The following is a 177,712-nucleotide window of genomic DNA, read 5'->3' as shown; positions in this document are numbered from 1 at the left end:
CTCAAGTACTGCTTTTAACTCTTCATTTGGATTAATTAAATTTTGCTGGCATCCATACATTTGTTTTGCCTCCTTACCTGTATGCTAACATAAGTGTGTCGTCATTGTGTCATATATGACAAAAAAAGAATTACACATTAGAATTACCGAACGCAGAATGAATAAACTGCGGTTGTATGCTGCAAAAAAAAAAGATACAACTATTGCCCAAGTTGTAGAGGAATTGCTTGATACTCTACCTGAAATTACAGATATATTACAGGTAGGCTAAAGCCTACCGAGTCGTTTTTCATCCCCGGTCTGAAGTACGGAGTATGGCGCTGTGCGCCTGTTCCTCCGGGGCTTTCAAACTCCCGTCTGTTTCTTCTAAAGTTAGCTAAAGCTAACTAGAATCATTTTCTTAACCCGTTAAAACGGGTTTGAGCTTTAAGCCGGAAATTTATTTCCAGGTTTTAATCTTTGTTAGTCTGGGGATGCGGACTATCCCTACGGGACGCTACGCGAAGGTTTGTGTAGCCGCGAATTTTATTCCCTTGGGCAATCTGGAACTTGTGTATCACCATTTTGAAGCTTTGCGGCGAAAATTATGGTATGTCTGCTGCTGCATCGGCTGCCAGCATCCCTTGGAGTTCTTCACACTCTTTGAGTAGGGGAATACCCAGGACTGAGGCAAGGGAATGAGCTTGAGCGTAAAACTCCCGCGCTAGGTCAAGCTGTCCTGTTTTGTGGTGGAGTTCACCCAGTCTGAGGAGGGCTTCTGCTTCACTACGACGCTCACCCAGTTCTTTGAAGATATCTAGAGATGTCTGTAAACGTTGTTGAGCTTCCGGATACTGTTCAAGCTTAAGCAGTGTTTTGCCCCAATTAACTAGTGCAATCGCTTCTCCCTGTCGGTCAGGAATTTCACGAACAGTAGTTAAAGATTGCTGAAGGTAGTCAATCGCTTGAGAATAGTTACCCAGAGTCTCGTAAACATTGCCTAGATTGCATAGTGAAATCCCTTCTCCTCGCCGATTACCAATTTCACGGGCAATAGTCAAACATTCCTGAAGGTAGTCAATCGCTTGATGATAGTTACCCAGAGACACGTAAACATTGCCCAGATTGCCCATTGCACGCCCTTTTCCCTGAATATCACCAAGTTCACAAGCAATAGTCAAATCTTGCTGATGGTACTTAATCGCTTGAGGATAGTTGCCCAAAGAGTTGTAAACATTACCCAGGTTGCCCATTGCAAGACCTTCTCCCCGTCGATAACCGATTTCACGGACAATAGTCAAACATTGCTGAAGGTAATCAATCGCTTGATGATATTTTCCCAAAGACTTGTAAACAATGCCTAGACCGCCCAGCGCGTTGCCTTCTCCTTTGCGATCGCTAATTTCACGAGCAGTCGCTAAACTCTGCTGATAATGCTCAATCGCTTGAGGATAGTTGCCCAAATTCCGATAAGCATTCCCGATGCCCTTCTCACAAACCACATCTACCGCAGCATCTAACTTACCAAGAAGCTGCTCATAAAGTGGGAGCATTTCCCGATATTCACCCCACCCCAGAAGTTGATCACCCACTTTCTGATCAATCAGAATTGCTTTAGCTACCTTCCAGTCCTCCACTTCACAATAATGGTGAAAGGCTTCCAGAGAACCCCGCACCTTTTCCAAATAGGGTGCATCCGGTTCTGGTTCATATTCATTCAGCCACAACCGCGCTGCTGTGCGTTCTGTCTCTCTCCACAATGCCGCATCCGTTCTCAACAAACTACGCGTAACCTGCCTAACTAGGTTATGCTGCCGCAACAACAGCACCCCGTCATCTCTCAACTCTTCCTCTGCCAAGTGGTGAGACTTCAGCAACTCCAACGCATTATCCTGCTTATCTTCTGCCAACATTGCCAACCAAAATCCTTCCGGGACAGGACGACGATACACAGAACTGCAACACAGCATTTGATAAGCATCCGATGGTAAACGCTGCAAGGACTTCTTCACCCGTTCTTTTACCAGCAATTGCAACTTACGAGATGATGTACTTTTCTGTTTGCGACGTTCATCTTCATCAAATTCAGCTTGGTATCGCTGCCAATATTTCTGCACATTTCCATAAAAAGGCTTATCCAAAATATCCTTTGCAATCACCTGAATCACTAGAGGATGACCTTCATACAGATTACCAATGCGCTTTAAAATCTCTGTTCCCAACTCATCAGGCTTTAACCCGTTCTTCTCAAACAACTGCAACTGTTCTGCTGCTGACAAACCACCCAAATCCTGACGATACCAATAATTGGGATAACTCGACCCTTCTATCTCCAATTTTTCCGATAACGCTTGGGTTGTAAGCAAGATTTGACTTTGACATTCTCCCCCAGCTAGCAATTGATGAAAAAATTCCACCCACAGGTTATCTACAAAGGCATTCCATCCACTCTCATCATCACCCTGCAAAAGCATCTCCACCGAATCAATCTGCACCAGAAATTTATTATTTCTCAGAGTTTGCAGCAGGTGTTTAAGTGCGTTTTGTGGGTCTTTCTGGTCTTCTAATGTCACCGTTTCGCCCAACTTCGGTAACAGAGAAAGCGCCCCACTAATGAAATCTGTTCCCTGTCCCCTATCATCAAAGTTGAGCCGATGGAACTGTAAACCATTGCGGTGAATTTCTACCACTAACCGCTCTGCAAGTGCTGTTTTACCGATGCCTGTGATGCCCGTCAGTGCTAAGATTCGGCATTTTTCCTCAAGTCTTTCGGTAAGTTCTGTAATCAGTGCGTCACGCCCTACCCAGGTTTTTGAATTATAAGTAGAAAGCGATAAATTGTTAGATTTTGCTGGAACAGGGAGAGGATTTTTTGAGGTAGAGACGGCTTCCTGATTTAACTTTTGTTCAATTTCATCTAGTTCTACTTCTAACTGTTTTTGTTTCGCTTCTTCTTCCTGAAGTTGCTGTTTCAACTGAAACTTTACCGTCGTCCCTGCCTCAATTGCCAAATCTAGCCGTATGTCTTTGATCTTCTGACTAAGAAGCTCCCACTCCTTCAAAAATGTATTTTGTCGTTCCTCCAATTGTCGTCGCTGCCAGGGCGTTAAGGATTTTGGGTTATTCATTATTTTGAAGGATAAAGCGACAAAATCTGTGCCTGAGGGCGGATTGATAGTTAGTTACTAAACCTGTATAGTTTAAAACTAAAAGGGTATTTTATGCGAGCTTTGCTACTTTGGCCGATAATGCCCAATTCTTTTTGGTCTTACCAGGAAACTCTTGATTTGGCGGGTTTACGCTCCACAAATCCGCCATTGGGTTTAATCACGGTGGCAGCGATGTTGCCGAGTGATTGGGAGATTAGATTTAGCGATCGCAATGTCCGTCTAGAAACAGATGCAGATTGGGCATGGTGCGACTTAGTAATCATCTCTGCAATGATTATTCAGCAGCAAGATTTAGGGGAATTAATTAAAAAAGCAGTTGCGTTAGGTAAAAAAGTGGCAGTGGGTGGCCCTTTTCCTACATCAGTACCAGAATTTGCTCTCGAAGCGGGCGCTAATTACTTAATTTTAGATGAAGGGGAATGCACCGTCCCCATGTTCTTAGAAGCTTTGGAAAGGGGAGAAGAAAGAGGTGTTTTCCGTTCTTCAGAAAAACCGGATGTTACCCAAACGCCGATACCTCGGTTTGATTTGCTCGATTTAAATGCCTACTATGCAATCACGGTGCAGTTTTCTAGGGGATGTCCTTTTCAGTGCGAGTTTTGCGATATTATCAACTTGTTTGGTCGCAAGCCGCGCACTAAAACCCCTGAACAGATGTTAGCTGAACTAGAAGTTCTCTATCAAATGGGCTGGCATCGTTACGTATTTTTGGTTGATGATAATTTTATTGGCAATAAACGGAATGCTAAGGTATTTTTACGCGCTTTAATTCCCTGGATGGAAGAACGCAAATATCCATTTACTTTTATTACAGAAGCTTCGTTAAATCTAGCTGAGGATGACGAACTGATAGATTTAATGGTAAAGGCAGGGATCACAATTGTGTTTATGGGGATTGAAACCCCAGATGTTGAGAGCTTGGTGGGAATTAATAAAGAACAGAATACACGTCAGTCTTTGCAGGAATCATGCGATAAAATTACCCGTGCAGGATTGCAAATTATGTCTGGCTTTATTATAGGATTTGATAATGAACGTGCTGGTGCAGGTACACGCATTCAGGACTTTGTTGAAGAAACCGGTATTCCTCAAGCACATCTCAGTTTGCTGGGTGCATTACCCAATACGGCAATGTGGACTCGTCTGCAAAAAGAAGGACGGTTACTTGAGGGGTTTACTAAATACTTTACTTCTCAGAAGTCTTTGATGAATTTTGTTCCCACACGTCCAATGGCAGAAGTTGTCAACGAGTTTATCACTACTTTCTGGAATTTATACGAACCGCTACCTTATCTCAAACGCACATTTCGCCATTTTATCATGATGGAAGGTTGGCGTCCCCAGAACAAACGCCAGTTTACTTGGCAGGAGGTACGTTTTTTCTTTGCTATCTGCTGGCGTCAGGGTGTGGTGCGTTCTACTAGGTGGCGGTTTTGGTGGCAGTTAGTAGCGATCGCACTCCAGAAACCACATCTATTCTACGACTATTTGATAGCTTTGGGTGTAGGTGAACACTTTTTCAATTTTCGCCATGAGGTGAAAGCGCAACTAGAAGCACAACTGGAAGATTTGCAGCACCAACCAGTCTTAGAAGCAAGTTATCAGTTATCTTCTGCTCGTTGAAAAGGCAATTTCAGGAAAATGGAACCACAGATAAACACAGATTAAAATTGATTTTTTATCTGTGATTCCAATATAAATAATAGTAGATACCTATAATCTATAATAAAAAATAGGTATCTTTCAATCTAGAAAACTTGGTTATCCTACCAATTACAATTGATGTAAATCAATCACAAATAAGCGTCAAAGAGTTATTATCTCTAGTGCTTGAAGGTAAAGAAATTGTTCTGACTGAAGGTAGTATTCCCCAGGCTTGTTTGGTAACAATGTCAAAAGAACAGCCTCCCCTTTCTACTTCCCGTACCCCAGGCTTACATTCTGGAGCAATTTGGACAAGCGATGATTTTGATCAGCCTTTACCTGATGAGTTCTGGACAGGAAGTGTATGAATTTACCCGTCTCTACAAAGGTTCTGGATAAAACATATTTAAATTTTGTCGATGTCTATTGTAGAATCTTCTAATTCCGCATATATCGATATCAAGCAACAAATGCCAGGAATACAACTTTCTTTTTTTCCTAATCAAGAGCAGCATAATCTTAACAAAAAACAAAAGAAACCTAAGTTAGGACGTTATCAACGTATTCAACGCGAACTAGAGCAAAACGACACCGATTCATACAAGCTATTTATTGATATTGGTTCCGTACCAACGCCATTATCTAACTATACTTTTGTGGATCTATTTTGTGGTGCAGGGGGAATTACACAAGGGCTAGTACAAGCTGGATTTCAACCATTAGCCAGTGCGGAAATTAGCCCTATTGCTTCGGAAACTCATCAAAACAATTTCCCAAAATGTCATCATTTCTGTGGAGATATTGAAAAACTTTCTTCTCAAAATTGGTTGCAACAAATCGGCTCACCTGAAATACATCTTGTTGTTGGTGGGCCACCGTGTCAAGGATTTTCTGTAGCTGGAAAACGTGATCCCAAAGATCCACGAAATCGGTTATTTTATGAGTTTGTGCGGATTGTTTCAGAAATCCGCCCTTGGTATGTCGTCATGGAAAATGTACCAGGAATTTTGACAATTCAAAATGGTAACGTTAAACAAGCAATTATTGAGGCTTTTGAGTCTATTGGTTATCCAAATATTTCTGTAGCAATTCTCGAATCTGCTGCTTACGGAGTTCCACAAATTCGACCAAGAGCTATTTTTATAGCTAACAGATTTGGAATGCCAAATCCCTATCCTAAGGCGCAGTTATTGCCAGAAGAATATAAACCTATTGAATCAGCCATTTCTGATTTACCAGCATATACTAGAATACCAGAAATTAACCATGAATGGACTAAACATTCAGCAGAATATATGGAACGTATTGCTCAAGTTCCTCCTGGTGGTTCTTTATATACAAAATATGTCGATGCTTTCAAGCGACAATATCCTGGTAAACCGAGTATGACGGTAAAAGAAAATCATGGAGGTACTCACATTCACCCACATTTAAATCGGGTGATTTCAGCTAGAGAAATGGCAAGATTACAAACATTTCCCGATTCGTTTATTTTCGCTGGTACAATGAAAAAAGCTATGTGGCAAATTGGTAATGCTGTCCCGCCACGTTTAGCAGAGTGTATTGGTTATGCGCTGATTCCTTATTTAAATGAAATTGTACTTAGGGAATCCCAAAAAATAAATTATCGAGTAATCAAAGACTTGTAGGGACACAGCAGTGCTGTGTCCCTACCGATTAGATATTTTTTTAATTGGAAATTCCTTAACTCTAAACCCATGGTTAACCTTACCAGTTTTGAGCAGACTGAGTTAGTTTTTGATTGAGAGAGTTCCAAGTGACTACAAAAATGGGAAAAATGCGACAATAATCGCAAAACCGTATTTACAATAATAATGAAATTTATCGGTGTTGATTTTGGCTGGAAATCGCAACCAAGCGGGCTATGTTGCTTAGAATTAATAGACGGAAAACTGCAACTACTAGATTTAGATCGCTTAGAACTCATTGCAGATATCCTCACCTGGATTGATAAAACCGTCCAACCAGACGAACCAGCCATGATTGCTGTAGATGCACCCACCCTCATCCCCAACGCTACCGGGAGTCGCTTACCCGATAAACTCAGCCACAAATACTTTGGTAAATATCATGCTGGATGCTACCCAGCCAACCAAAACTTACCCTTTAGCGATCGCACCATCAACTTTGGCTTAGAATTAGAATCACGCGGATTTGCCCACGCCCCAACCATCGAACCGCAAAAACCCGGCAGATATCAAATAGAAGTCTTTCCCCACCCAGCCATCGTTAACCTATTCAACCTCCAACGCATCCTCAAATACAAAAAAGGACGCCTCAACGAGCGCCGCCTAGAACTAATCAAACTCCAAAATTATATTCTCAATATCCTACCCACCCTCGAACCTTCTTGGCGTCCTACAGCCCTATGCCTAACGGCAGGCTTACGCCAACGGGCATCGCTGCTGCGCGGGCGTCTTGGCGGTTCGTTTCCTCATGAAATCCCCACCACAGGTGCAGCACTCAAAGCAGTAGAAGATCAACTAGATAGCCTAATTTGCGCTTATGTTGCAGCACACTGGTGGTATTGGGGAGAACAACGTAACCTAGTATTAGGCGATCGCACCACAGGCTACATTGTCATCCCCAAATCAGCTTATTCAGCCCAAGCAATCAACCTAGGTTCATAAGCACTAGACAAGTATGGGTGTTTTGGTAACACGCGCAAAGACAAACCTTGCAAACCAGAACTGGTATAGGTGATATTACCCGTGTAAATACCCAAACCTTGTGGATCAATTCCTTGGTAATCCATCACCACTGGCTTGGCATTGACAATCTCACCATGAGCATCAATAGCACCCTGGTAGAGTTCCACCTGCACATCATCATTAGTCAAAACCGACAAATCAACCTTGGCTTTGACAGACACAGTTTGGTTAACCTCAATATCTGAAGCTGCCGAGACGTCAATATCTTTGACCTTGATATTAAACCAGTGATCAGCTAATTTTGACTTCCAAGCAGCCAATTCCTTAGCTGGGGCGTAATTTTCGGTAATTAGAGTATGGTAGCGATCGCTTGCGGGGAAGTAAGCCCGTTGTGCATATTCACGTACCATCCGCGCTGTATTAAAGAACGGACAATTTAAGCGGATAGCATTCTTCATTTTAGCAACCCAAGGACGGGGCAAGCCATCACCATCCCGATGGTCATAAAATAGAGGTGCAACTTCCTTCTCCAGCAAATCATAGAAAGCGTTGGCTTCCACTTCATCCTGGTAATTGGGATCTTCGTAATTCTCACCATGTCCAATCGGCCAACCGGTGCGGACATAATCAGCCTCATCCCACCAGCCATCTAGTACGCTTAAATTTGGCAATCCGTTCATCGCTGCCTTCATGCCACTAGTACCAGAAGCTTCCCGTGGACGACGTGGTGTATTTAACCAGATATCGCAACCTGCCACCAACAACCGGGCGATGTGAATGTCGTAATTAGGCACAAACACCACTTGTTTTTCTAAGTGTTGTTCGCGGATAAAGTGATTGATATCGCGGATCAGTTCTTTACCGGGAATATCTTTCGGGTGTGCCTTCCCAGCGATTACAAATTGGACTTTGCGGTCTTTATTCCCCAGCAAAATTTGCTTGATCCGGTTTAAATCGCGCATCCATAAGGTAGCGCGTTTGTAGGTAGCAAAACGACGGGCAAAGCCCACAGTTAACACATTAGGATCGAGAACTTCTTGGGCTTGAGCAATTTCTGAGGCAGAAGCGCCGCGATCGCGCAAATGTTTAACTAAATGCTCCCGCACATACAAAATCATGTCTAAGCGGCAGCGTTCGTGATTGCGCCACAACTCCTCATCAGGTATGGCGTCCATCCGTTCCCACAACTGACTATCAGGTGGTGCTGATGACCAATTTGGCCCCAAATAGCGATCGTATAACTCCTGAGTTGATTTAGAAACACAACTCCGAGCATGAACACCATTAGTAATTGCGGCGATGGGTACTTCCTCTACAGGCACCTTCTTCCACAAACCCTGAAACATCTGCCGTGATACTACACCGTGCAGTTGCGCCACACCATTAGAAAATGTTGCCATCTTCAGGGCTAACACCGCCATACTGAAAGGCGCAGATAAATCCCCAGTATTTTCTCGTCCCAATCCTAAAAATTGCTCTTTAGGCAAACTAAAGATATCTGCATAGTACCCCAGGTAATGCAGAATCTTGTCAGGAGCGAACAAATCAATACCCGCCGGCACTGGCGTGTGAGTGGTAAAGATATTACTAGAAGATACAACCTGTCTAGCTTGGGCATAACTCAAACCATCTTGCTGAATCAAGGTGCGGATACGCTCTAGAGCAGAGAACGCCGCGTGACCTTCATTCATATGATAAGCCGTGACTTCATAACCCAAGGCTTTGAGCATCTGCACACCACCGATACCCAGCATGATTTCCTGGTGGATACGCATATCGATATCACCACCATACAGCTGATCTGTGATGTCGTGATCGTAACTGTTGTTGGGTTCAATGTTGGTATCCAACAAATACAAAGGCACCGTTCCCACCTGTACGCGCCACACTCTGGCGTATACCTTGCGTCCTGGATAATTTACCGCAATCCGCAGTTCAGAACCATCGGCATTGCGCTCAAGGTGCAAAGGCATATTGTAGAAATCGTTCATCAGGTAGCGCTCTTGCTGCCAACCATCAGCATTCAGATACTGAGCAAAGTAGCCTTGCTGATATAATAAGCCGACGCCAACCAACGGTAGCCCCAAGTCACTAGCCGATTTGAGGTGATCACCAGCGAGAACGCCCAAACCACCAGAGTAAACCGGTAAGCAATCTACAAGTCCAAATTCAGCTGAAAAATAGGCATAGCATTCTTTTGCATCTTGGCCCCGTTGTTTCTGATACCAGGTGCGTTCTTGAAGATAATCTTCTAACTGACGGTTGGCGCGATCCATTTGCGCCAGAAAGCCTTCATCTTCCACAACTTCCAACAGCCGTCCTTGGCTGATAGTACCAAGCATCAACACTGGGTTATGATGGCTAGACTCCCACAGGTCAGGGTCTAAGCGGCGAAATACATCTTTAGTCTCAACATTCCAATCCCAGTGTAAGTTGTATGCTAATCGCCGCAGGGGTTCGAGTCGCGACGGTAGCGAAGGGGATACATTGAATGTACGAATTGGCTGCATAGTTTGTCAAAACTCCAAGTTTAGTTATTTACGGTTATTGTTTACTGTCTGTACCCAAAGTAGCCAATTTTTTATACTGTGTTTGTGAAAATGCGATGACTTTGTTAAGCATTGAGAATCATTCTTTCCGTCGATGCTAAAGTTTACACTAATGTACTTTCGGAGTCTATGGGTTTACCTTAAACATTTACTCAGGCTATTAAAATTTAATTATTTGTGCTTACTCAATACTTAAATCAATCTAAAGATAGTATTTTTGTTGATAAATATTTATATTTAACATTTATTTTAGATTTATGTTGTCAACTGCTCTAGGCACAGAATCTACTCAGAGGGTGAGAACTGGCGATCGCTACTCAAGTAAAAGTTGATTTTCTTAATTATTTCTTTATAAAATAGGTTGTACAGTGGCAGCAAAGAACTATGAAAGAAAAAATTTGTGTAATTTCTCCCTCTAGCCGATTCTCCTAAGTGACATTACTGAGTATAGCAGGTTTAGGGTATCAGGTTACACGTTTAGCCATTTCTAGCAAATGAACCACACAACAGAAACTCTTTCCCCGTCTAGAAACTAAACATGACTTGTCTCTACAGTAGTCTAAGTAAGTAGGCGAAAAGAAATCAAACTATGTTAAGTAAACTAAAAAATATTGAAATTAGCGCGTAGTGAGTGAGGGCTTCAGCCCTCTCTATCTCCTGTGGTCGACCCTAGGCGATACCAGACGCTACGCCAACAAAGTAGAGCTAAAATCCTCACTACCAACCTTAAATTATTTACGCCAACCTACTTAATTAACCGAAAAATGCTGTATGTGGGAGGGACATCGGAAATTACTGGCTTGCCAAAATAAAATTACCAAAATTCTCCTAGTCCAAGTTGAGCCAGGTAGACACGATTAGCGACTGGCATCAAAGTACTTAGCATTAAATTATTTTTTACTACCATTCAAACCAACCTACCAGCGAAGTAAGCTTAGAGCAGGATGAAAGTATATAATTTCCTGTTAGATAAAATTTTTGCTGTATATATAAGAATATTTGATATTGCTATTTTCGCTACTTATAAAACTGGTAAAAGCTTAAATTTGACCAGAGAAATAATATTCAAATAAACTTGCTACAAAGAATGCTCCATCAAAAGCAAACTATGTTATCGTTAAAAACATCTATTAATAAAAGCCATTCATGTTATTACCAGCGTGATTTGGTTAATCTGTAACTCATTTGTGTGCAACATGTTTAGAGCAGCATACCCTAAAAATACGTTGCAAGAAAGCCGTCATAACAATCGGGGAAGTGCTTACTTGTTCGCACCGATGGCCAACTTTAATGTCATGGCAGAAGTGGGAGATACTCCACCCTAGGTTAATTTTATATCGGGCATAAATACCCAAATGATTCAACAATAACTACATATATTAGGCAAACTTTTATTTTTTGTTAGCAAGAGTCTGACCTAAATAGATGTAACTTTGTTGAAAAAATGCTGTCGATTTTAGTTGTAGCGAAAGATAGAAAATGCCTGACAAAATTGTAATCAAGGCAAACAACTATATCGGTATTTGCATAACAAGCTTTTCAAATTTTCCAGACAACCGAACAACTAGCCCATCTCAACTACCCAATTTCATAGTCTGAGTTTTGATACAGCCATGCATTGATGTTGGCTGATTAATGCAGTCTAGTTAATGTATTTCCAGACAGAGGGATTCTACAACACTTAAGTTAGATAATTCACATATATTCATCCGATGAATCTGGGTTTTAAGTGTTGAAGATACCATCTACAAATATTAGGGAATTTGTGTAGCAATTCTCAGGGTAGCCATAGGTATTGAAATATCAGCATAGGTAGCAATACCAAGATATGGGATAGAGAGCCAACAAATTATCAACACTGTCAACAACAATTTACTTGAGAGATATGTAACCATGAAGAACCAACAATATTCCTTAAAAATGCAACGTATAAGAGAGCTTTTTGTTACTACTTTATTAAGCGATATTCCCACAATTGCTTTAGGTGCTAAGTTGCGACCTTTAGTATATCGGAGTATTTTTGCCCAGATGGGCAGCCAAGTTTTTATTCAAAATGGCGTTGAATTTATCAATACGAATGGTATTGAAATTGGCAATGGAGTATATATTTTCAAAGGTGTGCGTTTAGATGCCAAAGGACACCCAAATAATAGAATTCACATAGGTAATCAAGTAGCAATTGAGCGTAACGTAAATATAGGGTGCTTAGAAGACACCTGTATATACATTGATGAAAATAGCTTCATTGCTCCAGATGTGTGTATTGCTGGGCCTGGAGACATCAAAATCGGTAAACACTGTATGATTGCAGCCCACTCCGGAATATATGCCAATAATCACATTTTTAGTGATCCCCACTCACCAATAAGAAGTCAAGGTGTTACTCGTAAGGGAATTGTGATTGAGGATGACTGTTGGCTAGGCCATGGAGTGACAGTATTAGATGGCGTTACTATTGGTCAAGGCAGTGTCATTGGTGCAGGAGCAGTTGTGACTAAAGATATTCCTCCCTTCTCTGTTGCCGTAGGTACACCTGCAAAAGCTATCAGAAGCCGAATTGTTAAGGATTTAGTAAAATATCCTGACTGAAAATTGCTAGACACAAGGACTTACGCATTGACAAAAAATGCTAAATATGTGGGCTAGTTTTATTCATTGAAAATCTTAATCCGTGCGTTAGGGAACGCACGCTACGGGTAGGATGCGTCTCTTGACGCATCAAAACACCATTAAAAAACCCCAAAATTAGGATGAATTTCCCAAGGAAGTAAGTCCTAGAGACATGGCTTGCCTAAATTGAGAGTAGTGCAGATTTGTTTCTCAGATGGGAAACATCTGCCCTCAACTAACGTCACAAGACTAATCTAGCCGGGAATTTTTTAGGGACATCTACAAGTCAGACAAACCATAGCGCCACCCTAAAGTGCTAAGTTCTACTCTCTCATCCTAGTCCTCCAAAAAAGGACGAGATGTGGGTAATATATAGGAGCTATCTTTTCTGCATGAAAAATCACTCAGAGAGAGCTTCTTGTTGTCATACCCTTTGGAGATATTTCTATGTTGACTTTAAAAATCGCTGTTTATATTGTTGTTGCCTTCTTCGTAGGTATTTTTGTCTTTGGGTTTTTGTCGAATGACCCAGCGCGTAACCCTGGACGTCGGGATTTAGAGTAAAAACTCGATAAATAGCTCCCGACTGCTGGAAGGTGAAAAACACTAAACGCCCTGAACACTGGTTGCATCTCACTGAAGGGCAACACAGTGTTCTCCTTCTGGTGACTTGCTATAGGTAGGCAGAAGGCAAAAGTCGGAAGGGAAATGTGTAATTAATCCTTCCAGCTACTGTTTGCTACATGACTTAGTTTGATTTGTCCGAGATATGCTTCATCCAGTTCTGCCGCCTGTTCCACCTTCCATTATCGAACCTTTAAAACCTGGAAATTCTATCTCCTCTGCTGTAGTTATCGAAGCTGAAACCGAGACGCAGCAATTTGTGAGTCCAGGAAACACGGGGAATTTTCGGCATTTGCCAACTCTCATCAAGGCAAATCAGGATGAGGTAGTAGTTGCCGAAACCCTCTCCACAGTCCCTAGGCCAGAAACTTTTCCCCCGGAATTTTCTCCCCTCACTGCCTCTAGAAATGCAGGACTTTTGGGAAAGCCCCTGGCAGTTGGTTATCCACCGCTTTCAGCATCTAAGACTGATGACGGTGGTAGCGAAAATACACCAGATGCTAAATTTCCTCAAGTTTCTAGTGAAGTTGCCCCAACAGTTATAAAGAATCATCCTGAGTTGCATTCTCAGATAGATACTGGGCGAAATGGGGAGACAGGAGCCGAAAAAACGGACTCTATTCGTTCTCTACAAATAAATACAACTCTATCTAAAAAGTTATTGCCGCCTAAGTCACAATTAGTAGCTGATAAATTAGCTCAACCACAAGGGCAAAGTGTTATTACTACACAACAGGATTCGGCGGGTAAAATTAATCTCTCTGTCTCATCCCCCGAAAATATACCGAGTTCTCAACCAGGAAAAAATATTATTGAGTTCAAGTCTCGCAGCCAGACTAACGAACAATCAACGCCCTCTGTGATAGAATTCCAGCCCCGCACCCAACCAACTCCACCCCAGGGTGAGAACACAAAACAGCGACAAAGTCAACCATCTGAGACAACGCCGCCAGTGAGAGAGCGTGTTGTGGAAGTGACATCTGATCGCCAGGAGTATGATGAGCAGCGGCGGATTGTTACAGCTGTGGGGAATGTGGTGGTGCGATTTGATGGAGCGGTGGTGGATGCCGATCGCCTGCAAGTAAATTTGGACAATTTAATCGCGGTGGGGGAAGGTAATGTTGCCTTGACTAGAGGCGATCAGGTACTGCGGGGACAACGCTTTACCTATAACTTTGTTCAAGATAGTGGGGAGTTAGAAAATGGTAGTGGAGAGATTTATATACCCACAACGGCAACAGATTTTGCTTTCTTACCTACCGATGTGACGGCGGGTGGAGTACCCAAATCCCCGCCGAGCAATCGCATTCGAGCTAATCAGCCCGTTGTCGGTGTGGGTAGTCCAGGAGGAATTGATTTTAGCTTTGGTGGTCAGTCAGACGCGAGAAACATTCCACCACCGAAAGCAGGCGGTGAAGTCAAGCGGCTACGATTTGAAGCTCAACGGATTGATTTCTATCCACGGGGCTGGCAAGCTAGGGACGTGCGGATTACCAATGACCCCTTTTCACCTCCAGAGTTAGAAATCCGGGCGTCTAAAGTCACCTTGACGCGACAAGCACCCTTGATTGACCGCATCACTACACAGCGTCAGCGTTTAGTGTTTGACCAAAAAGTCCCCCTACCTATTCCATTGGATCAACGGACGATTGACAGACGGGAGCGAGAAGTTACTCCGACAATCGTCTCCTTGGGTTTTGATGGAGATAAGCGGGGCGGGTTGTTTGTTGAGCGCGCCTTTGAACCGGTCAATACAGAACAGGCGAGATGGAGCATCACCCCCCAATTTTTCGTGCAAAAATCTCTCCAAGACGGGGATAACTTAGGATCGCTGTTTGGTGTAAAGTCGAGACTGAATGTAGTTTTAAGTCCAAAGACTAAAGTCCAGGGTTCTGGAGAGTTAACCAGTTTTGACTTGACCCAGGTAGAAAATAATTTGCGGGGGAGTTTGCGGTTGCGCCAGACTTTAGGCGATGTTAATCCCCATTTCTTAAATCTAGAATATAGCTATCGCGATCGCCTTTACAATGGTACCCTCGGCTATCAAACCGTTCAAAGTAGTCTTGGCGGCGTCATCATCTCACCAGTAATTCCTTTAGGCAAAAGCGGCATCAACCTTAGCTATCAAGGAGGCGCTCAGTATATCGACGCCAACACAGATCGCCAAGACTTACTCAAGCCAAAACGAGAAAACGATCGCATCTCCCTAGGTCGCGTACAAGGTAGCGCTGCTCTCAGTAGTGGTTTACTGCTGTGGCGAGGGAAACCATTACCATCCACTCCCACGGGGGGATTACGATACACACCCAACCCTGTAGTTCCTTACTTGCAAGCCTTCGCTGGACTCACAGGTACTTCCAGTTATTACAGCAGTGGTGATAACCAAAGCACCTTAACCGGGACAATTGGCTTGGTAGGGCAGATTGGGCAATTTTCTCGCCCCTATTTAGATTATACCGGTTTTAATATCAGTTATTCCCAGGGTTTAAACAGCGGATTATCGCCCTTTTTGTTTGACCGTTCTGTTGATAACAGAGTGCTGAGTGCTGGGTTATCACAGCAACTCTATGGGCCATTGCGCTTAGGTTTTCAAACATCAGTTAACTTAGATACAGGTAAAGAAACTAGCACCGACTACATTTTGGAATATAGTCGCCGCACCTATGGAATTACCTTGCGTTACAACCCAGTACTGCAATTAGGTGGCTTCAGCATCCGCATTAGTGACTTTAACTGGACTGGTGGAACTAATCCATTTTCTGGAGACGATGTTAAGCCAGTTGTGCGTGGCGTGCGACAGGATAATTAAGAAGTTCAAAATTCTCTCATAGAGCCTATGGCTCCCGTAAGGGATACAAAATTCAATTAATTGGCAAAATAATTGTGAATGTAGTGCCGACACCAACTTGACTTGTCATCTTAATTTCGCCCTGGTGAGCATCAACGCACCTTTTGACAACCACTAACCCTAGTCCATTACCCTGGATAGATTGCACATTCGAGGCTCGATAGAAAGATTCAAAAAGTCGAGTTTTATCTGCTTCCGGAATGCCAATTCCTTGATCTTGAATTTGAAAAATTGCTACCCCTGCAACCGCATCGCAGGTGAGGTCAAAATGAATTTCTCCACCGGGGAGAGAATACTTAACTGCATTGGAAAGTAAATTCCCAAACAGATAACTTAAGAGTTGTTGATCCATCACAGCATCTGTATGATGACTATGACAGGTAAAGATGATTTTCTGGGAGCTATTTTCAGTAGCATCAAATTCCTCAATTAGCTCTTGACAGAATCGCTCTAGATTCAAGGGAGCAGTGTTGCACTCAAGTTTTTCAGCCTCAGCCCGACCCATAAACAGTACATCTTCCATGAGGTTTTTCATGGATTGCACAGCATTCTTAATTCGCTTTATATAGGTTTTTCTTTTTACTTCTGTCAAATTTGCCCCTTGCATTTCTATGAGTTCTACTGCCGATTGAATCACAGTCAAGGGATTACGGAATTCATGAGAAACTGTAGAGATAAATAGAGACTTGAGACGGTGGAGTTCTTGCTCCTTCTCCAAGGCTTTCTCTAGGATTTGTGCTTGGTGCTTTTCGCTAAGATCCCAGAAAACAACTACTACACCACTAATAGCGTCAGTCCCCCGCCTTAGGGGTGAAGCACTATCGCCAATTGGGACTTTTTTGCCATTTCTAGTAATTAGAGATGTGAATTCCCCCAAATAAACAACCCGTTGTTCCCGTAGCACTTTGGTTACGGGGTTTTCTAGGGTAGTTTCTGTAATTTCATCGACAATACGTAGAACCTTAGATACGTCGCTACCGATAGCATCTTTTTCCTGCCAGCCAGTCAGAATTTGGGCAGCAGGATTGATGAATGTGATAATTTCCTGTTCATTGGTGGCGATTACAGCATCGCTCATGGAATTTAAAAGGGTTGCTAACTGGTCTCGATTTTCCCGCAGGTCACGTTCTAGTTGGTGTTTTAAGAGACCAATTTCTATAGCTATACGTAAATCTTTGATAGTAAATGGTTTAACAACATAACCGAAGGGTTGAGTAATTTTTGCCCGTTCTAAAGTATTGTCATCACCATAAGCGGTGAGGTAGATTACAGGAATATCTAAATGCTCACGAATATAACCAGCGGCAGTAATACCGTCCATCTCACCTTTGAGGACAATATCCATTAAGACTATTTCTGGTTGAGTTTCTGATGCTTTGGCAATGGCAACCTTTCCAGAAGAAGCTGTACCTGTAACTATATACCCTAGCTGATTGAGTTGGCTGGCAATAGTTCTAGCCACAATCACTTCATCTTCAACAACTAAAATTTTAGCTTGCCCCATTATAATATTTACTTGTGCCCGTTTAACTGTGGAAATTGGATCTTGAATACTGTTCCTTGATTACGTTCTACAGTAATGTTGCCTTCAAGCTGTTCTGTGGCCAAGTCATAAACTAACGAGAGACCCAAAGAAACAGTATTTCTCAAATCTAAATTATCTGGTAAACCAATACCATTATCTTGCACAGTCATCTCTATACTACTAGTATTATTACGTAAACTGATGTTAATTGTACCCGTTTGTTGATCGGGGAACGCGTGCTTTAAGGCGTTGGAGATTAATTCATTGATGATTAGCCCACAGGCAATAGCTTGGTCAACGTTCAAACTAACTGAATCTATATTAGTTTCTAGACCGATTCTCCCTGGCTGTATTTGATAAGAAATTAGCAGACTTGCTGCCAGGTTATTGATGTAGTCGAAAACATCAAGTTGTCCAATATTTGGGGAAGTGTATAAGTTTTTGTGAATCAGAGATATAGACTCAATCCGATTCTGGCTTTCTCTCAAAGCTCTGATGACTTCAGGATCTTTGATTGTGTGAGACTGGAGTTGCAACAGACTAGAGACAATCTGCAAGTTATTTTTAACTCGATGATGAATCTCTTTTAACAAAACTTCTTTTTCAGCTAAGGCGCTTCTTAACTTAACTTCAGCTTTCTGTCTCTGAGCTAGTTCGCTTTGAGCCTGCTGAAATATGCTGGATTGTTGAATGGCGATCGCAATTTGCACTGTCAGCTGATCGAGCAAATCCAATTGATGTTCTTCCCAATCCCTTGTACTACTGCATTGGTGGGCGATCAGTAAACCCCAAAGACGAGAGCCAGTATTTTCACCACCAACTTCTACCAAAATTGGTACAACTAAATTGGCCTTAACCTCAAACTGTGCTAGCAAGTTAAGATGGCAATCAGTTAGTCCGGCTTCGTAAATATTGGCGATCGCCCGTCTTAACCCTTGATGATACTCTTGTCCAGCACCTATCTGAAAACATCTATCCTGAATATCGCTACCCAAAGCAACCGTCCATCCAGTTTCCACCGATTCCGCTACAACCGTACCGCTCATATCCGAGGAAAACTGAAAAACTATTACTCGCTCAACCTTTAACAAAGCCCGCACTTCTTGAACAGTTGCATTCAGAATATCTTGGAGATTGAGAGATTGACGAATCCGTTCAGCAATAGTTCGCATTAATTGCTCTCGCTCAACCTGAGCCTTTAGCGCCTGTTCAGTTTGCTTCCGTGCTGTGATATCCTTGCCGATACCGATGGTTTGACCATTTGCCAGCCTAACATTAGTCCAAGACGTATCTATTACACTACCATTCTGCGCCTGAGTTCTAAAGTCCCCCCAAACCCGTTGTGCAGACTGAATAAAATTAATCACATACTGACGTTCTTCAAGATTGGGATATAAAGTTTCAAAAACATCGCGAGTTTCTAAATATTTAAAAGTCCAGCCAAGAAGACGTTCCCACTCTTGGTTTACCCATTGAACTTTACCGTTGATATCAATGAGTGCAATCATCAACGGAATATTCTCAAAGATGGTTTGCAGAAACTCATTTTGTTCTTGGAGTTTTACTGCTGCATTTTTGCGATCAGTAATGTCATAAAACACCGTTAAGATTGCCAATTCTCGATTAAAATTTAAAGCCTGAAGTGAAGCAAGTGCCCAGAAAAAAGAACCATCTTCTCTCTTAAGTTGGACTTCATGATTATCAAGATATGCTTGTTTGATAAAAAGCTCTAATATTTTCTGATGTTCAGCAGGCTCTTGATATAAATCTGAAGCTTTGAGATTAACTAAACTTTCTGGAGACAGCCGAAATGTTTGTATAAACTCTTGGTTAGTATATAAAATTAACCCATCAGCTAACCGATAAATAGCTAACGGAATAGGAATTGCTTGAGAAATAGCTCGGAATCTAGCCTCGCTTTCCTGAAGGGTCATTTCCACTCGTTTGTATTCTGTAATATCTCGTATATCTACCAACCGAGCATTGTAACCAGCATACTCTATTGAGTGCGTAATAATTTCTACAATAATATTTTGACCATCTTTTCGAGTATGCCGCCATTTTTCAGAAAAGTTTAAATAATCGAGATTTTGAGTTAAATATTCCAGCAACACAGGTAAATCTTCTGGCGGACTAATATCTGTGATTTGCATTTGCAAAAACTCGGCTTGAGAGTAACCATATTGAATAACCGCAGCTTCATTCACCTCTAAAAATTTTAGACTTTGCCGATCATAAATCCACATGGGGTTGGGATGATTAAAGAATAGGAGATTAAAATTGCTTTGGCTCTCATCAATAATTTTTTGCCGATGTAAATCTAAATGCTTAATTACTAAATTTGCCAATTTTTTTAATCCGGCTTGTTCCTTAACACTCAAGTTTCGAGGAGCAGAATCAATTACACAAAGACAACCTAATGCCAAGCCACTAGAATTAATCAGGGGAACTCCCCCATAGAAGCGGAAATAGGGTTCTGATATCACCAGGGGATTTACAGCAAACCTTTCATCCTCTAAAGTGTCTGGGATGATCAAAATTTCACTTTCTAGGATAGTGTAACTACCAAAAAAAAGGCTGCGAGGAATTTCTGATATATTGAATCCGACTTTTGACTTAAACCATTCCCGTTCTGCATCAACTAAACTAATTAGAGCAATGGGTGTTTCACAAAAGTCCGCCGCCAGTTGAGCAATTTCATCAAAAACTGCTTCTGATGCTGTATCTAAAATTTGATATTGATGGAGTACTTCTAGCCGTTGACTTTCATTTTTAGGAAATAGCATGGCTGCTGATTTTACAAAAATATTTACAGTAGAAATTTATTTTATGTACCTTTGCAGTTCGTTGTAATCAATGCCGGGCTATTTTTTTCTAGACATAACTAGAACTTCAGTTCAGGGCTAATAACTCAATTCCGTTAAAACGGTATTGAAATTGCTTTTAGTCGTCTAAAGACGACTTTCCCTATTAGACTCAGAATTCATTTTGATAGGGCAGCGTGACGTAAGTCATGGCGGTTATGGAGAAGGAAATAGCCCTGATAATCAATGAATGACGAATAATTAAATTGTATGTGGTATTTTAACCCAATATCTTAACTTATGAATCCAGAAAATTTACAAGGATTGAGCCGTCGCCAGTTTTTGCTTGGCGCAACTATGACTAGCGGTGGCATTGGGCGACAAAACTGTTGCCCAAATCAGGTTTAGCACAAATTGGGTTGGTAGTGGGCGATAGTAATACCAACTTTGAAAACTTGGCCAAGGGCGACGGCATATTGAATGAGAGAATTTTGAATTGCTTACCTTGGTCTTCCCAGGGTGGTGATGTAGAGAACAGCCTCATCGGCGGGAATTCCCAAAACTTCATTTACTTGGTCATCAAAGAAGCCACCGATGCCGCTGACGCCCAAATTTAGGTGTATTGCGGCTAAATTCAGCCTTTGTCCCAAATGTCCCGCATCCAGATGTAAATAACGGTAAACGCGATCGCCATATTGAGCGATCGCAGATTTTAAATCAGCAGTATGAAACAGCACCGCTGCCGCATCTCGCCCCAACTCCTGCCCCAAGCAAAGGAAGTGTAACTCTCGCCGGAAATTTTTAAACCGGATTTGTCGTAATTCCTGCGCTTTAGGCGCGTAATAGTAACAGCCTGATTCCAGACCTTTCACCCCAGAGACAGCAATAAATGTTTCGATTAAATTTAGATCAAAGTAGTCTGGAGAACTATCTAAATTTTGGTCGATGTAATTTTGTGATTGATAGGTGAAATCAAGTAAAGCTTTCAGTTCATCAAAAGTTAAATCTTCACCACTGTAGGCACGGGTAGAGCGTCGTTTGAGTATGGTGTTATCCAGTTCTGAGAGATTTTCTCCCCAGTTAATCGGCATAGTCACCGTGGGGATTTTTAGACAGAAAGGAAAATTGTATTTATCCTCCAAGGTTTTTTCTGGCTTTACCTCCGGTAAATTCAACTTACCAGTTGTACCCGGTTCGATTTGGGTATGCAGATGAAAATATTTCAGCAGTTCCCCATCAGGGATTTGCGGATAATTAGTTTCAGTAGCAGAAGGTAAAGCAGTACGTCCCAGAGGCAAATTTTGTTTGATATCTAACAAGTCTGCCAAAGCCAAGACAGCAGTAGCACCTTCCTGTTGGGGATCAATATAAAGTAGATTGTTGACTGCTTCATCTACAAAGCCACCGATTAAGTGGGGGCGATAATCAGCGATCGCACTAGCTAACTCTATATTGCCCAACAAATGCCCCGTATCCAGAAAAATGCGGCGATAAGCCCGATCTTCGTAGCGCCATGCAGAACGATAAAAAACCGCAGTTGTAATTATAGCCAGTTGGGTATTTTCTAGGGCTGGATGCCAGAAACAAGCTGCTTGCAAAGCTTGCCAAACATCACTTTCCCAATAATGCATCAGAGAATGAGTCCGACACTGGTAGTTATACAGTCCAGGTGGCAATAGCGGCGTCCCACGGGAAACCACATATACCTCAGCCGGATACAACCCCCCGGCACTAGGGGCAGCCCGTAAATACACCGCGCTACCCATAGAAGGCATTCTGGCCGTCAGTCCATAGCTGCGAAACAGCATTTGTGAAAGCCTCTGCCACCACCGAGCATCTGGATTATCAGCAAGTCCATCAAAGTTGTCTTGGATGTAGGGTTTGAGGTCAAAATCTGAGCCAATTTTGTACTCTTTGAAGGGCACAGGCTGCTTAGACCAGTCCAACCTCTGATTTTTGGCGGACAAAGTCTCAGGGTCGTATTTAGTCCGTTCGTGATAGTGCTGGGCAATAGATTGGTGAATTTCTGGCATAGTACTTTCAATACCCTAAAGGCTTGCTTTTTTCTGATCTTGGCATTCATCAGCCTCATTGTTTCGTGTTAATTCACACAATCTGTAAAAGATAAATGTGCTGTTGGGGTTTCATTAAAGTTATCCAAAATCTACTCGTTAGATGGGTAAACTCAGACCCTTGAGGGTGGCATAATCCAATATTTTAGGTGAAAACGAAATTCTCAAAGCCGCCAAATAGCGTTGGCTTACCAATTTTGTCCAGATTTTTCCCAAGGGAATGAGTAGGCATTCTCTAAAGAGAAAGGGTTTTTTCGCAGTACTATATTAAGCGCGAAGCTATTTCTCCTCACATCCATCTGCAATGATGCCTGTACGTCAAACCCTTTCAGAGCCAGATATCCAACTTTCTTACCTAGAGTGGCATCCAGAAGGTGAAAAACCTTTGCTGCTGTTACATGGTTTAGGAGACCATGCCTTAGTGTGGTCTAACTTAGGAGAATACCTAGAAGGGGACTACCACATAGTTGCACCAGATATGCGTGGTCATGGTGACAGTAGTAAACCTGATAGCGATTATAGTTTTGAAAGTGCGATCGCAGACCTAGAAGCACTCATGGATAAACTAGGATGGTCTTCTGCCCATGTAGTCAGTCACTCTTGGACAGGTAAATTAGCCGCCATCTGGGCCAGACAAAAACCACAACGCCTGCGGAGTATAGTTTTAGTTGATCCAATTTTCATCTGGAAAATTCCCAGCTTCTTTAAAATCACCTTTCCCCTGTTGTATCGCGTCTTGCCTTTCCTCAAAAGCATGGGGCCCTTTGCCAGTTATGAAGCAGCCGAACAACAAATACGACAATTAGCTCAATTCCAAGAATGGACTCCCCGACAACAGCAAATCTTCCAAGCCGGAATAGAACAAAAACCAGATGGTAGCTGGGGTAGCAAATTTACAATCGCCGCCCGTGATGGCATTTTTGAAGCAGTCATGCAAGTACCCGGCTTCATCACCCCCCTTGATACGCCTGCCCTCTTTATACAGCCAGAAAAAGGCGTAAACCGACAAAATTGGCAACTTCAACCCTATAAAACCTATCTCCAAAACCTCCGCCTCAGCCAAGTTCCCGGCAATCATTGGCCCTTTTTGACCCACCCTCAAGAATTTAACCAAACTGTAGCAGCTTTCTTAGCCGAACAAAAATGAAACAACCTCACAAGTCAATTGGTAATGGGTAATTGGTAATGGGTAATTGGTAATTGGTAATTGGTAATGGGTAATTGGTAATTGGTAATTGGTAATTGGAGCAAGATTATAAGATTAATCCTGCACATCCTTTCATCCTTAAATCCTGATCAAGATTAATCCTGCACATCCTTTCATCCTTAAATCCTGATTGTGATTGTTTTATTTCCATAACCCATTACCAGCCTCACAGATACTATAAATAATCAATCCTACACAATATATATTATGAGCCTTTGTATTAATCCAGTTTGCATTCAACCAAACCATCCCGATAACGACGAAAATCGCTTTTGTCAAAGTTGTGGTTCCCAACTAGAATTGCTAGGACGCTATCGGGTAATGCGCCTATTGAGTGACAAAACCGGCTTTAGTAAAGTCTATGAGGCTTATGAACAAGACACCCCAAAAATCCTCAAAGTACTCAAAGAACAATTAGCAAACAATGCCAAAGCAGTAGAACTATTTCAGCAAGAGGTAAATGTACTCGGACAGTTACACCATCCTGGTATTCCCAACGTAGATAGTTACTTTCAGTATCAAACCAGAAACGGTTTAACACTGCATTGCATCGCCATGGAAAAAATCGAAGGCCCCAACTTAGAACAGTGGCTAAAACAACAGCAAAATCGCCCCATTTCCCAAGCCCAAGCAATAGCCTGGTTAAAACAGCTAGCAGAAATTTTAGCAGTAGTACATGACCAACAATATCTACACCGAGATATTAAACCATCTAACATCATGATTCGCCCCGATGGGCAGTTAGTGCTAATTGATTTTGGCACCGCCAGAGAAGTAACAAGAACCTATCTCGCCAACGGCGGCGGAATGACAGCAATTACTTCCTCCGGCTACAGTCCCCTAGAACAAATGAATGGTCAATCTGTGGTGCAATCAGATTTCTTTGCCTTGGGACGCACCTTTATATTTTTAATAACAGGACAACAGCCCTGGGAAATAAATGATATTTTACACTGGCGAAATCATGCCACCAATATTGCACCCTTACTACTAAATCTAATCGATTGGCTAATAGCACCAGAAGTAAAAAACCGTCCCGCCAACGCCCAGCAAATTTTGCAGAAACTAGCAGAAATTGATTGTCAACCAACAGGAACTACCCCTGCAACAGTTAATGTCATAGGGATTCCTAGAACTGCACAGCTTCCCCAGCCAACTACTAACAAAACCTTATTAACCCAAGAAAAACAGCCAGAAAAAGTACCCCTACTGGCATTATTTGCCGCATTATTAGTTTCATTAGGCATAGTTAGCCTAGTAGCCTTAGCAACAAAAACAACCAAATTTGCAGCATCTGCCAATTACGGACAAGCTCCAGAGAGAAAAGGCAAAGTTGATTATTTCCCCTACGAAGAAGGTAAAGATAGTCAAGGAAGAGTTGCCGAATTTAACATCGCTGTTTTATCAGTAGAATACAAATGGCTTTTAGGCAGCAACTTTCAAATCAAATATAACGATAAAATTATTAGTCTCGACCTTTTAAGATCGAATTTAGAACAAGAAGGTATACAAAAGCTGATGGAAAACCCTAGTGAGATTATCTCTGTAGGTACAGCTTCTTGTGAAGGTAAAGTTACCGCTGAACAAAGACGTGCTTTAGAACGTTCTCAGCAAATACAACTTTTAGCGAAAAAGTTATTTAACAATACACCAAGCGTCAAAGGTTATAGATTATTAAACCTAGGACAATTTCAGCGAGTTGATTGTCAAGCAAATCAAGATTCAACAGCTTATCAGCGAAGCATTATCATTATTGGTGTCAAAAAACAATCTGAAGGCGTAATTCTCGATGAAGCCTTAAGAGACAGATTGGAGAAAAAGCCTTTTGCAGATTTCAAATTAGAAGATTACTCTCTAGGTTCAGTAGAGAACTTCAAGACAATACCCAATATTTTGTAGCCAAATAAAAATCACTAAAAAAATACCCTAAAACTGACAAACCTCTGCAAATCGTGGAAATGCTTTTCCTTGGACTAAACTTGCAGTTATGGGTAAATGTCCAGCAGGAGGATTTTGAAAAATTGGCTCCATACCTGCTTTATAACGCATTCTTCTAGTTTGCCAGTCTAACTCCTGCTCTACAGTCTTTACAAAGTTTCCACCAGACAATCTTCCCCATCCAACGTGGTCATACATCTTTTGCCACTCTTTTCCTTGCTGTTTATAAATTAGTTGCTGAACGCTGAAACCTAACTTTCCATCACTTGCTGTAACCCAGAGATTATTAATTGTTTTTAAGTCAGGACAGGATAAAGTTTGGATTTCATCGTAATTGATATAACCTCGTAATTGTGATTTTCCACCTGCAATTTTTAGCAGTAATTCAGAAGTTTCTATATCCGCTGACTTCCAATCTTTTTGTTGCAAATCTTCTCGTAACTTGCTATAGTTTATTCCTCCCTCTGAAGGCAGAGGAACTTTAGCAAATAAATCTGTTGATTTAGAAGGAGAACATACATGAATTAAGCCTAGGGCAATAAAAACTCCGAATAATCCCCCTAACCCTTGTGTTACTGAGCCTAGTGATGCTATCTTCTTCAAGATTGTGATTTTTAGCTTTTTAGCTCCATCTTTAGGTGGTTTTTCTCCTGGTAATTGTGAAGCTATATCTCGTATAACTTCATCTGCTGATTGATAGCGGTTTGAAGTTCCTAGCTCTAGTAACTTGTTCAGAACTTTACCTAACTTATCGCTAACCTTCTTACGACTTTGCCATTTCCAAGAGTTACTGCCGTCATCAAAAAGCTGAGATGGATTAGCATTTGTTAACAAGCAAATACAAGTAACTCCTAAGCTATACAAATCACTTGAAAAAACCTCTCTACCTTTATATTGCTCTGGAGCCATATAGTTTGGCGTTCCTATACGACTTCCCATATCAGCAGTTCCTATGGTATTTTGGATAGTTGGCGCAACAGATTGAGGCGCAACCAATTTTGCAGCATCAAATTCAACTAGAACCAATGGCTTATTCTTCAGAGGTCGAATAATATTTTCTGGCTTGATATCTCTATGAATTATATGTTGCTCATGAAGATATTTAAGGACTGGTAGTAATTGATTAAGAATTTGCCAAATTTGAGATTCGCTGAAGCCTCCGTTTCGACTTAATTCTGTCTGTAAATTTTCACCCTCAATAAACTCTGTTACCAAATAAAGATATCCATCTTGTTCAAAGTGCGTTATTAATGTAGGAATTTGAGGATGTTTTAATTTTGCAAGTCGTTGTACTTCTTTACGATGTACCTCTTGGAATTTTTTTATAGCCAGCTGTCCCGAAATTATAGTTTTTGTTTGAATGTTAATTCTATTTTTTAATATTTCGGCTTGGTTTTGAGGATAAAACTGTTTAACGAGATACTGTGACTCATGAAGGCTATGTTTATCCACCACCTGAAATGTTCTGCCAAACTCTCCTTCAGCAATCAATCTAAGAGGACGGAAGCGATTATTTAGCGATAATCCAGAGCCACAATTTTGGCAATGGTCACCCATATCAGGATTTTGTGGGTTTGAACAGAGGGGATTTACGCAGTAGCTCATCATGATTAGCGGGCTAACAGTAAAAATACGGTTACCAGATTATAGCAACAAAAATTAACTTTTGGTAGAAGTGTAGGGTGAGATCGGGCACCATCCCCAAAAAAAACGCCTCTTTAGCCATAAACTACTAAAATAGCCATCTCCTCCCCCTATGGCAAAATCAGCCGACATCAGCACAAAAAAATTAATTAGCCTCGCCCTCGAAAACTCAGTAAAATAGGTAACACTGTTTTCCGATATTGTATCTGGAGAAGTCATCAACTCTGAATTCCAATGGATAAGCCGCGAAAGCGATGTATTAGATAGGGCTTTAGTTCAGCAAATAATGAGGTGGGATATGGCCGGATTACGCGAATCTCCCTGGTATCAACAAATTTTGAAAGAGGGAGAAGAACGAGGTGAAAAACGGGGTATACTTTTGAGCATTGAAAACTGATGCCCGAAATTTCGCAGATTTCTGATTTAGCGCAACTAAAGGCAATTCAGCGAGGTATTCTGACTTTGACATACTCCCCAGCCTAAAGGCGTGGGGATTCTGGGGTCAAACAGCAATTGCTGGCGTAGCCAGTCTAACATCACCTAACCCAATGGTTGATGCCCCAACAAGAGAGAATATTGATAGCGGCGTTTTCATCACGTCCATTAACGGAGTTACAAGATGGACAACGCCATTGTCTAACAGATAAATCCAGTTTTTCTAAAATATGCCCACAATCAGAACAAGTTTTACTAGATGGATACCATTGATCTATATAAACAACTTGTTTATTTTTCTTTTTAGCTACCCATTCTAGTATTTGTAGAAATTCTCCAAAAGCTAAGTCTGATATTTTTCTGCCCCAAAGACGTTGCATACCCTTGAGGTTTAAGGTTTCAAAGCATAAAACATCAAAGGTATCTGTTAATTTATGAGCTAGTTTCCAAAACCAATCACGTCTGCGGTTACAAACATCCTCGTATTTACGAACTAAGTTCTTTCTAGCTCTTTCCCGATTACTTGACCCTTTGACCTTTTTGGAGTGGATTCTACTAGCTTTTTTGATAGCATTCAAAGATTGCTTAAGGAACTGTGGAGAATCAATTAAAGTTCCATCAGAGCCAGTTAGAAATGTTTTGAGTCCAAAATCAAAACCCGCTATTTTACTAGTCGTTGATTTGATTTCTAGCTCTGACTCATGAGCAACCACAGCCAGCATAAATAACTCGCCCAATGGGGTGCGCTTAATGGTTAAGGTTTTGATTTTTCCTTCTATTTCTCTAGAGTGATAAAATTGATAAACTTGCTTTCCTATCTTAATTCTATTTCCACCTAAGAATTTATAACCAGCTTGTTTAAGAGTAAATGATTTGTATTTTTTGACTTTTTTAAAACCTGGTGGTCTGACTCCTTTTTTATTGTGTTTAAAAAATAATTGGTAGGCTTTCTCTATGCGTTGACAGATATCTTGCACTGCTTGAGAACCTATTGATTGCCAAAATTGATTACGTTTTCTTAATTTGGCAATATGAGACTGTAGTTTTGCTCAGTTTAAGTGTTTACCCCACATCCGGTAGTACCGTTTATGCAGAGCAATACAATGGTTGTAGATCACTCCTCCGGCATTAATCATCCGTTTGAGGTGTCTATTCCGTTTATGTTCGTACAGCTTAAACTTCAGCGTTTTCATGGTAATATTATATCACAACTGACAGCAATATGACATCATAAAAAGATGCTCAATCAGATGCTCGGAGGAAGAATACGAGATACTTGTGGGGTATTGTTCAGAAGCAAACCGTACTCAAAACGATGTACTTCGAGAGTTGCTCCGGAAATTAAACAAAAGCCGTCCTAGAAGGACGGGGCTTTAAACCCAGTTTTTTGGTAAATACTTTCGACCAATTACGGGAACTCATTTAGACTATTCCAACTCCTGCAAGTTAGATAAATCATCAGGTGGGTATCGTGGTGTTAGAAAAATCATTCTTCTATCAGGAAATTTTGCAAAAGGGTAGAGAAGAAGGACGGCAACTGGAGAGGCTGTCAAGTATTGAACTAAGTTTAGAAGTTAAATTCGGCAGTGAAGGTTTGCAACTGATGCCCAAAATATCTGAAATTTCCAATTTAGAGCAACTAAAGGAAATTCAGCGGGGCATACTGACTGCAAATACTCTAGATGAATTGCTAGAACTAATTCAGAAAATTAATTTTTTGGCAAATTAGCAAAATTAGGGAGCGTCAAACCCAAAACTCTTAATTTTGTATCCCTTACGGCAGCGGTGGGCATATTTTGAATTTTGAATTTTTTACGCTCCCATCCCGGAATATTGCTTTAATCCCGCACGCCAAAGCAAGCGATTCACACCTAAAAACACCAAAAACCAACCGATAATTGATAAAAAACCTCGTGCTAAATCCACAGGTAGCCCTACTAAAATACTTGCTGGAAAATTAATCAAATAGGGAAAAGGTGTAAACATGACTATTGTCCGCACAGGTTCGGGAAACACATCTAAAGGTGCAATTAACCCAGATAAGAATAAATAAAACAGCAGCCAAAAATTTTCTATAGCCGAAGCCCGTTCTGTCCAAAAGGCAAACATGGAAAGGGTGTATTGAATTATAAATCGTAAACAAAAAGCCAGTAATGTTGCTAAAGTAAACAACAAAATTTTCGCCAAACTTGGTACCCAAAAAGCCTGGGGATATAATATAAAAAATAATGCTATCAATAGGAACACAAACGGGATTCGGACAAATCTTTCAGAAAGATGGGATGCAATATGATGCCATACTGGGTCTAGGGGTTGTAACAACCGGGGTGAAAGTTTGCCTTCTACTACTTCCCTTTCAAAATCATAAATTACCCAAACGGCGGTGAATTGTCTGACAATAAAAACTGAGAGGAAGTAGCGGGCAAAATCTACAGGTGCGAAACCAAATTTTCCACCTTGCGCCGCCTGTATCCAGACGCCCATGAGAATAATGGGTAAGGAACCAGACAAGGCCCATAAAACTAATTCTGCTCGATACTCAAGCATATTGGCGTAGTAGACTAGAAGCAAAGTTATGGCTTTTTTAATAATCCGTTTCATTTAATATTTTCCAGTTAGAAAATTATCTATTTTCCCATACAGTTCTGTTTGGATATTTTATCCTAAATGCGCTAGTCAGCACTCAGCACTGACTATACAAATCCCGCCTGAAAAACTCTTCCAATCACTTCTTCTATAGGTGGTTCAGTGACTTTTAAATCAATTACCTCTAAATCAGCCAAAATCTGAGTTACGGTGCGTGTGAGGGCTTTTTGCTGGACTAGAAAGCGCACGGCTCGCCCTTCTAAAAGTTGTATATCACCGTAGAGCATAAGCTTTTCTCGTGGTAGTGGTTGGGCTAACTCTACATAAATTTCCCGGTAAGGGGCGAAGCGCTCCAAGAGTCCATCCAAGCTACCGTCATACATCAGTTTACCTTGGTGAATTAATAGCACTCGTTGACATAAAGCCGTAATGTCGGCCATGTAATGGCTAGTTAACAAAATTGTCGCCTGATAATGCTGATTGTATTCGCGCAAAAAATCACGCACTGCTACCTGAGCATTGACATCTAGCCCTAAGGTTGGTTCATCGAGAAATAAGACTTGGGGACGGTGCAAAAGTGCTGCTAATAGTTCCGCCTTCATCCGCTCACCTAGGGACAACTTCCGCACTGGTTGGGAAAGCTTGCCTTCTAGAAATAGCATCTCGGTTAATTCTCCCACTCGTCGCTGGAATTCTTTGTCAGAGATGTTATAAACAGCGGCGTTAATTTTTAAAGAATCCAGTGCGGGTAAGTCCCAAATTAACTGCTGTTTTTGCCCCATCACCAAGGTGATTTTTTGCAAAAATGCCTCTTGACGACGAAATGGTACAAGTCCTGCCACTTTAACTGTACCGCTGGAAGGATGAATTAGCCCGGTGAGCATTTTGAGTGTGGTGGTTTTGCCAGCACCATTTGGCCCTAAAAATCCGACTACTTCACCAGGGGCGATTTCAAAGGAAACGTCTTCAACTGCTTTGATTGAGCGATAAGTGCGGCGAAAAAAGTGGGTGATTGTCCCTTTGATTCCCGGTTCTTTGATGGCTACGGGATAAAATTTACTTAGGTTTTCAGCAACGATGATCGGCATTATGCTCTACTTTAAACGCCCTGAGCGCAAAATACTAATAATTAACCACAAACCTAACAGACTGGCGGCGGCAAATAAGGCACTGCTTAAAAAAGATAGTTGAGTTGTTGTTGCTCTGGTGGAAATAATGGCTGCACCCATAATTAGGGAACCTACCAAAATGCTGAAGGAAAGTCGATTGGCTGCATCGTCCATTGTGCGGCGTACGCCATCTAAACCTTGGAGTGATAGATTCCACTGTAAGGTTTCTGAGGTGACGCGGTCTAGTAGTAGTTCAATTTGGCGGGGAGAGTGCAGTGAGAGGCTTTTTAGGTCTAGGGCGGTGCGGAGGAGCGATCGCACTGGATTATCGCCTAATAACTGACGGCGAAACAAGTCTGTGATTAATGGCTTGATTTCATCAAACAGATTGACCTCTGGATTAAAAGTACGCGCTACCCCTTCTAAGTTGGCCAAGGTTTTGGCATATAAGCCCATGTTGCTAGGTAAGCGAATTTTATTGTTGCGGGCGACTTGCAGAATTTCATAAAATACTTGACTGAAGTTAATATCAGTTAAGCTGGCATTGTAATATTTTCGCAGCATCCGGTCATAATCATTTTCTAACCGCGCTAAAATAACTGGTTGAGCAGAATCTGATAATTGCAAGGTTAACTGAGCGCACCTTTGAGCGTCTAAATCAATAATAGCTAATAACATTTCTGTTAATATCTGCTGTGTGCGGGGGTCAAGTCTACCTACCATGCCACAGTCTAAGAGAGCAATGCGACCATCTGTGAGATAAAATAAATTGCCTGGATGGGGATCGGCATGAAAAAAACCATCTATATAGAGTTGCTGAAAAAATGCCCGAAATAACAAAGTAGTGATGGCTTTCCGTTGGGTGGCGGGGTCTTGACCATTTTCATTGCTAAGTTTGGCTGACAATATCGGTACTCCTTCTAACCACTCCATCACCATTAATTTTTCTGTGGTTAAATGCCAGTAAATTTTAGCCACCACTAGTTGTGTGGGATCAAACCAGCGACTATGAGATAGATTGCGCCGCAGTTGGTCTGTAAAACCGGCTTCTCGTGTAAAATCTAACTCGGCTTCTAAAGCTTTGGTAAATTCTTGGGCGATCGCTTTAATATCGTAGTTCTGGCCAAATTCGGTACGCGCTACTAAATCGGCGATACCTTGAATTAAGGCGATATCTTGAGCGATCGTCACATCAATTCCCGGACGTTGCACTTTGAGAGCAACTTCCCGACCATCTGCTAATGTTCCTCGATGGGTCTGGGCAATTGATCCCGCTGCTACTGGGATATGATTGACGATACTGAAGGTTTCTTCTAAGGGGCGTTTTAGCTGTTTACGGATGATTACTTCTACCTCTGACCAAGGAACTGGCGGGACTTCGTCTTGCAGGGTTGACAGTTCTTCAATGTAGGCGGCGTTGAGTAAATCTGGACGGGTTGAGAGTAGCTGACCGAGTTTGACATAAACTGGCCCCAAATCCACCAAGATGTTTTTTAGCACCGCAGGCGTGGGTAACTGGGGTTCATCAGTTTTGCCACCAGTGAGTAATCTTCGCATATAGTCCCAGCCATTGCGAAGGACTACTTCGATGATTTCTCGTTGACGAGGGACAGTTTGGGTAAGGAACATTGTTAATCAATTAAAAATTAAAAATTAAAAATTAAAAATTCTCTCATAGAGCCTACGGCTCCGGTAAGGGATACAAAATACAAAATTCAAAATTATAAAAACCACTATCTGAGCAGGAATCCCCACCATGTAACAGACGATGGGGACAAGAAAATCCTTTGGCTCCTGAAATATATTTTTGATAGGCGGTGATAGAGTTGATTGCTACTGTCTTGGCTAAAGGCTCAAAGCTGCTGATTGCCATAACTGTCACCAAAAATCATAGACAGTCAAGTTATAATAGAAAATAACACTTCTCAGCCTCTACCAAGGGTGTTAACTTTTACAGTAGGTTGGTAAATCGGGGATCAGCTTCCAGGGTTTTGAGGATTTGCTTGATATCTTGGGTGCGGTCTTTTTTGACAATCAGGGTAACATTGCGATCGCGCACAATCACCACATCTTCTAAACCGATAGTCACAATTACATCTTCTGGATCTGAAGCATAAATAATTGCACCCTGGGTATCTAACCCCAGATGGGTAGCGAGTTCCACATTGGGAGTCCCTTCTTTCTTTAGTAAGCGTTCGATCGCATTCCAATCTCCTAAATCATCCCAACCAAATTCCACTGGCAAGACGTATGCTAGAGTGGTCTTTTCCATCAGCGCATAGTCTATACTCTTTTTAGGCAACTGGGGATATATATCAGGGCCCTGTTGTTCTAAGGGTTCGATAATTTCTGGAGCGTGGGTATGTAGTTCCTCAAGAACAACCCCAGCCCGAAAAACGAACATGCCACTATTCCAGCTAAAGCGTCCCGTAGATAAAAAAGTTTCTGCCGTTTCCCGGTTAGGCTTTTCAGTAAAGCGGTTGACGTGATAAGCTGGCAACTCATTAAAGCTACCTATCTTTTCACCTTGTTCAATGTAGCCGTATCCAGTTGATGAGAAAGTCGGCTTGATCCCCAAAGTGACAATCGCTGCTTTGCTAGCCGCTAATTGGGTAGCAGCACTGAGAGTGTGTACAAACGCCTCCTGGTCAGCAATCCAGTGGTCAGCAGGAAAAAAGCCAATTACAGCTTCTTCTCCGTAACGCTTTTTAATTTCTAAACTTGCCCAAGCAACGGCGGCGGCGGTGTCCATCCCCTGTGACTCAATCAGCAAGTTTTGATTCGGCAGATCGGGTAGTTGTTCTCGCACTCCTTGAGATATTTGACTAGAAGTTATGACCCACAAGGAATCCCAGCCGCCGGCGATTGCTAACAGTCGATCAGCGGTTGCTTGTAGTAGGCTTCTAGAGCTACCATCGAGACTTAAAAATTGCTTGGGTCGGTCTTGACGACTCAAGGGCCAAAATCGTGTACCTTTACCGCCAGCAAGGATTACGGGAATAAATGAGCTATTCATCCTGTTATAGATACCTACCGAAGAACAATACAAGTGTACAGTGAGCTTTTCCACTGGCAAGATTTCTAGCTTGCATTAACATACCTTTAGGGAGTGGTTGAGTGGGGAGATAATTGTGATTAAACAAGTCAAATGGTCAGAAAATCAGTTCACGTCTCAACAAGTACCAGCCTTAGATCAAGAGGCAAGACAGCAACAACTCAAACGGGCAGAAAATCAGTTTGCGCCTCAACCAGTAACAACTTCGGAGCCAGAGGTAAAACCAAAACAGTCAGCATTTACTAACCGTAACGTCGTTAATTCGGTAGGTGCAATTCCTAGCGAGCTTTATGACCGGTTGGGCTTGACGATGCCGCGATGGCTATTGTGGATATTAACAGTTGTTTTGGGGGTAATTTTATCGGGTTTGCTGGCATCAACTTTGGCCCTGTGGACTCCCCTGTGGAGTAATCTGGATCAAACAGACGAAGATTCTGGAAATGCTAGTAAAGATCAGGCAAAAATCCCATTACCTGGGGATGTATGGGGCGAAATATCCCGGTACAAACTAACAAAACCCATGAATATTTTAATTATGGGGATTGAACCAGTTAAGGGCACTGTTGACGGCTCTCCAGAAAGCTTTGCTGGCACAAGCGATACCATGCTGCTGGTAAGGCTCAACCCCAGCGATAAATCTATTCGGGTGCTGTCTATTCCCAGAGATACGGTCACGGCTATTCCAGAAAAGGGATTAACTAAAGTATCTGAGGCCAATGCCCAAGGTGGGCCAGTCTTGGCAGCGCGGGTAGTCAGCCGGACATTAAATAATGCCCCTATCGACCGCTACATCCGCATCTCTACCAGTGGCTTACGGCAATTAGTAGATCAGCTGGGTGGGGTAGAGCTTTTTGTGCCCCAATCGATGGACTATCACGACGCTGCTGGTGGGCTGTCAATGAATTTAGTCAGCGGGTGGCAAACTCTCAATGGTGAACAAGCACAACAGTTTGCCCGATTCCGCGAAGCAGGTTTGGGAGATTTGCCCAGAGTACAGCGCCAACAGGTACTAATGTCGGCTTTGCTTCAACGCCTTAGTAGTCCCACTGTCTTACCTCGGTTGCCTCAATTAACTCGCATTATGCGAAAGTACTTTGATACCAACCTGAAGACGGAAGAAATGATGGCGTTGGCGGGTTTTTCCCTGAACATGGAACGGGATAAGTTCCAAATGACTGTGTTGCCTGGTAGTTTCAGCCGTTTCAGCGCCGACCCTAATAGCTATTGGCTGAATATGACTGGACAACAGAGCCTGTTGAATGATTATGTTGGGGTGAATGTACCTGGTCTTAAGCCTGATACGCGACCAGTTTCTCGCCTCAAAATTGCTATTCAAAATGCTTCCAATCAACCGCAGTTAACTGAAAAAGTTATCGCCTATCTCAAACAGAAAGGCTTTACTAATATTTACACAGTATCAGATTGGCCGGATATCCAACCCCGGACTCAGATTTTTGTTGAAAAAGGGAACCGACAACCAGGAGTTGACCTACAAAAAGTTTTAGGCTTGGGTCAAATCGAGGTGGCGGCAAGCGGGAATTTGGAATCTGAGATTACAATCCGTATTGGTAAAGACTGGAAATAGTCATTAGTCATTAGTCATTAGCAAAAAACTATTGACTAATGACACAAGGCAAAGAACAAATTTTATGAAAAAGATTTTACTTCGGCTTTTAGGTTTGATTTTGATTTTGATTTTGGCTTGGTTTTGGATAATTATTAATCCCCAACCAGCATTTGCTCAAATCAATACCATCAACTACAACAACGCAAGTTTAGAGAATAGAGATTTTTCTCACACAGATTTAGTAGGTGTGACTTTTGTGGCGGCAGAAATGCGGGGGGCAAATTTCCAAGGTGCAAATTTAACTAATGCAATTCTGACTAAGGGAGTTTTGTTAAAAGCAAATTTGGAAGGTGCAAACCTGGCGGGTGCTTTGGTTGATCGGGTAACTTTGGATGGTGCAAACCTGAAAAATGCTATTTTCACAGAAGCAACTTTGACACGTAGCCGCTTTTATGATGCTGTAGTTACTGGCGCTGATTTTACAGATGCTTTGATTGATCGCTATCAAGTCTCGCTATTATGCAAAAGAGCAGATGGCGTAAATCCAGTAACGGGTATTTCTACGCGAGACAGTTTGGGATGTAGATAGTAGGGTGTGTTAAACGATGGCTAACTTAGCCTACTACTGATTTAACAGGGTGTAACTATGGAAAAGAAAAATTTTGAAGCCTTCACTAATTCAAAAGCTTTGAAACAATATGCTATTCAATGGTGTGGTCAAGAGTTTATTGATGGTTTAATAAAAAGAAGTATATTCGCCAAAGATACAAAATTTTGGCAAGAGGTAAACCAATATCTCAAAATACCTAATGACGCTTATGAAAAAAAAATAGCTAGAGATAAACTAGAAAAAGAACAAAAAATAGCAGAAGAAAAAGCCAGAGAAAAAGCAGAAAAAGAAAGATTGTTGGCAAATAAGAAGCAATGTTCCGATAGTAAAGAAAGGAAAGGATGGGAGATTACTGTATTTGAACTTCCAGGGTCAGATAAATATGGAAATAAATTTATAGCAGATTGTACTAAAAAGCCAAATTTAATAGAGACTACCGATTTATCAAAATCTTACGGTGACGCTTATAGTCGAGCTTGCAGTTTTGTAGACAAGTTTGAAAAAAATCAAGATAAATTAGAATGCTTTATAGACCATTACCAAGTTCTAAAACCCTTATATTTAATGATTATATACCTTTCTGGTAGGGATGAATATAATCGTTATTTGGGAAATTACAAAAATAAAAGCTGCAAAGAAAGTTTTGTGGGAATTACTTTTTGGAATGGACTAGATTTTGATATACTGAATGTATTAGAAAAGGAAAAATTATTAGAAATCTCTGATAGCAAAAAGACTTTAACAATGACTAGAGAAGCAATCATACAAGCGAGGAAAATATTAAAAGAAATAAATCTAGACGGTGTAGAAGCGCTATTAAAGCAGCGAGAACATCATGAAGAATACATTTACTATAAAAGTCCACTAGATGTTGAAGAAGAGCAAGAATAATTTTAAATCAAGTAAGATTATCACCAAATTAAAGAATATCCAGATAAATCAACCCTAAGAGCTTATATTTGTCCTGAATGTGTTTCCAAACATTTAATAGGGCAACTCAAATTTTCGATTTTAGGTTAAATATTGTCAGAGCTACTTTCTACAAGAGTTTTCAGGTATTATTCGTGACGCAACAAGACCAAAAAACCTCTCGTTCTTTTGCTGGAATTGCTGGCATTGTTGCCGCTGCAACGTTAATTAGTAAAGTCTTTGGTTTAGTACGACAGCAAGCGATCGCAGCTGCTTTTGGTGTGGGTGCTGCTGCTACTGCTTATAGTTACGCTTATATTATCCCCGGCTTTCTCTTAATCCTACTAGGTGGTGTGAATGGGCCGTTACACAGTGCCATTATCAGTGTTTTAGCCAAGCGTAAACGAGAAGAAGCCGCACCCTTGGTGGAAACGGTGACAACCCTGGTGGGTGGATTGCTGTTGGTGGTGACATTTGCTCAGATTTTCTTTGCAGATGCGATCGTTGATCTAGTTGGTTATGGGTTGGAAGCGACAACGAGAGCGATCGCTATTCAACAAATCCGCATCATGGCGCCAATGGCTTTATTTGCCGGCTTAATTGGCATTGGTTTCGGAACTCTCAACGCCGCAAATCAATACTGGTTACTCTCCCTTAGCCCTTTATTATCCAGTATTACCTTGATTGCAGGCATTGGTATTTTGACCTTGCAATATGGCAAAGATATTATTAAGCCAGAATACGCTTTTATCGGCGGCATCGTCTTAGCTTGGGGAACTTTAGCCGGAGCAATTCTCCAATGGGTAGTGCAATTAATTGTCCAGTGGCGGTTAGGACTAGGTACATTACGCCTCAGATTTGATTTTAAATCTCCCGCCGTCCAAGAAGTAATTAAAATCATGACTCCGGCAACAATTTCTTCCGGGATGATGCCCATTAATGTCGCCACAGACCTCTATTTTGCTAGCCCAATCGCCGGAGCAGCAGCGGGTTTTAGCTATGCCACCCTATTAGTACAAACTCCTTTAGGGATTATTTCTAATATTATATTATTGCCCCTGTTACCAATGTTTGCCAAACTTGCCGCCCCCGAAAATTGGCAAGAATTAAAATTACGCATTCGTCAAGGACTGCTACTAACTGCTGTCACCATGCTACCTCTAGGGGCACTGATGGTAACCTTATCTGTCCCCATTGTCCAGGTAGTTTATGAACGTGGTGCATTTAATCAAGAAGCTACCCAGTTAGTATCTTCTCTGTTAGTCGCTTACGGTGTTGGGATGTTTGTTTATTTAGGGCGTGATGTTTTGGTGCGGGTGTTTTATGCTCTAGGTGATGGACAAACACCTTTTAGAATCAGTACTTATAACATTTTCTTGAATATCGTATTAGATGCGATTTTCGTGAAACCTTTTGGCGCTCCCGGTTTGGTGTTAGCCACGGTGGGGGTAAATTGCAGTTCAATGTTGATGCTGTTATTTTTACTAGATCGCAAACTCAACGGTTTACCTTGGAGAGAGTGGAGTATACCGATTTTAGGTTTAACTGCTGGTAGTGTTGCTGCTGGGGTAGCTAGCTATGGTACTTTGCTTGGTTGTCAGCAGGTTTTAGGTAAATCGGGCTTAGTGATTTTGCTGGTTGAGTTGTCGATATCTGGTTTGGTGGGAATTGGCGTATTTGCAATTATTGCTTCTTGGCTGAAAATACCAGAGGTGAATATGTTTGTTTCAAAGATGCGTCAAAAGTTTTTTAAGAAATAGCCTATTTTATTCTTCATCAGATTGATCGATCATCGGTTTTTGAGCAGCTTGCTTGATTCGGAAAGTGACAGAAGAGGGTTATTTCTACAAAGAGGTTTTTGTAACATGGCTTATATTTTGGCAATTGCTGGTAGTCCTTCTCATCCTTAGAGGGAGAAAAAAGACGTACAAACCTTGTTGTTGCCAAGGTTGGTGCTGCTGGCGAGCCAAATAGCTTTTTAAGAGGTAGTCAAAGTTTTTCGATATATGTCTAGCTTTGTCTAGTTTATTGGTTACTAGTAAATAACTCTTGACTTCCAGAAAATATATGAGATACTAATACTTAGAGAACCTAATTATTTTAGAAAGGAAGTAAATTTTACTCGTGACGAAACTTACGGGAAGAACAGAATTTGCGGAAATACCTGCACAGGTTCCAAAATCGGTAATATTGGAAACATTGGAACTGACGCGCCGCTTTGAAAAATTTACAGCCGTTGATGCTTTAGACCTCTCCGTTACGGCTGGTGAAGTATTTGGTTTACTGGGTCCAAATGGAGCAGGTAAAAGTACAGTAATTAAGATGTTAACTACCCTGCTACCAGTCAGTAGCGGGAAAGCATATTTGGCTGGTTATGATGTGACTCGTCAACCGGATGCAGTCAGAAGAGTCATAGGCTATGTACCCCAAGCTTTATCAGCAGATGGTAGTTTGACGGGTTATGAAAATCTTTTAATTTTTTCCAAACTATATGATATTCCTTCTCGACGGAGAAAACAGCAAATCCGTGAGGTGTTAGAGTTCATGGGTTTGGAGGATGTGGCACATCGCTTAGTCGGCACTTACTCTGGTGGGATGATTCGGAAATTGGAAATTGCCCAAGCTATTTTACATCAACCGCAGATTTTATTTATGGATGAGCCGACTGTAGGATTAGATCCAGTAGCGCGATCGCAAGTATGGCAGCTGATGGAACAACTGCGGATTGATTACGGTACAACCATCTTTTTAACTACCCACTTTTTAGAAGAAGCAGATGCTCTCTGTAACCGAGTGGTGATTATGAACCAGGGTAGAGAGATGATCACGGGTTCACCCGCAGATTTAAAAGCAGCGATCACCAAACCAGATGCAACCTTAGATGATGTGTTCATCCACTACGCAGGAAGTCAATTAGTATCAGGAGTGAGTTATCGTGAAACCGCAAGAACTAGACGTGCCACTCAACGGCTGGGTTGAAACTAGATATCAGCGCCCAAAAGGGATTTTTTCTCCCATTAAACAACTATTTACTAAAACCCTGGTAATTACTGAATTAGAAGTGCGAAAACTTCGCCATGATCCTAGTGATTTAGTGATTAGGGCTGTACAACCAGCTTTATGGCTGTTGATTTTTGGGCAAGTTTTTACTCGTACTCGTGCTATTCCTACAGGAGACATACCTTACTTGGATTTTATGACTCCTGGTATTCTCGCTCAAAGCGCACTGTTTGTTGCCATTTTTTCTGGGGGGATGACATTAATTTGGGAGCGCGATTTAGGGATTGTGCATAAATTCCTAGCTGCTCCCATACCCCGTGCAGCGATTGTGTTGGGTAAAAGTGTAGCTTCAGGTGTACGTTGCTTTTCCCAAGTGGTGTTTATTTATCTTTTAGCTTTGTTGTTGGGTGTAAAACTCAATCTCAATCCCTTGGCTTTTTTGCAAGTTGTGCTAATTGTGTTTTTGGGAGCAGGTTGTTTTTGCACTTTTTCCTTAATTATCGGCTGTTTGGTGAAATCGCGGGAAAGGTTTACCGGAATTGGACAATTGATGACAATGCCGTTGTTTTTTGCCAGTAATGCAATTTATCCGATATCGTTGATGCCGGGTTGGCTACAGATTCTTTCGAGGCTAAATCCTTTAACTTATGAGGTAGATGCTTTACGGGGTCAGATGCTGGCGAATGGATCAAGTATTTATGGGTTCGGGTTAGACTGTACAATTCTCCTGTTAACATTAATAGGCTTAACTTTCATCTGTGGACGACTTTATCCACGGGTAGCGATGTAATCAGGAGAAAACCGTCCTATGAGTTTGGATAAACCCTCTGAAGAATGTGCCGCTAGGGTTATGGAAACGGTTCCATTATTGATGCGGTTTATCCGAGCCGAAATGCGGACTCACAGTGGTGATTCTTTATCTATACCTCAGTTGCGATCGCTTGCATTTCTCAATCGCAATCCTGGTGCTTCTTTATCTGAGGTAGCAGAACATTTAGGCGTCACCTGTGCTACAGCATCAACAACTATAGAAAAATTAGTCCAACGTCATCTGGTGCAACGCACTGATAACCCTCAAGAACGGCGACGAGTAGTCCTGAATTTGACCAAGGAAGGAAAGGTGTTGTTGAAGCAATCCCAGGACAAAACTCGCGCTGAAATCGTTGATATTCTAGAGGGTTTGACACCAGAGCAAGTATCACATATTGAATCCGGCTTGACTCTACTAAAAAATGTCTTCGAGCAAACAGAAACCAACTCTCCATAACGGTAAGGCTGCACAACACGATCCTTTTGCAGCCATGAGATTTCGAGATTATCGGCTATTTAGCATTGGGCGTGTACTCCTCTTCACAGGGGGACAAATGCAGACTGTGGCGCTGGGCTGGGAGCTATATGAGCGGACAAATTCGGCGATGGTGCTGGGTTTTATAGGGCTGGCGCAAGTTGTACCGATGATTGCGCTGACTTTGATTACGGGACACGTTGCTGATAAGAGCGATGCCGAAGGCGGGCAAAGCCAACGCAAACGCATTACTTTATTCTCAATTCTGCTGCTAGCCCTTTGCTCAATAGCTTTGGCGTTTATTTCCTTTAATAAAGGTGCCATTTTTCTAGTTTATGCTTGCTTATTATTAACAGGTGTAGGGAGGGCATTCCTCAAACCTGCCGGTGATGCGCTGATGTGGCAGTTAATACCTACGAGTGCTTTTACCAATGCAGCGACTTGGAATAGCAGTAGTTTTCAGTTAGCGTCGGTAATTGGGCCCGCTTTGGGAGGATTTAGCATTGCTATTTTCGGAAATGCGACAGGGGTATATATATTATCTGCGATCGCAGCACTATCATGTTTTTTCCTCACCGCAGCAATCAAACCACAAAAAACCAACTTTGCTAAAGAACCAATATCTCTAAAAACCCTAGCTGCTGGTGCTGAGTTTGTTTGGAATAATCAACTAATTCTCGCAGCCATCACCCTGGATTTATTTGCTGTCTTGTTGGGTGGTGCAGTTGCATTATTACCCATTTTTGCCAAAGATATTTTGCAAGTCGGTCCAGTAGAATTAGGCTATTTGCAAGCAGCCCCATCTATAGGTGCATTGATTATGGCGGCATTGTTGGTATATCTGCCACCTATCCGCAAAGCCGGGCCAGCCTTACTTTGGTCGGTTGTCGGGTTTGGAGTTGTGACAATTATCTTTGGGTTGTCTCGTTGGGTTTGGCTTTCCTTGTTGATGTTGGCATTAAGTGGGGCGTTGGACAGTATTAGCGTGGTAATTCGTCATACCTTGGTACAAATTCGCACTCCTGACCATTTGCGGGGTCGAGTTGCGGCTATTAATAGTGTGTTTATCAGTGCTTCTAATGAGCTGGGGGGTTTTGAGTCTGGTTTGACTGCGGCTTTATTTGGGCCAGTGTTGTCTGTGGTTGCTGGGGGTATTGGGACGATTTTGGTGGTGGTGGCGACGGCGGCGATTTGGCCGGAGATACGGAAGTTAGGAGCGTTGCATGAGGATTGATAAAGGAAATAGTCTCACGCTCCAGGTGCAAAGACACAGAGAAGAGGTTATTATTAACCCTTCAAATAACTAGGGTTCCATTGTAACCAGTAGTTTTCCAAAGCTTTCGCAACTATATCAGCCAGCTTACCGAATAAAGCATATATTACAATACTCAACACCACAATATCAGTTTGCATAAATTCTCTAGCATTAGTTGCCATATAACCAATTCCAGAATCGGCAGCAATTGTTTCCGCCACAATCAGCGTCAGCCACATAACCCCTAGAGAAAACCGCACACCCACCAAAATTGAAGACATTGCCCCTGGTAGGATAATTCGCCAGAATAAACCCCAAGTGTTTAAACCGTAAATTTTACCCATTTCAATCAATCCGTGGTCAACACTGCGAATCCCATGGAAAGTATTGAGATAAATAGGGAACATTACACCCAAAGATACCAGAAATAATCTTGCTTCATCGCCAATACCAAACCATAAAATCACCAGAGGAATTAATGCTAAGTTAGGAATGTTACGAAGCATCTGAAGAGATGTATCTAATAACTTTTCTGCAATTGGAGAAATACCATTTAGTAAACCCAAGCTAAATCCAATACTTCCCCCAAGCAAAAACCCAGATATTGCCCGTAAAGCACTAATACCAATATTTCTAAAAAGTTCACCTGTTTGAGCCAATTTAATAGTTACACCAATAACTGCTGAAGGTGCTGGTAATATCCTCGTAGGAATAAAGCCAATAGAAGACAAGAACTGCCACACTATAATTAGTGTTATTGGCACAAGCCAAGGTATGAATGATTCAAAGTAGCGAGTTTTGATAAACTTAAAATTGGATTTATTTTTTCTCGTTATATATTTTGATGTAAAATCGCTAGAAGAAGAAACTTTCATGATGATTAAGTGAAGATGATGATTATTAGGGGCGAGGTTTAGCTACCGTCAGAATCTGAGAGTTAGAATAAAAACAGGTTATTTTTTACTAATTCTCTGGGGTGTAATAAGTAGTAGGCAAAAAAAATCAACCTATGTTTTGTAAAGTAAGAAATATTGAAACTAGCTCGTAGTAAGGGCTTCAGCCCTCACTACAAACCTTTAATTATTTACGTTGCTCTACTTATCTGTATCAAGACTTTCGCTTTTTAAGGTGTACCTCAGTAGACTAGCAAAAGCTATAATACCAAGCAGCACCTTCAAATAAAGTGGGATCGTATCTATGCAGGAATTGTTGTCATCTATGCAAGTCAACCAATTTTGGATTTGTTACTGGTTAAGTTCTGTCGCTAAAACACAGAACCTAAAATGGACGACTACCAGCTAAACTAATCCGTTTCATCACCCGACGTTGATTAGGGTCAAAAGCTTGCCGATAGTGCAAAGTAGATTGATTATCCCAGTAGACAATATCGCCTACAGACCATTGATGTTGATAATAAAACTGAGGCTGATGAAGATGTTGTCTCAACTGTTGAATTAATTCTGAACCCTCTTGGGGATCTAAACCGACAACTTCAACCTCTGTAGCATAATCTAAATATAAAATCTTCTTGCCATTTTCAGGATGTGTTCTTACTAATGGGTGAGGAAAGACAGGACTAATTAGGGGTATACTCTGATCAAAACGATATTTTGAACGTGGCGCACCTGGTTGATTTAAAAATGGATTATAAGTAATCAATTGCAAATTGGCAATTTTTTGTTTTGTAGACTCATCCAAAGTTTCATAAGCTAAATTCAGATTTAACCACGAAGTATTTCCACCTTGAGATGGGACTTCCAAAGCATAGAGTAGAGAACCACTAGAAGGATAGGGTGTCCATTTATGGTCTGAATGAAAAGCTAATTCACCTGTGCCTGTGTAGCCACCATCGACATTAGCAACGGGAATTATAACTGGTGTGACTCCTGGCTTGGAAGCTAGAACTGGAACATTGTCTGGTGGTACAAATAGCGAACCAAAGTTAAACGAGAAGGTTAAGAATTGCTCATCATTAAGGGTTTGATTTTTGAAGATGAGGATATGATAGTCACGCAATGCTTGCTGTAATTGCAAAATTGTCTCAGGAGTAACAGGTTTTGCAGCATCCAATCCAGTTACAACTGCTCCCAATGGTGCATCAAGAGGAGTAATTTGGAAGTTAGTTAAAGTAAGTGTGGGCATAATCAAAAATTAAGTCAAAACGTTATGGAGAAATTTCTATTTTTTAGCAAGCACTTCTTTGGGAGTAATTTCGGCATATTGTTCAGGAGTTAAAAACCCATCTCTGACATTTACCTTTTTGGGTATGAGTCCTAAACTTAACCATTTATCGGCTACTTCCTGTTGCTTTGTGATAACTTCTTCAGTAATTGGCACTAATTTAAAATCATATTTGCTATGCATTTTATCTAATGTTGGTACATCAAGCTGAGTTGCCGAGGTGAGCAACTGAGCAATTCCTTTCGGATGATTTCTTGACCAGACTTGTGCTTTTTGTAATTCGTCCAGAAATACTTTAATTACTTCAGGATTTTCTAGATAGAATTTGCGACTTGTGGAATAAAAGTTGTTAGTATCTCGCAAACCTCCACTGCCATCTATCAGCACACGACCAACTTTGTTTTCTACGTTTCTAGTCACAAATGGTTCCCAGATAAACCAAGCATCAACTTTACCTTGACTAAAGGCTACATTAGCATCTGGAGGTGCTAGAAAAATTGACTCTACATCAGTTAGTTTAAAATTTTCTTTTTCTATGGCTCTAACTGTTAAGTAATGACCAATAGATGCTTTTTGGAAGGCAATTTTTTTACCTTTCAAATCTTTGAAATTGTTAACTGGGGAATTGACAGGAACTAAAAGTGAAATTGCTTGACCATCAGAGGAGTTAGCTGCTAAGTATACAAGAGGTGTGCCAGCGGCTTGGGAAAAAATTGGGGGTGATTCGGCTGTAGAAGCAATATCAAGTCCACCTGCATTTATAGCTTCTAGCTGTTGGGGGCCAGCGGCAAATTCAGACCATTCAACTTTGTAACCTAGTGGTTCTAATCGTTTTTCCAGAATACCTTGCTTTTCTAAAACTGCAAGGGCGGTAAGTTGTTTAGCACGGACAATTCTGACTACTTTTTTACTATTACTAGAGCTAGATATACTAGATGTATTTGTTGTGTTGGAAGTAGATAGGATCGCTTTTCGCTGAGTGTCATTCTGGGGGTTGCTGCAACTAAACAGCGTGGTAGATAATACTAAGCTGTAGCCAAAAGCAAATAAGGCATGACGGCGACTGATACGTCGGCGTTTCCATGATTCAAATTTATCTTGCCAATTTTCCATTTATCAACTTACCTTTTTGTTGCTTTTTTTTAATGCAAAATTGAATTAATTCTAAATTGAAGAATTTTTAATTGTTCTCATTTTGCAATTTTCATAAATTGGCAAATAAGGTGGAATTACCTACCTCAATTAGCTGTAGTAGAGGCATACTGTGGCGAAAGATTGGGCGTTAGGAATATTGAGTAACAATTGGCAATTCTTGATTGAGTACCCAATTACCGAGATCGCATAATTTGTAATCTACGGGCGGGATTGTAGAGAGTGAAGGTGCGTAAGTCCCGCTAGTGTCTATGTTAAACACGAGTATCATCTGATTCGCTACATCATAGAAATGATTCAAAAATCGTTTCTACACATCTTCAGGATTGTTCAATTCCTGCTGCACCAAATTCATCCAATTCTCCTGAATCTTCTGGTGAAAATAACTTACCGTCGAATACTAAAGTATCACCGAGTTTATCCAAACGACCTTCTACTAATTTTATGCCCTAAGTAGCAAAAAGTTCGCGCAGTAATGCCTATCTATATTTACAGGATTGTTATTTTGCAAAAATTCTCGGTTACGGCTTTCCCAATGCCAAAGGATATCTGCGTACAAACTTGCACCTCAACAGGATAACCTAACTTTTCCCGTATCTGTGCAGATTTGGTTTTTTGAGGACGTTCTATGGCAATAGTCATCATGCTGTCTCCAAATACTTTCTAATAACGGCATTTATGCAGACACTGAACTCAGGAAATAAGCAGATTCTGCTACTAATTCTTTTTGTAGGGATTCTTGCTTACCCATTACTCTGTCTAAAATACTCTCCACAGTTTTCGCAAACTTCGCATTTCCTCTAGCCCGTGGTCGTGGGAGGTCAATTTTCACATTCATACTGATTTGACCGTTTTCAATCAAAACTACTCGGTCTGCCAGTACAACCGCTTCTTCAACATCATGGGTAATTAACAGTGCTGTAAATCCTTGTTCTTGCCATAAACGTTCTAATAATTGCTGCATTTCAATTCTGGTTAGGGCATCCAATGCTCCCAAGGGTTCATCTAGTAGTAATAAAGAAGGTTTACTAGCCAAGGCTCTTGCTAAAGCTACCCGTTGCCGTTGTCCACCAGAAAGGACGGAAGGCCATTCATGGGCGCGGTCTTCTAAGCCCACCTCACGCAGCACTTGTAAAGCTGTTTGTTTGGCATAAACTTTAGAGTTAGAACCTAATAAACCTAACTCTACATTTGCCAACACTCGCTGCCAAGGTAACAATCGCGCATCTTGAAACATCATACGGATAGTTGGATTCATGCGCTGTTCAGTATATTTGCCATTCAATAAAACATTGCCGCCACTGGGGGCGTCTAGCCCAGCAACTAAACGCAACATTGTACTTTTACCACAGCCACTCCGACCCACAATGGCTACAAATTCTCCTGGCTGAATCTCCAAATCAATTTCTTGTAAAACAGTTTTGTTTCCAAAAGACTTGGTCAGCCCTTCAAGATTTAATTGCATTCCTTTTACTTGATTAGTCATATTCAAAACCTCTCATTTTAGATTTTTTACTAGTCAGTTCAGCAAAAGTGTGAACTAAAAATAAGCAACGCTCGTAAAAAGTTCTTTACAACCGAAATTTCTACAATGTCTAGCTAATGTTTATTTATTTTTCGGTTTGAGAACACCAGTGAATTGACAGAAACTTCCCCTCAATCGGCTTGAGTGTCTCTCAAGCAAAAGCCTTAGTAAACAAGCATCTAGCATTGATACCAATATGTTTGTTGTTCAACCAACATTGTTTTAGGCACAAACTACAGTAACTCGGTAGGATTGCCGTAGCTTTGTTTTAGTTTGACACAATTAGATTCAAAAAGCAAGTATTTTTTAATCTAATTGTACAAAAAAAATCCCCATAAACTAGTGGGGATTTACATCATTAAAATTCTTCGCAATTAACTAATTAATTGCTTATATCAAGCAAAATAATTTGTATTTGAGAGCTATTTAACGTAATTTAAAATCCAAATTCTTCAAAGCCTCCCCCAACCTATCCCGACCAGATAAAGACTCGCCAGATGCTACCCTTTTAGTAGAATGTTCTGACCAATCACCAGGAATGTTCATTTGCTGCGAACTATAGAAATCTTTCATGATTTGGTTGTAGAGTGATATTCCCTCATCTTGTTCTGCAAGTTGATAAATTTCCCTATGTAGCACTACAGACTGAGGCAACCGTGGTTTAATAGCTACATTCACTATAGGATCAGCATAACCAACACACAAACCAAACACAGCAACCACATGGGGAGGTAAATTCAGAACCTGCGCCACTTCCTCTGGTTTGTTCCGCAATGCACCGATATACACTGTTCCTAAACCAAGAGATTCTGCTGCAACTACCGCATTTTGTGCCGCCAATGCTGCATCTATGGCTGCCATCAGAAACATTTCTAAATAATCCAAACCTTCATGGGGTACTCCCCGATTTTCGGCGATATATGTCAATCTTGCTAAATCTGCTAGCCACACTAAAAAGAGAGGACTCTGGCGAATATGTGCTTGATTATTAGCCAGTTTCGATAATTCTTCTTTGCGATTTGGATCTTCCACCGCAACTACACTCCAAGCTTGAAGATTCGAGGAAGTAGATGCAGATTGGGCTGCGGCTATTAAAACTTCTAAAGTTCCTGGAGGTAAGGCATCAGGTAAGTAAGCACGAATCGACCGATGAGATAGCAGAGTGGCTAATGTTTCACTCCAGGGAATATCTGGATTAAACTTTCCATGACCATAACGGTGATTGAGTAATTCCGTTGGATTATTCACCATAATTCGTAATTGTTTTAACTATCAATTTTTAGCTTAAAGATGGATGAAAGTACACAATTTTACTTTCTGTACTTTTAGTCAAGACTTACACAACTGGCATAATTAGTAAGGTGCGTCTTGAGCAATTAAAAATTAGAGCAGAGCGACTGACGCACCCTACAAGAAACATTGAGTGTGACGCACAGCTTTAGTCCTATTAGTGACAAAGCAGTGTATTGCTCAGGTGTAAGTACTGCTTCCTTAACATTAATTTGTTTAGAAATTAATTTCAACACTTTCCTGCTCTATACAGCCTGCACTTGATTTTGAAAGTTAAAACCTGAAGGTAGTACGAAGCCAACCAACTAGACTACTAGGATTGCTGGCATCCGAGTCTGGTGCAGTAACCCAAATAAATCCAGGCGTAACTTCAATGTTATCAGTAAGTTTATATTGATACCATCCCTCAACGTGCAAAGAGATATCTTTATCTGCTTGACCCTTGCCGGCTCCCAAATCTACATTCTTACTCAGGCTAGTTAGTGTTGGTGCCATACCCACAAAAATAGCGCCTAAGCTACCTTTTTTTCCCAAATCAGGAGATGTTAGTCCTACTCCCCAGTTCCAGACCTGACCATCTCCATGTCCCAAATAACGATGGGCTGAATAACCCACAAAACTATTGATTGCCAACTTCGGATTAAGTTTATATAATGCCCCAATGCCATAAAGGTTTCCTACTGTTCCTGCCCCGGCTACAGTGCTGTTTGCCAAGTTACTGCCAGCGGCTGGCCCAAAGTTTGTTCCACTTTGACCCGTTGCACCTGGCGCGCTGTAGGTATTAGCGTAACTCAAACCAAGCCGAAAATTTTTCTTGGGGCTAAAGTATGTTATTTGTCCAAAGGCGACATATCTGCCTGTAAATAAGCCATTATTAGGTAGAGGGTTGTCACCATTAGGCGCACTGTATGATAACCCTAATTGAAACTGGTCATTCAGATTATGGAGTATGGCAATTCCCGGACCTGTATCTCCATAGTTATAGACCATATTCCGGCGGGAAAATCTTGATATCCCATTAGAAGCAGACCCTTCAAATGGATTTGTCGGACCACTTAAGCCGATTTCATTGGCTCCATCAGACTGAGCAAAAATGTTGAATTGTGTCTTTTTACCAATTGGAAAACGATAACGGATACCACCAAGAACAATCTGATTGGGTTGGAAACGAGGACTGCGATTATCTGCGGTTCTGCCATCAAAAGTTCCAAAAATTCCAGTTCCTCTTCCTCCTAAAGACTCAATATTTCCACCTGAGAGTGTTAGTCGCAGTTGATCTTTACCAGTAAAACTGGTATTTAAAACTAAGCGAGCCTGGTCTTGAAATGTGATGGTACGGGGTGCGGGTTTTTTGGTGATAACGTTATTGCCCGCGAGAACTCCTCCCAGCACGAACTGAACTTGACCGCTTAGTTTGGTTGTTGTCGAGAACTGATTGGCTTCTATCTCTGCTGTCCGTGCTTCTAAGCTATCTAATCTTCCGCGTAATTGAGTAAGTTCGGTATTAAATTCCTCAGTTAGGCGCTGTATGGTTTGCAAATCTGTTTTTAAAGCCAGATCAGATGTAGATGATGCAATAAGTTTGTTGACTTGATCTAAGCAAGCATTTAGTCCTGCTGCAAATTCATAGCGACTTAAGGAATGATTGCCTTTATATTTGCTATCTGGATAGCCAACAATACAACCATAGCGTTCTACTAAAGATTGCAAAGCTTGAAAAGCCCAGTCAGTCGGTTGGACATCTGAAAGCTGAGATACAGATGTAACTTGTGACTCATCAGCTGAAGAGGAAAGTCCTTGTACAGGTTCTTGTTGGGAAATTATTTGACTAACGTTGTCAGAGGCAGGAATATTTATGTTGAGAGGTGATAAAGTCTCTTTATCTGTTGTCTCATTTTCTCCTCCTCTTTCACTGGCAAGAGTTTTCGTATTAGCTGCTAAGACTAATAGCACTACAGATATTGGCAAGGTTAGCAATAAATTCCAAGCAGTTTTTTTCATTTTGATCACTACACACACGCACACACAGAATTTGATTCAGTACGAAATCACAAATGATTTTGCACTTACTATAGGAAAAAGATCAGAACTTCTCAGATAGAACTTTCCTATAAAATGTCTATCCTCGGTAATATTTGTATTCGTAATAAGATAAAGACCTCTAGTAGGAACAAAATTACCTTATTGAATTTATTTTCAATAACACGGTAATTTGATTGACTTACTGTAGTTAGTCTTGGATAGATAGCAGTATTTCACAAAAAATCTAGAATCAGAGTATTCTTGGATACATTTTTTCTAATTTTAAATTAATTGCTACAAAGGGTTGTATATCTCAATTTTGTATGATATTATACGTTTTTATCTATTAACTCCGATAAATCAGTAGATTTAGTACTGTTGCAATTTCTGAACAGTTAGCAGCATTCGCTGATGTTATTAAAGCTGGAAAAATTCGCTATCTGGGTTTGAGTAATGAAACGCCTTGGGGGGTGAGTGAGTTTATTCGCATTGCGAATGAACTGGGATTACCTAAAGTTGTGACGACTCAAAATGCTTACAATTTACTCAACCGCAACTTTGATTCAGCTTTATCAGAAGTTTCTCGCTATACAAATGTTGGCTTATTAGCTTACAGTCCTCTTGGTTTTGGTTTTTTGACTGGTAAATACATAGAAAATCAAGAATTAGAAAATACCAGAATATCTTTGTTTCCGGGCTTTGGACAACGCTATTTAAAACCTAATGTTCAGGAAGCTGTAGCGGCTTATGTAAAAGTTGCTAAAAAATATAATCTCAAACCTGCCCAATTAGCGATCGCATTTGTCAAAAGTCGTTGGTTTGTGAAAAGTACAATTATTGGAGCGACAAGTTTGGCACAATTACAAGAAAATATCAACGGTGTGAATGTGGTTTTAGATAAAGAAATTTTAGCAGAAATAGATGCTATTCATACTCGTTATCCTAATCCAGTACCTTAAGTCTTTCTTAGTATAATTACAACTGTTAGGATTGATATAGGGCTACGCTAGAACTTAGGATATTGAGAGATATAGCAAGCCTAAAAAGAATAAGGTGTTGCTGAAACCAAGTATGAATTTAGTGTAGAGACGTTTCATGAAACGTCTCTACAGGGTAATTAGCCTGACATAATATGATATCGTGTCCGGTTAAAGACTTATCATTAAGACCGCAGGGGGAAACCCTATTTTTGCACAGATGTAGGAATCATAACTAATTAGCCTGACATAATATGAGATGTTTACAAATCAAAAACAAACGCAGATATAACTATCCTCAGTAGGAAAGTATTGTTTGTGAAAAATTTTATACGAGTTTAAATAATTTATTTGGTTCATACTGGGAAAAAAGTTTAAATAATAGAAACTACGGTTTACTGAGGAACTACGGTTTACTGCCCCATTTAAAGGTGATTATTTTATGAGTATGGCATAAGTACTGATAAAATTCAAGTCTTTTGAAAATAAAATATTATGTTTACTGAAATCTAAGTTAGACAAATTATTAGTATTTCTAAAAATTTTACTTTACTTCTCTATAGTCCTCCTCTATTCTTAATTTTTCATTGATCTATCTGAGAAAACCAGTAACTCAAACAAAAAATTTCCAACAGGTAAGTTAATAAGCTGTGACTGATATTGAGAAATTTGGTCTGCAAGACAAAGCATTAAAGCAAATGTTAATAAGTAATTTAGCAACTTAAATAATATTGTGCTTTTAAGCACATAATACGTAATACTTTTAGCTAAAAATTATATTTAGATTACCTAATTATTAGAATTAATAAAAAATATATGAACTTATGTAAAGGTATATTTTTCGATTAGCCACTTGTTTTTTGTCCAGACTTATGTGATTATGTAGCTAATCTACATTAAACCGCTCGAATAACCGTAGATTAAGTGACTTTCAGGAAAAGTACCACACTAAATAAATCATTCACAACTTTTGATACCTATAGATGTGGGATAAGGAATTGGCAAAAAATCAGCAATTCCATCATGGTACTGACCTTACACAAGTAGCTATTAGCGATACAAAACCAATAACACTAACTGTAATCTTCACCAACGGAATATAAATAGAAAAGCAAATGAGCAAAAAACGCAAGTTTCGTTTAGGTGCATTTATTCAAGCCACTGGACATCATGTTTCCGCATGGCGACACCCCAATACAAAAATAGATGCAGGTCTGAATTTTGAGCATTACAAAGAAATTACCCAGACAGCCCAACGCGGCTTGTTGGATGCTGTTTTTCTAGCAGATAGTCCAGGAGTTTGGGGTGGCACTCTAGAAACTCAGAGTCGCAATGGTAAAATCGCTCATTTTGAGCCGATTACTCTCTTGTCTGCTTTGTCCTCCGTGACCGAAAATATCGGCTTCATAGCTACAGCTTCGACTACTTATGAAGAACCCTACAGCTTGGCACGTAAATTTGCTTCCTTAGATCACTTGAGTAAGGGACGAGCAGGATGGAATGTAGTCACCACAGGCAATGATAATGCCGCAGCTAATTTTGGACTTGAACATCACCCAGAACATAGCCAGCGTTATGAACGGGCTGAAGAGTTTGTGGAAGTCGTCAAAGGACTGTGGGATAGCTGGGAAGACGATGCCTTCATCCGTGACAGAGAATCCGGTGTTTATTTCGATCCGAACAAACTGCATACACTTAACCACAAGGGTAAATACTTTTCTGTTAAAGGTCCGTTGAACGTCGGTCGTCCACCCCAAGGTTATCCGGTAATTGTGCAGGCTGGAGCATCTGAAGCTGGAAGAGATTTGGCGGCGCGTACTGCTGAGGTGATTTTCACCGCCAATCAAACCCTAGCCGATGCACAGGAATTTTATGCTGATGTCAAAGGTAGATTGGCGCAATATGGACGCTCTCTAGAGGATCTTAAAATTATGCCTGGAGCTTTTCCTATCATTGGCCGTACTGAAGAAGAAGCTCAAGAAAAGTACGAATTTCTGCAATCGTTGATCCATCCCGATGTAGCCTGGGGAATCTTAAAGAACTATTACAAAGGTGTGGATCTGTCGCCATATTCCCTAGATGATCTGGCTCCGGAACTGCCTAGCGATACCAATACCAACAAGAGTCGTCTTAAACTGGTCAAGGATTTAGCCACTCGTGGCACTCTGACACTGCGTCAGTTGTATCTTTCTTTGGCTACTGCACGAGGCCATCGCACCATACTTGGTACTCCCGAAACTATTGCTGACCAACTAGAGGAATGGTTCAACAATGGTGCAGCAGATGGGTTCAATATTATGCCCCCAATCCTGCCTACAGGATTAGATGAGTTCGTTAACCTAGTGGTTCCTGTCCTCCAAAAACGTGGACTTTTCCGTACTGAGTATGAGGGTAGTACCCTGCGGGAAAATCTGGGTTTACGTCGTCCAGATAATCGATTTGCTGTCAAACAAGCAGAGAAGAGCTTGGTATTAGCATAAATACTTCAGATTCGTTCATACATCAGATTTCAGGTAAATGAGGATGGAAGTAGACCCTAGGATTTTAAACCATTTTATCGAGGCGCAAAGGTGACAGTAATTGGGGCAATTAGTTTGAAAAAGATTGGCTGTCATGACTCTGAATAGCTCGGTTGATATTCTAATTGCTACTGCTCTCGATTTGATTAATCTCAAACATTTAAAAAACTGGTTTACTGACTGTTGTTACTTTACCTCATAAACCTGCAATACGCTGTAAGAGCAAAAATTCAGACATTTTGACAGCTTAAATACTTTAAATACTCAGGAACTTTTAGAGATGCTTCAAGAAAAGCTATTGAGTCCAAGTTTCTGTAGATCACCTCCTATTTAGATGGGGTTATATGTTCTGCAGTAGACCGAAAATTAAATAAGTTGGAATGTTGGCAAAAAACTGTGATTTTTTAAAGGAAACAACATGACTGAATATAGCAGATTAAAGACTTCTCGTTCCGCCGCAATCAGAGCAACCCTTGATTATCCGGTAATTGACACTGATGTTCACACCAATGATTTCACACCGGCACTTGAGGATTATATTGCTAATTACGGCGGTGCGAAACTTGTAGATGAATTACGCAAGGCAGAATCTTCCCGTCTTAATTCCAAGACTGATGGTAAAGACTGGTATCAACAAACCCCGGAAGAACGTCAAAACAACCGCACCATCCGATCGCCTTGGTGGGCTAGAGTTACTCGCAATACCCTAGATTTGGCTACTTATACTCTGCCTGAATTGTTCTATCAGCGCCAAGCGGAGCAGGGATCAGACTATTCAGTGTTGTTTCCCAATAATGTCCTCGCACCAGCAGGAGCAAGTCGAGAGAACCGACAAGCACTGCAACGGGCGGTGAATCACTATCATGCTGACTTGTACCGCAAATATAGCGATCGCCTGACACCTGTAGCTGGTATCCCTATGACTACTCCCCAAGAAGCCATTGAGGAATTAGAGTTTGCAGTAAACACACTGGGGTTGAAGGTAGCTAATATTCCTGGTGGTGTAAAAAGGCCAATTAAAGCGATCGCAGATAAGTATCCAGCTGATCAATTCCCCGAAATCGCCAAGTATGCCTCCTATATCGACTTCTACGGATTAGATAGTGAATACGACTACGACCCATTCTGGGCTAAACTCGTTGAGCTAGGTGTACCTGTCACTACCCATTACGGCAGTCAAGGTTGGACTGGACGCTCCTCCATCAGTAACTACATGAACAACCACATCGGCCACTTTGGCGATGGTTCCCAAGCATTTGCTAAGGCGCTGTTTTTCGGTGGTGTTACCAAGCGTTTTCCACAGTTGCGCGTAGCTATGCTAGAAGGTGGTGCAGATTGGGGCGCTCACGTCTACATTCATTTGGTGGATCGCTTCTCTAAACGGAATTTAGAAGGGCTGCAAAACTACAACCCAGACCTCACCAATCCTGATGAGTTGTTGGAGTTGTTTGAGCGTTACGGTAGTGAAATTACTAACGGATATTCCCTCAGCAAAGAAGAACTGACCAAGAGCGTACTGGGTTCTTCCTTTATGATTAAACGCCGTCGTTTTCTCAATTTTGCTACATCAAGTCTATGTGGTTTTTCTATGGCATATCTGTTAGGAAGTTGTAGCGACCAAAGCCAACAAAATGTTACAAAAAGTCCCAATTCCTTGGATATAAAAACTAAAGTTTTACGCATGGGGTATCAAAGTGCGGGGGATCTATTCAGAAATCGGAGAGTTTTAGAGCAACGCTTAGAGCCGTTGGGAATCAAGGTGGAATGGGCGCAATTTGCCCAAGGGCCTCAACTTATGGAAGGGATGCGTGTCGGCAAGATTGACGTGGGATCAGTGGGAGAAACGCCACCAATTTTTGCACAAGTAGCTGGGTCTAACCTTGTTTATGTCGTCGGTACACAAAGAACCGCAACGACAGGGACAAGTAGTGTAATTGCCGTACCGCCAGAGTCTCCACTGAAAAAATTTGAGGAGATCAAGGGGCAAGAAGTATATTTTCAAAAAGGCTCGGCATCGCACTATTTTATTCTCAGAGCGTTGCAATCAATTGGCTTGACTATCAAAGATATTAAAATCAAAAGTCTACCGACCATCGAGGCACGGGGTGCTTTTCTGGAAGGGAAAATTCCCGTTTGGATGACAGGAGATCCCCACTATGCGATCGCCGAAAAAATGGGTCGAATTCGCGTCCTCAAAGATTCTGTGGGTCTAGATTCTCCTGGTGCTTATTATATTTCTGACAGGAAGTTTGCCGAAGAAAATCCTGGTTTGCTCAAAATTATTATTGAAGAACTTCATGCCCTCGATAAGTGGGCAGAGGGGAATCGAGACGAAGTAGCTAAATTGATGATCACTGAACAAAAGCTCGATCAGGATGTGGTAGCAAGGGTGATGTCTCGTCGCACTTTCGCAGGACGCAGAGGTCTTAGTCCTGCACTAATTGCAGAACAGCAGCGTGTTGCAGATTTGTTCTTTCAAGAGGGTGTAATACCAAAAAAAATTAACATTCAGGAAGCCTTACTTTCACCTGATTTATATGCTGCAATCACACCACCAGAAATTATGGTTTAGGAAATAGTACCACTATGCTACTCAATTTAATACAATCGGACGGCTTATCTTGTCGTCCATTTTTATTTTACAGAACAGCTTATTACTACAAAAAGAACTTACTTCCATGAAGAAAAAAATCAGAGTTTCCAAAGCCTTTCAACGTGCTGCTAATGCGCCAAATTTGCCTGATACGACCTTCAGGTTTATTTGCTATTTTGTTAACCAGTTCCGCTGGTGGTATGTGGCAATGGTAATTCTGGAGGTGATACACGCAACTTGTGGCATTATGTTGCCCTATGCCATTGGTGAGATTATCCGCAGCGTGACGCGATTAACGGGAGACAGCAAGCAGATTTTTGATGCGGTGAGTCAACCCCTGATGCTGTTCACCGCTTTGAGTGTGGGTGAAGTGGTATTCGGGCGTTCTGCTGGACTGTTACAGACTATTCTCCATCCGATTCATCGACAACACATTGTGCGTAGCGAAGCCGCCGAAGGCATCGCTATATGCCTACTTGCAACAACATTCCCATCGCTACCTGAGCAGTAGTTTTGCTGGAGCATTAGCACATCGGATTAGCGAAACCTCTCTCGGTGTTACCCAAACGATGCAAATGCTGATTAGTGAATTTATGGCAGTAATTATTGTGTATATAGTTGCCACTATTTTACTGTATCGCGCCTATCCTCCGCTTGCGGCATTTGTGGGGGTGTGGGCTGTTCTCTTTATCAGTATTTCGTTCTGGCTAGCAACTCGTTGCCGAATTTACTCCCGGAAAGCCGCAGCGGCCAGAAGTGAGACAACTGGCATTATTGTAGATGCAGTAACGAATCTCACCAGTAGCCGACTGTTTGCTCGTCTGGGTTTTGAACGACGCTATTTAAATGAGCAATTAAGGAGCGAACTCAAAGAGGTGAGAAAGTCCAACTGGTACTCGGAGCGAATCCGCTGGTTTCAATACATCTCATCAGCCATTTTGAAAATCGGCACTCTGTATTACTCACTTTCTCTCTGGAGTCAGGGAAAGATCGCTACTGCTGACTTTGTGGTAGCAACCAGCCTGTCGCTGTTAATTATCAGTGAAGCCCGTAATTTAAGCAAACGGTTTCTAGAATTTTTTGAACATATCGGCAATGTTGCCAATGGTGTGTTCACGATTGTTCAACCCCATGAGTTGATTGATCGGGATAATGCGATCGCTCACCCTGTCACCCAAGGGAAAATTGAATTTCAACGAGTAAATTTCAGCTATTCAGGCGATAAGAAAATATTTGACAACCTCTGTGTCACTATCCAACCTGGTGAGCGTGTCGGCTTGGTGGGTTTCTCCGGCTCTGGAAAATCCAGCTTTGTCAATCTGATTTTGCGTCTGTTTGACCCACAATCGGGACAAATTCTGATTGATGGGGTAGAGATTAGAGATATGACTCAAGAGGCTCTACACTCCCAGATCAGCTTGATTCCCCAAGATCCATCTCTGTTCCATCGGACGCTGCTGGAAAATATTCGTTACGGAGACTTAGATGCAACCGATGAGGAAGTAATTGAGGCAGCACGCAAAGCTTATGCACACGATTTTATCGCCCAAATCAAGGAAGGCTATGATTCTCTAGTGGGTGAACGCGGTGTCAAATTGTCTGGAGGGCAAAGACAACGGATTGCGATCGCCCGCGTGATCCTCAAAGATGCACCAATCCTGATATTAGATGAAGCTACTTCCAGCCTAGATTCAATTACCGAAAAAGCCATCCAAGATACCCTAGATTTAGCGATGAATGGAAAAACCGTCATCGTGGTGGCTCATCGGTTGTCTACTATCTCCCATCTAGACCGCATTTTGGTGTTTGATCAAGGTCGCATTGTCGAAGATGGTACCCACGCCAAACTGTTGGCACGCAGGGGTGCTTACTACAGGTTATGGAAAATGCAGGCTGGTGGATTTCTACCTGTAGAAGCTAGTAATAATTTGGAAACATCAACTAAATCTTTATGATTAAAGCAGTTCTCTTTGATTTAGATGGAACGTTACTTGACCGTGAGGAATCGCTGCAACAGTTCATCACCGCCCAATATGATAGATTTTCACTTCAATTGAGCCATATTGCCAAAATAGATTTCATCACCAAATTTGTGCAGTTATTAGACTGCCACGGTCACGTTTGGAAAAATCAGGTTTATCAAAGTCTTGTTACCGAGTTTGATATTCATGGACTAAGTTGGGAAGACTTATTGAGCGATTATGAAACAAATTTCATGTTTCACTGTGTCCCTTTTGCCTACTTACAGGAAACACTTATTCTGCTTCAACAGCAAGGTTATTTATTGGGGATAATCACCAATGGATTTGGCACTTTTCAAACTAGGTCTATTCAAGGTTTAGACATTCAGAATTATTTTGATGCAATTCTGATTTCTGAAGTTGAAAAAATCAGAAAACCACAACCAGAGATTTTCCACAGAGCATTAAATTTACTGGATGTCCCGCCGGGCGCAGGTGTTTTCATTGGTGATCATCCTGAAGCTGATATTTTCGGAGCTAAAAGGGCAGGTTTAAAAGCTATTTGGAAACGTAACTCGGTTTGGACAGAACCCAAAGATGCAGATGCAATTATTAATGAACTCAATGAAATACCCTCCATTCTTAAGCAACTCAATTGACATAAGCTTTTAGCTGTCAGCTATCAGCTTGTCTATAGATTTAGTGTGATTTTTACTGTTATCTAAGTAGGCATTGCTGAAGAATTCAGCTTCCAGCCTTTGAATAATGATAAGTTACACATCTGATTCTTTTACTTACTGTACATTAGCGGTAGCCATTAGCTTACCAGACTTTTAAAAAGGTGAATATAATGTTTTATGAGTTAATTGAACAAGAATTATCAGATGGACAACCTTGGTCAATGAGACAGCAAACTCAGTTGCCAATGCATATTCAAATATTAATAGAACGAGAAAATACAAGACCAGACATTTGGGAATTACCAAACCCACAAATTAAAAAATTACCCAAAGTTAAGGATGGTGTGGCTTTTTTGAGAAGACAAATTTTATCTTGGTATGGAAATCCTAAATTATTCATGAGAAATTTAGCGACAAAGGAGCGATTATAAATATATATGAATAAGCCCAATTACTACGACAATATTGCCCAGATATATGACCAAACACGCTGGTTAACAGAATCCGTAGCGGAGGAAGTGGCTGATTTTATAATTGCTCTCACTCGTGCAACACCAGCAACTTCTTTTTTAGAGCCAGGTGTAGGTACAGGATTAAATGTTCTTCCTTTTGTCAAACGTGGTTATGCTGTGACAGGAATTGATGTATCTCAAGAAATGCTCGATCAATTCCGTCAAAAATTAAATCCCACTCCTGAGAATTTAAAGCTGATTCATGGTGATGCTTCACAATTACCTTTTTTAGATAACAGTTTTGATGTTGTATTAACTATTCATATGCTTCATACTGTTTCTGATTGGAGAGCATTTTTAGATGATATTGATCGAGTGTTAAAACCTGGAGGTTTTTATCTCAACTGTCAATGGATTACCCCACCAGCGAGAAGAGATTTTGAAGGTTATTTTCGAGAAATATTATCTAAGTATCAAGGATTAAAGCCAGAAACAAAGCCTGTTAATTCAACAATAGAAGAGATAGACATAGAAGGATATTTAACTCAAAAAGGTTATGTATCAAATTACTTAGTAGCTAAGAAATGGACAGTTAGTAATACGGTGGAGGAATTGCTAACTGTTTTCAAATTGCGAGCTTATGGTTTATGTTGGCGAGTTTCAGAAGAGATTTATCATCAACTAATGAACGATTTTGAAGAATTTTGTATTAATCATTATGGTTCTTTGAATGTTATTCTGTCTTCTGAAGCCAAGTTTTAAATCTGGGCTTATAGTATTTGAGATTATCTGTTTGTTCCGCCTGTTTTATGGGAAAGCCTCTAACGTTATTATTAAATAATGCACTTGAAAATAATGAAAACTTCAGCTATTTTGCCACCCTTAAATAACATAATAGCTTCTTCAAGTTCTAGTGTCAGTCCGAATTCGGCAACAAATTCGACAAGAACGCGATTGTTCAATGTCTCACTATCTACCAACACTCCATCACAGTCAGTTTGCACTTATATTTTTGTTTTTGAGCAAATATGGATTAGCGTAGAGACGTTTATCATTTATGGATTCTCGTCTCTACATTTTTTACCAGAGATATTTAGTATCCTTAGACAGCAACAGGAACAGGAGTAGCAAACTTAGCATATCGCTCAATATAGAACTCTTTAGAGTGAGCGATCGCCTTCACAGATGCACGTTCTTTGAGATTATGTTTCCACTGTTTCACACGGGTGAATTCTGAGGGAATACTAAAGCCACGATAATGCTTAAGTGCAGCCCATCGCTCAAACCAGGGGAAAAAGGTGAAATCGACTAGACTGATGGATTCACCAAACCAGTAGGGCCCTTCTCCAGAAAGTTTTCCTAAAGCTTCATTTTCAATGAATTCCAGGTGTTTGTATAGTTCCTTTTTAGCTTCTTCTTCTTGTTGGGAATCTTTACTTCGTAAGAGACTAGAAAAAGCAGGAACGAATCTAGTATTAGCAAAATCAATCCAAATCCGAGCCTGAGCTTTACCAATAGAACTACTGGGTAAAAGCGGTGGATTGGGAAATATCTCATTTAGATATTCATTAATAACTGCTGATTCCCAAACTCGGTTTTGTCCGTGCGTAATTGCAGGTACTTTTCCATAGGGAGACACCTCTGTAAATCCCTCTGGCTTATTTTGCAAATCAATTTCAATCAAATCAAAATCAATACCCTTTTCCTGAAGTACCAAGCGGGTACGGTGAGCATAAGGACAAACCACCGCACTATAAATCTTGATGTCAGCCATGTTTAAATTCCTTGGTTAATTAATATTTGAACTTGAGTTCGACACATATTTTTCACCCCTCTCCAAACCTCTCCCCGAAACGGGGAGGGGCTTAAAAACCCTTTTTTTGTAGAGAAAAGTTAAATACTACTGTATTTTGATAGATAAACAGTAGTATTATATGATAATACCGCATAAATCCAAAAGTAATCAAGTATCAGCAAGTAACATAATTTTGCGGTTCAACGTCTCGAAATGCTTGTACAGAATTCTCAACCAAGTGAACATAAATGTGAGTTTATGAATACAAAAAGTTTTCAGGTGTCGGCAGAAAAGAGTGTGATTACTGCTGATGTCCTAGTTTTGGGTGGGGGACCAGCAGGTGTTTGGGCAGCACTTTCAGCTGCAAAGCAAGGTGTTCGCGTTGTCTTAGCCGATAAGGGGTATTGCGGTACTTCAGGAGCAACAGCCCCATCCAATACTGGGGCATGGTATCTCCCTAAAGGTGGACAACGTGATGCAGAAATTGAGCGTCGCTTGTCCCGTTCAACAGGACTTGCCGATCGCCATTGGTTGCAGCGTGTGATCGAACAGGCGCAAACAGGTTTAAATGACTTAGGAAATAGCGGCTATCCCTTTCCTTTTGATGATCAAGGCCAGCCCTACCGTGCTAACTTGCGCGGTCCAGATTACATGGGCTTCATGCGACGGAGAGCGATCGCAGCTGGTGTACGCATTCTTGACCATCATCCCGCACTGGAACTACTTTCATCCAATGGTGTGATTGCGGGTGCAGCAGGTATTCATCCGCGCAGTGGGAATCGGTGGGAAGTCAGAGCAGGTGCAGTTGTACTGGCAACTGGCGGATGCGCTTTTCTGTCTCATGCACTAGGTTGCGATGGTAATACCGGCGATGGTTATCTCATGGGAGCAGAGGCAGGCGTAAGACTATCTGGAATGGAGTTTTCCTCCCAATATGGCTTATCGCCTGCTCATACTTCCGTGACTAAGGGGCTGACATTCTCCTTCGCCAGTTTTTACCTAGAAGATGGCTCTCCTTTGCCGGAAACTGGGGAAGATCGGGCTGTACGCATTGCGCGCCAGCTGATTGCGGGTGAAAAAGTATATGCTCTAATGGATCGTGGCAGCCCCGTCGAACATGATTGGTTGCGCCGGGGTCAGCCTAACTGCTTTTTACCACTTGACCGGATCGGATTAGATCCTTTCCACCATCGTTTCCCAGTCACACTACGCTCAGAAGGCACTGTTCGTGGGGTAGGTGGACTCGAAATCATCAACGATGATTGCGCTACAACAGTACCCGGACTTTATGCTGCGGGCGATGCAGCCTCTCGTGAAAATATTACCGGGGCTGTATCAGGAGGGGGAAGTCCTAATGCGTCTTGGGCGATCGCCAGCGGCACTTGGAGTGGGCGTGCGGCGGCACTTTTTGCTCTCTCTCTAGGGGAGAAAGCCGGGACACGCTTGGTTCATGGTTTAGGTGAGGCGGGATTGCGTCCCCGTAAACAGCAGATAGAGGATGGTCTAATTACTGAAGTGATTAGTGCTGTTCAGGCTGAAACCTTGCCCGTTGATGTCAATTTCTTTCGTTCTGGAAGCAGGATAGCACTGTCGCGTGAACGTCTGGATGCAGTATGGGCAGATGTACGCGATTATTTGGTGGGTGAAGGTCGCAACGCTCTACGCGCACGGGAAGCGGCTGCAATGACAGCTACGGCTCGCTGGATCTGGGCTAGTGCGGATGCACGGAAGGAAAGTAGAGGAATGCACCGACGCACAGATTTCACAACAACAGATGCTGCACAAACACGAAGAATTTTCACGTCTGGTATTGATGATGTTGCAGTTATCACCGAAGAAAATCACTGGAAATAGGTAGCGTAATCATGATTGAAATTGTTGATAGCGATCGCTGTGTCGGGTGTGATATATGCGTGAACGTTTGTCCACGGGATGTCTTCGATTCTGGAAGCGACGGATTGGCCGTGATTGCTCGCAAGTCAGATTGTCAGACTTGTTTTTTGTGTGAACTGTATTGCCCTGTGGATGCTCTTTATGTGTCGCCTTACGCCGAACAGGATGATGAAGTTGAATCAGAGCAGTTAATTGCCCAAAACCTGCTAGGTAGTTACACCCGTAACATGGGTTGGCATCGGGGCAAAATGGGAGGGACTGACAAAGATCCGACTCGACAACTCAGGGTGATGAACAACATTAACAGAGTACCGACTGGACAAAATTCATAGATAAGAATTAGAAGTGTGAAAGGTGATTTAATTTCCTAAATTATAGACAGGAAAGGCCTTTTACCTTCTACTGTTGTTATGGTAGGAGATGCCTACGCTCTCATGATATCATCGGAGCCAAGAAAAATAATATTGCTTCAATTGGTGTCACTTATGGCTATGGAAGTAGGGAAGAATTGGAAAGTCACAAAGCTGATTTGATTGCTAATTGTCCAGATGAAATTCCCACATTACTACCTTTAATTTGATGGCTCAACGCTGATTTCCATCAAAAGCGATACTTAGAGTAAATTATACTATAGCTGGTAAAAATAATTATGACTCTTCACTTAAATAAGATTGGCGACTATGACGAACATGAAGAATGGCGATAACATCTTCTTCGACTACAAACAAAACTCGATATTTTCTTTGTTTTCCAATCCAGAGTTGACGAACTTCACTACCAATTACTTTTGCTTCTGGTGCTATCATACAGCGATTAGGAAATTTTTGTAATGATGCCATAGCATCTTCAAGTTCGTAGTACCAATTGTTTGCTACTTCAGGACTCAGATTATCGCACATCCAACGATAAGCAGCTTCGATTTCTTGAAAAGCAGTAGGTTGAATAATAACTTGGTAATTCATGAGCGAGGAGGAATATTAAATTTGTTTTTTAGGGTTGTTAATGCTTGATCGGCTGGTATTCCTTCACCTTGCTTAAATTCATCTAGTCCTTTACGAATACCTACTATTGTTTCTAAGTAATCAATTCGTTCTAAGAGTTCTTGATATGTACTTAGAGGCTGTTTTGGGGTTGTCTTCAGTGATTGTAAAAAACTCAGCAGATCCTCTAGGAGTTCGTTGGGGGTGTTGTCAATTTCTTGTAAGAGTAACTCTTTGATAGTCATTACAGTTAACTGTGAAGATTGATATTTCTATTATAGTGATATCTTTGCTGTGACCGTGTAAGGAATATGGTAAGCGTTCGATAACTGTATAGAAAGTGCGATAGCGAAGCGCTCCGTAGGAATCGCGAAACGCTGCTGCAAGCAGATCGCCTTCACGATATCATTGGAGCTAAGAAAAATAATATTGCTGCAATTGGTGTGACTTATGGCTATGGAACTAGGGAAGAATTGGAAACTCACAACGCTGATTTAATTGTTGATTGTCCAGATGAGATTCCTACATTACTGCTTTTGATTTAGGTAATCTAGCAAATTTAAACCTATTTATTAACATAGTGCTTGCTTATACAAGATAATAGTGATATATTATTAACACTAATTTTACTACTTAATATAGTTATGAAAGAAAAAAAAGTAGCTTTTACTTCATTTGAAGTAGAAGGAAAATGGTTCTTACCAGAAAATCCTAACTACACAGTAGAAGGAACTTTAAAATTTTCTGCCTATGAACATCCGATTTTGGAATTAAAGGATGATTTGATTAATCAAGTACCAGCAAACTCCTTAGAAGAAAGCTTAAATAGAGACTTCAGCAGATCAAGTGTACCAATTATACTTGGAGAACTTTATAATGGAGAAACAATAGGTGAAAAAATAACACTATATAAATGTGTGGTCAATGCTAAAGGATTTAGTACAGGATTACAAACAATAAAATGTTATCCAGCTTATATTTTACGTGGGTTTCATTTTTATAAACAGGAAGAACTTAAATTCAATAATTTATGCTTTCATTTTACAAATTTAGAAACATGGCTTTCTATTAATAACATTGAAATAGAGTTGATACCAGATAAAAACAAAACAAGATTTGAAGAACTGCAAGTAAATTACCGTCCTCTTCCATTTATTCCTTTATGTAATATTGATAACTTTACACTTGGTATTAAAGATAGACCCATAAGTTCAATAGGATTACATTTAGCATCAGAGTTCAAGCAACATATTGGATATATACCTGTGTCAGAAGATAAGCTTTTTGAATTAAATTCATTTGAATTTCAAGAACTTGATAAGTATTTAGAAACCATATTCAAGGTTCAAGATTTTTTAGTTTTTGCAATGGGACAATCCACTAATTTAACAGAAGTAACTACAATAATAAAAACAAAATGTCAAGATTTTGAGTTTGTTAATGATGAAGATTCTTGTGAAAGTCAAGTTGTAGTTGAAAAACCATATTTACGTATTAGTCACTTGCCTAATGCTAAAATAATTGAGAAGGAAATAGAAAAGGAATTTTCAGTTAAAATTTATTTTAAACAACTCAAGTCTGATTTATCTGGAGAGTTTAAGTATGATAATGTTTTGTTAGATTTCCACGATATCGAGAATAACTTTAATAATGTTTTCATTAAATGGTATTCTAATTTTGAAAGATTAGAAACAAGTCTTAACTTATATTTGGGACTTTTTTATATACCAAACAGATATGTTAGAGAAAGATTTCTGAGTTTAGCTCAATCAATAGAAGCATTCCATAGAATTGTTTATGGTGGTAAATTCATGGAAGAAGATGACTATGTGAATGGATTATATAAAGATTTTTTAAAAGTTATTGATTCAAGAAATGATATGGAATCTGATTTTAAGAGTTCCATTAAAAAAACTTTATCTCATCTGTATCAATTTTCATTGAGAAAACGATTAAAAGAGCTTATTCGTACTCATCAAACTTGCTTACCTGAGTGTTTTAGAGGTAAAGAACAAAGAAATAATTTTGCTGATATGATAACTAATTGTTGATTGGGATTTGTCTGAATTTTTAGTAAATTGGGTTATACCGCTCCCTTTATGCTAAGATATCCCCTTTTACAGCCATAACCATTACTGTACCTGGGTTTTCGGCTCTGTTATTGCTGAAACCATCATAAGGGGAGCGGTAGGACCGTAAATTGCAAAAATTGCAAGTTATTTGACAGCTAAAGATAGAAGTGAAGCAAGTTCACTCCTACGAGTTAAATAATTTGACTGGCAAGCTACCAGCGTTTCAAATAAACTACTGTTTGTTGGTCAACTTATCGTACTATGTCAGGAGTATTCCATAGTCTTTACTAAAAAACAAGTCTTTTAGCATACATTTATTCTCAAAATGTAGAGCTAAAATGCCTAACAATTGAATACTTGTCCATAGATAGCTTACTTCTCTTCAGTAGCGCGTTAATTGCCGGGGCGCTCAATGTTGTTGCAGGAAAAAAAGTTTTATGGTGTTTCCCACAGTAAATTTTCACGTAAGTAGGTTGGCGTAAATAATTCAAGGTTGGTAGTCAGGGCTAAAGCCCTACTTTGAGGGCTGAAGCCCTCACTACGAGCAAATTTCAATAGTTTTTACTTTGCTTAACATAGTTTAATTTTTTTTCGCCTACTTACTTATTTTACTCTAAAGAATAGGTTATAAATAATACATTTTACTTACGGCATCAGCTATGGCAAGTACAGTTGCATATTGTCACAATCTGAATATCCCACGGTGAGAGCGGAATGAGTAACTTAATTATCCTGGGGGCTTGATTTTCTGAGAATTTATATGGTAGTCTGCTTTTATCCTCAATCTACTAATACTCGATAAACTTACCGTATTTGACAACAGAGTCACAAGCCCACGCTGTGAAATCTGAATTTTTAGCAACCGGAAATCTTCTTTTATGCCAAAAGATTGGTTGGAATGGCACGATCTTTACAACACTGAACCCAAATTACAGCAGCGTCTAGAAATCGTGCGGGAATATATTTCCTATAGTTTGGATAATTCCCCAACAGGGAGCATTCGTGTAGTTAGTCTTTGCGCTGGTGATGGAAGAGATTTATTAGGAACTTTAGCCAATCACCCTCGCGCTAAAGATGTATATGCAAGATTGGTAGAAATCAACCCTCAGTTAGTTGAACGTGGACGCGCAACTATAGAATCATTAGGTTTAACAAAGCAAATTGAGTTTATCAACGGTGATGCAACTGCTTCTGCTAACTATGTAGGAGCAGTACCAGCAGACATTGTGATTGTATGTGGAATTTTCGGCAATCTAGCTGATGAAAACGAACTCAATCGGTTATTGGGGAATCTGAGCTTTCTGAGTAAAAAAGGTGCATTTGTCCTCTGGACTCGCGGACATTCTAACGGTGTGGCTTCCTCGGAAACTGTGCGTAAATACTTCCGTGAGTTTGGTTTTGATGAAGTTTACTTTAAACTCACAGCAACGGGAGATATGGGAGTAGGGATTCATCGTTATTTAGGTGAAAGCTTAACTGTACTAAAAGAGCAAAATTTATTTGTTTTTTCCGGTATTCCAAATAAAACAAGGTGAAACAATGTCGTTTTCAATTACTAAATCAAGCACAATATCTAGTTGGGAAGAACTGTTAGAAAGCGCTCGACAAAATACACCTGCCCGTCGAGTGAAAAGACCAGGAAAATCTCCTTCTACTGCTCCTATTCCTAGTACTCTCGATAAAGTACCCCCAGATAAAAAACCGCCAGTGTTATTATATCGTGATAGTAACTCTTGGTGTCCTTTTTGCGAACGGGTTTGGTTTGCTTTAGAAGAGAAGGGAATTCCCTTTGAAACTGAATTTATTGATTTGAGTAATAAGCCTAAATGGTATACCGATTTAGTTCCTACAACTCTTGTCCCCGCAGCATATATTGAGGGTAAATTAGTTTATGAATCTAAAAAAATTCTCTTAGAATTGGAAGAACACTTTGGCGAAACTTTGCTGCCTGAAAATACCGAGGAAAATGCTGTTGGCAGAGAATGGGTTGAGGATGCTGAAACTAATGGGTTTAGAGATATTGCTTACAAATTACTCAGACAAGCCCCTGAAAATGCTAATGAATTAGCATATTTACAGGCAGAATGTGAATCTAAATTAGACGAAATTGAGAAAATTTTAGGTAGATATCCTGGTTCTTACTTTTTGTCAACATTTAGTCTGGTAGATATCATGTATAGTCCTCATTTAGATAGATTGGCGGCTAATTTACCAGTGTATAGGGGATATCACATCAAAGGAAATCCTCGTTTTCCACAGATTAATGCTTGGTTTACCGCACTCAAACAACGTCCTGCTTACAACCGAGTTAAGTCAGACAACATTACTAATAATTTACTTTTGCGACGCAGATTTGGTATAGAACCTATCGGTAATTCTATACCTTTAGATTTAGTAGAAAGTGAGTTTATTGAATATCGAGCCGAAGCGGCTGAAAGATTAAGTGATAATCGAGAAGTTGCTATTGAAGATATTTTGAAAAACTCTGGAGTGCAAGTTTTAGGTGATATTTCAATAATCAAAGAAGGTGTTGATTTTCACCTCAGATTACTAGCTGATTATCTCATTAATGGTAATGGCGCACCATTGCCTGGTGGTAGAACGGGTGGTAAAGAAAGTATCGATCCCATTATTGCCGCTACTGGAGCTATTACACTGGCTTATGTAAGAAATCGCATTTGTGCGCCACGAGATATGAGTGCAGGTGCTGCAACTGCATTTCGAGCCGCAGCAGATAAGGTTTTGGCTTCTATTTATTAATTTTATCTCACACAGAGAGGAGAGGAAAAATGAGTGAGTTAAAAAAGGTTAGTGATGATTTGAGTGTTGCTGGACAAATTTCTTCTGAGCAATTACCAGAATTAGCTTCTGCGGGATTTAAGTCGGTTCTGAATTTGCGTTCTCTAGGTGAGAAAGATTTTCTTAATGATGAACAGCAACAAGCCGAAGTTGCGGGATTAAAATATGCAAATGTTCCATTAAATCCTCAAGAACCAAATCAACAACTTACAGCAGCAGCAATTCAAGAAATTGAGAATTTGCCCAAACCTATTTTAATTCATTGTGCTGGTGGTGCAAGAGCCGGGGGAATAGCCTTGATTGCTGATGTACTTCAAGCTGGTTTGACTTATGAAGAAGTTGTCCAGAAAGCAAATGCACTAGGTATTAATTTAGAGCAACCACACCTCAAACAATTCCTGCTAGAAAAGTTTGCTAAAAATTAAAAATTAAAAATTAAACTCAAGATCAACAATTAATAATTTTACTCCTCCAATGTAAACATCGTCGTGATGTATATAGAAAATAGAAAGCCCAGAAAATAATTCCAGTTTCTACTCCTCAAATATCGCTTGTGTGTGAGATTTTGGGAGAACTTGCTTGCATAACTCAAAATTTTACCTATTTGTAAAAGTCTGGTCAAAATTGGGTTAAAATAGCTAAAAATTCAAGGGACAAAACTTTGTGGTGAATCCCCACATTCCCAAATTACCCCTACCAGCGCCACTTGTAGGAAATGAAGTTGGCTCTTTTACTGAGTTTACAGTAACTCAACGGATGCCTGCGATCGCCCGCCGAGTCATAGCGGAAAATAAGTTTCCTAGCCAAATTAATCAAAGCTTGGAGAAACTCGCCGCAGAACTACCAACAGGATATTTGCCAACTCTGGCAGATGATACTGGTGCAGATTTCACCGCCTGGAAGCAATATTTAGAACCATATAAAGGTCAGCGTTGGGTAGATGTGCCCTGGTTTTTTGCCGAAACTTATTTTTATCGGCTAATTCTGGATATTACCAATTACTTTCGCCCTGGTGAATTGCAAGGTATTGACCCATTTGAGTTACAAAAATCTCAAGGTTTAGAAGCATCTATTGATTCCATTATTTCTCTGTGCAGTCAAGTAGATAAATGGTTGGATCAATCAAAAAAAGCATCTAAATCAAACCAAGCATCTGTAATTGCTCTGTTGTATTTTGCCCTGTGGGGAAATCGTGTTGATTTAAGTTTGTGGTCAGCCTTTGAGGATGACCGGAGTCGTTTTGATATTCACAACCAACTAACTCATATATTAGTAGATGATGCATTTTCAGTTAGCGAATTATTAACCAGTCATAAGGGTGGAAGCATTGATTTTGTTATAGATAATGCAGGTTTTGAGCTAATTTGTGATTTATGTTTTGTAGATTTTTTGTTAAATAGTGGCTTGGTTAATGAGGTTTACTTGCACTTAAAGCCTCATCCAACTTTTGTATCTGATGCCATGATTAAGGATGTGCATTACACAATTGATTTTTTAGCTGCTGGTAGCCATCCAAAAGTTAAATCCTTTACTCAAAGATTGCGAGCAAATATCGCTTCAGGAAAGTTGGTTTTAGCTGAAGATTATTTCTGGACATCACCGTTACCATTTTGGGAAATTCCTTCATCACTCAAAGGTGAGTTAGCCAAGTCGAGTTTAATTGTTGTCAAAGGAGATGCTAATTATCGGCGCTTATTAGGCGATCGCCATTGGGACTTTACCACCAACATTGCAGATATCGTCTCTTACTTACCCGCGCCAATGGTAGCCTTACGCACCCTTAAGTCAGAAGTTGCCGCCGGACTGAAGGCAAAAAATGTGGCAGAAGTCGCAAAATCTGACCCTGATTGGTCGACAGGTGGGCAGTGGGGTGTTGTGCAGTTGGTGACTTAAGGTATTCTGAATATTCCCTAGGATACGGAGCGTAGATCGTCAAATACTTAATATTTCGTTACAATTAGCTTAGGCCTTAGCTAAATCTACCCATGAAATTGATTTCCGAACCACCGATTCCTGTGAAAATTCAAAAGATGAAGCAACGGGTGCGGTGGATGCATCCCAGTATTATGCAGCGGGGAATTGACCAAACTTCCATGGTATTAGACGATGGCAAGGAGGATAGTCCGGAATTTTCGTTTATGGTGATTGGTGATACTGGCACTAAGTCCCATTACGGTCAACACCCCCAACGACAAGTCGCCGAACAAATGCTAGCGCATGGTGATGGCTGCCGTTTTGTGTTGCACACTGGCGATGTTATTTATGTGGTGGGTTCCCAAGAGTATTATCCGAAAAACTTTATCGAGCCTTACCGGGAATTTATCCTAGGTGGCGACAACCATAATAGCATTCCCTACGATCGCATGGTGTTTAAGCTGCCATTCTTGCCAGTGTTGGGAAATCACGATTACTATGATGTGCCATTGATGTATCGCTTGCTCACTGGCCCCACCTTTTCCCTACGCCACCTGTTGCGCTACAAAGATATCGAAATTGGCTGGCACGGCTCAAATCAAGGTGATGCTTATGCAAGAGCCTTTCTAGATTATATGGCGGCGATCGCATCCCCAAAAGAGTTAGAACATCATTTAGATCAACATTACACCGCTAAAAGTGATACAGGGCGCTGTTTGCGTTACCAACCGGGAAAATTTACCCGCGTCCCCAACCGCTATTATACATTTCGTTACGGTGGGATTGACTTTTTCGCCCTAGATTCTAATACCTTTAATACACCATCACCCTTGCCGACAACTCAAGGGGGGGAAAACAACCGTCGGCAGTTGCAACAGCGTCGCCAAGAGATAGAACAAGAAGAATTGCAGATTTTGGAAATATGCGATCGCCTTAATTCCGATATACCCAGCGAAGCTGAACAACTCGATGAACTCAGTGCCAAATTAGACCAAATCAACGAAGTCAAAATCGATATCGAAAAACAACTATCATCCCAGAAAACATCTGACATCGACTTTGAACAACTCGACTGGTTACGAAACAGGCTGATCGAATCTTGGCATACTAACGAAGTGCGCGGACGAATCATATTTTTCCACCATCCCCCCTACGTCACCGAAGCAACCAAGTGGCATCAAGCACAAACCTTAGCAGTTCGTCATCGTCTACGCTCTTTATTTGAAGCAGTAGCCAAAACTCTGGGTTCCCAGACAAAAGAACGTCCCATAGTCGATTTAATTTTAAACGGTCACGCCCACTGTTTGGAACACATCCGCACAGTTGACACAGGATACGCTGACTCCCACATCAACTGCATTATTTCTGGTGGTAGTGGACATCGTCCCCGTCGTCAACGAAAAGAGGGGCCAGAACTGATGGAGACTTTTAGCGATATTGCAGGGAGTCCAAATCGAAAAGTCGCAGATTCCCTGCTTTATGTTGGCCGCAATGGCTACGGTTTTCAAAGGCGGCTGCCTTACTCATGTGTGCGGATTGATGTTCAATCAGGTTCCCCTCCTAAGTTTATCGTCACACCACTGATTGCAGAGCGGTTTGGGGAACATTGGGATCATCGTCAATTAGCACCATTTGTGATTTAAGTTTTTGCTACGAATGCTGTTATTTAAATAGCGCTGATGGAAAAAAAAATCGAACCTAATTTTTCATGAAAATCTATCTTTATTCTCTCTGTGTTCTCTGGGTACTCTGCGGTTTGTAAACAAAATAATTTTTGCAAAAATATGAATCATAATTTTCAGTCAAAATTTTTAAATTTTCTAGTAATGATCCTAGTAATATTGGGGAGTTTACTAACTCAACCGACAGCCGCCGCCATCACATCCTCTCCCACAGGCACAGTTTACGAACAACGCCAGATTCACAGTCCAGATGGTATTGGTAAATACTACATGGGGCGCGAAATTGCCAAAGTCATGGGACACACAGGCGCTGGTTGGTTAGAAAGACCAAGTCGCGAAACAGAAGAGCAACCAAATCAGGTGGTAAACCTCCTCAATTTGCAACCTGATGATGTGGTAGCAGATATTGGTGCGGGTACAGGTTATTTGAGCTTTCGCATCGCGCCTTTATTATCATCAGGTAAAGTATTGGCTGTAGATATTCAGCCAGAAATGTTGGAGATTATTGACTTTTTCAAACAAGAGAAAAATATCTCCAATGTTGAGCCTATTTTAGCAACTATTACAAACCCTAATTTGCCACTCGCAAGTGTCGATTTAGTGCTGATGGTAGATGCTTATCATGAGTTTGAATATCCCCAAGAAGTGATGCAAGCAATTGTCAAAGCGCTGAAACCTGGTGGTAGGGTAGTACTGGTTGAGTACCGGGGTGAAAATCCCTTTATTATGATTAAAAAACTCCACAAGATGACTCAAAAACAAGTCCGCCAAGAAATGCAAGCCGTGGGTTTAGTTTGGCACGAAACTAAAAATTTGTTACCTCAGCAGCATTTAATGGTATTTGAAAAGCAGGCTGAAGTAACAAAATATTAAAACCAGACAGGACAAGGGTTTCCAGACCATCTTGCAGAAAATTACTCAAATCTCGGCTCAATACCTGATCGCCCTTGCTTTTAACTCAAATCGCGCCCAGCAACTTGAAACTCAAAACTTATCTAGGGGTGCTGTACTCAGGTTTTCCATCAGCAAACAGCAAGTTTATTCGCGTCGTAAAAAGTTCCTTACTCTGAAAGTATAAATTCTCAATTTGTTCAAAATCTTCTTGAGAAAGTTGCAGTGTTTCTCCCATACTTCTGACTTTAGCTCTTTCAGCGGCACTAAAATCACCATCAGCGTCACAAGCTGAGATAGCATCGTAAATCAAACATCTTCTGATTTTTGCCATAGCTGGTGAGAGCAATAAAAACTCTTGAATATTGTCGTCTCCGTCGTAATTTTTTAACAGTTCAATTAAATCCTCAGATCCCCCAACCGCTGCTATGTAACCAACAACCCAGTCTCTTTCAGCTTCTGCTAATGTTCCATCGGCTTTAGCACAAATTATAAGTGCTTTGCTATAAGCGGTGATTTCTTCATTCGTAGGAATAATATGGTAGTCCCACCGTAATTTAAATATCCACCGTTGGCTGAACTTGCGTATCTCAGAATCCATTTGTGCACTCCTTAATGAAGAAAATCACTTTTCAAAACCTTTTCTGGCTCTTGGGTTTGTTTTATGGTGGTTGAGCATTGATTATGACAAAATCCTTACGTGGCAAGGTTTATAAGGAATTATGCTCTTGTTTTAAAGAAAATGCCTACAGGATAAGGCTTTCAATGATTTTGAACCAGATTTTCCATAAAAATAACCGAAGAACCCCTTTTCTTAATAATTGGACTTGACTTGCCCATCATACTACGTGCAGCAATCTGTCAACTATCGCCTGACAAAATTTTAATGCGTTTGCTCTAGGATCGATTAAGGGCTTTCTGCGCTGTTAAAAAAGCCCAAAGCCTGCCGTCCCATCTTTAATTCACCTAAAATTTGGGAGCATATCGATTCAAAGTCCACAACCTCATGCACAAAGCTATATGAAAAATATTTATGTCAAGGGGCAAGTATTGCTTGATATTGATTAGTACTATGATGATGAGAATTGATTGGTGAAATGCTATTTATATTGAGAATTTATAATTAAGAATAGGAGAAAAAGAACAAATTGACAAACCACCTCCTGTCCTATTTCCATCCAATAGCAATAGTCAGGGATATAATAACTTCATTTAGCTTACAACAATCATCAGTTATTAGGAAATAATGCCTAATAACAAATAACTATGCCTACTCTTGGGGTTTCTCCAGGTAATCATGTTTACAGAAAATTAACCTAGGGAGCATCAGGAGATTTTTGGAGGCGTAATAATGTATTATAAACCTGCCGTTTTAAGTCACTGTTAGTTTGGATTTCTACAGTAATTTGGTTGAAACGCTCAGGAGGTAAACCGCTCTTGCTGACAATTTTTTCTGATTCCGTACAGTAGTCCCTTGCAATATTTTTAGCCTTACCTGGCAGAGCATCTATACTATCGGGTTGATTGCAAACTATTGCGGGAACTTCTCCACCATTAATAATTTGTTTAATTTCTTCAAAGGCTTGCTGACGGATTGGTTCCATCGCTAATACAGCTTGAGCATAGCTAGTGATTTCTGCATTGTTGACTGCTGGAGTTTGAGCATAAGCTTTTGAACTTAAGCCAAAATGACTGGAAAATGAACATCCACTGGCAAGAGTAGCGATTAGCAATGATTGGGTAAACATTCGCTGGAGGCTAGTTCGGAAAAATAAATCAGAAATTTTATTCATAGGATTGGGGACACAGTACTACATTAGGGATAGGGTAATAACTGTGAATTATTTTAGGAGTGAGAAGTTCCAGAAAATCTTGACTCCATTAAACTTTTATATTAGACATCAAGCTCTTCGACATATTTGACACAGTTCTATCACTTTAGTTTGAAGTACTGGCATTTCTGAACCCCCTTGCTTGAGACTAACTTCTAACTCTAGTAAAAGGGGCAAAGAGGAGATTAGTTGCTTGACAGAAAGAGACTTGACTTCTTGCTGTAAAAAATAGATCCGTTTGGGGTTACCAATCTCAGCAGCTTGTGCGATCGCTTGTTGATTCTGCTCACCACTTTCGATCATAATTTTCACCCATAACCAGGTGCGAAATTGACCAATTAGTGTAGCAACTATTCGCAATCCAGGCTCTGAAGCATTGATCAGATCAGCCACAGTTCCTAAAGCTTTAGCTGTATCTCCAGTTCTGATGGCTGCGGCCAATTGTAAACTATTTTGCTTAGTATTTCCGACCAGTTGAGTAATGGTATTTACATCTAAAGGTTGGTTGCTGCCAGCGGTATACAGCTGCAATTTCTCTATTTCATTGTAGAGCAACCGTGTATCGTTACCAACAGATTCTGCTAATAGTTCTGCTGTCTGGGGAGTCAGTTTTAGACCCACAGATTTAGCAGCTTCATTCACCGATTGTACCAATAATTCCGTTTTCCAAGGTGGAATCAGGGGAAATTCTCGGAACTCGGTGGCAAATTGTTTTAACAATTTTGTGGCTTTGAGGCGTTCATCTGGTTTGTTACGGGTGGTAAGCAATAAAAATGAGTTTTCAGGAATTACGGGCAAGGTTCGTTGCAATTCTGCTAACAGATTTTCTGGACATTGCTGGCACAGGGTAGTGTTATTCAGCCACACCAGGCGTCCACCAGCGCCAAAAGTTGGTGTCATCACTTGGTTTAACCCCTGGACTGTAGCATCGGCTTGATCTGGGGGGAATAAAGTGTAATTAAAGCTTATCCATAGGGGATCGAGGATGCGATCGCGCAAGAGCGTTACTGCTTTCTCCATAGCAAAATCATCCTCACCCCAGTAAACATAGATTGGCATAGACTTTCCCGGATTGGGGCTCTTAGCAGGGGTCTAAGGGGTCTCTTGGCAGGGGGCTAAGGGGGAATTAGTCTATAAGTCTCCTTCTTTTCTCCTCCCAATCCCCAATCCCATTTTCCCCTAGCATCACGCCAAAAAAACTAAATACTTTTTCAATCACTTGGGTTAATCTGGGTAATTTTCCCTAAAATCTATCAAGTGAGAGCGTGAGGCCATGAAGATTGGACGACAACTATCAAACTTACTTAAATCGGGTAGCAAGACTGACGCTGCCAGAAGCTTACAGATCCCAAGTCCAGCATATCCAGGAATCATCTAAATTTCTGCCCCATTCCGGATTGAGACAACCTGCACCTTTTCCTGGCTATACACTGATTACTCCGCCAGCAGCAGAAGATTCACTAAACTCTGATTTTTATGCCAAGTTACAGGCTTATCAAGAGGAACTTTTGCAGTTACCTGTAAACCTTGATTTGATTGTCCCTGTACCTCCTGCTAGCTTCCATCTGACGTTGGCTGACTTGATTTGGGACAGTGCTTACCTTCACGCCTGTGAAGAAAATCCCAGATTTGACGAAGAGTTGAGACATTGCTTAACCGAAATGTTTCAGCAATATCAACAATCGATGACAAAAAGGACTCATCCGATTCAATGGCAAATGCTGGGACTGATACTGATGCCAAGAGCTGTAGCCGTTTGTTTAGTCCCCCAAGATGAACGCTCCTACGAGGACATCATTCAATTTCGCCGGACAATTTATCAAAATCCCAAGTTAATTGCTTTAGGTATTGAGCAGCATTATCACTTTACTGCCCATATTACATTAGGCTATTTTGGGGAGGTTTCGCCTGAGCTAGACCGGACAAATTTCAGCACCACACTTTCTCAGTTGAATGAAAAATGGCTTTTGAATTTGCCTAAATTTTTGATCCAGGGTGTTGAACTACGAAAGTTTGACAACATGGCGCACTATTATTGTCAACCAGACTGGCCGAGTTTAGATTTTTGAGTTGATGAGATGGGCAAAAGTTTTGATCATGGGTAATTGATCATGGGTAATTGGTAATAAGTAAGATTTTTTTACTATTACCAATTACCTATTTTTTAATCATCTAATATTCTGGCTGTTGATAGGCAAGATAAATAGCTTCTAAAAATACATCAGAGGTAACATCTACTGGCAGGTTTTCTAAATTAATAATAGCTTGAACCTGCTGTGATAATTTTAGAGATAGTAAGGCTCTTGCCTTCGATGCCATTGCACTACGTCGCCCCAAGTATTCACGAATAATGGCAAAATCATCAGGTAATAATAGGGATAAATCGGCAGTTTGTCTCAACTCGATATGGAGTGACTTTGCCTGTTCAGAAATAGTGAAAGCTGCTGATTTAGTAGCTGTTTGGGTTTGAATCACAATTGTGCCTGCTGCCAAATCACCTAGGCGCTTTTCTTGGGGACTTAAGGCAATTAAAAAAGCTCCAATGAATAAAGATTCATCAAAGAGACGAAGTACAGCACGAAGGCTTGCTTGTTGCAAACCGATTGGTCTACCATCATCTCGAATAACGCGAATTTTAGCAATGCGTTTACCAGGGGTTTGTCCCTGCCATAAAGTTTCAAATAAGACGAAGTAACCTGCGTAAATAACGGTACTGGCAACAATGGCGATCGCCAGTAACCACAAAGGGACTGCGGAGCCGAAAATCTCTGTTAAGGAATCTCCTAACTGCGCCGCGACAAAAGCCCATATCAGGAAAAACACCGCCAAAGTCGCCAGCAAAATCAGATAGTCAATGATTAGAGCAAAGACACGACTACCGATGCCGGCGAGGGTGAACTCTAACTCAACACTTTCTGGTGTGCGGAATTTTACATGGTTAAAAAGGTGCATAGTAGTCTCGGTGTTGGCGGTTTAAATATCGTGGTTACGTAACTGCAAACCTAACCCCTCACGACGACTCCGCAGATCATAGTAAATAACAGCTTTGATTACCTGCCAGAATGGCATCACAAAAATCCCACCTACCAAGCTGGTGAGCAAACAAATAGAATACACAATCCAGTACAAAGTAGAACCTTGCTCCAGCCGCTGAAGAAATAAACTGGGTACAGAGTTAAACAAAAATACAATGGGCAGTGTCACAATATTAGCAACTATCACAACACCCTGAACCCTAAATGCAGAAGATTGAGTTAACTCCCAACTTCTATTAATACTCTTGCTACTATTGATATTTTCTTCAACTGCCAACGCTACGTCAGCTATCACCCAACGGGAATAAAACCAAGTTAATCCTAGCATCGGAATAACTACCGCTAACGGCACCGCTAAGAACATTATGATAACAATCGGTTCACGACCTAATATAAAACCTAATATAAAACCTAATCCTAATCCCAACAAAATGACCACTATACTTACAATGGCCAGCCCCAAATAAGCTAAAATAACATATATACCTACTCGCAAATTAACTGTTATAAATGACCAGAGGCGTCGATTAACATGGCTTCTGGCATCTTCAACACTTTCCGGCTGGTTGGTCAATTCTCCAAAAGCTAAACGCGAGATTAGTCCAGGTATATTAGCATATTTTGCCCAGCCATATATGGGAAATAAAACCCACAAATGAGCAATTAATGATAGTTTAAGATAAGTTTTAAGATGAGAACGATACAACCTTACACCAGCACTGACCACATTACCAATACTGAGGGGTTGTATGGGGACGGGAGAACCAAAATTTTCAGGCATGATTTTAAATTTTCCTTTCAAATACGGGTGATTATTTGAGGTTATCTTAAGCTAAGTTAAACTCAGTATTGCCAAAATGTATGAATATTCAACGTTGGATTGCACGGCGAGAAATAAATTGGCAGCGTCTGGACACTCTGTTAAAGCAGGTAGAACAAAAAGGATTAAAGTCACTGCAAGCAGATAAAATTCGCGAGTTAGCGAGTTTATATCGTTCCGTGGCGGCGGATTTGTCGCGGGCCCGTACTCAACAAGTGGGTAATACTTTGATTCAAAGTTTACAATCTTTGACAAGCCGTGCATATACGCAAATTTACCATGGTTCGCGGCGACAGGAATGGCTTGCAGTTGTAGAATTTTATCGCTGGGGATTACCAAATGTAGTGCAGCAAACATTTGCATATATCGCCACTGCGATCGCTTTATTCCTTCTAGGGGCTTTAGTGGCTTGGTGGTATGCTTGGCAAGATCCAACCTTTATGTCGCTGATAGTACCCAAAAGCTTGATTACTCAGGTGCGAGATCAACATAAATTGTGGATGGGTTCGATTGTCGGCATTGAACCTTTGGCATCCAGCAATATTATGATTAATAACCTATCGGTGTCTTTTGCTGCTGTTGCTGGGGGGATGACAGCAGGGCTATTTACAGCCTATATCATGATATTCAATGGCTTATTAATTGGTGGTGTGGGCACTCTGGTGGGTCAAAATCAACTGGCTTATCCCTTTTGGGCGTTTGTGTTTCCTCACGGTTCTTTGGAATTACCCGCTATCTTTTTTGCTGGTGGTGCGGGACTTTTACTAGCTAAAGCAATTTTATTTCCTGGTAAATATCGCCGCCGCGATGCACTAAAATTATCCGGTTCTCTGGCGGTGCAATTAGTATTTGGCATTGTGCCAATGTTGATTATTGCTGGTACTATTGAAGGTTTTTTCTCTCCCAATCCCGGCATACCAAACCAGATTAAATATTTGGCAGGTATGGGACTGTTTATGCTTTTAGTAATGTACTGTAATCGCCAAAAGCCTAATTAATTAAAAATTTTAAATGCTTTTTTGATGCGTCTCTTTACGCATCCTACATAGCACGAATTAATTAAAATTTTCTTAAGTAGGTCAGCGTCAATAATTAAAGTTTAAAAATGGTAATAATTAAGTCTTGGTCGCAGAAGAGAATTACAGTTGATTTCTGGCTTTGAGTTGCAAATAGCGGTCAACTAATTGATCAGCAATCTGATTGGCTGGGGCGTCGAGTACCAATACACCTTTTTGTTTTAACTTGGCAAAGGCAACTTGCCGTTGTGCTAATAAATCTAGTGCTACTGCCCGGATATAAGCGTTTGTGATATCTGTTGTGGCGGTGGATGCTAGATAATCAACTTGGGGATCTCGGAGTGTGACGCAAAACGGTAGATAGCGGGGTGCTAATTTGGTGAGGGCGGCGAGGAGTTCGGTGGAGGCGATCGCATCTACTAAGTCTGTAATCACTACTACAAGTGCCCTGCGAGTTTGTCGCTGCACTACAGTTGTCACGGCACTCAAATAATCAGATTCTAATAATACTGGTTGAATGGGAGTCAGGCGATCAATTAGCTGATTTAGGTGATTTTGTCCACGTTCTGGGGGAACCCAGGTATGCATTTGGCGGTCAAATACTCCAACGCCGACGCGATCGCCTCGATGTAATCCCGCCAAGGCTAAGGATAAGGCTGTATTCAAGCCCCAGTCAAACCGCTGCAAACCCTGTACTTGTGCTGTCATCAATCTGCCGCGATCTAGTAAGATGATTAAGGTTTGCTCTTGTTCTGGTTCCAAAACCCTTACCAGTGGGGATGCGTTGCGATAAGTCCCGACGCGACGGGCGGTAGCTTTCCAATCAATAAACCGCAAATCGTCTCCGGTGCGATAGTTTCGCAGTTCGGCAAATTCTGTACCAATACCCATTTGGCGAAGTTTGCGAATTGAGCCTGATGATTGAATTGTGAGGCGAATTGTCAGCGATCGCAATCCTAATAAATCAGGATAAACTTTTACCTCCAGACTTTGCTTAACAAGCCAATCATCCCAAGCTAATCCCCAAACTCCCAACTGTCGCACTTGAATATTTCCCCAAGGAAACGCTCCCCGCTGTGTTGGGTTGACAGTATAGTTCAATTCCTGAGTGCTATTAGCAAGAACTGTAGCGCAGATTTCCTCCGCAGACACGCCAAAACCTGTTGGGTAGTAGTCACGGATTTGGATGACGGCGTTAGCTTGCCCCGATTTTACCTTTAACACAACCGGATTATCCCGCCCAATGGACAATCGCGGCGGTAATTCACGGGTAATTTCCACGCGGTCGCGTCGCACCCGTAAACCATCTACAATCATTAAACCTAAAATAATGGCATCAAATAGCAAAGTCACAGCGATACTGATGGCCATACCCATAAATAGGGATAAAATTGGGGCGATCGCTATTCCTAAAACTAATAATAAGTAAACTCTTTTTGCCGGAACCATTTTTGTAATTACAATAGCAACATTTTAAAAATTAATCTATGGATTGGTGTTGTAGAGGCGGCTTTGACAGTGCTAAATAATTAACGCAGAAGAAGATTCAGCAATTAATAAAAAATCTTAAAACTGTTGCCAAAGGGAATTTAAACCCCGACTGTAGCAATATTCCCTAGGGTAAGCCCTTGGACTTCCCGGAGGGTAGGGGTGATGGTTGGTTTTTAAGGGTAACGAGCGCGGAGGGATTTGAACCCCCGACCCACAGAACCGGAATCTGTTGCTCTATCCACTGAGCTACGCGCCCTCGTTATGCTCAAGTATAGCACACTTTTTCCACTATAAAAAATCAGCGGGGTTTACAGGTGTGCCATTGCGACGCACTTCAAAATGAAGATGGGGGCCAGTTGAAAAACCTGTAGAACCGACAGCAGCGATCGCTTGTCCCCGTTGCACTGATTGTCCTTCTGAAACGTACAACTCGCTGGTATGTCCATAAAGTGTAGTTATCCCTCCGCCGTGATTGATAATTACAGCCCTGCCATAACCACCATACCAGCCGGCAAAAATCACCGTTCCCGAATCTGCTGCCCGAATTGTACTACCATAACTAGCGGCAAAATCTAACCCTGCATGAAAGCGGCGATAACCGAGAATGGGATGAACCCGCCAACCAAAGGGACTGCTAGTGGATGCATCGCTAGGATATGCAAATACCCCAGTTCCCCGAATAATCACGCTTTTGCTGCTGGTTTTCGCTTGTGCTTCTGCTTCTTCCCTAGCTTGTGCTTCGGCTACCTTTTGTTGAATCAATACTTCCAGACTTTGGGAATCTTGATCTAGTTGGTTTTGCGCTGCTGTCAAAGCGAGGCGATCGCTATTTAGGCGTTGAATCAATTCTGCTTGTAACTGCCCCTGAGTTTGATAATCGGCTTTTTGCGCTAATAGTTGCTGCCTAATCAAGGCAATTTCGTTTTTTTGTCCTTCTACATCAGTTTGCTGCTTAATTAACAGGTTTGCTTGTTCAGTCAGTTTTACCAAAATCTTTTGATCTGCCTGATAAACCAGCTTCAACTGATGACGACGGCTGATAAAATCGCTGATATCTTGGCTTTGCAGCAAAACAGCCCATCCCTGGGAAGCAGGCGATCGCTGAATAAAGCGCAAACGTGCCACCGTTGCTATTTGTCGTTCTTGATATAAACGTTCCGCCGTCACTTTTGCAGCTTCTAACTGCTCCAGGCGTGCAGTAGCTAGGCGTAAGCGTAACGAAATCTCTTGAATCTGGCTATTAGTCGTTTGCAGATTTTGGTTGATACCTGTGAGGTTCTTCTGCGCTTCTTGTTGCAGATTAGTTAAGCGATCGCGTTCCTTGACTACATTCTGCCGCTGCTGCTTAATTTGTTGCTGCTGTTGTCGCAGATTATCAACTGAAGCTGGAGCAGCATATACTGGCGACAATGTCAAGTTAAACCACAGAATGCAGCACAATGCCAGATGCAACCAGTAAAAAATTCTCTTTTTTCCTAGAAATGGCGCTCTCATACCGAGAGATTGACTAAAGCGATGGTCAAAAACACCATAAGGATTATTCCCAAATTCCGATTCACCCACTCAAACACACAAAATATCAAAGAAAGCCTGCCAAGTTGTAACATAAACATTCCTGCTATGTCAGCATTGAGCAGATATATCGGCTGTGGAGGATGTATGAATACGCGTCAAGGCATTCTTATAATTACCGTAATTACGCCAGGTTTAATCGTGCTGGCAATATCGCTTTACTACTTTGGCACAGATTACGCAGCACTGATAAAAGCTGAAAGTTATGTATCACAGTTAGTAGAAACACCAAATACCAATGAAAGAAAGTTAGAATTTGCCTATCATCGCGCTTTAGCCCATCGCATCAATGTATTTGCCGATGGCACTTGGGGATTATTGGGCGGTGCGATCGCGGCACTGGGCATACATGGAATAGTCACGATCAAGGAGAAGGAGATTTAGAGAAAACCCGTAAATCCTTCTCCTGATCAAGCTAAACGGCTAAATTTGCTGATTTCCAGGTTGCCAAATCTGCCAAAGAGCGATCGCGATATTTTCCGTATTTTTCCGGTTTACTTTTGATTCTCATCCCCAAATCTGGCACAATCCCAAAATTAGGAGGCATTGGTTGGAAATGCTTAGGCGAAGCCGAACTGATAAACTCAAACAGCGCCCCCATCATTGTTGTCGGTGGCAGACTCAATGGTTCTTTACCCAAAGCTAGCCGTGCCGCATTAATTCCCGCCAAGCAGCCACCAGCAGCCGCTGCGGTATAGCCTTCAGTTCCAATCAACTGCCCAGCTGCTAATAATGTCGGACGCTGCTTAAATTGCAGAGTTGCAGACATCAACTGTGGTGCATTGAGAAAAGTGTTGCGGTGCATCACACCTAACCGCACAAATTCAGCTTTTTCCAAACCGGGAATTAACTGGAATATGCGTTTTTGCTCACCCCAACGCAGATTAGTTTGAAATCCTACCATATTCCACAGTTGACCGGCTTTGTCTTCTTGGCGCAGCTGAATCACAGCATAAGGACGTTCTCCCGTGCGGTTGTCAGACAATCCTACAGGCTTCAAGGGGCCGTAACGCATGGTATCTTCTCCCCGATGGGCCAGTTCTTCAATGGGGAGACAGGCTTCAAAAAATTTCGCCGTTTCCCGTTCAAAACCCTTAAGTTCAGTTTGTTCGGCTTTGCAGAGTTCTTCCCGGAAGTGCAAATATTGCTCTTTATTCATCGGGCAATTGAGATAAGCCGCTTCGCCTTTATCATAGCGGGAAGCCATGAAAGCAATATCCTGATTGATTGATTCACCTACAATAATCGGGCTAGCAGCATCAAAAAAGCTGAGGTATTCCATCCCCGTGAAGCGGTGCAAATCTTCTGCTAAGTCGGGACTGGTTAAAGGCCCACTTGCCAAAACTACAATTCCTTCAGGAACAGTAGACACTTCTCCCCGACGAAATTCAATTAAAGGATGGCTGGAGAGTGTTTCTGTCAAATCTTGACCAAATTGTCCTCTATCCACCGCTAACGCCCCACCAGCGGGGACTGCGTGTTCATCAGCTTTAGCAATCACAATGGAATTAAGCTGGCGTAGTTCTTCATGTAATAATCCCGCTGCGCGATCGCTTGCCATTGCCCCAAAAGAATTACTACATACTAATTCTGCCAAATGTTCTGTATGGTGGGCAGGGCTAAAGCGTTTGGGGCGCATTTCATGGAGAATTACCGGTACTCCAGCTTGGGCTATTTGCCATGCTGCTTCTGTCCCAGCTAATCCACCTCCAATCACTTGTATTGGTTGTTGTTCCATAGTTAAATTTATAATTCCTGGTTTCGTTAAAGATAATTTGCTGGGAGTGTATATATATCAATAATCATAGATGATTCTTTCTAGTGGGGACATTTTGCATCTAGCAGCGTCTTGAATTGATTGCACCCAGCATCAATAATCACACACAATTAACCTAGATTTTTTGAGCTAAGTAGGTTGGCGTAAATAATTCAAGGTTGGTAGTGAGGGCTTCAGCCCTCAAGGTAGGGCTAAAGCCCTCACTACGAGCAAATTTCAATATTTTTTACTTTGCTTAACATAGTTTGATTTCTTTTCGCCTACTTACTTAAGTTATAAAAATCAATAGTTTCCTACTGTAAATTCTCATCAAGCAACAAGTTTCATGACCGAGTTTGAACGTTATCTATTTGACTTACAAGGCTTCTTGATAATTGAAAATGTACTCAACATTGACCAAATTGCAGCCCTTCAGGCAACGCTAGATCAGCAGATTGCCCGCAAAAATGACTCAGAAGCATCATTTTTGCGCTTTGATAGTCTGCTGCCTTGGGGCAAGCCTTACCGAGAGTTGATAGATCATCCCCGAATCACTCCATATCTATCTGAATTGGTGGGAGAGCAATTTCGCCTAGATCATGAGTATGCTCACATCATCCGTCAAGGTATTGGCCCCATTGGCTGCCATCTCCATGGGGGTGGAACTCCTTATGATCCTTGCCAGTATTACCTGTTCAAAGATGGCAAGATACACAATGGCTTAACTGCCGTTGCGTACGAACTAAATGATGTGCATCCAGGAGAGGGGGGATTTGGCTGTGTTCCTGGTAGCCACAAGAGTAATCTGCCTTTCCCAAAACAATGGCTTGACTTGAAGTCTCCTAGTGCTTGTGTACAGGCAGTTACGATCAAGGCAGGAAGTGCCATTATATTTACTGAAGCTTTAACTCATGGTACTCTTCCCTGGCGAGGAAAAAATGAGCGCCGGACACTGTTTTACAAATATTCCCCTCACCCATCTGCTTGGGCAAGGCATGACTATAATTCTGATGATTACCCCGATTTGACTGCATCTCAACGGCAAATACTCAAGAAGCCTGGAGTTTATCCATGAACTACTTTTTTGCCGTATTCCCCCGGCTAAACTCACGCCTATGCAACTTCACTAAAACTCTGATTCGCCGCTTGAATTGTGCAAAATCTTCATCACTCAATTTGGTTTTTTGCCATACTGGGCGTTGCATTAACCGCTCAGACCATTTATTGATCTGAGGGTAATCATCAAGAGTAAAACCCATATTAGGTAAATAAAGTACAGCATTGCCAGCAACTATATCTGCTAGGGTTAACTGTTCGCTGCCAAAGTAAGGCAAGTTTCCTAATAACTCTGTAAAAAATTTCAGTACTTTATCGATATGCTGCTTTGCTTTGGTAAATTGCGGTGAGTCTTGATTTTCATAAATTAGTGAAATTAATTGAGGAAATAATTCATTTGCAGTCAGCATTTGCACCATTTTAACTGTTGCTAACGCCTGGGGTTCTTGCGGCAACAATGCAGGTTTTGGGTACTTGGCTTCTAAGTAGTCTAGAATTGCCAGAGATTCTACCAACCGAAGGCCATTATCGACTACAACCGGAATATGCTGGAAGGGATTAATTGCTGAGAAATCTGGGTTTAATTGGTCTCCATCCAAGTTCATTAAAATTGGTTCAAAGGGAATCTCTTTTTCTAGTAATGTTATCCATACACGGCGAGCATTAGGCGAAATGGGATTGTAGTAGAATTTCAGCATGGGTAATTATTTCTAAATTTAATTGAATGGGCAAAAAATTTCTAGTGAGCTAATCAATTTTTCTAAATAACTTGCTGAGATTCAGCATATTTATTATGCATTTTTACTGGAATAGGAACGGGGCGTCCATTTTGTAAACTGATAAATGCACCTTTTTGTGTAGCTATGGCTGCTAGTTTGTTATTAGAAAAAATTTCGGCTTGCACAGTCCATTTTAGCCGCCCTAAGTTACTTAGCCACAAACGCCCAATTACTTTGTCATTCAGCTTAATGGGACGTTTATATTCAATTTGAGTACCTGCCAAAATCGGTGCATATCCTTGCTCTAGTTGTGGCCCAAGGTGCCAGTGTTCATCTAAAAACTTTAAGCGTAAATCTTCTAGCCATCTGATATAAACAATATTGCTCACAATTCCTGCAAAATCAATATCGTAGGTTCTCACCGGTATGACTATTTCTACTTCTAATGGTCTGTGTAAGTTGTTGGTTACTAACATGATTGTTCCTGTGTATGCAAATAATAAGACCTTTCGGTCTGTTAAATTATAAAAAAATTAAGCTGGCTCAAACTTGTACCTTGTAGTTCAATGCCAATTCATCACCCGGTAAACCTCTAATACCCCAATTGGATTTAGGGATTTCAAAAATGGTAATTTCAATATCATCGACAGAAATTTGCAATTGTTCGTTAATTTGTTGAAACAACCGACGAATCAGTTGTTTTTTGGTTTCTACTGAGCGCCCATCAAACATACTAATTTCGATAATTAGATAGTTTTGTGATCTATCAGTTGGATAGTAGAAATCTGATTTATCTAATGAGATAAACCGCTGAAATCGTTTTTCTTGGCTAATTTGTAATACCTCGATCATTGAGGTATGGATGAGATTTGAGAGCTTCGATTTGATGGGGTTTAGTTGATCTACTAAACCATATACCTTAACTTGTACCATAGATTTAAAGGTGGGTTTTTATATACTCATTTAGGTGATTTGCTGCTCTTTCTATGTGAATTGTATCTCCATATAGCTTGCTCATCATCATCGCTCCTTCCAGGGTGGCAATTATGATGGTTGCAAGTTGATCAGCATCAACATCAGGGCGAATTTCACCTTGATCAATTCCTTTGTTAATAATTAAACAAATTAGGTGACGCCAAGAGTTCATCGCTTGTTGAGCAAGTTCTCGCAGTGCAGGATGAGTATCATCACTTTCAACAGCGGTATTTAGCAGTGGACATCCTCCTTTAATCGGTGGGTTGTCTACAAAGCTACGAAAGACATCAATGATTCCTAAAAGGCGTTCAATTGCATGGCGTTTATTTCGCAATACTGCTTTAGTATGCTGACTGACAGAGCTAACTGCAAACTGAAAAGCCTGTAGTGCTAGTTCATCTTTGTTTTTGAAGTGATTGTAAATCCCTCCTTTCTGTAATCCTGTGACACGCATAATGTCAGAAATGGACGAGCCTGCATATCCCTGTTGGTTAAACAGTTCAGCTGCTTGTTGCAGAATTTTGGTTTTTGTTTCTTCGCCTTTAGACATTAAAGTGTAACCGACCGATTGGTCTGATTGAGATTAGCATGATCAATAATATACAGTCAAGGCTTTTTTGAGGGTCAGGCGTCTCGCCTGACCTACAGTGAATTACTAGGCAGAGAGAGTTAAAATCTGCTCGACTACTTGAGGATTAACATCTTTGTATTCGCCTAAAGCTGTCATACCATGCTTTTCTAGATTCTTGATGATTGCTGGAATGGTATCGAGTCCGACACCATAGTCAGATAAATGAGTGCGGACACCTACGGACTCAAAGAAGTTGCGAGTTTTGGCGATCGCCTCCTTTACCCGTTCTGCTTCATCACCATCGACAATTCCCCAAACTCTTTCGGCATACTGTAGCAGCTTTTGCGATTTGCGATCGCGTCTAATGGTCAGGGTGCTAGGTAACACAACTGCCAAAGTTTGAGCATGATCTAACCCATGCAACGCCGTCAACTCATGACCAATCATGTGAGTTGTCCAATCTTGGGGTACACCGACAGCAATTAGTCCATTTAGTGCCATTGTTGCCGACCACACCAAATTTGCCCGTGCATCATAGTCTTGGGGATTAGCCAAGGTTTTTGGCCCTTCTTCTATCAGGGTTTTCAGTATTGATTCCGCCATCCGGTCTTGTAGTGGCGCATTCGCTGGATAAGTTAAATACTGTTCCATCACATGGGTGTAAGCATCGACAATGCCATTGCCAATTTGCCTTGGAGGTAGGGAAAAAGTCGTCTCCGGGTCGAGAACAGAAAAACGAGGAAACACCAGGGGACTAGCGAAATATAACTTTTCTTGGGTTTCCCACTTGGTAATAACTGAGTTTGTATTCATTTCTGAACCGGTGGCTGGTAGGGTCAACACCGCACCAAAGGGTAAAGCCGCAGTCACAGGTGCTTGCTTGGCTAAAATATCCCAAGGATCGCCCACAAAATGAACCGCAGCAGCAATAAATTTAGTCCCATCAAGAACAGAACCGCCTCCCACAGCCAATAGAAAATCGATACCTTCTTTCCGGATCAACTCAACTGCTTTTAAGAGAGTTTCTAGATGAGGATTGGGTTCAATTCCGCCAAACTCAAATACATTCCGTCCAGCTAATGCCGATTTTACTTGGTCATAGACGCCATTGGCTTTAATGCTACCGCAGCCATAGGTGATGAGAATTTTGGCATCAGCAGGGATTTCCGCAGCAATATTGGCGATTTGACCTTTGCCAAACAGGATTTTAACTGGATTGTAAAAAGCAAAGTTTTCCATGATTGATTTACGCAAGGGTATAAGTTTTCGCCTTGAGTATTTTAATCAGTTTTCCGTTGATGGGGGAAAAATGCTGTCAGGTTGTGGGGTGAGGGGCGGTTTTGTGCGATCGCACTCTATTGAGAGAAAAGAAATTAGACTTTGCGTTACCAACTTGCCAAGAATAACCCGTCAATTTCGCTGAAGTGTTTATCCCGTGATACTAAAGTCAATTCATACTGCTTGGTAACAGCAGCAATCCAAATATCATTCTCAGGAATTGGTCGTCCCTTCTCTCTTAGAAAATTTTTGATTTCCCCATATTGCTGGGCTGTAACTAGGTCACACTCAAGTACAGCAGTTTTAGCAACAAATTCCTCTATGCGTGTTAAGTTAGCCGTCACTCGTCCAGACTTATAGGCACCATAGTAAAGTTCACCCACCACAGTACTGGATACAAACACCTGTTCAGTTTGCGCTATGTTTTCCTGAACTGATGTATCCCTCTGAAACAGAGCAATAATGATATTAGTGTCTAACAAAAACCTACCATTCATCTAAATCAACCTTACCGCAGTCTGCCTCAATTGCCTTTGCCATCAGTTCTAAGTCATCTGCTCTAATCGACCCAGCAAATTGCAACAGTTGTTTACCTGGGACACCTACAGGCTTTTTTGGAGTCTTCTGGGTTAAAGACTCTACTAAATCCAGCACTTGAGTTAGTGCCTCTTCGGGTAGGAGTTGTATTTTTTCTACAATCTTTTCTTGAATTGATTGCACAGTGGTTTTCCTCTATGGCTGTGGATGCAATTAATTATCTCTACTTTATCCCGAATTCGCTGTGCATGGCATTTGAGAGATTTAATGAAAAAGGTTCGCTTTTTTGCAGGAGACTGGCTATATTTATACTTGTGTAAAAATACAGCTACTAATTACCCGCATCATCTGCTGGAATTTGTTGCACTTGAATTCTTTTTTTAAGGCTAGAACAAACATCAGGGTTATTTCTAGAAATCTCTTCAACCAACTCAAATCGATTTTCAGAACAAAAAACAAATCTACTACTAAAATGCACTTGCAACCCATTATAGTAATCTATATCATCGAATGTTAGCGGGAAAAGTTTTGGGAAAGGCTATATTAATATTTTCAGGTTCACTTAACCAACACACTTGGTTGTTTCCAGTTCCATGGCATCGGAAATAAAACAAGTCCCACCAAACTTATTGAGAGTGTTTCTAATATTTACCTCCACCAGCGGTAATTTTTCGGGAGGAAAGAAAGCGATAATATAAATGTTGTCTAGCAATGTCATGGCGAAATCATCACTGATTGTACCGCCCCTACCTTTGCCAGTCACATTCTTAATCACTGTATGTCCGGGTATGCCTGATTTTTCTAAAGACTCTAAAATTTTACCGAGTTCGACATAATTAGCAAAGATTTCTATCCGTTTAACTAACTGCATAATCTCAACTCCAAAATATATTGATGCCGTATAAATAAAGTGGGATACCTACAATGATATTGAAAGGGAATGTCACTGCTAAGGCAGTGGAAACATATAGACTAGGATTTGCTTCGGGAACAGTTAGCCGCATGGCTGCGGGGACTGCGATGTAAGAAGCACTGGCACATAGCACAGAGAATAAAAGGGTATCTCCCTGAGGCATACCAATAATTTTAGCGATCACTAGGGCAATTGCAGCGTTGACAATGGGGATTAGTATGGCAAACAAGATCAGAAAAACACCAGTTTTTTGCAAATCTTTGATTCTTTGAGCAGCCAGCAGTCCCATATCTAACAAAAAGAAGGTGAGGACACCGTAAAACATATCCTGTGTAAAGGGTTTCAACACCACCCAACCATGTTCCCCAGTCAGCAGTCCCATAACCAGGCTACCGATTAGCAGAAACACGGAACTATTGAGGAAAGCTTCTCGTAAAACCTCTGACCAAACAAATTCCCGCTTACCTTCATTAGCCGTGAAGACATTCACCAATATCAGACCGATGATAATCGCTGGAGATTCCATCAAGGCCAGGGCTGCTACCATATAGCCATCAAAGGGTATGCCCAGTTGCGTCAGGAAGGAACTAGCCGTAATAAAGGTAACAGCACTGATTGAACCATAGGTAGAGGCGATCGCAGCTGAATTATAAACGTCTAGTTTGATTTTCAGAATAAAAAACGTATAAACTGGGACAATACACGCCATGAAAACTGCTGCCAAAAGGCTGAGAATCACTTCCTGACTGATGCCACTTTTGACTAGCTCTACACCACCCTTAAACCCAATGGCAAATAATAAATAAAGGGAGAATAGTTTAGGGATGGGTGGGGGAATTTCTAGATCCGACTTGACAAAAACTGCCAGCATCCCCATAAAGAAAGCCAGAACAGGTGGATTCAAGATGTTAGAGATGATCAAGCTGACATCCATTCCGCCACTCCTATAAATCTTTTTACTTAAAAATTATGTATGAATAAGTGTTGCACAAAAAGTGACAACTGATCGGTAATAATATACTGTTGTCGGTAGTCTGGCTAGAAAAAACACGGCTATGTAAAGGTATGTAACCTAATATTTGGCTTTTGTAGTGCCTACCTACTTAACATTTTCAGCAACTAAACATAAAACTTGAAGTTTGTCAAATACCAGTGAAATTAAGGCAAGACGTCTATGCAATTATCTCCTCAAGAAAAAGATAAACTTCTGATTTTTACCGCTGCCTTAGTAGCAGAAAGACGTAGAAACAAAGGCTTAAGGCTGAATTATCCCGAAGCGATCGCCTATATCTCTGCGGCGATTTTAGAAGGAGCCAGAGAAGGAAAAACCGTAGAAGAATTGATGAGTTATGGCAAGACTCTCTTGGGAAGAGAAGATGTGATGGAAGGCATTCCGGAAATGATTCATGAAGTGCAAGTAGAAGCTACTTTTCCCGACGGGACAAAATTAGTCACCGTACACGAGCCAATTTGTAAATCAATTGTTCCCCTAGTACGGGCTTAGGCTTGCAACTGAAAATCAAGCTCTATCCATCCAAAATCCCAAATTGAATTAACCATGATTCCAGGCGAAATCATTACCCAACCCGGTGACATCGAACTCAATCAAGGGCGAGACATTATCAAAATTGTAGTAGCAAATAAAGGTGATCGCCCGATTCAAGTTGGTTCTCATTTCCATTTTTATGAAGTTAATTCTGATCTAGAATTTTTTCACGTTAAGTATGAACAAAACGAAAGAAAACTCGATAAAATTATCCGCTATAGCGATAACGATCCTACCCTAGGCAGACGTTTAAATATTCCCGCCGGGACAGCTGTGAGGTTTGAACCTATGGATGAAGATGCAACGCAAGTCGAGTTAATTCCCTTCGCAGGTGAGCGCAAGATTTATGGTTTTAATGGATTAGTTAACAACCAATTAAGTGGTGCAGCATAAATAATTAAAAGTTTGTAGTGAGGACTAAAGTCCTGACTACGAGCTAATTTAATTTTTTTACATTCCTTAACAAAGTTTGATCTATTCTCGCCTACTTACTTAGACAGGAATTCAACATTTAGCCGTTGATCATGAACTCAGAACAGGAAATTAACTATGGCAAAATCAGCAGCTAGACTGGGAGTCGGAGGCCCGGTAGGTAGTGGGAAAACAGCGCTGTTAGAATGCATCGTCCCCTTGTTGATGAACCAAGGCATTGAAGTCGCAGTTGTCACTAATGATTTACTCACAACTGAAGATGCAGACCGTCTTAAAAGTCGAGGATTTCTGCCACCTGAAAGGATTATTGGCGTAGAAACGGGTAGCTGTCCACATACAGCGATTCGAGAAGATCCCACCATGAACCTGCTAGCGGTGAAGGATCTAGAACTGCTTTATCCTCAATTAGACATCATTTTTATTGAAAGTGGAGGTGACAATCTAGCCTCTACCTTTAGCTACGACTTGGTAGACTCCTATATTTTTGTCATTGATGTTGGTGCGGGAGATGATATCCCCCGCAAAAAAGGCCCTGGCTTTGCACAAGCTGATTTAGTGATAATTAATAAGATTGATATTGCTCCTTATGTCGGTGCTGACTTGGATTTAATTCGTCAACAAGCCCCTTTATACCGCCGGGGGAAACCTATTGCTTATACTAATTGCAAGACGGGAGAGGGATTAAATGAAGTGGTGAATTTCATTTTAAAGACTGTTCTGTTTCGCAGTTCAGATGCAATAGCAAACTAGGAATGGGTCATTGGCTGTTATCTTGGAAACTTTCAAACAAACCAAAAACTTAGAGCTAAAACTGGAGTGCGATCGCCAACAGCCGGGCGAAGCCCATGGCGACGGTCAGACGATAGTTACTCATCAGTATACAGCTTATCCCTTGGGCATCTCTCGCACCTTCCGCCATTATCCAGAGAATCCCCAGCAGGCTCACCTTTATATCACTAGTAGCTCTCCTGGGTTGCTGGCAAATGACGAGCTAAATATTTCCTTACAACTCGCCGCCCATACTCAGCTTCACCTCACAGACCAATCTGCCACTAAAGTGCATCCTATGCCCATTGCTGGCTCAAAGGCGATCGCACATTATGATATCGAAATTCAAGAAGGAGCAACTTTAGAGTTTGTCCCCGAACCAATTATTCTCTTTAGAGATGCCACTTTAGAGCAAACAATCAACATCAAATGTCATCCCACCGCCAAACTATTTTATAGCGAAATAATTGTACCGGGAAGACTAGCTCGTGGGGAGTTTTATGAATTTAACCACTATTTCAGTCGTCTACAAGTTACTTCTTTAGAAGAAAAGCTTTGGTTTACTGATGCTATGCGTTTAGAAGGAAAACTCAATCCTTTCAAAAACAGCGATTTATTTGCTAGAGCATCTATCTTGTGCAATGTGATAGTGATTCAACCAGAAACTGACCTGGCCTTACTCAGTGCAATTCTAGAAGATATCGAAGCGGCTAATGGCCATAGTACGACTGTAGCCACCTCGATTTTACCCCATCACAAAGGCTTATTAATTAGAGCCGTAGCAACTGGAACTGGGGGACTCAAAGACTATTTGCAGTATGCTTTAAATTGTGTACGCCATCTGGGCTATAGCAGTCCTAAATCATTTGTGAATACAAAGATACCCGACTTCTTAGAGAAGTCGGGTATCTGACTCACTTTATGTTCACAAATCAAATAGGATTGCTATATGACTGAATTAGCAAAAACTTACCTTGGCAATTTAAGAGAGAGTGCTAGCTTATTTGAAAGCATAGAAAAAGCTCGTTCTCAAGAACACTTTTTAGAAGTTTATCTAGAGCAAAGCGATAGCCCCAAAGGAAGAATCCACACTCGCTCTACTTCGGGAATTGATATCGGGATTATTAAAAGCCGAGATTGGCAATTGCGAGAAGGAGATGTTTTTACCACAGAAAAGAGTAACTTATTACTAATTCATCTGCAAGAGCAAAAAGTGATGGTACTGAGTTTTACCGCACCAGTGGGGGAATGCGCTATTGACCTAATTCATTTGGGTCATGTTCTCGGTAATCACCACTGGCCGATCCTCGTCAAGGGTCATCAGATATACATCGAACTAGCAGCAGCAGCAGAAGTAATAGAAACCACCATCCGCCATTTTCAGATTCCTGGCTTACAAATCGACTATGAATGGCGATCGCCTCACGAACAGCTTAACTTTTCTGAACACTCCGAACATCACCATCACCACTGATGAGTCAATCTGCAATTAGTCAACAACTCGCTTTCATGCAATTGTCCGATTCTTTTTTCCCCTCTGGTTCTTATACCCTCTCTCACGGACTAGAATCTTTGGTGCAATTCGGTCAACTGCGCGATGCCAAAGACTTACAAATTTTTCTGCAACTACTGTTGCAAAACAAAGTAAGTCCCACGGATGCGGTGGCTTTAATCCATGCCTATCGAGGAAGTGCTATCGCCGATTTAGAAGCAGTGCGAGAGGCAGATGCTCAACTATTTGCCCAAAACTTAGTCGAAAAAACTCGTGAAACGGGGCGTAAAAGCGGACGCGCCTTGCTGATGGTTGCTAGTACAACTTGGCCAGATGCTCAATTAGAAACCCTAAATCGAGAAGCGGCTGAAGGGAAAATCCACTGCTTACATCCGATTATATTTGCTGTAGTTGCTAGGGCAGCAGGATTGGAAGAACGGGATACAGTGCTAGCTTTTTTCCATAGTTTTGTGACAGGTTTATTGGGCGCGGCCATTCGCTTGAGCGTTATCGGACACCTCCAAGCCCAACAAGTCCTGCTCCAGCTAGCACCAGACATTGAAGCAGCCTACTTGAGGGCGGCTGCTTTGAGCTTAGACCAAATGTGGTCTTGTACACCGGCGATTGATATTGCCCAAATGCGGCATCAAAAACTGGATCATCGGTTATTTGCCAGTTAGTATTTTGCAATTTTTTAACTTGTTGAGGAGGAAAAAATATGAGCTATCGGATGAATCGACGGAACTATGCAGCCATGTTTGGCCCTACCGTTGGCGATCGCGTTCGGCTTGCAGATACAGAGTTATTTATTGAAGTAGAACAAGACTTCACCACCTACGGCGAAGAAGTTAAATTTGGTGGCGGTAAGGTGATTCGCGATGGTATGGGACAGTCTCCCTTAATCAATGGCACCGATATCTTAGGGAATGCTGCCAATATTGCCGATGGTGTCAACCAAGCAGTAGATGTAGTGATTACCAACGCCTTGATTCTTGACTGGTGGGGCATTGTCAAAGCCGATATTGGCATTAGAAACGGCAGAATATTCAAAATTGGCAAAGCCGGCAATCCCTACACCCAAGACGGCGTAGATATCATCATTGGCCCAGGCACCGAAGTGATAGCGGGAGAAGGCAGAATTGTCACAGCCGGGGCCATTGATACCCATATTCACTTTATTTGTCCCCAGCAAATCGAAACTGCGATCGCCTCTGGAACTACAACCATGATTGGTGGTGGTACAGGCCCAGCCGCTGGAACTACCGCCACCACTTGCACCCCTGGCCCTTGGAACATTCACCGGATGTTACAAGCCGCCGACGCCTTCCCAATGAATATTGGTTTCCTTGGTAAAGGCAATACCAGCAAACCCGAAGGCTTAATCGAACAGATTGCCGCTGGTGCTATGGGTTTAAAGCTACATGAAGATTGGGGATCTACTCCAGCTGCTATTGATAACTGCCTGACTGTAGCCGAGGATTATGACGTCCAGGTAGCGATTCACACCGACACCCTCAACGAAGCCGGATTTGTCGAAGACACCATTAAAGCTTTTAAAGAACGTGTGATTCACACCTTCCATACCGAAGGCGCTGGCGGCGGTCATGCCCCGGATATTCTCAGAGTTTGTAGTTATAATTACGTTCTACCCGCTTCGACGAATCCCACCCGTCCCTACACCATTAACACCCTGGCAGAACACAAAGATATGTTGATGGTGTGCCATCACCTTGACCCGAATATTGAGGAAGATGTCAAATTTGCCGATTCGAGAATACGCCCCCAAACAATCGCCGCTGAGGATATTTTGCAGGATATGGGCGTCATTAGCATCATGTCTTCTGATTCCCAGGCAATGGGCAGAGTCGGGGAAGTGATTATTCGCACTTGGCAAACTGCCCATAAGATGAAACTCCAAAGAGGCCCCCTGACGGATGATGGTGCAAATAACGATAACTTGAGAGCCAAGCGCTACATCGCTAAATACACCATTAACCCGGCGATCGCACATGGAATTGCCAACCATGTCGGTTCTATTGAAGTTGGGAAGTTAGCCGATTTGTGTCTGTGGAAACCCGCCTTTTTTGGAGTCAAGCCAGAGCTTGTGATTAAAGGAGGAATGATAGCTTGGGGGCAAATGGGCGATCCCAACGCCAGTATCTCCACCCCCGAACCCGTTTATATGCGTCCGATGTTTGGCTCTTTTGGTGGGGCAATTGGGGCAACTTCAATTACTTTTGTCTCTCAAGAAGCTTTGAATCGGGAAGTCCCTAAACATCTTGGCTTAACTACTCGTACAGAGGCAGTTGCTCATACACGCAATGTCAGGAAAGCAGATATGAAACACAATGACGCTACCCCACTAATTGAAGTCGATGCAGAGACTTATGAAGTCAGGGTGGAAGGAAAATTGATCACCTGTGAACCTGCTAGCTATTTACCCATGGCCCAACGTTATTTCTTGTTTTAAGCGATTTCAACAGATTCTCAGGAATATCCCTCTCCTTGTGAAGGAGAGGGACAGGTTTTGCACCGCAGAACCAGGGTGAGGTTCCGTTAAATCAACACTTATTTTTGAGCAGCAAGATAGGTTGTTAAGGCTTCAGAACCACCAATTAATTGACCATCGATGAATACTTGGGGCACTGTAGTCGCGCCTGTAACCGCCCGTAAAGAGCGTGTAGTCACATCCTTACCCAAAACTATTTCTTCGTAATCTATGCCACGTTCTTTCAGCAAAGCCTTAGCACGGGCACAGAAAGGACAACCCACTTTGGTAAACAGGGAAACTAGTTTAGGCTTAACTGCTGCGGGGTTAATAAATTTGAGCATAGTTTCGGCATCGGATACCTTAAAGGGGTCTCCTGGCTCTTCTGGTTCAATGAACATATTAACAACTACACTGTCCCTCACCAGCATAGAATAGCGCCATGATCGCTTACCAAAGCCCAAATCTGACTTATCCACCAACATTCCCATACCTTCGGTAAATTCACCATTACCATCGGGAATGAGGGTGATATTTCCTGCTTCCTGACTTTTTGCCCATTCATTCATCACAAAGGCATCATTAACAGAAATACAGATAATGTCATTGACGCCATTTTCTTTAAAAACATTCGCCAGTTCATTGTAACCAGGGAGATGAGTTGAGGAACAAGTGGGAGTGAAAGCACCTGGTAAGGAGAAAACAACAACTGTTTTATCAGCAAATAGCTCATCAGTTGTCACATCTACCCACTTGTCATTTTGACGAGTGCGGAAGTTGACATTAGGCACTCTTTGCCCACGACGATTCGATAACATAAAATTTAGCTCCTGAAGAAATCAATCCAGTTTCACTATGACGCGATAACTGTTCTGAATGCCAGTCGGCTAAGTTTATTTATTTTATTTCATTGATGAACTTCATAAGCACAGTGGTAATTTTGCCAAGTATAAAACTGAGTGGGAGATACTGTTGCATCTGGTGTGTTACCTACAGTGGAAGGTTGCATAATTCCCAGCTTCTAATATATCTGCTAAAAAATTATCTGAGGATGAATAAATTGGTATCCTGCGTCTTTTAGCTTTTGATTCGATACCCAGGTATTATATGGACGGTTAATTTGATTATTCGTATCCCAGATAACATTGGGTAAATTATGTTTTGTAAACACAGTATCAAGTAATTCTCTACTGGTGAGATGTGCATCATCCACCAAGTTATAAATACCTTGCAAACGTTGGTGGCGGGCAAATTCTATAGCACCAACAATATCATCCAAGTGAACCCAATTCGTTATATCTTCACCATTACCAGGACGGGTTGTACCAGCAACTCGACCAAATATTTTCACCAGTTCCCTATCAGGGCCATAAATTCCCCCCAAACGCAAGATACAAACGCGGAGATTTTCACTAGTTGCAGATAGCAAAATTTCCTCGGTTTTCCGGAGAATATGGGCATTAACATTAGGCGGTGCTAGCGGTGTTTCTTCATCTACCCATACACCATTTCGATCTCCATAAACCGAATAACTGCCTGTATAAATCAATTGGCTAACACGGGGAAACTGCGGCAAGACTGAAACTAAAGTTTTGGCAGTGTGCAGATAAGTTTCTTCATAGGCATTGGCACTTTTGGCACCCACGCTTAACAGTACAACGTCTTGATTGTCTAAAATAGATTTTAGACCTTCTGTGTCATTTCCTTGAGTGACTACAACTTTTTGCGCTACTGCTTGGAGTGCTGGGACACGTTCAGGGGTTGTTGTGGTTGCACTGAGAATAAGATTCAAATTTTGCTGCCAATATTTAGCAACTGTATAACCAACATAACCACAACCAATGATTGCAACATTCATAATAATTCAGACACAAATAAATTAAATTACTTACTTCCCAGGTTTAAGAGGCGATAGTACAATAATTTTCAACTAATGACTATCGCTCCGCTTCAATTCAAAATTTTAAATTAAAACTTCAAAATGAAATAAACCATGTTTGAATTTTGTATTTTGAATTTTGAATTCCCCCTAGGGGGTGACTACTTTGCTAATTCTTTCTCAATTATGGCAATTAATTCTGGTGAATCTGGCTGAACGCTGCTTTTAAATCGAGCTATTACTTGACCATGCTTGTTAACTAAAAATTTTTCAAAGTTCCAAGCAACCGGGGCTGTTGGCTCAACTGCATTGGTGAGTCGAGCATAAAGGGGGTGCTGCTGCGAACCTTTAGTATGAACTTTATCAAACATTTCAAAGGAAACCCTAAACTTGCTCGTGCAGAATTGCATAATCTCTTCATTGCTTCCTGGTTCTTGCGCTCCAAAATCATTGCAGGGAAAGCCTAAAATACGTAACCCTGCTTGCCGATATTGCTGATTTAGCTTTTCTAGTCCCTCATATTGAGGGGTATAACCGCAGTAGGAAGCCACATTCACAATTAAGAGTACCTTGCCAGTGTACTCGTTTAGCTGCTTATCCTCACCGTTGATCGTCTTGACGGCGATGTCAGATATTGTGCTACTCATGTTGAAACTAATTTTTAGGTAATATTGCCAAGTTTCGCATATTGCCGGTACCGCTAACTCGGTTTTTTTTGCCATTTTGCCAACTAGGGTTGAGTTCACGGATGAATGACGCCATCGGGCATAATTGCTCCAGCCAAGTTAGCTCCAATCAGTTTCACCAGCAGGCGATCGCCTGAACGAATCCGCGCCCCCGTAAAGTCAGCCCCCCGCAAGTCAGCCCCACTGAGATCCGCGCCAATCAAATTAGCAGAGCGCAAATTCGCTTCTCTCATGTCAGCCAAAAGCAGATTAGCCCTAAACAAATTTGCTTCTGATAAATCCGCACCTCTAAGATTAACTTTGTGCATAAAAGTATCGCTGAGATTTGCACCTCTCAAGTTGGCATAACTCAGGTTTCTGCCAGATAAATCTTTATTGCTCAAATTTGCCCGACTGTAGTCTTTACCACTCAAGTCTTGATTTTGCTTGGGTGGTGGGGCGTGTGTTGGTGGTGATGTTTTTTGCTCAGGGGGCGTTGAGCTATGTGTGCTTTGATGCTTTAATTTGTAAGAACGCAATTTTTCACGAGCTTCATTAATTGCTTTGATCTTGGCTTGTGCTTTCTGTTGTAAGCGGGCATTGTCTTGGGGAAGGCGATCAGGATGCCAAACAAAAACTAAATCTTTATAAGCCTGGTTAACTTCTTCAAGTGTTGCCCCAGGCTCCAATTCCAAGACTCTATAGTACCGCTCCAGCTCGCTCATACAATGTTTTGGTGGACAATCAAATTAATTATGAGTGATCCAGCCATCTATCGGCTTAATCAATGATCTCTGTTTTATTCGGCAATTTCCGCTAAGGTTAAATCTTTTTCAGGTAATTTGTCCAAAACGTAGCAAGTTGGCTGGCTGAGAAATAGCTTTTATTACTAAATAGTAGTAAGAATTTATACTTAATTGCTAAGTAAGATTTTGAAACTTTGCCACCGGAATCACCGCAGCCACCTATACAGCTATATTGTATCGCTCTCTACTTCGGACTCAGTCTAAAAATTTTAACAAGCGGTTTTTTCAAGTTGAGAAGCGCTTGAGATATCTCCGCCAAGCATTCTACCAACTCACAGGGGTGAACTATGTCCAGGCAAAACCTTGATGTTACTCATCATAAAGATACTATACCACCTTGAAATATACGGTTATTAGGGGTAATTTACGTCCTGGACAAAACCCTTTGGCCATGGCTCCGCTAAAGGTGGAACGCCGTCACCCACTGCAAGAAATAAGATAATTGATTTTTTGGTATTCCCTTCTATTTAAAGCTACTGCACCACCGTCAGGTTACTGGCGTTATTCTCATTCTTTGATAGCGGCTAATATTTGTCTTACTGAAACATTTCCAAAATTAGCTGCTGGAAAAAAATTAGATTTTGGGGATAATTATGGATTAATTATTATCGTCATCACCTGATTAAGCCACTTCTCCATCGAGTTATTGCTCGCAAATATGCTGCAACTGGAATTTGATAAATTTCAATTATTACCCAAATAATAATTGCTAAATGCGACGAAAAAGTAAGTCCTGTCCAGATATAAGGTATCCAGGTAATGGGTGCATTGGCAGTTGGCGGAAAATAATAAGCTGTTACGCCAATTAAAGTAGTAGGAAGGAGGATAAAAGCAATTGCTGCTAGCCCATAGCCCCAACCTAACTCTACTCCTTCCAATTGGGCTTCTGTCCAATTAAAGCCAGTCCAACGCCAAATCAAGGGAGGTTGTCTAGAAGGTAGCTTGATTTGCTGTTGTTCTAGATTTACGGTAAAAATCTCTTGGCAAAAGTCACAAGACATAGCCTCCATCAATGGCATAGAGGAAATTTTTCCAACCCGACAAACTGGGCAGGAGTAAACTCCATGATTGTCGAGAGGCGTGGCTAAAATTTTGGATATGGGCATAATAAAACTCGTACTTCTAACAAGTTAATCGGTTCAATAATGATTTGGATAAAATTATGAATTGTCAGCTATTTCACAATTCATCTTCATATCCTTCCCTTTACCAATTACCTAACGATACTTGTAAAGTGAATATAACTCTGGCTCTGTTTGACAACAACTTGCTTTCTTTAGTCTACGCAAATTTAGTAACAAGTTTCAATTTTCATATTTTTAATGAGTCTATCGTTTTTTTTTTGCTGTTGTGGGTGTATTGACACCGCTGAATATTTTTGTTAATAAACCTTAATTAAGGTCTGGATAAACTTTTCTAGCACAGCGCCCCAAAAATGTTCAGCAGCAGATCCTACTTTTATTTTTGGTTTAGGGTGGTTCACTGGGAGTGAATCGAGTTTCTTGATGGAAACCGCCCAGGGAACCGCAGAACCACCTCTGGAGACAGTAGCCCAGAGGCTGGCTGCTGCGTCTGTACAAGCTTTGCGTGGTGGTGTCTACAAACCCCCCACGTCTCCCTACGGCTTCCAGGGAATGGGGGAGGAAGGATTAGAAATTTTGGCTAGGGTGCGATGGGCACTCGGCCCGCTCAAAGAGCGATCGCGCGGAGCGCAGGGCCAAAGGCGATCGCATTACAATATCCCTATAGTCACCGAAGTTATGTCAATACTAGTTTTTTCAGATTAAAAGCGTCGGCAAGGACGTTGGGGCTTTGGTTTCTTTCTCGCAAGGAATTTCAATCCAAAACTCCGTACCTTTCCCCAGCTTTGATAAATACTTCAACACACCACCATGCTTATTAACCACAATTTGATAGCTGATAGAAAGTCCTAAACCTGTACCCTTTCCTATTGGCTTAGTCGTAAAAAACGGGTCAAATATCCGTTTACGGATAGATTCGGGAATACCCAATCCATTATCAGCAATCCGCACCACAACATAGCCAGAGCGAGAATATACAGTACGAATCCGAATTTTCAAGTCAGATTTGTTAATTAATGAATCCTCTAGAGCATCAATAGCATTGAGCAAGATATTCATAAAAACTTGGTTTAAGTGTCCAGGAAAGCAGTCCACCAAAGGGAGGTTGCCATACTGTTTAATAACTTGAATACCAGAATGCAATCCTTTAGCCTCCAGTCGATGCTGCAAAATTAATAGCGCACTATCAATACCTGTATGGATATCCACAGATTTTTTTTCAGCTTCATCTAACCGGGAAAAATTACGCAAAGACAGCACAATTTGCCGGATGCGATTAGTACCCACTTTCATAGAAGATAAGATTTTGGAAAGGTCTTCAGCTAGAAAGGGAAAATCAATAGCTTCAGATTTTTCTTTAATATCAGAATCCGGTTCGGGATAATTTTGTCGGTAAAGATGTACTAACTCAAGCAAATCTTGAATATTATCACCAACATGGTTGAGATTGCCATAAATAAAATTGATAGGATTATTAATTTCATGGGCAATGCCAGCAACTAGCTGTCCTAAACTGGACATTTTCTCCCCATGAATCAGTTTTGCTTGAGTGTATTTTAACTTCTGTAGAGTGTGGGCAAGATTCTGATTACTGCGGCGTAAATCCTCTTCCACTTGCTGACGTTGGATAATATTGTTTTCTAAATTAACTAAATTAATTCTTAGCTCCATTTGTGAAAGTACTTGGCGACCTAACCTCCGTAGCGCTTCAATTTGTTCTGGGCTGAGATTACGGGGAATAGTGTCAATCGCGCATAGAGTACCGAGGGCAAAACCATCCGCTGTCACTAGAGGTGTTCCTGCATAAAAGCGAATATTCGGGCCAGAAATTACCAATGGATTATCAACAAACCGCTCATCTTCAAGTGCATTTGTAATAATCAGCGGCTCATCCGGTTGCAAAATAGCATGAGCGCAGAAAGCCAACTCTTTAGGGGTCTCTGTTGCTTCTATGCCGAATCTTGATTTGAACCATTGCCGATTTGCATCCACTAAGCTAACTAGGGCAATGGGAGTACCGCAAATATACGCGGCTAGGGCAGTTAGATCATCAAACCCCTTTTCCGCTGCAGTATCAAGAATTTTATAACTATCTAGTGCTTTTAGCCTATCCGTTTCGTTGGGGGGTAAAGGTGCTATTTCCATTGATTTAATACTTCGTTTCTAAATTGAATTACTTAATTAACTAATTTTGTCTGGAAAAAAATATTTACATTAACTCTATAAACTTGTATGGTTTATTCTCATGACTCTTTGTTTAGAGTCAATTCTTAATAAAGATTTTAATATAAATTAACTAGTTAGCATAGGTACGCTCTCATAAAAATTAAGTTAAATAAAGCCTGATGTTACTGTGGATAGTTTCATATTTCTAGTATATCAATTTGAGATGTTTAAGTTTTTGCAGAGAGGTTTGGGATAAATATTTTTGTCTCAGGCTCCAGGCGCAGAGAACGCAGAGTAAGAGAGCGGAAAACAGGACTTGGGCAATGTTGTTTATTGACAGATAAAGAATACGTATAATTATACGTAATAGTGTTTTAGATTAAATCAGCGTTTCCAGAAAACGTAAACATGATGTCAATTGCAATTTTTACCAATGCTTACTCAGATGAGTTAGTTACAGCCACTGAGTTAAATCGTCAACCTGGGAAGGTTTTAGATAAAGCTTGTGAACGTCCAATTACTATTACTAGAAATGATCAATCTTTTGCGCTGTTGCGTCGTGAGGATGTAGCTTATCTTGTGAAGGGTGTAGCACAAAGTAAGGTTGTTTTTGAGGTGTTATCGGTTGCGTTTCGCTTGTTGTTGGGACAAGAAATTGGTTATGAGCATCCTTATGGCTGGTTGCGGGTATTTGATGCAGATGATTTGCAAGATTTTATTCAAGAGGTGAGTGAGGCTTTTCGCTTAACTGATACTTCTAATCATGCTTGGGATTTGATAGATGCAATTATTCATGAATGGCGTGAAAGTTCTATAGCTATTAGTAGTTCTGAGTTAGCAGCAGCTTTTAATGATAATAAGGTGAAATCATGAATATCCAAATTAAACCGGAATTAGAGCAAATTATTGCAGCGCAAATTGCAACTGGTAGATATGCAAATCCTGAAGATGTGATTAGTAAGGCTTTGAAGTTGCTTTTAGAGTGGGAGCAAGGTTATCAGCAGTGGGTGGAAGAAACACGGGAAAAGGTTGATGTTGCTATTGAACAATTGGATAGAGGGGAAGGGATTCATGGGGATATAGTGATTGAACAATTGCGGGATAAGTTGGGATTTATCAAAAATAAATAATAAGTTATAATAAAAATAAAGTACTATAAAAATATATGACTACCCAAACAAATGCTCCTCCTGCTGTTGATTATGCACCTCTGGAATTACAAGGGGAATTAATAGCTATGCAAGAATTAAATATTGAGGATTTATTAACTATTGCTCAAAGTCAAGTTCCAGAAAGTCAGCAAGAACTACATTTACAACTTTTAGAAAAAAATCAAAATAATTTATTAAGTGAATCAGATAGGTTATTGTTGAAATCTCTGCGAGTGAGTGCTGATTATTTAATGTTGAAAAAAGCTTATGCCTATGCACTTTTAAAGTGGAAAGGTTATTCTATTCCAGATTTTGAGCAATTAGTATAATACCAGTGTCATCTATTTCTAAATCTCTTCGTCAACAAGTTATTAATGAGGCTGGATATAGATGTGAATATTGTCGCACTTCTAGCCGTTTAATAGGTATGCCTTTAGTAATGGATCATATTTTGCCCAGTTCATTAGGGGGAAGTGATGAGCGAGAAAATTTATCTGCTTGTTGTTATCGCTGTAATGAATTTAAAGGAGCAAAGATAACTGCTAATGATCCCGTAACTAATGAATCTGTATCTTTGTTTAATCCTCGTCTACAAAGTTGGTTAGCTCATTTTCAATGGGCAAATGGTGGTACTCATATTATTGGGATAACTGCTATTGGCAGAGGAACGGTTTTAGCTTTACGATTAAATAATGAAGATGTTGTACAAGCTAGGGCAATTTGGATTAGTTTAAGTTGGCATCCTCCTGATGATTAATGATGGGTATTTTTGAGTTTTGGTTTCGCGCAAAGGAGCAAAGGAGCAAAGTAAGAGAAGTAACATCAAATATGACGAATAGCGAGATATAAAGTGTCATCTATTTCCATTCGCCCAGTTATGAATATTTGTTATTTCGCGCAAAGACCCAAAGTAAGAAAAGTAGCATAAGATAATGGGTATCTAATAATAGTTTCATTTACCCTCAAAACTGTTCAAAATATCTTCAGGTAAGGGAGTATCAAAATCATCTGGAACAATAAACTCTCCAGCACATAAACCATACGGTCTGAGTTGTGGAGATGTTGGGGAAACTGGTTTAATTTGTGCAATTGGTTTACATGATTCGATGATAATTATACTTTCTCCTGCTGCTACTTGGTGAAGATAGCTAGTTAGGTTTTTTTGGATTTCATCAATTGTTAGGGTTAACATGAGATGATTTTGTAGGAATGTTTCTAGTATATCAAGAATGTCACACAAAGTCGCAAAGGAAGAATCAGCAAGGTTTTAAGTAACTGCAAATTCGGTATATTGTCTGATATCGGCTGGTTGGAAGGCTAAAACAATTTGATTTTTAGGAATACCAGCGTTAACAAGTTTGTTGGCTATACCGTATAACGAATATCAAAAAGGCGATTAGAAATCGCGGCTACACAAACGAAGTCCACCTTCGTGGACTAAAAGCAAGATTTTTGAACCCGCGTTCGCGTAGCGTTCCTAAGGAAAGGCGGGTTTTGTCTGTGTAGATGCGAATTATATTCGCCGAGTGTTTAAATCAGGACTTACGCGAGATCATGAAGAAACGTAGACCGAAGGTCGTGCCGTAGGCTACCGCAAAGGACGCAAAGGACACGAAGAAATAAGAGTTTTAGAGATTTATTGCGTAAGTCCTGTAAATGTTTTTATCTCACGCAAAGGCGCAAAGACGCAAAGTAAGAATGCAAAAGTGCGATATATTCAATATTGAGTAATATTTGATATACTTTTAGAGTTAAACAAGTAACCGTTAATACTCCTTAACGATATGGATGACCTTAAATATTTATTAAATCGTGCATCGTTTGACGAGAGAAAAGCTTTAGCAGATATTCTCAAACAGGTGCTTCTTTTCTTAAAATAGAACGGTAATTAAGTGTTTGCCCTAAAGCTGTATGAAATTCACTAATCGCTGATTTTCCCAAAAAAGATTTTATTTCAACTGCTATTTTTTCTCCTTCTTTTTCCGCTGCTAAAAGTCTTTCTGCTCCTAAATCAAGACGAAATTCTATAGTATCTACTATAAATCTTAAAGGATCATCAGTAATTAACCAACCATCTTTTTCTAAAGCTAACCTAACTGCATTGTGAAAGAAATCCTTTGCTGACATATAAACAATAAATTAAAAATTTAAACCGATGCAAAACCAGTAAACTGTCTCACATAAGGTGATCTAAAACCTAAAACAATATCTGTTTTTGGTACTCCTAATTCTACTAATTGATTAGCAATTCCTTCTTCAGTAAAATCGCGCTGAATCCAAATTTTACCATCCTTAATACTAATATGAATTGGACTTCCGTAAACTCTTTCCTCATCACGCCATCCCGCATATAATAATAAGTAAATATCCCGTTCTGTATCAAAAACAATTTCTGTATTTTCTAAATCTTCTGCTGGTTGTTCATTTGCATATTTATAGATGAGATTCTTTACTATCTCCCGATAATCTAATGTTTCCATAACACTATTTCCTCCTTCTGAATATCAAAAACTAATAATTTGATATTGTATCTTTCTAAAACATTTTGAATAAAGGTGTCGGTAAAAAATTCTTGATGTATATCTTTAGATATTGCTAAATATAATACTCTTTCATAGTCTTCCTGTTCTAAGGCTAGCCTATAATTTAAAAATTGACCAATAGCTGTATGAAATTCAGAAATTGCTGAAAGTCCTATAAAACTTTTTACTTCTACTGCTATCTTTTGATTATCTTTCTCAGCACCAATTAACTTTTCTGCTCCTAAATCTATCCTAATTTTAACTAATGCTGTAAGTCGAAAATATAAAGGATCATCAGTAACTAGCCAACCATCTTTTTCTAAAGCTAAACGAACCGCATTATGAAAAAAATCTTTTGCTGACATGGAAACTTAAGCTAACACCCTCCATCTTATTATATCCTCTCTCTGCGCCTCTGCGCCTCTGCGTGAGAAACAAAAAAAGGGATAAGCCCAAAAGCCTATCCCCAAAAAATCAGCTAATCAATGTATCAAGTTCCAGAAGTCCAAGAATTGATGTACTCAATTTGCTCTGCTGTCAAGCTATCAATGAAAATACCCATTGCTTGCAACTTCAAGCGAGCAATTTCTTGATCTACCTCGACAGGAATAGAGTGCAAACCAGGTGCTAACTTACCCTTATTCTTCACCAGGTATTCACAAGCTAAGGCTTGGTTAGCAAAACTCATATCCATGACTGCGCTGGGGTGTCCTTCAGCAGCAGCGAGGTTGATTAAACGTCCTTGTCCGAGTACGACAACGGATTTACCATTTGTCAACTTATACTCTTCGGTGAACGGACGGACATCCTTGATTTCCTTAGCATTAGCAGCCAAGTATTTCAAATCAAGTTCTAAGTCAAAGTGACCAGAGTTACAAACGATCGCACCGTCTCTCATGACATCGAAGTGTTCACCCCGGACGACGTGCTTGTTACCAGTCACAGTGATAAAGATATCACCTTGAGATGCAGCTTCCGCCATTGGCAGGACGCGGAAACCATCCATAACGGCTTCAATAGCCTTGATGGGGTCGATTTCGGTAACGATGACGTTTGCACCCATTCCACGGGCGCGGAGGGCTGTACCCTTACCACACCAGCCGTAACCGACAACCACAACACTCTTCCCAGCTAACAAAATATTTGTAGCGCGGATAATGCCATCTAGGGTAGATTGACCGGTACCATAGCGATTATCAAAGAAGTGCTTGGTGTCTGCGTCGTTGACGTTGACTGCGGGGAAGGTGAGAACGCCTTCTTTAAACATGGCGCGTAACCGCACAATCCCGGTGGTAGTTTCTTCGGTGCTACCAATTAAATCAGAGATTTGGTGCTGACGGTGTTGGATTAAAGATGCAACCACGTCGCTACCGTCATCAACTATGATGTTGGGGCGATGATCTAAAGCGATTTGTACGTGGCGGTTATAGGTGGCGTTATCTTCGCCTTTTTGAGCAAAAACTGGAATTTCGTGATCGACAACGAGGCTTGCGGCTACGTCATCTTGAGTTGATAAGGGGTTACTAGCAATCAATACAGCATCAGCACCACCGGCTTTAAGGGCGATCGCCAAATGTGCTGTTTCTGTTGTAATATGGGCGCAAGCTACAAGGCGTAAACCAGCGAAGGGTTTTTCGACGGCGAAGCGATCGCGAATTTGTCGCAATACTGGCATTTCCCGTCCAGCCCATTCAATGCGTTGTCTTCCCAAGGGAGCTAGGCCGAGGTCTTTAACCTCGTGCTTTAATCGGGGAGAAGTTGCAGTCATCAAAGATTTCCTCAAAAATTGTCAAAAAAGTAACGTACGTCTTTACGTATTTTACTAGATTTATCTATGACTGGCGATATTTGGTTGTAATTACCAAAGAGCTAGTCATATAGTCCTCTGCACTAGCTTGACGTTTGATAGAGGCAATGTCAACGCCCTATCCAGCTTTTCCCTTTTTAACCTATCTCTGGTAAGACTATTAAGACGACGACTAAGGTTATTACCGCAAACATAGTGAAAGTAAACTGTCATCTGTCTCAAGTTAGAAGAAAAAAGCCAGGTGAAGATTTAACTTTAAACAGGTATTTTTGCTCAAACTATTTGTAGAGGATCACCCTAGAAGTCAGGAATCAGTAGATTTTGTTTAAGGAGGTGTTTAAATGCACTCTCAAAGTTTAGCCATTAGTCCCCAGGCTACCGCAAAAGCCGCCCAACCGACTAAAAGGCAGGTGCAAACTAAACATAAGTTGATTTGGGGCACAATTGGTGCGATCGCCAGTTCAATATTCATCGCCATTGCACCTATACCCAAAGCTACAGCCCAAATTCCCTTTTTAGCTCCCCTGCAAGCACCCAGCAGCGGGAATAACGATGCAGATAACAGAATAGTTTCTGGCTGGATTTATTTGGATGGTCGCCAGTTATTTCAGGTATCAGCATCAAGAACCAATTTTCCAGAAAGATTACAAAACATCCAACAAAATTTGCAGGAAATTAGCCACAATTACTTTCAAACACCTGCCAAAGAAATCAAAATTCAAACCCGGATATTAAAAGGATTGCCGGTCATTTATGTCAACGACCAATACCTAATGACCATCACTTCAGCAGATGCCGGACAAGGACAAGGAAATCCCTTAACATTTGCCAATCAAATCACTCAAACCTTGCAGAGAGACTTGCAACAAGCAAAGCAAGAAAGACAAACTAAATTTTTAATTCAGCAAGGTACAATAGCTACTGCCAGCGCCATAGCAACAATTATTTTGAGTTGGGGAATATCTCGTTGGCAACGCCGTACTAAAGAAGATTCAGAAGCATCTATCCCCCCAACTGCAACAAATGCTAAATCGATTACAATCCAACTCAACCAACAGCAAAAACAACATCTCGCAGAAGTCAAAAGACGCCTATTTGAACTAGCACAAGCCGGGATTTGGGGAAGCGGTAGTTTCCTAATATTGGGTTTATTTCCCTACACGCGAGCATTACAACTAGGGCTGATCACAGTTGCCCAAATTCCTTTGCGATTAGGCGTTGTAGCCCTAGGAACTTATGTAGCAATCCGTTTCACCTATGCCCTAATTGACCGCTCCACCTCCACTATAGTTAGTAGTGGTACCTTATTAACCCCAGAAACTTCCGAACGTTTGCAACTGCGAATATCCACATTTTCTGGTGTGACTAAAAGTATTGCGGCTATCGTCTGGGTGGGAGTTGGTATTTTACTAGCCTTGATATCCTTGGGTATAGATATTGTTCCCCTGCTAGCTGGTGCCGGTTTAGTTGGTGTGGCGGTATCCCTAGCCTCGCAAAACTTAATTAAAGATGCGATTAACGGCTTTCTCATCATCTTAGAAGACCAATATGCCCTTGGTGATATTATTTCTGTCAATACCGTGGGAGGCTTAGTAGAAACTCTCAATCTGCGGATGACCCAGGTAAGGGATTCCGAAGGACGATTAATCACAATTCCTAACAGTGAAATCAAAATTGTTGCCAATCTTTCTAGTCGCTGGTCACGAGCCGATTTAAAGATTCCCGTCTCCTACCAAACCGATATTGACCAAGCTTTAAAATTGGTTGAAGATGTCGGCTTGGAGATGGATCAAGACGAACAATGGCAACATCAAATTCTAGAAACGCCTAGAGTTTTAGGAGTAGAAAATTTTGGCGAACAGGGTTTGATAATTCGTGTGTGGATTAAGACACAACCCCTCAAGCAATGGGAAGTAGCGCGGGAGTATCGCCGTCGTCTCAAAATTGCTTTAGATCAAGCTGGAATTTCCATGCCGGCACTTCAACAAGCAATCTATCTCAACAATGATGCTCAATTACTGAATTTTCAAGCGAACGAGAGAGCTAATTAATTATCGCAATTCTCAGATACCCGACTTCTTAGAGAAGTCGGGTATCTTGCTTTGAAATAATTTAGGATTGCTATATATCAATACAGTTCAGTTAGAGCCAAAAATCTTAACCTGTGTAGGTTGGGTTGAGTAACGAAACCCAACCTACAATTTTCTTAAATGAACCTTATTGCGCTATATATTCAAGGCTGAAAAAAACCTAGCCTAGGCTTTAACAGTAGCTTTTAGTTGCTGCTTAAATTTGCGACGTGAAGTTACAAGAAAACCACCACTTGTCAATAAACCCAACATAGTTGTAGGTTCAGGAACTGACTGAGCAGGAGCTACATCAAATGTAAAATCATCATAACCAATACCCCCAGGGTCTGTTATTGAAGTCATGCTAATGCTAGTAATGTTCGTAAATGATGCTAAATTCACTAAATCTGAAGTAGAGCCGTTTCCATCAGCAACCATATTAACTTGTCCAGCTAACACCCCACTCGTAAAGATATTAACTAAACCAGGACTAGTAGAATTGTCGCCTACTATTCTAAAAGAGAGATTATTAACGGCTTGAGCAAAATTGACAAAAATGTCTTGATTTGTATTAGGAGTACCGGTTGTATTTGTTGCCAAGATGACGTTTGGGGCAGAGGCTCCAAACGAACCTGTTAATGTTCTAATTTCAAACCCTGAATTAGATGTAAATGTTGCTTCTGGAAACTGATTAGTTATAACTGTATTACCAGCTAAACTGTCGAAATTGATGACTACTGCCTTAGCTGATTCAGTTAAACCGAGAACAGCAGAAACCGAAATTAACCCTGTAAGAAGTGTTGTTTTGAACATTGGAGTTACGTTGCCTTTTTTTAGCAGACAGATCCAATGTACAGGCAAATCATTAACGTTATTATTAACTTTACGTAAAGTCACGTAAATTTATATAAACTACGCATAGAATAATACAGCCTTATTAGATTTGTGAACATTGATATCTCAGATACCCGACTTCTTAGAGAAGTCGGGTATCTTGCCGTTTACCTTCTCATCTTGCCAAATTAGTACCTTTGTACTATAATAGATAGATAGCGATCGCGCTGTCACAGCCAAATGGAAGATGGATTCAAGGTTAGTTCATGATTAAACATTATATTCTCAGCCTCAATCCGACTGCCAAGCACGAATGGGATCGTTGTATCTTACGTGACCCGCTAACTGCAAAACGTCCAGACATTGCCAAATTAATTGCCGAAGCGGTGGGTGCTGATACAGGTAGCTATTTGGTGAGTGTGAATATTGAAGTTCAGGTATTAGAACAAGCAGCAGTGTCACCAGCCGAACAACTCTCGCTCTCATTTCCAGAAATGAGTGTCTCCACACAACTGCGAGAAGCAGCGTAATCAGCGAAATTTGATCAAACTCTTGTGGGGTGGGCATCTTGCCCGCCCTAATTAATTTGTAACTTAATAAATTTATATCGTTAATCATAGCAGCAATTTATGAATTATTGCCAAGTACTGATTTAAGCAATTGTTCAATTTGCTGATTAATAGTTGTCACATCAAAATGCTGACTAGCAATAGTTCTAGCATGACTCGCTATAGTTGCAGTTTTTTCTGTTTCTTCACTACAGAAGCTAATAACTTTTGCTAATTCCTGGGGTTCTCCTGGTGTGACTAAAAAACCATTAATTCCCGGTTCAACTAATTCTGTTGCACCCCCGGCTTTGGCTGCAACTACAGGTCTTCCGCAGAGCATTCCTTCAACTATTACTCTACCAAAAGGTTCTGGAGAAGTGGAGGTATGAGCTACTAAATTACAAGCTGCCATTAATTGGGGAATATCTGAGCGAAATCCTAAAAATTTAACCCGGTTTTCTAATCCTAGTTCTGTAACTTGTTGGTGTAACTCTTGGACATAATCTTGTTCGCCAAAGAGTGCATCACCAACTAAAATTGCTGTCACCTGGGGCGGAGATTTAGCAATGGCATCAATTAAAATATGTTGCCCTTTCCAAGGTGCAAGCCGGCTAAAATGTCCAACTACAAATTTTTCTGTTAATCCTAAATCTTGCCGTAATTGCTTGACATTAGCTTCACAAGTGTGATATAGTTTAGGGTTGAAACCGTTATAGACAACCTCGATGAGTTCTGGGTGTCCTCCTGCTTGGATAAATGCTTTTTTACTAGCTTGAGAATTGGCAATTACTAATGAAGCGAAGCGATTTGCTAGGGTGACAGCTACGCGGAGGTTAGTTTTGCTAAAATGCTCTAGAGAAAGAATATCATGTAAATGATAGACTAGAGGGCGACGGGCGAAAAAACTGGCGATCGCACCAACGACTAATGCTTTTTGGGTATTGGCATAGATTAAATCATATTCACGGGATATTTGGACTACCTTATTAATTAAGGGCGTCAGTTGTCCTAGACTGCCTAAAGCTTGTAGCAAACTGCTTTGTTTCCGAACTTGGATGGCTTGATTTGCTAATATCTCTACTGGGATATGATGCTGCTGGAGTAAATTTCTAAAGTCACCATCTGCAAATAAACCAACAAGTGCGCGATCGCGATATGGTTTAGCAATATCTATTAGACATAATTCTGCACCACCGGGTTTACCGCTTTGGTCTAAAAAAAGAATTTTCATTAAATTAAATTTCCTAGAGATAACCTATTTCAACTTTGATTTGCCTATATTCACCAGCCAAAATAATTGCCAATACTAGCTTTTGAATTTTGAATTTTGAATTCCTTACCCCACCCTAAGTTAAATAGTAGGATGGAGTAATGGAATTACAGTATTTTAAGCTAATAGAACTTGCCGGATTTCCTGAGCGATTTTAGTCCAATCATAGTTAGTGATTGTGTATTGGCGACAATCTGCCCGTGAAGGTATGGGGATTTTTTCTAGTAGCACCTGTTCTAACTTTTCAGCAATGCTGGCGACGGCGATAGAATCAGTAATTAAATCCGGTGAAAATCTTTGTAAAATTTCTGGCATTCCCCCTACTGGAGTGCATAAAACGGGAGTACCACAGGCTAGAGATTCTAGAATTGCTAATCCAAAACCTTCAAAAGATTGACTAGGCATAACAGCCAAATCAGCGGCTTGGTAAGCTACAGGTAACTGTTCATCAGGCAAGAAACCTAAAAATTTAACGTTGTCTTCTAGTCCCAATTCTTTAGCTTGTTGTTGGAGTGAAGCTTGAATATGACCACGACCGGCAATCGCCAGCCAAACATCAGGAATTCTCGGTTTAATTATAGCTAATGCCTGCAATAATTTGTCAATTCCCATCCGATGCACTAAGCGACGGGATGTAAATAAGATGGGGCGATTGCTAGGCCAGTTTAGTTGTGTACGTGCTTCTTGGGGTGATAAATTTGCTTGGAAGTGATTAATATCTACTCCACCAGGGATAATGTGTATTTTGCTCCAGGGAATTTGATATCTTTCATGTAAAATATTCCCAAAAGCTTTACTAAGAACAATAAAACGATCACAGCGATTATAAGTAGTTTGTTCTATCAGCCGACGCTTCAGAAGAATACTGAGTTTATTATTAACCACCTCTTGCTGGCTTTCCGATGCCCAAGGGCCATGAAAATTAAAGGTAATAGGCACTCCCTTGGGTAAAAGATCCAAAATAGGAAAGCTATATAATGCAAAATGTAGATTAATTGCATCAGGTTTTCCTATTCTTGTTTTTTGGAAGTTAGTACGAATTGACCAAAGCCTCTGCCAAATAGGACTATCTGGAGTAGCCAAGTTAGTCAGCTTAATCGGTACATTTGATTCAGCTTCTGGTAGATCAACTCCACATAATTCAACTTGGTCTTGATTTGCTGCTAATTTATGGGTTAATTCATAAATATACCTTTCCAATCCTCCAGGGCTTTTGGGAAACCAACCTAATCCTAAGGTAAGAATAGATGCAGATGCTAAAACAGAAATTTCTTTGTTACCGTCCACCGATATGTCTCCTCCGATGTATTGAGCGTGCGTCTGTTTGCTTCCACACCAAGCTCAACCGCTTTTTTATATTCAGCAGTAAATTGATGTTGCTAGTACTTATACTCTGCTATTCTATGCATAAATTCAATTTTAAAAGTCATACTGTATACAGATTGTATTCCAAAATATTAATATAGTAACAATTAAATATATCAAAATGCAAATCCGGATAAAATCAAAATTAAGCTTTATTTAAAAAATAAATATTTATTTTAGCTATATCATCGTCAATACGTATAAAAATATTACGTGGTGGGCTTTTAGATAATAGGGTACTCAGTTATAAACTATTTATATTATCCTGTCAACTAAGGATTTTCTATCTGTGCTTTTGTTAACTACGGAATGTTATTTACAATGAATATAATCCTTACTGAACATTGGTATATCTAATTTAACTCGGACTACGACTAAATATTTATATCAGAATAATAGGACTTACGCACTGTACTCTCTTTACCCTCTTTTCAGGCTTTTTTGATGCGTCTCTTTACCCATCCTACCCGTAGCGTGGGTTCCCTAACGCACGGATTAAGATTTTCAATGAATAAAACCGATGACCATATTTATCGTTTTTTGTCAACGCGTAAATTCTAGAATAATTATCTAAATAAAGTAATTAGCTATCAAGGAATATGTATAATTATTGACTATTTTTTATGTCTAAAAAGCAAAAATTAATACCTACTAGAATAAATGGTTTTTATTTAATTAGATAAATTTTAAAAACTCATGTAGCTTTTATAAAGATTTGATAAAATCCTTTTTAAATATCAAGTTTTTGTTAGCTTATGTATATATCTCCTTTCAATAAAAAAACTAATTATGTATAAATGCTTTTGCTTTTAGGTGGATTTATTTTAAGGAACTTGGTGCAAATAAATATAACAGTACACAACCGAGTCAGAGATGTATAGAGCTAGGTGAAAAAGGTCTATTTTATCAGGTTTTGTTGGTTTGATATGGCTTTTTATCTTTAGATTTTCTAATGCATTTCATCAGCCAACACAGGGTTAACAGGAAAGATTTGCCAAGAATCCTCAGTAATTCTTAGTAATATTGTGCTGAAAATTGCAGTTTATTAATCTGTAATGTATATCTCTTTCAAGAAATACATGATTTTTAGGAATACTCGAAAAAGTAATGGATCAAACAAAAATTACAAGTTTCAAAGTTTTGATAAAAAAAATATTTCTGCTACCGAAAATTAGATATTTGAGCCAGAGAAAAATTCTCAAATTTTTAGTTAGTCTGACTGTTGGGATAATTATTACTAGCTTGTCCATAACAACAGACTGGGCTATTACGGCAACACCTGCAAAAACATATAAAACTTCATGGATTGGTAATACTGTTGGTAGCGGAAAACTCCGGGTACAAAACAATATAGAGGGGATGTATGTTGCTGCCAACGGCATAGTCTATACTAACAGCCACTGGGATGAAGCTGGAACAGAGGCAGGAATATATAAAGATGGCAAGATGATTGCTGCCCTTGATGATACTCATGGCTGGAGTCGCGGCGGCGGTAAGGCTGTGACAGCAGATAGTAAATATGTTTACATTGCTATGGTTCAGGGTGCAACTGGCAAAACAGAAAACGGTTATCCCCCAGTGGGGACAACTTGGTACTGTGTCAGACGCTATGACTTATCTGGAAAACCTGCGCCGTTTCCTGGAGGGCGTGGTTGGGATAAAAGTATGTTAATTACTAGCAATAAAAGCGAAGTTACAGGCTTGGCAACGGCGCTGAATAAGTTGTATGTAAGTGATGCTGCTGCCAACCGAATTCGGGTCTACAATACCGATACAATGCAGGAGTTAGACAGCTTTGCCGTTGCCTTACCGGGTGCAATAACTGTTGATTTACAAGGGAATCTCTGGATTATTCAGGGCAAAAATGGGAGTAATTTGGCTAAGATTAGCCATTATTCCCAGAGGGGGAAAAAATTACCCCAACAGATTGCAGATGTTGTTGAACCAACTGCGATCGCAATTGATCATCAAGGTAGACTGTTATTGGCAGAAAACGGGCCACGCCAGCAAGTGCTGATTTACAACATCAAAAGCCAGCCGGTGCAGGTGGGCAGTTTTGGCAGCAAAGGGGGTATTTATGCAGGTGTGCCTGGTGAAGTTCAAGATTTAAAACTTTATGGTATTACGGGGGTAGGCACAGATGCTGCTGGCAATATCTATGTCAATAGTAATGGTTTCAACAAATCAGGGACGGATTTAAGGCAGTTTTCGTCATCAGGGAAACAGCAGTGGCAATTACTAGGGTTGATATTTGTCGATAATGCTGATGTTGATCCTCAAACTGATGGCATAGATGTATTCACCAAGCAAGAACAGTACTTGATGAATTACAGTCAGCCTGCTGGTAAACAGTGGACTTATAAAGGCTACACTGTGAATGCTTTCAAATATCCCCAAGATCCGCGCCTGCACACATCCCCAGATGCCACCTTTGTTCGCCGCATACTTGGCCAGCCTTTTTTGTTCCTGACAGATATGTATGGCAGCTTTTTGCAAATTTATCGTTTCAATACAGCTACAGATGGCAAAATTGCTATTCCCGCTGGGATGTTTGTGGGTAGTAATGGCGAGAATAAAAAATCCATTGCTGGCAATTGGCCAAGCTATCAACCAGCAAAAGGGGAATGGATTTGGGGCGATCGCAACGGTAATGGTAGCTTTGACAACAATGAATATGATACCAGCCAAGATTATCCCTACATAGGAGGTTGGTGGGTAGACAGCAAAGGAGATGTTTGGAAAACCTTGCGAACTCAAGATGGCGTTGGTATCCGGCGCTATCCTTTACAGGGACTAGATGCCAAGGGTAATCCTATCTACAGCTATAGTTCAATGCAAAAGCAAAAGACGCCAAACATATTTACTGATCTACGACGAATCGAGTATTTTCCCAAAACAGATACTATGTATTTGTCAGGTTTCACTAAAGATCATCCGGCATTCGGTGACGATTCCGGCGTTGTGGGATCGGAAATTGTCCGTTTTGACAATTGGAGTCAAGGAAATGTCACTCCTCGCTGGCGAATTGTGGTTCCTTACGACACTACAGGCAAGCGTGAAATATCAACTGCTGCTATGAGTGTGGCGGAAGATTATGTGTTTGCTGTCACCATGAAAACCGCAGAGGTGAATGTTTACAAGACAGCCACTGGAGAGGCTGTACAAAAGTTAAAACCAGGCCCAGAAGTTGGCAAGGAAAGCGGCTGGATTGATATTCCCTACGGTATCCGCGCTTTTCGTCGTTCTAATGGTGAGTACCTGGTTTTTGTGGAAGAAAATTGGAAAGGAAAGGTGATTATGTATCGGCTGCTAGGATAAATTTTGTGAACACTACAGCTATAGGACTTTTTAAGTATTACGCCGTAAGTCCCCCACTGAATTTGGTACTCCAAATCAGTTAGTGGGCTACTTTTTGACCAATCTAGGTATTGTTGCCAATATAAATGCGTAAGTCCTGAGTAAGTTTATACTGCGGAAAATCCTTTTCGCTTACTCTTCAACCACCACCCCATAGAACCAGCAAACACTGTTCCTGCAATAGTCAGGGGTTCAGGAACAGGTTCTGCAACCTGTGTAATACTCACACTTGCTACTTCGGAATACTCTAAGTTTCCATTTTCAAAAGTTCTAAATGGTAATAAGCTAGCTTTTACTAGTTCATCTGCTGTTGGTTGAGAGTCATTTTCTACTAAAAATTCCGGTTTGAGAAGAACAGCTAGTACGGAAAAATCTTGAATGGTATAAAACTCTAATTTGTAGACTGGTGAAACACTAAGGTCTACAAAGATAGTACCATAACCATTTCGAGGTGAGGAAGAATAGCTCCCAGGCACTCTACTAACTTCTACAGACCAACTGCTGAGATCGTACCTACCATATTCTTCTTCTATATATCCATCTGTTGCAGATGGATTAGTAGAGAAAACTCCACTGAAAGTCTGCCCACTCTTCAACCTTCCCGATAGTTGAAAACTTGCAGCTTCGGCAGAAGTAATACTAGACGCTGTTGCTATTACTGTACCAACTATGACACCTGCCACTTTCTCTAGTAATTTCATCCTTCCCCTCAAGTTTAGATGCATAATATTTAGATGCGAATTAGACTTGTATACCCTTCAACATTTTCTCGTTGTTAGAGAAATCAAGCATTAATACTCAAATAGTTTACAGTATTTTGTTTGTAAGCGCTCAATAATCCGGGGTAAATCGTTCAGCGGCAAGCCTCAAATGGCGCAAAATCGTTTCTGTTCGGGTAGTCCGCCCCGACTTATTGAGCGGATACCTCACATCAATATGTTGGGACGTTATCATTTCTCTTTGCCTCTTGCAGTTATGCAGGGGAAAATGCGATCGCGTGATCCAGACAACCCTAATGAACAGGATGATTAGAATGCCTGTGTAGTAACCGTTTCAGCCTTAGGTAACTTTCTGTACCGTTGCTCATTTCACCCCATATACCGCAATTATCAAGAAAAATTTTCACTCACTTATTAGATAATATTGTTATATATACGATAGTTATGTGTAGATTGCCGCGATTACTAGCGCTTTTTTATCACAATAATTGAGTAATCTTAATGAATCTAGCTTTCTTAAAGTTGGAGCCAGAAGATATATTTCTCAAGGTAGAGATAAACCTCTTGTCTGAGTCTCTATATTTAATCTTTAAATAGGCACTTAAACATCAAAAATAGCCAATTATGGTAGCGTCTAAACACCCATAACAGCCAAACAAAAATGTACCACAAATTATTAGGAAAGAAAGGGTATAATACCCATTGCCTAGGGGAATACTAATGGCGTAGGTCTACAGGTGGCTTATTTTACCATGGGTGATCTTGCTACAGTCGGGGTTAAAATACCCTTCTTTAACAGTCTTTAATTTTGTTTAAATTTTGAATTGTTTTGCTTAAAACCAAAGAAATATCATATTAACTACAACTAATTTATGAAGAAGGCAATTAAAAAAATAAATCTGCTAATTCTTCATATTAAGTCCGAAAGTTCACACAAACAACAAATAATCTAAATATTAAATTACTCTGATTAAATTATCATGGATGAATGATTTTTCTCTAATTGTCTGATGAGTGATTTTTGATTTAGAAAGCAAGATTAACTTGATTGAATAGCAAAATGCTAAAAGCGACAAAAGTCAGATATTTGTCGCCGCAATCAATCATTTTTATAATGTCCGACAAGAATCTTTCAATTTTTTATAACTTGAGCAGTACAGTAACTATGAATGTCAAAAAAAAGCTAAAACAGTTACAAAAGTTAATTCCCAAAAATAGTCTGTATCTGCTGCAATATATTCACTCTAGCTTAGTAGGGAGGTGGATTTTAGATTGGGGAAGTAAGCCCCTAGCATTTAGCAAAAAATCAGCAATGGTTTTTTCTCCCCACCAAGATGATGAAACTTTTGGCTGTGGTGGAATGATTGCTCTGAAACGGGAGGAGGGAATACCAGTAATAGTTGCTTTTTTAACAGATGGAGGGGGAGCAGTTAGTTTAGATCCAATTTCGCAAAATGCAATCATCCAAATTCGCAAACAAGAAACGGTGACAGCATTAAGTATTTTAGGAGTTGATTCTTCAGAAATTCATTTTTTGGATCAGCAAGATGGGAAGCTGCGCGATTTAAGTCTAGAGCAAAGACAACAAACGATAGTGCAGATTGCTGAATTGCTGAGGTGTTATCAACCTGGAGAAGTTTATGTGCCTCATCGTAAAGATTGTCATAGAGATCACGAGGCTACTTATGAATTAGTCAAGGAAGCGATTACCCAAGCAGGAATTAAAGTTGAACTGCTACAGTATCCAATTTGGTTGTTCTGGAGATCACCGATATTTATTCTCTTGAAGTTACAGGATATTGCCGCGGCTTATCATCTTTCAATTGGATCTGTTCAGGACAAAAAAAATAGAGCAATTGCTTCATATGCTTCACAAAATCTGAGTTTACCCCGTGGGTTTATTCAGCGATTTATGTGGAAAGAGGAAATTTTCTTTAAAGCCAACAATTAGTAGTTGTGGCGATTAAGGATTTAGTGTAAACAGAGGTTGCATCTACATTGGTAACATGGGTGAGTTTGCCATGAGTAATCACTGTGGAGAAAATTTAAATGCGAATCTTACATATAACAAATCATGTACAAGAAATTGGTAATGGCATTGTAAATGTGGCAGTAGATATAGCCTGTTTGCAGGCACAAAATGGTCATGATGTGGCGATCGCCTCATCTGGTGGAGAATATGAGACATTACTAGCAAGTCATGGCGTTCACCACTATCAGCTAGATCAGTCGCGGACTTTACTAAATATGATCAAAGCTGCTTGGAGTTATCGAGAGATTGTGCAGGAGTTTCAGCCAGATATTGTCCATGCACACATGATGACAGGAGTTGTGCTAGCAGGGGTGATGAAAAATGGAGATGAATATAGTTTAGTTTCTACTGTACACAATGAATTTCAGCGTAGCTCAGTACTGATGGGAATGGCAGATCGGGTAATTGCTGTCAGTAATGCGGTAGCTGATTCAATGATCAGACGGGGGATACCTGCGAAAAAATTGCGCGTAGTTGCTAACGGCACCTTGGGGAGTCCCCGGCATCAGCATATTCAAGATTACCAACCCCTACCACTGCACCGACCGGCGATCGCTACTGTTGCTGGGATGTATAACCGCAAAGGCATCAGCGAGTTAATTGAAGCTTTTGTGAAAATTGCGACGGACTTTCCCGAAGCACATCTATATTTAGTCGGAGATGGCCCAGATCGGCCAATATTTGAGGCTATGGTGCAAAGTACACCTTTTGCTGAACGCATTCATTTTGAAGGCTTCCAGTCAGAACCACAACGCTATATGCTAGCTACAGACGTTTTCGTTCTGGCTTCACACTGTGAATCCTTTGGTTTGGTGTTAACAGAGGCGCGAGAAGCTGGTTGTGCGATCGTCGCTAGTGATGTAGACGGCATTCCTGAGACTTTAGATAATCGACAGGCTGGTATATTGGTGCCACCCAAAGATAGCGAGACTTTAGCTACTGCCTTGGCGCAATTACTCAGTAACCCCAAACTTCTATACAACTGGAAACACCGCGCCAAACAAAACCTAGAACGCTTCAACACCAGGCGGGTGCATCAAGAAACATTGGCTGTGTACCATGAATTAATTAGAAACTACGATGTCCCCAGGGTAATGGAAACCAGAGAATTGATGGTTGGTAAATAGATTCACCATTAGAAGGACTGGTAATGGGTAATGGGTAATGGGTAATTGGTAATTGGTAATTGGTAATGGGTAAGAATTTCATCTCAATTACCTATTACCAAACTCGGAGGCTATATGTACATAACTAGCAACTTGGGCTATTATTGCAACTTATAAGTTTTGAATCAACTGCTTTTGGGTGAGATGCATAGCAATTCCTTTCTCGTAATAAGCTGCTTCATTAATGAATACTGGATAAACAGTAGACTCTCCCTCATAGAATATTTCTTTGCCATCAAAAGTCACAAATAATGGCTCACCTGGATGCAGTGGTTCATAATCCCTAAACTGAAGCTGGGGGTGAATCATGGCTTGAATTTCACCCTCTTGATTTCTGGGATAATCGACAACACTAAGAGATTTGTAGAGTGTCAGTGTATTGCTTGTCTGGGGCGTTTTACCTTGATTATACCCTTCAAAATAGTCCAAAACAGCATAAACAAGCTGCTCTGTTTGTTGAAACAATTCGGCGTTTAAAATACCTTGAGCCACTGCACCGACTTCGATAACTAAACCCAATTCGCAGAGGGAACGGAGATATCCACTACCTCTAGCTTGCTGATGACTACAGACCTTGACTAAAGGGTTTATTGAACTTAGATATGCTGCTAACCGTAATAACAAAGGATGCATATCACCGAGGATGAGAGTTAACCCCATGTTGGCGGTTGTGGTGTGCAAATCAACAATTGCGTCCACTATGGGCTGATTTGGCGGTTGTAGAATCTGTTGAATTTCTTTGGCCCGCAAATCTTCGTAAGTTGAAAGTGTGATATCTTGCAAGACTGAATTGTGAAAGCAACGATTTAAATCTTTGTCAATGTACCGTCTGCCTTCTGCAATGGCTTTGGGATTACCGAGTAATGCTAAAGTTTCAAAACTTGACCTGTTGATCAAATTGCCATTCTGCTGAAACTTTTTGACTAGGTATACCCCGATTAACTCATTACCGTGGCTGCCTCCTACAATTGCCACTCGATTGATTTGATTCATAATTACCTCATGCATAAAAAAACTTTACCAGAAAAGCGGCAACCAGATGGCAGAAATACCGAGATTAAAAATTTAAATTTAAAATTTAAAATTAAGAAAATTTGATTTGATAGGGTTTCGGGCTTGTATCTGTCACATTATTTTTTTTAAGTTGCTATTAAATAAGAGCAATTCTAAATCATTGGTAGATAAAAATCTCCCCGACTTTTTTAAGAAGTCGGGGAGATGAAGTATTTCGAGTAGTTCTAAAAATTCTTTAACCCAGGAAGTGTTTTCGCTGTTGGCGTGAAAACATTAGGCAAAGCGGATCGCACTGCGTTAATGAAATTTTGAGCGTAATGCTGTGTAGAGAACTCTAGAGCGCGTTTTCGGGCGGCTGTAGCGGCAGTTTGGGCAAATTCCTGGTCATCAAGATAGCGGAGGATAGCGATCGCCAAAGCATCAGCATCACCATAAGGTGTCAGCAGTCCATTAACACCGTCGGTAATTATCTCCGGTGGCCCCCCAGCATTACCAGCAATCACCGGTTTACCCAAAGCCATCGCTTCAATAATCACAATCCCAAAGGGTTCATTATCAGAAGCATGAACAAATACATCCATCCCTTGCACCCATTCCGGGACGTTACGCTGTAACCCCGCCATAATTACCTGTTGGTTAAGTCCCAAGTCGGCGATTTGTGTTTTTACCAAATCCTCATAATCTGCTTCCAAATCATGCTTACCCCCAACCACTACACAATGGGCATCAGGATACTTTTGCAAAATTTTAGGCATTGCCTGAATCAGTACGTGTATGCCCTTCCAGCGCTGCAAACGCCCGACAATGCCAATTAACGGCCCATGCATTGGCAATCCTAGCTTCTCTCTTGCTGCTGCGGGAGTTGGGAGGATAGAAGGCTCGAATCGGTCTAAGGCGACACCAGGGTAGACTAAAGGTGTAGGTCTATGGGGCCAAATCTGGGACTGTGCTTTTTGACCATCTTTTGAGAGAGTGATGATCGCTCTTGCTGGTAATAAAGTGGCAAGACGCACCAACCAAGGCTTGTCATGAGGTGCTTCTAGCTGGTACCACACAGCAGGTAAACCGGCGATTATGGCTGCTAAACCGCCAGAGATATGGGTGATCCACATCCAATTAACGATCGCATCTACACCTTCTCGACGGGCGATCGCCGCTATCCGGAAAACAGCCGCCATAAAACGATGGACTTGGCGCAGACGTCCGCTTTCTACAACTCGCGTATCAATGCCAAAATTTTTCACTTGTTCCACCATTGGCCCATCTTCTAAAAAGATCACCAACCACTCAACCCCAGCATTACGCCCCTGTTGCATCAAATCCAAAAGCATCATTTCACCGCCGCCCCGTTGCTCGGCTAAGGGCATCACAACCATTAATTTCATAATTTATAGCAGTCCCATGAAAATTTTAAGATTTTCTTTTTTAACCAACTCAAAAAACCGCTCAAAATTTTGAATTTTGCTGATGTTGATGGTACTTATGTCCTGCCATAGCCATAGCAAAAAATCCCCAAAGAATCATACCCGCCACACTCAGCATGCCACTACCAATAATTAGCTGAGTACAACCACTAATGGCTATAGCGCGGGAAGTACTAAGAAAACTATCAAAACGAGCTTCACTATAATTGCTAACACTGAAAATCATCAATATGAGCGCACCCATATAAAAAATGGCACCAAACCACCCCAAGGTGAAAAACATATCTAAAATACCGCTGTCAATGACAAATACTTCTATTTGTCCTGTTTTTTCATTCACCTTCCAGATATTTCCTAACCCATTACCCCAACCATTAGAAAGGGCTAGACCAAGGTTTCTGTCATAGCTCCCGGATCTATCCTTAAAGCTGCCATCTTCTTGCAGATTAGAAAAAGTTTCTAATCGAGAAGTAACAACCTTAGAAATTGGTTCAATGGTGATTAATGGCACAACACACATTGCCATCACTAAGATTATGGTAATTAAGCGCATTTGCACCTTGGCTTTAGCTGAACCCATAATCATAATTACCCCTAATAACCAGCCTCCCCAGTTAGTACGGGCTTGAGCTAACAAAAATGATAAGTAACCAACAGATGAAGCAGGAAAAATTAATTTTCCTGAACTGGTCAATAACAGTAACAAACCAGTTTGCATCACAGCCCCAAAGGGCCCAACTGAGTGCAGCGTACTCCAGACGCGCATCCCAAAAGGAACAGGATTTCCCGAACTGCTATAGAGTTTTGATTCAATTAGCCAATATTTGTCCCACTCTGGTGCCACCACAAATTGATATATGCCGTAAGCGCCAGTAATCAACACACACCAAACAAATACACGCTGAATATGCTGGCGATAACTGGGATAATCTCGCCAGTTCACAAATAGGTGAAAACCAAAAATAATTGGACTAAGCCAGTCCAAAAGACCCCGTGCTACAGGAATTGGTGAGTTATAAATGAGTCCTACAAGGAAGCCATAGAAAACCCCAACAAAACCCAAAATAAAAGGTAAACCCCCTTGGCGATAAGCGCCAGGAAGGTGCCGAAAAAAAGTTATTATCGTCACTAACACCACTAAATAGGGCGCTATGAGCATTTGACGGGTGGGATCCCAACCAACTCGATAGTCAACTAAGCGAGCAGCTAAAGGAGTGAGAAACCAAATCCACCAGGTAAAGCCGATGTAGAGAATGGGATGCCGCAAGTATAAAAATAAGGCTACCACCAAAGCTGTCAGCGGAAACACTAGGCGCAACATGGCAGCAGCACCGGCAAAATAGCAAACTATGGTCAAGAGTACGAAGCCCAGAATTACTGTCCAAGCCTGTGGCGATCGCTCTTGAGGAGAAAAGTTATCTTTTAAAGAACTATTGAAAAGTATTTGTTTAGAAATCACTTTGTAATTGGTCATTGGTTATTGGTCATTGGTCATTGGTAAAAGTTTTTCCTAATCCCTAATCCCTAATCCCTAGTCCCTAGTCCCCAGTAAAGAGTCCCTAGTCCCCAATCCCCAGTAAAGAGTCCCCAATCCCTAATTCCTAATCCCCAGTTCCTGATATGTCTGCCATCCCTGCCAACGTCCACGCCAAGATGCCAGCAACTTTTTACCCACGAGTTGTCTTTGGCTGGGGAAAAGTCTTAGCCATTGGATTAAGCCCAAACTATCTCTAGTGCCTACTAATAATGCCCAGACCAAAAAGACAGCCCGACGGATAGGGGGCAAATGCTCTAGTAAAACGAGGGTTTCATTATGGACTAAATTAACTAGGGCAGTTTCATTAAAGTTTCGGCGCTGATCTTCATCAAAACGTTGTGCCGGATAGTGATCTACAGCAATGCTAGGATCATAAATAATCTTCCAACCAGCCCGTTTGAGGGTGAGGGTGAATGCCATTTCAAAGTGTACTTGGGCCCCTGTACCTCGCATTCGCTCATCAAAGCGCAATGTTTCAATGGCCTTGTGGCGAAAACTCATGTTCACACCTTTGAGAACATCGACTTCACGGGGTACACCAACACCCAGGTGATGGTTGCCAATCACGCGCCCAAACCACTGCAACTGACCGACTACTAGGCGGGAGTCATCTTCTAGTTTGCTGCCGTGGTGTATCCAATCACGCCCCCCAACAGCGCCAATGCAACTATCGGCGGTAAAGTGAGCGGTAATCTTCTCTAACCAATCGGGGTGGGGTGCGGCATCATCATCAGTAATGGAAATAATATCGCCCTCTACTGCTGCCAGTCCGGCGTTGAGAGCTGCTACTACCCCTGATTGTGTCACCTTGACAATTTGCAAGGGTAGGTTGTGGGGGTTGAATTGGGAGAGGAATTGCCAAGTTTCTGTATCTGTATCGCGGACTATGGCGATCGCCTGGGAAACTGGTCTAGTTTGTGCCTGTAGCGCTAAAAGGCAACGTGATAAATCTAGGGGACGGCGATAAGTTGGGATGAGAACTGTGTTCCTCATTCTGAATTAACTCCTCAAATAGATCCAGATATGTTTGGGCCATAGTAGTCCAGCTATGTTGTTCAGCCACTGAGCGAGCTGCTTCACCCATTCGCTGCATTTGTGAGCGATCGCTTACCAAAGACAACAATGCTGCGGCTAAAGCCTCTATGTCGTCTGAGTCGGGTAAAACGATCCCACATTCTGGTGTCACCAACTCTGCACCCCCCGTCGCGGTGGCAGTAATTACGGGTAGTCCGGAGGAAAGTGCTTCTAACAATACAAGAGTGCAAGCTTCGTAACGGGAAGGAAAGACAAATAAATCCACCGCCCGCATAATATCGGCAATATCACGCCGATATCCCACAAAATGCACCCGTTCAGTTAACCCTAGTTCTGCTGCTAGCTGGGGGAAGGGGCTACCTTCTGTATTCCCTACCACTGCTAAATGTAAATTGGGAACTTTTGCCAAGGCTTGCAGCACAGTATCTAGGTTTTTCCTGGGTGTGCGGATGTCTCCAGCAAATAAGGCCAAAGTGACATTCTCTGGTAGACCTAATTTTTGCCGGTAAGCCTCACCAGGAGAGAACTCTTGCAAGTCTACACCATTGATAATTACCCGAATTTTTGAACGGGGGACGCCAATGTTAACTAATTCCTGGGCTACTTTTTCTGATACCGCAACGACGACTTTGGCATTTTGGAAAGCCTGTTTTTCCCAACGGGCATTGGCCGCAGTAAATAGCCACTGGTAAAAACCATATAAATCTCGGCGGTTGCGAGAAATGTGTACAGGCGATCGCAGCCATGAACTGTGGACAAAATGCACCGCATTCACATCAGCAGTCGATCTAGTAATCGCTCCGTTGGCTTTGACTAAATCCAGGCGAGCGCGATTTTGCCGCAACCAATCTGCACTTTTTCTGGCAAAAAGATAATTCCGGATGAATTCTGTAGGATATCCTTTAACGGAAATTTCTACCCAGTTAACCTTACTACTTTCTTCTAGCTCTGATGCTACTTCACTGGCTAATAATGTCAGCTGATAACCACGATGAATTGCTTCCTGAGCAATTTCATAGTTTACCCGGCCCTGTCCATCACCTTTTTTAACTTTGTGGGTAACAATGCAAAGTTTCACACACCACCTCCCTTATAAAACTCAAAATTCTTTTATTAACAAGATGATCAGCGCCAAGACACTATTACCTTATTTGGCTGTTCCTAGCAATGGATTTGCTAAAAATCGCGGAATGAAACTGATAGTCAGTGCGACTATAGTCCGCAAATTAAATTTTTGTTGGCTCAATGCCTGCCAAAGATAAGGACGTGCTGCTGTTATCTGTTCCATCCGCAACATCCCAATTGCTAAAGTAGTATTAGCTGCTAACCATTGCTGTTCAAAGTGTTCTTTAAATTCCTCTAGACGAGAGTCTAACATCAAGGTTTGATAACAAAACATTTCGGTTTTAGCTTTGCAGATTTTTGCCCGCACATTTCGACTTCCACTGATCATAGTATCAGCTAGATCATGGGAACGATATTGGGTCAGTCTTTCTGGATAATAGTAAGCACCAAGACCAGATATACAGCAGAGGTAAGTTAAATATAAATCCCACATACCGCCAATTTCTGAAGGAATGCTATCCCAATCAATAATATGATTGCGAATTACACAAGCAGCAGCAGTTGCAATACTTTTATCAACTAACCCAATTTTGGTAAAAGGTTGATGAATTCCTGGGGCAAGTTTATCTCGGAGGTACGCGCGGGTATTTTCTTCAGTGCCAGCTTCCTTAATTTCTCCCTGGGCATCGATAATATATTGGTCGCAAAAAGCCAGAATTAACTCAGGATTTGCTTCTAGGGGTGGCACAAGTTTTGCTAAAAAGTCCTCATTCCACATATCATCATCATGAAGACTAGCAACGTATTTGCCTTGGGCCATTTTGAAGGCAGATAGTTGATTAGCAATCATGCCCACATTTTGTTTATGTCGCCAAAAACGAATGCGGGAATCACCAAAAGATTCGACAATTTGTTGGGGGTCTTCCAAACTACAATTATCAGAAACAATAATTTCAATATTTTGATAAGTCTGTTGGACGGCGCTGGCAATCGCTTGCTTGAGGTACTCTGGTCGATTATAGGTGGGGATAATTACACTGACTAGAGGTTCTACTACTAACTTGGTATTCATGGATACGAGCTTTACAAGGGTGAATTTTTATATTTACTTTCATCAGTTGATGCTAGACAATAATTGTCTAAGAATTTAGTTTAGTATATTGTTTTAATTTCGATAAATTGTCTCCAAGAAAGGGGATGCTATAAACACAGGATTGTAATACTTTGTGAGCTATTAGTCAGTTCAAGAATTAAAGTCAGCGATAGCTTTGGCGTAAATGTTTTCTAGTCGCTGAACGTGAACATCAATAGTAAATTCTTCCTGAAACCAAGCCTCACCTTGTATACCCATCAATCGGCTCAGGGAATAGTTTGATGCTAGTTCGTTGATGGCAGCAGCTAGCTGGGAAATGTGATTTGGTGGGACAAGGATACCTGTGACACCATTTTGCAGATGTTCGGGAATACCGCCGACAGCACTAGCAATTACGGGACGATAGCGGCTGTATGCTTCCAGGGTTACAAGTCCGGCAGGTTCAGGCCAGAAACTAGGAAAAACTACAGCCAAGCACTGTTGATAAAGTGTTGCTAATTTGTCGCTATTACACCAACCATGCCAAGTAATGCGATCGCTTAATCCCATCTGCTGGGCTAATTTTTCCATACTTGGTTTACCCCAACCATCACCAGCAATGTCGAGATGGACTCGCTGATCAGTTTTTGCTAACGCTTTAATTAGCCATTCAATGCCTTTATAGGGGACGATGCGACCAACAAATAAAATTCGTTGATTTTGATGAATTTCCCGGCTCAGAGGTTCAGTAGTACCTTTAGGTGATTGCACACCACAGCGCAGTGTCACCACCCGCTCAGGTGATAGACCACTACTAATAATTTGCGATCGCACATAATCACTATTGGCAATCACCGGAATACTGAGTTTTTTGACCGCATCTAAAAAATTGTAAGTATTCTGCCAGTTAAGCAAAATATTTTGCGGTCTGCGACTCCCACAGCCGTCTACCAAATGTCCCCAAGCACATCCCAGGGGGTGCATATTGCGATCGCATTGTTTACCACGATCTGCTAAATATTTTGTCCCACTAGGACAGTAGTTAGAGTGATTATGCAGAGTAAATACTGCTGGACATTCTTCCCGCAGGTCTACCAGCATATCTGGGTCATGAATATGGAGCAATTTGAACTGCCTTTGTTCCAGATTCTTCAGAGAACTAATTGTCCGGTTACTCACCCCAGAAATTTGCGAATTTACCAAAGAAGCTACATAAGTTTCTATGCCACCACCCCCTCGAATATCCGCAGTGGTGCAATGGTGGATCATTTGCTGTTCAATCAATGTTGAATTCATAATTTCAGTCTTTTCTCTCTAGGTGAAATGATTAAACTATAACTAGATAAAACTAGCTATTTTTGATAACCCACCCTACATCTATGCAACTAGCTAATTAACTCTTGATTTCTAAATATCTCGCACAAATTTTGCTGGTAAATTTCTTGATTTTGTTGCTCCGATGTTATTCTAGCAGCTTTTCCCATTTCTGTTCTAGTTGCTTGATTTTCCGCTAAAAATATGAGGTTTTCCGCCAAAATTTCCACATTTCTAGGAGGGACAATAAAACCATTAACACCATTAGACACTACATCAGCCGCCCCACATTGAGAAGTAACAATTACAGGCAATCCACAAGCCATGGCTTCTAAGGCCACCAAGCCGAAACCATCTTCAACAGAAGGTAAAACTAAAACCGAACATTTGCCAAAAACTTCTGTAGGATCAGTCCGACTAAAATCCCAAAACTCCTGTTTAATATTGGCGTGTTGACTTAACGCATCTTCGATTAATATTCGCAAAGCACGAGTTGAAGTGCCCCCAACTATTAAAAGTTCCGAGTTAGGAATCTTGGCTTGAGAAAAAGCATTAATCAAATATGGAACCCCTTTACGAGGTTCAATTGTCCCTACATAAAGCACCCGAAAAACTTCATCAATTTTCCGAACCGGACGAAATCTGACCCCATCAACAAAAGGTGTGAGCACCGCAACTTTTTCTGGTGCAAATCCAGCTTGTACAAAAGTTTGTTTTGCCACTTCTGAAAGTACAACAATTAAATCAGCTTGCACACACTCCCCTAAAAATCGTTGCAGCATCATCGGATTCATACTAGCCACAGTGGCTTCAGAGAGCATCTGCATCTCTTGCTGAATTTGTGCTTGCATAAAGGGAAGATAATTATTGAGACAATATAGCCAAGCCTTTGCACCTTTTGCTTTAGCTACCTTAAATCCCAAATTAGTTTGACCTGCTACCCCCATAATTAAATCACAGGATTGAGATTTTAATCTTTTGCTCACCTGGCGATCAAAATATAAATCACTGAGGAGCACAGCCCAATCATGACGACGACGTAACAAAGGGGTAGTAAGTAATCGTTTGCTCCAAGGAGAATTTCCCACAGGATGAACTGGAAAATCAGCTGGTGGTTTTTCCAAACCAGCGCAAAATACAGTTAAATCTGCGATCGTACTTAACCCTGCTGCTGCATTTGCCAAGCAAACGCCTTGTCCTCCTGTCCCCAAACCTGTGTTGCAAGTGAGTGTAACTTTCATAAATTTGAGTGACCAATAGTTAGTTTTCAGCAAACTTTATCGAAGATTTTTAAATAATCTTGGACTAAGTTTATATAGCTAAGTTCCCGTTGGATATCTGTACGATCAAACCTCAGAGGAGAGCCAGACAATTTAGCGGCTGCTAGCATTATTAGGTAATTTACCTACTCTGATTGAGTGTTTTCATATTGCATTTGGTGATATTTCCACAGCTTACCTTGAAGCTCAAGTAGTTCTTGATATTTACCCTGCTCTACTATCCGTCCCTGTTCTAAAACCACAACCTTATCTGCTTTTGCAATAGTAGAGAGACGGTGAGCAATTGTAATTACTGTTCGACCAATAGACAGCTTTTCTAATGATTCTTGAATTAAACGCTCAGATAGAGAATCTAAAGCACTCGTAGCTTCGTCCAAAATCAAAATCTCTGGGTTCCGCAGCAAAGCTCGCGCAATTGCAATTCGCTGCCTTTGTCCTCCAGACAACCGCACACCTCTATCTCCTAGCTGTGTATCAAAACCTTCAGGCATTTCTAAAATAAATTCCAATGCATTCGCCAGTTGAGCAGCTTCATGAATTTCAGCTTCAGTAGCGTCTGATGCACCGTAAGCAATATTGTTCCAAACAGAAGTGTTGAAAATAAATGTATCTTGACTAACGACAGCTATCTTTCTACGTAGAGAGTTAATTTCAAAGTGCCGTACATCAACTTCATCGATGAAAATATAGCCATCTGTAGCATCATAAAATCGGGGAATTAAATCGGCAAGTGTTGTTTTACCAGCACCAGATGCTCCAACTAGTGCTGTCATTTTTCCCCGTTCAATGGTAAGTGTAATATTATTTAGCACTCGCTGATTATCACTGTAGCCAAAATCCACAGATACTAGATCGATTGACCTGGCTAAACGTTGAAACTCAATTTTTCCATTATGAAAGTAAGTTTTATCATCAGTTCTCAACAAGTTTTTAATATTGTCTGCTGAACCTTGAAGAGTGCTGATAAATGCTCTGGTGCCATTAATATCTTGAATAAATGGGACAAGGCGAAAAAGTACAAAGAAAAAGGTGAGTAAAGAAGCAACTTGTAGCGTGCCATTCACCACAAAGTTAGTGAAAGCCAAAATAATCATCCCCACCAGCACCGCAGTAGCGACAGCTTCAGCAATTGGCCTTACCAGTGTCCAAGTTAAAACAACTTTAGTTGAACTACTAACTACTTGATCACTAGCTTTATAGTAACGCTGACGCTCTAACTCTTGAGTGCCACAGGCGTGAACTGTGCGAATACCATTAATAAATTCTATAGCTATTGATGTAAAATTAGCATTAGCAATTGTCATACCAAAACTTGTTTCTCTCACTCTGGCATTCAAATTTGACAATCCGACGCCTAAAAGGGTAAATAAAAATACAGAAATTAGCGTCATTTGCCATGAGAGCAAAAACATGGTAGTTAAGTAGACCGTAGCTGTCAATCCTCTGGTGAGCAAAAATGCTCCCCCACTGAAACCCTGTCTGATCCTCTCAATTTCTGTAGTGATTGTGTTAATCAGTTCACCTGAACGAGTTTGAGCAAAATAACTGAGTGATAAGGATTGCAACTGTTCAAAAATTTGCTTACGTAAGCGATCGCCAAGATGTAGTTGAGCTAATTCTGTGTATACTTGTCCAAAGTAATTGAAGGTCGCACGTATCAAAGTACTTAATAAAATTAGCCCAGATATGCGATATAGTCGGCTAATTGCCGAGGTATTAACACCCAATATCAAATTATCAAACCATTCTATTCCTATATGAATTGGTTCGGCGCTAGGGCTAGTTAAATTCTGTAAAAACGATAGCAAAAACCCAAGGCTAACACCTTCAAATGTTGCTGCCAAAAATGAAAATATTAAGGCAAGGATAGCAATTTGGCGAAAGTGCTTAAATTCTTGCAAAATCAAAAAGTTTTCCTGCCAAAATCTAGTAGCCTTGAGCAGATTGCTGAGTGGTTGAGAAAGTTTACGATGCATGGATATTTTTCAACAATAGTTTGGCAAGGAAGACAGACCACTATAGATGCTATGCTAAAAATTTTTTATCTAGATAGAGTGCAGTAAATGAATTAAAAAATTACCGCACTGCTTTCCTAAAGTCATTTTTGCAAAATTGAGGAGAGGAAAAATAACTTGACTGGGTGTGAATTTGTGGGGAGTAACTACTGGCTATAGTATAGCTGTGTGGCTGTCATCAAAAGGTTTTTCAGATATGACTTGACCAGTAGCTAGGGTAATTAATGTCCTAGACGAACCGAATAATTCAGCCAAAATCACAATGCTTTGCTACCTAAATGCAACATTTAGACTGTTCTTCTACGTCCCATGAAGCCGTAATTCCTGGTAGCTGATTGAGTTTTTGTTGCCTTTCTGAACTTAGCCGTACAGCATCTTCTAAAGTCCAACAACGAGGGCTAATCAAACTCATCTCACCCCGTAGCACATTCCATAATTGAGGCAGATTGTCTAAACCAGACTTACATAGCCAGTGCCCTAGAGGTGTGATGTTTTCCTTGACAGTTGTCTGAAACTTGATCGCTCGAAAGAGTTTACCCCGCTCTCCAACAGACCACTCACGGGAAAAAAGCAACCCTGGTGAGTAAATGCACATCAGCAAAACCAATACCAGCATCACTGGACTCAGTATTAGCAGCAAAACCAAGGCAGTAATCCAGTCAATTGGCCGCTGAAACCACCTCAAAATTCGGCTACCTTGTTTCGTTCGTTTATTGCCAGAGGGTATGCTGAGGAATATTGGCTTATTAGCTTGCTCACAGGCATCTGCCCAAAACCGTAGTAAAGCCTCACCCAGCGTTGGATCTATACTCACCAAATTGGCAGGGGAATGTTTTAAGCACTCTACTAACGATTCCTTTCTATCCAGTAAAGGCAGATATGGCTGTTTTACAAGTCTTGGCTGCTTGACCAACAACTGACCCCGTCTCCATTGAAGTGTGCAGTATGGGGAGGGATAATCTTGGTAGTGCTGGGGCACAGTATAATTACTCTGTGAACTGGGAATTATTGACGTTGTCATATTTCTTTCAATTTATACAGTAGTAGATTGCTGACCTCATATCCCAGGCTAGGAATGCCAAAGATTCCGATCTGAGTGTTGTTGCTTTAAAACACTGGAGATAACTGGCTGCGAAAATATACTATTTTGTCTTGTATAACTTGCTTTCCAGACAAGCCCACATCTTGCGAAATTCTGCAAGTGCAATATCTACAGAAAACAACAATACTAAGTAAGCAGGCAGCAACTAAAATAACTGGGGAGCTAGTTAGGACACTTGGCCTTCTCCCTAAAGATTGGGTTGCTAGGGAGGTGCAAAGGCAATTCATTCCATCACCCCTTGGGAAAAACCTGTCCACTCTTACCTTCTAACTTTTTGGGATGTAGCTCTCAATCTCTAGAATATAAGACTCTGTAGAAATATCTATTGTTTAGACAAATTCTTTATTTACTCTTTAAACAGACCTTGCTTTTGTCAATAAAATATTAAGATATGATGAATTCAGCCAATTTAAACTGATGAAAATAGAAGAAATATGTTGGCAATAAAAAAGCTCAATGATTACAAATAATCCAATTAAGTAAAATTCGTAACTTTTGGGAGTGATTCAACCAAATTAAATCTTAAACATCTCTCTAAAGCCTTTTGCTGCAAGGAGATAGACTTTAAATGTTCCTTAGATAAACTCTAGTATGACTGGGGGATTAGATGTATTTTATGTCCTTTAATGTCAGCCAATTAATTAATTTAATTATGGGTTTTAAAGAGGCATGATCGGTAATAAGTATTACTGAAATATCAGAATATATGTTTAAAAATTCAACTGTTGATAGTTGACAATTAACAGTTAATCCCAGTCCATAGCGACCCTAAATTATTAGTGATAGGGCAGCGTGGCGTTAGCCATAGAAAAAGACCCCCAACATCTCTAAGAAGTCGGGGATCTGAGCCTGGCGATTTTCACAAATCAAATAGGATGAAAGCCGCTCTGCCGTCACTTATGAGTAGACCGTGGTGAATAGTTAGAAGAATCTAGCTATTTTTCCACAGCTTGTTGTAGCGCTAATAGTTGTTGCTTGGGATAGGGTACGTAAGCACTGCTAGAGTTTGATACTCCATTTGCTACAACCCCAATGAGATTTAACTTACTCAACATAGCTGTAGCTTGGGTAAGCTGGGTTCTTGTCACTCTCCCAATGCTGGCCACCATGACGACACTCCGACAAGATGAGGCCGTAAGCATGGCATCGACTAAGCCGAGAACAGGTGGGGCATCTATGAGTACCAAATCATAGTTATCCTCAAATGCTGCCATCAATTGCATCATTCGAGGGGAACTCAATAAATTAGCTGGGTCACCAGGGGTTGGCCCGGCGGTCAAAATATCGATGTAAGATGAGCCTGAATATGGAACACCAATCTGATGGGGTAGGGTGACATCACTTGCTAGTAGTGTTGATAGACCCTGTTCATTAGGAAGATTGAGCTGTGTATGCAGACTGGGAACCCGTAAGTTGGCATCAATCAGCAGTACTCTTTTGTGTAACCGGGCGGCACTCATGGCCAAACCCAGTGCCAAAGCTGACTTACCGTCATCTGGCAAAGCCGAAGTGACCATCAAAGATTTCAAGTCAGATACGGGATTTAAAAGTTCAATATTTTTATAAATTAGATCCAGCGATTCCCAACGTGGTGGGGATTGCAGTACCTGAATTGTCCAAGGGGCAAGGATTTCTGGCTTACCGAAAGGCAATTTGATCACTGATTCTCTCTTGTTGGCTGGCGGCAATTTGGGAGTTGTTCCCAACAACGGCAGAGCCACCTGCTTCTCTAACTCAGCAGTGGTATGAACCGAATCATCAGATGCTTCCCGAATAAACGCCGCAATGCCTCCTAACATTAACCCCACCACTGCACCCAACAAGAGATTCTGCTGGAGGTTTGGCCCCAACTGCACGCCTTTTTGGGGTTCTTCCACCACTTCCCAATTAAACCCACCCTTGGAAAGTTCCTGGCGCAATTGCTGCTCCGCTCTTAACAATTGCTCTAATCTTTCACGGCTAAATTGTAACTGCGGTAGTATGCGATTGTAATAAGCCAACAGAGAGGGGAAGCGTTTGAGTTGCAGACGTAGGTCGTTCTCTTTCTGTGCCAAAGTTTGATCGCGAGCGCTTAAAGCAACTATATTAGTCTGGGTTTCTACTAGCTCACCGGCGAGGTTGAGGTCAATTTGACCGAGTTGTCCTTGTTCGAGGAGAGTTTCTCCGAAAGTGAATGCACCGGCAGACTGTGCGCCTAAGGTTCTTCCTACCTCTTTTTGCAATAGTATTTTCTGGCTCTGGAGTTGTTCTATCAGTTTTTGCACACTCGGAGTATCATCGGTGAAGCGCAAGCGTTCCTGGCCTAGAGCCAGTTCTGTTTTCTGAATTTCGTTGAGTAACCCTTGATAGCGAGTAGACTGACTGAGGCGGGAAGAAACCAGGGCGTTTTGCGGAGATCGGTTAAGTTGTTCTTCCAAAGATTTTTGGCGCGCTAAAGCTTCTTCATATTGAGAACGAGCTGTTTGTCGCTCTTGTTCAATAGTGTTTAAGGTTATCTCGATAGCTTTGGCCTGTGACTCAGGATCAATTAAATTCTGGTTTTTGCGAAACCGTTGGAGGTTTGCTTCAGATGCATTTACTTCGTCACTGGCCTTTCTCAACTGTTCTCTGATAATTTGCAGACCTTTCTGTAACCGCGAATCTTGCTGTTGTTTGTTATATTCCACATAGACTTGGCGGATAGCAGCGAGAACTTTTTGTGTCTTCTCTGGATCTGTATCGGTATATTGAACTTGAAAGATTTTTGTGGCCACGTTATCTTCTTTAGTTCTTAATTGATTTAAGACTAAAGAGGTTTTAACTTCACTGACAGTTATATCTGGATATTCAGGGTGAAGTTTATCAACTGCTTTTTGAATAAGTCCAGAACTCTGCATTAAGTTTTGCTGGGTTGCAGTGTCTATCTCAACATTAGAGTCGGTAAACTGGCTTTCTACTCCAGCTCCTACTTTTTTACCTTGATAGTTAGGCTCTACTAGCAGCTGCATGGAGCTTTTGTAGGTAGGATGAGTTTTAAAAGTTACTATACCTGCGATAGCGGTAGAACTAATAAATACTAGTAAAAACCAAGGAAATCTGCGGATAAGCACTGCAAACAGTTGCCCATAACCTGGTTCTGTTTCTGGAACCGGAGTTATATGGGGATTTAGACTATTTTGAATCACGTTTATTATCCTTAAACTAAGAAATCAAATGATTGAGGTACGCCACACACTTGATAGATAATTTTCTCGACCTTACTAAAAAAAGCTAGCTCTGAAAAATTCGTTACAGCATGATTACGGATATTTTCGTAATTCCAAGTAATTTCCCTGGACTCTAGTAATGCAGCTTGTAAAGATTCGGGGGTTTGTCTTTTAAAAAAGACTCCTGTTTTACCAGGTATTTGAGTATCTAATACCCCACCTGCTCCATAGGCAATGACTGGTGTTCCGCTAGCGTTGGCTTCTACTGGCACTAATCCATAGTCTTCTAAGGCAGCAACAATAATAGACTTTGCTTTAGAAAATAAGTCTTTGCGTGTGCCATCACTGACGTGTCCCAAGAATTCGATGTTGGGTAATGCCTTGGATTTTAACCTTTCTTTTTCGGGCCCGTCACCTGATATTAGTAATCGGCATCCTAGCCAATTAAAAGCTTCGACTATTATATCAAGACGCTTGTAACTGATCATTCTAGCTGAGGCGAGATAGTAGTCGTCTTTTGTATCAGAAAAGACAAAGTTACTGGTATCAATTGGATAGTTTATTACTATCGCTTGTTTGCCGTAAATATTTTGAATGCGGCGGGCAACAATGCTCGAATTAGCTATATAAAAGTCAGGTTCCTGAGCGTATTTCAGGTCTACATTTCTCATTAGTTGAAAAACTTGCTCAATTAAAGGCGCGAAATAGCGATAGTCGCCGTATTCGCGTAAATATGTTTCTGTATCCCACAAGAAGCGGGTAACATTATGACAAAAACAAATATGGTGTGCATCTGGACGTTTTTGCACTGCTTTTGCGAAGCTGGTGCTACTGCTGATAATTAGATCGTAGTCTTGCAAATTCAAGGATCGAAAGGCTGGAAAATATAGGGGAGCTATCAACCTAAAGTGCTTTGCTGCTCCCGGAATTTTCTGCAAAAAGGTTGTGTTAATGATCCGCTCACCCAGGTCTATAGTTTTTTGTGGATCGTATAAAGAGGTAAAAATGTCGGCTTCTGGGTAGCGTTTACAAAGCAATTCAAACACGCGCTCTGCGCCACCCCGTTGGGTTAAGTAATCATGGACGAGAGCAATTTTCATGAATGTTCCCCTATACTTTGCTTTTTTGATTAGGTTCTTAGCTGATTAGCCTGCAAAATCGACATAAATCTAGTCAACTTCCTGTTTGCGGCTGGTTAGTTTGGGAGGCTGATTTTGAAATACGTAGAGGATTACAGAGGGAATAATTTTATATCCGGTTTGCTGTGGGTTAGATTCCAGCTAGCATTGCCAGTGAAGTTACCAGATAAAAGAAAGATTACACCGGGTTTAATTGTTAGCAACAGTTTTTCTAGTGCTTCTAAATCTTCCAGATTGCTCTACAACTAATGTAGATTGTGAGTATCTGATGTATGTTGTTTAGTTATATTTTGAAGCAAAATTACCCCGATCAAAAATATGTAAAGATTATTTTTTCTAGATTAGGGTTAGTAGATGAATGCGCGTCTCAAACTAAATTATTTAGCGTCACAAAATAAAGGTGAGAAGCTAGAGGTGTAAATAGAATATCAGGTTAACTCAGAGATATTAGCTCATTTTGAACAAAAAGATGAATGCGCTTGAGGCTATTCACTACAACCTCAAGCGCTCGGAAAACTAAATATTACTTGACAAGTGCCAAGGTTTTTGAGGGAGCAAAATAAGCTGTTTGTTCAGCTCGCAGTTGGTCACAGAGTCGGCCTTCAGGTAATTCTACGTCATCGTAGGTGAGGGCTTGATCTTGGGGAATGTCTCGCTTTAAGCGGCATCCTTCAGCGATACCCATTGGCAGTAAGTTTTCTTGGTGAACAATTTCTGAGTTTTCACATTGTCCATAGGTCATGTAACGACCAATGCCGTCAAGGGTTTCGCCTGCTTTTAAGTTGATTTTGGCAATGGTGACTACATCGACAATTGGCCCTCCTAGGGGAGAGAGAACAGCATCCTGAAATAGGACGGCACGTGCTACTGATAGGGGAACTTCAAAGTGGCAAAGGTGATAGGGGGTGTAGAAGCTATAAAGGGGGCCTTCACCTAGTTTATAGAGGTTGAGATAATGGCGTTGTTTGGGGTCGTCGTGGGTGGCAAAGACAAATACTCCTGGGCCTGGTTTGGTACCAACGACATAATCGACGATGCCACCGAGTTGTTGGAGTTGTTCGACATCATACATTTTGGTCATTTCATCGACATGACCGGTGTATTCGTATCCCAACATTCCGCGCTTGGCTACCTTCATACCTGTGCCATTGGCGACGATCGCTTGCTCAAAAGAAATTTTGCTGCCATCGGCAAAGCTTGTCACCATGGTGGGATTTTGCCCCCAGCGTTTGGCAAAACCTTCTTGGGTGGTGGGATTGCGGTAGGGGTCTTGCAGTCCTTTAATATTGCCGCACAACAGTGGTGTTAAACCAATGCTTTTGACAAAGCGGTAAAGGTTCATTTCTACCCCTGGTTGGTCGCCATCGCAAGCGCTGAGAACGACGCCAGCACGGTCTGCATAGACTTTGAGGATGGGGCCAATGGTGCCGTCGAGTTCGGCATTCATTAAGATGATGTGTTTGTGATGTGCGATCGCACTCAGCACCAAATGAGCCGCATACTCGATTGTTCCTGTGACTTCGATGATTGCATCTATGCCATCAGCTTGACACAGTAACATGGCATCTTCTGTGACCGCATATTGTCCTAGTGCGATCGCATCTTCTAAGTCGGCTACAGTTGAAACAATCTTGAAATTCTCAATTCCTGCTTCTAAATAAGCTCGTTTTGCTGTATCAATATGACGATTGGAGATAGCTACTAATTCCATTCCGGGAACGGAATTGATAATTTGATTAGCAATGCCTCTACCCATAAAACCAGCGCCAATCATGGCTACTTTGATGGGATTACCTGTTGCGGCTCTAGCTTTGAGAGCTTGATCTAAAATAATCATTACTAAACTCCTATCAAGATAGATTCTAATAAAGGCCAATTCATATCTTTCTCTGACATTTCTGTGGCGATTAGAGGCCAAGAAATATCTAAAAGTGGATCATCATAACGTAAACCACGTTCATATCCAGGGGTGTAAAATTCACCGACTTGATACATAACTTCTGCACCATCTATCAATGCTTGATAACCGTGAGCAAACATTTCTGGTACATATAGAGCGCGGTGGTTTTCGGCAGTCAGTTCCACACCAATATGCGACAGGTAAGTTGGGGAATCAGGACGCATATCAACAATTACGTCATAGATAGCTCCTTGAGTACAGCGAATTAATTTGGTTTCTGCTGCTGGGAGAGTTTGATAGTGCATTCCCCGTAATGTACCTTTTTTATGATTAAAAGAAAGGTTGCATTGAGCCACGGTTGATTTTAAACCATGGGACTCAAATTCATGAGCGCAAAAGGTACGAGCAAAGAAGCCGCGAGAGTCAGGTTTTTCTTCTAAGTCAATAATAAAAGCGCCGGGAAGTTTGGTTTGGGTAAATATCATGATTAAATTAGTATCCTTGGATTATTACTCAATGAATTATGCTCTAAGCGGTTAATTGTCTACTTGGTTTAGCAAAGGTATCATCATTATATTGGGTGCAAAGTTCTGGTCGCTTCGGTAGGTTAGCTGTGTATGTGAAAAATAGTGTTGACCGCTCTTGTATTCTCACAGTACCGTGATGTAAAATATTTCTCGGATCTACAAAAATCACGGTTCCAGCTTTTCCTGGACAAGATTTCCAAGCTGATTTGGGGATGATTTTGTTTAATTTTTCATCATTGATACCTAAATAATTTGACTGTAAAAGCTCGTAGTCAATTCGATAATCACTCAATTTTGCTAACAAGTTGTAACGCCTTGGCACATATTCAAAAGGGCCGTGTTTGTCTGTCACATCATGCAAGTAGATAATGACTTTAATCATCCGCCGATCTTCGGCATCTTTATGCCAAAGCAGTGTTTGCAATTGCTGATCATTTGGGAAGTCTTTCCGCAAATGTACACCATGAAAAGCTATAGGCAGTCCTATATAATTTTCAATGATATTTTGTAGTCGTGCTTCAATTCCCCAGGCAAAAAATTCTGGTAAATCTGTGACTGTATAAATTTGTGGCAACTTGTAACCTGCATGGCTATCTCGCGGAGTTGCCATGGTGGGTAATAAACTATTAGCAGCTTGCAAAAGTTGTGTGGTTGATGCTAACCCCAAATCTGCTAAAGAAGTGATGTAAGCACCATCCCGTTTTAGAGATTCAGAAATTAGGCGATCGCCTTTTCCCAGCAGGGGTAAATTTTTCTGATGTTGCGAAAGTTCTACTCTATACTTCAACTCAGATTCTAAAACTGAGATTTTTTCTTTAACCCTGTTTAGCATGAGAAAATTCCCCTATTAATTAGCAATTTATGGGTCATATTTTCTGAGTTCTTGAGTAGGTACTTCATTTGCTTCTGCAAGTTTAAATTCTTTCATAGGTATTACTTCAAAAGCAGAAATACTAACTAAAGCCAAAAAGGGAACTACTATTTTCATGGCAGATACAGGCCATCTTCTCAAAGCACCTAAGAAAACTTTCAAGTTAACTTCTCGGAAGTTATTTAACATCATCCGGCGGCAAAATTGCTTAGAGTATCCATTTTGTTCCAGTTTCAAAATTACTTCTGGAATGTGTTTATATTGCATTAATAGTGCTGACTGTGGCTCTTTCTGCCAATAACTCACACCAACAATACATTCCAAATAAGTATCTTTAGTGACAATTACACTGCCATTGGCAGCACAATACCCAGCTAAATATGCTAAGGATATCCAATTACTCGCAGCATCGGGCCAAATTTGTAGAGCGCGTTTAATTAAGTCAGCACGGTATACTGTAGCAGTCAGAAAAATAACTGCACCAACACTTTTGGAAAAACAATGTTCAAATATTGCCTTACCATCACCAGAACCATCTTCAGTATCAGCATCAAACCAGCGGTTGCCAATAATTGTAGGTGGGTGGACTGCTTCCCCAGTTATTTTGTGTCTACCGGAGAAATTGAGAAACAATAATGATAATTTATCATGCTTTTTAAGTTTATTAATGACATAAGCAACGGCTCTTTCCTGAATTGGATCATCATCACCAATTGTCCAAACGTATTTGGTTGTAGGAGTACTTAGGCAGTGAATAATATTTTTCATTACACCTAAGTTTTCAGAATGTTTATTTGATTTAAATGTGATATAGCTGAGATTTTTTTGCCACTTTTTAATAACCTCCTGAGTATTGTCTGTTGAACAATTATCAGAAACTAAAATTTCACAGTCAGATTCAAAACCTTTGATAGCCTGAGCTAGCCATGCTAATTGTTTATCAAGTAACTCGGCACGATTGTAAGTCGGGATAGCAATAGTCAGTAATTTATTCATACTAATTAGTAGTTCGCTAGAGAGAATTATTGCCAAAAATCAGCTATGTAAGTAACTTGAAACAAAGTTAACATTTTATGCTATGAACTGGTGTTTAAACTCTGATTATTAAAGATTGATTGATAAACAGATTTACCTACCATATTTAAGTACAAAACGAGAATGCTTATTGCTAAGACAGGCCATCTTCTGAAAGCACCTAGCAAGATTTTCCAGTCACTTATTCTAATGAAATTCTGTGAAATCATCTGCTGACAAAAACTATGAGAATATCCTATATTTAATAATTTGAGATAAACCTCTGGTATATGAATATATCGCATCATTAATGACCATTTTGGATCTTGTTCTAAAGAACTGGCATGCATTGTGCATTCCAAATAAGTATCTTGAGTTACGACGACACTACCATTTACGGCACAAAATCCAGTCCAATATGCTTGAGATGCCAAGTTTTTATAAGAAGTTGACCACTGTTGTAAAGCACATTGTACTAGTTCTGTTTTATAAACTGTTGCTGTCATGAACAACACGCCACCGAAGCTTTCCTGTAAATAACGTTGAAATACAGTTTTTCCCTCAATAATTGGAGCATCGCTATCGCTATTAAACCAGCGCTCTACGATGATTTTATCTGTAATTTTATCTCGTCCATAGCAATTTAAAAAAATTAATCCTAAACTTGGATTCTTCTGGATGAGGGTTAATAAATAAGCGAGAGTTCTTTCCTGAATTGGGTCATCATCACCAACTGTCCAGACATATTTACTGGTAGCGGCTTGCAGACAAAAAGCAATATTCTTCATTAAACCTATATTTTCAATGTTTCTATTCGCTTTATATACAACATTGCTAAAATTAGATTGCCATTTTTGAATTATTTCCTGGGTATTATCTGTTGAACAATTATCAGAAATAATAATTTCACACTCAGATTCAAAACCTTTGATGGCTTTTGCTAACCAAGTAAGTTGTTTATCTAATAATGCAGCACGATTGTAGGTAGGAATAGCGATAGTAAGCAATTTATTCATAGTGTATCCTAAATAATTAGGCTTTTAATTAGTAAATCAGCTTGGTACATGAGATGTTTGCGAAGCAAGAAAATATATTTCCTTGCTTCGGCAGATTGGGTGAACTTGCTGCTAATTAAATAGCGGATTTACTTTTTATTCCAAAAGAAGTCTTTATCAATTTGCTCGGTACGAATTAGATACTCTAGCTGCTTTAAGCGGGTAAATCCTCTAAACAAGAAAGTATCTTCGGTCATGTCAATTTGACTAAACAAATTAAATAGCTGTTGAGCACCATTTTGAGCATTCCAATCACACTTAAATCCGGGTAAGATTGTGTTGATTTTCTCGAAACATACCCGATAGCTGCGGTTGTCTGCACCGTTATCACCAAAGGACAATTGACAACCTGGGAAAGTATCAGCAATAATTTGAGCAATGTCTTTGACTCGATAGTTATTGGCTGTGTCTCCGACATTGAAGATTTGGTTATGTACAATGTCTCGTGGTGCTTCTAAGGCGCAGACAATTGCTTTGCAAATATCTAATGCATGGACTAATGGACGCCAAGGTGTACCATCACTGGTCATTTTGATTTCTTTGGTAGTCCAAGCCAACCCGGCTAAGTTATTTAACACAATATCAAACCGCATTCTGGGGGAAGCGCCAAAAGCGGTAGCATTCCGCATAAAAGTAGGTGAGAAGTCGTCATCAGCTAGTGGTGTGACATCTCGTTCTACTAGGGTTTTACATTCTGCGTAGGCTGTTTGGGGATTAATCGGTGATTCTTCTGTAACGTCACCAACGCTAGCAACGCCGTAAACGCTGCACGAAGACATATAGACGAAGCGACGTACACCCATTGCTTTAGCTAGGTTAGCCAAGCGAACTGAACCTTGATGATTGATTTCATAGGTGATGTGGGGTGCTAGGTGTCCGGTGGGGTCGTTGGAGAGTTCCGCCATGTGGACTACTGCTTCTACACCTTGCAAATCTTCAGGAGCAATATTTCGGATATCTTTGTTGAGGGTTTTAGGTGTCACCTCAGTACCGTTGTACAGCCAACCAACTTTATAAAATCCGGTATCTAGTCCGATAACTTCGTGACCCCGTTCGATTAATAGGGGGGGTAATAGGGAACCAAGATAGCCTTCTGTACCGGTGACAAGAATTTTCATGACTTTTTAACTTTATGCTTTTTTTACAGGCCCATGACAAATATGGTTATTGCTGATGAATAACCAAGAATGGCTGAGAAAAGTAATGAATGCTAAACCCTGATTATGATATTGCTAGGACTTACGCACTGTACTCTCTTTACCCTCTTTTCAAGCTTTTTCGATGCGTCAGGGGACGCATCCTACACGTAGTGTGCGTTCCCTAACGCACAATTTATAGGAGTTTCAATGAATAAAATCGATGAACATATTCACCATTGTTTGTCAATGCGTAAGTTCTAATTGCTATCTTGCTCTCTAGAAAAACTTGCTCTCAGTTACTAATGGGAGACAAAAATTGCTCAAGATAGTTTGATTGTGAAACATTAGGCGTTAATTGCTGTTAACAAGTGTGCCTGTTGGGGAATTTGAGCTACAATGGCTTTGCCAATTTCTACAGAGGAAGTTGCCGCAGGGGAGGGAGCATTGCAAACATGGATGGAGTTTTGTCCTTGAACGATTAAAAAGTCGTCTACAAGGGAACCATTATTCATCAATGCTTGAGCGCGGACTCCTGCATGGGTGGGAACTAAATCGGCTGCTTGGACTTCGGGAATGAGTTTTTGTAAACTTCTGACAAAGGCTGCTTTACTGAAGGAACGAATGATTTCCTGAATGCCTTCATCAGCGTGTTTTGCTGCTAGTTTCCAAAAACCAGGATAGGTGATGACTTCAGCAAAGTCTCCTATGTCAAAGTCGGTTTTTTTGTAACCTTCTCGTTTGAGGCTGAGAACTGCGTTTGGCCCTGCATGGACGCTGGAATCAATCATCCTGGTAAAGTGGACACCCAGGAAGGGAAAGTCTGGATTAGGAACTGGGTAAATGAGGGTTTTGACGAGATGGCGTTTTTCGGGAATCAGTTCGTAGTATTCACCCCGGAAGGGGACAATTTTGGCTTGGGGTGTTAATTGTGCTAGTTTAGCGATGCGATCGCTATGCAGTCCAGCACAATTGATCACGAAACGGGTTTCAAAACTGCCGTTGTTTGTTTCCAGTACCTGATTTTCACCACTTGGGGAGATTTTGTGTACTTTTGTATTTAGACGCAGTTCTCCCCCCTGCTTTTGAATTAACTCAGCGTATTTCCAACAAACTTGCTTGTAATTAACAATGCCTGTAGAAAATACCCGAATTCCCCCTACACATCTAACATGGGGTTCAATTTCTTTAACTGCTTCTGGGCTGATTCTCTCAACTTTTATCCCATTATCTAAGCCTCGTTTGTAGAGACTTTCTAAGCGTGGTAGCTCAGTTTCTTCAGTGGCAACAATTACTTTACCACAAACTTCATGCTCAATTTCATGTTCTTGGCAAAATTCTACCATTGAGCGGCTACCTTCACGGCAAAATTTAGCTTTAAAACTGCCTGGTTTGTAGTAAATTCCCGAATGGATTACGCCGCTATTATTGCCGGTTTGATGAAATGCCCATTGACTTTCTTTTTCTAATACTAAGATGCGGGCATGGGGATAGTTTTTGCCTAAAGCCATTCCTGTAGAAAGTCCAACTATTCCCCCACCAATAATCGCAAAATCATACATTGATATTATTGCCCCAGAAATTAAAGTAACCCAGTGAGTTTTGGAGATAATATCTCAAGCCTACCATGCCTTCCAAGGAGCCTTGCCACTCTGCCAGAGATCCTCCAGGTAGTTTTTATCTCGTAAAGTATCCATCGGTTGCCAAAAACCATGATGTTTGAAAGCCGATAGCTGTTCCATATCAGCTAGCTTTTCTAATGGTTCTTTTTCCCATACAGTGGATGCATCAGCAATAAAGTTGATTACTTCAGGTTCGAGAACAAAATAACCGCCATTAATCCAAGCGCCATCACCTTCGGGTTTCTCGCGAAAATTGGTGATTTTAGTTTGTTCTTGTCCTAGAGAAATTGCCCCAAAACGTCCTGCTGGTTGAACAGCGCTGAGTGTTGCTAAGGTCTTTTGTTGTTGATGAAACTTGATTAACTCTGTAATATTTATATCGGTAACACCATCACCATAGGTAAAGCAAAAAGTTTCATTACCAATATGCTCACTGATATGCTTTAATCGTCCACCTGTCATTGTGCTATCACCTGTATTCACTAAGGTGACTCGCCAAGGTTCAGCATAACCAGAATGTACATTCATTTGGTTAAATCGCATATCAAAAGTTACATCTGACATGTGTAAGAAGTAGTTGGCAAAATACTCCTTAATAATGTAGCCTTTGTAACCGCAACAGATGATGAAGTCATTAATGCCGTGGGCGGAGTAAATCTTCATTATGTGCCAGAGAATTGGCTTACCACCAATCTCAACCATCGGCTTGGGTCTGATACTGGTTTCTTCACTGAGGCGTGTACCAAGCCCTCCAGCCAAAATCACCGCTTTCATGCAATTACCTCGGAGATTTGCTTCTTAGATTATTAATTCGCTTTATCGGGATGAAGAGGATGCACTTAAATTCGAGAAGAATTGAATTTTTATCTATCTTTCTCTAAAGACAATTTAACTATAATTTTGTCTCAAATTATAAAGAAAAGGTAAATTAAAATAATTTATATGTGAAAGCTTTATGAATATCTATAAGTTACATATTTTAGCATAAAAATGTATAAAATCTAAACAAAATAAAATAACTAGCGTGAGTTTATGCTACCCCCAAAGGGCTGATTTTGTCTAATCAAAAGCACAAAGTCGCTAGTTATAATATTTACTTATTTACTTGTCTTTAATTACTTTGTTCCAATATTCTTGAGCTTTGGAATAAACTGTCACATTTATTTTCTACGATGACGCAGATATTGCTGAGTGCTTGTTGATAATTATCCATATCCTCTTGCTCAAGAGAGATTTTGGCGGCTGTCTGTAAGTCTTCAATTGCTTGCATCTGGCTTTGGGTAGATCCACTTTCGCCGTATTGGGCAAGTTCATAGTGAACCATCCCTCGTTTAAGATAAGCTTTTGCCAGTCGGGGATTGATATTTAATGCTTGGTTAAAATCAGCGATCGCTTGTTTGTATTCTTGGGCATAATTGCTGCTATATTGGGCAATTTGATAACGGATTATACCTCGCTGAAAGTAAGCTTCTGCTTTTGATGAATTCAGTTTAATTGCCTGGGTAAAATCGGCGATCGCTTGTTTGTATTCTTGTTGAGAGTCGGTGCGATATTTGGCGACTTGAGAGCGGACTATTCCCCGTCTGATATAAGCTTCAGCTTCTTGATTATCAAGACTTAGGGCATTATTAAAATCAGCGATCGCTTTTTTGTACTCTCGATCAGGATCACTACTATAATCGGCAAGCATATAGTAGGCATTGCCCCGATTCACAAAAGCTTTCACCTCGTGAGGATTGATTTGCAGAGCGTGGTTATAGTCTACCAATGCGCCTTCATAGTCTTTCAGGTTATAGCGGGCATTGCCACGATTGACAATAGCTTTAGTTTGTGTAGGGTCTTCTGCGATCGCATGGCTAAAATCTTTAATTGCTTGCCCATAGTCTCGCTCTTTGTAGGCCGCATCACCCCGCTGATAGTACTCTGCAAAAGTGAGATTTTGATTATTACTACTTTCCTCAGAAGACATCAACCTTTGTTGAGTGTAAGGATTTTGGGAAACAAAGGGGCGAGTAAATTTAATCATTAAATCCAAATATCCCAATAAACCAAACCCCAAAATACCCACAATCATCGGGTAAAAATTTGCTGTTTTGAGAGGTTTATGTGTAGAAAAAGTTTGGACGAATCCTAGGGGCCAATGATGAATTGGGAACTTTGGGATAACTGGGTATGTTAGACGTGGAATCTGAGGACAGCGATTTTTGGCTTGTTTTCTCTGGGAGACGCTACGGGCACGTGGTTGGAGATGTTCTCCTAATGCGATCGCCCTGTGTGATGGAAAAGGATCACGTCCGCCTAATTGCAAAGCCCGTTCACACCACGGACATTTTTGCAAGTGGTTGTTGTAGTGATGTTGAGGATTTACCCTACAGGTAACAAGACTATCTTCAGCTTCCGCTACTGCTGACAGCCAGGTTTGGGCACTGGGGCGCATTTGCGGGTTGTTGTGGCCATCCTCAAAACAACGCACAAACAACTCCTTTAACCTGGGATGGAGAATTTCCCAAGGAGGAGCAATGGGGGTAGGCAAGTACGGTACTTGCCGCTTGTGAGAGTAAGTGAAATGACCAGCAACAATCCGGGCTTCGTAGGGGGGTGGCTCCACAACACCTTGAAAAATGCCAGAAAATGGGTGTGTGCCTTCCATTAACAATTGAAAGATCAGCACAGCCAACCCAAATAAATCATGGGAATTTTCGCGATCGTACTGAGCAAAAATTTTATTCTGTAACTCTGGAGGAGTAAACTCCGGCTTACCCACAGAGCAACGGTAAACTATATTTTTCTCTGGATCACGCACTTGGAAAGAGTCCGTATCGACCAAAGTCACCAGTGCTGTATCACTGACAAGGATATTCGACTCATTCACATCGCCAATATAATATTGGCTAGCGTGCAAAGCAGCAATTGCCGCCGCCAAATTGCGGGCAGTACGTAGCAAATACTGATAATTGAATAAAGGACAGTGTTCCCGGCGAGTTCTGGGGTTATAAAAGTCGATGATCGGCCGCATCCCCTGAATGCGCGGCATTAAAAAGCCGATAATGCTGCCACTGCCATCTAACCCCTGCAACAGTTCCTGTGGCCAAGCGATAGAGATATGCCCCACACTAGCCGTAGGGTTTTCTGGCGGATTGGCAAGCATCGCCTGGAGTTTTTCGGCATGGGTAACAGTGGGCTTGTGATAAATCTTTGCCACCAAATTGTTATCTGAGGGCACTGCATAGACACAAGCTTCACCGCCACGTCCCAAACTGACAGTGAGATTGAGAATTTCTGGTTGGGGAAGACAACGTAGTACCTGCATGGGAGAATTATGGTTAACGGAGGTTATTTAAAATCTAAAGACAGCACAGATATTGCTCAACTAGTTGCTAAATGCAGCTATTACGAGGGTCAAATCATCATCAGTGCGTTGTGTAATCCGCTCAGAGTTTAAAAACCTCACCAACTGCTCTTTTGCCAATGTCTTATCCTCAGCATTTGCTACGAACTCGAACAGAGGAAAAAAGAATGGTTTATGAGGTTCGCCAACAACCATATTCAAAGCCAGCATTTGTAGTCCATCTGTGAGGACACCAACATTGACTATGTCTTCACGCCACAATCTCATCTGCGCTGTCTCCAAAGCACCAGGTGAAGTCAAAAACGTGGTTTCGTTGATATATTCGCCATTGTCAGGCATAGTGAGTGCGAATAGGTCGCCGATGCTATCCTTGGCCACCGCCAAACCATCGCCTATTTGTGCTACAGCTACAACTTTTGGCGTGGCAACCATAATAATTAAAGTGGTTGCCAAATCATGAAGCTGATTGTTACTACTAGCCGCCTCATCTTCCACGGCTTTTTTGGCAGCTACCAGGGCCTTAGTCAAAAGTTCACGCATCTGAGCATCATCAGCCAAGGTGTCTTGGGTGACTGTTTCCATGGAGATGTGTTCTATTGCTGTTTCCACAGCAACCATCGCTCCGACTTTGCCCTGACTGGCCGAACCTGCACCATCGGCTGCCGCCACTACCAACACATTATTAGGCAATATCTGCCAGTGGTGAGCATCCTGACACAGCTGCTTGTTTTTTACGTGGCTTGTGCCACATACAGATGCGGCTACTATCCGCCATTGTGGAATCTGTTTTGATGTGTTCATAGATTTTTTTCAACAGCTAGAAATGGGTGAGCATCAAGCTGTAATTTAGTCTAAACAGACCCCCAACCAATCGGCGGTAGTGCCACTTGTTCGTCTACCTGTGAATGGGAAACAGCTGACATACTCGCTGACAACCAGACAAACATCTCGATGAAGTTTAGTCCTTTGAGTTTGAGGGGAGTACGTACAGTTATTTGATTTAAGCGGGTCATATTTGCATTTTCCACACCAACGGTAAAAAAAGCAACACGCTTATTCGCTTCATCGCCTTGCAGGCGCTCTGCTGCTTGCTCCACCACCTGATCTAGCTCGCCTTGGGGCTCACCATCAGTAATCATAAATACCCAAGGACGATAATAAGCAACTCCATTAGCACGATACTGAGATTTGCGCTCTTGAATTATGTCTAGTGCTTTATGAATTCCCGCGCCCATTGTCGTCAGTCCCTGGGCTGTCAAAATGGGTGGATTGAATTGATCGGCAGTCACAAAGTCTTGGGCTACATTGACATTACTATCAAAAGTAATGATTGCCACCTCTACCCGTCTGGCTGCCAAGGAATTTTTGACTAATTCATCCTTCAAACTCAGCAAACCTTGATTTAACGCCTCGATCCGATCTCCTTGCATTGATCCAGATGTATCTAGTAATAGCACGCAAGGACAGCGTGGTTCTGGATTTTCAGCAAACTCTACGATTTCATCAAGTTTTAATGTATCAAGCATAACTTTTTGTGTTATGTTATAGTCCAAAGCTAAAATTCCTGTTTTCTCTAAAGTATATAGTTTTCGATGCTGACCCGATAAAAATTATTATCTTTGATGGTAGATAGTTTAATTTTTATTAAACAATTCATTCCCACCAAAATTTCTACATATTTAAGTAAATCTTGATCACTGCATAGCTGAGTAAAAGACAATTTATCAGGGGTGGCTATTACCGCTTGTAGTGGATATACCAAAATGTATATTGAGCAAATCCAGATATATAATAAATATATACATTTGCTCAGATAAATTTTTAAAGATATCATGTAGAAAAATTGGACTCTAATATTAAAACTAATTAGACATAATTAACCTCATCAGACTCAAAAGCATACTGTGTAACTAAAAAAACTATCAATCAAATTGGTCAGGAAAATATCAGGCTTGATTAATGCAACAAAAATGTAACATAACAGCTATGTAGAATTTGTCATAGCTTGTAATATATACATATTTGTATGCCAACACCTTGTTCATGGAAAAATGTTAAAAATAATAAAATACCTCATTGCCATTATTGCCGTTATTTCAAATTTACATGGATTCGGTTTCAAATCCCGGAAAACTTTCAAATATGATTAATTCTGGCACATTTACTCAACTATCTCCCCAGAGTTTGTTAAGACAGTTAATCAATTCTTCTGACAGCGCGTGCTTACAAGTATTGAGCCACACAGTTTCCTGGTCTATATATTTAGAGCAGGGCAAAATTACCTATGCAACCCATTCAGTAGAACCCTTTGATCGGCTAGAACGCCATTTACGTCGTCTTAGTCAGCAAATTCCCCTAATTACTAGTGAAATTCGCGTGCAATTACGTCTGATGTTTGAACCTGACTGGCAAACTCAGCTAACTGAAAAACACAGCAATGTTTCCAACCAGCCTCCTGAGTATCAAGCTATTTACTGGCTTGTGATGCAAAAACATCTGGGATCTACACAAGCAGCCGTACTAATTCAAGAATTGGGGAAAGAAGTAATTGAATCATTTCTGCTAATAAAAGAAGGTACTTATGAATTAACAGAACTACCGGATAAAATGCCCAGAATTTGCAGGCTGGATGGTGAAAAAATTATGGGTTACTGCCAAGGGCGATTACAGATTTGGCAGTCTTTTTCTCCGCAAATATCTTCTCCTTATCAGCGTCCATATCTTTTGATTGCCAGCAAATTTCATCACAAAAATTTACCAGAAATACAGCAAAATCTAACCAACTGGATGAAGGGTTTTAGCCTACGTCATCTGGCTGTGATTATGAATCAGGATGAAGTGCTACTGGCTCGAACTTTATATCCTCATATCGTTAAGGGTTCGATTATATTGCATGAACCAGACCCTCCCTTTGATAAATTACCTAAGACCTTTGAAGGGTTTTCCGAACTCCCTAAATATATCACAGAATTCTTGAACGGGCAATTAGTTGATCTAGGGGTATTGCCAAATACCAATACGAAGAATGAACACCCTGGTATTTTTGAAGAAGATGTAGCTCTTCCACAGCGATCGCCAGAAAATTCTGCTTTACCAAGAGAAAACCTACAGCAATTTAAAATACCAAACAACATAGAAACTGCTGCTCAAAAAGTAACTACTGCTACTGTTACTGCCAAAAAGACTTATAAAATCGTTTCTGTAGATGATAGTCCGACAATTCTCAAAGAAATTAGCCGTTTATTAGAAGATGAAAAATTTTCTGTGGTTACCATCAATGAGCCTCTAAAAGCGGTCATGTCAATTATTAGGCACAAGCCAGACTTGATTTTACTGGATCTAAATATGGCAGGAATTGATGGTTATGAGTTGTGTCGGATTATCCGCAATAATTCAATGTTCAAGGCAACACCCATCATTTTTGTTACAGGAAATAAGGGAATTATCGACAAAGTTAAAGCGAGATTTGTCGGAGCCTCTGGGTATCTAACTAAACCGTTTACTCGCGCTGAATTACTGAAAATGGTTTTCAACCATTTGGCTTGATTAATTGAATAGGTAATGGGTAATGGGTAATGGGTAATAGGTACGGAGTTTTGTCAAAAATCAGATAGGAATCCTATAGTTTGAGAATCTGAGATTTTGAATTCCTGACTAGACACCCTAAAATTAGAGCAAAAGACGATTTTTCAAACAAGCACACTCTATGCGTATTTCTCTAAACTGGCTGCGGGAACTAGTAGAAATAAAACTTAGCCCTGAAGAATTAGCCGAAACTCTGACGATGGCAGGGTTTGAGGTAGAAGATATTGAAGATCGCCGCACTTGGGCAAATGGCGTTGTTGTGGGGAAAGTGCTTGAGCGTCAACCCCACCCTAACGCAGATAAGTTGAGTGTTTGTCAAGTAGATGTTGGTGGAGATGAGATTTTAAATATTGTTTGCGGTGCTGCTAATGTCCGCGCAGATATCTATGTGCCAGTTGCAACTACAGGGACTTACCTGCCGAATATCGATTTAAAAATTAAACCGGCAAAGTTGCGGGGTGTCCCCTCCAACGGGATGATTTGTTCTTTAAAAGAACTCGGTTTACCCACCGATGTAGACGGGATTCATATTTTTACTCAGGAAAATCTGCCCTTGGGTAGTGATGTGCGTCCGTTGTTGGGTTTAGATGATGTGATTCTAGACTTAACTGCTACGGCTAACCGCGCTGATGCCTTGAGTATGGTGGGTGTAGCTAGGGAAGTGGCAGCTTTAACTGGGGAAAAATTGTCAATTCCAGAACCTGGTGATGTAGTAATTACCAAGGGTGCAGGAAATTTAACTTTACAAAGTATCGATTCCCAAGCAAGTCCTGCTTACATTGGTACGGTGATTGAACTCGTAAAAATTGCCCCATCGCCTGATTGGTTGCAACAGCGCTTGCGGGCGGCTGGGGTGCGACCAATTAATAATGTGGTGGATATCACTAACTATGTGTTGTTGGAATGGGGACAACCTCTGCACGCCTTTGATTGGCAGCGTTTACAATCTGTTGCTAGTGGTGAAAATGTCGCTATTGGGGTGCGCTTGGCTGATGCTGGGGAATTCCTCAAAACCTTGGATGGACAAACTCGCACTTTAACAACTCAAAATTTGTTAATCACTGCTAACAACAGACCTATTGCCCTAGGAGGGGTAATGGGGGGAGAAGAAACTGAAGTCCATGAAGGTACTCAAAGCTTAGTTTTAGAGGCGGCGCTGTTTGATTCTGTGGCTATTCGCCGTTCTTCTCGCAGTGTGGGGTTAAGAAGTGAGGCTTCTGGCAGATATGAACGGGGAGTTAACCGGGCTGAGTTGGAAACAGCTAATCGCCGCGCTTTGTTGTTGATTAGTGAGTTGGCTGGTGGGGTTATTGTCCAGCAGGAGATTGCTGACAGCCGTCCGGCAAAATCTACTTGGTCTCATTCTATTGCTCTGCGTTTAGACCGAATTAATCAGGTGTTGGGGCCAATTGATTTGGGTGAGGAACCTGGAGAACTGGAAGCAAAGGATGTAGAAAGGATTCTGACTGCTTTGGGGTGTCAGTTAACTGCTACTGGGGAAGGCAGTTGGACGGTGACAGTACCACCCTATCGTTATCGCGATTTAGAGCGGGAAATTGATTTGATTGAAGAAATTGCTCGTCTTTATGGCTATGACAAGTTTTGCGATACTCTACCAGATAAGGCGGAAGCTGGCTATTTGCCTTTAGATCAGGAATTAATCCGCCAGTTACGTGCTTTTTTACGGGCGGAAGGGTTGACGGAATTAATTCATTATTCTTTGGTCAAACCAGAAGAAGAAAGACAGATTGTTTTGACAAATCCTTTGTTTGCTGAATATTCGGCGTTGCGAACTGATTTAATCGCTGGGTTGGTTGATGCTTTTAAATATAACTTGGAGCAGGGAAATGGTTCTCTGAATGGTTTTGAAATTGGGCGCATTTTCTGGCTGGAAGAGGAGGGTTTGCTAGAAGCTGATGCCCTGGGGGGGATAATGGGAGGTGATTGTACTTTGGGTAAGTGGTCAAGAAGCGGTGGTGAGGAACCGATGACCTGGTTTGAAGCCAAAGGCATTTTAGAAAGTGTATTTCGTCAACTTGGCTTAGAGGTGGAGTTTCAACCAGATCATCGAGATTCGCGCTTGCATCCTGGACGTACTGCTTCTCTTTGGTCGCGGGGTAACAGATTGGGTACTTTTGGGCAACTACACCCCCAATTAAGGCGAGAAAAAGATTTACCAGATTCTGTCTACGCGTTTCAACTGAATATTGAGGAGATTTTGAAGTCTTTGGATCTCGATGAGATTCTGATGCCAAAATTCCACTCTTATTCTACCTATCCAGCGAGCGATCGCGATCTGGCCTTTTTCGCCCCTGTGAAACTGACTGTCGCTGAAATTGAAAAGGTGATTACCAAGGCTGGTAAAGGGTTGCTGGAGTCTGTAGAGTTGTTTGATGAGTATCGCGGTGAAAATGTGCCCCCAGGACAACGGAGTTTGGCCTTCCGCTTAAATTATCGCGCAAGCGATCGCACTCTCACTGAAGCAGAAGTCCAACCAGTACACAATCAAGTCCGCGACGCCTTAGTAGAAAAATTCGGCGTTAGTCTGCGAAGTTAATTAATGGGTAATGGGTAATGGGTAATGGGTAATGGGTAATTGGTAATGGGTAATTGGTAATTGGTAAGAGTTTTTGCCAATTCCCAATTCTCATTACCACCTTTGCCTCCCAGGGAATTTTTCTATATGAGCGTCGAAATCTAAGTATGATGTAGAATCTTTCTGTATGATTATTCTGTCTGCGTATTTATAATGGAAAATATTTAAATATGACCAAATACATCATCTGGGGAACTTACTGCGAAGACGTGTTAGAAAAACGCGACCCCTATCGTCAAGCGCATTTAGACGGATTAGCCAAACAGAAAGAATCCGGTGTCCTGATCACTATCGGCCCTACCAAAGATGTGACTCAAGTTTTTGGCATTTACGAAGCGGAAGATGAAGCCAAAGTGCGTCAGTTGATTGAAGCTGACCCCTATTGGCAAAACGGCATTTGGACTGAATACTTTGTCAAAGAGTGGATTCAGGTTTTTTAGATTACAGCGACTTTTATTTGAATAGTTTAGATTGTATGGACGATTCATAAACCGTCCATACAGAAGACTAAATTGCCGATAAGTATGTAGATAAATTTGGTTGGTGCGGAAATTCCAGATTATTGCTTTTAGTAGATGCGAAAAATAATTATTTAATGTAACCATAAAAATGGTTTTATGTCAGAAATTTCTGCTGTTGACTGAATCAAAAACAGTTCATCTGCCACAGCAAGAAATTCGAGTTTTTTATCTTTGTGATAAGGTGCCGCTATGAATCAAATCTGGAAACGAACAGTGATAAGCAGCCTAATAACTGCTAGTTTAGCTAGTATTACTTTAATGCCCGCTAAACCAGCTGCTGCTGATGACAAGATATTCAGAGATATTGGCATTGGTGCTGCTGCTAGTGTGACATCTGGTGCTGTCAGAAGACGTGGTTCGGTGTTGAACAATGCCGTTAAGGGTGCTGCTGCTGGTGCTGCTGTCAATTTGGTCAATGGTACTAGAAGCCCCCGCGATCAAAGACGCCGTAACTTGCGGCAAGATATAGGGGTAGGTGCAGCAGCCAGCACAGCTACCGGCGCCATTACTCGTGGTGGTAAAGACACCCTTGGGGATGCCGTCGATGGCGCAGTTGCCGGTGCAGCTATCAACCTCTTGACTAATAGAAAATAATTCTTGATTGATAATTCTTAATAAGCAGATGAATTAAGAATTATCAATTAATAGCTATTTTTGTAACTTCCCCAGCAGGGCTAGGGAATATTGGCAGCTAAACTCCCCATCTGCTATACAGTTAATAGTAATTTCTAACCTTTAAGTGCCTTTTGAAAATTACGCCGATAGGATGGATTAGCAATAAATAAAGCTGGCCATAACAAAGCTAACCCAATGCGATTAGGCAAAGTTTGAGTAAAGTTAGTTTTTGTAAACCCATTCCAGAACTTCCAAATCCCACCGGCATAAACGACTAATAAGCCGAAAATAATTAATCCACCCATTTCCATCAACTCCTTTAGTAACTTACAGAATCTTAGCTAACTATTTTTTTTGTTGGTGAAAAGTCATTTTTTTTAAGGAACCGCAGAGGCGCTGAGGACACAGAGAGAATCAAGATAGGTTTTCACAGATGATTTAGTAGGATTGCTATATTTAGATGATACCAAAACAGTCTTACTTTGTTGTCAGAGTGAGATGTTGAAGCTATATATGCAACAGCAATATTTTCTTTATGAGTAAAAATACCCTATCTGCCATTTATTTCCCTACTGGCTGAAACAACAGCGTGGGATGCTGGCGGAATTGGCTAGATTAAAGAGGAACAGAAAATAGCTCACGGGTGTTGAAGCAGCATCAGCTGCAAATAGCTAAGGAGGAATTATGCGTGCAGTACTGATGGCAGGTGGTTCAGGGACGCGGTTACGTCCTTTAACTTGCGATTTGCCTAAACCAATGGTACCGATCCTAAATAGACCAATTGCTGAACATATCATTAATCTTCTTAAAAGACATCAAATTACGGAAGTAATTGCGACATTGCATTATTTACCGGATGTGTTGCGAGATTACTTTCAAGATGGCAGCGATTTTGGGGTGCAGATGACCTATGCTGTGGAAGAAGACCAGCCTCTCGGTACGGCAGGCTGTGTAAAGAATATTGCTGAACTCCTTGATGAAACTTTTTTAGTCATTAGCGGTGATAGCATAACAGATTTCGACCTCTCAGCAGCGATCGCATTTCACAAACAAAAACAATCGAAAGCCACTCTGATTTTAACCCGCGTTCCCAACCCAATTGAATTTGGGGTGGTGATTACCGATGACCAAGGACAAATTCGGCGATTTTTAGAAAAACCCTCTAGTAGTGAAATTTTTTCTGATACCGTCAACACTGGTACTTACATTCTTGAACCAGAAGTATTGGATTACTTGCCAGATAATACAGAAAGCGACTTTTCTAAAGATTTATTCCCCTTACTACTGGCAAAGAATATACCCCTCTACGGTTACATTGCCCAAGGTTACTGGTGCGATGTTGGTCACTTAGACGCCTATCGTCAGGCTCAGTATGATGCCTTGTATCGGAAAGTAAAACTTGACTTTGCCTACAAGGAAGTTTCCCCTGGGTTATGGGTTGGTCAAAATACTTATGTTGACCAGACGGCAATTATTGAAACTCCAGCGGTGATTGGTGACAATTGCCGCATTGGGGCAAGAGTCCAGATTGAGGATGGAACTGTAGTTGGGGATAATGTCACCATTGGCGCTGATGCTAATCTCAAGCGGCCCATAGTTTGGAATGGGGCGATAATTGGGGATGAAGCTCATCTTTCGGCTTGTGTGATTTCTCGTGGTACTCGTGTAGATCGCCGCGCTCATGTATTAGAAGGAGCAGTGGTTGGTTCCCTTTCCACGGTGGGAGAAGAAGCCCAAATTAGCCCTGGTGTGCGTGTTTGGCCGAGTAAAAAGATTGATTCAGGTGCAATTTTAAACATTAACCTGATTTGGGGAAACACCGCCCAACGCAACTTATTTGGGCAACGTGGTGTGCAAGGATTAGCGAATATTGATATTACCCCAGAATTTGCTGTCAAGTTGGGGGCTGCTTATGGTTCTACCTTAAAACCTGGATCTAAGGTAACGGTTTCCCGTGATCAGCGGAATATTTCTCGCATGGTAACGCGATCGCTGATTGCTGGTTTAATGTCAGTAGGTATTAATATTCAAAACCTTGATGCCACGGCTATTCCCATCGCCCGCACCGTTATCCCCACAATGTCTGTAGTTGGCGGTATTCATGTCCGCGCCCACCCAGATCGCCCTGATTATATCCTGATTGAATTTATGGATAACAAGGCGATTAATATCTCCAAAGCCTGGGAAAAGAAAATTGAAGGGGCTTACTTTAAAGAAGATATGCGGCGGGCACTAATTCATGAAATTGGCGATGTGGCATACCCCAGCCAGGTGAATGACCTTTACTGTATTGCTTTTGAAAAGCTGTTGAATGTTTCCACCCTGCGTAACAGTCGGGCAAAAGTGGTAATTGATTATGTTTATGCAGTGTCTGGGGCGGTGTTACCCCAAATGTTAGATACATTTGGGGCTGATGCGGTGGTGCTGAATGCCAGTTTGAATAAAACCTCGATGACGACGACTAACCGCGAAGGGCTACTGACTCAATTAGGTCATGTGGTTGAGGCATTAAAAGCTAACTTTGGTGTTCAAGTCTCAGCAAATGGGGAACAGCTGATTTTAGTCGATGAATCTGGCTATCCCATCCGAGGGGAAATCCTGACAGCGCTGATGGTGGATATGATGTTAACAGCTAACCCCAGAGGCACGGTAGTCGTACCAGTTCACGCTTCTAGCGCTGTGGAACAAGTAGCCCGTCGCCATGATGGTAAGGTGATTCGCACTAAGGCAAATCCCACAGCATTGATGGAAGCTTCTCAGAAATATCCCAATGTGGTACTCGGAGGTAGTGGAGATACTGGTTTTATCTTCCCCCATCTGCATCCGGGGTTTGATTCCATGTTCTGTATTGCCAAGCTGATTGAAATGTTAACTATCCAAGAGCGATCGCTTGCAGCTGTAAGATCAGAATTACCCCGTGTATTGTACAAAACCTATACAGTGCGCTGCCCCTGGACAGCTAAAGGGTCACTGATGCGTTATTTAGTAGAAACTCACCCAGCCCAAAACCTGGAATTAATTGATGGGGTGAAAATTTGTCAGCCCTATGATGATAGTTGGCTATTAGTTTTGCCAGATGCCAGTGAACCATTAGTACATTTATACGCCAACAGCAATGATCGCGATTGGGTAGATGAAACCTTGAGAAACTACCGCTCTCGTGTTCAAACATTTGTGGAAAGACAACAGGAACAGTACGCAGCAGAAGTTTAAATGTCTGAATCAGGATTATCAGGATTATGGGATTCACAGGATGGCGTTATTCTTTAAGCCTGTAAATCCTCATGTCTGAATCAGGATTTATTGGATTATGGAATTCACAGGATGGCGTTATTCTTTAACCCAGTAAATCCTCATCTCTGAATCAGGATTTATTGGATTATGGGATTCACAGGATGGCGTTATTCTTTAACCCAGTAAATCCGCAAATCCTGATTCAGAAATTATCCTGTAAATGCCAATCAGGATTATCAGGATTAGAGGATTAACAGGATGGCGTTATTGTTTGCGCCGATAAATCCTGATCCAGAAATTATCTAGGACTTACGCACTGTACAAATTTACCCTCTTTTCAAGCTTTTTCGATGCGTCCCCTGACGCATCCTACACGTAGTGTGCGTTCCCTAACGCACAATTTATAGGAGTTTCAATGAATAAAATCGATGAACATATTCACCATTGTTTGTCAATGCGTAAGTTCTATTATCCTGTAAATCCTGAAAATCCTATCAATCCTGATTCAGACGTTTTTCTGATATTAGGGACACAGCATTGCTGTGTCCCGGAGGGTGTGGTCTAATTATTTGAAACCTTTTGTCAAGTTAATTCTGCAAATATGCAACATAAACACCTCTAGTAAGCGATTACACCGGTGCTATTCTGATTAGAATTACCGCGTTGTATAACATTACCTGTGCCATTGGCTGCTGTTGAATTACTGCTAGGTATATTCGGGAAGCCATCGCCTAAAACACTCTTGACTGAGGCTGCACCACTAGTTGGTTTGGGATAACCAGTACCTAAGACATTGTCTGCTGAAGAACTACCGCCATTTACATTTGGGAAGCCCTCACCTAGGACACTGGAAACTAGAGAACTCTCACTAATTAGGTTAGGTATACTATTAGTAGTATTACCTGAGCTAGTATTTCCAGATTGTCCCCCAATTATAAGCTGCTGCTGCTCTATTAATAAGTCCACAAGGATCTGATCTTTGATATTTTGAACTGACATAGTCTGTAGCCTCACTTACGTACTTAGATGGAGATTCCTCCAAGTACTCAACTGTAAGCATTCTGGCTGAGTAATTCATAAATCTAAAGGTAGAAATCAAACCTGCATTTTTATTTCTAAAAGTAGATATGAAATATTCTATTTTTGTGGCGTTGCTCAATCAAAAAATCTAACTACTTTTCAAAAGGCAAAGCGGGCAATGTGTTTTTAGGATATATGGCTAACTCGGTTTCTGGATCAAAAAAGTGAATTTTATCGGGGGAGAGTGATAACCAAAGTTGTTCACCAAGACGGATTAATCTGTCTGGTGGGATTCGCACTTGTAGGTAATTGTTGAAATTGGTCGCAAGTGATTCAGATTCGCTAAGTCTGACAGCTAAAAAGGTATCGTTACCTAGGTTTTCCACTAAGTCTACTTGCACTGATAAATTTTTGGTGGCTGGTACACTTAAGCTGAAATGTTCTGGACGAATGCCTAAAATTAGGGTTTGTCCGTCGTATTTTTGGAGGGCATTGATCCAGATTTCTGGGAGGGTAAAACGAAAGTGAGAATGGGTAATTAATAGGGGGGCATGAAACTCTACAGGAATAAAATTCATGGGTGGTGAGCCGATGAATTCTGCGACAAAGCGGTTAACAGGGCGGTTGTAAAGTTCCAAGGGGGCAGCGACTTGCTGGATTTTTCCCTCAGACATAATGGCGATGCGATCGCCCATTGTCATCGCTTCTGTTTGATCGTGGGTGACGTAAATCGTCGTTGTCCCCAACTGGCGCTGCAATTTGACAATTTGAGCGCGGGTTTCTGCCCGGAGTTTGGCATCTAAGTTAGAAAGTGGCTCATCCATTAAAAACACTTGGGGATTCCGGGCGATCGCTCTTCCTAATGCTACCCGTTGCCTTTGTCCCCCTGACAACTGTTTGGGTAAGCGATTTAGCAAAGCTTCCATTTGTAACAGTTGGGCCACATTATGCACCCGCTGATTCACCACCTGTTCTTTATCAGAAATGTAGCGGAGTTTTTTGGGCAGATTTCTGCTCATCCCCACCAGCAAGTCCTCCCCCCACTTGCGAAAATTAAAGGATGCAGGGGTATCTCCCGCTTCCACAAAGCGACGACGCAAGCCGAAGGCGATGTTGTCATACACCGTCATGTGGGGATAGAGTGCGTAATTTTGAAACACCATGGCGATATCCCGTTCTTTGGGGGGTAAATCATTAATTAAGCGATCGCCTACCCAAATATTCCCTCCAGTCATCTCCTCTAACCCAGCGATTAACCGCAGCAGGGTACTTTTGCCACAGCCAGAAGGCCCCACCAATACCATAAACTCACCATCGGCGATCGTCAGGTTAATCCGCCGCAAGACATTGAGAATATCTGGATGCTCCCGCGCGGCATCACTTGTCATCCCATACTTAAGCGGATTTTGGGTTGGTGAAGTAATAATTTCCCCTTTACGGGGGGGAAAACTTTTATAAACGTTCTCTAAAATAACTTGAGCCACGAGTATTTGAGGTAAATGTATATAGTTAATAGTTATATGTGGGGCTGCGCTTTATTCATCTAGGGGCAATTCATGAATTCTACAGCCGTCTATTTTTGCGCAAGTGCTAGCCATCTTCTTTCAATAAATGCTATCAGTAGTCAAAATCAAAACAACTGATGGAAGCAAAGCGGAAGATTGAGGGTTTTGTCCAGGACGTAAATTACCCATATATCATAGAGGTTTTGTAACTACGAAAAGTTAAAAAAATAGCGATTAACCATAAAAGCAGACTACTCTTGATTTTAAGACTGTCAGGAGGTGTTGTGATGACTACCTATATTCCTGAAAATGTTTCCCCAGATGGGACGGTTCACCCTGCCCATGATATTTTAGACATCCAAACCACTGATTGTTGTATTGTGGGTGGTGGCCCAGGGGGGGCTGTTTTAGCTCTGCTGTTAGCGCGTCAGGGCATTTCTGTGACGCTTCTAGAAGTACACAAAGACTTTGATCGAGATTTTCGCGGTGACACCATTCACCCCTCGGTCATGCAGATAATGGAAGAACTGGGTTTAAGCGATCGCTTATTGCAACTGCCCCATACCAAAATGCGCCACCTTAGCCTGAAAACTCCTCAAGATACCGTCACCTTAGCAGATTTTAGTCACCTGAAAACCCCCTACCCCTATATTATGATGCTTCCCCAGGTAAAGTTTTTGGAGTTCATCACCCAAGAAGCAGAAAAATATCCGCATTTTCATCTGGTGATGGGTGCAAATGTACAGGAACTAATTGCAGAAAATGGGGTAATTCAAGGTGTCCGCTATCGGGGAAAGGGTGGGTGGCATGAAGTACGGGCCATACTCACAGTGGGTGCAGACGGACGCCATTCAAAACTCAGGCTTTTGGGTGGTTTTGAATCAATCGAAACCTCACCCCCGATGGATATTCTCTGGTTTCGCTTACCCCGTCAGCCAGAAGATGCTGAGGGCGGTATGGGACACTTTACTCCAGGTCACATTGTGGCTATGCTTGACCGTGGTGATGAGTGGCAACTCGCTTACGTTATCCCAAAAGGCGGTTATCAGCAGATTCGCAATGCTGGCTTGGAGGCGTTAAGAAAGTCTATTGTTGAGGTGGTGCCAGAATTAAGTAATCGCATCGAACATTTACAAGATTGGTCACAAATCGCCTTTCTCTCTGTGGAGTCTAGCCGCGTCAAGCGCTGGTATTGTCCAGGACTGCTACTCATTGGTGATGCTGCTCATGTCATGTCCCCAGTTGGTGGGGTGGGCATCAACTACGCGATTCAAGACGCTGTAGAGGCAGCAAATGTACTGAGTAAACCATTGAAAAACCGATTTGTGGAACTCCGTGACCTGGCAAAAGTGCAACGCCGTCGGGAATTGCCTACAAGGATTATTCAGGCATTTCAAACCTTGATCCAAAAGCGGATATTTGCCCCGGTTCTGAGGGGAAATCAAAGCTTTCAACCACCTTTGCTGCTGCGATTACCAATTTTGCGTGACCTTCCAGGGCGGTTGATTGCCTTGGGCGTGTTTCCGGTTCATCTCCAAACTTAAATTTGTGTAGAGTATTTTTTCTGTCTTTAATGGTACAATAGTACTATTGCAGAATTCAATGCTCATTTCAGTCAGGCGGAGGCGATGAATAGCATCTGAAGATGTTGTTTAAAGCGATCGCTTGACTTTTGTACTGAAAATACCTCAAAACTAAGAGTGTTATGCAAATTATTTTTTGATGGCACCGCCAAGAACGCCAAGTGAAGAAAGAAATAATTTATTTAACTAATTAGGAGACAATTTCTATGAACAGCTGCGTTTTGATGGCGCAAATTATTCAAGAACCGCAACTACGCTATACAGCCGATAACCTAGAGGTGACGGAAATGTTGGTGCAGTTTCCCAATTCCCAGCGACCAGAAGATGCACCAGCGACTTTAAAAGTTGTCGGTTGGGCGAATATGGCAAAAGAGATTCAACAAAACTATCATGAAGGCGATCGCGTTATCTTGGTAGGACGCTTGGGGATGAATACTATTGATCGTCCAGAAGGTTTTAAAGAAAAACGCGCTGAATTGACAGTCCAACAGATTCAACCTGTAGGAGGTGAACGTCCTTTCGTCCCGACTTCATCACCATCAGTTACCAGAAATCCATCATTTACAGACACTCCTGTGGTGCAACCACCATCCCGTCCCCCAGATGTATATGAATCACCAACCCCAGCCGTCAGCGCTGGGAGTGTGGTTCCCCCAATGACAAAAGCTGAACCCACATATCAACCCGCAACTTTTGAGCGGAATTTCTCAACCCCAGTACCGCAAGAAGAACCAGATCCGGATGATATTCCGTTTTAAATTGCCAATGCTGCGGCCAAATTTTCAGCTAATCCCACTTATTCACCGGTGGGATTTTGCCTTATGGCGGTTCTACAAGCTAAATTTATCACTATAAAAACAGTACGACTGCTAAAATTCAGATAATTTTCCGCCAAAATTCACCCCTACTCCCATGAGAGAAACTGTCCTAGAAGTTCGCAATCTACAAGTTGAATTTTCCGGTGATGGCAGCACAGTCAAAGCCGTAGATGGTATTACCTTTCAGTTGTATCGAGGTGAAACTCTAGGAATAGTGGGAGAGTCGGGGAGTGGTAAATCAGTAACAGCTTTAGCTGTGATGGGTTTGTTGCAGAGTCCTGGAAGAGTTAGCGGTGGAGAAATCTGGTTTCGTCCCCAGGAGAATGCCCAAGCAATTAATTTAGTCGATTTGCCTCCTGAAGAAATTCAGTTATACCGAGGCGGCGATATCGCCATGATTTTTCAAGAACCGATGAGTTCCCTCAATCCGGTTTATGATATCGGCTTTCAGCTAACAGAAGCAATTATGCGCCATCAAAAGGTGACAGATGCTGAAGCCAGACAAATTGCGATCGCTAATTTGCAAGAAGTTAAACTCCTACCTAGGGACGAACAAATCCAGCAGCAGTATCTTGACACCTGGAGTCAAAATAATCCAAATTCATCGCCACCGGATGGGTTAAAGCTGGCAAATTTGGTGAAAGAGCACAAACAAGCGATGCTGGAACGCTACCCCCATGAACTTTCTGGCGGACAGTTACAGCGGGTGATGATTGCAATGGCAACTTCCTGCAACCCATCGCTGTTAATTGCCGATGAACCAACCACTGCCTTAGATGTGACGGTGCAAGCGACAATTCTGGAACTGATGGGCGAATTGCAGCAAAGCCGGGAAATGGGAATGATTTTTATCACCCACGACTTGGGGCTAATTTCCGAAATTGCTGACCAAGTAGCAGTGATGTACAAAGGCAAAGTTGTAGAATTTGGTGCAGTAGAGCAAATTTTTACTAACCCCCAACATCCATATACTAAAGGTTTGGTAGCTTGTCGTCCCAGTCTTAACCGCCGTCCCCACAAACTGCTTACCGTTTCTGACTACATGACTGTAGAAGAAACGCCAAATGGACAGGTGGTAATTCAGCCAAAAACACCTGCACTACCCCTAGAAATTACCAGGGAAGAAATTGTCGAAAGATTAGCAAACCTCAGCCAAAAACCACCCCTGTTGCAAATTCGTAACCTCAAAGTTGGGTTCCCTATCCGGGGAGTCTTGGGGGGCACAAAACGCTACAACATGGCAGTTAATAACGTTTCCTTTGATGTCCAACCAGGGGAAACTCTGGGGTTGGTGGGGGAATCTGGTTGTGGCAAAACCACCCTAGGCAGAACTTTGCTGCGATTAATTGAACCCATGAGTGGTCAGATTATCTTCGACGGGCAAAATATAACTACTCTGAAGGGAAAACCGTTGCAGATATTGCGGCGGGAAATGCAAATAGTCTTTCAAAACCCCTTTAGTTCTCTAGATCCGAGAATGAATATTGGCGAGGCGGTGATGGAACCGTTGTTAATTCATTCTGTCGGTAAAACCCTACAGCAACGGCAAGAACGGGTTGTGGAACTTTTAGAACGGGTGGGATTGAATGCAGATGACAGGAAACGCTATCCCCATCAGTTTTCTGGTGGACAACGCCAGCGGATTTGTATTGCTCGTTCTTTGGCTTTAAATCCGAAATTTATTATCTGTGATGAGTCGGTTTCAGCGTTGGATGTATCGGTGCAGGCGCAGGTATTGAATTTATTAAAAGAATTGCAACATGATTTTCAGTTAACCTATATTTTCATTTCCCACGATTTAAGTGTGGTGAAATTTATGAGCGATCGCATTTTGGTAATGAATCAGGGTAAAATCGTGGAAGAAGGTACAGCAGAAAGCATCTACCTCGAACCCAAAGAAGCATACACCCGAAAATTAATCGCTTCCATCCCCACTGGTAGCCCCGAACGCAAGAAGCAGCGCAATTTACCAGCCTTGTAGTCTCAACTTACAGCTATTAGCGATAAATTATTTAAATCTGGATTTTAGGAAAATAGTGATCTTTCCGTTTGGTCAATAAGCAGCCCATATTCTCAAGATTATTGACAATTATTTTTAATAATTCAACGAGTTTAGGCTTTTTCAGCCATTGCTATTGACCCCTTGACTTTTTTTTGGTATTGTATTTGTATAATTGGACGGTATTGTTATAAAAACTTTAATAGCTGCTTTCTAGCTGCATAGATGCTAAAGCTGCTGAACCTCAAAAAAAATACACCCAAAAATTAATTGCTTCCATTCCCAGTAACTCATGAGCAAGGTGGAATCCTAAAACCTAGGTAATAAATCTGCCTGTTTACAAATTGCATTTGCGGTAATGCGATCAATTGTCCGGTGTCGTTTCACAGGAATAGTTTTTATCTCATTAGTATAAATAGAGTGATTTCCACCTTCCCTTAATAAATAAAATCCATTCTCTTCTAAATATTTAATTAAATCTTTTCGTTTGACTGACACAATCAAACCTCTACAGGAATCTGTTCTAACAAAGAACTACCTGTAGGAATTTCTTTATTTTGCTGACGATAGGCAAGGATCATCTCTTTTATAGCATCTTGCAACAAAGCTCTGCAATCTTCTAATGTTTCGCCTTCTGTAATCACTTCTTGCCATTCAATCACTTGTCCCATATATCCGCTATTAGTTTTTGTATATTTTGCGGTGTATGTAGTTAACATCAGGTGTTCGTGAATAGAAATTTATATATTGATCATAGCTGATATTTGAGTTCAGAATGCCTTAGTGTAGCCTACGGTTAGCGATCGCCTAAATTATTCACGTATCACCAAAACCATAATTTGTCAATTACTGAATTCCCGCAAAAAATATCTGTGCCCTAGACTTGGCAATTATCAAATTTATAAGATAAAATCATTTTAAGATAAAAGCCCCGCTGCTCTGTTACAGGAGTCGTAACAGCGAGTATGCTCGTTGCCCCATTTCAGGGGTCGTAACAGCGAGAAATGTCTAAATAGAATTACACAAATTCGAGTTTTACATAGTATGAAAAATCACTCACAAATATTAAACAAAGGCCATACAAATGTCGAAATTTCGCCCCGCGAAGAACTCGTACTTCTCGCTCTTTTTAACAAAGAACTCTACGGTTTACAAATTCCCCAAGCGATGGAGGAAGCTAGTGGAGGTCAGCGTCAAATGGGTATCGGCACACTTTACCCTGTTCTCCATTCTCTCGAAAAGAAAGGCTTGGTCGAATCCCGCTGGGGAGATGAAACGCGAGAAGAACGAGGTGGAGCAAGACGACGGTATTATAAACTTACAGGTAGCGGCGTTACCACCCTCGAAGCCGTCCAGTCTTTCCGTTCCAACCTGCTCACCTGGCAACCTAGCTGATAATATAGCAGGAATAGAATTTGAAGATCACGATTGGGAACTGACAATTAGAGAACTGCAACTCAGGATGCAACATCTAGATATTGCATCTTTAAAATCAGCAGAAGTTCTCAACGTTGCTAAAGAACTGATAGCCCTAGAAGAATTAGCAGAAAAGCTAGAAAAATTTTCTCTCTTAAATAAGAGATTACGCAAATACAAGAAATCTGAACCTGGGGAAACTTGGGTTAGTCGGTGGATAGGTTCCCCAATCGCTTACCTGTTTCCCCCCGAACGACGGGAAGAATGGTTAGGAGATTTGTACGAAGTCAATAGGGAGATGCTGCACAAAAGTTATCCCCGTTGGCAGGTGAATCTAAATAATCTTGGTAAAACCATCATTTTGATTATATCTGCTTTGAAAATCAAACTTTCAGATTTACTCTGATTCGCGAAAGTGAGCAAATGAAACGTAGGACAGGCCGAAAAGCCTGTCAAGGTTTTAATTAAATCTGCTATTCTCAATTTAGCAGAATGCAAATTTTAGACATTGCTGAATTAACCTATGAACTGTTCCTTCTCGCTTTGCGCCTTTGCGCCTTTGCGTGAGACCTTCATATTTTGATTCAGCAACACCAGATTTTACCAACTTCCTCTGCCACAGTAATCGTTTTTGTCAACACCTACATCTGAAGTCTATATTAAATCTAACCCTAATTGATTTGAGGTACTCCTCATGACAGCCTCAGTTGAATATATCCCAGTTACCCCCATTGAATACCCAGAAGAGGACGGAGAGCCAATGGCTGAAGGTGATATCCAATGCAGTTACTTGACTTATGCCAGAACTGCGCTACGGATTTATTTTCAAAGTCGTCCAGATGTATATGTCGCTGGCAATCTCTTTATTTATTATGAAAAAGGAGATCCTGAATCAGTTGTCGCACCAGATGTATTTGTGGTGTTTGGTGTAGACAAACATGATAGAGGTTCTTACAAAACTTGGGAAGAACAAGATAAAACCCCTGATTTTGTTTTAGAGATTACCTCAAGAAGCACTCGCAGCAAAGACCAAGGTGCAAAAAAGGGAATTTACGCTTTTTTGGGAGTGAGTGAATATTTCCAATATGACCCCACAGGTGATTATCTCACTCCCCAACTCCAAGGGTTACGCTTGGTTGACGGGAATTATTTTCCAATCGCTACCAATATATTGTCAGATAATACACTTTCGGTATCCAGCGAAGTTTTAGGGCTGGAGTTGCGACTAGAAGCGGGTAAGTTGCGTTTTTACAACCCCGCGACAAGTGAGTTTCTCCTTACTCATCAAGAGGAAGTAGCAGCACGACAAACTGCGGAAACAGCAAGACAGGAAGCGGAGGAAAAGGCGCAAAAATTAGCCGCTAAACTGCGGGAGTTAAATATTGACCCAGATAGCCTGTAAACTTCACCCCTCAATCCTCTATCAAGGGAAAGAGGGGCTAAAAACGGAAACTTATACCAATTTGGAAAAAGAAGGCGACAGATAGAAGCTCGGAAATCTAAATTAAATCTAGCTTCCTTAATTTTGAATTTTGTTCGCGGAGCGTGCCGGAGGCTCTATTTTGAATTTTGAATTGGTATTACTGTCTTTCGGCTATTCTCAATTTAGCAGAACGCGATCGCGCATTTTCGCGAATCTCATCTTCTGATGCAAGAATTGGCTTTTTTGTCAATACCCGCAACAAAGGAGAATTTCTTAAACCATGCTTGACTGGTCGGTCTTCCAGACTGTGAAAACTGATAATCACAATTCTGCCACCGGGAACCAAGGCGTTTGGTGCTTTCTCGATCAAGGTATCCAGGGATTTTAACTCATCATTGACAGCAATTCGCAAAGCTTGAAAAACGCGGGTAGCGGGGTGAATTCTGCCATAACGGTATTTAGGGGGAACAGAAAATGCGATCGCCTCAGCTAACTCTGTAGTCGTTGTAAACGGGCGTTTTTCCACAATTCGCCGCGCAATCCGCCGCGAAAGCCGTTCTTCACCATATTTAAAGAAAATTTCCGCTAATTCCGCCTCATCCCACTCATTTATCACATCAGCCGCCGTTAAACCTTGTTGGCGGTTCATTCGCATATCCAAATTTGCAGTATGCCGAAAGCTAAAACCCCTCTCCGGGTGATCTAAATGGTGAGAGCTCACCCCCAAATCAGCTAAAATCCCATCATAAGTATTCAGTGGAAATTCGTATTCAGCAAAGTTTTTGTGAATAAAATTTACCCGTTCCCCAAACTCAGCCAAATTCTTCTGCGCTGCCGCCAAAGCATCCTCATCTTGGTCAAGCGCCGTTAACCGCACATCCGCAGCCGCTTCTAAAATTAGGCGACTGTGACCACCACCGCCAACCGTCCCATCTAAATAATGCCCACCAGGACGCACCGCCAAACTCTCAACTACCTCCCGACTCAAAACCGGAATATGAGAAAAAGTAAACTCTTCTAAATCTATTGGTATTTGTGAATCTGATTTCATCATTAATTTTTTTGATAATATAGATGCAAACAGCTTAATTTCTTAATCTCGCTTCCATAGAATTTCTTTAGTTTGAAGATAAATTTAAACTATTAATTCCTACTAACATCATTGGTTAAAAAAATTCTCACAATTCTGCTAACCAAGATATAAACCAGCAACAGATTGATATAACTTGTCTTCAGTCCTGCCGACTCATGGCATAAGAGGGCGAAACTTTCTCCCCACTAGCGCCTGAAAAAAATCCTGTGCCTCCAGCCCTTGCATATCGAGCTTCCCTATAATAATTGAAGAGGTGCAACAAAATGAAACATCAATTACAAGTCCGACCCTGCTATCCTCTCTCCAACATAACCCTGTAGAGTCAAGATTATATAGATTGCCCCGACAAACCTGATGAGTGGCAGACACGATAATTCGGGTCTGGTTGGCATCTTAGCGGTTCAATTCAAAATGTTGCCTTCGGCAAGCTACGCGAACACAACGGGAGAACACTAAATTTATGGCCAGACTAGAAACCCGCACCGAACCAATGGTGCTAAACATGGGGCCTCACCACCCCTCAATGCACGGGGTTCTGCGGCTAATTGTCACCCTCGATGGCGAGGATGTCGTTGACTGTGAACCAGTCATTGGCTACCTACACCGGGGAATGGAAAAAATTGCCGAGAACCGCACTACTGTAATGTATGTCCCCTACGTCAGCCGTTGGGACTACGCAGCGGGGATGTTCAACGAAGCAGTCACCGTCAATGCCCCAGAAAAGCTAGCCGGGGTTGCTGTTCCCAAACGCGCCAGCTACATCCGCGTGATCATGCTGGAACTCAACCGCATCGCTAACCACTTGCTGTGGTTTGGCCCATTCCTAGCTGACGTGGGTGCTCAAACTCCCTTCTTCTACCAATTCCGGGAACGGGAGATGATTTACGATTTGTGGGAAGCCGCCACAGGTTATCGGATGGTGAACAACAACTACTTCCGCGTCGGTGGTGTAGCAGTTGATTTACCCTATGGTTGGGTAGACAAGTGTCTAGAATTCTGCGACTACTTATTACCCAAAATTGATGAGTACGAACGCTTAGTCACCGATAACCCCATCTTCCGACGCCGTGTTGAAGGCATTGGCACCATCACCCGCGACGAAGCCATTAACTGGGGACTTTCAGGCCCGATGTTACGCGGTTCTGGGGTGAAGTGGGATTTGCGGAAAGTTGACCACTATGAATGTTATGATGATTTTGACTGGGATGTGCAGTGGGAAACTGCCGGTGATTGCTTTGCCCGTTACGTAGTGCGGATGCGGGAAATGCGCGAATCAGTGAAAATTCTTCGCCAAGCTATTAAAGGTCTACCCGGTGGCCCTTACGAAAACCTAGAAGCCAAGCGGATGATGGCTGGGAAAAAATCTGAGTGGGATGCTTTTGATTACCAATACATCGGTAAGAAGGTTTCTCCCTCCTTTAAGATTCCCAAGGGCGAAATCTACTCCCGTGTAGAAAGCGGCAAAGGTGAACTAGGAATTTATCTTGTTGGTGATGATAATGTCTTCCCTTGGCGGTGGAAGATTCGCCCAGCAGATTTCAACAACCTCCAGATAGTGCCCCATTTACTACGGGGGATGAAGGTGGCAGATATCGTTGTCATTCTCGGCAGTGTTGACGTGATCATGGGATCTGTAGATAGATAGCTTTTATTGGCTGGGCCATGCCCAGCCAGCTATCAGCAATTTAAAATTGCCCATCACTCAATTTTAATTTTTGTATTTTAAAATACAAATTTATTTAAGCTATTCATGTTTAATTTTTATTTTTTTAAAGGATAGGAGGTCAGATTTTTCCAGTTTGAAGTAGGAAATTTTGATTCTCTAAAGAGGATTAAATTAGCACTGTTAATCCAGCATATTTTTTTAGTAGAGTACTATGGAAATTCGCAAATATTTACTTAGTCGTAACTTGAGAACTATGCAAATTCACTCTCATCCAGGATTGGAACATAGCCCAAATCGGCATATTGAAGAGGGTTTGCAAAGATTGCTCGACCGGCTTGTTCAAAAAATGCAGCGGGATGCGTTAATCAGAGAAACAACTCAGAAACTTAGAGAATCCCTCCAGGTTGACCGTGTAGTTCTGTATTACTTTTACGGGGAGTGGCAGGGACAAGTGACCTTTGAATCTTTGAGTTCTCGCGCATTCTCAATACTCGGTTCAACTGGGGCAGATGATTGTTTTAATGAGGAGTATGCCGCTTTGTATTTGGCAGGACGGGTAAGAGCGATCGCTAATATTGAATTAGAACCTATCGCACCTTGTCACCGGGACTTTCTTTGCAGTTTACAGGTGCGTGCTAACTTAGTAGTGCCAATTTTGATACCGAGGGGATTGTGGGGATTGCTAGTAGCGCATCACTGTCAGAGTCCTCGTTCTTGGTCAGCTTTAGATATAGAACGGATGCAAATGGCAGCACAGACTCTAGCAACAGATTCTAATATCCTCGAAAGTTAAGTTACTGGCCATTTAAATCGCCTACAGTTAAGTAGTATCTGCCAACACTGGTTTTTTAATCAGGAAAAATAAATATGAAACTTGGTTACACAGTTATTTGGGTGGATGACGTAGTAAAAACCGTTGAGTTTTACGAAAAGGCATTTGGTCTAGTTCGTCGCGCTGTCGAAGAAACAGGCAAGTTTATCTCAGCAGAAATCGAAATCGGTGGCGCCACACTAGCTTTTTCTTCTACCAGCGAAGCCGAGACATTATTTCCTGGGGGCTTCCGTGCCAATGATCCCACACAACCACCAGCATTAATCCAGATATCTTTAATTACTCCTGATGTTGCTACAGCTTATATAAGAGCAATCGGGGCAGGAGCGAAACCACTAGATGCACCTAAAAATCAGCCAGGGGGAAAAACAATCGCCCGTGTCCGTGATCCTAATGGTGTGCTGGTGGCTTTAGTAAATAAATAGGCTCTCCCGTGACATACTCCACACACTCCCTTCCAGGTGAGTGTGGGCTTCTCAACGACTCCTCTATGAGGACATTAATTGAGCTTTAAGACCGTGTGTCCCACGGTTCTTGATATTTATAGCCGCGTTCAAATCCCTGCACAAACTCGCATGACATACAGGGCAGTTGTGCATTCTTTGAGATAGCGGCTTTTTAACTTTGTGACCACCCTTCGGCAAGCTCAGGGCATCGCAACTAGAGCATTCTTGGCTTGTACCGTTTGGATTTACAGCTATCACTTTTAAACCAGCATTTTCGGCTTTGTTTGAAAGAATCGTTATAAATTGTCCCCAACCGGCATCATTAATACTTTTTGCCAACCATGTTCTAGTAAGTCCCTTTACGTTCAATTTTTCTACAGCAATAACATCGTACTTTTTGAGTAGATTGTTTGCAGTTTTAAAGTGGAAATCCTTGCGGGTATCTGATACTTTTTTGTGTTGAATACCAAGTTTTTTAATAGCTTTTTTACGTC

Annotated in this window: 150 protein-coding genes, 1 tRNA gene and 6 pseudogenes; 73 read left to right on the top strand and 84 right to left on the bottom strand. The window is 41.2% G+C overall.

Annotated elements, in window-relative coordinates:
- The first annotated feature begins 115 nt into the window (after positions 1-115).
- Positions 116-271, top strand: a complete 156-nt coding sequence (locus tag H6G32_RS03700; protein ID WP_190454919.1) for a hypothetical protein — start codon at positions 116-118, stop codon at positions 269-271.
- A 313-nt stretch (positions 272-584) separates the two neighbouring features.
- Here H6G32_RS03700 and H6G32_RS03695 read toward each other — a convergent pair whose 3' ends face one another.
- Entirely contained in the window at positions 585-3,107 is a 2,523-nt protein-coding gene (locus H6G32_RS03695) for a tetratricopeptide repeat protein (protein ID WP_190454916.1), read from the bottom strand.
- Positions 3,108-3,200: 93 nt separating this feature from the next.
- Between H6G32_RS03695 and H6G32_RS03690 the strand changes: the two genes are divergently transcribed.
- From H6G32_RS03690 to H6G32_RS03675, 4 genes are all read left to right on the top strand, one after another.
- The gene (locus tag H6G32_RS03690; RefSeq protein WP_190454914.1) at positions 3,201-4,772 is read left to right on the top strand and encodes a B12-binding domain-containing radical SAM protein; all 1,572 of its coding nucleotides are present in this window, start codon (positions 3,201-3,203) and stop codon (positions 4,770-4,772) included.
- Between the two features lie 134 nt (positions 4,773-4,906).
- A complete protein-coding gene (locus tag H6G32_RS03685; protein WP_199327979.1) occupies positions 4,907-5,161 on the top strand; it encodes a type II toxin-antitoxin system Phd/YefM family antitoxin in 255 nt (84 codons plus the stop codon).
- A gap of 51 nt (positions 5,162-5,212) precedes the next feature.
- Entirely contained in the window at positions 5,213-6,442 is a 1,230-nt protein-coding gene (locus H6G32_RS03680; protein WP_242046486.1) for a DNA cytosine methyltransferase, read from the top strand.
- A gap of 186 nt (positions 6,443-6,628) precedes the next feature.
- A complete protein-coding gene (locus H6G32_RS03675; RefSeq protein ID WP_190454911.1) occupies positions 6,629-7,444 on the top strand; it encodes a DUF429 domain-containing protein in 816 nt (271 codons plus the stop codon).
- On the opposite strand, the gene glgP is transcribed toward H6G32_RS03675, so the two are convergent.
- On the bottom strand, positions 7,411-9,975 hold the full coding sequence (gene glgP / locus H6G32_RS03670; RefSeq protein WP_190454908.1) for an alpha-glucan family phosphorylase: 2,565 nt from the start codon (positions 9,973-9,975) through the stop codon (positions 7,411-7,413). The two genes, H6G32_RS03675 and glgP, sit on opposite strands and share 34 nt — an antisense overlap.
- A 1,235-nt stretch (positions 9,976-11,210) precedes the next feature.
- Here glgP and H6G32_RS27025 point away from each other — a divergent pair.
- The 4 genes from H6G32_RS27025 (at position 11,211) to H6G32_RS03655 (ending at position 16,057) form a co-directional block, all read left to right on the top strand.
- A complete protein-coding gene (locus H6G32_RS27025) occupies positions 11,211-11,339 on the top strand; it encodes a hypothetical protein (RefSeq protein ID WP_255502392.1) in 129 nt (42 codons plus the stop codon).
- 568 nt (positions 11,340-11,907) lie between these two features.
- Positions 11,908-12,603 carry an acyltransferase gene (locus tag H6G32_RS03665; RefSeq protein ID WP_190454905.1) on the top strand — a complete coding sequence of 232 codons (696 nt, stop codon included), beginning with the start codon at positions 11,908-11,910 and terminating at the stop codon, positions 12,601-12,603.
- A gap of 468 nt (positions 12,604-13,071) precedes the next feature.
- The gene (locus H6G32_RS03660; protein WP_190454903.1) at positions 13,072-13,188 is read left to right on the top strand and encodes a photosystem II reaction center protein I; all 117 of its coding nucleotides are present in this window, start codon (positions 13,072-13,074) and stop codon (positions 13,186-13,188) included.
- Between the two features lie 205 nt (positions 13,189-13,393).
- Complete coding sequence (locus tag H6G32_RS03655) at positions 13,394-16,057, top strand: DUF3769 domain-containing protein (protein ID WP_190454898.1); 2,664 nt, start codon at positions 13,394-13,396, stop codon at positions 16,055-16,057.
- Positions 16,058-16,109: 52 nt separating this feature from the next.
- Here the strand turns inward: H6G32_RS03655 and H6G32_RS03650 are convergent, their stop codons facing one another.
- The 3 genes from H6G32_RS03650 to H6G32_RS03640 form a co-directional block, all read right to left on the bottom strand.
- The gene (locus tag H6G32_RS03650; protein ID WP_190454895.1) at positions 16,110-17,600 is read right to left on the bottom strand and encodes a hybrid sensor histidine kinase/response regulator; all 1,491 of its coding nucleotides are present in this window, start codon (positions 17,598-17,600) and stop codon (positions 16,110-16,112) included.
- Between the two features lie 8 nt (positions 17,601-17,608).
- On the bottom strand, positions 17,609-20,407 hold the full coding sequence (locus H6G32_RS03645; RefSeq protein WP_190454890.1) for a PAS domain S-box protein: 2,799 nt from the start codon (positions 20,405-20,407) through the stop codon (positions 17,609-17,611).
- Between the two features lie 518 nt (positions 20,408-20,925).
- Positions 20,926-22,458, bottom strand: a complete 1,533-nt coding sequence (locus H6G32_RS03640) for a SagB/ThcOx family dehydrogenase (RefSeq protein WP_190454887.1) — start codon at positions 22,456-22,458, stop codon at positions 20,926-20,928.
- A 346-nt stretch (positions 22,459-22,804) separates the two neighbouring features.
- Between H6G32_RS03640 and H6G32_RS03635 the strand changes: the two genes are divergently transcribed.
- The gene (locus tag H6G32_RS03635) at positions 22,805-23,644 is read left to right on the top strand and encodes an alpha/beta fold hydrolase (RefSeq protein ID WP_190454956.1); all 840 of its coding nucleotides are present in this window, start codon (positions 22,805-22,807) and stop codon (positions 23,642-23,644) included.
- Positions 23,645-23,911: 267 nt separating this feature from the next.
- Positions 23,912-25,603 (top strand): serine/threonine protein kinase, encoded by a 1,692-nt coding sequence (locus H6G32_RS03630; RefSeq protein ID WP_190454884.1) that lies wholly within the window; start codon positions 23,912-23,914, stop codon positions 25,601-25,603.
- A 27-nt stretch (positions 25,604-25,630) separates the two neighbouring features.
- Here the strand turns inward: H6G32_RS03630 and H6G32_RS03625 are convergent, their stop codons facing one another.
- Together H6G32_RS03625 and H6G32_RS03620 are read right to left on the bottom strand one after the other, a co-directional pair.
- Positions 25,631-27,247, bottom strand: coding sequence for a protein kinase domain-containing protein (locus H6G32_RS03625; protein ID WP_375539786.1), 1,617 nt, complete (start codon positions 27,245-27,247; stop codon positions 25,631-25,633).
- A 541-nt stretch (positions 27,248-27,788) separates the two neighbouring features.
- A pseudogene (locus H6G32_RS03620) lies at positions 27,789-28,752 on the bottom strand (RNA-guided endonuclease InsQ/TnpB family protein).
- A gap of 440 nt (positions 28,753-29,192) precedes the next feature.
- Between H6G32_RS03620 and H6G32_RS03615 the strand changes: the two are divergent.
- Positions 29,193-29,450 (top strand): hypothetical protein, encoded by a 258-nt coding sequence (locus tag H6G32_RS03615; RefSeq protein ID WP_190454880.1) that lies wholly within the window; start codon positions 29,193-29,195, stop codon positions 29,448-29,450.
- 83 nt (positions 29,451-29,533) lie between these two features.
- Here the strand turns inward: H6G32_RS03615 and H6G32_RS03610 are convergent, their stop codons facing one another.
- From H6G32_RS03610 to H6G32_RS03590, 4 genes are all read right to left on the bottom strand, one after another.
- Positions 29,534-30,322: an ABC transporter permease gene (locus tag H6G32_RS03610; RefSeq protein WP_190454876.1), complete on the bottom strand. Its 789-nt coding sequence runs from the start codon at positions 30,320-30,322 to the stop codon at positions 29,534-29,536.
- 92 nt (positions 30,323-30,414) lie between these two features.
- Positions 30,415-31,395, bottom strand: coding sequence for an ABC transporter ATP-binding protein (locus tag H6G32_RS03605; protein WP_190454873.1), 981 nt, complete (start codon positions 31,393-31,395; stop codon positions 30,415-30,417).
- A 6-nt stretch (positions 31,396-31,401) separates the two neighbouring features.
- Entirely contained in the window at positions 31,402-33,045 is a 1,644-nt protein-coding gene (locus tag H6G32_RS03600; RefSeq protein ID WP_190454869.1) for an ABC1 kinase family protein, read from the bottom strand.
- Positions 33,046-33,367: 322 nt separating this feature from the next.
- On the bottom strand, positions 33,368-34,432 hold the full coding sequence (locus tag H6G32_RS03590) for a mannose-1-phosphate guanylyltransferase (protein WP_190454866.1): 1,065 nt from the start codon (positions 34,430-34,432) through the stop codon (positions 33,368-33,370).
- Positions 34,433-34,547: 115 nt separating this feature from the next.
- Here H6G32_RS03590 and H6G32_RS03585 point away from each other — a divergent pair, with 115 nt between their 5' ends.
- From H6G32_RS03585 to H6G32_RS03550, 8 genes are all read left to right on the top strand, one after another.
- Entirely contained in the window at positions 34,548-36,056 is a 1,509-nt protein-coding gene (locus H6G32_RS03585; RefSeq protein WP_190454864.1) for an LCP family protein, read from the top strand.
- A gap of 64 nt (positions 36,057-36,120) precedes the next feature.
- Entirely contained in the window at positions 36,121-36,627 is a 507-nt protein-coding gene (locus H6G32_RS03580) for a pentapeptide repeat-containing protein (protein WP_190454862.1), read from the top strand.
- 57 nt (positions 36,628-36,684) lie between these two features.
- Complete coding sequence (locus H6G32_RS03575) at positions 36,685-37,539, top strand: hypothetical protein (protein WP_190454859.1); 855 nt, start codon at positions 36,685-36,687, stop codon at positions 37,537-37,539.
- 173 nt (positions 37,540-37,712) lie between these two features.
- On the top strand, positions 37,713-39,317 hold the full coding sequence (murJ, locus tag H6G32_RS03570) for a murein biosynthesis integral membrane protein MurJ (protein WP_190454857.1): 1,605 nt from the start codon (positions 37,713-37,715) through the stop codon (positions 39,315-39,317).
- A gap of 364 nt (positions 39,318-39,681) precedes the next feature.
- The gene (locus H6G32_RS03565) at positions 39,682-40,536 is read left to right on the top strand and encodes an ATP-binding cassette domain-containing protein (protein ID WP_190454853.1); all 855 of its coding nucleotides are present in this window, start codon (positions 39,682-39,684) and stop codon (positions 40,534-40,536) included.
- A complete protein-coding gene (locus tag H6G32_RS03560) occupies positions 40,493-41,347 on the top strand; it encodes an ABC transporter permease (RefSeq protein WP_190454850.1) in 855 nt (284 codons plus the stop codon). The genes H6G32_RS03565 and H6G32_RS03560 overlap by 44 nt, the downstream gene beginning before the upstream one ends.
- A gap of 18 nt (positions 41,348-41,365) precedes the next feature.
- Positions 41,366-41,824, top strand: coding sequence for a MarR family winged helix-turn-helix transcriptional regulator (locus H6G32_RS03555; protein ID WP_190454847.1), 459 nt, complete (start codon positions 41,366-41,368; stop codon positions 41,822-41,824).
- On the top strand, positions 41,790-43,076 hold the full coding sequence (locus tag H6G32_RS03550) for an MFS transporter (RefSeq protein WP_190454845.1): 1,287 nt from the start codon (positions 41,790-41,792) through the stop codon (positions 43,074-43,076). The genes H6G32_RS03555 and H6G32_RS03550 overlap by 35 nt, the downstream gene beginning before the upstream one ends.
- A gap of 53 nt (positions 43,077-43,129) precedes the next feature.
- Here the strand turns inward: H6G32_RS03550 and ssuC are convergent, their stop codons facing one another.
- From ssuC to H6G32_RS03515, 6 genes are all read right to left on the bottom strand, one after another.
- The gene (gene ssuC / locus H6G32_RS03545) at positions 43,130-43,972 is read right to left on the bottom strand and encodes an aliphatic sulfonate ABC transporter permease SsuC (RefSeq protein ID WP_190454842.1); all 843 of its coding nucleotides are present in this window, start codon (positions 43,970-43,972) and stop codon (positions 43,130-43,132) included.
- A gap of 403 nt (positions 43,973-44,375) precedes the next feature.
- Entirely contained in the window at positions 44,376-45,239 is an 864-nt protein-coding gene (locus H6G32_RS03540; RefSeq protein WP_190454839.1) for a TauD/TfdA dioxygenase family protein, read from the bottom strand.
- A 36-nt stretch (positions 45,240-45,275) separates the two neighbouring features.
- The gene (locus H6G32_RS03535) at positions 45,276-46,391 is read right to left on the bottom strand and encodes an aliphatic sulfonate ABC transporter substrate-binding protein (RefSeq protein WP_190454836.1); all 1,116 of its coding nucleotides are present in this window, start codon (positions 46,389-46,391) and stop codon (positions 45,276-45,278) included.
- 715 nt (positions 46,392-47,106) lie between these two features.
- Entirely contained in the window at positions 47,107-47,916 is an 810-nt protein-coding gene (locus tag H6G32_RS03525; protein ID WP_190454830.1) for an ATP-binding cassette domain-containing protein, read from the bottom strand.
- A 465-nt stretch (positions 47,917-48,381) separates the two neighbouring features.
- On the bottom strand, positions 48,382-49,203 hold the full coding sequence (locus H6G32_RS03520; protein WP_190454953.1) for an NADPH-dependent oxidoreductase: 822 nt from the start codon (positions 49,201-49,203) through the stop codon (positions 48,382-48,384).
- A 315-nt stretch (positions 49,204-49,518) separates the two neighbouring features.
- On the bottom strand, positions 49,519-51,246 hold the full coding sequence (locus tag H6G32_RS03515; RefSeq protein WP_190454827.1) for an iron uptake porin: 1,728 nt from the start codon (positions 51,244-51,246) through the stop codon (positions 49,519-49,521).
- A gap of 395 nt (positions 51,247-51,641) precedes the next feature.
- Between H6G32_RS03515 and H6G32_RS03510 the strand changes: the two are divergent.
- The 8 genes and pseudogenes from H6G32_RS03510 to H6G32_RS03475 all read left to right on the top strand — a co-directional run.
- Positions 51,642-52,226: pseudogene (locus H6G32_RS03510) on the top strand (aldo/keto reductase); the annotation flags it as partial.
- A gap of 1,133 nt (positions 52,227-53,359) precedes the next feature.
- A complete protein-coding gene (locus tag H6G32_RS03505) occupies positions 53,360-54,724 on the top strand; it encodes an LLM class flavin-dependent oxidoreductase (protein WP_190454824.1) in 1,365 nt (454 codons plus the stop codon).
- Positions 54,725-55,181: 457 nt separating this feature from the next.
- Positions 55,182-56,294: pseudogene (locus H6G32_RS03500) on the top strand (amidohydrolase family protein); the annotation flags it as partial.
- A complete protein-coding gene (locus H6G32_RS03495; RefSeq protein ID WP_190454950.1) occupies positions 56,295-57,335 on the top strand; it encodes an aliphatic sulfonate ABC transporter substrate-binding protein in 1,041 nt (346 codons plus the stop codon).
- A gap of 106 nt (positions 57,336-57,441) precedes the next feature.
- A pseudogene (locus tag H6G32_RS03490) lies at positions 57,442-59,311 on the top strand (ABC transporter ATP-binding protein).
- A complete protein-coding gene (locus H6G32_RS03485; protein WP_190454821.1) occupies positions 59,308-59,976 on the top strand; it encodes an HAD family hydrolase in 669 nt (222 codons plus the stop codon). Before H6G32_RS03490 ends, H6G32_RS03485 begins: the two are co-directional and overlap by 4 nt.
- Before the next feature lie 191 nt (positions 59,977-60,167).
- A complete protein-coding gene (locus tag H6G32_RS03480; protein WP_190454818.1) occupies positions 60,168-60,428 on the top strand; it encodes a hypothetical protein in 261 nt (86 codons plus the stop codon).
- Positions 60,429-60,434: 6 nt separating this feature from the next.
- Complete coding sequence (locus H6G32_RS03475) at positions 60,435-61,211, top strand: class I SAM-dependent methyltransferase (RefSeq protein ID WP_190454816.1); 777 nt, start codon at positions 60,435-60,437, stop codon at positions 61,209-61,211.
- 340 nt (positions 61,212-61,551) lie between these two features.
- Here the strand turns inward: H6G32_RS03475 and H6G32_RS03470 are convergent, their stop codons facing one another.
- Positions 61,552-62,223 carry a glutathione S-transferase family protein gene (locus H6G32_RS03470; protein ID WP_190454812.1) on the bottom strand — a complete coding sequence of 224 codons (672 nt, stop codon included), beginning with the start codon at positions 62,221-62,223 and terminating at the stop codon, positions 61,552-61,554.
- Positions 62,224-62,502: 279 nt separating this feature from the next.
- Here H6G32_RS03470 and H6G32_RS03465 point away from each other — a divergent pair, with 279 nt between their 5' ends.
- The gene (locus tag H6G32_RS03465; RefSeq protein ID WP_190454810.1) at positions 62,503-64,098 is read left to right on the top strand and encodes an FAD-dependent oxidoreductase; all 1,596 of its coding nucleotides are present in this window, start codon (positions 62,503-62,505) and stop codon (positions 64,096-64,098) included.
- A gap of 11 nt (positions 64,099-64,109) precedes the next feature.
- Positions 64,110-64,469 (top strand): 4Fe-4S dicluster domain-containing protein, encoded by a 360-nt coding sequence (locus H6G32_RS03460; RefSeq protein WP_190454806.1) that lies wholly within the window; start codon positions 64,110-64,112, stop codon positions 64,467-64,469.
- Positions 64,470-64,784: 315 nt separating this feature from the next.
- On the opposite strand, the gene H6G32_RS03455 is transcribed toward H6G32_RS03460, so the two are convergent.
- Together H6G32_RS03455 and H6G32_RS03450 are read right to left on the bottom strand one after the other, a co-directional pair.
- A complete protein-coding gene (locus tag H6G32_RS03455; RefSeq protein ID WP_190454803.1) occupies positions 64,785-65,099 on the bottom strand; it encodes a type II toxin-antitoxin system RelE/ParE family toxin in 315 nt (104 codons plus the stop codon).
- Positions 65,096-65,362, bottom strand: coding sequence for a prevent-host-death family protein (locus H6G32_RS03450; protein ID WP_190454800.1), 267 nt, complete (start codon positions 65,360-65,362; stop codon positions 65,096-65,098). Before H6G32_RS03450 ends, H6G32_RS03455 begins: the two co-directional genes overlap by 4 nt.
- 399 nt (positions 65,363-65,761) lie before the next feature.
- On the opposite strand from H6G32_RS03450, the gene H6G32_RS03440 reads away from it, so the two are divergent.
- From H6G32_RS03440 to H6G32_RS03410, 7 genes are all read left to right on the top strand, one after another.
- The gene (locus H6G32_RS03440) at positions 65,762-67,168 is read left to right on the top strand and encodes a HEPN domain-containing protein (protein WP_190454797.1); all 1,407 of its coding nucleotides are present in this window, start codon (positions 65,762-65,764) and stop codon (positions 67,166-67,168) included.
- Between the two features lie 899 nt (positions 67,169-68,067).
- Positions 68,068-68,724 carry a class I SAM-dependent methyltransferase family protein gene (locus H6G32_RS03435; protein WP_190454791.1) on the top strand — a complete coding sequence of 219 codons (657 nt, stop codon included), beginning with the start codon at positions 68,068-68,070 and terminating at the stop codon, positions 68,722-68,724.
- A gap of 4 nt (positions 68,725-68,728) precedes the next feature.
- On the top strand, positions 68,729-69,949 hold the full coding sequence (locus tag H6G32_RS03430) for a glutathione S-transferase family protein (RefSeq protein ID WP_199327975.1): 1,221 nt from the start codon (positions 68,729-68,731) through the stop codon (positions 69,947-69,949).
- A gap of 29 nt (positions 69,950-69,978) precedes the next feature.
- Positions 69,979-70,413, top strand: coding sequence for a beta-lactamase hydrolase domain-containing protein (locus H6G32_RS03425; protein WP_190454788.1), 435 nt, complete (start codon positions 69,979-69,981; stop codon positions 70,411-70,413).
- Positions 70,414-70,651: 238 nt separating this feature from the next.
- Positions 70,652-71,881 (top strand): damage-control phosphatase ARMT1 family protein, encoded by a 1,230-nt coding sequence (locus H6G32_RS03420; protein ID WP_190454785.1) that lies wholly within the window; start codon positions 70,652-70,654, stop codon positions 71,879-71,881.
- A 92-nt stretch (positions 71,882-71,973) separates the two neighbouring features.
- Complete coding sequence (locus H6G32_RS03415; protein WP_190454781.1) at positions 71,974-73,545, top strand: metallophosphoesterase family protein; 1,572 nt, start codon at positions 71,974-71,976, stop codon at positions 73,543-73,545.
- Positions 73,546-73,728: 183 nt separating this feature from the next.
- Positions 73,729-74,457, top strand: a complete 729-nt coding sequence (locus tag H6G32_RS03410; protein WP_375539785.1) for a class I SAM-dependent methyltransferase — start codon at positions 73,729-73,731, stop codon at positions 74,455-74,457.
- A gap of 118 nt (positions 74,458-74,575) precedes the next feature.
- Here the strand turns inward: H6G32_RS03410 and H6G32_RS03405 are convergent, their stop codons facing one another.
- The 3 genes from H6G32_RS03405 to holA all read right to left on the bottom strand — a co-directional run bounded on the left by H6G32_RS03405 (position 74,576) and on the right by holA (position 77,366).
- Positions 74,576-75,076 carry a TerB family tellurite resistance protein gene (locus tag H6G32_RS03405; RefSeq protein ID WP_190454777.1) on the bottom strand — a complete coding sequence of 167 codons (501 nt, stop codon included), beginning with the start codon at positions 75,074-75,076 and terminating at the stop codon, positions 74,576-74,578.
- A 715-nt stretch (positions 75,077-75,791) separates the two neighbouring features.
- Positions 75,792-76,268, bottom strand: a complete 477-nt coding sequence (locus tag H6G32_RS03400; protein WP_190454774.1) for a DUF4168 domain-containing protein — start codon at positions 76,266-76,268, stop codon at positions 75,792-75,794.
- Positions 76,269-76,376: 108 nt separating this feature from the next.
- Positions 76,377-77,366 carry a DNA polymerase III subunit delta gene (gene holA / locus H6G32_RS03395; RefSeq protein ID WP_190454771.1) on the bottom strand — a complete coding sequence of 330 codons (990 nt, stop codon included), beginning with the start codon at positions 77,364-77,366 and terminating at the stop codon, positions 76,377-76,379.
- A 221-nt stretch (positions 77,367-77,587) separates the two neighbouring features.
- Between holA and H6G32_RS03390 the strand changes: the two genes are divergently transcribed.
- On the top strand, positions 77,588-78,376 hold the full coding sequence (locus H6G32_RS03390) for a DUF1868 domain-containing protein (RefSeq protein WP_190454768.1): 789 nt from the start codon (positions 77,588-77,590) through the stop codon (positions 78,374-78,376).
- Between the two features lie 103 nt (positions 78,377-78,479).
- Here H6G32_RS03390 and H6G32_RS03385 read toward each other — a convergent pair whose 3' ends face one another.
- Both H6G32_RS03385 and H6G32_RS03380 read right to left on the bottom strand, forming a co-directional pair.
- Positions 78,480-79,259 carry an RDD family protein gene (locus tag H6G32_RS03385; protein WP_190454765.1) on the bottom strand — a complete coding sequence of 260 codons (780 nt, stop codon included), beginning with the start codon at positions 79,257-79,259 and terminating at the stop codon, positions 78,480-78,482.
- A gap of 21 nt (positions 79,260-79,280) precedes the next feature.
- A complete protein-coding gene (locus H6G32_RS03380; protein ID WP_190454762.1) occupies positions 79,281-80,123 on the bottom strand; it encodes a hypothetical protein in 843 nt (280 codons plus the stop codon).
- Between the two features lie 80 nt (positions 80,124-80,203).
- Between H6G32_RS03380 and H6G32_RS03375 the strand changes: the two genes are divergently transcribed.
- Entirely contained in the window at positions 80,204-81,160 is a 957-nt protein-coding gene (locus H6G32_RS03375; protein ID WP_190454759.1) for a stage II sporulation protein M, read from the top strand.
- A 141-nt stretch (positions 81,161-81,301) separates the two neighbouring features.
- Here the strand turns inward: H6G32_RS03375 and H6G32_RS03370 are convergent, their stop codons facing one another.
- The 3 genes from H6G32_RS03370 to H6G32_RS03360 all read right to left on the bottom strand — a co-directional run bounded on the left by H6G32_RS03370 (position 81,302) and on the right by H6G32_RS03360 (position 84,163).
- Positions 81,302-82,627 (bottom strand): DUF58 domain-containing protein, encoded by a 1,326-nt coding sequence (locus tag H6G32_RS03370; RefSeq protein ID WP_190454756.1) that lies wholly within the window; start codon positions 82,625-82,627, stop codon positions 81,302-81,304.
- Between the two features lie 225 nt (positions 82,628-82,852).
- A tRNA-Arg gene (locus tag H6G32_RS03365) sits at positions 82,853-82,925 on the bottom strand.
- Positions 82,926-82,957: 32 nt separating this feature from the next.
- Positions 82,958-84,163 carry a murein hydrolase activator EnvC family protein gene (locus H6G32_RS03360; protein WP_190454941.1) on the bottom strand — a complete coding sequence of 402 codons (1,206 nt, stop codon included), beginning with the start codon at positions 84,161-84,163 and terminating at the stop codon, positions 82,958-82,960.
- 165 nt (positions 84,164-84,328) lie between these two features.
- Here H6G32_RS03360 and H6G32_RS03355 point away from each other — a divergent pair, with 165 nt between their 5' ends.
- Positions 84,329-84,625, top strand: a complete 297-nt coding sequence (locus H6G32_RS03355) for a hypothetical protein (RefSeq protein WP_190454753.1) — start codon at positions 84,329-84,331, stop codon at positions 84,623-84,625.
- Between the two features lie 31 nt (positions 84,626-84,656).
- Here H6G32_RS03355 and trmFO read toward each other — a convergent pair whose 3' ends face one another.
- A complete protein-coding gene (gene trmFO, locus H6G32_RS03350; protein WP_190454748.1) occupies positions 84,657-85,979 on the bottom strand; it encodes an FADH(2)-oxidizing methylenetetrahydrofolate--tRNA-(uracil(54)-C(5))-methyltransferase TrmFO in 1,323 nt (440 codons plus the stop codon).
- A 364-nt stretch (positions 85,980-86,343) separates the two neighbouring features.
- On the opposite strand from trmFO, the gene H6G32_RS03345 reads away from it, so the two are divergent.
- Complete coding sequence (locus H6G32_RS03345; RefSeq protein WP_190454744.1) at positions 86,344-87,072, top strand: phytanoyl-CoA dioxygenase family protein; 729 nt, start codon at positions 86,344-86,346, stop codon at positions 87,070-87,072.
- A 1-nt stretch (position 87,073) separates the two neighbouring features.
- Here the strand turns inward: H6G32_RS03345 and H6G32_RS03340 are convergent, their stop codons facing one another.
- The 9 genes from H6G32_RS03340 to H6G32_RS03300 form a co-directional block, all read right to left on the bottom strand.
- Positions 87,074-87,751: a glutathione S-transferase family protein gene (locus tag H6G32_RS03340; protein WP_190454740.1), complete on the bottom strand. Its 678-nt coding sequence runs from the start codon at positions 87,749-87,751 to the stop codon at positions 87,074-87,076.
- 62 nt (positions 87,752-87,813) lie between these two features.
- Positions 87,814-88,248, bottom strand: a complete 435-nt coding sequence (locus H6G32_RS03335; protein ID WP_190454737.1) for an acyl-CoA thioesterase — start codon at positions 88,246-88,248, stop codon at positions 87,814-87,816.
- Positions 88,249-88,315: 67 nt separating this feature from the next.
- Positions 88,316-88,705 carry a tautomerase family protein gene (locus tag H6G32_RS03330; RefSeq protein ID WP_190454735.1) on the bottom strand — a complete coding sequence of 130 codons (390 nt, stop codon included), beginning with the start codon at positions 88,703-88,705 and terminating at the stop codon, positions 88,316-88,318.
- A 4-nt stretch (positions 88,706-88,709) separates the two neighbouring features.
- Complete coding sequence (locus H6G32_RS03325; protein WP_190454730.1) at positions 88,710-89,297, bottom strand: TetR/AcrR family transcriptional regulator; 588 nt, start codon at positions 89,295-89,297, stop codon at positions 88,710-88,712.
- Between the two features lie 105 nt (positions 89,298-89,402).
- Positions 89,403-90,557: an iron-containing alcohol dehydrogenase gene (locus tag H6G32_RS03320; RefSeq protein WP_190454727.1), complete on the bottom strand. Its 1,155-nt coding sequence runs from the start codon at positions 90,555-90,557 to the stop codon at positions 89,403-89,405.
- A 146-nt stretch (positions 90,558-90,703) separates the two neighbouring features.
- Positions 90,704-91,093 (bottom strand): type II toxin-antitoxin system VapC family toxin, encoded by a 390-nt coding sequence (locus H6G32_RS03315; RefSeq protein WP_190454724.1) that lies wholly within the window; start codon positions 91,091-91,093, stop codon positions 90,704-90,706.
- On the bottom strand, positions 91,083-91,316 hold the full coding sequence (locus H6G32_RS03310; protein ID WP_015210039.1) for a DUF2281 domain-containing protein: 234 nt from the start codon (positions 91,314-91,316) through the stop codon (positions 91,083-91,085). Before H6G32_RS03310 ends, H6G32_RS03315 begins: the two co-directional genes overlap by 11 nt.
- A 379-nt stretch (positions 91,317-91,695) precedes the next feature.
- A complete protein-coding gene (locus H6G32_RS03305; protein ID WP_190454721.1) occupies positions 91,696-92,004 on the bottom strand; it encodes a P-II family nitrogen regulator in 309 nt (102 codons plus the stop codon).
- A gap of 4 nt (positions 92,005-92,008) precedes the next feature.
- Entirely contained in the window at positions 92,009-92,980 is a 972-nt protein-coding gene (locus H6G32_RS03300; protein WP_190454718.1) for a sodium-dependent bicarbonate transport family permease, read from the bottom strand.
- Positions 92,981-93,220: 240 nt separating this feature from the next.
- Between H6G32_RS03300 and ureA the strand changes: the two genes are divergently transcribed.
- From ureA to ureC, 7 genes are all read left to right on the top strand, one after another.
- Positions 93,221-93,550, top strand: a complete 330-nt coding sequence (gene ureA / locus H6G32_RS03295) for an urease subunit gamma (RefSeq protein WP_190454715.1) — start codon at positions 93,221-93,223, stop codon at positions 93,548-93,550.
- A 54-nt stretch (positions 93,551-93,604) separates the two neighbouring features.
- On the top strand, positions 93,605-93,985 hold the full coding sequence (gene ureB, locus H6G32_RS03290) for an urease subunit beta (protein ID WP_190454711.1): 381 nt from the start codon (positions 93,605-93,607) through the stop codon (positions 93,983-93,985).
- Between the two features lie 156 nt (positions 93,986-94,141).
- The gene (gene ureG / locus H6G32_RS03285) at positions 94,142-94,774 is read left to right on the top strand and encodes an urease accessory protein UreG (protein WP_190454708.1); all 633 of its coding nucleotides are present in this window, start codon (positions 94,142-94,144) and stop codon (positions 94,772-94,774) included.
- A gap of 10 nt (positions 94,775-94,784) precedes the next feature.
- Positions 94,785-95,705, top strand: coding sequence for an urease accessory protein UreD (locus tag H6G32_RS03280; RefSeq protein ID WP_242046485.1), 921 nt, complete (start codon positions 94,785-94,787; stop codon positions 95,703-95,705).
- Positions 95,706-95,741: 36 nt separating this feature from the next.
- Positions 95,742-96,266, top strand: a complete 525-nt coding sequence (locus H6G32_RS03275) for an urease accessory protein UreE (protein ID WP_190454705.1) — start codon at positions 95,742-95,744, stop codon at positions 96,264-96,266.
- Complete coding sequence (locus tag H6G32_RS03270; protein WP_190454703.1) at positions 96,266-96,964, top strand: urease accessory protein UreF; 699 nt, start codon at positions 96,266-96,268, stop codon at positions 96,962-96,964. Before H6G32_RS03275 ends, H6G32_RS03270 begins: the two co-directional genes overlap by 1 nt.
- A gap of 38 nt (positions 96,965-97,002) precedes the next feature.
- Positions 97,003-98,754, top strand: coding sequence for an urease subunit alpha (gene ureC, locus H6G32_RS03265; protein ID WP_190454700.1), 1,752 nt, complete (start codon positions 97,003-97,005; stop codon positions 98,752-98,754).
- 98 nt (positions 98,755-98,852) lie between these two features.
- Here ureC and H6G32_RS03260 read toward each other — a convergent pair whose 3' ends face one another.
- The 5 genes from H6G32_RS03260 to H6G32_RS03240 form a co-directional block, all read right to left on the bottom strand.
- A complete protein-coding gene (locus H6G32_RS03260) occupies positions 98,853-99,590 on the bottom strand; it encodes a glutathione peroxidase (RefSeq protein ID WP_190454698.1) in 738 nt (245 codons plus the stop codon).
- A gap of 215 nt (positions 99,591-99,805) precedes the next feature.
- Entirely contained in the window at positions 99,806-100,630 is an 825-nt protein-coding gene (locus H6G32_RS03255; RefSeq protein ID WP_190454695.1) for an SDR family oxidoreductase, read from the bottom strand.
- Positions 100,631-100,812: 182 nt separating this feature from the next.
- Entirely contained in the window at positions 100,813-101,373 is a 561-nt protein-coding gene (locus H6G32_RS03250; RefSeq protein ID WP_304523765.1) for a glutathione peroxidase, read from the bottom strand.
- A gap of 20 nt (positions 101,374-101,393) precedes the next feature.
- Positions 101,394-102,041, bottom strand: a complete 648-nt coding sequence (locus H6G32_RS03245; protein WP_190454691.1) for a pentapeptide repeat-containing protein — start codon at positions 102,039-102,041, stop codon at positions 101,394-101,396.
- Between the two features lie 695 nt (positions 102,042-102,736).
- On the bottom strand, positions 102,737-103,228 hold the full coding sequence (locus tag H6G32_RS03240) for a hypothetical protein (protein ID WP_190454687.1): 492 nt from the start codon (positions 103,226-103,228) through the stop codon (positions 102,737-102,739).
- A gap of 432 nt (positions 103,229-103,660) precedes the next feature.
- On the opposite strand from H6G32_RS03240, the pseudogene H6G32_RS03235 reads away from it, so the two are divergent.
- Positions 103,661-103,891: pseudogene (locus tag H6G32_RS03235) on the top strand (hypothetical protein); the annotation flags it as partial.
- 9 nt (positions 103,892-103,900) lie between these two features.
- Here H6G32_RS03235 and H6G32_RS27230 read toward each other — a convergent pair.
- Complete coding sequence (locus tag H6G32_RS27230; RefSeq protein ID WP_190454684.1) at positions 103,901-105,349, bottom strand: sensor histidine kinase; 1,449 nt, start codon at positions 105,347-105,349, stop codon at positions 103,901-103,903.
- A 429-nt stretch (positions 105,350-105,778) separates the two neighbouring features.
- Here H6G32_RS27230 and H6G32_RS03225 point away from each other — a divergent pair, with 429 nt between their 5' ends.
- The 4 genes from H6G32_RS03225 to H6G32_RS03210 are packed head-to-tail and all read left to right on the top strand — an operon-like array spanning position 105,779 to position 107,278.
- Positions 105,779-106,243: a hypothetical protein gene (locus H6G32_RS03225; RefSeq protein ID WP_242046484.1), complete on the top strand. Its 465-nt coding sequence runs from the start codon at positions 105,779-105,781 to the stop codon at positions 106,241-106,243.
- On the top strand, positions 106,240-106,500 hold the full coding sequence (locus H6G32_RS03220; RefSeq protein WP_190454682.1) for a ribbon-helix-helix domain-containing protein: 261 nt from the start codon (positions 106,240-106,242) through the stop codon (positions 106,498-106,500). Before H6G32_RS03225 ends, H6G32_RS03220 begins: the two co-directional genes overlap by 4 nt.
- Positions 106,501-106,535: 35 nt before the next feature.
- A complete protein-coding gene (locus tag H6G32_RS03215; RefSeq protein WP_190454679.1) occupies positions 106,536-106,850 on the top strand; it encodes a hypothetical protein in 315 nt (104 codons plus the stop codon).
- Positions 106,851-106,855: 5 nt separating this feature from the next.
- Positions 106,856-107,278, top strand: coding sequence for an HNH endonuclease (locus H6G32_RS03210; protein ID WP_190454676.1), 423 nt, complete (start codon positions 106,856-106,858; stop codon positions 107,276-107,278).
- Positions 107,279-107,473: 195 nt separating this feature from the next.
- Here the strand turns inward: H6G32_RS03210 and H6G32_RS03205 are convergent, their stop codons facing one another.
- The 6 genes and pseudogenes from H6G32_RS03205 to ahcY all read right to left on the bottom strand — a co-directional run bounded on the left by H6G32_RS03205 (position 107,474) and on the right by ahcY (position 110,811).
- On the bottom strand, positions 107,474-107,713 hold the full coding sequence (locus tag H6G32_RS03205; protein WP_190454672.1) for a type II toxin-antitoxin system Phd/YefM family antitoxin: 240 nt from the start codon (positions 107,711-107,713) through the stop codon (positions 107,474-107,476).
- A gap of 75 nt (positions 107,714-107,788) precedes the next feature.
- Positions 107,789-107,890, bottom strand: a complete 102-nt coding sequence (locus H6G32_RS03200; RefSeq protein ID WP_309232557.1) for an element excision factor XisI family protein — start codon at positions 107,888-107,890, stop codon at positions 107,789-107,791.
- Positions 107,891-108,378: 488 nt separating this feature from the next.
- Positions 108,379-108,648 (bottom strand): annotated as a pseudogene (locus H6G32_RS03195) (element excision factor XisH family protein); the annotation flags it as partial.
- Between the two features lie 20 nt (positions 108,649-108,668).
- Complete coding sequence (locus H6G32_RS03190) at positions 108,669-109,001, bottom strand: XisI protein (RefSeq protein WP_190454668.1); 333 nt, start codon at positions 108,999-109,001, stop codon at positions 108,669-108,671.
- Entirely contained in the window at positions 108,989-109,408 is a 420-nt protein-coding gene (locus H6G32_RS03185; RefSeq protein WP_190454666.1) for a XisH family protein, read from the bottom strand. Before H6G32_RS03185 ends, H6G32_RS03190 begins: the two co-directional genes overlap by 13 nt.
- A 125-nt stretch (positions 109,409-109,533) precedes the next feature.
- Complete coding sequence (gene ahcY, locus H6G32_RS03180) at positions 109,534-110,811, bottom strand: adenosylhomocysteinase (RefSeq protein WP_190454662.1); 1,278 nt, start codon at positions 110,809-110,811, stop codon at positions 109,534-109,536.
- 380 nt (positions 110,812-111,191) lie between these two features.
- Between ahcY and H6G32_RS03175 the strand changes: the two genes are divergently transcribed.
- Positions 111,192-112,901 carry a mechanosensitive ion channel family protein gene (locus H6G32_RS03175; RefSeq protein WP_242046483.1) on the top strand — a complete coding sequence of 570 codons (1,710 nt, stop codon included), beginning with the start codon at positions 111,192-111,194 and terminating at the stop codon, positions 112,899-112,901.
- A 204-nt stretch (positions 112,902-113,105) separates the two neighbouring features.
- Here H6G32_RS03175 and H6G32_RS27225 read toward each other — a convergent pair whose 3' ends face one another.
- Positions 113,106-113,816, bottom strand: coding sequence for a PEP-CTERM sorting domain-containing protein (locus H6G32_RS27225; protein WP_190454659.1), 711 nt, complete (start codon positions 113,814-113,816; stop codon positions 113,106-113,108).
- Between the two features lie 203 nt (positions 113,817-114,019).
- Here H6G32_RS27225 and H6G32_RS03165 point away from each other — a divergent pair, with 203 nt between their 5' ends.
- Entirely contained in the window at positions 114,020-114,283 is a 264-nt protein-coding gene (locus H6G32_RS03165; protein WP_015210013.1) for a hypothetical protein, read from the top strand.
- Between the two features lie 97 nt (positions 114,284-114,380).
- On the opposite strand, the gene H6G32_RS03160 is transcribed toward H6G32_RS03165, so the two are convergent.
- Both H6G32_RS03160 and H6G32_RS03155 read right to left on the bottom strand, forming a co-directional pair.
- The gene (locus H6G32_RS03160; RefSeq protein WP_190454656.1) at positions 114,381-115,532 is read right to left on the bottom strand and encodes a glycosyltransferase family 4 protein; all 1,152 of its coding nucleotides are present in this window, start codon (positions 115,530-115,532) and stop codon (positions 114,381-114,383) included.
- Positions 115,533-115,688: 156 nt separating this feature from the next.
- Positions 115,689-116,858: a glycosyltransferase family 4 protein gene (locus H6G32_RS03155; RefSeq protein WP_190454653.1), complete on the bottom strand. Its 1,170-nt coding sequence runs from the start codon at positions 116,856-116,858 to the stop codon at positions 115,689-115,691.
- Between the two features lie 1,185 nt (positions 116,859-118,043).
- Here H6G32_RS03155 and H6G32_RS03150 point away from each other — a divergent pair.
- Complete coding sequence (locus H6G32_RS03150) at positions 118,044-120,254, top strand: hypothetical protein (RefSeq protein WP_190454650.1); 2,211 nt, start codon at positions 118,044-118,046, stop codon at positions 120,252-120,254.
- Positions 120,255-120,400: 146 nt separating this feature from the next.
- On the opposite strand, the gene H6G32_RS03145 is transcribed toward H6G32_RS03150, so the two are convergent.
- Positions 120,401-120,994: a PEP-CTERM sorting domain-containing protein gene (locus H6G32_RS03145; RefSeq protein WP_190454646.1), complete on the bottom strand. Its 594-nt coding sequence runs from the start codon at positions 120,992-120,994 to the stop codon at positions 120,401-120,403.
- Between the two features lie 169 nt (positions 120,995-121,163).
- Between H6G32_RS03145 and H6G32_RS03140 the strand changes: the two genes are divergently transcribed.
- The 3 genes from H6G32_RS03140 (at position 121,164) to H6G32_RS03130 (ending at position 124,171) form a co-directional block, all read left to right on the top strand.
- Positions 121,164-121,325 (top strand): hypothetical protein, encoded by a 162-nt coding sequence (locus H6G32_RS03140; RefSeq protein ID WP_190454642.1) that lies wholly within the window; start codon positions 121,164-121,166, stop codon positions 121,323-121,325.
- 852 nt (positions 121,326-122,177) lie between these two features.
- Positions 122,178-122,963: a PIG-L deacetylase family protein gene (locus H6G32_RS03135; RefSeq protein ID WP_190454639.1), complete on the top strand. Its 786-nt coding sequence runs from the start codon at positions 122,178-122,180 to the stop codon at positions 122,961-122,963.
- Between the two features lie 98 nt (positions 122,964-123,061).
- Entirely contained in the window at positions 123,062-124,171 is a 1,110-nt protein-coding gene (locus tag H6G32_RS03130) for a glycosyltransferase family 4 protein (protein WP_190454637.1), read from the top strand.
- Positions 124,172-124,321: 150 nt separating this feature from the next.
- Here the strand turns inward: H6G32_RS03130 and H6G32_RS03125 are convergent, their stop codons facing one another.
- The 23 genes from H6G32_RS03125 to H6G32_RS03015 all read right to left on the bottom strand — a co-directional run bounded on the left by H6G32_RS03125 (position 124,322) and on the right by H6G32_RS03015 (position 154,392).
- The gene (locus tag H6G32_RS03125) at positions 124,322-125,203 is read right to left on the bottom strand and encodes an aspartoacylase (RefSeq protein ID WP_190454635.1); all 882 of its coding nucleotides are present in this window, start codon (positions 125,201-125,203) and stop codon (positions 124,322-124,324) included.
- A gap of 245 nt (positions 125,204-125,448) precedes the next feature.
- Entirely contained in the window at positions 125,449-126,609 is a 1,161-nt protein-coding gene (locus tag H6G32_RS03120; RefSeq protein ID WP_190454632.1) for a glycosyltransferase, read from the bottom strand.
- A 61-nt stretch (positions 126,610-126,670) separates the two neighbouring features.
- Complete coding sequence (locus H6G32_RS03115; protein ID WP_190454927.1) at positions 126,671-128,107, bottom strand: O-antigen ligase domain-containing protein; 1,437 nt, start codon at positions 128,105-128,107, stop codon at positions 126,671-126,673.
- Positions 128,108-128,242: 135 nt separating this feature from the next.
- Positions 128,243-129,178 (bottom strand): glycosyltransferase, encoded by a 936-nt coding sequence (locus H6G32_RS03110; protein WP_190454629.1) that lies wholly within the window; start codon positions 129,176-129,178, stop codon positions 128,243-128,245.
- Complete coding sequence (locus H6G32_RS03105; protein WP_190454627.1) at positions 129,096-130,298, bottom strand: glycosyltransferase family 4 protein; 1,203 nt, start codon at positions 130,296-130,298, stop codon at positions 129,096-129,098. Before H6G32_RS03105 ends, H6G32_RS03110 begins: the two co-directional genes overlap by 83 nt.
- A gap of 69 nt (positions 130,299-130,367) precedes the next feature.
- Positions 130,368-131,357 (bottom strand): glycosyltransferase family 2 protein, encoded by a 990-nt coding sequence (locus H6G32_RS03100; RefSeq protein WP_190454624.1) that lies wholly within the window; start codon positions 131,355-131,357, stop codon positions 130,368-130,370.
- 171 nt (positions 131,358-131,528) lie between these two features.
- Positions 131,529-132,653, bottom strand: coding sequence for a glycosyltransferase family 4 protein (locus H6G32_RS03095; RefSeq protein ID WP_190454621.1), 1,125 nt, complete (start codon positions 132,651-132,653; stop codon positions 131,529-131,531).
- A gap of 89 nt (positions 132,654-132,742) precedes the next feature.
- Entirely contained in the window at positions 132,743-133,912 is a 1,170-nt protein-coding gene (locus H6G32_RS03090; RefSeq protein ID WP_190454617.1) for a glycosyltransferase family 4 protein, read from the bottom strand.
- A gap of 164 nt (positions 133,913-134,076) precedes the next feature.
- A complete protein-coding gene (gene hepA / locus H6G32_RS03085; RefSeq protein WP_190454614.1) occupies positions 134,077-135,927 on the bottom strand; it encodes a heterocyst formation ABC transporter subunit HepA in 1,851 nt (616 codons plus the stop codon).
- Positions 135,928-136,240: 313 nt separating this feature from the next.
- On the bottom strand, positions 136,241-136,987 hold the full coding sequence (gene hepC / locus H6G32_RS03080; RefSeq protein ID WP_190454611.1) for a heterocyst development glycosyltransferase HepC: 747 nt from the start codon (positions 136,985-136,987) through the stop codon (positions 136,241-136,243).
- A gap of 1,016 nt (positions 136,988-138,003) precedes the next feature.
- Entirely contained in the window at positions 138,004-140,232 is a 2,229-nt protein-coding gene (locus H6G32_RS03075) for a GumC family protein (RefSeq protein WP_190454608.1), read from the bottom strand.
- Positions 140,233-140,243: 11 nt separating this feature from the next.
- A complete protein-coding gene (locus H6G32_RS03070) occupies positions 140,244-141,353 on the bottom strand; it encodes a glycosyltransferase (RefSeq protein ID WP_190454604.1) in 1,110 nt (369 codons plus the stop codon).
- A gap of 562 nt (positions 141,354-141,915) precedes the next feature.
- On the bottom strand, positions 141,916-143,229 hold the full coding sequence (locus H6G32_RS03065) for an NAD(P)H-dependent oxidoreductase (protein ID WP_190454601.1): 1,314 nt from the start codon (positions 143,227-143,229) through the stop codon (positions 141,916-141,918).
- A 2-nt stretch (positions 143,230-143,231) separates the two neighbouring features.
- Positions 143,232-143,777, bottom strand: coding sequence for a dTDP-4-dehydrorhamnose 3,5-epimerase (gene rfbC / locus H6G32_RS03060; RefSeq protein ID WP_190454599.1), 546 nt, complete (start codon positions 143,775-143,777; stop codon positions 143,232-143,234).
- Between the two features lie 43 nt (positions 143,778-143,820).
- Entirely contained in the window at positions 143,821-144,651 is an 831-nt protein-coding gene (locus H6G32_RS03055) for a phytanoyl-CoA dioxygenase (RefSeq protein ID WP_190454597.1), read from the bottom strand.
- A 27-nt stretch (positions 144,652-144,678) separates the two neighbouring features.
- On the bottom strand, positions 144,679-145,686 hold the full coding sequence (locus H6G32_RS03050) for a glycosyltransferase family 2 protein (RefSeq protein WP_190454594.1): 1,008 nt from the start codon (positions 145,684-145,686) through the stop codon (positions 144,679-144,681).
- Between the two features lie 80 nt (positions 145,687-145,766).
- Positions 145,767-146,720, bottom strand: coding sequence for a glycosyltransferase family 2 protein (locus H6G32_RS03045; RefSeq protein WP_190454593.1), 954 nt, complete (start codon positions 146,718-146,720; stop codon positions 145,767-145,769).
- A gap of 128 nt (positions 146,721-146,848) precedes the next feature.
- Positions 146,849-147,877 (bottom strand): NAD-dependent epimerase/dehydratase family protein, encoded by a 1,029-nt coding sequence (locus H6G32_RS03040; protein WP_190454590.1) that lies wholly within the window; start codon positions 147,875-147,877, stop codon positions 146,849-146,851.
- Positions 147,878-148,242: 365 nt separating this feature from the next.
- On the bottom strand, positions 148,243-149,457 hold the full coding sequence (lhgO, locus tag H6G32_RS03035) for an L-2-hydroxyglutarate oxidase (RefSeq protein ID WP_190454587.1): 1,215 nt from the start codon (positions 149,455-149,457) through the stop codon (positions 148,243-148,245).
- Positions 149,458-149,517: 60 nt separating this feature from the next.
- Positions 149,518-150,291, bottom strand: coding sequence for a glucose-1-phosphate cytidylyltransferase (gene rfbF / locus H6G32_RS03030; protein ID WP_190454584.1), 774 nt, complete (start codon positions 150,289-150,291; stop codon positions 149,518-149,520).
- 337 nt (positions 150,292-150,628) lie between these two features.
- Complete coding sequence (locus H6G32_RS03025) at positions 150,629-152,827, bottom strand: tetratricopeptide repeat protein (protein WP_190454581.1); 2,199 nt, start codon at positions 152,825-152,827, stop codon at positions 150,629-150,631.
- 60 nt (positions 152,828-152,887) lie between these two features.
- On the bottom strand, positions 152,888-153,667 hold the full coding sequence (locus tag H6G32_RS03020; RefSeq protein WP_190454578.1) for a PP2C family serine/threonine-protein phosphatase: 780 nt from the start codon (positions 153,665-153,667) through the stop codon (positions 152,888-152,890).
- Between the two features lie 50 nt (positions 153,668-153,717).
- Entirely contained in the window at positions 153,718-154,392 is a 675-nt protein-coding gene (locus H6G32_RS03015) for a vWA domain-containing protein (protein ID WP_190454575.1), read from the bottom strand.
- A gap of 616 nt (positions 154,393-155,008) precedes the next feature.
- Here H6G32_RS03015 and H6G32_RS03010 point away from each other — a divergent pair.
- The 4 genes from H6G32_RS03010 to H6G32_RS02995 all read left to right on the top strand — a co-directional run bounded on the left by H6G32_RS03010 (position 155,009) and on the right by H6G32_RS02995 (position 160,162).
- Positions 155,009-156,412 carry a response regulator gene (locus tag H6G32_RS03010; protein WP_190454571.1) on the top strand — a complete coding sequence of 468 codons (1,404 nt, stop codon included), beginning with the start codon at positions 155,009-155,011 and terminating at the stop codon, positions 156,410-156,412.
- A 160-nt stretch (positions 156,413-156,572) separates the two neighbouring features.
- On the top strand, positions 156,573-159,008 hold the full coding sequence (pheT, locus tag H6G32_RS03005) for a phenylalanine--tRNA ligase subunit beta (protein WP_190454569.1): 2,436 nt from the start codon (positions 156,573-156,575) through the stop codon (positions 159,006-159,008).
- A 209-nt stretch (positions 159,009-159,217) separates the two neighbouring features.
- Positions 159,218-159,487: a YciI family protein gene (locus H6G32_RS03000; RefSeq protein ID WP_190454566.1), complete on the top strand. Its 270-nt coding sequence runs from the start codon at positions 159,218-159,220 to the stop codon at positions 159,485-159,487.
- 270 nt (positions 159,488-159,757) lie between these two features.
- A complete protein-coding gene (locus H6G32_RS02995; protein WP_190454563.1) occupies positions 159,758-160,162 on the top strand; it encodes a hypothetical protein in 405 nt (134 codons plus the stop codon).
- 134 nt (positions 160,163-160,296) lie between these two features.
- Here H6G32_RS02995 and H6G32_RS02990 read toward each other — a convergent pair whose 3' ends face one another.
- Positions 160,297-160,488 carry a hypothetical protein gene (locus H6G32_RS02990; RefSeq protein WP_190454560.1) on the bottom strand — a complete coding sequence of 64 codons (192 nt, stop codon included), beginning with the start codon at positions 160,486-160,488 and terminating at the stop codon, positions 160,297-160,299.
- A gap of 379 nt (positions 160,489-160,867) precedes the next feature.
- On the opposite strand from H6G32_RS02990, the gene H6G32_RS02985 reads away from it, so the two are divergent.
- Positions 160,868-163,396, top strand: a complete 2,529-nt coding sequence (locus H6G32_RS02985; protein ID WP_190454558.1) for a mannose-1-phosphate guanyltransferase — start codon at positions 160,868-160,870, stop codon at positions 163,394-163,396.
- Positions 163,397-164,035: 639 nt separating this feature from the next.
- Here H6G32_RS02985 and H6G32_RS02980 read toward each other — a convergent pair.
- Positions 164,036-164,416 (bottom strand): hypothetical protein, encoded by a 381-nt coding sequence (locus H6G32_RS02980; RefSeq protein WP_190454554.1) that lies wholly within the window; start codon positions 164,414-164,416, stop codon positions 164,036-164,038.
- Between the two features lie 173 nt (positions 164,417-164,589).
- A complete protein-coding gene (locus H6G32_RS02975) occupies positions 164,590-165,921 on the bottom strand; it encodes an ABC transporter ATP-binding protein (protein ID WP_190454551.1) in 1,332 nt (443 codons plus the stop codon).
- A 308-nt stretch (positions 165,922-166,229) separates the two neighbouring features.
- Here H6G32_RS02975 and H6G32_RS02970 point away from each other — a divergent pair, with 308 nt between their 5' ends.
- The 3 genes from H6G32_RS02970 to H6G32_RS02960 all read left to right on the top strand — a co-directional run bounded on the left by H6G32_RS02970 (position 166,230) and on the right by H6G32_RS02960 (position 170,324).
- A complete protein-coding gene (locus H6G32_RS02970; RefSeq protein WP_190454548.1) occupies positions 166,230-167,486 on the top strand; it encodes an FAD-dependent oxidoreductase in 1,257 nt (418 codons plus the stop codon).
- 245 nt (positions 167,487-167,731) lie between these two features.
- Positions 167,732-168,283 (top strand): single-stranded DNA-binding protein, encoded by a 552-nt coding sequence (locus tag H6G32_RS02965; protein ID WP_190454545.1) that lies wholly within the window; start codon positions 167,732-167,734, stop codon positions 168,281-168,283.
- A 154-nt stretch (positions 168,284-168,437) separates the two neighbouring features.
- Positions 168,438-170,324: an ABC transporter ATP-binding protein gene (locus H6G32_RS02960; protein ID WP_190454542.1), complete on the top strand. Its 1,887-nt coding sequence runs from the start codon at positions 168,438-168,440 to the stop codon at positions 170,322-170,324.
- A 327-nt stretch (positions 170,325-170,651) separates the two neighbouring features.
- Here the strand turns inward: H6G32_RS02960 and H6G32_RS02955 are convergent, their stop codons facing one another.
- Complete coding sequence (locus H6G32_RS02955) at positions 170,652-170,840, bottom strand: type II toxin-antitoxin system HicA family toxin (protein WP_190454539.1); 189 nt, start codon at positions 170,838-170,840, stop codon at positions 170,652-170,654.
- 2 nt (positions 170,841-170,842) lie between these two features.
- Positions 170,843-171,061, bottom strand: coding sequence for a type II toxin-antitoxin system HicB family antitoxin (locus H6G32_RS02950; protein WP_190454537.1), 219 nt, complete (start codon positions 171,059-171,061; stop codon positions 170,843-170,845).
- A gap of 325 nt (positions 171,062-171,386) precedes the next feature.
- On the opposite strand from H6G32_RS02950, the gene H6G32_RS02945 reads away from it, so the two are divergent.
- The 3 genes from H6G32_RS02945 (at position 171,387) to H6G32_RS02935 (ending at position 173,160) form a co-directional block, all read left to right on the top strand.
- Positions 171,387-171,737 carry a PadR family transcriptional regulator gene (locus tag H6G32_RS02945; RefSeq protein WP_190454534.1) on the top strand — a complete coding sequence of 117 codons (351 nt, stop codon included), beginning with the start codon at positions 171,387-171,389 and terminating at the stop codon, positions 171,735-171,737.
- 67 nt (positions 171,738-171,804) lie between these two features.
- Positions 171,805-172,164: a hypothetical protein gene (locus tag H6G32_RS02940; protein ID WP_190454532.1), complete on the top strand. Its 360-nt coding sequence runs from the start codon at positions 171,805-171,807 to the stop codon at positions 172,162-172,164.
- Positions 172,165-172,452: 288 nt separating this feature from the next.
- On the top strand, positions 172,453-173,160 hold the full coding sequence (locus tag H6G32_RS02935) for a Uma2 family endonuclease (RefSeq protein WP_190454529.1): 708 nt from the start codon (positions 172,453-172,455) through the stop codon (positions 173,158-173,160).
- A gap of 178 nt (positions 173,161-173,338) precedes the next feature.
- Here H6G32_RS02935 and rsmH read toward each other — a convergent pair whose 3' ends face one another.
- Positions 173,339-174,232 (bottom strand): 16S rRNA (cytosine(1402)-N(4))-methyltransferase RsmH, encoded by an 894-nt coding sequence (gene rsmH, locus H6G32_RS02930; protein ID WP_190454924.1) that lies wholly within the window; start codon positions 174,230-174,232, stop codon positions 173,339-173,341.
- A 502-nt stretch (positions 174,233-174,734) separates the two neighbouring features.
- On the opposite strand from rsmH, the gene H6G32_RS02925 reads away from it, so the two are divergent.
- The 3 genes from H6G32_RS02925 to H6G32_RS02915 all read left to right on the top strand — a co-directional run bounded on the left by H6G32_RS02925 (position 174,735) and on the right by H6G32_RS02915 (position 177,197).
- Positions 174,735-175,919 (top strand): NAD(P)H-quinone oxidoreductase subunit H, encoded by a 1,185-nt coding sequence (locus H6G32_RS02925; RefSeq protein ID WP_190454526.1) that lies wholly within the window; start codon positions 174,735-174,737, stop codon positions 175,917-175,919.
- A 274-nt stretch (positions 175,920-176,193) separates the two neighbouring features.
- Positions 176,194-176,733: a GAF domain-containing protein gene (locus H6G32_RS02920; RefSeq protein WP_190454922.1), complete on the top strand. Its 540-nt coding sequence runs from the start codon at positions 176,194-176,196 to the stop codon at positions 176,731-176,733.
- 74 nt (positions 176,734-176,807) lie between these two features.
- Positions 176,808-177,197: a VOC family protein gene (locus H6G32_RS02915; protein ID WP_190454523.1), complete on the top strand. Its 390-nt coding sequence runs from the start codon at positions 176,808-176,810 to the stop codon at positions 177,195-177,197.
- Between the two features lie 63 nt (positions 177,198-177,260).
- On the opposite strand, the gene H6G32_RS02910 is transcribed toward H6G32_RS02915, so the two are convergent.
- A partial coding sequence (locus H6G32_RS02910; protein WP_190454520.1) for an RNA-guided endonuclease InsQ/TnpB family protein occupies positions 177,261-177,712 on the bottom strand: 452 nt, incomplete at its 5' end.

Source organism: Cylindrospermum sp. FACHB-282 (genome assembly GCF_014697195.1).
GTDB lineage: Bacteria > Cyanobacteriota > Cyanobacteriia > Cyanobacteriales > Nostocaceae > Cylindrospermum.
This window is presented reverse-complemented; position numbering and strand designations above follow the sequence as displayed.

What these genes read in the sequence shown, in the direction of transcription:
- H6G32_RS03700 (WP_190454919.1), top strand. Translation starts at nt 116, where the DNA reads ATGACAAAAAAAGAATTACACATTAGAATTACCGAACGCAGAATGAAT.
- H6G32_RS03695 (WP_190454916.1), bottom strand. Translation starts at nt 3,107, where the DNA reads ATGAATAACCCAAAATCCTTAACGCCCTGGCAGCGACGACAATTGGAG.
- H6G32_RS03690 (WP_190454914.1), top strand. Translation starts at nt 3,201, where the DNA reads ATGCGAGCTTTGCTACTTTGGCCGATAATGCCCAATTCTTTTTGGTCT.
- H6G32_RS03680 (WP_242046486.1), top strand. Translation starts at nt 5,213, where the DNA reads ATGTCTATTGTAGAATCTTCTAATTCCGCATATATCGATATCAAGCAA.
- H6G32_RS03675 (WP_190454911.1), top strand. Translation starts at nt 6,629, where the DNA reads ATGAAATTTATCGGTGTTGATTTTGGCTGGAAATCGCAACCAAGCGGG.
- glgP (WP_190454908.1), bottom strand. Translation starts at nt 9,975, where the DNA reads ATGCAGCCAATTCGTACATTCAATGTATCCCCTTCGCTACCGTCGCGA.
- H6G32_RS27025 (WP_255502392.1), top strand. Translation starts at nt 11,211, where the DNA reads ATGTTTAGAGCAGCATACCCTAAAAATACGTTGCAAGAAAGCCGTCAT.
- H6G32_RS03665 (WP_190454905.1), top strand. Translation starts at nt 11,908, where the DNA reads ATGAAGAACCAACAATATTCCTTAAAAATGCAACGTATAAGAGAGCTT.
- H6G32_RS03660 (WP_190454903.1), top strand. Translation starts at nt 13,072, where the DNA reads ATGTTGACTTTAAAAATCGCTGTTTATATTGTTGTTGCCTTCTTCGTA.
- H6G32_RS03655 (WP_190454898.1), top strand. Translation starts at nt 13,394, where the DNA reads ATGCTTCATCCAGTTCTGCCGCCTGTTCCACCTTCCATTATCGAACCT.
- H6G32_RS03650 (WP_190454895.1), bottom strand. Translation starts at nt 17,600, where the DNA reads ATGGGGCAAGCTAAAATTTTAGTTGTTGAAGATGAAGTGATTGTGGCT.
- H6G32_RS03645 (WP_190454890.1), bottom strand. Translation starts at nt 20,407, where the DNA reads ATGCTATTTCCTAAAAATGAAAGTCAACGGCTAGAAGTACTCCATCAA.
- H6G32_RS03640 (WP_190454887.1), bottom strand. Translation starts at nt 22,458, where the DNA reads ATGCCAGAAATTCACCAATCTATTGCCCAGCACTATCACGAACGGACT.
- H6G32_RS03635 (WP_190454956.1), top strand. Translation starts at nt 22,805, where the DNA reads ATGCCTGTACGTCAAACCCTTTCAGAGCCAGATATCCAACTTTCTTAC.
- H6G32_RS03630 (WP_190454884.1), top strand. Translation starts at nt 23,912, where the DNA reads ATGAGCCTTTGTATTAATCCAGTTTGCATTCAACCAAACCATCCCGAT.
- H6G32_RS03625 (WP_375539786.1), bottom strand. Translation starts at nt 27,247, where the DNA reads ATGAGCTACTGCGTAAATCCCCTCTGTTCAAACCCACAAAATCCTGAT.
- H6G32_RS03610 (WP_190454876.1), bottom strand. Translation starts at nt 30,322, where the DNA reads ATGAAACGGATTATTAAAAAAGCCATAACTTTGCTTCTAGTCTACTAC.
- H6G32_RS03605 (WP_190454873.1), bottom strand. Translation starts at nt 31,395, where the DNA reads ATGCCGATCATCGTTGCTGAAAACCTAAGTAAATTTTATCCCGTAGCC.
- H6G32_RS03600 (WP_190454869.1), bottom strand. Translation starts at nt 33,045, where the DNA reads ATGTTCCTTACCCAAACTGTCCCTCGTCAACGAGAAATCATCGAAGTA.
- H6G32_RS03590 (WP_190454866.1), bottom strand. Translation starts at nt 34,432, where the DNA reads ATGAATAGCTCATTTATTCCCGTAATCCTTGCTGGCGGTAAAGGTACA.
- H6G32_RS03580 (WP_190454862.1), top strand. Translation starts at nt 36,121, where the DNA reads ATGAAAAAGATTTTACTTCGGCTTTTAGGTTTGATTTTGATTTTGATT.
- H6G32_RS03575 (WP_190454859.1), top strand. Translation starts at nt 36,685, where the DNA reads ATGGAAAAGAAAAATTTTGAAGCCTTCACTAATTCAAAAGCTTTGAAA.
- H6G32_RS03555 (WP_190454847.1), top strand. Translation starts at nt 41,366, where the DNA reads ATGAGTTTGGATAAACCCTCTGAAGAATGTGCCGCTAGGGTTATGGAA.
- H6G32_RS03550 (WP_190454845.1), top strand. Translation starts at nt 41,790, where the DNA reads ATGTCTTCGAGCAAACAGAAACCAACTCTCCATAACGGTAAGGCTGCA.
- ssuC (WP_190454842.1), bottom strand. Translation starts at nt 43,972, where the DNA reads ATGAAAGTTTCTTCTTCTAGCGATTTTACATCAAAATATATAACGAGA.
- H6G32_RS03540 (WP_190454839.1), bottom strand. Translation starts at nt 45,239, where the DNA reads ATGCCCACACTTACTTTAACTAACTTCCAAATTACTCCTCTTGATGCA.
- H6G32_RS03535 (WP_190454836.1), bottom strand. Translation starts at nt 46,391, where the DNA reads ATGGAAAATTGGCAAGATAAATTTGAATCATGGAAACGCCGACGTATC.
- H6G32_RS03525 (WP_190454830.1), bottom strand. Translation starts at nt 47,916, where the DNA reads ATGACTAATCAAGTAAAAGGAATGCAATTAAATCTTGAAGGGCTGACC.
- H6G32_RS03515 (WP_190454827.1), bottom strand. Translation starts at nt 51,246, where the DNA reads ATGAAAAAAACTGCTTGGAATTTATTGCTAACCTTGCCAATATCTGTA.
- H6G32_RS03505 (WP_190454824.1), top strand. Translation starts at nt 53,360, where the DNA reads ATGAGCAAAAAACGCAAGTTTCGTTTAGGTGCATTTATTCAAGCCACT.
- H6G32_RS03495 (WP_190454950.1), top strand. Translation starts at nt 56,295, where the DNA reads ATGATTAAACGCCGTCGTTTTCTCAATTTTGCTACATCAAGTCTATGT.
- H6G32_RS03485 (WP_190454821.1), top strand. Translation starts at nt 59,308, where the DNA reads ATGATTAAAGCAGTTCTCTTTGATTTAGATGGAACGTTACTTGACCGT.
- H6G32_RS03480 (WP_190454818.1), top strand. Translation starts at nt 60,168, where the DNA reads ATGTTTTATGAGTTAATTGAACAAGAATTATCAGATGGACAACCTTGG.
- H6G32_RS03475 (WP_190454816.1), top strand. Translation starts at nt 60,435, where the DNA reads ATGAATAAGCCCAATTACTACGACAATATTGCCCAGATATATGACCAA.
- H6G32_RS03470 (WP_190454812.1), bottom strand. Translation starts at nt 62,223, where the DNA reads ATGGCTGACATCAAGATTTATAGTGCGGTGGTTTGTCCTTATGCTCAC.
- H6G32_RS03465 (WP_190454810.1), top strand. Translation starts at nt 62,503, where the DNA reads ATGAATACAAAAAGTTTTCAGGTGTCGGCAGAAAAGAGTGTGATTACT.
- H6G32_RS03460 (WP_190454806.1), top strand. Translation starts at nt 64,110, where the DNA reads ATGATTGAAATTGTTGATAGCGATCGCTGTGTCGGGTGTGATATATGC.
- H6G32_RS03455 (WP_190454803.1), bottom strand. Translation starts at nt 65,099, where the DNA reads ATGAATTACCAAGTTATTATTCAACCTACTGCTTTTCAAGAAATCGAA.
- H6G32_RS03450 (WP_190454800.1), bottom strand. Translation starts at nt 65,362, where the DNA reads ATGACTATCAAAGAGTTACTCTTACAAGAAATTGACAACACCCCCAAC.
- H6G32_RS03440 (WP_190454797.1), top strand. Translation starts at nt 65,762, where the DNA reads ATGAAAGAAAAAAAAGTAGCTTTTACTTCATTTGAAGTAGAAGGAAAA.
- H6G32_RS03435 (WP_190454791.1), top strand. Translation starts at nt 68,068, where the DNA reads ATGCCAAAAGATTGGTTGGAATGGCACGATCTTTACAACACTGAACCC.
- H6G32_RS03430 (WP_199327975.1), top strand. Translation starts at nt 68,729, where the DNA reads ATGTCGTTTTCAATTACTAAATCAAGCACAATATCTAGTTGGGAAGAA.
- H6G32_RS03425 (WP_190454788.1), top strand. Translation starts at nt 69,979, where the DNA reads ATGAGTGAGTTAAAAAAGGTTAGTGATGATTTGAGTGTTGCTGGACAA.
- H6G32_RS03415 (WP_190454781.1), top strand. Translation starts at nt 71,974, where the DNA reads ATGAAATTGATTTCCGAACCACCGATTCCTGTGAAAATTCAAAAGATG.
- H6G32_RS03410 (WP_375539785.1), top strand. Translation starts at nt 73,729, where the DNA reads ATGATCCTAGTAATATTGGGGAGTTTACTAACTCAACCGACAGCCGCC.
- H6G32_RS03405 (WP_190454777.1), bottom strand. Translation starts at nt 75,076, where the DNA reads ATGGATTCTGAGATACGCAAGTTCAGCCAACGGTGGATATTTAAATTA.
- H6G32_RS03400 (WP_190454774.1), bottom strand. Translation starts at nt 76,268, where the DNA reads ATGAATAAAATTTCTGATTTATTTTTCCGAACTAGCCTCCAGCGAATG.
- holA (WP_190454771.1), bottom strand. Translation starts at nt 77,366, where the DNA reads ATGCCAATCTATGTTTACTGGGGTGAGGATGATTTTGCTATGGAGAAA.
- H6G32_RS03385 (WP_190454765.1), bottom strand. Translation starts at nt 79,259, where the DNA reads ATGCACCTTTTTAACCATGTAAAATTCCGCACACCAGAAAGTGTTGAG.
- H6G32_RS03380 (WP_190454762.1), bottom strand. Translation starts at nt 80,123, where the DNA reads ATGCCTGAAAATTTTGGTTCTCCCGTCCCCATACAACCCCTCAGTATT.
- H6G32_RS03375 (WP_190454759.1), top strand. Translation starts at nt 80,204, where the DNA reads ATGAATATTCAACGTTGGATTGCACGGCGAGAAATAAATTGGCAGCGT.
- H6G32_RS03370 (WP_190454756.1), bottom strand. Translation starts at nt 82,627, where the DNA reads ATGGTTCCGGCAAAAAGAGTTTACTTATTATTAGTTTTAGGAATAGCG.
- H6G32_RS03360 (WP_190454941.1), bottom strand. Translation starts at nt 84,163, where the DNA reads ATGAGAGCGCCATTTCTAGGAAAAAAGAGAATTTTTTACTGGTTGCAT.
- H6G32_RS03355 (WP_190454753.1), top strand. Translation starts at nt 84,329, where the DNA reads ATGAATACGCGTCAAGGCATTCTTATAATTACCGTAATTACGCCAGGT.
- trmFO (WP_190454748.1), bottom strand. Translation starts at nt 85,979, where the DNA reads ATGGAACAACAACCAATACAAGTGATTGGAGGTGGATTAGCTGGGACA.
- H6G32_RS03345 (WP_190454744.1), top strand. Translation starts at nt 86,344, where the DNA reads ATGACCGAGTTTGAACGTTATCTATTTGACTTACAAGGCTTCTTGATA.
- H6G32_RS03340 (WP_190454740.1), bottom strand. Translation starts at nt 87,751, where the DNA reads ATGCTGAAATTCTACTACAATCCCATTTCGCCTAATGCTCGCCGTGTA.
- H6G32_RS03335 (WP_190454737.1), bottom strand. Translation starts at nt 88,248, where the DNA reads ATGTTAGTAACCAACAACTTACACAGACCATTAGAAGTAGAAATAGTC.
- H6G32_RS03330 (WP_190454735.1), bottom strand. Translation starts at nt 88,705, where the DNA reads ATGGTACAAGTTAAGGTATATGGTTTAGTAGATCAACTAAACCCCATC.
- H6G32_RS03325 (WP_190454730.1), bottom strand. Translation starts at nt 89,297, where the DNA reads ATGTCTAAAGGCGAAGAAACAAAAACCAAAATTCTGCAACAAGCAGCT.
- H6G32_RS03320 (WP_190454727.1), bottom strand. Translation starts at nt 90,557, where the DNA reads ATGGAAAACTTTGCTTTTTACAATCCAGTTAAAATCCTGTTTGGCAAA.
- H6G32_RS03315 (WP_190454724.1), bottom strand. Translation starts at nt 91,093, where the DNA reads ATGAATGGTAGGTTTTTGTTAGACACTAATATCATTATTGCTCTGTTT.
- H6G32_RS03305 (WP_190454721.1), bottom strand. Translation starts at nt 92,004, where the DNA reads ATGCAGTTAGTTAAACGGATAGAAATCTTTGCTAATTATGTCGAACTC.
- H6G32_RS03300 (WP_190454718.1), bottom strand. Translation starts at nt 92,980, where the DNA reads ATGGATGTCAGCTTGATCATCTCTAACATCTTGAATCCACCTGTTCTG.
- ureA (WP_190454715.1), top strand. Translation starts at nt 93,221, where the DNA reads ATGCAATTATCTCCTCAAGAAAAAGATAAACTTCTGATTTTTACCGCT.
- ureB (WP_190454711.1), top strand. Translation starts at nt 93,605, where the DNA reads ATGATTCCAGGCGAAATCATTACCCAACCCGGTGACATCGAACTCAAT.
- ureG (WP_190454708.1), top strand. Translation starts at nt 94,142, where the DNA reads ATGGCAAAATCAGCAGCTAGACTGGGAGTCGGAGGCCCGGTAGGTAGT.
- H6G32_RS03275 (WP_190454705.1), top strand. Translation starts at nt 95,742, where the DNA reads ATGACTGAATTAGCAAAAACTTACCTTGGCAATTTAAGAGAGAGTGCT.
- H6G32_RS03270 (WP_190454703.1), top strand. Translation starts at nt 96,266, where the DNA reads ATGAGTCAATCTGCAATTAGTCAACAACTCGCTTTCATGCAATTGTCC.
- ureC (WP_190454700.1), top strand. Translation starts at nt 97,003, where the DNA reads ATGAGCTATCGGATGAATCGACGGAACTATGCAGCCATGTTTGGCCCT.
- H6G32_RS03260 (WP_190454698.1), bottom strand. Translation starts at nt 99,590, where the DNA reads ATGTTATCGAATCGTCGTGGGCAAAGAGTGCCTAATGTCAACTTCCGC.
- H6G32_RS03255 (WP_190454695.1), bottom strand. Translation starts at nt 100,630, where the DNA reads ATGAATGTTGCAATCATTGGTTGTGGTTATGTTGGTTATACAGTTGCT.
- H6G32_RS03250 (WP_304523765.1), bottom strand. Translation starts at nt 101,373, where the DNA reads ATGGCAAAAAAAACCGAGTTAGCGGTACCGGCAATATGCGAAACTTGG.
- H6G32_RS03245 (WP_190454691.1), bottom strand. Translation starts at nt 102,041, where the DNA reads ATGAGCGAGCTGGAGCGGTACTATAGAGTCTTGGAATTGGAGCCTGGG.
- H6G32_RS03240 (WP_190454687.1), bottom strand. Translation starts at nt 103,228, where the DNA reads ATGCCCATATCCAAAATTTTAGCCACGCCTCTCGACAATCATGGAGTT.
- H6G32_RS27230 (WP_190454684.1), bottom strand. Translation starts at nt 105,349, where the DNA reads ATGGAAATAGCACCTTTACCCCCCAACGAAACGGATAGGCTAAAAGCA.
- H6G32_RS03225 (WP_242046484.1), top strand. Translation starts at nt 105,779, where the DNA reads ATGATGTCAATTGCAATTTTTACCAATGCTTACTCAGATGAGTTAGTT.
- H6G32_RS03220 (WP_190454682.1), top strand. Translation starts at nt 106,240, where the DNA reads ATGAATATCCAAATTAAACCGGAATTAGAGCAAATTATTGCAGCGCAA.
- H6G32_RS03215 (WP_190454679.1), top strand. Translation starts at nt 106,536, where the DNA reads ATGACTACCCAAACAAATGCTCCTCCTGCTGTTGATTATGCACCTCTG.
- H6G32_RS03205 (WP_190454672.1), bottom strand. Translation starts at nt 107,713, where the DNA reads ATGTTAACCCTAACAATTGATGAAATCCAAAAAAACCTAACTAGCTAT.
- H6G32_RS03190 (WP_190454668.1), bottom strand. Translation starts at nt 109,001, where the DNA reads ATGGAAACATTAGATTATCGGGAGATAGTAAAGAATCTCATCTATAAA.
- H6G32_RS03185 (WP_190454666.1), bottom strand. Translation starts at nt 109,408, where the DNA reads ATGTCAGCAAAAGATTTTTTTCATAATGCGGTTCGTTTAGCTTTAGAA.
- ahcY (WP_190454662.1), bottom strand. Translation starts at nt 110,811, where the DNA reads ATGACTGCAACTTCTCCCCGATTAAAGCACGAGGTTAAAGACCTCGGC.
- H6G32_RS03175 (WP_242046483.1), top strand. Translation starts at nt 111,192, where the DNA reads ATGCACTCTCAAAGTTTAGCCATTAGTCCCCAGGCTACCGCAAAAGCC.
- H6G32_RS03165 (WP_015210013.1), top strand. Translation starts at nt 114,020, where the DNA reads ATGATTAAACATTATATTCTCAGCCTCAATCCGACTGCCAAGCACGAA.
- H6G32_RS03160 (WP_190454656.1), bottom strand. Translation starts at nt 115,532, where the DNA reads ATGAAAATTCTTTTTTTAGACCAAAGCGGTAAACCCGGTGGTGCAGAA.
- H6G32_RS03150 (WP_190454650.1), top strand. Translation starts at nt 118,044, where the DNA reads ATGGATCAAACAAAAATTACAAGTTTCAAAGTTTTGATAAAAAAAATA.
- H6G32_RS03145 (WP_190454646.1), bottom strand. Translation starts at nt 120,994, where the DNA reads ATGAAATTACTAGAGAAAGTGGCAGGTGTCATAGTTGGTACAGTAATA.
- H6G32_RS03140 (WP_190454642.1), top strand. Translation starts at nt 121,164, where the DNA reads ATGGCGCAAAATCGTTTCTGTTCGGGTAGTCCGCCCCGACTTATTGAG.
- H6G32_RS03135 (WP_190454639.1), top strand. Translation starts at nt 122,178, where the DNA reads ATGAATGTCAAAAAAAAGCTAAAACAGTTACAAAAGTTAATTCCCAAA.
- H6G32_RS03130 (WP_190454637.1), top strand. Translation starts at nt 123,062, where the DNA reads ATGCGAATCTTACATATAACAAATCATGTACAAGAAATTGGTAATGGC.
- H6G32_RS03125 (WP_190454635.1), bottom strand. Translation starts at nt 125,203, where the DNA reads ATGAATCAAATCAATCGAGTGGCAATTGTAGGAGGCAGCCACGGTAAT.
- H6G32_RS03120 (WP_190454632.1), bottom strand. Translation starts at nt 126,609, where the DNA reads ATGAAATTAATGGTTGTGATGCCCTTAGCCGAGCAACGGGGCGGCGGT.
- H6G32_RS03110 (WP_190454629.1), bottom strand. Translation starts at nt 129,178, where the DNA reads ATGAGGAACACAGTTCTCATCCCAACTTATCGCCGTCCCCTAGATTTA.
- H6G32_RS03100 (WP_190454624.1), bottom strand. Translation starts at nt 131,357, where the DNA reads ATGAATACCAAGTTAGTAGTAGAACCTCTAGTCAGTGTAATTATCCCC.
- H6G32_RS03095 (WP_190454621.1), bottom strand. Translation starts at nt 132,653, where the DNA reads ATGAATTCAACATTGATTGAACAGCAAATGATCCACCATTGCACCACT.
- H6G32_RS03090 (WP_190454617.1), bottom strand. Translation starts at nt 133,912, where the DNA reads ATGAAAGTTACACTCACTTGCAACACAGGTTTGGGGACAGGAGGACAA.
- hepA (WP_190454614.1), bottom strand. Translation starts at nt 135,927, where the DNA reads ATGCATCGTAAACTTTCTCAACCACTCAGCAATCTGCTCAAGGCTACT.
- hepC (WP_190454611.1), bottom strand. Translation starts at nt 136,987, where the DNA reads ATGACAACGTCAATAATTCCCAGTTCACAGAGTAATTATACTGTGCCC.
- H6G32_RS03070 (WP_190454604.1), bottom strand. Translation starts at nt 141,353, where the DNA reads ATGAAAATTGCTCTCGTCCATGATTACTTAACCCAACGGGGTGGCGCA.
- H6G32_RS03065 (WP_190454601.1), bottom strand. Translation starts at nt 143,229, where the DNA reads ATGATTATTTTAGATCAAGCTCTCAAAGCTAGAGCCGCAACAGGTAAT.
- rfbC (WP_190454599.1), bottom strand. Translation starts at nt 143,777, where the DNA reads ATGATATTTACCCAAACCAAACTTCCCGGCGCTTTTATTATTGACTTA.
- H6G32_RS03055 (WP_190454597.1), bottom strand. Translation starts at nt 144,651, where the DNA reads ATGCTAAACAGGGTTAAAGAAAAAATCTCAGTTTTAGAATCTGAGTTG.
- H6G32_RS03050 (WP_190454594.1), bottom strand. Translation starts at nt 145,686, where the DNA reads ATGAATAAATTACTGACTATTGCTATCCCGACTTACAATCGTGCCGAG.
- H6G32_RS03045 (WP_190454593.1), bottom strand. Translation starts at nt 146,720, where the DNA reads ATGAATAAATTGCTTACTATCGCTATTCCTACCTACAATCGTGCTGCA.
- H6G32_RS03040 (WP_190454590.1), bottom strand. Translation starts at nt 147,877, where the DNA reads ATGAAAATTCTTGTCACCGGTACAGAAGGCTATCTTGGTTCCCTATTA.
- lhgO (WP_190454587.1), bottom strand. Translation starts at nt 149,457, where the DNA reads ATGTATGATTTTGCGATTATTGGTGGGGGAATAGTTGGACTTTCTACA.
- rfbF (WP_190454584.1), bottom strand. Translation starts at nt 150,291, where the DNA reads ATGAAAGCGGTGATTTTGGCTGGAGGGCTTGGTACACGCCTCAGTGAA.
- H6G32_RS03025 (WP_190454581.1), bottom strand. Translation starts at nt 152,827, where the DNA reads ATGCAGGTACTACGTTGTCTTCCCCAACCAGAAATTCTCAATCTCACT.
- H6G32_RS03020 (WP_190454578.1), bottom strand. Translation starts at nt 153,667, where the DNA reads ATGAACACATCAAAACAGATTCCACAATGGCGGATAGTAGCCGCATCT.
- H6G32_RS03015 (WP_190454575.1), bottom strand. Translation starts at nt 154,392, where the DNA reads ATGCTTGATACATTAAAACTTGATGAAATCGTAGAGTTTGCTGAAAAT.
- H6G32_RS03010 (WP_190454571.1), top strand. Translation starts at nt 155,009, where the DNA reads ATGATTAATTCTGGCACATTTACTCAACTATCTCCCCAGAGTTTGTTA.
- pheT (WP_190454569.1), top strand. Translation starts at nt 156,573, where the DNA reads ATGCGTATTTCTCTAAACTGGCTGCGGGAACTAGTAGAAATAAAACTT.
- H6G32_RS03000 (WP_190454566.1), top strand. Translation starts at nt 159,218, where the DNA reads ATGACCAAATACATCATCTGGGGAACTTACTGCGAAGACGTGTTAGAA.
- H6G32_RS02995 (WP_190454563.1), top strand. Translation starts at nt 159,758, where the DNA reads ATGAATCAAATCTGGAAACGAACAGTGATAAGCAGCCTAATAACTGCT.
- H6G32_RS02990 (WP_190454560.1), bottom strand. Translation starts at nt 160,488, where the DNA reads ATGGGTGGATTAATTATTTTCGGCTTATTAGTCGTTTATGCCGGTGGG.
- H6G32_RS02985 (WP_190454558.1), top strand. Translation starts at nt 160,868, where the DNA reads ATGCGTGCAGTACTGATGGCAGGTGGTTCAGGGACGCGGTTACGTCCT.
- H6G32_RS02980 (WP_190454554.1), bottom strand. Translation starts at nt 164,416, where the DNA reads ATGTCAGTTCAAAATATCAAAGATCAGATCCTTGTGGACTTATTAATA.
- H6G32_RS02970 (WP_190454548.1), top strand. Translation starts at nt 166,230, where the DNA reads ATGACTACCTATATTCCTGAAAATGTTTCCCCAGATGGGACGGTTCAC.
- H6G32_RS02965 (WP_190454545.1), top strand. Translation starts at nt 167,732, where the DNA reads ATGAACAGCTGCGTTTTGATGGCGCAAATTATTCAAGAACCGCAACTA.
- H6G32_RS02960 (WP_190454542.1), top strand. Translation starts at nt 168,438, where the DNA reads ATGAGAGAAACTGTCCTAGAAGTTCGCAATCTACAAGTTGAATTTTCC.
- H6G32_RS02950 (WP_190454537.1), bottom strand. Translation starts at nt 171,061, where the DNA reads ATGTTAACTACATACACCGCAAAATATACAAAAACTAATAGCGGATAT.
- H6G32_RS02945 (WP_190454534.1), top strand. Translation starts at nt 171,387, where the DNA reads ATGAAAAATCACTCACAAATATTAAACAAAGGCCATACAAATGTCGAA.
- H6G32_RS02940 (WP_190454532.1), top strand. Translation starts at nt 171,805, where the DNA reads ATGCAACATCTAGATATTGCATCTTTAAAATCAGCAGAAGTTCTCAAC.
- H6G32_RS02935 (WP_190454529.1), top strand. Translation starts at nt 172,453, where the DNA reads ATGACAGCCTCAGTTGAATATATCCCAGTTACCCCCATTGAATACCCA.
- rsmH (WP_190454924.1), bottom strand. Translation starts at nt 174,232, where the DNA reads ATGAAATCAGATTCACAAATACCAATAGATTTAGAAGAGTTTACTTTT.
- H6G32_RS02925 (WP_190454526.1), top strand. Translation starts at nt 174,735, where the DNA reads ATGGCCAGACTAGAAACCCGCACCGAACCAATGGTGCTAAACATGGGG.
- H6G32_RS02920 (WP_190454922.1), top strand. Translation starts at nt 176,194, where the DNA reads ATGCAAATTCACTCTCATCCAGGATTGGAACATAGCCCAAATCGGCAT.
- H6G32_RS02915 (WP_190454523.1), top strand. Translation starts at nt 176,808, where the DNA reads ATGAAACTTGGTTACACAGTTATTTGGGTGGATGACGTAGTAAAAACC.